Source organism: Flavobacterium phragmitis (assembly GCF_900112575.1).
In the GTDB taxonomy this organism is placed as follows: domain Bacteria; phylum Bacteroidota; class Bacteroidia; order Flavobacteriales; family Flavobacteriaceae; genus Flavobacterium; species Flavobacterium phragmitis.
Window position 1 is genome coordinate 152737 of the sequence record NZ_FOMH01000004.1, and the last position, 230686, is coordinate 383422.

The window sequence follows — 230686 nt, forward strand, 5'->3', positions numbered from 1 at the left end:
TGATTTTCTGTGTCTAAAGCTTCATAAGCCACTTTATCCATACTGGCTTTATAACTTTTTAGACTTTCTGCTAATAATGAAATGTTTAAACTGTTTATTCCAATTAGTTTAGAATCTTTAATGGTTAAGTTAGCTGTTCCGGTTCCTTCTGAAGATTTCATTACCCAATCGTGTACGGTTGAAGTTCCTGCAACTTCAAAAGTGGAGTTTGCATTTACATTATAAGTTCTTTGCGCATTTATTTGTAAAGTAGCTGTGGTGAAGAGTACTGTTAATAGGATTGATTTAATTGTTTTCATCTCGATTATGTTAGGTTAATTTTAATCAGGTGAGTTCGATGAAGTGGTTGTGAACTAACCTTATTTCTTGGGGCAAAATTAGGACTGACATAAAACAAACGAAATGATAAAAATCATGGCAAAAGTTTTATTAAATCTTTATTGTAAAGGATGGATTGTTGAGGTTATATATATAGGTAGGATTTATCAAGAATAATTTCGGTTGTAAATATTTGTCTTTTATTAAGTTGTGTGTTTTTTACGAAAGCTGTAATGATTCGCTTTTTTTGAATGAGATTTTAAGAATGTATTTAAAATACAAAGAAAAATGACAAAAGTGATTAACTTTGCAGCATGCAAATGGAGAAAAAAGACATACGCGCCTTATCAAAAGACCAGCTTCGCGATTTTTTCGTTGAAAATGGAGATAAAGCGTTTCGTGGAAATCAGGTTTATGAATGGTTGTGGAGCAAAGGAGCTCACAGTTTTGAAGATATGACTAATGTAGCTAAGGCTACAAGGTCTATGCTCGAGAATAATTTTGTAATCAATCATATTAAGGTTGATACCATGCAAAAAAGCAGTGACGGAACTGTAAAAAATGCCGTGAGACTTCATGACGGACTTGTTGTGGAATCTGTTCTAATTCCGACAGAAACCAGAACTACGGCTTGTGTATCGAGTCAGGTTGGATGTAGTTTGGATTGTAATTTCTGTGCTACAGCTAGATTAAAAAGAATGCGTAACCTTGAACCAGGCGAAATTTACGATCAAGTTCTGGCTATTGATAAAGAAAGCCGTTTGTATTATAATCATCCGCTTTCGAATATTGTTTTCATGGGAATGGGAGAACCTTTAATGAATTATAATAATGTCATTAAAGCAATTGACATGATTACTTCGGAAGAAGGTTTGGGAATGTCTCCAAAACGTATTATGGTTTCGACTTCCGGAATTCCGAAAATGATCAAAAAAATGGCAGACGATGATGTGAAGTTCAAACTGGCTGTTTCATTACATTCGGCTATAGATGAAACTCGTGCGAGAATTATGCCCTTCAGTAAAAACTTTCCGTTAAAAGATTTAAGAGAAGCTTTAGAATATTGGTACAGAAAAACCAAAAGCAAAATTTCATACGAATATGTAGTTTGGAAAGGAATCAACGACGACAAAGCTTCGGTTGATGCGTTAGTGAAATTCTGTAAATATGTGCCCTGTAAAGTCAATTTAATTGAATACAATCCAATTGATGACGGCGAATTCCAGCAAGCCTCAGAAGAGTCGATTATGGCCTATATAAAAGCCTTGGAAAATATTGGAGTGGTGGTAAAAGTAAGAAGAAGCCGAGGAAAAGACATCGACGCAGCTTGCGGTCAACTGGCCAACAAAGAAGCGTAAAAAAAAATATTCGCCAGAATTATACTCCGCTAGGAGTATCTCATCGGTAGAAAAAATATGTCCGTTCACCATTTTGAAATTGGTTCGCCATTTTTGAAATATCAACAAAAAAAAGCATTAAAAGCAAGGCGTAAGACTCGTTTTTAATGCTTTTTTTGGGCAAAAAGGATTTTATTTTTTCAAATCAATTTCTTCTGTAACCCCGTCTTTGGTTACTGTAGCAAGAGAGTCGCATTCTCCGCTTCCATAATCTATAGTTGCCGAAGCACCATTTTTAGTAATAGAAACAATTCCTTTTACAGCAAAAGATTTTCTGCAAATAGCATTAAACTCTAAAGGAGTTGTAATTTCTGCCGAGTAAGTATCTCCATTTGGGAAAGTTGTTGAACCGCTTCCTGTAACTACAAAAACATTGTCATCCCAATCGTACCAAGTATCATAACCAGAAGTCATTTCTTTAATTAAGGTTCCTTTTCGAGTATAAACGCCGCCATCATCAAACGTAATCGTTAAATCTATCGATGCGGTAGAAACAGGATGAGGGGTAACCAGCAAATTAGTTTCTTTAATAGTTCGAACAATACTTTTACTTCCCTGAAGTTTTTTGCCGTTATGATAAAATCCTTCAAAAGTGTAACTAATAGTTTGAGTCGAAGAACTAAAATCGTTAGAAAAAGAAACAATCATTTTTCCTTTAACTGTGTTTCCGTTATTTAAAGTACAGCCCTCAACACCAAAATCGACAGTTTTTGTCCAAGTATTATTAGTCAAAACGGTTGTTATAGTGGCGCAGCTTGGAAGAAAATTCTTTTTAGGGCCTCCATATTTTGAATTTATATTCAGTTGTGAGGTAAATTGATCTTCGGCAATATTGGTAACATCATCTACAGTGGCATCGATTTTGGAATTGGTGATAATTTCATCGTTGGTAATCGCTGTTCCTGATCCATCATTTGTTTTTTCATCAGAATTACAGCTGATAAAAAAAGACATCGAAATACAAGTGCTAATTAATAAAAATTTTGTTTTCATAAATAATAGTTTTGGGTTCTTCTTTTAATTAATGAATTCAAATCAGTATTAGTTAGAGCTATTTTTGGTGGTTGTTTTTAGATTAAGGCGTAATTTTTTTTAAATCCTAACTTAAAATACACAACGTATTTTTATTTAAAATAGTATATTTGGAGTCTAAATGAATATTACGTCTCAAATAAAGCAGCCTATTTTTAACGAAATGGAACTTTTCGAAAAAAAGTTCCATGAGTCGATGACTTCTAAGGTTGCCTTACTAAACCGAATCACTTATTATATCGTAAACCGCAAGGGAAAACAAATGCGTCCGATGTTTGTTTTTCTTACTGCAAAAATGGTTTCAGGCGGTACTGTAAACGAAAGAACCTATCGTGGAGCTTCGGTTATCGAATTGATTCATACCGCAACTTTAGTACACGATGACGTGGTGGACGACAGTAATCGCCGTCGCGGATTTTTCTCAATCAATGCGCTTTGGAAAAACAAAATCGCTGTTTTGGTTGGAGATTATTTATTGTCGAAAGGTTTATTACTTTCAATTGATAATGGCGATTTCGATTTGTTGAAAATCATTTCGGTTGCCGTCCGTGAAATGAGCGAAGGAGAATTGCTTCAAATCGAAAAAGCAAGAAGACTGGATATTACCGAGGACGTTTACTACGAAATCATCAGAAAAAAAACAGCAACACTTATTGCAGCCTGTTGTGCTCTTGGCGCGAAAGCTGTAATCGAAGACGATGTTCAGGTAGAAAACATGCGAAAGTTTGGTGAATTAATCGGAATGGCATTTCAAATCAAAGACGATTTATTCGATTACAGTGAAGAAGCTATCGGAAAACCAACCGGAATCGATATTAAAGAGCAAAAAATGACTTTGCCTTTAATTCATGTTTTAAATACTTGTACTCCACAAGAAAAAAAGTGGTTGATCAACTCCATCAAAAACCACAACAAAGACAAAAAACGCGTCAAAGAAGTAATTGCCTTTGTAAAAAACAATAATGGTTTGGCTTACGCCGAAAACAAAATGGTCGAATTCCAGCAGGAAGCTCTTTCTCTTCTTCAAAACTTCGAAGATTCTGAGTATAAAGATGCTTTGACTTTAATGGTCAACTACGTTATTGAAAGAAAAAAATAATCTTTTTAATTAAATAATTAGAAAATTTGTCAATTAGATAATTGATTTACTTTGTTGTAAATCAGCTGTTTTTTCATGCATTGGAATTTGGAATTTATTTTTTTTGAATTTTTTTTTAAGCCCATGCAACCATTTCAAATCGACAATCGTCTATGCTAATAGAAGTCTGTTTCTAAAACCAAAAACCAAAAGCTTATTAATGAAAATTATTTCGTTACATCAAGAAGAAACCAAAATCATAAAGTTGGCTGTCGAAAACAATCGTCAGGCACAACAGCAGATTTATGGTAAATATTCTTCAAAAATGTTAAGTGTATGCCGTCAATATATAAAGGACATTCAATTGGCAGAAGATGTAATGATAACGGCTTTCATGAAAGTGTTTACAAATTTGAAAAACTTTGAACACAAAGGAAGTTTTGAAGGCTGGATCCGCCGAATTATGGTTAACGAATGCATTTCGTATTTACGAGTTCAGAAAAAAGTAAAATTTGCCGAAGATGAATTTTTTGTTGAAGAAAGCTTTAATGAAATCGACAGTCAGTTTACAGTAGAACAGATTCAGTATTTAATTGATGCTTTGCCGGACGGCTATAAAATGGTTTTCAATTTATACGCTATTGAAGGTTACAAACACAATGAAATTGCCAAGATGTTAGGCATTAATGAAGGAACATCAAAATCGCAATTATCGCACGCTAGAAAAATGCTGCAAACACAAATTACTATTTTAAAAAAACAAGATAATGGAACCGAATAATTTTGAAAAGGATTTCCGTGAAAAGCTAGACGAACGTAGAATTGAACCAAGTAATAAAGCTTGGGATCGATTGGACGCTATGTTGAGTGTTCAAGAAGAAAAGAAACAGCCGTCAAAGAAAAAATGGCTGTATATCGCGGCAAGTTTCATAGGTTTTTTATTGATTGGAACTTTATTTTTTAATCAAAATAAAAATGCTGTTGAAACGCCAAAAACAGTAATTGTAGAAAAAGAAATCGAAAAAGAATCGGTTAAAGATCCTATTTTAAATACTGAGGATTCGGTAAAAACGGAAGTTGCTGTTTCTGAAAAACCTTCGGAAGTAATTTCAAATAAGGTAGAAAAAACAAGTAATCCAATCTCAAATAAAACCAGTAAAAATGAATCAAATCAAATAGCGGAGTCTTCAATCATCAAAAACAATCAATCAACAATCAATCAAACTGTAGTTCCGGAAAATCCTCAAAAAGAAAATGTTGACCAATTATTACAAAATGCAGAAGAAAAAGTTTTGGCTCAAAGTGGCGTTAAAAAAGCAAAAGTAAAAATCAATGCCAACGATTTGTTGAATCAGGTCGATGAGGAATTGGAGCTTTCATTTAGAGAAAAAGTAATTACGAAAGTAAACAAAAACCTGCAGGAAGTGAAAGTTGCTATATCTAATAGAAATCAGCAAGAGTGAGAATATAGAAAAAAGAATATAGAAAAAAGATTTTTAGATTCCGGAGGAACGAAGCATATTGTAGCGTCGGGTTTTAACCCGATGAAGACGGAATGAAAAATCACCATTTACAATCGATAATTATAAAATCATCAATCACTAATCAATCATTTTAAAAAATCAATCAATCATGAAAAATTTTACCATTTATTTCATTCTTTTCTTTTTCCTTTTGGTAAGTAAAGTAATGGGACAGGAAACCTTTGAATCTGAAACGAAAAGAATCGCTAATAAAATCGAGAAGATTACAAAAGAAGAAAAAGAAGCTTTAAAAGAAGAAGTTGAGGCTGTAAATGTTCAGTTGTCTGAAGGAAAGATTACGCAGGAACAGGCTGAAAAGCGTAAAAAAGAATTGGCAGAAGCAAGAGCGGTAATAATGGAAGAAAAAATTACGCTGGCTCAAAACGAACTAAACGATTTGGTTCAGAAAAAAGTAGATGGAAAAATAAAAGAAGATTCTTCTAAAGTATATATGATTCGCTGGAAATCGTATAAACATGATAAAGATTCGATTCGAGGTGAAAAGAGAACAACTTCTCAGTTTGTTTTCGCAATGGGATTAAATAACACACTTGCTGACGGAAAACTTCAGGATTCCAATTATAGTTTTATTGGTTCACATTTTTACGAATGGGGTTTTACTTATAATTCAAGATTAATGAAAAACGATAATCTGCTTCATGCTAAATATGGTCTTTCATTAATGTATAATAACATCCGTCCAACAAACAATCGTTCATTTGTGGTAGACGGAGACCAAACCAATTTGGTTGAAAATCCAATTCATTTAACGGAATCTCGTTTTAGAAATGTGTATTTGGTTGCTCCAGTGCATTTGGAATTCGATTTTACAAGACCAACAGAAAAAGATGGCGTAAAATATTTTAAAACCCATAAAAGTTTCCGTTTTGGAGTTGGAGGTTATGCGGGGATCAATGTAAAATCGAAACAGATTTTAAAATATGAAGAAGAAGATTTGAAATATAAAACCAGAATAAAAGGCGATTACAATGTAAATAATTTTGTTTACGGTCTGAGTTCGTATATCGGCTACAGAGAATTGAGTTTATATTTTAAATACGATTTAAATCCATTGTTTCAGGATAATTTAATCAAAGAAAATAACATTTCGTTGGGACTTCGATTAGATTTGAACTAAAGAATTGGTCGTTTAGTTAGTGAAAAAAGCATCTTCAAAAGAGATGCTTTTTTGTTTCAAAAAAGCAGCAAAATTCAAGTAGGATTTGTGTAATTTTACAGGCTCTTAATTTTAAAAATATTTTACATTTTGATTTCACAAAAGACTATAGATACTGTTTTTGAAACCGCTCGAGTAGAGGAGGTTATCGGCGATTTTGTGAATTTAAAACGCGCAGGAAGTAATTTCAAAGGACTGAGTCCGTTCTCAGATGAGCGCTCGCCTTCCTTCATGGTGTCACCTGCAAAAGGAATCTGGAAAGATTTTAGTACAGGAAAAGGAGGGAATTCCGTTAAATTCTTAATGGAGCATTCACAATTTACTTATCCGGAAGCCATTCGTTATTTGGCTCGAAAATACAATATTGAAATAGAAGAAACCGAGCAGACAGATGCAGAAAAAGCAATGACGGATGTTCGCGAAAGTATGTATCTGGTTTCTGAATTTGCGGCTAAATATTTTAACGACGTACTTTTAAATAGTGAAGAAGGAAAAGCGATTGGATACTCTTATTTCAAAGAAAGAGGATTTACAAACGAGACCATCAAAAAGTTCAATTTAGGATATTCCCCAGAAACTTGGGACGCTTTGACTAAAGAAGCCCTTGGAAAAGGATATAAATTAGAATTTTTAGAAGGTACAGGTTTAACCATTCCAAGAGAAGACCGTCCGTTTGATCGGTTTAAAGGACGCGTAATGTTCCCAATTCAAAGTATGTCGGGGCGTGTTTTGGGTTTTGGAGGACGTATTTTAACCAATGATAAAAAAGCAGCAAAATATCTGAATTCGCCTGAAAGTGAAATTTACCATAAGAGTAAAGTGCTTTACGGAATTTACCATGCTAAACAATCTATTGCCAAACAAAACAACTGTTATTTAGTTGAAGGTTATACCGATGTAATTCAGTTTAATCAGGCAGGAATTGAAAATGTGGTGGCTTCGTCCGGAACGGCTTTAACGCCGGACCAAATTCGTTTGATCAATCGTCTGACCAGAAATATAACCGTTCTTTTTGATGGAGATGCGGCTGGTTTACGAGCATCTATTCGAGGAATCGATTTGATTTTGGAGGAAGGAATGAATGTAAGAGTCTGCTCTTTTCCTGACGGAGAAGATCCAGATAGTTTTGCTCGCAAAAATTCGCATGAGGCTTTAGTTTCTTATCTAGAAGAAAACAGCAAAGATTTTATACAGTTTAAGGCTTCTATCTTGATGGATGAAGCGAAAAACGATCCCATCAAAAAAGCCGATCTGATTCGTGATATGGTAGCAAGTATTTCAAAAATACCAGACCGTATCCAGCGTGAAGTTTATATTCAGGAATGTGCTCGAATTATGGATATTTCAGAGCAGGTTTTAGTAAGTACATTGGCACAGCTGATTCAAAAAGATCTTGCCGATGCGAACAAAAAGCAAAAGCAGGAACAAAAACCTTTTGAAGTTCATCGAAACCAACCTCCAAATGCAGGCTCATTTTCAGGAGGAGATCCGGAAGATCCAAGAACTGGTCCGCCAGAAGGTTATGATTATCCAGGAGATTCCGGATATTATTCGCAAGAACAAAATCAAAAAGTTGATATTTTATATGGTTTCGAAAGAAAAGTTATTGAAGTTTTGCTTTTGTACGGAAGTGTAGTAGAAGATTTTGAAGATGTTTTCTTGAAAGCAGATGAAGAAGGAAATGTAAAAGAAGTTTCGGAAAAAAGACAATATAAAGTATTCGAAAAAATATATTTAAGTCTTCAGGAAGATGAGATACAGCTGTCGAATGTTTTATTTCAAAATATTTACAATAACCTTATTGATTTTTATAATCAGAATGAGGTCTTTAGTTTAGATAAGTATTTGATGCGTTTGGAGCCTGAATTTGCTCAGGAAGTAACCAATATTTTAATGGAAGACGAAAGGTTGACTATTCATAATTGGGAAGGACAGAATATTTTTCCGAAGCAAAAAAGTGAAACAATCGAGCAGAATGTTTCGGAGACGATATTTGCGTTGCGATGGTATTTGGTGTCTGCAATCATTGCAGAATTAAAGAATTCTCTTTTAACCAATCCGCAAGAAGACAATTCAGAAACTTTGAGCATGGTTATGGATTATTCCAAACTATTGAATAATTTTTCGAAGAAATTAGGTCGTGTAGTAGTACCTTATCACTACCAATAAAAAGAAAAAAAACTCTATCAATCTGAGAACAGAATGATAGAGTTTTTAAGTTTTTCGGCTGTCTAAGAATAGACTTCTACCGATTTAAAATTAAATAATTTCTAAAGTCTTAGCTTTGTTTACTAAGTCAACTAAATTAGTAACATTTAATTTAGTCAATAATCTTAGTTTGTAAGTACTGATCGTTTTTTCGTTCAGATTTAAGATTTTAGAGATTTCATTGTTTTTCTTTCCATCACTTAAGTAACGTAAAACTTCAATCTCACGATTAGAAAGTTTTCTGTACAGACGCTCGCTTTTGCTTTGTTTCGCGATAAGGGCCATGTTTTTGCGTACTGTTTCGTTGATGATGATTTTTCCTTCTTGTACTTTAATAATAGAATGTCCTAGAGTTTCTAGTTTTTCTGTTTTGTGTACATACCCGGAAACTCCTGCTTTAATTGCGTTTGGAGCGTACATTTGCTCAGCAAGATCACTAAAAATAACAATTTTTGTTTTTGGGAAATTTTTCAAAATCGATTTGATTTCGAAGATACTAGAAAGACCTTCTAGTTCTAAATCTAAGATTAGAATGTCGATTTCCTTCGTCTGAAGGATGTCTCTAACCATTGAAAAATTGCCTACGTTGGCAACAATTGAAATTTGATCGTGGTCTTTGAAATAAGACTTAACGCCAAAGTGCGTCACAGGATGATTGTCTGCTAGACATACTTTAATCATAATTTTTACCTTTTTTAGAATTGTTCATGTTTTTGGAACTGTAAAATTAATAAATAAATTCTGTAGTTTATAGCTGACAAATGTTAAAAAAAATTATTTTAACGTTTTTGGTATAATGCAGACCGGAATTGGGTCCATTTTATGCTTGTTATTGGTGTTTAATCGTTTATAAATTTCAAAGACAGATTTTTCTCTCCCTTCGAAGTCAGATGCCGTTTTTCCTGACTCCGCAGACAACATTGCCCATTCTAATTCATCATAACTTGCTCCTAATTGGTCTTCATCGGTACGATTATCTCCAAATAATCCATCTGTAGGTGCTGCTGTTAAAATTGATTGTGGAATTTCTAAAAATTCTCCCAAAGCATACACATCAGATTTCATCAAATCAGCAATCGGACTTAAATCGACACCTCCATCTCCATATTTCGTATAAAATCCTACGCCAAAATCTTCTACTTTGTTTCCAGTTCCGGCAACAAGTAAGCCATGAATTCCAGCTAAGTAATATAAAGAAGTCATTCTTAGGCGTGCTCTTGTATTCGCTAATGCTAAATTCACTTTACCTTCGTCATCTGTTTTTGGAACAGCACTTTTGAATGATTCGAAAACAGCAGTTAAGTCGGTTTGTACTTCAGAAACATTTGGAAAACGTTTTTTTAGTTGTTCAATATGTTCTTTTGCTCTATTTACTTGGCTTTCTGCCTGATGAATTGGCATTTCAACACACAAAACCTTCAGTCCAGTCTGTGCACATAAAGTTGAGGTTACAGCAGAATCTACGCCTCCTGAGATTCCAATTACAAAACCGTTTACTTTCGCATTAGTAGCATAATTTTTTAGCCACTCTACAATATGCGTATTTACTTTTTCTGTCTGAATTGTGCTTTTTTTAGCCATAATAGTTTAAGTTTTAAAGTACAGGGATGTATATTTGCAGAATTATTTTTAAGTCCATAGTCACTTAAAATTCTGGTAACACAAATCTAATTAAAATAAAATGAAATTATATCGCTTTGCAGTGGTTCTATGCCTGTTTTTTTTGTCCTGCAACCAAAAATCTAAGGTTGAAAAAGAAGTGGAAGAAATTCCTGTAGATGTTAAGGTGGAACGTTTTGATAAGGTGTTTTTTGAAACCAAACCTGAAGATCTGGCAAAGATTAAAAAACAATACCCTTTTTTCTTTCCAGCAGGGAATGATGATAATGTTTGGCTGCAAAAAATGCAGGAACCAATTTGGAGAGAAGTATATGATGAGGTGCAGAAAAAGTATAGCAATTTTGAACCTGTAAGAGAAGAATTCAACAATCTTTTTCAGCACGTAAAATATTATTTTCCAAAAACTAAAATTCCAAAAGTGATTACTGTTATTGGAGAAATGGATTATAACGCTAAGGCAATTTATGCAGATAGCCTAGTTATAGTAGCTTTGGAATTGTATTTAGGAAAAGAGCATAAGTTTTATGAGTTTCCAAATTATTTAAAACAGAATTTTGAAGAAAAACAAATTATGCCAGATGTGGTTTCTAGTTTTTCTTACCGAAATATTTCAAATTCAGTAGATAAAAGTTTGGTTTCGCAAATGATTTTCGAAGGGAAACAGCTTTATGCGAAAGATTTGCTTCTTCCAAATTATACGGATGCAGAAAAAATGGGATACACACCAGAACAAATTAAATGGTGTGAAGAAAATGAGGCCTACATGTGGCGTTATTTTGTAGAAAATGAAATGCTTTACAGTGATGATCAGAAATTGACATCAAGATTTATAGCTCCTGCACCTTTTTCTAAATTCTTTTTAGAGATTGATAACGACTCTCCCGGCCGTGTCGGCGCTTGGATTGGATGGCAAATGGTACGTTCTTATATGAAAAACAATAGTGATGTTTCTTTGGCAGAATTATTTAAAATTGAGCCAAAAGAAATCTTCGAAAAATCAAAATATAAACCTAAGAAATAATGGCAAATATAAACTCAGAGATTAAATTCAATATAGAATTAGATGAAAACCGTGTTCCAGAAAAATTAACTTGGAGCGCACAAGATGGCGGTGTACAAGCCGAAGAAGCAAAGGCAATTATGTTGTCAATCTGGGACAGCAAAGCAAAAGAAACCATGCGCATCGATTTATGGACAAAAGATATGCCGGTAGACGAAATGAAGATTTTCTTTCACCAGACTTTAGTGGCAATGTCGGATACTTTTAAACGTGCAACAGATGACGAAAAAATGTCTGACACTATGAAAGATTTCTGCGATTACTTTGCAGAGAAACTGGAGTTAACAAAACAGTAAAAAGTTAAAAAAATAATAAAAATCAATTTCCAAATTCCAGTTGTAAAGCTTGGGATTTGGATTTTTTTATTCTTTTGTTTTGAAGTGAGAAAGTCATAATTTTCAGTTTATTGTCCAGTGTTAATGTTTAAATGCTGTATTTAAACAAATTTGATTTTAAATTTTAGAAAAAATGTTTAATAGGTTATTTTAGTGAAGTAAATTTTATAGTATGTTGTTCCCATTTCTCGTAAGTCTTGTCGGATTGTTTTTTTTATTGGTAAACACTGTTTCTTTTTATAGAACACGAAAAGACAAAGATTCCCATTATTTTATATTAATGGTTTATTTGATTTGTTTGTTCGTAAATGAATTATTCTGCAATATTATTGGGTTTTATGCTCCTGGATCCAATTTTTTCCTTTCACACTATTATTTCATTTTCCAATTTATTCTTTTAAGTTTATTTTTTCGTGGTTTGTTTACAAATGCAATCTTGAAGAAAGCAATACTTTTTTTTCTGGGTTTGGTTTTAGTTTTGTTGGCTGTACAATATTATAGAACGCCCAGTCTTTATTGGGAGTTTAATTTGTTTGAAATTGGCTCAACATCGATATTACTTGTTCTGTATGCAATCATTTATTTGTTTCAGAATTTCAAGAATATAAAATCAAACTATATTTATTTCTCTAACGGATTGATTATATATCTAGTCAGTAGTTCGACTATTTTTTTGAGCGGAAATACAGATGCTGTAATTTTTACCGAGCCATTTCTGCTTGATTTTTGGTTTTTTAATTCATTGTTTTACATCTTGTACCAATTTTTAATATTTAAAGAATGGCAGGCTTTGAAGCATATAAAAATGACCAAATCATAAGATAATAAGTGCTGAAAAAGCAAAATCCAAATTCCTGAAACTTTCTTATAGTTTGGAATTTGGATTTTTTTATTATTGAATATGCTCGAATATTACTTTATAGATCTTTTATTTAAATCTTTAAAAATACGTTTTAAAGCACCTGTCATCAAAGCGTCTGAATTTTTATAAAGGGTTATATTGTCTATAAGTTTATCCGACTTTTGAGTTTCCCACATTGATTTCGTGTTGCCTTTGTTGGTTATGCCTATAACTTTTTGTGAATAGATAATTTGCTGTAAATTCAAATCGTATATTTCCAACGTTACCGAGGCTTCGTTTTTCTCTGAACCATATTCGGTTTGATAAAGTTCGATAGAAGACAATTCGCTTTTATCCTTTTTAGTCGAAATATTGATGAAGAAGTCAAAGCCCGTTCCATCTTTTAGCTCTTTTAATTTTATGCTGTTAGGATTTAAAGGAATTTTTCGAGGGATGAGTAATCCTTTTGCATCATGGATATAAGTTACTCGATCTGATACATTCTTTTTAAAGAATTTCAAGGATTGTTCAGTCAGTTTTTCTTTTGAATTTTTTGGGCAGTCCAATTCGTTTAAAAGCCATTTTCCAGAAGAAAAATCAACTCCAGTTCTTTGTCCTGTTGTAAACATAAATTGCGATGTTTGGCAGGAAGAGAATAGTAACAGAACGGAAATGCAAAGTGTAAAACAAGTTGATTTAAAATTACGCATAGGTTAAGTTTGATTCGGTTCAAATATAACCTAAAAAATATTTTGTTTAAGATTTTTCCCTAAAATAAAAATTCCAATCATTACGATTGGAATTTCTCTATTTGGAATTTAGCCTAAAATTCAGAATTATTTTTAAAAACCTCCTGATTCACTTGGTCGATATAAGATAGAAGCTCCTCTTTTCCGATTGATTCTGTAGAGGATGTTACAAAATATTGTGGCATTTCGGCCCAGTTGTTAGCGTACATTTGCTTTTTGTAAGCTGCAATATGAGAATCAATTTTTCCTTTACTGATTTTATCGGCTTTGGTAAAAATGATGCAAAACGGAATTTCGCTTTCTCCCATATAAGACATAAATTCAATGTCAATATTTTGAGCTTCATGGCGAATGTCAATCAAAACAAAAGCACAAACCAATTGTTCTCGTTGTTCGAAATAATCGGTAATAAACTTTTGAAAAGTTGATTTTGTTTTCTTTGAAACTTTAGCATATCCGTAACCAGGCAAATCGACCAAAAACCAATTATTATTGATTTTAAAGTGATTTATTAATTGTGTTTTTCCTGGTTTCCCAGATGTTTTGGCTAAGTTTTTATTATTGGTAAGCATGTTTATTAAAGACGACTTACCTACGTTTGATCTTCCTATAAAAGCATATTCCGGCAAAAAATCCTTTGGACATTTTGATGCATCAGAATTGCTGACAATAAATTCGGCGGTGTTAATTTTCATGTTTCTTCGTTTTAAAACCTCCTAAAAAGTAAATAGTAATGGCTTATAAATTCTTTTCAGTAAGCCATTTTTCAAGAATTTCATTAAATTCCTGAGGGTGTTCCATCATCGCGGCATGTCCGCATTTATCAATCCAGTATAAAGTAGAATTTGGTAATAATTTATCAAATTCTTCTGCTACATTCGGAGGTGTTACAGAATCGTTTTTGCCCCAAATGATACAAGTTTCAACGTCCATTTTTGGTAGATCCTTAGCCATATTATGGCGAATGGCACTTTTGGCAATCGTTAAAGTTTTAATCAGTTTGATTCGGTCGTTAGCCGTCGCATACACTTCATCAATCAAATCGGGAGTTGCAATTTTTGGGTCATAAAATACAGCTTCAGCTTTTGTTTTGATGTATTCGTAATCGCCTCTTCTTGGATAACTGTCTCCCATTGCGCTTTCGTAAAGTCCAGAGCTTCCGGTTATTACAAGTCCAGCAACTTTTTCAGGGTAAAGCTTTGTGTGGTAAAGTGCGATGTGTCCTCCAAGAGAATTCCCTAAAAGAATTACTTTGTCAAAACCTTTAAAAGTGATAAAGTCTTTTACGTATTTGGCAAAACTTTTTACGTTTGTTTTTAAAATGCTTTGTGTATAGATTGGCAAATCTGGAATAACAACCTTATATCCTTTTGTTGGGAAATATTGTGCCACACCATCAAAGTTACTTAGACCTCCCATTAACCCATGCAGAATAACGATAGGTGTACCTTCTCCAGCTTCAAAATAGCTGTATTTGCCTTCTTTTTTGTAGTGTTTGTCCATCTAATTTAATGCCAATTTCAATTTCGACAAATATAGGGTTAAATAAATAAAAATGAATTTTTGCTGCCGTTTTTTAACTACATAATTTCAGTAGAATTTATAAATAGCTAAAAATCAGTAATTAATATCTTATTTGCAGAATTGTCTAAATGTTAAGAAAACTGCATTATAATCATTTTTTTAAGAAAATTAGCGCATTATATTTTTGAATGAATAATGGATCTGTGAATCTGTTAATTAATAGTTAAGGTATTGATTGATTGTTGATTACCAAAAGTGGTAGTAAAGTGGTTAAACTTATTAACAAAGTGGTATAAAGTGGTAAAATGTGGTAAAATTTTTTATATTTTTGCTGTATAACATGTTATACTAGTTTTTTGAACACAATTGTTGGAACATACGAATGTAAAGTCGATGCTAAAGGAAGGCTAATGATGCCTGCGCCTTTGAAAAAGCAGTTGACAGCTTCACTTCAGGACGGATTTGTCTTGAAGCGTTCTGTGTTTCAGCCGTGTTTAGAGTTGTATCCTATGGTAGAATGGGATGCAATGATGAAAAAAATCAACAAGCTTAATCGCTTTGTAAAAAAGAACAACGATTTCATTAGAAGGTTTACTGCTGGTGTTAAAGTGGTTGAGGTTGATGCATTGGGGAGATTGCTGGTGCCAAAAGATTTGGTAACGTTTGCCAGTATTTCTAAAGATGTGGTTTTTTCATCGGCGGTTAATATAGTAGAGATCTGGGATAAGGATTTATACGAAAAATCAATAAGCGGCGAAGATATGGATTTTGCGGATCTAGCCGAAGAAGTAATGGGAAATATTAATGACGACGAAGATGGAATATCATAATCCGGTTTTGCTTCATCCAACTGTAGATGGTTTAGGTATTAAACCAGATGGTGTGTATGTAGATGTTACGTTTGGAGGCGGTGGTCATTCAAAAGAGATTTTAAGAAGATTAGGGCCAAACGGAAAATTGTTTGCCTTCGATCAAGACGAAGATGCATTAGCAAATGCATTACCAGATGAAAGGTTTACACTGATCAATGAGAATTTTAGGTTCATAAAAAGATTTTTGCGTTTTCACGGAGTAAAGGCAGTAGATGGAATCTTAGCAGATTTAGGAGTCTCATCACATCAGTTTGATGTTCCGGAAAGAGGTTTTTCAACCCGATTTGATGCTGAACTGGATATGCGGATGAGTCAGAAAAATGATTTAAATGCTTACCGAGTGGTGAACGAATATGAAGAACAGGATTTACGTCGTGTTTTTTTTGATTATGGGGAGTTGAAAAACGCACCGGTTTTGGCAAGAACAATTGTTGAAGCAAGAAAAGATTATCCGATCAAAACAACTGAAGAGTTAAAAGACGTTCTGAAAAAGTTTTTGCCGGAGAAAGTTCGAAATAAAGTACTGGCTCAGATTTATCAGGCAATCAGAATTGAGGTAAATCAGGAAATGGATGTTTTAAAAGAATTTATCGAACAGTCGTTAGAGATTTTAAAACCAGGCGGAAGATTCTCGGTAATATCATACCATTCTTTAGAAGATCGATTGGTGAAAAGATTTATAAAAAACGGAATGTTTGAAGGAGAACCAGAAAGAGATTTCTACGGAAATTTTTCAGTTCCATTCAAAACAATCGGAAAACTGATTGTTCCGGATGATGCGGAAATCAAGATGAATAATAGAGCCAGAAGTGCCAAATTAAGAATCGCTGAAAAGATATAATATATATTAAGGTATAAAGAAGAATGAAAAGTGGTGTATTTAGCATATTAAAAGCAAGATTCCTGATTCATGAAGATGCGGTAAAAAACTGGAGATTCATTGTTTTTATAATTCTGCTGGCGATTTTGATGATTGCCAATACACAGCGATACGAGCAGAAGGTTTTTGAAATTGCGAAATTAAACAATGAAGTTAAAGAGCTAAGATCTGAATTTGTGGATCGACGTTCAGAATTGATGAAGTTGAAAATGGAGTCAACCATTTCGGATAAAATGTTAGAAAAACAAATTTTTCCGTCGACAGTTCCTCCAGTGAAAATAGAAGTTAAAAAAGAAGAAGAAAAAAGTTTCTTTAAAAGAATATGGCAGTAGACGATAAACATATATCCTACAGAATTTACCTCGTAGCAGTTTTCATCTTTTTGATGGCAATTGCTATTGTCGTTAAATTGACCAATATTCAATGGGTTCAAGGAGATTATTACAGACAATTGGCAAAACAACGTACCGTTAGAAACTTTGTAATCCCTGCAAACAAAGGAAATATTTATTCTGCCGATGGAAGTTTACTGGCAACTTCAATTCCGAATTACGAGATTCGTTTTGATGCCAAAGCGCCAAAAACAGAAACTTTTGAAAAATATGTAAAACCATTGTCAGATTCATTGGCAACAGTTTTGGATAAACCGAGCAGTTATTTTCAAAAGGAATTAAGAAAAGCACGTGAGAATAAAAATCGTTATTATTTGATTGCCCGCAAATTGAGTTATACTGAATATGTGAAAATTAAAAGTTTTCCATTATTCAATTTAGGAGCTTTTAAGGGTGGAATTATAGTAGAGCAGGAAACCGTTAGAAAACATCCTATAGGTAAAATTGCTGAAAGGACTATTGGTTATGACAAAATTGATCCAGCAACAGGAGTAGAAGTAGGAAAAGGAATTGAATGGGCTTTTAAAAATTATCTGAATGGAAAAGACGGTAAAATTTTAAAGCAAAAAATCGCAAAAGGGCAATGGAAGCCAATTCGTGATGTTAATGAAGTTGATCCAATTGACGGTTACGATGTAATTTCTACGATAGATGTTTTTATTCAGGATATTGCGCATCATGCTTTGCTGAAACAATTAGAAGATTATGAAGCAGATCACGGTTGTGTGGTGGTAATGGAAACACAAACAGGACATGTAAAAGCAATTTCTAATTTAGGAAGAGCAGAAGACGGATCGTATTATGAAACAACAAATTATGCAATTGCGGAATCTCACGAACCGGGATCAACTTTTAAATTAGTTGATTTAATGGCGATTTTGGAAGATAAAGTAGCTGATACAAGTACGGTTTACGATAGTCACAATGGTGTGGTTAAATATTATGGAAGATCAGTTCGTGATTCGCATAATGGAGGTTACGGAAAAGTTTCATTAGCCCGCGGATTCGAACTTTCGTCAAACACTGTAATGGTTCAGGCGGTTTATGATGCATATAAAAGCAATCCATCAAAATTTGTGAATCATATTAATAGTTACGGACTAAATAAGACGCTAGGATTGCATTTTAAAGGAGAAGGAAGGCCGTATATTCCACAGCCTGGAGATAAACATTGGTCGGGAGTTTCACTTCCGTGGATGGCATTTGGATATGGAGTTTCGGTAACGCCAATGCAGACTTTAGCATTTTACAATTCAGTTGCAAATGATGGGGTAATGGTAAAACCGCAATTCGTATCTGAAATAAAAGAATGGAATAAAACCATCAAGAAATTTGATGTAGAAGTTATAAATCCGAGGGTTTGTTCGCCAGAAACATTGAAAAAAGTGAAAGCAGTATTGCTTAATGTGGTTAAAAAAGGAACAGGTTCTAAATTGTATTCGAAAGATTTTTCAATGGCAGGGAAAACGGGAACGGCTCAGATGAATTATGGAGGAAAAGAAGGGAAATCAGCATTGTATTATGCATCTTCTTTCGTAGGATATTTTCCAGCTGATCATCCAAAATATTCTTGTATTGTAGTGGTTCATAAGCCGAATACAGCAAAAAATAATTATTACGGAGCAGATGTTGCAGGGCCGGTTTTTAAAAGAATCGCTCAAAAGATTTTTACAGATGCACCTTCAACAAATAAAATAAAACAGCTGGATTCTAAGATTGCAAAACAAGAAATCAGTTATGATAAGTTTGATAAAGAATCAAACAAAAAATTGAACCAGATTCCAGATTTAAAGGGAATGCCAGGAATGGACGCAGTTGCTTTGATGGAAAATTTAGGTTTAAAAGTAAAAGTAAACGGATTTGGAAAGGTTAAAAAACAATCGATTCAAGCAGGACAAAACATCATTAAAAACACAACTATAGTATTAGAATTATCGTGAAAATACTAAAAGACATATTATATAAGGTAGCTATTGAATCTGTTAAAGGTTCAACGGATATCGCTATTTCTAAAATTGAATTTGATTCTCGTAAAGTAGAAGCAAATGATGTTTTTGTGGCAATCAGAGGTTCGCTTTCTGATGGACATGATTATATTGAAAAAGCGATTCAGCTTGGAGCAAAAGCAATTATTTGTGATACGCTTCCAGAAAATATAGCAAGCGAAGTAACTTATATTCAGGTAAAAGACACCAATACTGCTTTGGCTTTTATGGCTGCTAATTATTTTGAAGATCCTTCTGCAAAACTAAAATTAGTTGGTGTAACGGGTACAAATGGGAAAACGACAATTGCTTCATTATTGTTTCAATTGTTTCAAAAAGCAGGTTTTAAAGTTGGATTGTTATCAACTGTAAAAATTGTAGTAGATAAAACAGAATATCCTGCAACACATACAACGCCAGATTCTTTGACAATTAATCATTATTTAAATGAAATGATTGAAGCTGGAGTGACGCATTGTTTTATGGAAGTAAGTTCGCATGGAATCCATCAAAAACGTACAGAAGCTTTACACTTTGTAGGTGGCATTTTCACGAATCTTTCTCACGATCATTTAGATTATCATCCAACGTTTGCTGAATACAGGGATGTGAAAAAATCATTTTTTGACTCACTTCCAAAATCAGCATTTGTATTGTCGAATATTGATGATAAAAATGGTTCTGTAATGTTGCAGAACACCGTTGCAAAAAAACTGACTTACGCTTTAAAATCCTATGCAGATTACAGAGCACAGATTTTAGAAAGTCAATTGTCTGGATTGTTGTTGAAAATTAACGACAATGAAGTTTGGGTAAAACTAATCGGTACTTTCAACGCGTACAATGTTTTAGCTATTTACGGAACGGCTGTAGAGCTAGGAATTGACAGTCTTGAAGCGTTGCGTTTATTGTCTGATTTAGAAAGTGTTTCGGGACGTTTTCAATATATCGTTTCAGACGGAGGCATTACGGCAGTTGTAGATTATGCACATACGCCAGATGCTTTGGAAAATGTTCTGAAAACTATAAATGATATTCGTACTAAAAACGAACAATTAATTACGGTTGTGGGTTGTGGAGGAAATAGAGACAAAACGAAACGACCAATTATGGCAAAGATTGCTTCGGATTTAAGTGACAAAGCAGTTTTGACATCAGATAATCCGAGAAATGAAGATCCAGAGGTTATTTTGGATGAAATGGAGCAGGGAGTGGAACCTCAGAATTATAAAAAAATGCTTCGAATTACGGATAGAAAACAAGCCATCAAAACTGCTTGCCAATTGGCAGAAGCAAAAGATATTATCCTGATTGCAGGAAAAGGACACGAAACCTATCAGGAAATAAATGGTGTTCGCCATCATTTTGATGATATGGAAACAATTAAAGAAATTTTAGAACAATTAAACAAATAACAATCAATTATTAAGTTCAAATACCACCAAAATGATTGGAATTTGGAATTTCAAAATTGGAATTTAAAAAATAGAAAACTATGCTGTACTATTTATTTGAATATTTTGACAAAACATTGGACGTTCCTGGAACGGGAGTTTTCCAGTACATCACATTTAGATCGGCTTTAGCATTTATGCTTTCATTGCTTTTGTCAACTATTTATGGTAAAAGGGTGATTAACTTTTTACGTCGTCAGCAAGTTGGTGAAACAGTTCGTGAACTTGGTCTTGCAGGTCAGAATGAAAAAGCGGGTACACCAACAATGGGAGGTTTAATTATCATTTTCGCTACATTGATTCCGGTTTTGTTATTTGCAAGATTGCATAACATTTATATCGTATTGCTGATAGTAACTACATTATGGATGGGGACAATTGGTTTTGTGGATGATTATATCAAAATATTCAAAAAAGACAAACAAGGATTAAAAGGGATTTTCAAGGTAATTGGTCAGGTTGGTTTGGGAATTATTGTTGGAACAGTTCTTTATTTTAATCCTGCAGTTACAGTAAGAACAGATACAGGACGTACAGATGTTTTTAGAACAGCAAATACTACAGTTGTGCTTCCTGCTCCAGTTGAAGAAAAATCTACAGCAACTACAATTCCTTTCGTTAAAAACAATGAATTTGATTATGCTGAAGTATTGTCTTTTATGGGGGATGGATACGAAAAATGGGCTTGGTTAATTTTTATTCCTGTAGTAATTTTTATTATCACAGCAGTCTCAAACGGAGCAAATCTAACCGATGGAATTGACGGACTCGCGGCAGGAACCTCCGCAATTTCTGTCCTCGCGCTAGGGATTTTCACGTTCGTTTCAGGAAATATCATTTTTTCGAATTATCTGAATATTATGTATATCCCCAATTCAGGAGAAATGACGGTCTTTATATCGGCCTTTGTGGGTGCATTGATTGGTTTTCTTTGGTACAACTCTTTTCCGGCGTCAGTTTTTATGGGAGATACTGGAAGTTTAACGATTGGTGGGATCATAGCGGTATTGGCAATCGCTGTTCGAAAAGAAATATTGATTGTTTTATTCTGTGGAATTTTCTTAGCAGAGAGTGCTTCAGTCGTAATCCAGGTGTTTTATTTTAAATATACAAAGAAACGCTTTGGAGAAGGAAGAAGAATTTTTCTGATGGCGCCTCTGCATCATCATTACCAAAAGAAAGGATATCACGAAAGTAAAATCGTAACCCGTTTCTGGATTGTTGCTGTCATGTTAGCCATATTGTCAATCATTACTCTAAAATTAAGATAAACTCAATTAAAAATTGAGAATTAAAAATTAAAATGTTATACGTTCTTATAAAATGAAAGAAAATATTATTCAAGACAAATCATTTGATTTTGCAGTTAGAATTGTCAATCTGTATAAATATTTGACAGATGTTAAAAAGGAATTTGTTTTGAGTAAGCAGGTCTTGCGATCAGGAACTTCAATAGGAGCAAACATTGAAGAGTCAATTGGAGGACGATCTGATAAAGAGTTTTTATTTAAGCTTGAAATTTCATATAAAGAAGCTAGAGAAACGATTTATTGGTTAAAGTTGTTAAAAGCAACAGAGTATATTTCTGTAGATGAATTTACCAGCATCTTTAAGGAGGCAGATGAAATTTGCAGAATATTAGCGAAAATAATATTAACCTTAAAAGGAAAATAGGAGTTCGATTATAAGGTCAGCTATGATTTTTAATTTTTAATTCTGAATTTTTAATTATAAAGTATGAGGCTAGTAGTGCTAGGAGGAGGAGAAAGCGGTGTTGGAACCGCAATCCTCGGAAAGAAACAAGGATATGACGTTTTTGTATCCGATTTCGGAAAGATAAAAGAGAGTTATAAAGAAGTTCTTATCATTAATAAAATTGCCTGGGAAGAGGAACAGCATACAGAGGATTTAATTCTAAATGCCGATGTAGTAATGAAAAGCCCGGGAATTCCAGAGAAATCTCCGATAGTAAAAAAACTAATCGCAGCTGGAGTTAAAGTGATTTCGGAAATTGAATTTGCGATTCCTTATACAGAAGCAATGACAATTGGAATTACGGGAAGTAATGGTAAAACAACCACAACCATGCTGACGCATCATTTGCTGAAATATGCAGGATTAAATGTCGGATTGGGAGGAAACATCGGAAAAAGTTTTGCCTGGCAGGTAGCCGAAAACAAATACGATGCCTACGTTCTTGAATTAAGCAGTTTTCAATTAGACGGAATAATAAATTACCGGCCGGATATAGCCATCATAACCAATATCAGTCCGGATCATTTAGATCGATATGAATATAAATATGAAAATTATATCAATTCGAAGTTCCGAATAACGATGAATCAAACCGAAAACGATTATCTCATTTATGATGCAGACGATGAGGCAAGCGTAGAGTGGTTAAAAAATAATGAAACAAAAGCAAAATTAATTCCTTTTTCATTGACCAAATCATTCGATGAAGGGGCTTCTATAAATAACAACAAAATGGAAATAAAGATTAACCAAGAAGAGTTTACAATGGATACAGAACACATTGCGTTAGAAGGAAAACATAATATGAAAAACGCCATGGCAGCAAGCTCTGTAGCAAAATTGATGCAAATTAGAAATGCAACGATTCGTGAAAGTTTATCTAATTTCCAAGGTGTTGAACACCGTTTAGAAAAAGTACTAAAAATTCAGAATGTACAATATATCAACGATTCAAAAGCAACAAATGTAAATGCTACTTTCTTTGCTTTGGATAGTATGAATGTTCCAACAGTTTGGATTGTAGGAGGAGTTGATAAAGGGAATGATTACAACGAATTAATGTCATTGGTTCGTGAAAAAGTAAAAGCAATTATCTGCCTTGGAGTAGACAACCGTAAAATTATTGATGCATTTGGAAATGTAGTGGATATTATGGTTGAAGTAAATAATATGAATGATGCTGTAAAAACAGCTCAAAGATTAACAGAAAAAGGGGATGCCGTTTTATTGTCTCCAGCCTGCGCAAGTTTCGATTTATTTGAAAACTACGAAGACAGAGGAAGGCAGTTTAAGCAAGCGGTGCACAATTTATAGATGATAGTTTAAAGTTTCAGGTTTCACGTTAAGCCGAACCTGAAACTTGAAACAAAAGAAACCTGAAACAAAACGATTATGAAAGAGCTGGTAAACAAACTAAAAGGAGATAGGGTAATATGGTCATTCGTGGCTTTATTGGCTTTGTTTTCGTTTATGCCTGTTTTTAGTGCGAGTAGTAATCTGGCGTATATTGGTCATGGAACAGGGAATACATTGGGTTATTTGGTTAAGCATTTGGCTCACGTTTGTATCGGTTTTTTGATTATTTACTGGGTTCACAAAGTGCCGTATCATTATTTTAGAGCGATTTCTAAAATTGCGCTTCCGGTAGTTTGGCTGTTGTTATTGTACACTTTATTAAAAGGAACTGTAATTGCAGGAGCCAATGCAAGTCGTTGGATTCAGGTACCGTTCATTGGAATTACGTTTCAGACTTCGACTTTAGCGGCAAGCGTTTTATTTATTTATGTAGCTCGTTATTTGTCGAAAACCAAAGAGGAAAACGAACCGTTTCAGACTTCGTTTATTCAGCTTTGGATTCCGGTGTTTATAACATTGGCTTTAATCCTGCCTGCGAACTTTTCAACCACCGCGTTGATTTTTTCGATGGTAATGATGTTAACGTTTATTGGTAAATATCCATTAAAATATATTGCTTTTATTATTGGGGCAGGAATTGCCATGTTGGCGTTTTTCCTTTTGGTGGCAAAAGCATTTCCAGAGTCAAGGTTTTTCAGCAGGGTATCCACTTGGGAAAGTCGTATTATGAATTTTACCACAGATAAACCAGATGAAGATGATTATCAAATTGAAAAAGCAAAAATTGCAATCGCTTCAGGAAAATTAGGAGGATTAGGGCCAGGAAAAAGTGTTCAGAAGAACTTTTTACCACAATCGTCTTCCGATTTTATTTATGCAATTGTAGTCGAAGAATATGGTTTAGTTGGTGGAGTCGCAATATTGGTTTTGTATCTGTTATTGCTATTCCGTTTTGTAGTTGCTTCGCATAAAGCCAATACATTATTTGGAAAATTAGTAGTCGTCGGACTCGGATTTCCAATGATTTTTCAGGCGATGATTAATATGGCAGTTGCAGTTGAGTTATTGCCTGTAACAGGACAAACATTGCCCTTAATAAGTTCTGGAGGTAGTTCGATTTGGATGACTTGTTTCTCTTTAGGAATTATCATCAGCGTGACGAAAAAAGAGGAAGAAATCGCAGAAGAGAAAGAAGAAAAAGCAAAACGTAAAGAAGCTTTACAGCGATTGATAGATAAAGAACTGGCAGAAGAAGATTTGGTTTCTGATGAAATATATGAAGAAGAGCCAGTCTATTCGATAGAAGATAATTCAAGAAATCCGATGAATGCGGTTTTAAACAAATAAAGTTAAAATATAAAAGTTTTTTAAAAAGTTGTAATTTTTAGAAAGATGACAAAGTATAAATTCATACTTAGCGGAGGAGGAACAGGAGGACATATTTATCCTGCGATTGCGATTGCAAATGAATTAAAATTACAATTTCCTGATGCAGAATTCCTTTTTGTAGGTGCCAAAGATAAAATGGAAATGCAAAAAGTGCCTCAGGCTGGTTATGAAATTAAAGGTCTTTGGATTGCTGGTTTACAGCGAAAACTGACTTTGCAAAACTTAATGTTTCCGCTTAAACTAGCAAGCAGTTTATTGGAATCAAAAAGAATAATTAAAAAGTTTAAGCCAAATGTGGTAATTGGAACGGGTGGTTTTGCCAGTGGACCATTATTACAAGCAGCAGGTTCGGCAGGAATTCCGACAGTGGTTCAGGAGCAGAATTCTTTTCCCGGAATAACGAATAAACTGTTGAGTAAAAAAGCCAATGCAATTTGTGTGGCCTATCAGAATTTAGAACGTTTTTTTCCGAAAGAGAAAATTGTTTTAACTGGAAATCCGGTTCGTCAGGATTTAATCGATATTGACAGCAAACGTGATGAAGCTATTGCTTTTTATGGTTTAGATCCAAATAAAAAAACATTATTGGTTCTGGGAGGAAGTTTAGGAGCGAGAAGAATCAATCAGTTAATTGAAAAAGAATTGCAAAATTTTCTTTCGCAGGATGTACAGGTAATCTGGCAATGCGGGAAATTATATTTTGAGGACTATAAAAAATACAATCAGCCAAATGTGAAAGTGGTTGATTTTATTGAAAGAATGGATTTCGTTTACGCGGCATCAGATATCATAATTTCACGTGCAGGAGCTTCTTCGGTATCAGAATTATGTATTGTTGGAAAACCAGTGATTTTTATTCCGTCTCCGAATGTGGCTGAGGATCACCAAACTAAAAATGCGCAGGCAATCGTTGATGCTAAGGGCGCTATTTTGTTGAAAGAATCTGAGTTAGAAAACGAGTTTAGCATTGTTTTTGAAGCGCTGCTGAAAGATTTTGGAAAGCAGAAACAGCTAAGTGATAATATTAAAAAATTGGCGATGCCAAAAGCAACTCAGGCTATTGTTGCAGAGATTGTGAAGTTAATTAAGTAGTAAAATAAAGCCGAAGGCTAAAGCATAGAGAAATGAATTTAAATCAAATACAAAACGTTTATTTTATTGGTATCGGAGGAATCGGAATGAGTGCCTTGGCTCGTTATTTCAAGTTTATTGGAAAACAAGTTTCAGGTTACGATAAAACTCCTTCTATGCTGACGAATGAATTGATTGAAAGCGGTATTGATATTCATTTTGAGGACGATATTAACTTAATTCCAAAAGAGTATTATGTGGAGAATACGTTGGTGATTTATACACCTGCGGTTCCAAAAACACATGCTGAGTGGAATTATTTTATAGAAAGACATTACGAGGTTAAAAAACGTGCAGAAGTTCTGGGAATCATTAGTAGGGATACTTTTTGTTTTGCAGTTGCAGGAACGCATGGAAAAACGACAACATCAAGTATTCTTGGTCATATTTTATTTCAAAGTGGTGCTGATGTAACCGCTTTTATTGGAGGAATTGTAGAAAATTATAATTCGAATTTAATTGGAAGCGGCAAAACGGTAACAGTTGTGGAAGCAGATGAATTTGACAGATCGTTTCTGCACTTGCGTCCAGATATTGCTTGTGTGACTTCTATGGATGCAGATCATTTGGATATTTATGGAACCAGTGAGGCAATCAAGGAATCTTTCAGAGAATTTGCTTCAAAAGTAGAAGATAAAAATAATCTCTTCATAACAAAAGAATTACCGCTTGACGGAGTTCAATGTGCTATAAATGAAGATGCTGTATATAAGGCTTTCAACGTTCGTATTGAAGATGGGGCTTATGTTTTTGATGTGCACACGCCATCGGAAATCATGAAGGATTTACGTTTCGGACTGCCTGGTAAACACAATTTAATGAATGGATTGATGGCTATTGCAATGGCTAAAACTTTCGGCACCCCGACCGATTCTATTGCAAAAGCCATTGCTTCATTCAACGGAATTAGAAGACGTTTTTCATATCAAATAAAGAGTGAAAATTTAGTATATATTGATGATTATGCGCATCATCCAACAGAAATAAATGCTGTTCATCAAGCGGTTAGGGAGCTTTATCCGGGCAAGAAAGTTTTAGCGATTTTCCAGCCGCATTTATTCAGCAGAACAAGAGATTTTGTGGATGGATTTGCAGAAAGCTTATCAAAATTTGATCAAGTGTTTTTGATGGATATTTATCCTGCAAGAGAGCTTCCGATGGAAGGGGTAACTTCTGAGTGGCTTTTGGGTAAAATGACCAATACGAACAAAAAAATTGTTGCAAAAGAAGATTTATTGGGTGAAATCAAAGCCAGTGATGCACCTATTATTGTAACAATTGGAGCTGGTGATCTGGGAGAAATGGTTCCGTCAATTAAAAGGGTTTTAAATGAAAATATTTAATTGGACAAATATTCGATTAGTACTAATTTTCGGACTGGTTTTGTTTCTATATTCCTTCGCACAACATCGAAATGGTGATCGAAAATTGAAAAAATCAATGGTTGTTTTTGTAGGAGAAAATACGCTTTTTGTGAAGCCAGAAACGGTTAATAAATTGTTGATAGAAAATAAAAGAGACGCTTCCAGTATTAGAAAAGATGAAGTAGATTTGAATAAGATAGAGAAAACCCTCGATACACAAGAGATGATTGAGAAGTCAAACGTTTTTGTAAGTATCGATGGAGTTCTAAAAGCAGTAGTAAAACAGAAGACGCCCATAGCAAGAGTTTATGATGGCGACGCTTCTTTTTATATTGATTACGAGGGTAATAAAATGCCTTTGTCTGACAATTTCACTGCGAGAGTTCCTCTTGTTTCAGGGGCAATTAATGAAAAAAATAACGAAGATTTAGCCGCTTTATTCCGCACAATTTACGACGATGCGTTTTTGAAAAAAAACATCATTGCAATCGAGATTATGCCGAATGGAAGCTTAAAAATGTTTAATCGAAACTTCGATTACTTCATCGATTTTGGCAGAACGATGAATGTTGATAAGAAATTTAGAAACTATAAAGCGTTTTTTCAAAAAGCAGTTTTAGATAGTTCGTTATACAAATACAAAAAAATTGACCTTAGGTTTACGGAACAAGTAGTTTGCACTAAATAATAGAAAATGGAAAAAGATAATATTGCAGTAGGTCTAGATATTGGAACAACCAAAATCGTTGCCATGATTGGCAAAAAAAATGAGTATGGTAAGTTGGAGATTTTGGGCATTGGTAAATCCAAAAGTTTGGGTGTTGCCAGAGGAGTAGTAAACAACATTACGCAGACGATTCAGTCTATTCAGCAGGCTATAATCGAAGCGGAAAATAATTCTGGTTACAAAATTAAAGATGTGGTTGTGGGTATTGCCGGACAGCACATCAGAAGTATTCAGCATACGGATTACATCAGCAGAAACAATCCTGAAGAAGTAATTGGCGAAAATGATATTCAGCTTTTAATTGATCAGGTAAATAAACTGGCGATGTTACCGGGAGAAGAAATCATTCACGTTTTACCTCAGGAATTTAAAATCGACGGACAATCTGAAATTAAAGAGCCAATCGGAATGTATGGCGGAAGATTAGAGTCTAGTTTTCACGTTGTAGTGGGGCAGGCTTCCTCAATCAGAAATGTTGGAAGATGTATTCAAAGTTCAGGAATTGAATTGTCTGGATTGACATTAGAGCCATTAGCTTCGGCAGATGCGGTTTTAAGTCAGGAGGAAAAAGAAGCGGGTGTTGCATTAATCGATATTGGTGGTGGAACAACAGATTTAGCTATTTTCAAAGACGGCATCATTCGCCACACAGCTGTAATTCCTTTTGGAGGAAATGTAATTACAGATGATATCAAAGAGGGATGTTCGATTATTGAAAAACAAGCTGAGCTTCTAAAAATAAAGTTCGGATCTGCTTGGCCGGGAGAAAATAAAGACAACGAGATTGTTTCTATTCCAGGGTTGAGAGGAAGAGAACCAAAAGAGATTTCATTAAAAAATCTTTCTAAAATTATCCACGCAAGAGTAGTGGAAATTGTAGAACAGGTTTTTGCAGAAATAAAAGCATACGGTCACGAAGATCCTCGCAAAAAGCTTATTGCCGGAATTGTTTTAACTGGAGGTGGTGCGCAATTAAAGCACATCAAACAATTGGTTGAGTACATTACGGGAATGGATACCAGAATTGGTTATCCTAACGAGCATTTGGCAGGAAACTCGGGAGAAGAAATTTCTAGTCCATTATTTGCAACAGCAGTTGGATTGGTAATGAATAGTATCGAAAATAGTTCTCAAAGTGCTGTTAGAATGGAGTTGGTTAATGAACAGCCAAAAGTTGTTTACAGAAATGCTCCGCCAGTACAGCGATACGAAGTTGAAGAAAACTACGTTGAGAAAGTAGAGACTATCGAAGAAACTAGAGAGGTTGTAAGCCGGAAGGCATCTAAAGATGAATCTACCGAAACCAAAATAAGACGATCATTTTTTGATCGATACGTCGACAAAATCAAAGAATTTTTAGACAACGCAGAATAATTAGAATAAAACAAGAAGAAGGAAATTACTTTCTGGCCCCAAGTCAAGAAGTAAAAAATGTACTTAATAAGAATTTCAAAAAACCAAAAAGATGATGAGCAACTCAGAATTTGGAAGTATTTCATTTGATTTACCAAAAAATCAATCAAATGTAATCAAAGTAATAGGTGTAGGTGGAGGCGGAAGTAACGCAATTAACCACATGTTTAAGCAAGGTATTAAAGGCGTAGATTTTATCGTTTGTAATACCGATTCGCAAGCGCTTCAAAATAGTTCGGTACCAAATAAGATTCAATTAGGACTTAATTTAACTGAAGGATTAGGGGCAGGAGCAAACCCGGACGTTGGACAGCAGTCAGCTATCGAAAGTATTTCTGATATCGAAAAAATGTTGGATAAAAATACTAAGATGGTATTTATCACTGCTGGTATGGGTGGAGGAACAGGAACTGGTGCAGCTCCGGTAATTGCTCAGTTGGCAAAAGAAAGAGAAATATTAACAGTTGGTATCGTGACGATTCCGTTTCAGTTTGAAGGGAAAGTACGTCAGGAGCAGGCGATTATTGGAATTGAGAAATTGCGTAAGCAGGTCGATTCTTTAATTGTAATCAACAATAATAAATTAAGAGAAGTATACGGAAATCTTGGTTTCAAAGCAGGATTCTCTAAAGCGGATGAAGTTTTGGCAACTGCCTCTAGAGGTATTGCTGAAGTAATTACGCACCACTATACTCAAAATATCGATTTACGTGACGCGAAAACTGTTTTGGCTAACAGTGGAACTGCGATCATGGGATCTTCTGTATCAGAAGGTGAAAACAGAGCAAAAGACGCCATCGTTTCTGCTTTAGATTCTCCTTTGTTAAACGATAATAAGATTACAGGTGCCAAAAACGTATTGTTGCTTATCGTTTCTGGAACTAACGAGATTACTCTTGACGAAATCGGAGAAATCAACGATCACATTCAGGCCGAAGCAGGTTACAATGCCAATATCATCATGGGAGTTGGTGAAGACGAATCTCTTGGGGAAGCTATTGCTGTAACTATTATTGCTACAGGTTTTGATGTGGAACAACAAAATGAAATTGTAAATACAGAACCGAAGAAAATCATTCATACGTTGGAAGATGAGCAGAGAAGTGTTCATAATTTAACAAACAGACCGATTTCATCTTTCGACTTAACAGTAGATACACCAACTACAAAAGTAGAAGACAAAGTTGTTTTTGATTTAATAGACGACGATGAAACTTTTACTCCAACTCCTACAAATGCTGTTGCTCCAGCAATTAATCAGGAAGAGTTGGTGGTTATGTCTGAGTTTATTAAAAATCTGGATGTGACTTTCGAAATTGTTTCGCCGATTACGGATATTGATTTTACAATTTCTTCACCAGAGAAACCAGCTGTTCAGCAATTTCAGCAGCAACAGCCAATTCAACAGCAGCAACCGGTACAACAACAGCGAAGAGTATTTGAAAAAGAAGAACAAACTACTTTTTCTTTTGATCTTCCTTTGTTCAAACAAGAACCTGTAAAAAGAGAGCCAGTTGTTGAGGATAACAGAGTTTTGTTTGAATTGACAAATGAAACTCGAGAAATTAAAGTAAACGATCCGGTACAGTTTGTTCCTGTAACAGAAGTTTCAGAAAACGGAATCATTAAATATTCTCTTGAAGAATATATGGAAGTGGAGAATGACTTATTGTCTTCTAAACCAGTAGAAAAAAAGGTTGAAGATACAATTCCAGAAGAATTGAATATCACTTTGAAACCAAGAACTGATTTTGCTAGTCAGCCTGATTTTTCAACAACTTCCGAAGTTTCTCCGTTAGAATTAACAATTGAAGAAACACTTCGTTTAAGAGCTGAAGAAAGAAGAAAGAAACTAAAAGAGTTTAACTATAAATTCCACAACAATGTTTCTAGAATTGACGAGTTGGAAAAAGAACCAGCTTACAAAAGATTAAGAATTGATTTATCGAATTCACAATCAAATAATACTAATTCTAGAATCTCTGTTGGAACAGATAGCAATAATGATTTGCAGTTACGTTCAAACAATTCATTTTTGCACGATAACGTAGATTAATTTTTAGCATCATAATATTAAGATGGCCCGAAAATTGGATTTAATTTTCGGGTTATTTTTTTTATCTTCGCACAGAATTTAAAAATTTGACTTTTAAAATAGTATTTTAAAAACAATATTGTCACCCTGAGCGTAGTCGAAGGGCTTCTCGTTGGAAAGGGCTTCGACTTCGCTCAGCCTGACAAACTTTAATATTAGTTAAAAAAACAAATCAATATATCAATTTATAAGCATTTGGCTTATTCAAATAAAATATAAACATGAGTTTACAAACACAAATCATGGACGAAATCAAAACGGCCATGAAAGCAAAAGATACTGTAGCTTTAGAAGCTTTAAGAGCAGTAAAATCTGAATTGTTATTGGCTTCAACGGCTTCGGGTTCTAAAGAAGAATTATCAGAAGACGAAGAAATTAAATTATTGCAGAGATTGGTTAAAACTCGTAAAGAAAGCGCAAGAATCTTTACAGAGCAAAATCGTCCAGACTTAGCGGAGCCAGAATTGGCGCAAGTTGCGGTAATCGAGAAGTTTTTACCGGCTCAATTAAGCGAAGAAGAAGTAGAAGCTGTAATAGCAAAAATCATTGCTGAAACAGGAGCTTCTGGAATTGCTTCAATGGGTAAAGTAATGGGATTAGCATCTGCTCAATTAGGCGGAACTGCTGAAGGAAAAACCATTTCTACAATTGTGAAAAAATTACTTTCGTAATTTTTAAATTCCAATTTTCTAAATTCCAAATTGGGAAACTCAATATATAAATTTCAAATTCCAAGTTTCGCTTTGGAATTTGGAATTTAGAAAATTGAAATTTAAATATTTTTGACCGCGTAGTTCAACTGGATAGAATATCAGATTTCGGCTCTGAGGGTTGGGGGTTCGAACCCCTCCGCGGTCACTATAAAAAAATGAAAGCCTGCAAAGTGTATATTTTGCAGGCTTTTTTTGGTTCGAATCCCATCAAAGTTGTTTTGTGTTGATGATGTGATTACTATCATTTTTAAATTCGTCCTCAGCTTTTTATTAAATTAAAAATCAGCCAAAAGTCCTATGTAGTTATTAGTAGCTGGCAATTCTAATTATTAATTGGACTATTTCTTAAAGTATAAGTTACCAGATTTTTTATACCCTCATGAGTATTATTATATTTTTTATTCTCCAATTCAAAGTTCATTTTTTTTAATATTGATACAGAATTAATGTTGTCAGAAGAGGGAAAAGCAGTTATTATTTTTGCTTCTAATTTTTCAAACGCATATTCTATTATTTTTTTGATTACTTCCGTCATTGTACCTTTACCTTGAAATTCACTCAACATTTCATATCCTATTTCTACAATTTCATTTTCAAGATCAAAATTCCATAAACAAATTGAACCAATTAGATTGTTATTTCCTTTTTCAGTTATAACCCAATAAATGCATTCATTTCTCGCAATTAAATTTTGCATTTTAATGATATATTCTTCTGCTTTTTTTAAGTTTGATGAATTCTCTCTTCCAACAAAAGCATTTACAATTGCATCAGAATGTAATTTATGAATTAAAACAACATCAGTTTTTTCAATATTTCTTAATATTAATCTTTCGGTAATTAGTTTAGGGAAATCTTTAAAATTCAATTCCATTCTGTACTTTTTTTGATTAATTTTTTATTTGGAATTTTGGCTTTTGCTTACCGCTAACTAATGAATACTACTGCGGGAACTTAAGTCTTTTTTAGTTAAAAAGTCATTACTAATATCTTCAATTGCTTTTAATTCTTCATTTTCGTATGAATAACTATTTCTTACAACCCTCTAAACTAATAATTAATAAAAAACTAATAGAAATCGGTTCATTTTTATTGGATTTTGTACTAAGCTAATATAATTAAAAAATTAAAGCCTAAGAATCTGGATTCTAAGGCTTTTTTTGTAGTTCGAAATTAATCTAAAAAGCGATATATTTGGCTTTATAAGGACTATAAAAATGGGATTAGATTACGATTACAGAATATACATTAAAAAGGAAAACCTTAAGAGAGCTCTAAAAATCATTTACGAACGTTCAGATAAAGAAAGGGTATCATTTGAAATAATTAATGATCAGTTATATAAAGTTAATAAATATGCTGATGGGGAAATATCAAAAACTTTACTTGAAAACTTTGGAATAAATCAAAATGTAGATACATGCATTTTAGTCGAAGAAGATAATGCGATAATTGAGTATTATTTGTATGATTTGACACAAAACTATCAACCAAATTCTCTTGATGAATCTGACTTTATAGATTTTTATAAAAGCGGGGATAATAAATGGTGGATAGGTAATGTTGAAATTTATATTAACGACTATTCTTCAAAAATGGAGAATTGTATAGAACTTCAATTTTGGGCTGTTACCAGCTCTATGAGCCAGCTTTTTGCTAAATCAATATCAGTTGACAAATATTTCAAAGAATTATGTAGCGCTACAGAGGCAGATTATGGATGTATCTATATGGAAAATAGCGGATACAGACTTATATGGGCAAAAGGAAAAGAATATAGTTTGACAGTGCCTATTCTTTGGAATAATTTTGAAGAACATGGTTTTGTAAAAGTAATTAGTGATATTCTAAAAATATAAAATGTTTGGAAAATAGTACAGTCAAAAGTACCATAAAAAAAATCCCGAGAATCTAAATTCTCGGGATTTTATATTTTATCGAATAATCTTCAAATAAGATGTATAAACATTATCACCAAGAGTAGTTCGCATATAATATACGTTTTCATCTTTTTCGGTTAAATCAAACTGAATTAAACCAGCATCGCAATAATAATATAGTAAGTTATCATCAGCAGGGAATTCAATGTTCGAAACTGGCAGTGTTGTCAATTTGGTTTCGAATACGGTCTCTCCATTGAAGTCTAATTGGAAAAGTTTTTTCTTTTTGGTATAGCCCCAGATATTATTCACTTCTTCGGTAATGTATTCGATGTTATCATCTTTAAAATCTACTTTCCATAGTTGTGTTCCTGCTTTTGAATCAATGGCGTAAACCGAACTAACTTGTGAACCCTGCGCGCCAATAAAGATTTTTTTGTCTTTATATAAGATGCGTTCCTTCACATTATTTTGATTTTCATCAAACTTAAACTGCCATAAAATATCGAGTTTTTCAGGACTTAAGGCATAAAGAGTATTCTTTTCACTTGCGATAAATATATTTTCGCCATCCGTTATTGGTTTTCCGGTTATATTTTCTTCAAAAGTTTTTTGACTGAGAACTTTTCCTGTTTTCGCATCGAAACTATAAAGATTGGTGGCACTTGGAAGGAAAATTTTGTTGTTGAAGAAAAGAGGCTGAATGTCGTTTTGTGCTAAATCTAATTTGTAATTCCATGCCAAACTGCCATCTTTTATATCAAGAGCATAAAGGTTACTGCCTTGATTTTGATTTTGAGCTGTTATAAATAATTTCCCATCGTTTATGATTGGTGTTTGATCTTTAAGAACAATCTGATCTGTAATATTACCCAATCTTGATTTCCAGAAAAGATCACCGCTTTGGTTGTCTATGGCAAAAATTTCACCATTAATAAACGGAACATATAGAACTCCATTCAATAGCGTTATTTTATTGGCGCACATTTCGGAAGGAGCATCTGTAGCTTTTACAGTCCAATTAATAGATTCAGATACTAAGTCAAATGAAAAAAGAGAACCATCATAATCATAAATCAGAATTGAGGTATCGTCTAAAGGAATTTTTTTTATCGGACGAATGGCTTTATTGGTAACCATTTCAGCGGGAGATAAACTGGCATTAATGGTATTAGTTTTACCCGTTTTTGGAGTAGCTGGTGCCTGCCCAAACATATTGATAACGGTAAATACAAATAAAAGAGTTATTAGATTTTTTTTCATTTTTAAGATTTGGGGTTGATGTTTTTTATTTTTAGGTAGAGAAAATTACTCTTTCAAAAAAACAAATATTGTAATATTTCTTTATAACTTTTTGATTCTTTAATTATTATATTTTATCAGGTTTATTTCTCAGATCGTTTTTTTCTAAAATCCTTTATTATAACATAAACCGAAAATAGAAAAGTAATAGCATAAACAGCAGCCAATGCAGGTTTTTCAAACTGCATTGTTTGAAAATCAAATTGTTTATACAAAGCTATTCCAACTATGATTGCTACAATTCGTAAAGCAAATATTGGTGCATTATTTTTATTCTCCATTTTTTAAGTTTGATTTATAAAAGAGGTTTATTTAATAGTTTCTTCTGCATTTCCTGTTTTTACTTTGCCAGTTCGTTTGTAAGTGGCAAGAATTACTTCTGTGGTTGTAACAACACTTTCTGTTAAACTAAATGCTGACGGAAGGGCATCATTAGCAAAAAGCTTTTTTCCTTTTCCAAGGATTAATGGATGAATTTTCAATCTGAGTTCATCAACCAAATCATTTTTTAGTAAAAGATGAACAAGTTCACTACTGCCCCACACTTGAATATCTAAACCATCCGAGTTTTTAAGTTTCTTTATGTCTGCCAGATTTTTGATAAAGATAGTGTTTTTCCAATCTGATTTTTTTCTGGTTTTAGAAAGGACATATTTACTGCCATCATTAATTCCGGGCCAGAATTCTTTGTTTTTTGGCCAGTAATTTTCCCAGATTTCAAATGTCTTTCTTCCCAAAAGATAAGCCGAAGGTTGAAGTTCATTTTCTACGGCTTTACGATACACTTCGTCGCCATAAGGAGCTGTCCATCCTCTGTATTTAAAACCGTCTGACTTGTCTTCTTTTGGTCCGCCCGGTGCCTGCATGACGCCGTCTAAAGAAATCATTGACAAAACAATTATTTTTCTCATAATAGTAATGGTTTTGTGTATACAAATTTAGCAAACAAATCTAATTTTTATTAAAAGATTATTGAGGCGATCTATCTTTTTAACTAAAACTGTTCAATATTTTTATATTTTAGCAAAGCAGAGACCACTAAAGGTTTCTGTTTTTTTATGCCATTATATCTATGCTGTTTTTCCTTTTAATTGGTATCTTGTTTCTTTTCATACTTGTATTCAGGATTATTGAACCAATGTATTTAATGCTGTTTAATAAACCATTATATATATTTTGGTATCCCGTTTTGAAGAAATTGAATCCAGAAGATAGGGCACTGCTGAAACGTGAATTTTCTTATTATTCTAATTTGTCAGTTAAAAAGAAAAGTTATTTCGAACACCGTGTAGAAAGTTTTATTGAGTATTATAATTTTGAAGGAAAAGGCATTGAAGTTACTCGGGAAATGAAACTGATTATTGCCGGAACTTATGTTATGCTCACTTTTGGAATGCGAAATTATCTTTTGGAGTTATTCGAAAATATAGTTGTTTATCCCTCAGTATATTATTCTACTATCAATCAGGAATATCATAAAGGAGAATATAATCCGAGGATGAAAACGATTGTTTTTTCGTGGGAAGATTTTTTAAGCGGACATGAAACCAAGGACAATATCAATCTAGGTTTACATGAATTTACGCATGTGCTGCATTTTCATTCCAAAAAAAGTTCTTCTCCCGGAGCCATTATTTTCTATGACGAGTTTATAGAAATTGAAAAATATTTCGATCAAGAAGAATTAACCAATAAACTTAAAGAAAAACAGTATTTCAGGGAGTATGCCTACACTAATAAATTTGAATTTTTGGCAGTAATTCTAGAGCATTTCTTTGAAACCCCGGAAATCTTTAAAATGGAATTTCCGGAGTTGTATAAAAATGTAAAAACAATGATTAATTTTAGAGAAGACCTTTAAAATAAGATATTCATTTTCAAAAGAAATTCCGGAAATCTATTTCGTATGCTGTAAAAAATTATCGATGTAATTTACTACCAGTGGAATATTTTGATGCTGGGGAGCGTGCCCAGTTTGTGGCAATAGAATTAACTGTGATGTTGGAAGCTGTTTGGTCAGCGGATACCAATTTTCTACAGCAAAGCTTGTATCGTGATCTCCGGAAATTATTAATATTGGTGTTTGGGTTGTTTTGAGTTTATCTCTGTAATTCTCTTTATCTTCAGCAGCATTTTCGCCTCCAGCAAAATACAGTTGGAAAACTTCCATAGTCGAAGGGATTTTAGAAACATCGATTCGTTGCGCAATTCGGTCATGAGAAGCTTTTGCTGCTTTTACGCTTTCTTCAGATTCTGGTTCAAAGAAAAGAATCACTTCGTCGTTAAAATCATTTATTGGTTTTAATGCATGATCCAGAAAAGACTGTTCCAGCGGGACTACTCTTGGACCAATTGGACCTGTTCCTAATAAAATAGTATGAGTAACCAGTTCCGGATATTGATGCATTGCAGCCTGCGTAACCAAGCCGCCATAAGACCAGCCCATAAAAATCGCTTTTTTGATTTTAAGATAATCAGCGAGATCTTTTACATCTTTTGCGACTACTTTTACATCAGTCGGAAGTGTTCCTGTTGAATATCCAATTCCTGAATAATCAAAAGTAATCACTTGATGTTTTACCGCAAGGAGATCTAAAAACAGCGGATCCCAAGTATCGAGTGTTCCTCTAAAGCGGTTAATTAATATAATTGGATTTCCTTCGCCAATAGATCGATACGCAATTGTTCGGTCTGAAAAAGTGGCATATTGCGTTTCTGAATTGGTGGCGTTTATTTTTGATGTACTCATTGTTTTAAAATTTTGATTAATAAAAGAATAAGAAACAATTTTAATGCCTTCCGAAAAAAAATAATGGATATCAGGGTTTGACAGAATTTGATGCCCGTTTTTCTAGTTTTATTTCGCTAAAAAAATTGCTTTTCACGAAATACAGCAACTCACAATTCGATTGTATCGCCAATTTTAGGCAGGAAAAGATTCAAATCGGCCTTTTTAAATTCGTCTAAAGCTTTTTGATGATCCATTTTAATGAAACCAAAAGTGTCATAATGAACGCCTAAAATTTTATTAACTTCCACCAGTTTTGAAGCTTCAATGGCTTCTTCAATTCCCATCGTCAAACCATCACCGATTGGGAAAACGGCAAAGTCAAGTTTGGTAAATTTCAGTATAAACTGCATATCAAAAGTCAAAGCAGTGTCGCCACTATAATAGAAATTTCCGTCTGGAGTTGTCAACACAAAACCACAGGCAATACCGCCGTAACTGCCATCCATAAAACTGCTTGGATGCTGGGCAATGACACATTTTACGGTTCCAAAATCAAAACTGAACTTTCCGCCTGGATTTATAGGATGCGCATTTTCGATTCCTTTTTTCAAGAGCCAGTTATAGATTTCGAAGTTTCCAAGGACTTTTGCTCCGGTATTTTTAGCAATTCTTTCCACATCTAAAATATGGTCGTAATGGGCGTGCGAAATAAAAATGTAATCGGCTTTTATTTCATCGACATTAATATCTTTTGCTAATTCGTTTTGTGTGATGAAAGGGTCGAAGAGAAGGTGTTTTCCATTAGCAAAAACAGAAAAACAAGAATGACCGTAATAAGTTATTTTCATAAAAATATATTTTTAAGATTAATAAGTTGTTGATTTTTAATTCAATAAAGATACCAATAAAAAATGCGCAGTAGTTTTACTGCGCATTTCAACTTTAAAATCTTTACAAACAATTATTTTAATTGTTCGTCAATAAGTTCTGCTAAACTAGTGTTCGAATGATCTGAGAACAGAATATCTCCATTTTTCCCAATAAGAACCCGCGTTGGAATTCCTTCTACTTTGTAAGTAGTAGCGACTTCGTTTTTCGAATCAAATACCACATTAAAAGTATATTTCTTTTCGGTAATATAATTGGTTACATTTTTAAAAACCTCGTCTTCTTTTTTGTTTTCGAATGTATTTATAAATAAGAAGGTAACCTCTTTTTCTTTGTATTTCGTAACCAATTCCTGCATTTTAGGGAAAGAAGCTTTACAGGGACCGCACCAAGTTGCCCAAAAGTCCAGAACCACCACTTTTCCTTTGTAATCAGAAAGTTTGACTTCTTTGCCATCCATGTTTTTCAGTACAAAATCGGTAGGGGTTTTACTGCCGAATTGGTCGATGATTTTTTTAGCTTTTTCTTCTTGAGCTAATTTATCGAACTTATCTTTTAACTTTTCAAACTGATCAAGAGGAAGATTTTGTACGATATAAATTTGTTTCAAAGTAGAAATAAATACAGGAGGACAGCTCTTATTAGAGTTAATTTCATTTTCAATATAATTTCTAACTTCTTCTTTGCTTTTAACTTTTTGCATCATCGCCAGATAACGCTCTTTTCCGCCGGTATCTAATCCACCGGCATTTTTTACATTGTTTTGGTATTCAAAAGCTTCATTGAATTTACCTTGTTTGTATAACAGCAGCGCATAAGTATCGGCATACATATTATACAATCCTTGATAATCAGGATAAAAGCCTTTGTTTTTCTTTTCTTCTAGAAGATCTAACGACCTTTTTGAAAGATTTGTAGCAAAGTCAATTTGTTGTACTGGCATTGTGAGATCACCACCAGACAAACCCCAAGCAAAGTTATTGTAGCTGTAGTCAGCATTATAAACGTAAGGTTCTATACTCTTTATCTTTTCCATATTTTTTTCCTCAAGATAGGTATAAAGCAAACTGCTGTAAAATGAAGATAAAGTCTCTTTTGAGCTGTCTTTGTATTTTGTTTTACAGGTATCGATTGATTTTAAGACATACTCTTCTGTTTTGTCCTTATGATTGTAAAAACGTCCAATAAATTTAGTTTTGGCTAGTGAACCAGAAGGATATTTAGCTAAAATCTCTTTTTCTAATTTTTCTTTCTCATCAGACATATTATTTAATTCATATACCTGTGTGGCAAGAACAAGATCGCTCTCAGTATTTTTTTGGAGACATACGTTGGCAAAAGCTACACCAATATCTTTATTTTGTCCTGGAGTGGCCATATTTTTTAGATAGAGATAAGACATATAGGTTTTATCCTTTTTTAAATCAGGATATTTCGCATACAGACTATCATAAGTAGCTATTTTTGACTCAGGTTTTTGATTTTTATTTAATTGAAAACGATAGTTGGCATAATTTTGAGCAATAATTCCGCCTAAAAGAGATTTGCTTAACTCTGTTTCGTTTTGAGTTCTTAGATAAACAATATATCCCTTTTTTTCATTGCTGTCAACGATTTTTTGAGCCTCGGTTATAATGACAAAAATAGTTCGGGCTGAGTCGGCAACTTTTGTAGTAAACTCATATTTTTTTCCCTTTTGAACTAAATTTTTATACTGAATTTCATCACTGAAAGAATCCAGAATTGTTGCTACAGCACCCTTTGGAACAGTTAATTCTTTTGACGGTTCATACACATAAGTATTTTCGGCACCGATTTTAAATTTTGCGTTTTTTAGATAGATTTTTCCGTTTTGAGAAAATAGATTGCTAACAACGGTAAAGAATAACAAAATGTAGATTTTTTTCATCTTTTTGTGGTTTTTTATTTGTCTGTTTCTTAATTGTTTAACGAATTGTGAAATTAAATATTATACCATCAGTTGTTTTTTTATTAAGAAAATATTAGGAAAAAGGCAGTATAGTTTTGCGTCTTTATGTATTTAAAGTATATTTTTACTGTAAAAACAGATTGTTATTTTTTTATTCCAGCTGCAGTTCTGTAGAACTCATAGCCGCTTTCAGAGCGCTTAGGAAGAAATCTTTCACGATATTCATTAGCTCCTAAATCTTCCAAAAGTTCAATATGAAATTGATGTAAATATCCCGGAAGTTCTTCAGGGAAGAAACCGAAAGTCCAATGTTCTTCTATGTTTTCGAGATCTTTCAGTAATTTTTTTCCGCCTAAAAAAGAATCTGGATTTTGAAGAATTTCTTTGTGTACGTAAGTAAAAATAACATGACTGCCACTGGCGAATTTAGAAATAAAAGAAAAGGTGCTTTTTACTGCTTCTTCTGTTAAATAATTGGTTACGCCTTCCCAAATTACCGCTGTAGGTTTTGTAAAGTCGAGATTGTTTTCTAAAGCTAATTGATCCAATCCCTGTTTGTTAAAATCAATTTGAAGAAAAGTTACGTTTTGAGGTATTTTACCAATTCGCTTTTTATAGATTGCTGCTTTAAAATTGGAAGTATTTGGATGGTCAATTTCTATTACAGGGATAGTTTGCAGAAAATCAAGACGTACAGCTCTAGTGTCAAATCCTGCGCCTAAAATTAGTACTTGTTTTACTCCTTTTGAAATGGCATTTTCCAATAAACTATCGATATATTTTGTTCTCGCAATTCCAGAAGATAAAGCACCGGGAATTTTTTTGTTTATTGTATTATTAATATATTTTGCAACAATTGGATAGTGGTACAATCGCGTTGCAAGTCTCAGTTTTGAATCTACAAAATGAATCGCATAAGGATCTGAAAATAAGCTGTCTTTACGCTGTGTTTCCAATGCTCGAAAGAACGCCATATATTGTGCCGTTCTGCTTGTTTTTTCTGCTTTCATCGGAACCTTATTTTTTAGAAAATAAATTCTCTACAACCCAAGCCGGACCAATTAACAGAAATTGGAGATCTTTTAAGAAAGAAGGTTTTTTGCCTTCAATATTATGTCCATAAAATTGCCCAATCCAAGCAATAACAAAAATGCCAATTGAAAATGCCCATAACGGTACAACTTGTCCAATATAATAATTTACAATCAAACAGATTCCAGAGAACAAAGTAATTTTAGCCGCCATTACAACAGATAATCTGATGTAGAAAACCAACACAAAAAGTAAAACAACAAAAGCCCAGTTTTCGATAATGGGTAGATTTAGGTTTAAAGTATTGGCAATAATCCCGTTCGGAATGCTCATTATGAGCCCTACAATAGAAAAGAAAATAGCTGGAACACAAATATAGTGTATGGCTTTATTGGTCGGGTTTTGGTGGCTTACAGCATATTCTGTAAACCATTGGTCTAGAGTTTTCATTTTGGTGGTTTTATAGTTAGTTGCTGTAAATCTAATGAAATTTCTTATACATTAGCAACTAACAGCAAACTAAAACTAGTAACCATAAACTATAAATTTATTTCTGATTATAATCAAAAACGTTGTCCCATAATTCATCGATTGTGATGAGAGCTTCGTTTAACGGAATGACATTCCATTTTCCGTCATTTTCTATTCCTAAACCTATGCTTTTTAGTTTCAATAAAGCATCGTTCACATCAAAATCCAAGTCGGTTTTTAAATGAGAGGCAAACCAAGATTCTATTTGAGTATCCAATTCAGATGCAGTCAAAGGATTTTGGCTTCTGTTTAAAAAGGCGTAAGCTAAAACGGTTTCTTTTAAAGCTTCTTCTTCAGACGAATTTAAAAGGGAATAAAATGCACCGCTGTTATTGCCGACATTTTTAAAATACAAACTATCAGAAAGGGTTTTAGAATATCTGATTTTTTTATTTACAAAATTATTGTACTGACGGAAACAATAAGCCGACAAAATTCCCAGTGCAATTAAACCTTGATTTAACGAGGTTTTACTATTCAATAAATCAATAGTCTCGCCAGTTTGGTAAGCATCGTACATATTGATAAGTGCTGGAATTACCTTGGCACTTAAAAGTGAAATCCCACCAAAAACACCAGGAACCCAAAGTAGCATTTTGTCTTTAAAAGACATTTTAGGAACGGCATTTGGGAATACAGTTTCGAGGTCGTTTTTAGGAACACGCTTAAAAATTTTCAAAGCAATAGAACCTGGGTCAATAGGCATTTTGCCTAATTTAACTTTTTTAGCGGCCAGATAATCGGCATCGCTGTAATTGAGGTAAATTAAAACGCGATCATAATATTCGATTTCGACTTCTTTTTTCCAGAAAAAAAACTTTTTAACCTTTTCTTTTGCTTTATGATGACCGCGGGCATATAATTCGAAATCTTTAAAAGTATTAAAATCAATTGCGAGATTTAGACCAATTAAGTCCGATTCTTCAAAAGCGGCTTTTAAGGTTTCTTCGTCGATGCGGTAATAATTACCTCGTTCTAACACCGTAAGCAACGTCTTTTTGAAAATGCTGAAATCACTTTTGCCAATAAAACCTTCACGTTCTCTTTCGCTTAAATCAGGATCGTAAAGAGCATAATGCTGTTTTAAATTTCGGTTTAGATTAAAAGATTCATAATGATAATAATGCTCAATGATATCGAATAACTTTTTGAAATCATCTGCACTTTTGGGATCCTCTGCTAAAGCAATCTGCTGTTCTAATAAAAACTCTTTGTTAAACGGAATATAATGTTCTCGCATCATGTCGATTCTAGGCTTTAATTTTTTCTGGCGTGGAAGCTGCAAAGATAGAATTTTTAGCTGCAAAGAGCACAGGAAATCTTGACAATGATTGCGTTCCAGCGGTTGAAACCGCTGGCTATATTTTACAATCTTTATCGACATGCATACCTAAATTCTTTGTTTTAGGACGATGAAAGAAGTAGAAAATAAAAAATGAGATTTCCAATCGTTACCAGCGATTTGAAATCCCATTTTGTGTTCCAAAAAAAAGTGACAAAAATTTAAAAAGCTCTCTTGATGAAAACTAAATTTTAAACTAAAAATTATTCATAGCAATATTACCACTATAAATTAGAGTGACTATGCGTATTTATACGGGTTTTTTCTAAGACGCTACCCCGATAGCTATCGGGGCTGAGATGCTAAGTGGCTAAGACTTGTTTTTGGATGGATTAGTTCCTTTCGGAATTTTTTAGTTCGATTACACCTTGAAAATATTTTATCAGTTCTTCTTTGGTTACAGAAAAAGCAGCGTTTTCTTCTTCGGTGCTTAAATACAGGTTTGCAATGCTTTCAGCATCCATGTTTTGCTTGAGGTAAAGTTCTTCTGCATATTGGATAATATGGTCTACAAAACGTTCACGTTGTCTGCCTTTTTCGATGGTTTCTGGGTCGCCATCTTTTATTTTTTCGATTACTGATTCTGGTAAATCTATAGTAAGGTACACGCAGTCTACAGCCACTTTTGAAAGCATTTCTTTTTCAACCTTTCCTGTGGCATTGCAGTAGGCACAGGGGGCAGGAACCCATTTTAATTGTCTCTTTAAACGAACAATATCTTCCCAGTCTACAAACCCTTTTCCAAGACATCTCGGACATTCTATATCTGATCGTTTAAAAAAATTAAAAATGCTCATCGGTTATAAAAAAATCTTAATGGTTCTGAATTATGCTAATTTAGATAATTAAGTAAGAAAAGTTATTCATGTGAATCATTTTTTTTAAAGAAAAGAATTAACAAAGATTATTGATTTGTTTCAGGATGAGATTTCAACATAGATATTATACAATGAAATGGCGGATACTATGAAACAAGACTGTCATTTAATATCTTAAATTTGATAATGGATTCTTCTAAAATTGATTTTTATGGAAAATATACAAACGACTAAAATGCAGGACTTCTTTAGAATTCTTCTTGGGATTTTTATGATCGTGGCCGCTTTTGGTCATTTTACTTTTCAAAGGCAGGATTTTCAGGCGCAGGTACCAAATTGGGTGCCCTTGGATAAAGACTTGGTTGTTATTCTTTCTGGAATTGTAGAAATTGCTTTAGGACTTGGTATGTTATTTCTAACAAAGTTTAAAGTACAGGTGGGAATTGCATTGGCAGTATTTTATGTCTTGGTTTTCCCTGGTAATATTGCACAATATTTAAACGGAACTTCCGCCTTTGGACTTGATACAGACCAAGCTCGTTTGATTCGATTGTTTTTTCAGCCTGTTTTGATTTTTCTGGCGCTCTGGTCTACTGGGGCGATAAGGTATTTTAGGAGGATGAAAACTTAGTTATATTTTCTACTAATTAAAATCTTCTAATTCTATTGCTTCGGGAAAATATTCTTTGAAAGTGTCGGATAAATTTTTCTCTTTAAATTTAATGATGGAATAAGAACTGTCAAATGCAATAATTTCTATTGTTGAATTAGGTATTTGAAAGTTTCCGTTTTTCCATATTAAATCGTTTCCTTCTGCAAAAGGGAGATTGTTTTCATTAATCACTATTTCTTTATTTTTTGGAATACTAGATATTACGCCCCAAATAAATTGTGTTAGAGAATTTAGAATTTCATTAAACTCTTTATTTGACAAAACAAAAAAATCTTCTTCATGATGTATTGGAAGTTCTTTGTCGGATATAAATTCGAAATCACTAATTACCCAATTATAATATTCAGTTTCTGTTTGAATTGGTTTTAATAATTCTTTTAGGTTAGTGTGAAATTCTAATTTTTCCGTTTTTTGAATTATCCAGTTCATTTTATTCAGTTTTCTATTTTATAAAAGTAATTGTTTTAGTAATTAAAAAACAACCCCCAAAAAAGGTCAGGCTTTTCAAAAATTATCTAATTATCCAAATTAACAAATTATCTCATTGACAAACCATCCAACAAAATCTGATATTTCCTTCCTACAGGAACAATATAGCCATTGGCCATTGTAAGGTTTTTAAAAGTAACAGTCGTAATTTTGGTTGTATTGACAATAAACGAACGATGAACCTGAACAAAATGCGAACAGTCAATCTCGGAACTGATGCTGGCGAGCGAACCGTAAATAATAATAGGCGATTTTAGTTTGCCGTGGTAGAGTTTCATGTAGTTGCCCAGACTTTCGATGTATAAAATATCCGAAAGCGGAGTTTCTATTGTTTGTCCGTTGGAGCGGTACGAAAATGTTTTTTCGGTATTATTGTTTTCTTTCTTTAGGGTGTTTCCGGAATGGTACGTTTTGGCTTTTTCGATGGCTTTAGAGAAGTTGTCCAATGAAATAGGTTTCATCAAATAATCAATTGCATCGTTTTGGTAAGCCGAAAGCGCAAAATCAGTATAAGCGGTGGTGACAATTGTAAGCGGACGGTTGGGCTGCAGTTCCATCAACTCTACACCAGAAATTACAGGCATATTAATGTCGAGAAAAATAATATCGTATTGGTTTTCGTTGAGCAGTTTTATGGCTTCCATACCATTAAAAGCGCTTCCAGAATGTTCCAGTTCGTCAAATTTGGAGATATGCGAAATCAAGGCTTTGTGTGCCGGCGATTCGTCATCAATTATAAGACAGCGGTAGGTAAGTGCCATATACTCAATTTTACAACAAACATATTTTTCTCTTTCTGGCAGCTTAAATTGTGTTTTAAGCCGTACACTTCCAAACGTCTTTTAAGATTTTCAATTCCGATTCCGGTGCTCGAAAGACGTGAACCAGAATCGAGATAAGAGTTCTTGATAGTAAAAGTCAAATTTCGGCATTTTACTTTTAAATCCAGATTAATAAAAGGTTCGGCAGTTTCGCCAGAAAATTTCACGGCGTTTTCTACCAAAGGCAGAAAGAACAATGGCGGAATCTCGATTTCTTTATTAACGCCTTCAATATTCTGGTTTACGGTTAATCTTTCGTTTCTAAAGGTGTAATATTCAATATATTTTTTAACGAAATCTATTTCTTCTTCAACCAAAACAAAATCTTTTTTAGACGCTTCAATTTGATAACGCAACATATCCGAAAGATTCAGGATTCGGTCTGGAACTTTATCGGGTTCTGCGAGTGATTCGCCATACAGATTGTTCATCGCGTTCAATAGAAAATGCGGATTTAACTGCTGTTTTAAAAACGATAGTTCCGATTTGTAGTTCATGATATCTTTATCGGCATCCATGATTTTTTTGGTAATCACCACATGAATGAAATAGAAAAACATTCCGTTTATAATCAAGGATAATATTTGAAGTGTTTTAAAATTTCCCAATCCCACAAGTGGAAAAAACCAATTCATAAAGAAGTAAAAACACGTCCAATAAACGGCAAGGAGAAAAAAGAACAGTTTGACTTTTTTTCTAAATAAAACTGGTTTGATAATGCAGATATTGAAAATAGTAATCCAGACAATACAAGGAAAATAACCTACTGCAATTTTGCTTAGAATATAAGACCAGCTGTGACCGTCCAGTTTTATTTCGTCATAAACACAGGCTAAAATAACCAAGTAAACCGATGTGTTTACGAACAAGTTTCTCAGAAAGAAGTTTTGATAAAGTTTAGAAATCGTCATAACGGCAAAAATAATATAATCGTATAGTTTTTAGCTCTTTGTAAAGGATAAATTATACCAACGCCATTCGTATAAATCTTACGCCGTTGGTATAAAAATACTATTATAATAGGAGTGTGTCTTTTACTTTTGAAACTGAATTTCAAATCAATTCCCAAAATAAATTTTATATCTCCCTTTTATGAAATCCAAGATTCTTTCGGTTTTAGTTGTATTTATTTCTATAAAAACCTTGGCGCAGGAAAAAGAGCCTGGTATGAAAACTTTAGGAAAAGCAATAGTCGATAAGTTTCCCACAACCAGAACTTTTGATGTACAGTACGAAAACCTTGGACCATCCAATTACGATTCGGAATTGTTTGGAAATAAATTTGAAAGAGGAAGAGTCGAAAGCCATAACCGATTTAAAGCGGCTTTTAATCTTCCGTTTTATGCCACAAAATCAAAACGGTTTGTTTTGGCGGCTTCTCTTCGTTATAAGTACGAAAGTTATGAGTTTGGTGATATTTATAATTATGGCACCAATCAGACTTATAGGAGAGCAAATCAGGATATTCATTTTTGGGCGGGCGCTTTAACGGCGACGTATATGGGAGCATTGTTTGGAAAAACTGCCATTTACAGCGCCACGGCAACTGTTGACGGCGATGAAGAAAAATTACAGCGTTTAAAAGGATTTGCTTCAGCAGTTTTAGTGCTGAAAAGAACGCCGTCGACAACCATAACGGCAGGGGTTTTGGTGTTGCTGGATCCGTCTTCTATTGTGCCAATGACACCTTTACTGTCTATAAACCATAAGTTTAAAAACTCAAAATGGGATATGGATTTTATCCTGCCACAACGTCTTTTGTTTAGAAGAGAATTGCTGGAAAACGGAAGAATTTCCTTAGGAACAGAATTAAATACTGAAAGTTTTTACTTAAATTTAAATAGCTCAAATTTAAAAGGAGTATACGAACTGAATCAGTTGGAGTTAAAGTCTGGAATTACCTACGAATATAGTTTTACCCCAAAGCTGATTGCTTTTGCCAAAGGCGGCATAAATAATGTGGTAAGCGCCCGAATTACAGAAAAAGGCGAACGAACAAACCGTTATGTTTATGACCAGAAAGAAGATGCGCAAGGGTATGTTAGAGTTGGAATATCGTATAATCTTTTTAATAGAAAATAGAGATGGATAAGTTGGAAGAATTAAAGGAAGCAGTTATGGTTGTGGAGATTTTTAAAACAAATGTTCAAAAAGAATCTGAGAAAGATTATGTCATTGCCGTGATGCAAACTCAGTTTCCTGACTATAAAATTAATTTTGATCTGGAAGACTGCGATAAAATACTAAGGGTTGAAGGAATCGATATTCAATACAACAACATTATGGATTATGTACATTGTCTAGGTTATACCTGCGTAAGACTTGAGTGAGCAATTAAAAATTTGAGAATTAAAAATTACGCTTCGTATTGATACGATGATTCATTGCCATTGATATTGATTTTTGTAATTGAAATTGAATTTTGCCATTGCCATTGAATTTTGCCATTGAAAAAAGGGTAAAAATACGCAGCTGTATCTTACGTTTTCTTTATAATTTTGTACGATAATTTTTGGTTTACTATAAAACTATTCACAGATGTTAAATCTTATTCTTTCGATTTTCATTTTTCTTTTGGAGCAGTTGTTCTAAGAATAAAATAGTATTTATTCATTGTGTTTGTCATGTCGACGAAGGAGACATCTCGGCTAGTAACTCCACAAAGTATGACAGACAATCTTTGTCGATTCCTAAATGCGATTCTTGCTTGTGTTAGGGAGGTTAAAAAAACTGTGTGGACATTCTTTAAATATAAAAAAAGCTGTAAAATTAAGTTTTTACAGCATTTTTTACTTTGTGTCTTATCGTTGTGGGCAACGGATTGCAAATCCGCACGATTGTTGTATTGAATATCTGCGCTATCTGGTTAATGATTATTTTTTTACAGACGACATAAATTTTCTGCCCATTCTCTCAGAGGACTTTTTGAGGGATTCGAGTTCTTGGGTATTTTTTGATGCCATTAAATGGAGTATTTCATTTCGATAGTTTAAATCGTCTAATAAATTTATTAAGGCAAGCTTGTCTTTTTTTGCTGTTATTAAATCATTAGATAATATCTCTTCAATAAATTTTATTGCATGAGAATTGATTTCTTCTTTCTTATGTATAATTTGAGCGCTTTTATAATCAGATTTAATAGTACCCAACATAAAAACCTGTGTCAGGCTCTCAAAAATATCTTTAAAGTCTTTAAAGTGCGATTTCTCGTTGTATTCTTTTACTAAATCCATATTAAATTTCTTCTAGCGTTATTCTAATTGTTTTATCCTTATCATCTTCTTCAAAATTCAGTACTTTAAATTTTGAGCCAGACATAAAAAGAATTTCTTTTTCATTTTGCCCGCTTTCTATACCAAATTTAGCGATTTTTTCTATTTCTTTTCCTTTTTTAGATTTTATTATGAATAGTGGGGTATTACTGAAACTTAAGGCGATTAATCTAGACTTACTACACGATAAAAAACTTTTTTCTACAATAATAGAGTTGTTTACAAATGCATCATAATATCTTTTTAACTCATAATTGCTACAATGTATTGAACGATAACAAAGTAATTTGTAATCTGGAAGTTTGCTAAGACAGTTGTTTAGATGTTTTCCTAGTTCGGGAATTTTTTCACCATCTCTTAGTTTTTCATTTAAAGACTCAAAGCCATCTTCTGAATAATAATAAATAATGGATTTTTCAAATTCGTTCAATTCTTCTATCGTGATATGTTGTTTGGAACTTTTTATTTCTTGCAATTGCTTAATCAAATTATGCTTAACATATTCTTGTAAGTCCTTGTCCATTTTTTTGTAATGATTATTAGAAATCTATTTTTCTTACGCCCCTCCTTTAATCGTAAATATAAAGTTTATAGATATAAAACATTTATTTTTTACGTTAAAAACTAGCTTTTTTATAACAATCAACAGTTTTGCTGGCCAGTTTTGTCCTCCTAAATACGTAAGAAACTTTTCTAGAAAAAAAACATACCTGTAATCTTTGTCATGTCGACGAAAGAGACATCTCCGCAAGTAACTCCATAAAGTACAGTAACCACGCAGCTTTGTCCTCCTGAGGAACGAAGACACGAGCGATAGCGGACTGGCGAAGATCACACAAGAAACTCCACGAAGTATTTCGACCAACAATTTTCCACCCAGTTTTGTCATTCTGAGGAACGAAGACACGAGCGATAGCGAACTGGCGAAGCAATCACACAAGAAACTCTACAAAGTATGGCACACAATCTTTGTCGATTCCCGAGTGTGGTCCTTCGTTTCTCAGGAGGACAATAACTGGGCGGACATTCTTTAAACATAAAAAAAGCTGTAAAAATTTAATTTTATAGCTTTTTTACTTTGTGTCTTATCGTTGCGAGCACGGATTGCAAATCTACTCTATCGGGACTTAGTGGACATTCATTGATTAATTCCTTTAATGTTAATTCTTCAGAAAGAAACTGTTGTTCTGTGAATATTTTTGAGTGAATTGGCACATTTGAAAATGCCATGCTGAATTTCACGTATTTCTTGTCTCCTTTCTTATTAAGTTTCATTCCTTCTCTTAATAATTTTGATCAAATTGTGACCATAGTGGAGTCAAAAGAAATGACATTTTGCTTTTCCTCTAAATATTTAGCTTGAAATTGGGCAAGACAGCTATTAAAAATTGCTTCAAAATGATCAGGATTAATAGCAACAAGTCTATGTCTTATTAAATTATACTTTACTTCCTTGAAGCTATTATTTGCAATGTTTTTGAAAGCTAAAGAATGATAAAATTCCTCCATTATACGAAGGCTGTTTTCTCGAACATTTAGCATTGAAAACAATAATAACTGAAATATTATTTGACGATCAAGCTTCTTGACTTGATACTCAACTTTATATTCCAATGATAATCTCTCTAATTCAGCCTTAGGGATATAGTTTAGAACTTCGGAAACTTTCATTTTTTTTAGCTCAAAAATAACTATTTTTAAGGTTTCGAACACTTATGATTGCAAATCTGCACGATCTAGTTTTTAATATGTTATTGGTGTTGCGAACAGCTGGGTATAAGGACCGTATATACCTACAGTGCCATTTGCGCTGGCTCCAGATGCAATTGCTATGTTTCCTGTTAAATTAGGTAATGTACTATTATAAGTATTTGTAGCAATAAAGCCCCAAACATATATTCTTTGCGGAGAGCTTATACTAATTGGAATTGTTCCGGTTCCATAACAATTAATAAAATCACTGCCTCCAAGATATAGAGGAGGTATAATGATGGATTTTATGTTTGAGGCATATGTTGGAGGTGTATTTGCGGTGCTTGAAGTTGATAAGAAGAATGACATGAAACCTGTATTTTGGTAACCAGGCTTTACGCACGCAGTTCCGTCCGCAACAAAATACATTGTTGAAGAAACATTCCATTGTCCGGCAGGAAGGTCAATATAGCAGCCTGTGTAAAATATAGGTTTTGTAAAAGTTATAGGTGCTGTAGTTTGAGTTGCGGGAATTACACCTAAAATAGTGTACTGGCTTGCAGGTGCTTTCCATGAAGCTACTCCTTCTCCGTCAGAAGTTAAAATTTTGCCAGCTCCTTGTGTGCCGTCTACAAGTTGAATAGCGCCAGCAGTAGTGCCGTTATTAATTTGAATTTTTGCTGCAGCACCGCCAGGTAATGGAGTAGTAGTATTTAAAAGCAATTGTCCCTCTGAGGTAATACGCATTTTTTCGATATTATTAGTTTTAATAGGCAGATCAAAATTGTCATTTGTTCCAATTGATCTTTCGTTGCCGTTTATGTTTCCGTCCAGTTGCCAGTTTATAGATGAGGTACGGATCCATTGGATTCCGTCATTAATATATTCTCCGGGAGTCACGGCAAACGAACCGCTACCAGAGGAAGCGGTATTATATACCTTCATTCCGGCTATATGTGATGTAAGTGGATAAAAATTATTGGTAGCAGATAAAGCTACTTTTGGCAATAATAGCCCTTTTGCACTTGTGCCATCAGTTCTGTTTAAGTCTAAAACGGCATCTTTATTAGGATTGTTGGTTGATATTCCCACTTGCGCGTTAACACTAATCGATAAGCACCAAAACAAAAGTGCCAGCTTGAAATAAGTTTTCATAAAATTCTAAAAATAATTGTTTGTTACTGTAAATTCCTAATTAAAGGAGTTCTAAAAAATATTTGTTTTTGTTTTTGGAGTGAGGACAACACTACAATGTGAAGTTTTGTTTCCCGAAGTGGTATTTGGAAACGAGAGGTAAATATTGGTGAAGAAGTGCTTATAATTTGTACAGCTGGCTTTCGATAACTTTTAAGGCTTCGTTGTTGAGTCTGATGTATTCGTCTTTTATCATAATGCAGATAATGCCGGTACGATCTCCTCTAATAGATTTTCTGATATAGTCCTGAGAATAGCCATATCGTGCTTGTATAATCTTTATGATATCTTGATTATAACTCGGTTTAGATTTTTCATTCTTGTCCATTGTTTTAATTTGTTTGGTCTTTTAGATTAAGAAATCTAATCTTAAAAACGTTTTACTTATATATCCATAATATTTAGTTTTTCTAACGGTTGCTAATTGGTTTTTAGTTAGTGTTTTAAAAGATTAGTTGTTATTGCCTGAAAAGCCTTGTCGATTTCTTTATAATCGCTTTTTATTTTATCTGCTGTAATACTCAAATTATTTCCGCTTAAACATTGCCGTACATAGACAGTAGTCAGCCCGTATTTTTCAACCAAAGCTTTTATTATTCGCTGGTCGTAAGTATACTTCCTGTTTTTTTTCGTTTCTTTGCTCATTTTCACTATTTGTTTCTTATTGCAAAGGCAAATATATAATCTATTTCCTACCTAGCAAAGAAATATTAGAAAATTTTCTACTAATTTATGAAGGCCATACAAAGATTATATGAATATATTAATTATAAAGGGATAAAACCAAAGCCTTTTGAGAATAAAATTGGCCTTTCGAACGGATACTTGGGGAAACAGCTTAAAAGAAATGCCGATTTGGGAGAAAGTATTCTACTTAGGGTGTTAGAAAATTGCCCAGATTTAAATCCGGTTTGGCTATTACTGGGAAATGAATCGATGTTAAAAGATACCAATAGCGGCAATCCTGTTTCTGAAGAACCAAATATTACGCATAATTTTTCGCTAAAAACAGACAAAACAAAATCAAGACAATCAATACCTTTGTTTGATATACAGGAAACAACTTCGGTAGCTGCTTTGTTTCGAAATCAAGAACAAGAGAAGCCTGTAGATTATATGACCATTCCGAATTTACCCAAATGCGATGGCGCCATCAAGGTAAGTGGCGACAGTATGTATCCTTTGATTAAAGCTGGGGATATAATCTTGTATAAAAAAGTTCAAACTAATATTAATACTATTTTTTGGGGAGAAATGTACCTAGTGTCGATTTTAGATGAGGAGGGAAATGAATTCAATATGATTCGATGGATCCAGAAATCAGAAAAAGGAGAGGACTATCTTAAATTGGTAAGCGAAAACGAAAAACACGAACCCAAGGATCTTCCTATTCAATTTATTAACGGATTGGCAATCATTAAAGCTTCTCTCCGTGTTAATTCTATGTCGTAAATAATGTGTCAATAAGATAATTAGATAATGTGCCAATTAGGTAATTAGATAATGTATATGCGCAATCTATAGAATTTTCTAATTAACACATTATCTAATTATCTAATTTCCACATTTTCTAATTGGCAAATTCCCTAAATTTGCGCCCTATGAAAAAAGCATTCCAACTCTTCGATTTCACTCAGGAAGTAAATTATAAAAACGAAATTTTAGCAGGTTTAACCGTGGCGATGACCATGATTCCAGAATCTTTGTCGTTTGCAATTCTGGCTGGATTTCCGCCTTTGGTTGGTTTGTATGCCGCTTTTATTGCTGGATTGGTAACGGCAATTTTTGGAGGAAGACCCGGTATGATTTCGGGCGGAGCAGGAGCAACAGTAATTGTTTTAATCGCTTTGATGAAATCGCATGGAATAGAATATGTTTTTGCGGCCGTCGCACTTGGCGGTGTGGTGCAAATTTGCATTGGACTTTTTAAACTCGGAAAATTTATTCGATTGGTGCCTCAGCCTGTAATGTTTGGTTTTGTAAACGGATTGGCGGTTGTGATTTTTATGTCGCAGTTAGAACAGTTTAAAACGGTAGTAAACGGGCAAGTTTCTTGGCTTCAGGGAACTCCTTTGTATATTATGCTGGGTTTGGTGGCGCTTACCGTTGCCATTGTTTTGATTTTTCCTAAAATTACAAAAGCAGTTCCGGCATCTTTAGTCGCTATTATGGTAGTTTTTGCTTTAGTGATTATTTTTAATATTGAGACCAAAACGGTAGAAGATATTGCATCAGTTCAAGGCGGATTTCCTCCATTTCATATTCCGAATATTCCATTTTCATTTGAAACTTTAAAACTGATTTTTCCGTATTCGGTAATTGTGGCGGCAGTTGGTTTGACCGAAGGTCTCCTCACACTGAATTTAGTGGATGAAATTACCGGAACCCGTGGCAACAGTAATCGTGAATGCATTGCGCAAGGAGGGTCGAATATTTTAAACGGCTTTTTCTACGGAATGGGAGGTTGTCCAATGATTGCACAGACTTTGGTCAATCTTGGTGCTGGATCAAGAGCGAGGCTTTCGGGAATTATCGCAGCTTTGACTATCTTGATTATTATACTTTTTGGTGCTCCGGTTATTGGAAAATTACCAATGGCGGCATTAGTTGGCGTAATGATGATGGTAGCGATTACCACTTTTGAATGGGCGAGTTTTAAGGTCATCAATAAAATGCCGAAACATGATGTTTTCGTTGGAATTTTAGTAGCTCTTATTACGATTGTATTGCATAATCTGGCTTTGGCGGTTTTGATTGGAGTGATTATTTCGGCTTTGGTTTTTGCCTGGGAAAGTGCCAAAAGAATCCGTGCTCGCCATTATATCGATGAAAACGGGGTCAAACATTATGAAATTTATGGGCCGTTGTTTTTTGGATCCACAACTGCCTTTTTAGAAAAATTTGATGTCCAGAATGATCCCAATCATATTATAATTGATTTCAACGAAAGCCGTGTTTCCGACATGTCAGCCATTGAAGCCTTAAACAATATTACCAAAAAATACAATCAGCTTAATAAAACAGTAGAATTACAACACTTAAGCGCCGACTGCCGACAATTATTAAAAAACGCCGATGCGGTTATTAATGTAAATGTTATTGATGATCCAACTTATAAAGTGATGAGTTAGGAATTTTAATTGCTGAAATTCCAAATTCCAAATGCGATGACAAACCCGACAGGTTTTTGAAACCTCTCGGGTTTAGTTCTCTATAATTGATTCAGTTTTGTCAGGTTGAGCAATCCCGAGACTTCTGGACTGTGTTTTGTTGTTTTTGTTTCTCATGCCAGTTTTCTGTAGAGACGCACCGCAGTGCGTCTTATTCGTAACATAACCACAATGTTTGATATTCCAGAATCTAGATTTACTATATAAACCCGACAGGTTTTGAAACCTCTCGGGTTTAGCTCTCTATAATTGATTCAATTTTGTCAGGCTGAGCAATCCCGAGACTTCTGGACTGTGTTTTGTTGTTTTTGTTTCTCATGCCAGTTTTTTGTAGAGACGCACCGCAGTGCGTCTTATTCGTAACATAACCACAATGTTTGATATTCCAGAATCTAGATTTACTATAGTAAACCCGACAGGTTTTTGAAACCTGTCGGGTTTAGTTCTCTATAATTGATTCAGTTTTGTCAGGCTGAGCAATCCCGAGACTTCTGGACTGTGTTTTGTTGTTTTTGTTTCTCATGCCAGTTTTTTGTAGAGACGCACCGCAGTGCGTCTTATTCGTAACATAACCACAATGTTTGATATTCCAGAATCTAGATTTACTATAGTAAACCCGACAGGTTTTTGAAACCTGTCGGGTTTAGCTCTCTATAATTGAATCAGTTTTGTCAGGTTGGGCAATCCTGAGACTTCGGGACAAGCCCGCGTACCAATTGGAGCGCCCTTCGACTCCGCTTAGGGTGACAATCAAGACAACGATTAGAAATATTTAAATTCCTGACAAAAATAATCTGTGGCCAATCGTTGCGCATAAGACGCACTGCGGTGCGTCTCTATAGATATACCTTGTGATTTTGGTGTAATTTTCACATCATAATAAAGAAAGATAATTTGTTTAAATTCGTGAATTGCTTCGCCCGTTCGCTATCGCTCGGGTCGTGGCGAAAAACTAAAGATTGATTTTTGTAACTTTGTAAAATGAAACTAACAGAAACTTTAGAAGATTTTTACACTGTAAAAATAAAAGGGATGCCCGAAAATCTTAAAAAAGAGATCGGACATTTTAATGTTTTTAAGCTGGATGATTATATTGGGAGCACTTGTAATCCTTTGCCTTATACGCGAAAAGACTTTTACAAAATCAGTTTAATCATTGGGAAAAACAAAGTGCATTATGCGGATAAAGTTGTTGCAATCGAAGATCAGGCTTTGTTCTTTGCCAATCCGCAGATTCCTTACAGCTGGGAACATATTGATGAAAACCAGACGGGATTTTTCTGCATTTTTACAGATGCTTTTTTTAGTCAGTTTGGGAATCTAAAAGAATATCCATTATTCCAGCCCGGTGGTAATCCTGTTGTTCCAATATCTTCAGAATTAGCAGAATCTTTAAAAACGGTCTATTTAAAAATGCTGGAAGAAATTAATTCAGATTACGCTTTTAAATATGATGTGCTTCGAAATCTAGTTTTTGAAATAATTCATCTTGCCTTGAAAACGCAGACCGTAACTGCTTCATTATACAGTAAATCGAATGCGACGATTCGGGTTTCTTCTTTGTTTTTAGAATTGTTAGAAAGACAATTTCCAATTGAATCCATTTCACAGCAAATTAATTTCCGTTCGCCTTCAGAATTTGCCAATCAGTTAAATGTACATGTCAATCATTTGAATAAGGCTTTAAAAGAAACAACTGGAAAAACAACTTCACAGATTATTTCAGAAAGAATTGTGCAGGAAGCAATGATTTTGTTGAAACAAACCAATTGGAATATTAATGAAATTGCGTGGTGTTTAGGTTTTGAAGAATTGTCTCATTTCATCAATTTCTTTAAAAAGAATGTTCAGGTTTCTCCTAAAACCTATCGTCTGACAGAAATTGTTTGATTTTTGCAGCTTCTTGTTTGATTGCTTCAATATTGTAGAAGTACTTCGCTACTACCTTTGTCCTGTATTAAAACTTAAAAAATTAAATCATGGACAATAAAAAAGTTTGGTTTATCACAGGTGCTTCAAAAGGACTTGGATTAGAATTGGCTAAAAAACTACTGGCAGAAGGATATAAAGTAGCTGCAACTTCTAGAAATGAAGAAGCTTTGACAAAGGTTTTAGGAAATACTTCGGATAGCTTTCTTCCTTTAGAAATGGATTTGGTAGATGAAAAAAGCGTTAAAAATGCTATCGATAAGACCATCAATCATTTTAAAACAATTGATGTTTTAGTAAATAATGCTGGTTATGGTTTGTTGGGTGCATTAGAAGAACTAACCGATGTGGAATCAAGAAAAAACTACGAAGTAAATGTTTTCGGATTGTTGAATGTAATCAGAAATACAATGCCGATTCTTCGTGCTAATAAAACGGGACATATTTTTAATATTTCTTCTGTTGGAGGTTATTATGGAGAATTTCCGGGTTGGGGAATTTACTGCTCCACAAAATTTGCTGTTGCTGGTTTAACAGAGTCTTTGGCCGCAGAAGTAAAATCGTTTGGAGTTCATGCAACAATCGTTTATCCAGGTTATTTTAGAACTGATTTCTTAAAAGACAGTTCGTTGTTATTGCCTCAAAATCCAATTGCAGATTATAAAGAAGTAAGGCAATCTGAAAGTGCTCATAAAGATGATATCAACGAAAATCAACCGGGAGATCCTGTAAAATTAGCAGAAGCGTTGATTAAAGCAAGCGAAGATCAAAATCCGCCACTCCATTTGTTTTTAGGAGAAGATGCTTATAATATGGCAAACCAAAAAATAGCAAGCGTTCAGGCGGAATTGGAAAAATGGAAAGCAGTTTCTGTTTCAACAGCGCTTTAATTAATAAATTCCAATAGCTGAAATCCAAATTCCAAATGCAATGATAAACCCGACAGGTTTAGAAACCTGTCGGGTTTGGTTCTCTATAATTGATTCGGTTTTGTCAGGCTGAGCGAAGTCGAAGCCCGCGTGCCAATTGGAGCGCCCTTCTCCCGAAGCCTCGGGGTCGCTCAGGGTGACATTCAATCCCTTGGCAAATTTTCTAATTGCCAGATTATCTAATTAACGAAGCATCGATTTTACATCGCTAAACTTTCCGTCAATTTCTCCCATTTGCAAGTCTAAAATATGAGCGATTAAAGGGTAAACAGAAACATTTTGAAAAGTAGGGACAGTTTTATCTACTTTGAAAGCAGGACCTTTGGCGTAAAAAATTGCATGCATGTCTTTTTCATTATTATCATAGCCATGCGTTCCACCTTTTATATGAGTACTTTCTTTGCTTACTAGACTCCATCCTTTGTCAGCTTCGACAACAAAGTCGTGTACTCTAGGATTGGTTCCATAATGCAGTCTTTTTGGGACTTCAGTGGATTTCCAGAACTTAATATGAGGCACTTTTTTTAAAGCATTGGCAATAGAATCTTGAAATCCAGCTTTTGCCTGTAGGCTCATAATCGGATTAACAACATCTTTATAGCCAAGCCATTCGGGTTTTAAATAATCTAAAACGGCTACTTTTTTATCATTACTTATATTGGCCATTCCGTGATCAGAAACAATAATTAAATTGATTTGTTTTCCGATTGGTAATTGATCCAGTCTTCGAGATAATTCTCCCATAATTGAATCCATTTTAGTTACCGCTTTTTTAGTTTCTGGCGAAAGCGGACCAAAATTATGACCAGAATGATCAGGTTCATCAAAATATAGGGTAACCAGATGAGGTCTTTGTTTTTCTGGTAATTCCAACCATTTTAAAACCGTATCGATTCTGGCTCCATATGGAATTTTACCATCATAATTTTTAAAATAACTTGGATTTCTTTTATCAATATCGGATCCTGGCCAAAAGAAGGAAGCTGTTTTTACACCTTGTTGTTCAGCTAAATTCCAAATAGGATTTCCGCCATAAAAGCGAGAATCATTTTTTGCCTTGCTTGATAATGAAAATGCTTGGTCTAAAGAAGCATCATAAAAAACATTATTGATGATTCCATGATGATCTGGATAAAGTCCCGTTACGATTGAATAGTGATTGGGAAATGTTTTGCTCGGATAAGAAGGTTTCATTGATTTGGCATGAACGCCTTCTTTGGAGATTTGTTTTAAGTTCGGAAGATTATACATTTTACCGTAATCCCAGCGAAATCCATCCATAGAAACTAGAACAACATAATTGTCTTTGCTGTTTTGGGCTTGTAAAATAAATGAAATTGCGAAGAAAAATAGAGATAGGAGCGCAGTAAAATATTTTTTCATTTTTTGAATTTGTTATAACTGCAAAGGTAGAGATAACAGATTTTTTAAAGAAAAAGAGAATGTTAAATAAAAAACATAGCCATGACTCGACCGAAGGAAATAGCCACGAATTCACGAATTATTTTTTTCTAATCTTTGTGTAAAAAAGAGTTGTGATAGATTACACAGACTAAAAGGATTCTATTTCATACGGACTATATAAAATTCAAATTAATCTGCTTAAATCACTGAAATCTGCGTAAAAAAAACTTTACAGTGTCTAAGTAAAAAGAATCCTTTTAGTCTGTGTAATCTGTGGCTAAAAAAAAGCGCCAGATAAGAAATCCGACGCTTTTAAGTTTTAAGAAGAGGATGAATTACATCATTCCTGGCATTCCACCTCCCATTGGCATTCCGCCTCCGGCATTTTCTTCTTTAATATCGATTAATGCACATTCTGTAGTAAGGATCATTCCAGAAACAGATGCAGCGTTTTCAAGAGCTACACGAGTTACTTTTTTAGGATCGATAATACCAGCAGAAAGCATGTCTACATATTCGTCAGTTTTTGCGTTGTATCCGAAATCACCTTTTCCTTCAGAAACTTTAGCTACAACAACAGATCCTTCAAGACCAGCGTTTTCAACAATAGTTCTTAATGGAGCTTCAACAGCGCGAGAAACGATTTGGATTCCTGTAGCTTCGTCAGCGTTGTCAGCTTTTAAGTCAGCTAAAGCGATTTTAGCTCTTAATAAAGCAACACCACCACCAGCAACGATTCCTTCTTCTACAGCAGCGCGAGTTGCGTGTAAAGCATCATCCACTCTGTCTTTTTTCTCTTTCATCTCCACTTCAGAAGCTGCACCAACGTAAAGAACCGCAACACCTCCAGCTAATTTAGCCAAACGCTCTTGTAATTTTTCTTTATCATAATCAGATGTAGTAGTTTCCATCTGGCCTTTAATTTGGTTTACTCTGTTTTTGATGATATCAGCTTCGCCAGCACCGCTTACGATAGTTGTATTGTCTTTATCGATAGAAACTCTTTTTGCGTTTCCTAACATTTCGATAGTTGTATTTTCAAGAGTATAACCTCTTTCTTCAGAAATTACAGTTCCACCAGTCAAGATTGCGATATCTTCTAACATTGCTTTTCTTCTGTCTCCGAAACCTGGAGCTTTTACAGCAGCAATTTTAAGAGCACCTCTTAATTTGTTTACTACTAAAGTAGAAAGAGCTTCTCCGTCAACATCTTCAGCAATAATCAACAATGGTTTTCCTGATTGTGCAACTGGCTCTAAAACTGGAAGTAATTCTTTTAAAGAAGAAACTTTTTTGTCGTATAATAAGATGTATGGAGAGTCTAGTTCCACTTCCATTTTCTCTGGATTTGTTACGAAGTAAGGAGAAAGGTATCCTCTGTCAAACTGCATTCCTTCAACAACGTCAACAAAAGTATCAGTTCCTTTAGCTTCTTCAACAGTGATAACACCTTCTTTTCCAACTTTAGCGAAAGCTGTAGCAATTAATTCACCAATAACTTCGTCATTGTTTGCAGAAATAGCCGCAATTTGTTTGATTTTATCTGAATCGCTTCCAACTACTTTAGCTTGTTTTGCTAAATCAGCTACGATCGTTTCAACAGCTTTGTCGATACCACGTTTTAAATCCATTGGATTCGCACCTGCAGCAACGTTTTTAAGACCTTCTTTTACGATAGCCTGAGCTAAAACTGTAGCAGTTGTAGTTCCGTCTCCAGCTAAATCATTGGTTTTAGAAGCCACTTCTTTCACCATTTGCGCACCCATATTTTCTAATGCGTCTTTTAATTCGATTTCTTTTGCAACAGAAACACCATCTTTAGTAACAGTTGGTCCACCAAATGATTTTCCGATAATTACGTTACGACCTTTTGGTCCAAGAGTTACTTTTACAGCGTTTGCTAATGCATCAACACCACGTTTTAAGCCGTCACGTGCTTCAATATCAAATTTTATATCTTTTGCCATTTTAATTTTTTGTTTAAAGTTTGATTTGTTTCAAGTTAAATGAAGTTCTAATTTTTTACTACTCCGTACTTAATACAATATTTTTAGATAATCGCTAAAATATCATCCTCACGCATGATTAGGTAATCAGTGCCTTCTAGTTTTAACTCTGTTCCTGCATATTTACCGTAAAGAACAGTGTCTCCAACTTTTACAGTCATAGTATGATCTTTAGTTCCGTTTCCTACTGCTACAACAGTTCCTTTTTGAGGTTTCTCTTTGGCAGTATCTGGAATAAAAATACCTGAGGCAGTTTTGGTTTCAGCTGCAACAGGCTCAATAAGTACGCGGTCTGAAAGCGGTTTAATGTTTAAAGCCATGATTTTATATTTATTAATAAGTTATACGTTTTTTTCTGTTCTATAAACTTTCAGAAATTGTGCCATGCTGGAAAAACTGACATTTTTTCTTAAAAAAAATGCCAGCTTTGACAGGCTGGCATTAGATTTTTATATTGAGCTAAAATTATTTAGTAGCTGGAGCTGCAGGAGCAGGTGTATTTCCTTGTGCTGGAGCTGCTGGTACATTTGCAGGAGCTTCAGTTTTTTCAATAAGTTTAGAATCTGTATCGCTTAAAGCTCCAGAGAAACTTAAGCTAGAAAGTAAAATTAGCACAATTAAAACAGTAGCTAAAGTCCAAGTACTTTTATCTAAAAAGTCAGTTGTTTTTTGTACTCCACCTAACATCTGCGTTCCGCTGATAGTAGAAGACAATCCGCCTCCTTTAGGATTTTGTACCATGATAACTACGATCAATAGAAAACAAACTATTGTAATTAAAACTAAAAAAATTGAAAATGTGCTCATTACTTAATTATTGTTATTGTTATTTTGTTGTAAAATCTTTATATCCGATATGCGGTCTGCAAAGAAAGTAATTTTTTCTGGATATTTCAAAATTAATATTTCATATGCCTGAATTGCCTTTGTATATTTCTTTTGTTCCAGATAAACTCTAGCCAAAGTCTCGGTCATCAAGTATGAATTATCCTCTGGAGGGCTTTCAATTGGAATAATCGGAGTACTATTTCCAGGTTTAATTGGAGAAATTTTCGGATTATTTTCGATAAATTTATCGATTATGCTAGCCTTTTTTTGTCTTTCTTCTTCTTGTTGCGCTCTTTCTGCAGCTTCTTTTGCCGCTTTTTCTTCGGGAGAAAGGTCATTTGAACGATCAATTGGTTCTGTTCTAGATAATTGAAGCCATTCTTGGAAAGAGTGTTTTTCTCTTAGCGAAAAATCTAAAGGTTTTCCAATTTCCAAATGTTCTGCAGCTGTTTTTGCAGGTTCAGCGGTTTCTTCTTCAATTTCTTCTTCAATTTCTTCTTCAGCCTCTTCAATAATTTCTTCCTGAACTTGTTCTACCGCTTCTTGTTCAATGATTTTCTCTTGAACATCCTCTTTAATTTCGACTTTAGGAATTACTGTCTCTGCTTCTTTAATAGAAGAAAGAATCGATCTTTCAAGTGGATTTAACTTAGGTTCAGGAATTATCATTTCTTCTATAACACCTTCTTCATCGTCTTCTTCAACAGCATTTGAAAAGGGTTGTTCAATAACAGGCTCGATTTTAGGCTCTTCTGTAATTGCTGGTTTGTCAGGAATCACAGTTTCTGCTTCTTTAATTGAGCTTAAAATCGAATTTTCAATACGGTCAAATTTTGGTTCTTCCTCAATTTCTTTTGTTGTTTCTGATACAGAAGGAGTTTCGGAAACTTTTATAGAACTTAAAATAGAATTTTCAATACGGTCAATTTTAGGTTCTTCAGCTTTTGGCTCTTCTGGTTTTTCTGATTCTGTATCTATAAAGGAAGGGATTTCAGTTTCTTCCATAGATTCGATTGTTTCAGAAGTCACAGTTTCTATAGTCTCCGAAATGCTAATCGGATCTATTTTCTTTTCTTCTTCAATTACAGGTTTTTCAAAAGTTACAGTCTGAGCTTCTTTAATAGTCATAAAAATAGATGGGTCTATTTCTGGAAGCGTTTTAGGTTTTTCTTCGATTACCGGTTTCTCAAAAGTAATGGTCTGAGCTTCTTTAATAGCCAGAAAAATAGAAGGGTCTATTTCGGGAATTATCTTCGTTTCTGTAGTAATTACTGGTTCTTCAATTTTTACAGGTTCTTCTGCTTTAATTGGTTCTTCCGTTTTTATAGATTCCTCTATTTTTACAGTTTGCTGTGTAGCTGTTGTTTGAACTTCATTTGCATCTGAAACAGTTTCTTCTTCTGGATTATTTTTTTCGAGCGCTTTTTTAATTTGCTCTGGAGAAATTATTTCGCTGTCGAAAACCGTAATTTCAAGAAGGTCTCTTAATTTTTGTTCGTAAAAATCATTTTGAACAGAGGTAAAGGCTTCAGAAGTAATAAAATCAAATAGAACAGAACGATCTGAAGTATGTGCTGCCGTAACTTTTAAAGCATAATTATACTTAAAACTGTTTTGGTTGTAAAGTCCTTTTAATCTTAGTGCGCGTGCACTTTGAAAATAGGGGAATTCATTCAAAACACTTCCTAATGCATCCGCCTGCTTTTCTGTAATAGCATCTGGTTTGTTCATTAAGTAGGTATAATCGGTAACGTTCATTTTTTTTGTTTAATCGTTTAACTGCTTAGTTCTTTAATTGTTTTTGAAAATCGATTAGGATTAACCGACTCCATAAATTAATATTTTACCATTTAGCCAATGACTCATTAAAGATGTCCTGCGTGATTCTTTCGAAAATTGTTTTAAGAGCATCATTTAATACTGCTCCAGTTGGAAGATCTTGTCCTGGGAAATCATAGTAGAATTCGAAAGGTTTTTCGAAATCATCTGTTTCCTTTTTCTTATTCATGAATCTAACATTAATACGAATTGACAAACGGTTCTGAGCTGCTCCAACATCACCATTTGATCCTACAGCTGTTGCAGTCATTGGAGTGATTCTGTAGTCTACAATTTCTCCTTCGTAAGTTAAATCACCATTGACACTCACTAGGTTTAGGTTGGTCTGATTCATAATCAAATCCTGTAAAGCCAATGTGAATGTTCTGTCTATTCCAGGTTCTACCAAGTCTGCATTGTTTTGGAAAAAGTTAACCTGAAAGGTTTTGGCATCGATTTTTCCAGTTCCTGTAAAGTTATATTTTATAGTACAGCCACTCAGCATGAAAAGGCTTAACAATGCAAAAAGAGAATATATTTTTTTCATAATGTTTATTGGTCAAATTCCAATTTTTGAAATTGCTGCGCCCGTTCGCTATCGCTCGGGTTCAAAATCCAAATTTCGCCAAATATAGTCATTTGGTATTTGGAATTTTAGCATTGAGGTTTATTATAGATCGAATTGTTTGATTTTGCGATATAACGTTCTTTCAGAAATACCTAATTCGTCTGCTGCCGCTTTTCGTTTTCCTTTGTTTTTTTCTAATGATTTTTTGATCATTTCGATTTCTTTTTGTTCCAAACGTAAAACTTCTTCTTCCTCTATAGTTTCGGCAAACAAATAGTTGTCATCTTGTATTTGGTAGCTGTCTTCACGAACGGCTGGTGTTGTCATTACTGCAGTTCTTGGTTCTTCTTCAAAATCAATTTCGCTGTCAGTTTCCTGATTTCCGTATATTTTCTGAATTAAATTCGGATTGATATCCTGTACTTTAGAAGTGCCGTTTTTCATTAATTCTAAAGTCAGCTTCTTCAAATCATTCAAGTCGCTTTTCATATCAAAAAGGACTTTGTACAAGATGTCTCTTTCTGTGCTAAAATCGCTTTCTTTTTTACTGTCGTTAATAACAGAAGGCAGATTGCTTCCTTCGGCTGGCAGGTAAGATTGTAGAGTTGCCAGACTAATATCTCGATTGGTTTCTAAAACAGAAATTTGTTCCGCTACATTTCGAAGCTGACGGATGTTTCCGCTCCATCTGAATTTCTGTAATAATTGTATAGCATCATCGTCCAGACGTAAAGGAGGCATTTTATATTTATGTGCAAAATCGGCTACAAATTTTCTAAATAACAAATGGATGTCATCATTTCGCTCCCTTAAAGGAGGTAAAGTGATTTCGACCGTGCTTAGACGATAGTACAAATCCTCACGGAATTTACCTTTTTCGATAGCATTAAACAGGTTCACGTTTGTTGCCGCAACAATACGAACATTTGTTTTTTGAACTTGTGAAGATCCTACTTTTATAAATTCGCCATTTTCTAGAACACGTAATAATCTCACCTGAGTTGTTAATGGTAATTCACCAACTTCGTCCAAAAAGATAGTACCGCCGTCAGCTACTTCAAAATAACCTTCACGAGTGCTTGTTGCACCTGTAAAAGCACCTTTTTCGTGTCCGAAAAGTTCACTATCAATAGTTCCTTCCGGAATTGCACCGCAGTTTACAGCAATATATTTACCATGCTTTCTGTGCGAAAGCGAATGTATAATTCTTGGAATATTTTCTTTACCAACACCACTTTCCCCAGTTACCATAACCGAAATATCAGTTGGAGCAACCTGAATGGCTTTTTCGATAGCACGATTTAATTTTGGATCATTACCAATAATCTCAAATCGCTGTTTTATTGCTTGAACTGTTTCCATTTATATTTTTTTTCTTTTGCCACGAATTCCACAAATTTCCACAAATTTTTTTCGAAATTGGGCTAATGAATAACTCTTTTATGTTGTAATGACTTTTTACTAAAGTTAACAATAATTCCTAAATCACTATCTGCCAGTTTTAAATAATTGATTGTTTGAGCAGTATATTCATCAATGATGTCTTTTGACGCTTTGATTTCTAAAATAATTTCATCGTAGACAACAAAATCAGCATAGAATTTATGTGCTAGAACAATGTCTTTGTATTGAATATTATATTCCTTTTCACGTTCAAACGGAATGTTGTGCTTTCTAAATTCATATTCGAGGGCATCTTTATAAACAATTTCCAAAAGTCCGCCACCCAATATCCTGTGAACTTCCATGCAAATTCCAACAATTTATAGCACTCTTCTTTTCTGTATAATTCCATATTTGTTTTTTAAAACAAATCTATAGAAATTTTTGAAAGAAAATTCGTGGAAATTTGTGGAATTCGTGGCAAAAAAAATTAATTCATGCTACTAAGTCCTACAGCTTCACCTTTCAAAGTTCCAGAAGTACAGCTTGTGATTTTTACATTTACGAAATCTCCAATTTTGTAATTTTCTTTTGGGAAAACTACTGTAATGCTTTGAGAATTTCTTCCTGAAAATTCGTCTTTAGATTTCTTAGAAACTTTTTCTACTAAAACTTCAACTGTTTTTCCAACAAATTCTTCGCTTCTAAACCAAGCGTGTTTTTGCTGTAAATCGACAATTTCTTGTAATCTTCTGGCTTTGGTCTCTTCCTCAACATCATCTTTCATTTTTCTTCCGGCCAAAGTTCCAGGACGCTCAGAATACGAATACATATAGCCGAAATTATATTTTACATATTCCATTAAACTCAAAGTATCTTGATGGTCTTCTTCAGTTTCAGTTGGGAAACCGGCAATCATATCCTGCGAAATCGAAGCATCGGGAACAATCGCTCTAATCTTATCAATCAAAGCCATATATTCTTCACGAGAGTGCAAACGATTCATTTCTTTTAGAATTCTGTTGCTTCCAGACTGAACAGGCAAGTGAATATGTTTACAGATATTTGGATATTTCGCAATAACATGCAAAATGCTCTCATGCATATCCTGCGGATTTGAAGTAGAAAATCGAATACGCATTTTAGGAAAACCAACAGCAACCATTTCAAGCAATTGATCGAAATCTACTGCAGTTGCTTTTTGCATTTCAGAAGCGTTTACAAAATCTTTTTTCAATCCGCCACCGTACCAAAGATAACTGTCAACGTTTTGTCCTAAAAGAGTTACTTCTTTATAACCATTATTCCACAAATCCTGAATTTCGTTCATAATACTCTGTGGTTCACGGCTACGTTCACGACCGCGTGTAAAAGGGACAACGCAGAAAGTACACATATTATCGCAACCGCGAGTAATCGAAACCAAAGCTGTGATTCCGTTGCTCATTAATCGAACTGGCGAAATATCTCCGTAAGTTTCTTCTTTTGATAAGATTACATTAATGGCGTCGCGTCCTTCTTCAACTTCTGCCAATAAATTTGGAAGATCTTTGTAAGCATCAGGACCAACAACAAGATCAACTATTTTTTCTTCTTCCAAAAACTGACTTTTCAAACGTTCCGCCATACAGCCCAAAACGCCCACTTTCATTTTCGGATTGGTACGTTTTACAGCATTATATTTTTCCAAACGTTTACGAATAGTCTGTTCAGCTTTGTCACGAATAGAACAGGTGTTCACCAAAACCAAATCGGCTTCTTCAAGAACTGAAGTTGTGTTATATCCGCCGTCAGACAAAATGGAAGCTACGACTTCACTGTCCGAAAAATTCATCGCACAGCCGTAACTTTCTATAAAAAGTTTTTTAGTATTCTCAGGTTTATTTTCCAAAACAAGACTTTCGCCTTGTTTGCTTTCTTCAATAATCTTTTCCATTGTAAAAATTCAAAGTGCAAAGATAGGGTAATTGAAACGAATATGACAAGATGTCAGATAAAGAATTAACAATGTTTTGAGAATTATTAATAGAGCATTCATTTGCAGACTTTAGTGAGGAAAAAATATAAAGAGAAATTCATAATTAACAATTCGCAATTTAGAATTATCAGGAGCTATTTCCAGCTTTCCACTCCAAGTCCTCATAAAAAAAGCAAAGTTTCTAATGTTATAAAAAGAGCTTCCGTTGGTCGCTTTTTTAAAACAAGAAACTTTTGCTTTTTTTTACTCCGGGCTTTCCGCTACAATCTGGGCTAGGAAATTCGATTTCATAAGAAAACTTAATTAGAGTAAATTGAATCTAGACTTTAAGAAATGTTTTTTTACAATTTAAAGTTTTAGCTCTGAAATTTAAAATTAAAAGGGATTTCTTGGCTAAAAATCACTAAAAGTTATACCTATATATATTATAGAGATTATTACAGATAAATCTGCAATTTTAAGTTTCATAATATCAAAATACTTCAAAAATGCATTCGTAAGGTTAATATTTAAAAAAAATAAATACTTTTGTTGCAGAAAAATAGAGCAATGGCAAAGAATTTAGTAATAGTGGAGTCACCTGCAAAGGCGAAAACAATCGAGAAATTCCTCGGTAACGATTTTCAGGTGGAGTCAAGTTATGGTCACATAGCCGACTTACCATCGAAGGAAATAGGTGTAGATGTAGAAAATGGTTTTAAACCTAAATATGAAGTTTCCCCAGATAAAAAAGCCCTGGTTACTAAACTGAAAACACTTTCTAAGAATGCCGAAACGGTTTGGTTGGCATCCGATGAGGACCGCGAGGGAGAGGCTATTTCATGGCACTTGGCGGAAGAACTAAAGCTGGATACAAAAAAGACTAAACGTATTGTTTTTCATGAGATTACAAAATCTGCGATTCTTAAAGCAATCGATAATCCAAGAGAAATTGATTATAACTTAGTAAATGCGCAACAGGCACGTCGTGTTCTGGATCGTTTAGTAGGTTACGAATTGTCTCCTGTTTTATGGAGAAAAATCAAAGGGGGACTTTCTGCTGGTCGTGTACAATCTGTTTCTGTACGTTTAATTGTGGAGAGAGAACGCGAAATACAAAGCTTTAATGCAGTTGCAACGTATTCTATTGTTGCGGAATTTGTAAACGAAGCTGGAAAAGCTTTCAAAGCAAAACTGCCAAAAAACTTTAATACTAAAAAAGAAGCCGAAGATTTCTTAAATCAAAATATCGGTTCTAAATATAAGGTAGCCGATTTAGAAACTAAACCTACCAAAAAATCTCCAACAGCACCTTTTACAACTTCGACACTTCAACAGGAAGCTGCGAGAAAATTGTATTTGCCAGTTGGAATCACAATGCAGTTGGCACAGCGTCTTTACGAAGCGGGACTTATTACTTATATGAGAACCGATTCTGTGAATCTTTCTAAAGAAGCAATGGATGCTGCACAGGCAGAAATCATTAAATCTTACGGAAAAGAATTTTCTAAACCGAGAGTTTTTGCTAATAAAAACAAAGGAGCTCAAGAAGCGCACGAAGCAATTCGTCCAACAGATATGTCTCGTCATACAGTAAATATCGATCGTGACCAAGCTCGTTTATACGATTTGATCTGGAAAAGAACTTTAGCTTCACAAATGAGCGATGCACAGTTGGAAAGAACAAACGTAAAAATTGAAGCAGATAATCATGATGAAGTTTTTACAGCTTCTGGAGAAGTATTGCTTTTTGAAGGTTTCTTAAAAGTGTACTTAGAAGGTCATGATGATGATGAGGAAGAGCAAGAAGGAATGCTTCCAGCTTTAAAAGTAAACGAAAAACTGGCTAATAACTATATTACAGCCACAGAACGATATTCAAGACCGCCTGCACGTTACACTGAGGCGTCTTTAGTTAAAAAACTTGAAGAACTTGGAATTGGTCGTCCTTCGACTTATGCGCCAACTATTTCTACAATTATCAATAGAAATTATGTTGAAAAAGGAACACTTGAAGGTGTAGAGCGTAATTACACACAGCTTACTTTGCAAAATAATAAAGTAGGGGAGAAAGTTCTGAAAGAAAATACAGGTTCTGATAAAGGAAAATTGGTTCCAACAGATATCGGAACTATTGTAACTGATTTCTTGGTGAAGAATTTCGGTAACATTTTAGATTACAATTTCACTGCAAAAGTAGAGCAGGATTTTGACGAAATTGCCGAAGGAAATATTGACTGGGCAAAAATGATGCAGGATTTCTATAATCAGTTTCATCCAAATGTAAAAGAAGTTGAGGCAAATGCGGAACGTGAAAGCGGTGAAAGAATCTTAGGAAAAGATGCCGACGGAAGACAGGTTTCGGTTCGTTTAGGAAAATTTGGACCAATGGCTCAAATTGGAGAAGCTGATGATGAAGATAAAAAATTTGCCAGCTTAATGGCAGACCAAAATATAGGAAACATTACCTTGGAAGAAGCTTTAAATTTATTTTTGCTTCCAAAAAGTTTAGGAGAATATAAAGGAGAAGAAGTAGAAGTAAATAACGGTCGTTACGGTCCTTATGTTCGTCACGGAAGTGTTTTTATCTCGTTGCCGAGAGGAGAAGATCCTTTGAATGTTTCTAAAGAAAGAGCTCAGGAATTAATTGACGAAAAAGCACTTGCTGATGCTCCGATTGCTGTTTATAAAGGAGAAGCTGTTCAAAAAGGAGTGGGGCGTTTTGGACCATTCATTAAATGGAACGGACTTTTTGTGAATGTGAGCAAAAAATACAATTTCGACAATTTATCGCAAGCAGATGTTGAAGAACTGATTGAAGATAAACTTCAGAAAAACATCGATAAGGTTATCCATAACTGGGAAGAAGAAGGAATTGTAGTTGAAAAAGCCCGTTGGGGACGTTCTGTGATTCTGAAAGGTAAAGTCAAAATTGAATTGAGTAAAGATGTTGATGCTTCAAAATTAACATTGACAGAAGTTCAAGAAATGATTGCGGCTAAAATCCCAGCAAAAAAAACGCCTGCAAAGAAAACTGCAGCTAAAACAACAACGGCTAAAAAAGCTCCAGCTAAAAAAACAGCTGCTAAAAAGAAATAAGTATAGATGGAATTTGATTTTCTAGAACCAGTTAATGATGCAATTATAAAATTCGTCAGCGCACTGTCTTCACAAGAACTTGGAAGTAAAGTTGTTTTTCATACCCAAGATCAGTTTCCTGATATTGATCAGATTAATATTGCCGTAATTGGTGTTTTAGAAGATCGTACAAATATCAATATGGTTAACGAAGTTAATCTTTCAGCAGTTCGTAAAAAGCTGTATAGTATGTTTCCAGGCAACTGGGATGCTTCAATTGCAGACTTAGGTGATATACTTGCAGGTGATTCTATAGAAGATACCTATTTTGCGGTAAAAAAGGTTGTAGCTTCTTTAATCAAGAAAAAAGTTATTCCTATAGTCCTAGGAGGTTCTCAGGATTTGACCTATGCCTTATATCGTGCTTACGATGATCTGGAGCAGATGGTTAATCTGGTAGCTGTAGATAATAAATTTGATTTTGGAAAAGAAAATGAATCAGTTTCAGCCAATTCTTATTTGACAAAAATCATTATAGATGAGCCTAATAACTTGTTTAATTACTGTAATATTGGGTATCAAACCTATTATAATTCACAGGAAGAAATTGATCTAATCGAAAAATTATTCTTTGATGCTTATCGTTTAGGTGAAATTTCAAATAAAATTACTTTAGCGGAGCCAGTTTTTAGAGATGCAGATTTAGTTAGTTTTGATTTGAATTCTGTAAAATCTTCAGCTTCAGGAAACAATGTGACTTTTGAGCCTAACGGATTCAATGGCAAAGAAATCTGTGCTTTGTCAAGATATGCGGGAATCAGTGATAAAGTTTCGGCATTTGGGGTGTTTAATCATAACAGTACAATGGCTGAAGCGGTAATTATTGCTCAGATTGTCTGGTATTTTATTGAAGGTTATCATTATCGTTCCAAAGAGTATCCTTTTGGAAGCCGTGCTAATTATTTGAAATATATTGTTCCTTTAGAAGAGGAGGAATTGATTTTTTATAAGAGTGATAAAACGGATCGTTGGTGGATTGAAATTCCATTTCAGTCAAACGGTCACAATAAGTTGAAAAGAAATACGTTATTACCCTGTTCTTATGAAGAATATTTGGCTGCTTGCAACCAAGAACTGCCAGAAAGATGGTGGAAAGCACAGCGAAAAAATGCTTTATAAGATTAAAACTTAAGGTAAATCTTAGGTTTTTGAAAACGATAGGAAAAAGTTAAATTTAATTAGTAGGAAAATAATTATATAGCATAAAAATTAACGTTTTACATCGATTTTTTGTCACAGTTTATCGATAAAATATTTTTTTTTTATTTTATTTAACATTATTTTTGAACGGTAAAATAAATTCGCAAGTAGTATTGTTTTTTAGATAAATAATAAATACGTTTACGGACTTTTAATAATGAATAGATAATCCCAAATTTATATGAAGAAGTTTATTGCATTTGCAGCAATGTTAACACTGGTAATCGGCTGTGGTAAGTCAGGTGACAAAGGTGAATTAGTTGGTGTTACAGGAGGGAAATGGCATCCCGAGAAGCCTTATGGAATGACATTAGTTCCGGGTGGATCTTTTATTATGGGTAAATCAGATGCTGATTTAGCTAACGTAGAAGACGCTCCGACTAAAACGGTAACTGTTCGTTCGTTTTACATGGATGAAACTGAAATTACTAACAGTGAGTATCGTCAGTTTGTAGAGTGGGTAAAAGATTCTACAATGAGAGTTCGTTTAGCGATTTTAGCTGATGAAACAGGACAAAAAGCTACTGATGGTAAAGGAAAAAAAGGCGGAAGTATTGCTGACTACGCATTTAATGATTCTGATCCAGAAAAAATGACAGCTTATGATAAGTATATGTACGATAACTACTATAGTGTAGGTACAAAAGACGATCCGTATGCTGGAAGAAAATTAAACAGAAAAGTTAAATTAATTAAAGATACAAAAGCATATCCAGACGAGTATTATACTGAAGTAATGGATTCTATGTATTTGCCAATTGAAGAATCATATAATGGTTTAAGAACAATTGACGTAAATAAATTGAAATTCCGTTATTCTTGGATGGATATTCAAGCTGCTGCAAAAGCTAAAGTTGGAAAAAGAAGTGATTTCGTAAAAACAGAACAGGTAAACGTTTATCCTGATACAGCTGTTTGGATTAAAGATTTCGCTTATTCATACAACGAACCAATGCATAACGATTATTTCTGGCACAAAGCTTATGGGGATTATCCTGTAGTGGGTGTTACTTGGAAACAAGCTAAAGCATTCTGTGCTTGGAGAACTTTATACAAAAATAGTTATATCAAATCTAAGAAAAAAGGTCGTGACTTGGTTAACTCTTTCAGATTGCCAACTGAAGCAGAATGGGAATATGCTGCTAGAGGAGGTCTGGAGTCTGCAACTTACCCTTGGGGAGGTCCTTATACTAAAAGTGACAGAGGTTGTTTCTTAGCAAACTTCAAACCAAGTAGAGGAGATTATGCTGCTGACGAAGCTTTATATACTGTAGAAGCTAAATCATACGAAGTTAACGGTTATGGATTATACAACATGGCAGGTAACGTTTCAGAATGGACTGACTCTGCTTACAATCCAAACGCTTACGAATATGTTTCTACAATGAATCCAAACGTAATTGATGGTAAAAATCAAAGAAAAGTGGTTCGTGGAGGTTCTTGGAAAGACGTTGCTTATTTCCTACAAGTAAGTACTCGTGACCACGAATATGCTGATTCAGCTAGAAGTTATATCGGATTCAGAACTGTACAAGATTACATGGGGACTCAGTCAACTGGTAACGGAAGTAAAAGAAAGTAATTTATAATTTTATCAATATCCAACAAATCTATTTTAAACCTAAAAAAAAAGTATTATGGCATTATTAAGTAAAAAAGCAATGAATTTCGCTTATGGTATGGGAGCGGCAGTGGTAATCGTTGGAGCTTTATTCAAAATTACTCACTTTGAGATTGGACCATTAACAGGAACAGTTATGCTTTCAGTGGGATTGTTGACTGAAGCGTTGATTTTTGCGCTTTCTGCTTTCGAACCTGTTGAAGACGAGTTAGATTGGACTCTTGTTTACCCTGAATTAGCAAATGGACAAGCTAGAAAAAAAGCTGATAAAGTTGAAACTCCAACAGACGCTCAAGGATTACTATCTCAAAAATTAGATACATTATTAAAAGAAGCTAAAATTGACGGTGAATTAATGTCAAGTTTAGGAAATAGCATCAAAAACTTCGAATCTGCTGCTAAAGGAATTGCTCCAACTGTAGATTCAATTGCAGGTCAAAAGAAATATTCTGATGAATTAGCTTTAGCTGCTTCTCAAATGGAATCATTAAATGGTTTATATAAAGTACAGTTAGAAAGCGCTTCTAGAAACGCTGAAGCTAACAAAGAAATCGCTGAAAATGCTTCTAAATTAAAAGAGCAAATGGCTTCTATGACTGCAAACATTGCTTCTTTAAACAGTGTTTACGGTGGTATGCTTTCTGCAATGAGTAACAAAGGATAATTAGTTTTTAACTAATATTAAATTTATTAATAAAAGAACTAATTAGAAAAAATGGCAGGAGGAAAATTAACCCCTAGACAGAAGATGATCAACCTGATGTATCTGGTTTTCATCGCAATGTTGGCAATGAACGTATCAAAAGAAGTTATTTCAGGTTTCGGTTTATTTAACGAGAAATTTGAAGCTTCTAATACAACATCAATCACAAACAACGCCTCTTTATTAACAGCATTAGATCAAAAAGCAGCTGAAGCAAAAGGAGAGTTTGCTATTGCAGCTCAAACTGCTCATAAAGTTGAGGCAATTTCTAAAGATTTTTACGCTTATATAGGTACTTTAAAAACTCAGGCTGTACAAGGCTTTGAAGTTGATAAAGCAACTGGAAAAATGCCTTACGAGTCTATGGACAAAGGTGATAACATCGACGACTGGTTTACAGGAGACGGTTACACTAAAAAAGGTAACGAAATTATTGCTAAAATCGAAAAATACAAAGCTGATATCAAAGCGGCTTTAGGAACAGATAAAAAATATGCAGCAATCATTTCTGAGGTTGAGAAAAAATTTGATCTTTCTGATGTAAAAAACAAAGACGGTATAAAAGAAAAATACTTAGCTTATCATTTTAAAGGCTTCCCTGCAATCGCATCTGCGGCTAAACTTTCAGCTTGGCAGAATGACGTTCAGAAAACAGAAGCTGACGTTTACAACAGTGCTTTAGGAAAAGCTGCAGTTGCGGCTGCTTCTTACAGCAACTACCAAGCAATTGTTGTTTTAGACAAAAATGCTTATTTCCAAGGTGAAAAAGTTACAGGTAAAGTGGTTTTAGGTCGTTATGACGAAAATACTAAACCAGAGAGTGTAACGGGAGCAGTATTAGATGCTGCTACTGGACAAGCAAGAATTAACTTAACTGCTGGAAATGTTGGTGAGCAAAACATTGGAGGTCAATTTAACTTCGTTGAAGATGGTAAAAAGATTAATTTGCCATTTAAAGGTACTTATGTAGTAGTTCCAAGGCCAAACTCTGCTACAATTTCTGCAGATAAAATGAATGTAGTTTATAGAGGTGTTGTTAACCCTATCTCTGTATCTTTTGCTGGTGTTGCGGATAATAAAGTTGTTGCTAGTGCTCCAGGATTGTCTTCTGCAGGAAAACCAGGAAAATATAACATGAGCCCAGGTCAAGGTACTGAAGCTACGATCTCTGTAACTGGTACATTACCAAACGGTGATAAAGTAACAGATAAGAAAACATTCAGAATTAAAGGTATTCCTGGTCCAACAGGAACAATTAGAGGTGAGATGGGAGTTGTTAAAGGTCCTAAATCTAACTTAGAGATTGCTACTATTGGAGCTAAATTACTTGATTTCGATTTTGAAGTTGGTTTGGATGTTGTTGGATTCAATATGAAAATTGCTGGACAGCCTACAGTGGTTGTAACAGGAAACAAAATGAATGCACAATGTAAACAAGTACTTTCAAGAGCAGGTAAAGGAGACCAAGTTACTATTTCTGAAATTAAAACTAAACTGGTTGGTGCTGGTAGTTATTTATTGCCAAGAACTGCTCCGGTAATCTACGAAATACAATAATAAAGTAGTGTAAGCTACGTTCAATATCTTATAATGATATCATGATGAAAGTAAGAAATTTTTTAATAGCTATTGTTTCTATCGCTGGAGGTTTTGCTTCTAATGCGCAATCTAATTTGCTTAACGCAAAAACACCTGATCAGATTGGACTTAAAACTCCTGCTCAACTAATATCTGATAATGATAAGCCTTTGGCTTATGGTTATGTAGATGATAGAGATATCTTGATGGGAAAAACGACATGGGAGATTATTGACTTAAATGAAAAAATCAACTTTCCATTGTATTTTCCGGTAGATACAGCTAATATTGGTTCTAACAGACGTTCTTTATATGACGTTCTTACTAAAGCTATTAAAAGTGGAAAAGTAACTGAAGTTTATACAGATAGTTATTTTAATACTAAAAAATCTATGAAAGACATCGAAGGATCATTATCTCGTATTGATACAACAGATGCTGGTAGAGAGTTGATTAACCAATACCCAGATGATTACAAATCTCGCGTTGTGAAGAAAAAAGTAGTTACAGGTAAAGGAAAAAACAAAAGTGTATCTTATGTTGAAGAAACGGTTGGACCAACAAGAACAGTTCCTGCTGAATATATCTTAAAACAAGACCTTACTGCTGCAGATGTTACTCAGTATAAAATTAAAGGATACTGGTATTTTGACAAACGTCAAAGTGAATTGAAATATCGTTTACTTGGTATTTGTCCAGTAACTCCAGACGTTTATACAATGAATAGTGATGAAAAGGATTACATTGAATTGTTTTGGGTATTCTTCCCAAATGCCAGAGAAGCGCTTCATGAAGCAAAAGCTTTCAACGACAACAATTCAGCTCTTCCAATTTCATTCGATCAGATTTTGAATTCAAGAAGATTTAATGCTGTAATCTATAAAGAAGAAAACCTTTATGGAGATAGAGCAATTAGTGATTACATGAAAGACAACGCTCAAAACCAGTTGTTAGAATCTGAAAGAGTGAAAGAAAAAATTCGCAACTTCGAACAAGATATGTGGAACTACTAAATAGTGCATAATCAAATATTTAAAAAACTCTTACTACCTTTGTAGTAAGAGTTTTTTTTATGTAAATAATTTAAATGTTTCTTTTTTAAAAAAGAGAGTAGATACTATAGAATTTTAAGTTAATTTTTATGTAGGAAAAATAACAATATATTTAATAAAATTTCGTTTAATGTCTAATAATTGTTATGATGCTGAAAATGAGAAATTTTTTAATTGCTGTTGTTGCTGTTCTTGGAACTTTAAATGTTCATGCACAATCGAATTTACTTAATGCCAAAACTGCTGATCAGATTGGAATTAAGACACCCGCACAGATGATATCTGATAATGATAAACCATTGGCTTATGGTTATGTTGATGATCGGGATATTTTGATGGGTAAAATGGTTTGGGAGATTATAGATTTAAACCAAAGAATAAATTTTCCATTGTACTTTCCTGTTGATAGTGTAAATATTGGAAAAGACAGGCGTTCTCTTTACGATGTTTTAACTAAAGGAATTAGAACAGGAAAAATAACTGAAGTATATACTGATAGTTATTTTAATACCAAAAAATCTTTAAAAGATATTGAAGGTTCGCTTTCTCGAGTTGATACAACGGATGCAGGTCGTGAATTAATTAATCAATATCCAGACGACTATAAGACTCGTGTGGTCAAGAAAAAGGTAGTTACGGGTAAAGGAAAAAACAAAAGTGTCTCTTATGTTGAAGAAACGGTCGGGCCAACTAGAACCGTTCCTGCGGAGTATATTTTGAAACAGGATCTTACTGCTGCAGATGTGAGTCAATATAAGATTAAAGGATTTTGGTATTTTGATAAACGCCAAAGCGAATTGAAATATCGTTTACTCGGAATCTGCCCAGTTACTCCAGATGTTTACACCATGAACAGCGATGAAAAAGATTATATCGAGTTGTTCTGGGTTTTCTTTCCCAATGCACGTGATGTGCTCCATGAAGCCAAGGCTTTTAATGAATACAATTCGGCGCTTCCAATCTCTTTTGATCAGATTTTAGATTCAAGAAGGTTTAATGCTATTATTTATAAAGAGGAAAATGTATACGGAGACAGAGAAATCAAAGATTACATTAGAGATAATGCTCAAAGTCAATTGTTGGAATCAGAACGTGTAAAAGAGAAGATCCGAAATTTTGAAGAAGATATGTGGAATTACTAAGTCCTGAATTAAATTATAAGAGAAACTCTTGCTACCTTTGTAGGAAGAGTTTTTTTATTTTATTTTTACTGCAAATGCTTGATTATTTAATCGTCGGATCTGGATTGGCTGGAATTTCTTTCGCCGAGGTTGCTCTCAAAAACAATAAATCTATTTTGGTTATAGATGACAAATCACAAAATTCTTCTAGAATTGCGGGAGGTTTGTATAATCCAGTTATTTTGAAGCGTTTCAGCGAAGTTTGGAATGCCAAAGAGCATTTAGTTCTAATGAATGAATTCTATGAACAAGTTGAAGATAAACTACAGGAAAAATTCAATTATAAAATGCCGATTCTTCGAAAGTTCTTTTCAATTGAAGAACAGAATAATTGGTTTGCAGCTTCAGATAAAATAAATCTGGCTCCTTTTTTATCAACCAAACTAATTACTAAAAAGTATCAAGGTATAGATTCTCCACATAATTATGGAGAAGTACTGCATACTGGTTACGTGAAAACTGGACAGTTGTTAGAAAGTTATAAAACCTATTTAAAAGATAATAATTTGCTTCTCGAAGAATCTTTCCATAGTTCTTTCCTTGAAATTCTTGAATCTGGAATTCAGTATAAAAATATTAAAGCCCGTAATATCATATTTGCGGAAGGTTTTGGGATGCTTAAAAATCCTTATTTTAACTATCTTCCTTTGGATGGTACAAAAGGGGAGTTGTTTTTAATAAAAGCTCCTGATTTAAAATTAGATTTAATTGTGAATACAAGCGTCTTTATTTTGCCGGTAGGCGGTAATTTGTATAAAGTGGGCGCAACTTACAATTGGCATGATAAAACCGATCTTCCAACGGAAGAAGGAAAACAGGAACTTATCGATCGAATTAAAGAAATTATTACCTGCGATTTTGAAATCGTAAAACATTTTGCTGGTGTCAGACCGACAGTTGCAGATAGAAGACCTTTAATAGGAACTCATGAAGCATACAGCGCTATTCATGTCCTTAACGGATTAGGAACACGCGGCGTAATGCTTGGACCTGCATTAGCAAAAATGTTATACGAACATATCGAAAACGGAACACCTATAGACCGCGAAGCCGATATTAAACGATTCCATAAAAGATATTTAAAATCTCTTACTCCCGACCGGCCTTAGCATCATAAGAAACAAACATATTAATGTATAAGTTTCTGGATAGTCGAAGCACAAAAGGGAATAGAACCACTAAAGTCACAATAATGGCGATAAAAGCTTGTTCTATAGAAGCTCCAAAAAAGACAAAAGAGACAATAAAGGCAGCAATTCCAACAGCAACATTCAATCCGTAGCTGACATACATTGCGCCGTAAAAGAACGATGGTTCGATTTGATATTTGAATCCGCAATGGCTGCAGTTTTCATTCATTTTTAGAACTTTACTCAAATGAAGCGGGTTTTTGTCCTCATACATGCTTTCATTTTGGCATTTTGGACAACTTCCTGTTAAAATACTATTTAGTTTCGATCCTTTTTTTAACATTTGCAAAAAATTTAAACAAAGGTACGATTTTTCAACCTTTACTGCTGATAACAATAGTTATAAATTATGCTTAATATACACAATCTTTCCGTTTCTTTTGGAGGAACCTATTTATTTGAAGAAGTAACTTTCCGTTTAGGAGCTGGAGACCGAGTAGGTCTTGTTGGTAAAAACGGAGCAGGTAAATCTACCATGCTAAAAATGTTAGCAGGAGATTTTAAACCAGATTCTGGAGTTATTTCTCAAGAGAAAGATATCAAGATGGGTTTCTTGCGTCAGGATATTGATTTTGAACAAGGAAGAACTGTACTAGAAGAAGCTTATGAAGCTTTTACTGAAATCAAAGTTGTAGAAAAGAAGCTGGAAGAAATCAACCATCAATTGGTTACCAGAACCGATTATGAAAGTGAAGAATATGCAAAAATCATAGAGGATCTTTCCGATTATACGCATCGTTTTGAACTTTTGGGCGGTTATAACTATGTTGGAGATACAGAAAAAATTCTTTTAGGTTTAGGTTTTAAAAGAGAAGTCTTTAATAACCAAACTGAAACTTTTTCTGGTGGATGGAGAATGCGTATCGAATTGGCAAAATTATTACTGCAATCTAATGATGTATTGCTTCTGGATGAGCCAACCAACCACTTGGATATTGAAAGTATTATTTGGTTAGAAAATTTCCTTCGTAATTATCCTGGAGTAGTTGTGATTGTATCGCACGATAAAATGTTTTTGGATAATGTTACCAATAGAACCATCGAAATTTCTTTAGGAAAAGCGTACGACTTTAATAAACCCTATTCTCAGTATTTAGAATTGCGTCATGAAATTCGTGAAAAACAATTGGCGACTCAAAAGAATCAGCAGAAAAAGATTGAAGAAACAGAAAAATTAATCGAGAAATTCCGTGCCAAAGCTTCTAAAGCTTCCATGGCGCAGTCGTTGATTAAAAAACTAGATAAAGTTGAAAGAATCGAAGTTGATGAAGATGACAATTCGGTAATGAATATTTCTTTCCCTGTTTCAAAAGAACCAGGAAAGGTAGTTATTGAAGCTGAAAATGTAACAAAAGCCTACGGCGATAAAACGATTCTGAAAGATATTAGTTTATTGGTGGAGCGAGGCAGTAAAATTGCTTTTGTGGGTCAGAACGGACAAGGGAAATCTACTTTTATCAAAGCTTTGGTAAACGAATTCGAATACCAAGGAAATATCAAATTAGGTCATAATGTACAATTAGGATATTTTGCCCAAAATCAGGCGGAACATTTGGATGGAGAAATTACACTTCTTCAAACAATGGAAGACGCTGCAACCGATACTAATCGTATGAAAGTGCGTGATATGCTGGGAGCCTTTTTATTCCGTGGAGACGATGTGGAGAAAAAAGTAAAAGTACTTTCCGGAGGGGAGCGTAACCGTTTGGCACTTTGTAAATTGTTATTACAGCCAATCAATGTATTGCTGATGGATGAGCCAACGAACCACTTAGATATTAAATCTAAGAATGTTTTAAAAGCTGCTCTTCAAAAGTTTGGCGGAACTTTGTTACTGGTTTCTCACGACAGGGATTTCCTTCAGGGAATGTCGAATATCGTTTATGAATTCAAAGATCAAAAAATCAGAGAATATTTAGGTGATATCAACTTTTTCCTGGAACAGCGTAATATGGAAAATATGCGTGAAGTAGAGAAAAAAGACGTGGTGAAAACTGCGCCAACTGCAAAAGAAAAAGAAGCAAGCAAATTATCATACGAAGATCAGAAGAAAGGAAAAGCGCTTCAAAACCGATTAAGTAAAATCGAAAGCCAGATCCAGCAGTTAGAAAAACAAATTCAGCACGACGATAAAATGCTGGAAACTAATTACGACAAACATATCGAAGATGCCTCTTTTTTTACGGCTTACAATAAAAAGAAACAAGATTTAGAACAATTATTAATCGACTGGGAAGTTGTTTCAGAAGAGATTGATAGTTTTAATGGTTAAGTTTTTTTAAGTTTTCAGTCGCAGTCGCAGTTTTTAGTTATATAATATACGTAAAAACCTTTGTCACAATTTGAATGTTGGCAAAGGTTTTTTAGTTTTTCAGGAGCTGATCCAGCTTTCCGCTTCAAGTCCTCATAAAAAAGCAAAGATTCTAATGTTCTAAAAAGAGCTTCCGTTGGTCGCTTTTTTAGAACAAGAAACTTTTGCTTTTTTTATTCCGGGCTTTCCGCTTCAATCTGGGCTAAAAGAGTTTTAAGTTCTTTTTTAGGGTTTAATTTTTCTTCACAGTATGTCGTCATCAATCCTGACGAAGGAAGAATCTCCGCAAGTAGCTCGACAAAGATTGGTTGCGAGAGGGATGGGAGTAGGCTACCGAAGTAGCACGGACAGCCCGACAGTATTAGGGAAAGTGGGCGAATAAAGACAAAGTAGGATAGCCCACTTTTTCTAATGGTGTCTCGCCCAAATGATTTTTAAAAACTACCTAATAATTCCAATGGATTTTGAGTGTTCTATTGCTTTGCTGCTTTCTTTAAAATAGCAGACGGAAACATTCAGGTTTTCTAAGTTCTTTAGAATCCTTTGGACTTCAGATTTTGGGGATTTGCCTGTTTGCCTGATGTAAACTGCAATTACGGTAACGGGGAATATTTTGCAGATTCGCTCATATAAAATAGGATCGTGCTGTGAATCATCTCCCAGTAAAACATATTTTAAGGTTGGGTAAAACTCGACAACATGTTTGATTTTCTGGAATTTATGATCATGGCTTCCTCTGCCGCTCATAAAAAAATCGGTAATTCCTCTTCTAATGTCTTTCAGGAGAATTACGGCTTTTGGAAGTTTGTGGATTTTGGTAAATTTTGCAATAAAACGGTATAAATTCCACTCACTGCTGGAAATGTAGAAAAAAGCATTTTCTTCTTCGGGTTTGTCTCTTCCTGCTTGACTTAAGGCTTGGTAATGAGCCACAACATCTTTGAAAACTTTACGATCGTTTACATTCTTAAAAAGTAAAATGTAAAGTTTTCGGAAAAAGTTTTTGGTGTGCGAAATCAAAAAAGTATCATCAATATCAGAAATGATTCCGAGTTTTCCTTTGTGCGGACGTATAAAACTGCCTTTGCAGATTGTAGTTTTGTTTTCGTATTTCAGACTTACTTCATATGGCATCCATCCAAAATGGGTTTCTTTTTCCAGCGGAATACAGAAATTGAAATAACCGTCGTCTAAGGTTTTAGTATGAATGATTTCGTTATTATAATGAAGATAAACATCAAAATTTTTGATGGTTTTGATTCGGAATAACTTTAGGATTGAAGTGGCATTTTTTAAGTTTTTCTTTTGAAAATCGTAATTATGCTCTCTTTTTAAAACGTGCCCCATCACAATTAATTCTTGCTCATTTGCATAACCGCGATACAATTGTAAAATTGGTTTCATTAATTACGTATATTTAGGTAACTGTAATTTACTTAATTTAAATTGGTTTTAAAAATAAAATTTTGAAAAAGAATATACTATTTGTCGTAAATCCAATATCGGGAGATTTGGATAAATCTGAATTAATAGAAGCTGTAGAAGAGTTTGCAACGACCAATCATTTTGATTTGGAAGTGTATGAAACAACAGGAAAAAATGACCAAAAAGAAATACAATCTATATATAAAGAATATAATCCTGAACGAATTATTGTAGCCGGCGGAGACGGAACCATTAAAATGGTTGCCGAAGCTGTGGAAGAATATGATGTTATAATCGGGATTTTACCTGCTGGTTCTGCAAACGGACTTTCGGTTGATTTGAATTTGCCTCAGGGAATTGAAGAAAACCTCAAAATAGCATTTTTGAGTCATTATATCGAAATGGATATGATTTGTATCAACGGCAAAAAAAGCATTCATTTAAGCGATCTGGGATTAAATGCTAATCTGGTTAAAAATTACGAGCAAAGTGATGTACGTGGTTTTTGGGGATATGCTTTGCAGGCTTTCACGACTTTAAAAGAATCAGAAGATCCGTTTGTGGCAACTATTTCGGCAAACAACAAAACAGTGGAACATACAGCAAGAATGATTGTCATAGCCAATTCGCAGAAATACGGAACAGGAGTAATCATCAATCCAAACGGAGCGATGAATGACGGAAAGTTTGAATTGGTGATTTTAAAAAGTCTGGATTTATTATTAATCGGAAAAATTATTACGGGCAATATGCCAATTGATTCCGAGGATATCGTCATTATTTCAACAGATAAAGCCGAAATAAAAACCGATTATCCTGTTAACTTTCAAATTGACGGAGAATATTGCGGGGCACAGACTTCTTTGGAAATTCATATTCTGCATAAACAGATGAAAATTGCGGTGCCTTAAAATTTCTGTAATAAATATTCATTTTCATTTTTGTTTGTTGAAATTGTCATCGTCATTGTCATTGAAATTGCCATAGTCATTGAAATTGAAAAATCTTATTTAAACGGATTTCGTTCCTGCCATTCTGTTTTTGGTTCCAGATAATTAAAAAACCTCGAAATGTTATGGTTGATTAAAGCATTGCTATGCGTAATTAAGCCATACATTTTGACAGGTTTTGCGCCGACAGAACTTTTTATTTCGAGTGCGGTTCTGGCAAATACAATTTCTTTAAATCCTTTTTTAATAGAATAAGCAATCATGTCGTAGAGCATGTTTAAATACAGCATTTTCTCGCGTTGAATACTTTCGTCGTAACCCAGAAAATAAGTATCCATGGTATCGCCGTTTTTGATGAGTGTATTGAATCCAATAAGTTTTTCATTTATGAAATAACCATACAATAAAAACTTATCTCCCATGATTTCTTTGAAGAAACTAAAATGATTTCGTGCCAAGAAAAAGGTGTTAAACGGAGCATTTTTAGCGACATGAAAGTACAAATCGTAAATAACATCTTCATATTGTCTAATGTCGGTTAATGACATTTGCTGTTTGATGATTCCTTCAGATTTCTTTCGCGCTCTTTTATATTGATCTCTGTATTTTTTTGACAAAGCTTCGATATAATCCTGTTCACTTTTCCAATTTTCCTTTATTTCAAAAACCATATTAGGCTGAGTCGAAAACGTATAATTGTTTTTAAACTCGGCTTGCAGTGGTTTTATTTCTTCAGCAGTAAAATCTTTTACGCTTGTAATGTGGACTTTTTTTCCGCTTTCTTTTAAATCTTTTTTAAGCTGGTTTATGGCTTTGTGAAGCGTTTTAATCCCTTTTGATTCTTTAATTTTTTTATCAAATACAAAAGCATTTTGTCCAGTCAGCATATTGTTACCGACGAATAAAACGTGTGAAGCAAAGTTTTTAAGTGCAAAATTTCTAACCGAAGTTTTGAGGCATTTGTCTCGCTCTCCGAATGATTCCAGTTTTTCGGCAAATAGAAATTGCGTTAAAACGATGCCGACAAGTTTTTCATCTTCAAAAAGACCGATAAAATGACAAGTCATGTTTACTGGAGAAGAATTTTCCAGAACTTCCAGATATTCGCGAGTTAAAAAGATATTGTCAACAGCCAGCGAATTCCATTCTAATGGTAATAATGAAGCGCTTTTGTAAATCTGGAAAGAATAAGTTGTATTCAAGAGTGTGAACTAATTTCGTCAAAATTAGATAATATTTGGAATAACTGAATTTCTTTAAGTTATTATTAAGAAAAACCCATTTGAGTTTTGGTCTCAAACGGGTTTTTGATATTCTGTCTTAATTATGCAAAACCGCAGACAATACCACCCATCAAAGTCAGCGTAATTAACCAGTATCCGGTATGGATAAAAATATATTTCCAAGATTTTCTTTCAAATAAACCATTAATTCCAATTAACGGAAATGCGAAAAATAAACCAGACATAAATCCGTGTAATGCTCCATGTTTAAAAGTTCTGTAAGCCATTCCGTAATCAGCCATAAAAGCAGCGAAAGAAGGTTTAGCACTGTCTATCAACGGCGGGCCTCCAACCATTCCGATTGCTCCAGACTGATGAATTGTAAGCGACATTAAAGTCATGGTAATCATTAACGAAAAAATGTACGTTAGTCCGAAAATTTTAAGCATATTTCCTTTTCGAAGTTCTTCTTGTGTGAGGTTGTTTTCTTTCATCCAGATGGTTCCGAACACTTTTGGGCTGTACCAGATAAAACCGACAACGAGTGTGACAATTGCAGAGATAAGCAATGCGACGAAGTTAATTTTCATAATATGAGGTTTTTAGAATTAGTTAGTCAAATGTAGTCAAAAAACAAATACTCATTTTAGATTTTTGTAAAGTGCTATAAATCTTGTTAATAATAATTTTATTAACAGTTTGTCGATATTATGCGAATATTATCTATGAAATATATAAATTCGTAAAATAAATTAAGAGCTAAAATCTTGCAATACTAAACAAGAATGAAAAAGCTCTTTTTCTAACCAAAAACCAAAAAATAAATTACAATGTTTACGAAAAATTAATCGTGCTTATGAATGAATTTTACACTCGTTAAAAAAGTTGATTAAATATATTTAGTTAATTGCTGAAACCGTAACTCGTTACGGTTTTTTGTTTTTTAAGCACAAGAGGTTCTTTGAAAAAATAACATTTAATTTAGAAAGGAATTTTTTATGTTTGTCTAAAATTTTATAACTTTAATACAAGTACCCAAAGAAGCAAGGTTTGTATTAACCACGCTATTACTAATTTTAATAAACAGAAATTATGACACTGCAATATCAAGGTGAGCAATACGGAAAAAAGACCACTTTTACCATTAGAATTATTGGAAATAACTTATCAAAAAGTAGTTCAAATTACCAAATCGATCTTTTGGTAGGCGACAAAAAACTTCCGACTTTTACAAGCGAGATTCACCAGAGTCTTTCAAATTGTTTAAAAGAAATCTATTTGTTCAGAAAACATAACGGAATCCAATTTGACGAGTCAACAGAGAAGATTGTTTCGCTTTTTGTTCCTTATGATAAAGTGTTGTACAACTACAATAAATATGCTTTGTTTAGAGCATAAATTTTTCTCAAAATAAGAAGAAAAAAGACCATTTGGAAAGATGGTCTTTTTTTATGGGCTTATTGAAAATAAAAAAGCTCCAGATTTCTCTGAAGCTTTTGTTTTGTTAAGTAGTCCGTGGGGGAATCGAACCCCCCTTACCAGGATGAAAACCTGGCGTCCTAACCGATAGACGAACGGACCTGCTTTGCTATTGCGGGTGCAAAATTAGAACTAATTTTGAATTATACAATAGGCTTTTGAAAAAAACTTTCTTTTGCTATTTCTAAAATATCTTTTTTAAAGCTGTCAATTTACAAATGAAAATAGTTAGATAAAATGTATTTATTTGATTTGTAATTGCTTCTTCAATGTTTATGTAGTGAGAACGAGAATTTTTATTGAGATTAAATTTTTTTCTGAAATTTTAAATTTTAAAGAATATTATTGCTTTTGAAAGAATATTCTTTTGCTTTTGTTTTTTGAAAATTCCAGTACAAATCTTAGTAAGTGATTTTATTGGTAATTTTTCAAATCTTTGATGAAAAATGAAGTAGAAATGGCAGAATCAAAAATCTAATACTGTAAAAAAAGCCTGCAGAATGTTGAATGTTTCTGCAGGCTTTGATGTTATTTTATTTGACTGAATGATTAAAAAATGACCTTTTTCGTTATGGTTTTTCCATTTTCTAATATTGTTTTAACGAGTAGTATTTGAGCTTCAGCTTGAATGTTGTTGATCTCTAAGTTGGATGCATCTATTTTTTGACTGCTGTGAAGTAGTTTTCCAGTGATGTCAAAAACAGAAACCTCTTTTAAGAGGGCATCACGAGAGTTTATGGTGATGATGTTGTTTCTTGAAACCACGGTTAATTCTTGGGTTATAGTGCCAGGTTCATCCAGTCCTAAATTCTTGTTTTCTTGATATCGTATTTCAAAACGATTATCGAATCTTCCTTTCTGTGTAGAAAAGGTGTAGCCGCCGTTTCTTAGATTATGGATTGTGCCCGTCTCCTTATCTAATATGTAGATATTCATATTGGTTAAATCTCCATCAGCACGATCAATCGATATTTTAAGATTTCCTGTAATTGATGATCTGTATCCAAGCGTAATTATGTCTGTTTGCTGCAATGGCAGAGCACGTCCCTGAATGACTAATTTTTTGTTTTCGTTAATGCTGTAAAAATCTGCGGGTAAATAAGCGTCCATAGATAACGAGTCAAAATTAACATCCCAGCCATTGGTAGCTCCCGTTATATAACCAATTAAAAGCTGTTTGAAAATACCGTCTTCATTGGTTAAATTAAGCCACACGCGATGTCTCTCTATTTGAGCTTTATTGCTTGAACTGGGAAAGTATAAGGTTTTTAAATTCTTGAAGGAACGCTCCGAAGGGACAGCTGCATATTGAGCGGTCATAGGATATAATAAAAGGAAAAGCTGTAATGCAAAAAAAGGCGCATAGGATGAGTAAAGTTTTTTCATAATCTGATAATGTAAAAAAATAATAAAAAGGCTTTTTCGATACCCACTTTCAGTAAATTCTATATTATCCTCCACAGAAAAAACACAAACAGAATCGATGGTTGGTCGATACTGAAACTTAAAAAAAATTAAATTGAAGCGTAGTTTTTTCTCTATATGGATAATTTTTAAAATTTATTCTGATTCGCTAATAAAAAAAAGATGTACTGTAAAAAACAAAGTTGAGTCTAGTTTTTGTGTATTACATCGGTTTTTTTAGTCGTTTATCGATTGTATATTACATAAAGATCCGAATTTGTTCACAAATCAAAAAATGCAAAAAAAGCTTTTATTACCTTAAAAATGCTATTTTGGAATATAATGTCTTGATGGTTATGTTTAATTCCTACAAGTTCTATTTTATACCCATGTTTTGCAGTTATGTTATAAAGAAACAGTTGAAGTTGTCTTTGATTTTGGACAGTTTCGTGATTTTTACGTTTTTTCTTTTTTCAAAAATCAACTTGAAATTGGAAAATGAGGTTTGTTTTCAAGTAAGGAAATTTATGAGGTGAAAGTTTTTAAATTATTTGTTTAAAAGCGTCTGTGTCTTGTGTTGAGGATTTGTATTGGTGGCTTAACAGTAAGATACAAAAAAATAAAGCTTTACGGAATCACGTAAAGAACTTAAATAGGGTTAAATTATATTCGCGCATAATTATTTATTTTATAAAGATGCTTATGCGGAAACTCTACTTACTGCTCCTTTTTTAGTGCCCTATTTCAATTATTCCCAAGATATTCTCTGGGAGAAATCCTATGGTGGAACACATGCCGATTACCTTTTTGATGCACAGCCGACGGCAGATTACGGATTTATACTGGCAGGAAGTTCTCTTTCTGACAAGACAGGAAATAAAGACCAGGAAAATCACGGCGATTTGGATTTCTGGATCTGGAAAATGAAAGAAAACGGAGATCTGGACTGGCAGAAAAGCTTCGGCGGCTCCGGTTTTGATCTTCTTCACAGCATTAAGAATACCAGGGACGGCGGATTTCTCCTTGCAGGAACTTCAAGTTCTGCAAAAAGTTTTCAGAAAAAAGAAAACTGCAAAGGACTCTCGGATTTCTGGATTATAAAACTTGATGCTGCAGGCGGAGAGCAGTGGCAGAGAACCATTGGCGGCAGCGGACAGGAAGAACTGCTCTGCGCATTCCAGACCAAAGACGGCGGTTATATTTTAGGAGGTTCTTCAAGCTCCAGCCCCCAGTCTGTAACCAGTTCCAAATTTGACGAAAAATCTTTTGTTTCGGATCCTTATGCTAAATCTGAAAAAAGCAGGGGAAATATGGATTACTGGATTATCAAGTTAAATCAGCAGGGAGTTATTGAATGGCAGAAAACTTATGGCGGTAAATATTCTGATTTACTGCGAAGCATGGAGCAGACTGCCGATAACGGCTACATATTGGCAGGTTATTCCAATTCTCCGGTATCCGGCGATAAAACAGAAGCAAATAAGGGAGTAGGTGATTACTGGATTGTGAAGATAAATGATACTGGACAAATTCAGTGGCAGAAAACATACGGTGGTGACGGCGATGACCAGCCTTATGTGATCCACCAGACTAAAGAGGGCGGTTATATTGTGGGAGGAAACTCAAACAGTTCGAATACATTAACTTCTCAGGGAGGCATTGTGGGGAATGGAACAGATTACTGGGTTTTAAGACTGGATGAAGAAGGCGGTGTAATCTGGAGCAAAACATTCGATTACGGAAAAGTTGATATCCTCACTTCGTTGGTTGAAAACAATGACCAGACTTATTTAATCGGTGGTCATGCACGAAATTCAGGACCTAAATCGGGCGGAGGCCTGGCTTCAAAAGCGGCCGGTGCGCTGGTAAAAGAAAAAGATGGAATTAATGATTATATCGCTTTAAAAATCAATGATCAGGGAGAGGAAGTCTGGAGTAAAACAGTTGGAAGCGGAGGCGAGGATATTCTGCGGAAGCTGGTTGAAACCAGAGACGGAGGTTATCTGATGGCCGGAACTTCCAACGGATCTTCGAAAGATAAAAATTCCAGTATCGGGGCTAATGATTTCTGGGTGGTAAAACTGAAAGATAAAGCCAAAGTCGAAAAAGTAAAAGCTAGTATTGAAGCTATTCCAAATCCTGTTTCAACTTATACTAATGTTATTATCGGCTACGATTTTAATAAAGGAACTGCTTCTGTTATAGATATCTTAGGAAGAACACTCCAAAGGTTCGATATTTCCAGTAGGACTGTGCCTGTTGATATGACTTATTATCCCGAAGGCGTCTACATCATAAAGATTCAGACTGATGTAAAAACGGAATCTGTGAAAGTTATTAAAATGATTAAATAAAAAAAGAATGATTAAAACTTTCTTAACTCTTACCAAAAGCATAATGCATCATAAAATAAAGATAAAAATAAGCCTGATATTCTTACTGCTCACAACTGTAATATATTCTCAGGAAGATACAAAACCCCAGCTGCCCAATATAAATCCGCCTTCGCCCGAATCCTTTATGTTTGCCCAATACGGTAAAAACGGCATAAACGAATATTCAGGAAAACTAAGTGCCTCAATTCCTTTATATGAATATACGGCAGGAATGTTAAAAATGCCAATTACTTTGAATTATTCTGGTGCAGGTGTTAAGGTAGAAGATATTTCAACCTGGGCAGGAATGAACTGGAACCTAAGTGTGGGAGGTGTAATTACCAGAGAAATTAGAGATGGTCTCGATGAAGTAAATTACAATAGAAATTTCATAGATGAAAACAACCTGAAAAATAATGCAAATGATTTATGTCAGCCTAATTCTCAGTTTTATTGGAGTATGGCCAGAAATGACGCTGCTTACAATACTGAGGTTGATATTTTCAATTTCAATTTTATGGGATATTCAGGAAGTTTTTATTTAGATGTAAATTTTAATCCTGTATATATTGAAAATGAAAACGAGTTGAAAATAGAAATTACAGGAGGAAACAGTGCAGCAAATCTCGTTAATAACAAAGCATTTACCATAACGACACCCGACGGGATTAAATATTATTTTGGAGGAAATGAAACCGAATCGACGATGGTGGTTTCAGGTGCTCATTCCATAAATTCAGATGGTGTTACTTCATTTTTTCTGTATAAGGTTGTTCATCCCGTAAATGGAACAATTATTTTGGAGTATGACAACATGGTTCCAAAAGCACAGCATTTAAGCAAAAGCTATGACATGAATACCCATTATTATTCAAATAATTTTGGTACAACGCTGCTTTATGTGACTCCTTTTGTAGAAAGAAAATTTACCACTAAAATATTAAGTCCCAAAAGACTGAAAAAAATCAAAAGTTTGGATAACGACTTTGAAGTTTCGTTTGTCAGGACAGATTACAATAACTATAATTTTACCAGTGTTTTAAATTCTATTATTGTAACAAGGACAAATTTCCCTAACAGGTTAGTAAAAAAAATCAATTTTAAACATGAAGCTAAAACGGCTCCAGACAAAGAAACTGATTTTTTGAAAGCGTCTCGTTTTTTCTTGATGGAATTGGAAATAAACAAAGAACTTGATCCTGTTGGAGACAAATATGAAAAATATGTTTTTGAATATGATGATCCGTTTGGTCTGCCGGACAGAATGTCCAATGCGCGAGATGCTGTGGGATATTTTAACGGAAAAAATTTAAATACATCATTGATCCCTTTACCAAGCTCTCTTTATACTTTTAACCAGCCAGAAAATTTTGCCGATCTGACACCTTCTTTTGGTCATGCAAAAAAAGGGAGTCTGACAAAAATCATCTATCCTACGAAGGGGTATTCCAAGTTTGAGTATGAGCCAATACAAGCCAGAAAGGAAAGTGATATTACGTATGGGCTTCAGATTAGCAGTTACATTCAAAATATTTTCGAATATCCTTATGAAATGACGCTTCCCGGATATAATAATTTATCTGAAGGATATATCGATTTTCCAACGATAACGACAAATCAGACTATTCAGTTTAAATTAAATCTTAAAGTTTCTGAGCATTCCAACACTTCTACGATGGCAGGCAAAGGGGTAGAGTTCATTGTTACAGATGTCACTACTGGGCAGGTTACAAATTTTACAAAAGTTTATCCTTTAATTGGATATCCTGATTTTTATGAATACACATTTGCAGTAGGACATAATTACACTTTTAAATTACGATTCAAGGACAACTATACAACCCCTAGCGATTATCAGGCAATACAATGTACAGTTGACTTTACTGTTGCTGGAAATAACACATTAGTAGAAGGGGCAGGTGTAAGGCTTAAAAGAGACATAAATTATAATGAATCAGGAGCTCAGACTGACTCTAAAAGATATTATTATGGAACTATTAATGGAGGATATAATGATGTTTCAACATTTCCTGATTTTGAATATTATCCAAGCGTTTCATTGGTAAAAGGAGGTGCAGAACCGGTAGGAAATGGTGGAACATCATTTACGGTATCCGCGTCATTTTCATCTGAAATTGCGACCAGAACGGGGAAACGAAAAGAGAGCCCTGAAAAATTTCCGGTTGTTTCCATCAGCTATGGCGGAGATAATTTTGAGAATGGAGGAATAGAAAAAACTTTTTTAAATGTTGAAGATGGATTTTCGTTTACTAAAAAAATAATAAATATAAATGATGGGTGCTTTAGAGCTTTAGGAGGAATTTACTGTGGAGCTCCACCAGAGTCTGGAATTCCCCAAAGTGCAAACATAATTAGAAAAAATTTTAAAACTAATGAGAAAACCAATCATTTGGTTTTTAATGGGAAGTTGGTCAGCGAAAGGACTTATGTAAATAAAAATAGTTCCTTGTTTAAAATCAAAGAACAGATTACAAATTACAATTTAAATGAAAAATTAGATAAGAAGGTTACAAATTTTGTTGGCCGGGTTATGGTTGATGACATGGCAGAAAGAAATTCGTGTAGTCCAGATATGACACCGCCTTTTTATAGTTCATTGGCTGCCTGTTATTTTGGATATTATTATACGAATGTTTATAATTTTAACTTAAAAAACATTACTACAGTAGACTATATTGATCCTGTACCACTAAGCAGTTATGTAAAAGTATATGACAACTATTCGTCTCTTTTGATATCACCGGACTTATTATCAGAAGGTTTGTCAGAAGAAACCAGAGTAGATCAATCGGCTGTAGAGTCATCATTTAAAAAAATAATTACGACACAGGACTATGAATACAATACGCTCCGCGGTCTGCCAAATAAAGTGACGGCTTCTACGAGTGAAGGTACAAACAAGATTATTCGTAATTTATATGCAAATCAATACAGCAGTTTAACTGGATTAACCAATTCTCAATCTGCAGCCTATCAGAAAATGATATCGCAGAATATTATTGCCTCGCCGATTCAGGTAAAGCAGTATGAGGGAAGCGCGGGGTTATTGTCAACACAATTGACAACTTTTCAGGATACGAACGGGCATGTTGTTCAGGAGTTGATAAAAACTGCTAAAGGTGATCAGGTTTTAGAAGACCGTATTGTTTTTGAGGAGTATGATGCCAAGGGAAAACCAACTTTGGTTTCCTACAAGGACGGTTCAAAAATTAAATATTTATACAATGCCAATAATCAGGTGATTGCTAAATTTGAAAACTTTACTGGCTCACTGGATCCTAATACAACAGCGATAACTTCGGATCCCTGTACATTTATAAATTCTTATACGGAATCTTTGGTTACTGTTTATAATTATGATCCGTTTACCAATATGCTGGTTAAAATAACCAGTCCTAACTGCCGTAATTCCTATTATGAGTATGATGCTTTCAACAGATTAAAGTTTATCAAAGACCATGATCTGAATGTTGTAAAGTCGTTTTGTTATAATTACAAAGGACAGGTTATAGACTGCTCGAATCAAAGTTCAACAACAGCAAAATTAACTTACAGCAATACGTTAAAAAGCGGTTCATTTACAAGAAACAACTGTGGAGCTGGAGGAACATCTACAGCAGTAATTTATACAGTAGAAGCGGGTAAATATATTTCGTATGATTCACAGGCCGAAGCAGACAATATGGCTCAGGCAGATGTGAATGCGAATGGACAGGCATATGCTAATGAAAGTAATATTGCAGAATGTATTTACGGCAACACTGCAAAGAGTGTATCATTCACGCGAAATAACTGTGCAGCAGGAGGAACGCCAGAAACAATAGTATATACCGTTCCAGCCGGTACATACACTTCTACAGAATCCCAGGTTGTTGCAGATGCACTGGCAGATCAGGACATAAATGTAAACGGCCAGAATTATGTTAATTCTAATGCAAAATGTACATTTTCAAGCGCTTCAAGAAGCGGCTTGTTTACAAGAAATAATTGTGAGGCAGGCGGAACAGGCGGTGAAAAAACTTATACAGTTCCTGCCGGACAGTATACTTCTACAGAATCTCAGGCGGCTGCAGATGCATTGGCAGATCAGGATGTAAACAACAATGGTCAGGCTTATGCTAATGCCAATGGTTCTTGTACTTTTTACAGTAAGGCCCAAAGTGGTTGGTTTACTAAAAACAACTGCTCATCTGGAGGATATGGGTCAAATGTATATTATACTCAAAATGCATCAATAGTGAGTTCGCAGATTTCTCAGGCGGATGCTGATGCTTTAGGATATTCAAAATTCATTTCAGACGGTCAGGCATACGTCAATGCGAATGGATACTGTACGTATTACAGCAGCGCACAAAGTGCTTCATTTACCAAAAACGACTGTTCCGCTGGAGGGATAGGTTCGTCTGTTTTATACAGCCAGGGATATGGAGCGGTGGCTTCAAATATTTCCCAGGCTGATGCAGATGCTCAGGGCTTTTCAAAATTCAATTCAGACGGCCAGGCTTATGCTAATGCAAATGGATACTGTACCTATTATAGCAGTGCAAGAAATGCTTCGTTTACAAAAAATAATTGTGCTGCCGGAGGAACAGGTTCTTCAGTTTCATACAGTCAGGCATATGGAGTTGTAACCTCTACTATTTCTCAGGCTGATGCTGAAACGTTAGGACTGAATAAATTTAATGCTGATGGACAAACTTATGCCAATACAAATGGATATTGTACGTATTACAGCGTTGCGCAAAGTGGTTCATTTGTTAAGAATAACTGTCCGCCAGGCGGTAGCGGATCAAGCGTTTCATACAGTCAGAATACGGGTGTTTCAGTTTCAAATATTTCACAGTCAGATGCTGATGCATTAGGTATTGCAAAATTTAATTCTGACGGTCAAGCATATGCCAATGCAAATGGCTCCTGTACTTTTTACAGCGCGGCACAAAGCGGATGGTTTACTAAAAACAACTGTTCAGCAGGAGGAAGCGGTTCAAGTCTCTATTATACTCAAAATGCGGGCATAGTAAGTTCTCAAGTTTCTCAGGCTGATGCAGATGCTCTAGGATACTCAAAATTTATTTCAGATGGACAGGCTTACACCAATGCCAATGGATATTGTACGTATTACAGCAGTGCTCGGAATGCTTCGTTTACCAAAAATAATTGTGCAGCTGGAGGAACAGGTTCTGCTGTTTCATACAGTCAGGCATATGGAGCTGTAACCTCTACTATTTCTCAGGCTGATGCTGAAACCTTAGGACTTAATAAATTTAATGCTGATGGACAGGCTTATGCTAATGCCAATGGATATTGTACGTATTACAGTGCGGCACAAAGCGGTTCATTTGTTAAAAATAACTGCCCGCCAGGCGGCAGTGGGTCAAGTGTTTCATACAGTCAGAATGCTGGTGTGTCGGTTTCAAATATTTCGCAGTCAGATGCTGATGCATTAGGTATTGCAAAATTTAATTCAGATGGGCAGGCTTATGCCAATGCAAACGGTGCCTGTACTTTTTACAGTGCAACCCAAAGCGGTTCATTCGTTAAGAATAATTGTACCTACGGAGGAACTGGTAAAAGTCTTGTTTATACACAGAATGCAGGAACAGTAACCTCTCAGGTTTCTCAGGCAGATGCAGATGCGCAAGGGCTTTCGAAGTTCAATATAGATGGTCAGGCTTATGTTAATGCCAACGGATACTGTACTTATGAGAGTAATATACAAAGTGCTTCGTTTACCAAAAATGACTGTCCGCCTGGAGGATCAGGTTCTGTAACTTCATACACAAAAAATGAAGGCGCTTATATATCTACTGTTTCCCAGTCTGATGCAGATGCGATAGCACTTGCAAATCTTAATATAGACGGTCAGGTATATGCTAATGCAAATGGATATTGTACTTTCAGCAGTGCGGCTATAAGCGGAACATTTACTAAAAATAACTGCGGACCTGGAGGGGTTGGTTATACCTTGGTTTTTGTGTTGCCGGCGGGAGCTGTAACTTCTACACAGTCACAGGCTCATGCAGATTCTCTTGCTTTGACTAAGTTTAATACGGATGGTCAGGCCTATGTAAATGAAAACTCAATCTGTACATACAGCAGTGTGGCTATGAGCGGTAATTTTACCAAGAACAACTGTGGCAGCGGTTTTACAGGATCTGTTGTTAATTACAGCCAGCCAGCAGGTGCTTCGATTTCATACAACTCTCAGGCCGAGGCAGATAATCTTGGGATGGCAAAATTGAATGCAGATGGACAGGCTTATGCTAATGCAAACGGTACTTGTCAGGGAGTAACATTTGACTATACTTATGGAGTAACTTCTCCAGAAGACGTATCGGTTACCGTTACCAGTTCTTCACCAAATCACAATGGCGCCACCTTCAACTTAAGGATTCGTTATTATAATTTCTCTTTCGTGCTTAAAACATTGGACAGAACAATAGTATTGCCGGCAGGCCAGACATCTCTAACTGCTGGCTACAGAACTGTCAGTATGGAAGAGCTTTTAGATGTGCAGCTGTTAAGCTTGATTAAAAATTAATTACTGTCATCTGATTTTAAAATATTAAGTATTTCTATGAAAAAATATATATACATATCACTCTTGATTCTGCTGAAAACGGTGACAGCAGAGTCTCAGGTTTTCAGTGATGACAATTTCATTTATACACTGGCTCCTAAAAAAGCGGTTCAGTCAGCGGATTTGAATTCATTGACAAAAGACGAGAAGAGCCAGACGGTTCAATATGTTGACGGACTCGGCCGTCCTGTGCAGACTATTGCAATGGGACAGGGCGGTAATGGCGAAGATATGGTTACGCCCGTGGTTTATGATGCTTTTGGAAGACAGGTTAAGGAATATCTGCCTTATCCTGTTTCAAACGGAAGTAATGATTATCCGAGAATTGACGGCAGTACTGCTGTCAGTGCATCAGGCACATTTTACAACGGTTTTTATAATAACGGCTCGAATTCTTTTTCAGAAAAAAAGCTGGAAAATTCGCCTTTAAACAGGTTGCTGAAACAGGCGGCTCCCGGAACCTCATGGGAAATGGGCGGCGGGCATGAAATAAAAATGGAATACCTGACCAATACTGAAAATGACGAGGTAAGGCTTTTCAAGGGCACAGCATCATGGAGTGACGATTACCAGCTGTACGGGGTCTCATTTTCAGATGCGGGGCATTATGCAGAAAACCAGCTGTATAAAACGGTTACGTATGATGAAAATACGACGGCAAGCCTGGCAGAAGGCTCTGGGTCGACAGTTGAATTTAAAAACAAAGAAGGACAGGTTGTATTAAAGAGAACCTACGATAACGGAGACAAACATGATACCTATTATGTGTATGATGATTACGGCAATCTTGCTTATGTGATTCCGCCCAAGGCAGATGGAACAATCGATATGGATGTTTTAAACGGTTTATGCTACCAGTACAAATACGACGGCAGAAATCGTCTTGCAGAGAAAAAACTTCCTGGGAAACAGTGGGAGTTTATTGTGTATGATAAACTGGACAGGCCTGTTGCAACAGGTCCTGCTGTATCGCCTTTTAAGGGAGAGAGTACAATAGGATGGATTATTACTAAATATGATGCTCTTGGAAGATCAATTTATACAGGATGGAAAAACCAGACCTGTAACTCGGCAGTGCGGACTTCACTACAGAATGACCAGAACAATGCTTCTGTTTTGTTTGAAACCAAACAGTCATCAGGCACCATTGACGGAATCGAAGCGTATTACAGTAATCTTACAGCCCCGACTGAATTTAAACTGCTGACGGTTAATTATTACGATAATTACGCGTTTCCAAATGCACAGACAATTCTTTCTTCTGTTGAAAATCAGACGGTTCTTCAGAATGTAAAAGGCATGGCAACGGGAAGCTGGACAAGAGCTTTGAGCACGGCATCCTCCACAGCCGGAGAAACCAGCACCATATTTTATGACGATAAGGCAAGACCGATAAAAAACTATCTGCTCAATTATCTTGGAGGTTATACTTCTAGCGAAAGCAGGCTTGACTTTACCGGCAAAACGCTTTACACCATTACCAAACACAAACGCACATCGGGCATCGCGGAAACAACGGTAAGGGAGGAATTCACCTATTCGGCACAGGATCGTCTGCTGACGCATACGCACCAGATAAACGGTGGCGCTATGGAACTGCTTGCTGAAAACAAATACGATGCTTTAGGACAGTTGGAAAGCAAGAAAGTTGGCAGTAATGCCCAGAAAGTAGATTATAAATACAATATCAGGGGCTGGCTTAAAGAAATCAACAACGTAGACGATTTAGAACAGGATACAGATCCGGTAGATTTATTTGCTTTTAAGATTAATTACGATACTGCAGAAACCCAGATATCAGATGTAAAAGAGCTTTACAATGGAAATATTGCTGAAACTTTCTGGAAAACGGCTTCCGATTTAAACGAAAGAGCTTACGGTTATAAATATGATAAACTCAACAGACTAAAGAATGCAGTTTACGAAAAAAACGGCATCACCACCAGTGCCTACGATGAAAACCTGACCTACGACAAAAACGGAAACATCAAAACACTGAGCCGTAAAGGAGATTATGATCCCCAGGTTGGAACTATTGATATTGATGACCTGGAATATACCTATCCGGCCAATTCCAACCAGCTTGCCAAAGTGGAAGATAACTCGAATAACGTAAGCGGATTTAATGATGCCAACAAAACAGGCGATGATTACAGTTATGATGATAACGGAAACCTGACTGCCGACAAAAATAAAAACATCACAGAAATCACTTATAATCACTTGAACCTTCCAAAGAAAATAACATTTGGAAGCGCCGGCAGTATTGAGTACATTTACACTGCGGCGGGACAGAAGATTGAGAAAATTGTAACGGAAGGAACTATAACCACAGTAACCAACTATTTAGGAGGTTATCAGTATAAGGACAACGTTTTGGAGTTTTTCCCGACAGCTGAAGGTTATGTGAAAAACGAGAACAATGCTCTTTCGTATGTGTATCAGTACAAAGATCATTTGGGAAATGTCCGTTTAAGCTACGCCCGAAATGCGCAGAATGTTCTTGAGATTATTGAAGAGAATAATTATTATCCTTTTGGATTGAAACATAAGGGGTATAATGATTATTCACCGACAGCGAATAAGTATAAGTACAATGGAAAGGAGCTTCAAGACGAGCTGGGGCTTGGGATGTATGACTATGGATGGAGAAATTATGATCCTGCAATTGGTAGATGGATACAGTCAGATCCGTTACTAAATGATCTAAAATTTGCCCATAATTATGATGATGTTGACGCCGATGATGATGATGAAGTTTACATGTCCATTATTAATAATGCTGAAGTAGGGGGAGGAATTTATAATACTGATAATTTAAATCCTTATGGATATGGTTATAATAATCCTGTAAGTTTTGATGATCCGGATGGAAGATGTCCAACTTGTATAGTCGGTGCAATTGTAGGTGCCGCAGTTGATTATGGAACTCAAGTAGCGGCAAATTATCTTGATCCAAGTATCAAGAATAAATGGACAGATAATATTTCATTATCTTCAATCGCTTTGTCAGCGGCTGAAGGGGCATTAACACAAGGAGGGAGTGCTTTAAGGAAAGGTGTTATAAAAGGGGGGGTAATGGTAGCAAAAAATCTTGTTGAAGTTAATTCTACTACAGGGGCTTCTATCGAATTAAATCCAGGAAAAGTGATTAAAAATACACTTATAGATGCGGCAGCTGGTGCAGCTGCTAAGAAAGTAGGGAATATAGTCAAAACCGCCAAATTGGATAAAATAGCATCGAAAGTAACTGTGAATAGTACCAATAAAGCGTCAGCTTTAGTACAGAAAGTTACAGGGTTAAGCTCAAGAACTGCAAGGGAAGTTGCTAAAAAAACCGATCTTAAAGGTATCTCTAAACAATTAGCAAACGGTGTAAAAAATATTACAAACAAAAGCGTTGAAAATACGACAAATGGGTTTACAAAAAATACTGTTGATGCAATTAAAAAAAATACAAACTAATGAATAAGAAAAAAACACTTTTATTGTTGATTTTTTTAGTACTAATTTTTTTAAATAAGAATGTACTAATTTATAGACCATTATTAAACTTTGTTACTACTAAAACAATAACAGGAAAAATTATTGATAAGAAGAATTTTTTAAGAAGAGGTTATTTAACAAATGCATCTAATTTTTATTATGAATTTAATATTAATGGTAAGGAATATAGTAACCCTAGCTATGATAATAATTATAAGATTGGTGATTTTGTCCTAATTGAGTATAGTGAGTCATTTCCATTTATGAATAGAATAAAGGAAGTTGAATAGTGGACGTGCTAACGAAAATTGTAGACAAAGTTAAGGGTGCATTTTTGCACCCTTAATCATTTATTATATCCCTTTATAAAGTTTCTTCTTCTTTTTCCGTTTAAATTCTTTCGGAACATATTCATTTACTTTTTCCCCACGAAGGAGTATATCGGCTAGATTTTCTTTGACATACTCTCTTGATTCAAGATCTTGCAAGTTTTCTGAATTTGTTGAAATTGAGTTTTGATACTTTTTTTCAAGTGCAAGAATGTTCATTGCACAGCTTTCCTGAATTCCTTTTGCGCTGAATTCTTTTCCAAGACTGCTTCCATTGACAACTGACTGTGTTTTAAAGTCTATAAAAGTAATTCCATAAAGTTTTCCCTCACTGCTTTTTCTTAAAATAGTATGAATGGCTTCATCTTTGAGCCTTTCGGATAATCTCTCGATAGAAGTAATTCTTTCATCAAAAAAAGCCTGTCTCAAAGCATTTTTAATGTGGCTTTTGCCGTATTGTTTCTTTGTTTCGTTTACCCTGAATTTTTCCCCTGCTGGCGCGAGCGTCTCGCTCGTGAACACAAAGAGAATCAAAAACAAAAAAGCCATTCCGAACGGAGTGGCTTTAATTTTTATAATATTTTCTGATTATTAATTTAAGATATTTCTTATATTTATTTAAAAAAAATCAGTGAGTAGAAAATACAAGTTTGGAGAAAAATCTGGAGCCTATTTTATAAGTTTTGCAACAGTTTACTGGATAGATGTTTTACAAGAGAAGAATATTTTGGAACTATTACAGAATCATTAGATTACTGCAGAAAAAACAAAGGAATGGAGATTTACGGTTATTGTATTATGCCAAGCCATATTCATTTAATATTTAGATCTGAAGATGGAGATCCATCAGGTCTAATAAGAGACTTTAAAGGTTTTACATCAAGAAAGATGATTAAATCTATTGAATAAAATCCACAAGAAAGCAGAAAAGAATGGATGCTTTGGCTGTTTAAAAAGGCTGGAAAGAAAAACAGCAATGTCAAATTCAGACAATTTTGGCAGCAAAATAATAAGCCTGTCGAAATTTGGTCACTAAAAGTTTTTGAACAAAAGTTAAACTATATTCATAATAATCCTATCGAAACTGGTTTTGTAAATAATCCTGTAGACTGGAAATACAGTTCAGCGAGAAATTACGCCGATAATGATCACACTATTTTAGAAATGGATTTGAATTAATTTTTTTTGTGTTCACGTGCGAGACGCTCGCGCTAGCGGGGGCAAAGTCAGTCCCAAAAGCTTTCGGGATTGCGCAACGTTGCGAATAAGACTTTGCGGAGACACGGGGTTTTTCTTGAATTTTTCAGAATAAAGACAACAAAATTCATTAATACAAATTGTTATAAACAAAAAAAGCTCCAGATTTCTCTGAAGCTTTCCTTAGTAGCGGGAACAGGACTCGAACCTGTGACCTTCGGGTTATGAGCCCGACGAGCTGCCTACTGCTCTATCCCGCGATGTTTCGGGTGCAAAGATACACACTAAATACGGTTATGCAAACAATTTTAGTACTTTATTTTTTATATTTTTTGAGAGTACCGTTTTTCCTAGATTTTAAAATCCAGCAATTCTTGGTAAACATTCTCCTTTAAGCCTAGTAATAAGCCGAATGCAGGTTCTGTTTTGATGCCTTTCTCTTTGAGTTTGATAATTTCCAGTCGGAAGTTTTTATCTTTAGAACGTAGGATTTTATCTTCAATAATCATGTGTCTATAACCGTTTTGAAGTTCAGTTGGCGTGTTTTGTCCGAAGATTTCTATTTCAAAAACGTCAATAAAGAAGTTTGCAACAACCGATTCCTGATTATCAATTACAAGTTCTCTGATTCCGAAATGAGTTTCTTTCTCAAAATGCTGTTTAACTCTTTCAATAAAATCAAGTTTGTTTTCCCAATGACAAACAATATCCAGATCACTGTTTCTGATGTCAATGTTTATTGGAATAGTGCCGACTAAAATCGGATCAAAATCAACCAATTTTTCTAAAACTTTGTGTTTCGTTAAAACTTCAAAAGCCAATTGTTGTTTTTGATTTCCTGTTTTTAGGTACTCTATATTCTTGAAATCAGTCATTTTTTAATCCTTATATTTTTTTTCTTTGGCAATTTCCTGCTCTAATCTTTTGTTGATGTTGACTTTGGCATTTGCAAAAACAAAAATAGTCGTTCCGTATTCTCTTGCATATTTATTGGTAATCTGACCGCCTATAAAAGCCTTCTCAAAAAACGGACTCGTTGTTTTAAATTCATCACTGTTCTCTTCAAATTCTTTAACACGAATTAAGTTTTTGTAATAGAGATTCAAATCAAACCAATTCACGTAATCGGCATTGAAAGAAACGGCTTTAATTCCTTTTTTGGTATAATAATTTATTGCTCCCGCCTGACCGTAATTGTCGCAAAGCACTAAAGTATTTTCTGTCTTCGGAAACAAAGCATAAATAGAATCGGTTTTGCGGGCAAGTTCTTTCCAGCCCAGCATATCGGCAAAATCTTGAGATAAGTCGTGTTCTTTTCCATCTTCCCAACGGTGTGTTTCTAATTTTTCGGCAACCAATTGTTCCGGACTTCTATTTGGAAAAGCCATGAAATACATCGGAATAAAAAACAATAACGGAAGCGCAATAAATACAGGTTTTAAAAAGCGTTTCCATCCGTTTTGTAAAATGTCTGAAAGAAATACTGACCCAAATGCAATGTATATTGGATACAAACCAATAGCATAATATGATTTTGCTTTGAAGTACAAAAAGATAAGTAAAGTGAAAATGATTGAGCTGAAAAATAGCCTGTATTTCTCAAATGGTTTGTAAAATAACAACGCATACAAAGAAGCCAGAATAACAAAAAAACTTCCAATAAAAAATAGAACCTGTTCTTTTAAAAATCCTGCTCGTTCTACATTTACTAACTGCGTTTCTGCCAATTCTTTCATATGGTGCACAATTGGAAAGTGATTTCGATATTGCCATAAAAGATTGGGAAGTATAAAAAGAAATCCCATAATCAATGCAAAATAAAGTTCTTTTTTAACTAATATTTTTCTCTGATTCGAAAGTATAATAGCAGGAATTAAGCCTAGTAGTAAAAACAGGATATTGTATTTATTAAGAAAGCCAAATGCAAAAACAAAAGCGCCTAAATAAAGCCAGTTGTTTTTTTCTGAAGTGATGTATTGAATCAGGATATAATAGAATAAAGTCCAGCATAAAACATCAAGTGAGTTTGGCTGATACAACATATTGAGACGCAACAAAGAAGAAAAAACAATGCCCAATGCGCCAAGAATCAGAGCATAAAGATTTCCTTTTAAAAGCTCGATAGTTTTCCAGACAACCAAAAGCGTCAAAGCACCAAAAAGGGCAGGGAAGAATTTAATCCAAAAAACCGAATTACCCAACAATAAAATGAGACACGAAAACCAGGAAGTTACTGGCGGAACCGATAAATAGCCCCAAGCCAAATGATTTGCCTGATCCAAATGCAGGTATTCGTCACGCTGTAAATCATATTCGGGACTAATTAAGACATATTGTAAAACAAATTTTAGAAGTATAAACCCAATTAAAATCAGTGTTTTTTTATTCATGAAGTTTTTGGTTTTAAGTGTAAGTGGTTTGGTTTTAGTTAAAAGGTATCACGAATATAAAATTTATTTTGATTGAAAGGCTGAATCTGAGTTTGTTATTTGAAAACCGGCAGAATTTCTTCAAGAAATTATTCGGCATTTAGGCTATGTGCATTTATGCAAGTGAAACGCCATTTAACGTAAAGTAAATTCTATATTTCTATGTGTTTAAATATAAAACAAAAAAGCTCCAGATTGCTCTGAAGCTTTTGTTGAATTTTATTCCTCTGTTGCCGTTTCAAATTCCATGTGGTCGACAATCTCAACCTCCGGCTTGTCTGGTTTTGAAGCTTTCAGGGCATTAAATCTTTCCAGCATTTCAGTTTCGCCTTCTTCTCCGCTAAAATAAGGGAAAACATCCATAATTGGTGTTTCTGAAATAGATGGAATAGAATATTCACCCATCGTACTTTTCATTATGTGAAGTGTGTTATCATAAGCTTCGCGAACATCGTTTGCCTGAACAAGCATATACATACTCGTTTTTCTTTCCTTGCCACTTTCTTCATCATAAGCAATTAATGTAATTTTAGACTTGAACCATCTGTCAGCATTTTCAAAAGGATGAATTTCGGCATAATTGGCTACTTTAATGGCTGTGATTTTAAATTCTTCACTAGTATAAGCGGCCATTTCTTCGGTCATTCTTTTTTCTGCTTCTGTATAAGACAAAGCATCGACCAAATAAGGTTCGGTTAAAACTTTTTGTCCTCCGGTTTCATCTGTTTTTCTATATTTTACTTTGCATTCGTACCAAATTGCGCTCATTTTCTTCTAAATTTTAAGGATGCCAAAGATAAATCATACTGCAAAATAAATAGGTAAATCTCGAAATAGATATTCACAATTTATGCTCATTTTTGGTAACGTTTTGAAATTCTGAAAGTTATGTTTTTTGCGCCAAAAAAGCTTTGTAATCTTTATCATTCTTTTGAAATTTTCAGAAAAGATAAAAATAAATTATGATGTAATTATTTGTAAGTCAGTATTTTAATTGTTGTTTTTTTAAAATGATAAAAAAAAACAATTTAGCTCAAAACCAAATGGTCAATTTGAACGTAAGTGTGGGAGATAGTGGTCGGGAATGAGGTAAATTCGAATGATAATTAGTTTTTGGAACATACTGAATCTTACCGCATTTCTGGCTACTATTTTTTTATGAATTTTAAGAATACTACATGACAGGAAAATTAAACGTTCAAAGATTAAAAGAGACTTTAGATTACTTGCAAAGCAAACAGCGTGAGTTGGAAAGACAAGGTGAAAATGATACGAGAAGTATCGAGTCTATGATTAAATATCTCAAAAAAGATATGCTGGATCAATACAATTTGGAAGATCATCATTTATCTATCAAAAGGGAAATCAAAGACACCGAAACTTTTATTCAAAATGTCAAAAGTATTATTGACGTCAACTCTTAAACTTTATTCTATCGAAAGAAAACTACTTTTATTCCAGTTTATATTTTTCGTTTTTACAATCCAAAATTAGTTTGTGATTGAGGAAAAGTTTATTGCCAATCATTCCCTGCATTCCGGAACGTTTCATTAGAAATTTCTGAAGATTTGAAGTGCCTTCAATATAAGTGACTTCAGAAAGATTTAAGGCCAAATTCCCAAACTGTATTTTCTTTTTCGCAGAAGCGGAATAAACATCTAGTGTATTGCCCCAAGAATTTCCTTTCTCGGTTTTTATCAGACTATTTTTGATTTTATATTTTTCCCAGATTTCCTTTTGTGTAATCAATTCATAACCGCTTGTTCCTGTATCATACAATAGTTTTAAATCTTCATTCTCAATTTTTGAAGGAATCAATATTTTGCGTTTTTTGAATTCAAAAGCGGTAAAATCTTTTTCCTTTATTTGCTCAAGAAAAGAACATTTATTGTTTTTAAAATCTAAAACCGTGATTCGTTTTTCCAGTAAATCGGTTCCAATTGTTCCAATGATATTTTCCGCATCTGGATTGTCAAAATTGATTACACTTCCATAATTTAAAAGCTGAAAAAGAGCCGAATTAATCTTCATATTTCCAATCGTAAAACCTGTCGAAATCTGTTTTTTTACAGAGTCAGTTTTTATTCTATTCGGAAATTTTTTGGAGATTGATTCTAATGATTTTTTATAAAAAACAGTAATGGGCGAACCGGAATCAAACTGCATATAAAAGGTTTTATCAATTCCGTCAATTTGTACCGGAATCAGTAAAGCTTCATGCTGATTTTCATTACTTGAAATCCATTTTATCGGAATGTTTTCTGCAATTCCTGAAACGTTCAGATAATTCTCTGTTGGTGTGAATTTCTTTTGGAAATAAAAATATCCTCCCAATAAGGATAAAACGATAATCGTTAAAATAATAAGGGTAATTTTCTTCAATAATTTCATAACTGATTTTTTTTTGCAACATTCGGATTTAGCTTCCGATTTTCGCGCAAAATCAATACGACATTTTTACGTCAGTTTTATGACTTTGGTTATAAGAAGTTGTGTTTTAGTTTGATAGCTAATGTTTGATTTTGATTCAAACTAATGCCATTCAGAACAACAATTACCAATTTCAAGCCCATAATTGTACTTAACGGAATAAGAAAAAGAGGGAATTTTATCAAAAAAGCGTTTTGAATAAACGGACTTAAGATTAATAAAAAGGAAAGGATGAGACTTAGAAAAATTTGAATGGTAATAATCTGTTTCCCCAGTTCACGGTTTTTATGATCTTTGGTTTTATAAGTTAAAATTAAAGGAAAAATGATACTTCCAAACGGAATAATAAGCCCTGTTAAAGCCGAAAGATTGATGATTTTGGCTCTTTCAACTTCGCTTTTTTCATTTTTATTTTTGATGAGGTTTTCTGGTTCTGTTTCCAGAGACTGAGCAAGAGTTTTGAGTGTAAATCCTTTTAGAATACTTCCGGCTTCGATTCTCTGAATTGTTCTTAACGAAAGTCCCGATTTTTCGGCCAGTTCATTTTGAGTCATATTTTGGGTTTCTCTCAAAATTTTTACGTTGTTCTTCATTTGTTAGGATTGGCAGTTTGATGACGAAAATATAAAAAAGTTTTTTAAGGTTGCGTTTTAAATTATTTCACGCAGATTCTTCAGATTTAGGCAGATTTAATTATAATAATTAGTTGGGAGTAATTATTTTTAAACACATAGAAAGATAGTTATGGAATAGCTGAAAGGCATTTCATTTGCATCAATACATATAGCAAACTATGTGTTAGAAACTAGTTTCTTTTTGTCTCCTTTTTAGAGTAACGGATAACTATGTTTCTATGTGTTTAATTTTTTTCTATTAATTAGATGGGTTTATGATAATCTGCTTTTATCTGCTAAAATCTTTTTAAATCTGCGTGAAACTCTTTTAAATATTTTTCAGGCAATATTTAGCAGAATACAATCTTTATAAATAGCATCTTAAAAGTTAAAGTTTAATAAAAATTAAGCCTTTTTCTTTAACAAAATGATTAACTTGTTATAGAATAATGATTCACCTATATTAAATATTCTAAAAAATACCACTATGCGCGTATCAGTAGTTCGAAAAAACATAAAATTCACACCAGATTCCAGAAGAGTTGTCGCCCGATATTTTATGAATGGGCACGAAAGAACCCAGCAAATGGTACTTCGGATCATGATGCTCGACGAAAAACAAGTATCACAGACTTTAGAACAAACACTTCGTGAGTTCGCTAGACGTCATCGAAATATTTCTGCCGTTTTCTTTAAACATTGCGAAAGAATAAGACCTATAATAGAGGAAATGAAAATTGATTATGAAGGCATGTCTCTTGATCGTAAAATGCTAATTGGTTCTTATTGCACCATGGAATATGCCATCGAATCGGCGGCGATTTTTAATCCTTCGATTGTAGAAGATTTTGATCAGACTGGATTGGAAGCTGGCGAAAAACGTGTCGTAATTTCGTTCAGAGCTACGGGCGAAGGACATATTTCGTCAATTGTTTTTAGAAGAGGAATTCTCGATAGAAACAATGATCTGCATATCATGAAAATCGGAAATCATATTGATAAGGCCGAAATCGAACATAAGACCTTATTTAATAAAGAACGATTTTTAACGAAATTGGCAGAAATGCATACTACAGATAAGTATATTGAACAAATTATGCATGATCTTCCAGTGGAATTTGAGTTTGCAGTATTAAAAAATCTGCTTACTGAAGCGCTGAGCGATCCAGCTATCAGAGAGGAAAGAAAAACAGCTTTACAGGAAATATTATGGCTGGCCAATTCATTTTACGATTTACAATTCAAACACGATTCGGATATTACAGAGCGTGTTATTTTTCCAATTTCAGATTCTGAAAGCCGTGGAATAGAAGACGCGCGTTTTGTTCGTTTTGTAGATGATGACGATTCTGTTCGTATCATGGCAACTTATACGGCTTATAACGGACATACAATTTTACCGAAATTAATTTCTACCGAAGATTTTTATAGTTTTAGAGTAATGCCCCTTCATGGAGAAGGAGCGCAGAACAAAAATCTGGCTTTGTTTCCAAGAAAGATTAAAGGGAAATATGCCATGTTGGCCCGAATAGATGGTGTAAACAATTACATTATGTATTCTGACAGAGCAACACAATGGAATACACCGGTTTTGTTGCAAGAGCCTCGTTTTACGTGGGAATTAACGCAAATCGGGAATTGCGGATCACCGCTTTGGACAGAAGAAGGTTGGTTGGTAATTACGCATGGAGTAGGAACAATGCGACGTTATTGCATTGGTGCCTCTTTATTTGATTTGGAAGATCCGTCCAAAGAAATAGGAAGACTTACAGAACCTTTACTGGCTCCATTGGAAGATGAACGTGAAGGTTATGTGCCCAACGTAGTGTATTCCTGCGGCGCGATAATTCACAATAATAGTTTGATTTTGCCTTATGCCGTTTCGGATTATTGTTCAACTTACGGAGTTGTTGATTTGGCTGAATTGCTGGATGCGCTTCGAAAAAGTAAATAAACAAGCTTTTAGGAATAAAAAAACATTTTAAACACATAGAAACATAGATTAGGATTGTGTCGAAAAAGAGATTGGAAGAAACTAGTTTCCACATATAGCTAAACTATGTGTATCTAAATTAGTGAAATGCCTTTTTTTAATTTTCAATCCCGATAGCTATCGGGAATTTTTCTAGGTGTTTAAAATAAATATGACTATCCACTAAGAATTCACTAAAGCATATTGTGACGCGGATAAAACGGATTTACTTCGTAAAGACGCGGATTAAAACAGATTTACTATTTATTTGTATTAGATAGATGAAAAAAATCCGTTTTAATCCGCGTCTTCGCGTTAGCGAATCGGTATCATCCGCGTCTGATTATATAGATTTTTATGAAGATCAATAAATAATCATTTTCTGCTTTTTAAATCAGGAATCTTTTCGGTCAGATTCTTCCAATATCTTTTAGGCATGTGTTGAATGTGTAGCTTCGTGTTTTTACGAGATTCTATATTGACACTTTTGAAATAATTACGCCATAAACGCTGAAAGAATTCTTCGTTTTCATCGCATATTTCAGCCAGGAATTTAGAGGAAGAAGAGTTGGCATCGAACTGTATTTCGACTGTTGATACATTTTCGAGATCATAGTAAATGCCGTATTTTCGTTTGGCGTCATAAATCAGCCAGCGCTGGTCGGCGTAGCGATTTTTAAAATGATTTTCTATCAGAGGCAATACATTGCAATCTGGTTCTACAATGGCATAATACAAGTTGTCTTTTGTCAGTTTGAAACGGACAAAAGCTTTCATTCTGTGACTTTCTTTACCTGTTAAATGCGTTGCTTTTTGCACATTTAAAACAGTAGTATTGCTGAAATCCTGTTCGATATTAATTGGACTTGCCAACACATATTGTACATATCGAAACAGGGTTTCTTCAATCTGATTCATTTCAGATAAAAAAGCATAATACAAATTTGAAAATCCGCTGTTGGAAAGGTGTTTTTGAAGACCATTCAAAACACGATCGGCTTTTGAATGATCCGTATTTACAAAATGTTTATTGGAAAAAAGCAAGGCACTTGAAGTTTCGTCTTTCGCGAAAGCAACATCTTTGAATTTGTATTCATAGATTTCAAAAACAGCTGTAAGCCATCCTTCATAACTTCCGTCGTAAATTATCTGTGTCATTTTGATTAAAATAAAGCCAGCTGATTGGAAAAATTATTTTGGTATTTGCTCTTTTGAAAATTCAGAATATGCTCTTTTATTTGGGCAGAAGTAAGGTCTTTTTGAAGCTGAAAAGGAGAAGCAAAAGCTAGAAAATATTTGGAACGACTGTATGCAATTCCTAACTTTTGTAAATCGGTAGCCTGTAATTTTTTAAACTTTCTGGCCGCAACAATTTTTTTAGCGCTCAAAACTCCGATTCCCGGAATACGCAGAATCAGTTCTAGATCGGCAGTATTAATATCAACAGGAAACTGATTTAGATTTCGTAATGCCCATCCTAATTTTGGGTCGATATCCAAATCCAGATTAGGCTGGTCAAAACCAACAATTTCGTTGACGTTAAATCCGTAAAAACGCATTAACCAATCGGCCTGATACAAACGATTTTCCCGAATCATGGGAACCGGAGTTCCAATTGCAGGCAATCTGTCGTCATAACTTATGGGAACATAACCAGAATAATAAACCCGTTTCATCTGCATAGTGTCGTAGAAATAATTGGCCATTCCCAGAATTTCAAGATCATTTTCCTGCGTGGCGCCAATCACCATTTGTGTGCTTTGTCCGGCAGGAGCAAATAGCGGTGCTTTGTAGTTGGATTTCTTTTCTTCTTTATAACCGACAATTTCATTTTTAAGATATTCCATTGGTTGAATCACATCTTTGTGATTTTTGTCTGGCGCAAGTAGTTTTAGGCTTTTTTCTGTGGGCATTTCTACATTTACGCTCAAACGATCGGCATATAATCCGGCTTCTTTTAAAAGTTCTTCACTCGCACCTGGAATGGCTTTTAAATGAATATAGCCATTGAAGTTTTCTTCCAGTCGTAGTTTTTTTACAATTCGAACCAGACGCTCCATAGTGAAATCGGCATTGTCAAAAATACCCGAACTCAAAAACAATCCTTCGATATAATTTCTTCGGTAAAAACCTATGGTAAGATCTACGACTTCCTGAACCGTAAAAGCGGCACGTTTGATGTCGTTGCTTTTTCGGCTCACACAATACGCACAGTCAAAAATACAGTGATTGGTCAGTAAAATTTTTAGGAGCGAAACACATCGTCCGTCTTCTGTGTAAGCGTGACAAATTCCGTTTCCAGTGTCGCCCAAACCTTTGTCTTTGTTCTTTCGGGTGCTTTGACTGGAAGAACAGGAAACATCATATTTGGCCGCATCCGCCAAGATTGCCAATTTCTCCATTACCCTTTCGTGTACCATTTTGCTCTTAATTTTTTGTTTTGGAAATGAAAATTCATTCCCTCAAAACTACTCAATTGATCAAAAAATGACTGGAAAACAGCTGTTCCAAATTGTACCAAATTTGAATCAGTCCCAAATTAGAGTTTTAAAACTTTAACTTTTCCAGATTCAAAAACAGGTATAAATACGTGTTTTCAGGTTTTGCAAACTTTTTATATTGCGCCTCAGTAAGAAAAAAAATCGGTTATCCCCCTTAACAATTGATTTTTATCTGTAAAAAGACTTACTAGTATTAGCGAATATTTATAAACCGAATAGCTAAAACGATGAAATTTGTAAAAGGACAAGATGTCTCCTACACAGCATTGAGTGGGAGGTCTTATGAGGCAAAAGTGATAGAAAGAAAAATGGATTTCAAAAAAGGGCTGATAATAAAATCTACTTCCAAACCAATAGATTTTCATTATCTGATTGAAATTCAAAAAAATGGCACAACAGAAAATATTCTGTGTGCCGAGAATCATCTACAATTATTAGAAAAGAACAAACGACGGGTAAAGAAAGCTGCTTAAAAGTGCTGTCGTTTGCATCAACACAAATTAAACCAATTAACACGAATTCAGATTAGTGAAATTAGTGTTGAAATCAATCTGCTTTTTTTTTGCACAATGCAACTTAAAAATGTGAATTTATAAAGGCTTTGGGAGGTTATGTAACGGGCGGAATCTTTGATCATGTTTTGAAAGTAGTGGTAAAAGATCCTGAAACATTTAATGATTTTATTCGAAAATTATCTAATATTCCGAATATTAGTAAAGTGCAGAGTTCTTTTGTGATGAGTTATATTAAGCAGTCTACTAAATTGCATTTTTAGGAGAAGTAAATTTAGAATTTAAATAGTTCAGTAAAATCTATCTGTAATGCGTTACATACTTTTTCTAAAGTTGAAAGCGTTGCATTGACATTTCCTTTTTCCAATCGAGACATATTACTTTTTTCAAAGTTACATTTTGATGCTAAATCTTGCTGAGAAAGATTTTTCTGAATTCTAATTTCCTGAATTCGTTTTCCGACTTTTTGTTGTATGGTATTGTTCAAAATAAATTATCTTTTATGATAATTCAAATTTTGTTATATATTTGCCTTACTTGGTTATCATTTATGATAACTGTAAAAAATAATCTTATGGAAATGAATGAAGTGAAAAAGCTAGACGAGATAAAAAAGCTGTCCGGATTATATTTAAATACACTAAAACCAAAAGATGGAAAGTCTCCTAGTGCAGAAATCAAGATGTTGAATTATTCAGAGCTTGGCAGTGTTATTACCAACATGCTAAGGCTTTGTATTTTGGCACTCGAACAAGATTACGGTAAAAACAAAATGATTGATGTTGGATTAATTTTGGAACAAGCGTTACATCTATTTCCAACAGATGAAATGGAGTTGCTGGATTTGGTTCAGGAAATGTTGGTTCAAGGAGCATAAAAAAGAGGTCGTCTCGAAGGAATAGCTTTTTTGACAAGGAAAAATATTAATAAAAAATATTTCATCAGGAAAAGCTCCAGCGGAGCTAAATATTTATAGAAATTTAATTACGTTAATGTAAAAGAGCTCCAGCGGAGCGAAACATATGGGTATTGTAAAAAAGATGTCGCTCCGCTGGAGCTTTATTATCGACAATAATACTATTTCTATAAATATTTCGCTTTTCCAAAGCGTTTTTTTTTGTCTAATACTTTTCAGAAAATCTCTTGCCTTGTAGAATAGTTTGAATTGTTTTTAAAGCTGTTTCATTACTAAGAAGTGTTTTTACTTTTTCAAAGTATTTTCGCCAATATTATAAACTAATCAAAACTATCTATTTTGTTGTTTTTAGTGTTAATTAGGAAAAATAAACTTTTTTTAATGCTTGTTTTTCGAATCTTGATGTTTTGAATATTAGATTATGTATTTAATAAAAAAAGCTCCAGATTTCTCTGAAGCTTTGATGATTTGTAAAAGCAATACTTTTTAGAAATTAGTATTAATTTTTTTAGAACGTTCTGCAATATAAGAGATCAGCCAAGTTACCTGTCCTTCTTTCACGAAATAGACTTTCTTGGTCGCTAAATTTGGAATACTTTCCAGACAAGCAATTAAAATGTTGTTTGCCGAAATAAGATATTTTTGATCGTACGTGTTTAAAACTCTCGCGACTTCCTTATTCGTTTTTGCAAGGTTGGTAAACTTACCGAAGTTATTTTTTAAGATTGCATCGTAATCTACAGCATCTTGTAATGTCAAAGGAATGTAATGGTCTTTAACATTTTCATCATAATAAAGAGTAGAAAAAGCCCAAACTGCTCCGCCAGATAAATACAATTTATCTTTTTTCATTAAAAGCGGATTTGCTGCAAATAACTCTTGTGTTTTCTTGCGTAAGATGGTGTTATAGTCAAACGATTTTTCCTGATAAGCAGACATATCATTTGCTTGGCTTTTGTTTACTACTGTTTTTTCTACAGCATCGGTAAGCGTCATCGTTCCAAAACTAAGTTCTAAAGGAATAAACTCTAATTTATTATCTTTAAGTTCGTCAATATAACCGCCTTTAGTAGTTTGAGCACCAATATCCAAAAGGAATGCATTAGCATAATCAACAGGAGGAATTGCGCCTTTGACCAATGTTTTTGCTTCTTCGTTAACATCAAGAATTTCAAGTTCTTTGTTGGTAAGAGTAGCGATTTTATTTTTTAAAACATCAACATTAGTGGCAGAAGCAAAAACTGGAGCGGCAACGATAAAGATGTTTTCATCCAGCATTTTGTAATCGGTTCTGATTTTTTTCAACTGATCGACCACTGTAATACTTGTTTTACTGATGTCTTCTGGAGTAAGTTGTCCGTTAGCACCAATGTGATCTGCAAAAGGGATTCTTTCGGTCCAGAAAGAAAGGATTTTGTAATCGGCTTTTTTTATGTTACTTACATCAATAACAGAAACTTTGATGGCTCTTCTTCCGATTTCAATTCCAGCGTAAATACTTTTTTGAGCAAATGAATTAAGAGTGAAAAATAAATTGAAGAGAATAAAAAATAGAACTTGGGGTTTGTTTTTTTTAATCATTGTGTTGAATTAGTAATTGTAATATAATTTGTTTTTAAAAAATTGTAAAGTCTTTCTGTGGTATTTATGTGAAAGTCATAATTTTGTATTGAAAATATTAGGTTTCATTACAGGATTGCAAATTTATAAAAAACATTTACTAATGAAAAGCCAGTTAGTAAGAAAACAATGTTAAGTTTTGCAATTATAGAAAGGCATTTAACAAAGCATAAATTCAAAGTGCTTTATGATCTTTAATTTAGATTTTATTTCTATGCAGTTTTTAATTTTTTCAATTAGAAATACCTAAAACAACATGAAAAAACTGAAATATAATATAATATCCCAAAAATTTATTGCAGCAGATAAAGACATTCCTTTTATTAGAACCAATAGTAAAAGTAGCAAAGAATATAACGTCTTTATTGAAGTGTTTGATACAGATTATATAAAGTCATTTTTTAAAACATTTGATGTATCTAATCTATATGCAATCCTAATTTTGGATTTAGAACATATTTTTACTGATGCTAATTTGAGTTTTGTTTCAAAATTCAAGATTTATGATAAGAATATTGCGATTGTAAAAGTAGAGTCTGATTTTTTTGCAACCCTAAACTATAATAATAGAAATGAATTGGAGAAGCCATTTTTCTTTCGGTCAAATAATCTAGAAGAATTGAATTTGGACAAGACTTTAAGTAAATCGTTGTATCAAAGAGAAATTATTTTAGGAAATTTCAAGAAACAGGTTTTGACAATTGATGCTTTGAAATTAGTAGCCAATAAACAAATCGATACCGTTGTAGAATTCTATATTAATAGAACCGAAGCTTTCTTAGAAGATATTTTAAAATTGAAACCAAATGTTTTGGATGTAAATGAAGATTATATTTCTAAAATTGAAATCAGTTTAAGATAAAAAAAGCTCCAGGTTTCCCTGAAGCTGATTTTATGGTGAAACTTAAAAGTGATAAAAGTTTTCTATTTCTCTACTCTTTTGAAATCCAAATCCTGAAAATCGAAACTAAAATCCATGTTTGGAGAAATACCTTTCATTTTAATAGATTGTGCTTTACCTGTTTCGTCCAGTGAAAATAGAACAAGAGCATCACAATTCATGGCTTGATATCCCCATTTTACTGCAAATGTATTGGCATTATAAAAAGCCATTGGTCCATTTAGTTTTGGAGAACGAAGACATTTGATCCACAATTGTTTGTCTTTTAAAAACACTTCTGCTTTTCCAAACCAAGGGTCTTCATAAATGCCAATATAATCTTCAGTTTTTATTTTAGTATTTTTTGCAGAAGCGACTTTTTTCCAGACATTTTTGGTTACATCGTCGCTTTCCGTTTTATCTTCATCCAACCATTGGGCTACTTTATCTGTCCAGCCAAAATCATCCATACCCAAATAACTGTCCTCGATAGTATTGGATACTGCTGTAAAAAGACCGCCACCACCATTTTCAGTATTCGTTAGAATAACAATTCCTAAGTTTAAATCAGGAAATAGCGTTACTTTCGATAACATTCCTGGTAGACCGCCTGTATGTTCTACCTTAAGATTTCCTTTTGCATCCGATAAAAACCATCCTAAACCATAACCATTAAAATGAGAATTGTATCTCGGATCAGCATCTACCGGCATAATAGTATGCAGACGCCACATTTCTTCGTGATTTTTTAAAGAGAACAAAGACGATTTTTGATCTTCGTCATATTTGCCTTTATTTAATCGAACAATCATCCATTTTGCCATGTCGGCAACGTTGGAGTAAATACCTCCTGCAGCACTTGCTATTCCAATATCATAAGCTTCGATTGTTTTGATGGTTCCAGATACCGAAGAATGCGGAACGGCAAGATTTGTTTTGTTTTTCAGCAGACTTCCAACAAAGGTATGATTCATTTGCAAAGGAGTTATAATTCTTTGTTGTACAAATTGCTCATAAGGCATTCCGCTGACTTTTGCGATTATTTCCCCAGCAATTATGTAAAGTAGATTATCATAGTCAAATTTTGTTCTAAAGGCAGAAACAGGCTTGAAATGCTGAAAACTTTTTGTCACATCTTGTATTGTAAAATTAGATCCGTCGGGAAAAAACATCAAATCGCCAACACCTAATCCAAGTCCGCTGCGATGTGTTACTAAATCCTGAATGTTAAAATTCTCTGTAACATAATCGTTATACATTTTAAATTCAGGCAGATAATTTTTAACCTTATCGGTCCATTTCAATTTACCTTCGTCTTCTAAAATCGATAAAGCAGCTGTTGTAAAAGCTTTACTATTGGATGCAATTTGAAAATTGGTGTATTCGTCTACTGCTTTTTTGGTTTCGATAGAATTAACTCCGTAACCTTTAGAGTGAATTATTTTTCCGTCTTTAACCACCGCAATTGATGCTCCGGCGACTTTAAATCTTTGCAGCGTATTTAGCATTAAAGAATCAATTTTTGCAGTTGATAATTGAGCAAATGATGCCGAAGAGGCTAAACAAATAAAAAGTAATAAAGCGAAACGAATTCTCATTTTTTTCATATTAATTTCATTTTTGGACTTATCTAAAAACAATTCAAAAGGGTATCAATGTTTTTAAATTATAAGCTGATAGGGTATTTAGTGATGACGAATATAAGAAATATCTTTAATCGAAATATTGATTCAAGCAATTACAAGTAAGTAAAAGCATAAGGAATGTGTATTTCTCTAAAGTTTTTACTTAGTATTGGTAACATCCAAATATTTGACCAGTTTGTAGAAGATTACGATTTCATTTTTTGCATAATTTCAAAAAGCTTTTGATAAAATAACCAGAATCTAAATCTGAAAGAATAATATTTCATTATTTTCGTTTAAAAATCAATCATCAATCAATCATCAATCAAATCAATCAAAATGAAAAAACAAATTTTTCTTTATTTTACAGCTTTACTTTTTACAAGTACCATCTCAGGACAAGAGATAAAAGATTTCTTTTCGACCCTTGTTAAAAATAATCTTTTTAACGGCAGTGTTTTAATTTCTAAATCGGGAGAAACTGTTTTTTCTGATTTTTATGGATATGCTAATATCGAGAAGAAAGAAAAAATCAATGAAAAGTCTCAATTTACAATTGCATCAGTATCAAAAACGTTTACAGCGACAGCAATACTGCAGCTTAAACAAAAAGGAAAACTGAATATTGATGATCTTGTCCAAAAATATCTTCAGGATTTTCCTTATCCCAATGTTAGTATTAGACATCTGCTGAGCCATACTTCTGGAGTAAGTCACTACTATCGTCTGTTTGATAATGCAATAAAAGAAAATCCAGAGAAAACTTTTTCTAATGAAGATATTATACCCGCGTTAATTGAAAATAAAGTACCGCTTTCATTTGCTCCGGGAGACAAATGGGAATATAATAATGTTAATTACTGCCTTGCAGCTTTGATAGTAGAAAAAATAACAGGAATTAGTTTTAGAGATTATTTGAAAAAAAATATTTTCGTTCCTGCTAAAATGAAAGATTCATTTCTTCCTAAGGATAGAAGGCTTAAAGGACCAAATCAGGTAGAATTGTATGCTTATCCAAACTTTTATTCAACCCATCTAGTCAATGTTCAAACCTTAAAAGAAACTTTTTTAATAGATGAGAAAAGCAATTTTAATGGGCCTGGAGGCATTGTAAGTACAGCTCTAGATTTACAGAAGTATCAAAAAGCATTATTTAGTTATCAGCTTTTAGGCAAGAAAGAATTAGAAGAAGCGCTGACACCGGCAAAACTTAATGATGGAAAAATGGCTTCTTTTCGAATGGATGAAAAAGAGATTGTCTATGGTTTAGGCTGGGCAATGTACACTAATGATGCTAATGAAAAAATAGTTTTTCACGATGGTCTCAATACTGGGCTTACATCAATTTTGATGCATAATATTACTAGAAACAACACTGTTATTTTGCTGTCCAATACAGCAAGTCCAGTCTTTGTTACAGCCAATGAAGTTTTGAAATTAATTGATCATAAGCCTTATAAAATGCCTTTGCAAAATCTTTCTAGAATCTATGGCAGTCTGCTTGAAAGCGGGGATAAAGAAAAGGCAAATCAGTTAATTGAAGGATATTTAAAAAAGCCAGACACGTACGAAGCATCAGAAAGAGATTTTAATAGATTGGGATATCAATTTCTTAGACTTCAAAAAACAGACAATTCTTTACTGACATTTGCTTCGGCAACATTACTTTTTCCGAACAGTTCAAATATATATGATAGCTATGGAGAGGCATTGCTCCAAAGCGGTAAAAAAGAGGACGCGATTAAAATGTACCAAAAATCGGTTGAATTAAATCCAGATAATGAAAATGGTAAAAAAGTATTGAAAGAATTGCTGTAATTACCAGATGTAAAAGTTTTAATCAAGGTTTAGAAAACAAAAAAAGCTTCAGATTTCTCTGAAGCTTTTTTGTTAGTAGCGGGAACAGGACTCGAACCTGTGACCTTCGGGTTATGAGCCCGACGAGCTGCCTACTGCTCTATCCCGCGATGTTTCGGGTGCAAAGATACGCCGATTTTTTAGAAATGCAACGAAAACTTTAAAAAATGTTTTATTTCCTGTATTGACTTGATATGATTACCTTTGCAGACTAAAATATTATGCAAATGTCACATAAAGCAGGTTTTGTAAACATTATCGGAAATCCAAATGTTGGAAAATCAACATTGATGAATGCTTTCGTTGGAGAGCGATTGTCAATTATTACATCAAAAGCACAAACTACTCGTCATAGAATTCTTGGAATCGTAAACGGAGAAGACTTTCAGTTGGTATTGTCTGATACTCCTGGAATCATCAAACCAGCCTACGAAATGCAGGAATCGATGATGAACTTTGTAAAATCGGCTTTTGAAGATGCTGATATTTTAATCTACATGGTCGAAATAGGCGAGCAGGATCTTAAAGATGAAGATTTCTTTAAGAAAATCATTCATGCTAAAATCCCTGTTTTATTACTTTTAAATAAAATCGATAATTCGAACCAGGAACAGTTAGAGCAACAAGTTACTTTTTGGAAAGAAAAAGTGCCGAATGCAGAAATTTTCCCAATCTCAGCTTTACAGAACTTTAATGTTCCAGAAGTTTTTGGAAGAATTATCGAATTATTGCCAGAATCTCCGGCTTATTATCCAAAAGACCAATTAACAGACAAACCAGAGCGTTTCTTTGTTAACGAGACAATTCGTGAGAAAATCTTATTGAATTATAGTAAAGAGATTCCGTATGCGGTGGAAATCGTAACAGAAGAATTTCATGAAACCGACAATATTATCAGAATCCGTTCGGTAATTATGGTGGAGCGCGACACTCAAAAAGGAATCATTATCGGGCATAAAGGTGCGGCTTTGAAAAAAGTAGGGACCGATGCTCGTGCTGATTTAGAGAAATTCTTCGGAAAACAAATTCACATTGAGCTTTACGTAAAAGTGAACAAAAACTGGAGAAGTAATGCGAATATGCTGAAAAGATTCGGATATAATCAGTAAAAAGAATTTTCAGTCGCAGTTTACGGTCTCAGTCTTAAAACTGTAACTAAATTGTAAACTAGAATATATCAATAAATAGTTGCTAAAAAAGTAGTACGTCTTTGGTTTAGGGCCACGTTTTTACCAGTTTTTTTAACTGAATTCTTAAAACTGTGACTGCAAACTAAAAAAGACTACCTTTGCAAAAAATTTAAATAAAGCATTTTGGATTACAAGTGATTAGGTTTTTAGGAAGCTAAGAATCTGAAATCTAAAGTCTAAAATCTAAAATTCAAAAAAATGAGTAATAACATTGTTGCGATAGTAGGAAGACCTAATGTGGGGAAATCAACCCTTTTCAATAGGCTGATACAAAGAAGAGAAGCTATTGTAGATTCAGTATCTGGGGTTACCCGTGATAGAAACTATGGTAAAAGCGAGTGGAACGGAAAAGAGTTTTCTGTCATTGATACAGGTGGATACGTTCGAGGGTCTGATGACGTTTTTGAAGGTGAAATTCGTAAACAGGTAGAACTTGCTATCGACGAAGCCGATGTTATTATTTTTGTGGTTGATGTTGAAGAAGGAATTACGCCAATGGATGAAACTGTTGCGAAATTACTTCGTAAAGTAACAAAACCAGTTTTATTGGCCGTAAATAAGGTAGATAATGCCATGCGTGAAAAAGATGCAGTGGAGTTTTACAACCTTGGTTTAGGCGATTATTACACTTTTGCAAGTATTTCTGGAAGCGGAACAGGGGATTTATTAGATGCTTTAATTGAAGCTTTCCCAGAAAAACCGGAAGTTGAGGTTAAAGAAGATTTGCCTCGTTTTGCTGTTGTAGGACGTCCAAATGCAGGGAAATCTAGTTTTATCAATGCTTTGATTGGTAAAGACCGTTATATTGTAACCGACATTGCAGGTACAACTCGTGATGCTATTGATACTAAATTTGACCGTTTTGGTTTCGAATTCAACTTGGTTGATACCGCTGGTATTCGTCGTAAAGCAAAAGTAAAAGAAGATTTAGAGTTTTATTCTGTAATGCGTTCTGTACGTGCTATCGAACATGCAGATATCTGTATTTTGGTAATCGACGCGACTCGAGGATTTGAAGGTCAAGATCAAAGTATTTTCTGGCTAGCAGAGAAAAACCGTAAAGGTGTTGTAATCTTAGTAAACAAATGGGATTTAGTAGAAAAAGACACTATGTCAACTCGTGATTACGAAGAGAAAATCAAAAAAGAGTTAATGCCTTTTACAGACGTGCCAATTTTATTTGTTTCGGCTTTAACGAAACAACGTTTATTGAAAGCACTTGAAGCTACAGTTCAGGTTTTTGAAAATAGAAAACAAAGAATTTCTACTTCAAAATTCAACGAATATATGTTGAAGGTAATTGAGGCTTATCCGCCGCCAGCAACAAAAGGAAAATATGTAAAAATTAAATATTGCATGCAATTGCCAACACCGACACCGCAATTTGTGTTTTTTGCTAATTTACCGCAATATGTAAAAGAACCTTATAAACGATATCTGGAAAATAAAATTAGAGAGAAATGGGATTTTGCAGGAGTTCCAATCGATATTTATATTAGAGAAAAATAAAAAAAATGAGTCCCCGAATAGGGGACTTTTTCATGTTTGGTGACTACATAATTACAGGATTAATTTTTTATTGGCATTATATTTGAATAAATGTGAAAAACACAATTAAACCTTTTGCATTTTTTTAAGTCTTACTGTCCAAAACTAACCTAATTTATGACCAAAATTTATTCATTTCTATTGTTTTTAGCTTTTGTGTATTCGGCAAATGCCCAAAATAATATCGTTATTAAAGGAACAGTGGTTGATATCAATACACAGCTTCCACTTGAACTTGCTACCGTTTATTTTACCACCGTAAAAGATTCTACTATGATTGAATATGCTACGACGGATAAAAACGGAAATTTTATTATCAATACTAAAAAGTTTGACAAACCAGTTTTCTTAAAAGTAAATTACACAGGATACCAAGCTTATTTTGAAGAACAAAAAGGACTTACAGAAAGTAAAGACTTTGGAAAATTGTATATGATTGAAAATGCTAATGTTTTAAACGAGGTAATCGTGAAATCTGAAGCACCGCCAATTACCATTAAAAAAGATACCTTAGAATTTAATGCCCCTTCGTACAAAGTTCGCCCAGATGCGAATGTTGAAACTTTATTGAAACAATTACCTGGATTTGATGTTGATAATTCCGGAAAAATTACGGTGAATGGGCGAGAAGTCAATCAGGTCTTAGTTAACGGAAAAGCATTTTTTGATAAAGATGGTGCTATAGCCATTAAAAATCTTCCTGCAGATATCATTAAAAAAGTTCAGGTTTCTGACTTTAAAACAAAGAAAGAGGAATTGGCTAAACAAGAATCGACTTCAGATTATTCGAGCATTAATATCACTATTGACGAAAAGAAAAATAAAGGATATTTCGGAAAAGTTCTCGGTGGATATGGCTCGGATGAGCATTATGAAAGCAGTTTGATGATGAACTTTTTCAAAAACAAACAAAAAATCAGTGTTTTGGCATCTTCTAATAATATCAATTCGACCGGCTTTTCTATGGATGAGGTTTTTGATAATATGGGAGGCGGAAGAAATGCAAAAGGAGGCCAAGGTGCTAGCAGTGGCGGAAGAGGAATCACACAATCGACTTTGGCTGGTATAAATTATTCTGATGATTGGACGAAAGATTTGGAGTTTACGAGCAGTTACAATTTTACGAATGCGGTAACTAAAAATGATAGTAAATCGAATCAGGTTAGTTTTTTGCCGACAGGAAATATTATAACAGAGGCTGATTCTAAAACCAAAAATGAAAATACGGGGAATAATGCCAATTTTCAACTGGAATACAAAATCAATCCGACAATGCGTCTTGTTGTGGCTCCAAATTTAAATCAGTCCAATTCTACTAATAGTAATTCTTCTTTTACTTCTTCAGTAGATGAAAATGGTGAAGCATTAAACGAAAGTACATCAACTTCTCATACAGAAGGTTCTAATACGAATTTTGCGAACAGCATTAATTTCAATAAAGTATTTGAAAAGAAGTCGCGAAATCTTAGTATTGTTTTTAATAACAATAATTCTAAAAATAACTCGAACGGAATTAATATTTCTGAAACTATTTTCCATCAGGATGGAAAACCGAATGATGAGAGAAATCAGAATGCAAAAAATACTTCTAAAAGTGATACGTATGCGATTGATTTAGAATATACAGAACCAATTACAGATTCGGTTCGAGTGCGTTTTGGAACCGATTTTAACTGGCAAAATTCTATAAATGACCAAAAAACATTCAATTTTGATGAAGATACTGACCAATATTCAGATTTGAATTTATCATTGACAAATTATACAAGTTCAAAACAGAATTCGATTTCTCCAAAAGTTGGGATTACTTTACAGAAAAGTAAATTTACGCTGAATTTAAATTCAAGAACTTCAATTGTAGAGTTTGATAATCATTCTTTTTATTTGAATCAAGCAACCGATTTGAATAAAAGATATATGCTTCCTTATGGAAATGCGCAGCTTCGATACAAATTTAATCGTTCCAAAAACCTGACTTTTAAATATGATTATTCAAATGCGCTTCCGTCAGCAACTCAGTTAATGCCTGTAGCGAATTTAAATAATCCATTAAATAGTGTAATCGGTAATCCAGATTTAAATCCGATTGAAAAAAACAGTGCAGGAATCGACTTTAAAAACTTTGATTTTAGAACGCGTTCGGGATATAGTGTTTACATTAGGGGAGATTATTATAACAATGATGTAGTTTCGACTTCAATTTATGATGATAGCGGAAAAAGAAATACGACTTATGTAAATATTTCAGGAACTTATTCAACATCTATTGGTGGAAACTGGAATCAACAGATTAAAAAAGATGCGCATACTTTGCGTTACGGTTTGCGTTTGAGCGGAAATTATAATTTTGATAAAGGATTCACAAATGCCGAGTTATATAGTGCCAAATCTCTTGTAGTAACACCAAGTGTTTATGCTTCTTACGATTATGGAGAAGTGCTTTCGATTGCGCCATCATACAGTTTGTCGTATAATGAAACACGTTATGAAAACTATTCAAGAGATGCAACTTCAAATGTAATTCACAGAATAAATCTACAAACCACTTCATATTGGCCGGCGAATTTAATTTTTGGAAATGATTTTGGGTACACTTACAATTCAAACATCTCAGACGATTTTAAGAAAGATTTCTTTCTTTGGAATACTAGTTTGTCTTATGGTTTCTTAGATAAAAAATTATATGCAAAAGTAAAAGTGTATGATGTTTTAAATCAGAACCAAAGCGCAACCAGAACTATCTCTGCAACTTCGATTCGGGATGAACAAAATACAGTTTTAAAACGCTATGTAATGTTTTCTCTAGCCTATAAAATTGGAAACTTCGCTGAAAGTAAAAAAGGAGGAAAGGGAAGACAGAGAGGAGAATTCTAGTTTTAGGTTCAAAGCGACAAAGTCACAGAGTTACAGAGTTACAGAGTTACAAAGTCACAAAGTCACAAAGTTACAGAGTTACAGAGTTACAAAGAATAAAAAACGGCAAATCATAAAATGATTTGCCGTTTTTTTATAGTAAAATCTAAAATCTACGATTAATTCTATGATAAACAGTGAAGCGAATAATATCACGGTCGTAAAAATCGACACCACTTGCACGTCTTTGAAAATTCTTTAGATATCCTAATTCCAAACCTAGATTAGGAGTGAAGTGATAACGCAAAGCAACATAAAATCTGTTTTGATCAAAAGTATTTCTTTTGTTGTCTTTGCCGTAATTGAATAAAATTTCATCAGAAATAGTTCCTTTTAAGCTGCTTTGGTCTTTTTCCCAAAGTGTAAAAGTAGATTGCAGACGATATCTAAATCGGTATGCAAAGGAGAATTCGTTCAAAAGACCATTTTTATCTGTTTTTTGAATAAAACGCTCTTCCAGTTGAAAACGATTATGAAAGGTAATTTTAGCAATATCATTAATTAGAGTCAAATCCTGCTGCGATCTATATTCGGGAACAGAATAATCCGGATCTACATTTGGGTTTTGTGTATTGACATTAAAATAAGCAAGTCCAGCACCAAAATCCATTAATTTGTTTGCTCTATAACGAGCTTGAGACCGAATGACAAAAAGATTTTCGTGAATCGGATTGACAAAACTTCGATTGTCAAATTCAGAATGAATAGCCCATTTTTCACTTAAAGGAAAGATGTTATAATACCGAATCCAAGTCAGTGTCTGTTGATCGGTCTTTTTTATATTTTGCGCCAATAAAACGGGACCAAAAATTAATATAAGTATTAATTTGAAAATCTTCATTCAATCAATAAAATTCAGGCTGCGAATATATACAAACAGGAGTATATGATTTGAAATTTGATTTGTTTTTTATTCTGCTTTTTGTTTGATTTTGTGATTGTTTTGGATAACAAAAAAAGTTTTGGCTAAATAGAAGATATGTCTTTTGAGTCTAATGCGATTAAAAGTTCTTTATCTAAGTTCAGGAATAATTCAAGCTGAGGTATTATTTCCATTTCTAAAAAACGAACTTCAGGATTATTTTGATTTTCATTTCTGATGTTATTGGTCAAGTAGTATCGTTTGATAGAAGAACCTGTTTTGGAAGTTAGAATATAGCAGTAAGTATGTGCCCCTGATTTTGTTGTAATGTTTAAAATAGTATTTAACGCTGCGATTTCTTTTTTTCCAAACGGTGTGATTTTATAGAATTTGTTATCAATTTTGTCAAAAAGAAATGTTGTCCTATGCTTGATTTTTAATCTGTAGATGCAATTTAATAAAAAAATTATGCTTACTAAGATTGCAATCATAATTCCATTTTTAGAATCGTAAGCATAAAAATAGATAAGCCCCAAAGTCAAAAAGCAAATTACTAGAAAAGAGTTTAATGGAAGGTTCAATTTTACATACCAATAAGGATCATAAGAAATATGATTTGCTGACGCTGTAAAATTGTAGTAATGTGGCATAGAAATATAAATTGATTTTCACTTTTAAGACTTTATATGTTAGATAGAAAGAAGATTATCAAAGTCTTAATAGTAAATATCATTTCTTTAAATAAAACAAAATGCCACTGTAAGGTTTTAAAATAACAATTTAAGTTTTTTGTATAAAAAAAGATGAGATATGTTTTTAAGCATATCCCATCTTTACTAACCAATTCACTTGTTACTATAGCGAATATTTCAAAGTAATTCCATAGGTTCTTTGATCACCTAAAACTCCAGCATATTGTCCTGCATTTCCACCTGCTGGCAATAACTGCTCATAGTAATCTTTATTTAAAAGGTTACGTCCCCAGAAGTGAACAGATAAACCTTGTGAAGCACGGAAACCTAAACGAGCATTGAAAATAGCATAACCTTGTACCACCAAATATTTAGAAGCAGAAGGGCTTGATGAAAACTCAGAACGAGCATAAGAATCAACAGCTAAGAAAATTTTTCCTGCATTTCCGAAGAATCTCGCACGATCAGAAAGTTCTCCTCCTAATGAACCTGCCCATCTTGAAGCTCCTGGAAGAGCTGTTCCAGAGACATCTTTGAAAGATACTGGCGCTCCAGTTTCTTCTAATGGAAGCGGTGCATTTGTGAATTTTACATATTTACCATCTGTATAGGTTACAGCTCCATTAACAGTTAAATGCTCACTGAATACAAAACTTGCATCTACTTCTACACCTTGTACACGCACTTTATCTGCATTAGCAAGATAACCACGGTTTACACCCAATTCAGCTGCTTGAACATTAGTTTGAAAATCTCTAATATCTGTTTGAAATAATGCTAAATTAAAAATCGAATTTTTGAAAGGAGAAGTTTTTACTCCAACCTCATAATGATACACTTTTTCAGGTTTGATAACAGCAAGTTCCAATAACGGCTGACCTGCAGAGTTTGTAGGAAGCCCCGCAACGTTTACACCAACTGGTTTGTAGCTTTTTGCAAAAGTTCCATAAGCATTGATTTTATCCGAAGCTTTAAAAGTAACTGTGATGTTTCCAGAAAAGTCTGTGTTATCAATTGCCGAATCAAATGCCTGATCAGAATATACTTGTTTTTTCAAAGCCAATAATGCTGGATCTGTTGTTTGTAAACCTCCGTATGTTGTACGAGCATAATGAGCATCTTTTTTATCAAAATTATAGCGTAAACCTGGCAAAACATGCAGACGATCTGTAATAGCCCAGTCAATCTGACCAAATACCGCGGCACTTGAAGCTCTAATGTTAGCATCAGTTTTAATTCCGTATCCTTCAAAAAGACCTGGGGTTTTCCATAATGCACTCGTTGAACTTTGTGCAAATCTCCATTGTGCATTTCCAGATTCTTCGGTTCCATCAGTTTGCGATGTCTGATCGATAAAGAATACTCCGGCAACACCGCTTATTTTTGAAGTAATTTGCCCAGCGTAACGAACCTCTTGTGTAATTTGTGTTTGTCTTGTTGGATTCTGAGATTTAGCTAATACTTGCAATCCTGTAAAATCCCTGTCATTGGATGGATCCCAGTTCCAGAAACGCCATGCAGTTGTAGAAGTTAGTGTTCCGCCTCCAATTTTGGTATCCACATTTAAAGAGAAACCTCCCATATCTTGATTTGATCTCCATGGAGTATCATGGTCAATTTTACGATCAAAAGCATTTAAGCTTGGAAGCTGATAATTTAAATCGGCAATAATGGCATTAAACTGTCTGTAAGCCGCTCTTTGTGTCGGTGCAACACCTGCAATTACTTGAGCATATCCATCGGGACGCTGTGTTGTGATATCAGCAGCAAAAATAACATTTGTATTTACAGTTGGAGTCCAAAGTAATTGTCCTCTAATTCCTTGATTGCTTAAAGTATTTGTAGGTCTTCCTGTTGCAACGTTATCTACTAAACCGTCGCGAGAGGTGCCAGAAAAAGATATTCTACCAGCTACTTTACTTCCTAAAGCTCCAGTAACAGATGCTTTAGCCTGCAGGAAAGAGTAATTTCCGTAGCTAAGTTCAAAATCAGCACCGGAAGTAAAACTTGGTTTACGAGTTGTAATATTAAATGCTCCAGAGGTTGTGTTTTTTCCAAACAAAGAACCTTGCGGACCACGTAAAACCTCAATCTGTTCAACGTCAATAAAGTCTAAAGTAGTGGCAGCCGGACGTGCAAAATAAACACCATCGACATAGAATCCAACTCCAGGATCAATACCGTCGTTGGTTAATCCGAAAGGAGAACCCAAACTTCTAATGTTGATTCCAGTATTTCTTGGGTTTGAAGAATAAAGCTGAACTGAAGGAACTAATTCTTTAATACGATTTACATTAAATGCTCCGGTTTGTTCTGCCTGTTTTCCTGTGATTACAGAAATCGCAATCGGCACATCTTGAACTTTTTCGATTCTTCTTCTGGAAGAAACGACAACTTCGACAAGTTCGTTTTCTTCTTTAAGTGCAACCTGGATTGGATTTACAGGAATTGCAGTCAATTCGATTTCTGTTGTTTTGTATCCAACATATTGAATTAAAAGAGTCAATGGAAGTCTTCCTTCCGAATCGATGATGAATTTACCGCTGTTGTCTGTGATAGCGCTATGAGTAGTTCCTTTAATTACCACGTTTACGGCTTCTAAAGGAATGTTTTCACTTGTTGTAACTACACCTTCAATGTTTTGTGCAAACGAGATAGAGAAGGTTAAAAAAGATAATATTGTAAAGATATTTTTTATAGATGCTTTCATTTTTATATTAAGTATATATGATTAGTAGAGTTTAAAAATAAATTTTTTTAACAGCACATACACATCATACATGAATTGCCAGAAGCAGTTCTGAAAAGCTTAGTTTTATTTTGCAAAAGTTTTGTTACACCCGAGGGATTAAAATGTACTTTCATGAGATAGAATTTATTATTGGTTTGTTAATTATTTTTTGCAAATATATATAATTAATTCTATCGATTTACTAGGGATTAAAAAATATTTTTTTATTTCTTTACTAATGAAGCGATTGTGATACCTTCCATAGCCTTCAAAGTTTTGTCTCTAATTAGCATTAAACCGTGACGCAGACTGCATTCAGACTCGGTTTTACAATCAGAACAAGGCTCATAAAAATTTAAAGAAGCACATGGCAAAAGAGCAATTGCACCGTCAAATAATCGGTGAATTTCTGCCAAAGTGATGTCATTTTTGGATTTAATTAGATAGTATCCGCCAAATTTTCCCTGCTTACTGCTTACAAAACGCCCACGTTTTAGATCCAATAAAATCTGTTCTAAAAACTTTTTAGGAATATTGGCTCCATCAGCAATTTCCACTGTTCTGGAAATGTGATTTTCGTCTTGTTCTGCTAAATAAAGTAAGGCTTTAAGGGCGTATTTTGCTTTATGTGATAACATCTATTAATAAATTGTAAAATGTAAATGTATGATTTTTTAATATTGAAACCTAAACTCGAAGTCTGAAACAAAGAAAATTAGAAACATACTAAATTACCAACTTCCGCTAGAACCTCCTCCAGAGAATCCGCCTCCGCCAAAACCACCGCCGAAGCCTCCGCCTCCGCCAAAACCACCTCCGGATGATCCACCACCGAAACCGCCAAATCCACCTCCGCCACTTCTTCCAAGATTACTTAGAATAATGACATCGAGAAGACTAGGACCACCACCTCCATTGTTACCAGAATTTCCACCACCACCTCTTTTATTTCGAGATAATAAAATCAAAACAATAACTACAATAACAATAAAAGGTAAAATTGGGAAATCTTGTCCTTTGGATTTTTTACGTTCTCCTTTGTATTTTCCTGTAAAAACGTCAAAAAGTGCATCGGCTCCTTTGTCAAGTCCGCGATAATAACTTCCCGCTTTAAATTCTGGAACTATAATATTACGAATTATGGTTCCACCAATACCAGCAGTCAATCTATCTTCTAAACCATATCCAGGATTAATAGCAATTTTTCTTTCATTTTTAGCTAATAAAATAATAACACCATTGTCTTCGTTCTTTTGGCCAAATCCCCAAGTTTGAGCCCATTTTGTAGCCAGTTGGCTTACATCTTCACCTTTTAAGCTTTCGATAGTAATAACTACAATTTGAGTAGAAGTAGAATCAGAATAACGAACTAGCTTTTCTTCTAATTGCGTTTTTTCAGAAGCACTTAAAACATTAGCGTAGTCGTAAACAGAAGTTTGGAAATCAGGTTTTTTCGGGATATCAAATTGTGCAAAAATTGTATTGCAGATAAAAAACGCGACAAACAAAGAGGTTAACTGAAAAATTCTATTGGAATTTGAGATTTTATTTTGAGAATTTTTCATCATTTATCCTTTTGAAATTTCGTTTGATAACTCGTTGATATCATCTTCCTGAGAAGGGAAATATTTTTTTAATTGTTCTCCGGCATTTAAGATACCGTCAACAATGCCTTGTTTAAAGTTTCCAGCTTTAAAATGATTCATCATAATATCTTTGGTACAGTCCCAAAAATCATCAGATACTAAATCATTTATTCCTTTATCGCCACAAATTACAAAGTTTTTATCTTCCACAGCAAAATAAAGCAGTACACCATTTTGCAATTTAGTTTCATCCATTCGTAATTCATGAAAAACTTCTAAAGCTCTATCATAATGAGCTTTAGAAGTTGTTTTTTCTATATGCACTCTAATTTCGCCAGAAGTATTATTTTCAGCCATACGAATAGCTTCAACAATTTCGTGCTCTTCTTCTTTGGTTAAAAAATCTTCTACTTTTGACATGGAAATGATTTTAGAGTTAAGATTGTAGATTTTAGAATTTTACTTCAACTGGTTTATCTGCACCTGTAGAAGCTTCGAAATATGGTTTTTCTTTATATTCGCTTAAGAACCAGTTGTTAGGAATCTTTAAAACATAACCGTTGTACGTTTGTACCGATTCGTTGAAACGAGTTCTAGCCGTTAAAATCTGATTTTCAGTACTCGCTAATTCGTCCTGTAATTTCAAGAAGTTTTCATTAGCTTTTAAAGTTGGATATTGTTCAACAGAAACCAATAATCTTGATAAAGAAGAGCTTACACCGCTTTGAGCCTGATTAAATGCTGCCAATTGCTCAGGAGTTACATTGCTTGGATCAATTGTTACAGAAGTAGCTTTTGCACGTGCTTCGATTACAGCTGTTAAAGTACCTTTTTCAAAGTCAGCAGCACCTTTTACCGTGTTTACTAAGTTCCCAATAAGGTCATTACGTCTTTGGTAAGCCGTTTGAACATTTCCCCATTCTTTGTTTACCGCCTGACTGTGTTGTAAAGCAGTATTTTTAATACCAATCGACCAAAATGCGATAATAGCAATAAGTGCTATAATAATTCCTACAGGGATTAACCACTTTTTCATATTTGTTTTGATTTAAGTTTATTTCAATTTTTAATTACAATTCGTTTTTGATGTCGTTTAATTGTGTTTTTATGGACTCTAATTTACGTATTATTTCGAATTTATCTAACGTTTTCTTTTGTCCTTCTTTTAAGTGTATTTTGGCTCCTTCCAGCGTAAAACCTCTCTCTTTTACAAGATGATAAATCAATTGCAGGTTGGTAATATCTTCGGGTGTGAACATTCTGTTTCCCTTTGCATTTTTTTTGGGTTTTAGAATATCAAATTCACTGTCCCAAAATCGTATCAAAGAAGCATTGACATTAAAAGCTTTGGCCACTTCGCCAATACTGTAATATCTTTTGTCTTTAGAAAGTTCAATATGCATGATTCGTTTTTTACTATTTTACTTCAAAAATACTATTTTTTCGGAATATTAATCTAATGATTGGTTTTCTTGATTTGCCATTTGAGAAATTGCCACATATTCTACAGCCGAAATATTTCCGTAGTAGAAATTAAGCGGGTTTACGACTTTACCATCTTTATGCACTTCATAGTGACAATGTGGCCCCTCGGATCTTCCGGTGCTTCCAACATATCCAATTACATCGCCACGTTTGACTTTTTGTCCAGGTCTGCAGTTGTATTTGCTTAAATGCGCATACAGGCTTTCATATCCAAAACCATGCCTGATCACAATGTGGTTTCCATAGCCGGATGCTGTATTATCTGCTCTTGCTACGACACCGTCTCCAGTAGCATAAATTGGCGCGCCTGTATTGGCTGTAAAATCCATTCCGTTGTGCATTTTTCGCACTTTCGTGAAAGGATCAATTCTGTAGCCAAATCCGGAAGCCACTCTTTTTAAGTTTTCATTCTGAACAGGTTGAATGGCAGGAATCGCTAATAATAAACTTTCTTTCGCTCCAGCTAATTTCAATATTTCATCTAATGATTTTGATTGAATGGCTAATTCTTTTGAAAGTTTATCCACCCTTTTTGTGGTATTTAAAACCAACTGAGAATTATTATAACCTTCTAAAATCTTGTATCTTTCTGGATTTCTAAATCCAGCTTTTCTAATTGAATCAGGAATTTCGGCTTTATTAAAATAGATTCTATAAATATTATTGTCTCGTTCTTCTAATGCGTCTGCCACTTCGTCAATTTCATCCAGTTTTTTATTCAAAATGGCATATTGCAGTTTTAAATTTTCAATCTCACGAGCTTGTAAACGATCTTTTGGAGTTTCAAAATATGGAGTGTTAATTAATAGTACAAAAACTAAAAAACCAAATAAAGCTGAAGCCAGCAAAAACAATAAGGCATAACCAATTTTTATTCTTTTTCTGGTTTTTATTTTCGTATAAGCCAGATTTTCTGAGTCGTAATAATATTTTACTTTCGCCATATTTTAAAATACGCTATTTTTGCTCCCTGTAAAATAAGTTAGTCGAACGAAACGATAAAATGTTTCAGTACATCTACACTTTTTTTGCAAGAATTAATGATTAGATATTGGGGCTATTTTATCATTAGATAATGCGCAAAATAGGCAATTTATTGTTTATAATATAAGTTTTTTGATTTCATTATAAAAAACTTAACGCATCATCAAATGAATAAATTATCTAATGGTCTAATTATCAAAATGGCACATTAAACAGACACATTTTTCTAATTTAAATATGAAATCACAAGACGTACGTAAACAATTTTTAGATTTTTTTGAGAGTAAAGGGCATACTATTGTTCCTTCAGCTCCTATTGTACTTAAAGACGACCCAACCTTAATGTTCAACAACTCGGGAATGGCCCAGTTTAAAGAATTTTTCTTAGGAAACGGAACTCCAAAAAGTCCAAGAATAGCCGATACGCAAAAATGTCTTCGTGTTTCAGGAAAACATAATGACCTTGAAGAGGTTGGTATTGATACCTACCACCACACTATGTTTGAAATGTTAGGAAACTGGTCTTTTGGAGATTATTTCAAAAAAGAAGCAATCAACTGGGCTTGGGAATTATTGACAGAAGTGTATAAAATCCCTAAAGAGAATCTTTATGTTTCTGTTTTTGAAGGAAGTAAAGAGGATAATGTTCCGTTTGACCAGGAAGCTTGGGATATCTGGAAGACATTAATTGATGAAGACCGAATTATTCTTGGAAATAAAAAAGATAATTTCTGGGAAATGGGAGATCAGGGACCATGCGGCCCTTGTTCTGAAATTCACGTTGATTTACGTTCTGCAGAAGAAAAAGCTTTAAAACCAGGCAAAGAAGAAGTAAATAATGATCATCCTCAAGTAGTTGAAATCTGGAATAACGTATTTATGGAATTTAACCGTAAAGCGGATGGTTCATTAGAAAAACTTCCAGCACAGCACGTTGATACCGGAATGGGATTTGAGCGTTTATGCATGGCTTTACAAGGAAAAACATCAAACTATGATACTGATGTTTTCATGCCTTTAATTAGAGAAATCGAAACCATTACCGGAGCAAAATATACCACTAATGATGTAACAGGCATTAGTGAAGAACAAAATAAAATGAATATCGCTATTCGTGTAGTGGCAGATCACGTTCGTGCGGTAGCTTTTGCTATTGCTGACGGTCAGTTGCCTTCTAACACGGGTGCAGGATATGTGATTCGTAGAATTCTACGTCGTGCAATTCGTTACGGATTTACTTTCTTAGGAACAAAAGAGCCGTTTATTTTTAAATTGGTTGAAACACTAAGCGAGCAGATGGGAGATTCTTTCCCAGAAATCAGAACGCAGAAAGCACTTTGTTCGAATGTAATTCGTGAAGAAGAAAATTCATTCCTTAAAACATTAGATCAGGGATTGATTCTTTTGGATGCTGTAATTTTAAATAACAACGGTGATACTGTTGATGGTAAAAAAGCATTTGAATTGTATGATACTTACGGATTTCCAATTGATTTAACCGCTTTGATTCTTTCTGAAAGGGGATTGAAATTGGACGAAGAAGGATTCCAAGAGCAATTACAATTGCAAAAAGAAAGATCTCGAGCAGCGTCTAAAGTAACGGCTGGAGACTGGAATGTACTTGTAGAAGATGACGTTCAGGAATTTATTGGATATGACAGATTATCGCATCAGGTAAAAATCACGAAATACCGTAGAGTTGAAAGTGCAAAAGACGGTGAGATTTTCCAATTGGTTTTCAATGCAACTCCATTTTACGGAGAAAGCGGAGGACAAACAGGAGACAAAGGATATTTAGAAGCTCAAAACGGTGATATCGTTTATATTATCGATACGAAAAAAGAAAATAACCAAACAATACATTTAGCAAAATCGTTGCCTGAAAACCTTACAGGGACTTTTAATGCGGTTGTTGATGCTAATCAGAGAGCTAAAACTTCGTCAAATCACTCGGCTACGCATTTATTACACCAAGGTTTGCGTAAGATTTTAGGAACCCATATTGAGCAAAAGGGGTCGATGGTAAGAAATGCATCTTTACGTTTCGACTTTTCTCATTTCTCTAAAGTAACTGATGAAGAATTGGTAGAAGTAGAAAATTTCGTAAATGCAAGGATTCGTGAGAGTCTGCCATTAATTGAAAAAAGAGGAATTCCAAAAGAGCAGGCTTTGGAAGAAGGAGCAATCGCTTTATTTGGTGAGAAATATGGTGATTTAGTTCGTATGATTAAATTCGGTGATTCTGTCGAATTATGCGGAGGAACACACGTTGCGAATACATCAGATATCTGGCATTTTAAAATCATTTCAGAAGGAGCTGTTGCAGCTGGAATCAGAAGAATTGAAGCCATTACAAGTGAAGCTGCAAAAGAATATTTTGAGTCTCAGGCTGTTTCTTTAAATGAAATTAAGGAAGCTCTTAAAAATGCTCAGGATCCGGTAAAATCAATCTTAGCATTGCAAGATGAAAATGCTCAGTTGAAAAAACAATTAGAAGCTTTATTAAAAGATAAGGCTAAAAATATGAAAGCGGATTTGGCTAAAGAATTACAAGAAATCAACGGCGTTCAATTCTTAGCAAAACAAGTAGATTTAAACCCAGAAGGAGCAAAAGATTTGGCTTACGAATTGGGCGGTTCTTATAACAACTTATTCGTAGTTTTCGCGACAGCTCATGAAGGAAAACCAATGTTGACTTGTTATATTTCTAAAGAAATTGTAGCAGCGAAAAACCTAAACGCAGGACAAGTGGTTCGCGAATTAGGGAAATATATCCAAGGTGGTGGAGGAGGACAGCCTTTCTTCGCAACTGCTGGAGGTAAAAATGTTGATGGAATTGGAGAGGCGCTTGCTAAAGCGGTTGATTTTGTGAAGTAATTAAAGATGCTAAGGTTCTAAGTTACTAAGGGACTAAGTTTTTATAATTCAATTCAAACCCGACAGGTTTTTAAAACCTGTCGGGTTTTTGTATTAATATGATTTGCTTGTAAATGTCTTAAAGTGTTGTTTTTGTGTCTTTTACGAGCTTTTTGTTAAGGCAGAAATCTATCATTTTGCAGTCTAATTTAAAAATTATATTATGAAAAGAAATTTATTTTATTTTTTAGGACTGACTTTAACAATGGTGCTAAATTCTTGTTCAAGTGATGATGCCAAGCAAGAACAACAAAACGTAATTCTACCTAAAACAATTTCTTACCAAGATTTAAGTGATTCAGAAGAAAATTATACTTCTACAATTTCGTATAATGGAGACAAGATTGTAAACAGTACTTCGACAGATGGGACTAAAACGGTTTTTACTTATACAGGTAACGTAATAACCAAAACGGAAGACTTTGAAAATGGTGAGTTGACAGACAAGATTCTTTACACTTATGAAAGTGGAAAATTAAAAGAAAAACTTAATTGTGAAATGATCAGTAAAGATTTTCCAAATGGCAAATACATTACAAAATATGTATATGTACATGATGGTACTAATGTGATTAATTATAAAACTTATAATATTGATCCAACAACCCAAGTAGAAACAGAAAATATTGTTGGGGCTCTTACTTTTCAAGGCCTAAATCTTATTCAAGATATCGAATATACTAATATCTCGAAAGTTTCAAAATCAAGAGACTACAAATATGATGAAAAAAATAATTCTCATTCAAAAGTTTTAGGTTTTGATTTACTGCTGGACCCAAAATATTCACGCAACAATATTTTAGAGTATTCTTATAGCACAAATGGGGCAGTAAATTATATAGTAACATACAGCTATATTTATAATGATAATGGATTTCCTGTTACTCAAAATTATTTAGGAACAGATGGAATTGTAAAAAGGATAGAGACAATCAAATATTAGAAAAGGTTCTTAAGTTTAACAAAAGTCTATCCTAAATTTACATTTTTTTTCGAAAGGTAAATCCGGCAGGTTTTTAAAAACCTGTCGGGTTTTGTATTTGTGGTGATTTCTCATTTTATGTCATTTCGACTGAAAGGAGAAATCACACTCGGAAATCCGCAAAGTAAGTTGCCAATCTGTGTTGATAAACTAGTGCGATTTCTCCTTTCAGTCGAAATGACAGATATTACGTTTGCTGATGATTAAACTTGAAAAACTTAGCATCTTTAAAAAAACTATTTTCTCTCACCAATTTGCTGGCGCCACATAGCATAATAAAGTCCTTTCTCCACAATTAAATCTTCGTGTTTACCTTGTTCGATGATTTTACCTTGTTCTAGAACAAAAATTCTATCCGCATGCATTACAGTTGATAAACGGTGAGCAATTAAAACTGTGATTCTGTTTTTGTCTGAGATATTTCTAATAGTATCATTAATTTCTTCTTCGGTAATAGAATCCAATGCAGAAGTAGCTTCGTCAAAAATCAATAAATTCGGATTTCTAAGAATGGCTCTGGCGATAGACAAGCGCTGTTTTTCTCCGCCCGAAACTTTGATTCCGCCTTCACCGATTGTTGTGTTTAAACCATCTTCGGCACGTCTAAGTAGTTTTTCACAGCTGGCACGTTTTAGCGCATCGTACAAATCTTCATCACTTGCATTTGGTTTAACAAATAATAAATTTTCACGGATTGTTCCTGAGAATAGTTGTGCATCCTGAGTTACGAAACCTAATTGTTTTCTTAAGTCTAATAAATCGATATCAGTAGAATCAATATCATTGTATCGAATTTCTCCTTCGGCAGGAGTGTATAGTCCAACTAATAATTTTACCAAAGTGGTTTTGCCAGAACCAGATGGCCCAACAAATGCGACGGTTTGTCCCTGTTTGATTTCGAAATTAATGTTTTCGACTGCTTTAAACTTAGCAGTTCTATGCTGGAAACTCACATTGGAAAAAAGTAATTTCTGAATAGCTCCAACGTGTTTTGGAGTTTTTGGACGAAACTCTTTCGGAGCATTTAATAAATGTTTGAAATTCTCCATAGAAACTTTCGTTTCATTCAAAGCAATAATGAAGTTTCCTAACTCCTGTAAAGGCCCAAAAATAAAGAAAGTAAAAAATACCATTGTCAATAAATCTCCAACGATAATTTTTCCGCCAAACAAGAAATAATATAAAGCAAAAACAACACAGGTTCTTAAAAAGTGAACGGTTGTTCCCTGAATAAAACTTAAGCTTCTAATGAAACGGATTTTCTCTAATTCTAATTGAAGAATTTTAAAGGTATTCAGATTTAAACGTTTCTCTTCTTGATATGTTAAACCAAGACTTTTTACCAATTCGATATTTCGCAGACTCTCAGTTGTAGAACCTGCCAAAGCATTAGTCTGATTCACAATTTTTCGAGAAACGATTTTAATCTTCTTACCTAAATACAAACTTACCAAAGCAATAATTGGAGCCGTAATTAAAAAGATAATCGAAATTCTGAAATCGATTCGGGCAACATAAACGATTACGAAGATGAAACCGATGATAGTCTGAAAAATTAAAGAAATAGAAAGTGTAATCAGTTTTTCAGAATCTATCCTAACTTTAGTCAGTTTGCTTAAGGTTTCACCGCTTCGTTGGTCTTCAAATTCGGCATAAGGAAGATCCAGAGATTTTTTGATTCCGTCAGTATACATTTGCGCGCCCGTTCTCTGAATAACAACATTGGTAAAGTAATCCTGAAAATTTTTGGTTATTCTGGAAATCATCGCAGCACCAAGCGAAAGACCAAGCCAGAAAGCCAATGATTTTATAAAACCAATTTCGTTGCCTTTATATTTTGCGATTCCGACACCGCAGTCCTGCATTAATTTTCCTGTAATTACAGAGTCTGATAAACTGAAACAAATGTTGATAGTAGCCATTATCAAAGCAAAAAATAGAAGCATTTTATGTTTGACGATGTAAGTATATAATAATTTCATAAGTGATTTAAAAAAATGGAAGATGCAAAAGTAAGGAATTGTTTTAGTTTGTGAAGTTGATTTCTGTTATTAAAAATGTAAATTTTTTATAGATTAATTTAGTATTTTTTTTCTGATTTATTTTTTATTTAAATTTTTTGTAAATAATTATGGGATTATGTTGTTGGAAACTAATTTGTTAAGAAATATTTGGATAGAGAATACTTTTGGATGTGGAATCACGTAAGGTTTTGATTTTGGGTTGTACTAGGTTTGCCACGAATAACAAAAACAAATTTAACCAAATCAAAAATGAAAAAAATTTTATGCCTTTTTGGAGCACTGACTCTATTGTTATCATCTTGTTCAAGTGATGATTCTTCTTCAGATTCTTCAGATCTTGTATTACTTAAAAAAACAGTTATTACAAATTCTGATGGCGAAAAACTGACCATTAATTACAAATATGATGGTAATAAAATAGTAAGTGCCATTGATGATTCAGGAGATACAAATCTATATTACACTTATACAGGAGATTTAATTACTAAAATAGAGTTTAAATACCCTGATGGAACTATCGATCAGATCAATACCTTTTCTTATAATGCAGAAGGTAAATTAACCACTTTTGTAAGAGTAGAACCAAATATGGATTGGGGATATAAAGAAGTTTACACCTACAATGCCGATGGTACCATTTCAGTTAAGTCATATAGAGGAGATAGTAAAACTCAAACTAGTGGTGGTGAAACATCAACTATTAAATTTGTAAATGGTGAAGTTAGTGAAATTTTAGCCATTACGGCTAATCAGCCAGATCACAAATACACATACGACAATAAAAACAATCCTACGAAAAATATATTAGGAATGGATAAAATTGCATTTGTTGATGGAGAAGGAAATGGAGTGAAATTTAACATTTTAACAGATACAGCAGATGGTGATTTATGGACAAACAGTACTTTTACGTACAATGATCAAGGATACCCAACAAAAGAAGTTGATAAAGGATCTGATAGTTTGGGAACTCTTGAGTATTTCTATTAATAATATATCTAAAAATTATATAAGCCAGAAGCGTTTGTTTCTGGCTTTTTTATGTCTGGGGTTTACCATTTTTAGAAGACCATTTTACAGTCCCATTATAAATTAACTGTAAATCGCCATCATTTTGTAAATATAATGTTGCTCCAGGATATTGCGCTGTATCAGACATCCAGGTTATTTGTTCGGGAGCAGTAAAACCTGAAGCATGTCCTTTAATAATCAGATTTCCGTCAGATTGCAAGTAACACGAAGGCTGATTACTGTACCTTGAATTTCCTTCCTGCCATATAATAGTATTATTGACAGTATTTTTTATTGATAACAGTCCAGAATCAAACTGCAGTACAAACTGTCCGTTTGGAGATTTGATAGCTTGTGTCCAAGGAATAAAATCAATTCTTTCTCCAGATTCTATTATTGATCTAATAGGAAAAGGATACCATTTGTTTATCGAAGTAATATCGATGATTGATAAATCACTCATTTCATTTACAGCAATTCCGTTTGTGGTAAGAGAAGCTGGTACATAATAATGCATGATCGAAAGAGGATCGTACTCACTGTAATTGGTTGTCTCAGGGCTTTTTATAACAAACTGATCCACTTGGTCTTTAGACCAGCCGTTTAAATCACTGTAGTATTTGTATACTTTAGGTAAATCCCAGCTGATTGTTGCAACAGGACTAGAATTTTCATGAATGAGGCCTAATGCATGTCCAAATTCATGTAAAATGGTTCTTCGTATTGAGGCTTCATTACTCGATGTTAGAGGACCCAATCGCATCGATTGTTCTTCTGTATTGCCGTAAGCAGATTTCATTCCTAAAACCGACCATGCTCCATAACTTCCCACATTAAAACCAATTCGAATATCTGCATATTCTTTTGGGGTGACATATTCAAATTTTAGATTAGCATATTTTGTCCACTCGTTGGCAATTCTTTTTACTTTTTCTTGAGCAATGGCATCGCCATCCAAAAATTTAATCTTAATTGTCTGACCAATCTGCCATCTTGGCCAGGTTATAATCGCAGCATCTGGTTTTATGGTTGGATAAGATTTTGAATCGATAAAATTAAAACTGCAGCATCCTGTCTCATCATTTGAAGCACGATTTTCTTCATTGTTACACGAAAAAAAAAGTAAAAAAGCAGGGAGTATTAGAAATGTGATAATTCTTTGCATGTTTATCTTATTGAAGAAAGGGCAAAATTAAAAGAAGATAAAATACATTTTAAAGAAGATTCTTAATTGTGTCTTATAATGATATAATTATGTCTTTTTGCGGAAAGTATGTCTTGCCAGAAAAGTTTCTTTTTGCATGTTATTTAAACTAAAAATGAAAAAGTATTTATCATATTGCTGGGCAATTCTTTTGTTTGTTTTGTTTTCCTGCTCTAATGAAGATTTTGGAGAAAACCAAAATATAATTTTGCCTAAAGTTTTAAAAACAATATATCCTGATAATCCATCAGATAATTTTGAGACCAATATTGTTTACAATGAAAATAAGATTGTAAAAGTCAGTAATAAATTCGAAAGGATTGGTTACTCATATCGCGATAATCTTATTTCTAGTGAAGTGAAATATAATATTCAAAATGGGGAAGAAGTAAAATACTCTGAGACATTTTATGAATATGAAAAGGGAAGCTTAAAAACAGTTTCTAAAATATTGAATGGAAAACAAATGAAATACGTTTATAGTAAAAATGACAATGGTTCTGTTACTATGGAAACGTATATTTTTGACACTCAAACAAAGATAGAGTCAAAAAATCCGGGATTAGTTGTTTTAACAATGGAGAATGGAAATTTAATAAATCTGGTTTCGAATTGGGGATATGATAATGTTATAACCTGTTCACGTTTTCAGTATGATAAATATAATAATGCGTTCAAAAATGTGTTAGGATTTAATCTGCTTTTAGGTCAGGAAATTTTTGGTTCTGAAACCAATATTTCTTCTTTTAATAATTTAACAAGATACTCTTATTCTCCAATTGTTTCTGGAAGTATTGTATTCGAACCGTATGCCTGTACAATGGTTTATGAGTACAATAAAAAAAGTTATCCAATCAAGAAAACAACTTATGATTATGCAGGCAGAATTATCAGTATTACGGAGTATGGATACTGAATTTCTAGTATTGTTATTTGAAATTTATTTTTATAATTGCCACAAAAAGTTTTTTTAGTACTAAAATAAGGTAAGATTTTATTGCTTTTTTTATTTGGTTTGATTTTCTTTGAAAGAACAAATTTAACCTACTAAAAAAATGAAAAAACTATTAATCCTTTTTACGGCATTATCTTTTATTGCAATTTCCTGCTCCAGCGAAGATGGTTCCTCTTCAGGAGATACTTCTGTTTTACCTCAAACCATTTCCTTCATTTATCCTGGTGCTTATTTAGGAAGAAATGGAACAAGTACGTTAAGTTTCAATGGAAATAAAATTGTAAGCACTATCAATGAATATTCGAAAACAGTATTTACCTATACTGGTGATGTTATAACGAAGCAAGAAGTTTTTGATGTGGATGAACAAGGAAAAGAAACCAAAACTGATGAAGTAGTTTATACATACGAAAACGGAAAACTAAAAACCAGAATTTTTAAAGAAAATATTACGGATCAATATCCTGATGGATATTATATTGAAAAAGTAGTTTATAATCATATTTCAAATGAATCCATTTCTTTTATCAATTACAATGTTGATAGAGATACAAAAGCTGAAATTAAAAGCAGTGAAGGAAGCCTGACGTATAAAAATGGAAATCTGATCAAAGAACAAAGAACCAGTAATTCTGTAACAATAACGAGAGAATATGAGTACGATACAAAAAATAACCCTCTGAAAAATGTTGCAGGCTTCAAACTGCTGTTAAATGAAATCAGTGAAGTTGGTCAAAACAATGTTGTCAAAACAACAGCCAAATCATCAGAGCACTCAAATACAGCTGTTTATTTAACAACTTATGATTATAATGACAAAGATTACCCGACAAAACATACTTCTTATGATAGTTGGGGTGTTTCAATCGAATATGAAATGTATTTTACTTATTAGTTTAAGAATTTATAAAAACCAAATACTTTCGGTATTTGGTTTTTTTATTGCTGATAATTGGCGAAATTCGTGTTCAAATAAAATCTCATGCAATTCAGAACTCCAATCCCAATTTCAAAAAGTAATTCGCCAATCGATTATCATTCGAAAATACTTTCTATTGGTTCTTGTTTTGCAGAAAATATGGCAGAGAAATTCGATTATTTTAAATTCCAAAACGAAACCAATCCGTTTGGAATTATCTTTAATTCCGTTTCGATAGCCAAATTGTTTGAAAGAGTTTGTAAAGAGCAAGAATTTGAAGAAAAAGACGTTTTCTTTCACAACGAACGCTGGCATTCTTTTGAAGTTCATTCTGATTTAAGTAATGCAGACCGACAGGAATTGTTGGAAACATTGAACAAAGCTATTTCAGAAACAAACAAACAACTAAAAGAAGCGACACATCTCATTATCACTTTTGGAACTTCCTGGATTTATAGAATTCTAGAAAAGGATGAAGTAGTGGCTAATTGTCATAAAGTACCGCAAAAACAATTTTCAAAAGAATTGTTATCGGTAGAAATAATTCAGAAAAGCATCCAAAACACAATGGATTTAGTTCAGGCTTTAAATCCAAATATCAATTTCATTTTTACTATTTCTCCTGTCAGACATATCAAAGACGGCTTTGTAGAAAATCAGTTAAGTAAATCACATTTATTTTCAGCTCTGCATTCGGTTCTCAAAACTGACCACTCCAAACTGACCACTGAATACTTCCCCTCATACGAAATCATGATGGATGAGCTTCGCGATTATCGTTTTTATAATGAAGATATGTTACACCCAAATCAAATCGCGATTGATTATATCTGGAAGCTTTTCAGCGAAAATTATATTTCAGAAAGCAGTATTTCGATAATGCAGGAAGTCGATGAAATTCAGAAAAGCCTTCGTCACAGAAGTTTCAATCCCGAATCAGAACAACACCAAAAATTCTTAGCAAAACTTCAGCAGAAAATAAATCAGATGGGAGAAAAAATACCGCATATTAAATTTTAATCGCAGTGACTGGTTAAAACCAACAGTTTAGAAATTAGCTGACTTTTTTTGCCACAGATTAGAAAGATTTCAAGGATTTTTTTTAAATAATCCAGCTTTATTTTTAATCTGTGTTAATTCGTGTAATCTGTGGCAAAAATTAACTCAAAACTTCTCGTCATAGCGCCTTCGTGGCAAAAACAACAATAAAATTCTAGAATAATTCCTGATAATTATGTAAATTGTTAAGGTTTAAATTTTACATTTTTGTAAAATGTGTAACCCTGCTTTTTTCAGAAGCAATTTTAATCGAACCGATTTTATTGACGTATGAATAAGAAACCCGCTTATTTTATAAAAAAAATACTTCGTATCCTGATGTGGTGCGTGGTTTCTGTAGTTGCCCTTTTATTACTTGTTATAATTTTAATCCAGGTTCCTTCGGTTCAGAATTTCGTTAAAAATAAAGCGGTTTCGTATCTTCAGGATAAGATAAAAACCAAAGTTTCTTTGGATTATATTTCGATAAAATTCCCGAAAGATGTAGTTCTGGAAGGTTTCTATTTCGAAGGTCAAAAGAAAGATACTTTGTTGGCAGGTAAACGATTAGAGGTTGATGTTGATCTTTTTAAACTCATTAGTAGTGAACTTGAAATCAATTCGGTTTCACTTGAAAATGTAAAAGCCAATATTTCCAGAAATAAAGACGGTGTTTTCAATTTCGATTACATCATAAAAGCATTTGAATCCAAAGAACCAAAAGTAGAAGATCCGAACGCGAAACCTTTTAAGATTTCGGTTGTCAAAGTAAACCTCGATCAGGTTAAATTCAATTTTAAAGACGATTTTGCTAAAAATGACATTCGTGTAAATCTGACGCATTTCGATACTAAATTCAAGAAATTCGATTTGGATCAAATGGATTTTAATATTCCAACGATTAATCTAAACGGATTAAAAGTAGTTTTAGATCAGGATGTGGTCGAGAAACTTGCCGAGGTTTCAGTAAAAACGGTTGATACGATTTCGAAACGTCCCGATTTTAAATTGGCCTTAGATAAAATAGCTTTATCTAAAATCGATATTTTATACGACAATAAAGATTCAAAACTAAATTCAGGCATTAGCTTGGGAAATTTAAATTTAATAGTAAATGAGATTGATCTTAATAAACAGTTTTTGGATTTTAATACTTTTGAAGTTAAAAATCTTAAAGGAAATTTACGTCTTGGTGCAAAAGATAAGCAGATTCAGACCCCAGACCTGGATACAACAGCCATAAAACAAGCAGGCTGGAAAGTAAAATTAAAAGAAACCAATCTGGAAAATATTGCTTTCAGGTTTGATGATGAGCAATCGAAACCTAAAACAAAAGGAATTGATTATGCACATCTCGATTTGAGGAAGTTCAATTTTCAGGCAGAGCAATTATATTACGGAAATGATACAATTTCAGGAAATATAAAAACACTTACCGTTAACGAAAAAAGCGGTCTGCAAATTCAATCTTTAAAAACGGATTTCTTTTACGGACCTAAAAATGCCTCTTTAGAAAATCTGTATTTAAAAACACCTCAAACGCTTGTTCAGGATAAAATAAAAGCCGAATACAAATCGCTTGATGCACTACAGAAAGATTTAGGAAATCTCGCGATTGATGCCAATTTGAAAGAATCGAAAATTGGTTTTAAAGATATTTTATTGTTTGTGCCTACGCTTCAAAATACGAATCCGTTTAAGAGCAATCCAAATGCAATTTTGTATGTGGACAGCCGTGTAAGTGGAAAAGTAAAAGATCTGAATATTTCCAAATTCGAAATGAGCGGTATCGGAACGACAAAAGTTTCCCTTTCGGGGAAAATTGCCGGGTTGCCAGATGCCGAAAAAGCCTATTACGATTTGAATATTAAAAAAATGTCGAGCACCGCAAAAGACATTAATATGTTCGTGCCGGCAGGAACAATTCCGAAGAATATTCAGCTTCCATCGCAGTTGAGTTTACAAGGGAAATTTAAAGGTTCTGTTCAGAATTTTAAAACGAATCTGGCCTTAAACAGCAGTTTCGGAAATGCAAAAGTTGACGCTTTATTTGATCAGCGTATTAAAAAAAGAGAAAAATACGATGCCACAGTTTCCCTAAATGAGTTTGATTTAGGAAGATTGATAAAAAATGATTCGATTGGAAAAATTACGCTTAACGCGAAAGTAAAAGGAAACGGTCTAGATCCAAAAACGGCAAATGCTGTCATTGACGGAATTGTTCAGAAAGCCGTTTTCAACAGATATACCTATAAAGATTTAACGCTGAAAGGAAACATCGAAAACGGATCTTTTGCAGTAAAATCAGGAATGGAAGATCCAAATCTGAATTTCAATTTAACGGCTTCTGGTGATACAAAAGACAAATATCCATCCGTAAAACTGAAATTAAATCTTGATATAGCCGATTTAGAAAAACTGAATCTTCACGCTGGCCCAATGAAACTTCGCGGAAATGTAGATGCCGATATTGCCAACAGTAATCCCGATTTCCTGAACGGAAAAGTATTCTTGTCCAACATTCAGATTTTACAGGATAAAGAACCAATTGTTTTAGATTCTATCCGTGTTTTTGCGTTTGCAGATAAAGACAGTAATTCGATTAAAATTTCGTCCCAGTTTCTAAAAGCAGAAGTAACAGGAAAATACAAATTGACAACTCTGGCCAATTCGGTTCAGAAATCATTGTCTAAATATATTAATCTTCAAAATCCTAAAGTCAACGCCGAATCAGATGAACAAAGATTGGCCTTTACTTTGAAAGTGGACAATGATCCAGTTCTTCTAAAATTATTGCCAAAACTAACCGCTTTAGAGCCTTTTACAATAAACGGGAACTACAATAACCAGGCAGATTCATTAGAAGTAAAAGGAACAATTCCGCGTATTGTTTATGGCGGAAACACTATTTCTGACGGAAAAATAAATATCGAAACCAAAGAAAATGCTTTAGAATATTTGGTTTCTGTAGCCTCTGTTGAAAGCGGTTCGCTTAAAATTCCTTTTACGAGTTTATCAGGAAAAGTAGAAAACAATGAGCTGACTTATGCTTTGGAAGTAAAAGATGCAAAAGAAAAACAGCAGTATTTCATTGCTGGAAACTTGAATCATGAAGACTCCAAAAACATCTTTAAAATCGATGCAGACAGTTTTATTTTAAATTACGATAAATGGACAGTTGATCCGGAAAACGCAATCGAATTTGGAGATAACCGACTTTATATCAATAAATTTTTTCTGAGCAATTCCGGAAACGAATTAAAAATCCAATCGCAGGGAACTCAAAATAATGCACCACTTCAGGTTGATTTTGTGAATTTCAAAATCGAAACCATTATGAACATGGTCAAAAAAGACGAACTGTTAATGCAGGGATTAATTAACGGAAATGCTTTGGTCGAAAATGTTATGACCAAACCCACTTTTACATCCGATTTAAAAATAGACGATTTTACTTTTAAAGAAGAAAAAGTCGGCGATTTAGAAATAAAAGTAGACAATAAAACCGAAGATACACTTGCCGCAAATGTAGTTTTAAGCGATGAAGGAAATGATGTTAAACTGACGGGAGAATATAAAATCGAAGAAGGAACTTTTGATTTGAATATGGCTATTAATAAGCTGTACATCAAAAGCATTCAAGGATTCAGTATGGGCAATATTACCGAAGGAAAAGGTTTTCTGTCAGGAAATTTTAAAGTGACGGGAAATACTTCTGCACCAAAAGTGAATGGAGAATTGAATTTTAATGATGCCGGTTTCAGAGTGACACAGCTGAATTCCTATTTTAAAACCGAGCAAGAAAAAATCACTTTCAATGAGGGAGTAATTTCTTTTGATAAGTTTTCTCTTTTAGACGAAAATGACAATGAATTGTTTGTCAACGGAACCGTTCAATCAGCTGATTTTACGAAGTACAATTTTAACCTTGTGGTTGAAGCGAATGATTTTAGAGCGATTCATTCTAAAGCCACCGATAATGATTTGTTTTACGGGGATTTATTTTTGGATACTAAATTGAATATCAAAGGAAGTTTAGAAAGTCCGGTTGTGGACGGAACACTCAAAATAAACAAAGAAACTAAGTTTACGGTGGTTATGCCTCAGTCAGATCCGTCAATTGCAGATCGTGAAGGAATTGTAGAGTTTGTTGATGAAGATAATATGTATCTGAAACAAACAGTTGAAATGCAGACTAAATTGGATCAGTCGGAATTGAAAGGAATGAACGTGAATGTTGCCATTACGATTGATAAAGAAGCCGAATTGACTTTGCTGATTGATAAATCAAACGGTGATTATTTGAACTTAAAAGGAGAAGCAGAATTAGTCGGTGGAATTGATCAGTCCGGAAAAACAACATTGACTGGAAAATATGAATTTTCGGATGGTGCTTATCAAATGAATTTTAACGGAATCAAAAGAAAATTCGATATTCAGGAAGGAAGTTATATTACCTGGAATGGCGAGCCAACGATGGCGAACATAAATATTACAGCTATTTATAAAGTAGATGCAGCTCCTATTGATTTACTTGGAAATCAATTAGCAGGAATGGAACAGTCTATTCAGAATACTTATAAACAAAAACTTCCGTTTCAGACTTTATTGAAAATGAATGGAGAATTGATGAAGCCTGAAATCTCCTTTGGAATTGTATTACCGGAAGGGAATTATAATGTTTCAACAGATGTAGTTACGACAACACAAGCTAAATTAAAACAACTGGAACAAGATCCAGCCGAATTGAACAAACAGGTTTTTGCGCTTTTATTACTAAACCGTTTTGTGGGCGAAAATCCGTTTGCGAGTCAAAGTGGAGGAATTAGTGCCGAAACGATGGCAAGACAAAGTGTGAGTAAAATACTTTCGCAGCAATTGAATAATCTGGCAGGAGAATTAATTACAGGATTTGAAGTCAATTTTGATTTAGAATCCTCTGAAGATTATACTTCTGGAACTATGCAGAATAGGACAGATTTGAATGTTGAGGTTTCTAAAAAACTGCTGGATGACCGATTGAAAGTAACTGTTGGAAGTAGTTTTGGCGTAGAAGGTGCAGAGCGTGCCAACGAAGAAAGTACCAATATTGCCGGTGATGTAGCTTTAGACTATCAATTGACAAAAGATGGTAGATATATTGTTCGTGCCTACAGAAAAAATCAATATCAGGTTGCAGTAGAAGGACAGGTGGTAGAAACAGGTGTCGCTTTTATTATTACAATGAGTTACAATAAATTCAGAGAACTTTTCCATCGAACTGAAAAAGAAAAAGAATTGATAAGAGAAGAAAAGCTTCGAAAAGAAAAAGAAAAGCAGAAAAAAAAGGAAGATAAAGAGAAGGAGCAATTGCAGGAAAATCAAATTGAAGGAAATGAACAAAAAACGTAATCATATAAAAAATCATTTTGCAAAGTATTTTGTGCTGTTATCCCTGTTTTTTGTTTTTGGATGCAGTAATACAAAATATCTTCCAGAAGGCGATTTACTGTACACGGGCGGTTCGGTAAAAGTGAAAGATTCTATTATGAAAAAGAAAGATAGAAAAGCACTGGAAACGGAACTGGAAGATTTGATTCGCCCGAAACCCAATAAAACATTTTTAGGATTACGTCCAAAGTTATGGTTTTATAATATTGCCGGCGAACCTAAAAAACAAAAAGGTTTTAGATATTGGCTTCGCACTAAAGTGGGAGAAGAACCAGTGCTTTTTAGTAAAGTCGATTTAGATTATAATGCTTCAGTTCTGCGAAATTTTACCGAAAACCGAGGTTATTTTAAAACTCGTGTAAGTGCCGATTCTACGGTAAGCAATAAAAGAGTGACAGCCGAATATACCGTTGTTCCCAAAAAACAATACATTATTAAAAGTGTCACTTTTCCGGATGATTCTTTAAAAATGTCCAAAATAATCGCCAGATCAAGCCGACGCAGTTTGTTGAAAGTTGGAAAACCATATGATTTGGATGTTATAAAAGCAGAAAGAGAACGTATCGATGCCAGATTGAAAGAAAAAGGGTATTACTATTTCAGTCCCGATTATCTTTTGGCGAAAGTAGACAGCAGTAAAGGCGATCATGAAGTGAAAATAAGATTGGTTATTAAAGATGAAACTCCTGCAAAAGCCTTAAGAGCTTATACCATAAATAACATTTTTGTGTATCCGAATTATTCTTTGGCGAATGATAGCATGGTTTACAGAAAAAAGAATATAACACAGTATAAAGACTTTACGATTATTGATACGGCAGAAACTTTTAAACCAAGAGTTTATGATAGAACAATTTATTTCAAAAAAGGGGATTTATACAACCGAACTGATCATAATTTGACTTTGAATCGTTTCGTGAATTTGGGTACTTTCAGCTTTGTTAAAAACGAATTTAAGCCTTCAGACAGTATTGATAATGCTTTAGATTCCTATTATTATCTAACGCTTTTGCCTAAGAAGTTTATTCGTGTTGAGGTTTTGGGTAAAACCAATTCAGCAAGTTATACAGGTACGGAATTAAATTTAAATTGGAATAATAGAAATTTCCTTCGCGGAGCAGAATTGTTTACAGCTTCGATTTTTGGAGGTGCCGACTTTCAATTGGGCGGTGTGAATAAAGGAAAGAATATTTATAAACTAGGAGGAGAAGTTAGTTTGACTTGGCCAAGATTTATTACGCCTTTCAATATCGAAGGAAATAGCGAATATGTGCCCAGAACCAAAGCAACGATTCGTTACGAATATCAAAAACGAACGCAGTTGTATGCGCTGAATTCATTTAATACTTCTTTTGGTTATTTATGGAAAGAAAATATTCGAAAAGAGCATCAGTTGAATGTAATAGATGTGACGTATGTAAGCCCGAATCATGTTACAGCCGAATATTTAGAAGATATTCAACAAGATGAAGCGCTAAGAAGAGTAATCGAAAAGCAGTTAATTTTTGGGCCAACTTACAATTATACCTACACCAATACCATGCAGAAACGCCGAAAAAATACTATCTATTTTAACGGTGAATTGGATTTGGCAGGAAATATTACCGGTCTAGTAACTGGTGCTGATTATCCGGATAAGGTTAAAACAATATTTGATGTTCCGTTTAGCCAATATGTAAAAATTAAAACCGATTTCAGACATTATTTAAAACTAGGAAAAGAAAGTGAACTCGCCAGCCGATTAATAGTTGGAGCAGGATTTGCCTACGGAAATTCGAATGTAATGCCAACGTCAAAACAATTTGTAGTGGGTGGAACGAATAGTATTCGAGCATTCAGGGCAAGAACTTTGGGACCAGGAAGTTATGTGATTCCAGAAACGACAACCAACATTAACTATACACCAGATCAATCAGCCGATTTGAAATTGGAATTTAATACCGAATATAGAGCAAAACTTTTTAGCATTGTAAGAGGAGCAGTATTTTTAGATGCCGGTAATATCTGGCTTTTACATGCTGATCCCAATAAACCTGGAGCCGAAATATCAAAAGATTTTATGAAAGAAATTGCTGTTGGTGCAGGAGCCGGTTTACGTTTCGATTTATCATTCTTAATTTTAAGAACAGATTTAGCCATTCCACTAAGAAATCCAGCACTTCCTGACGGACAAAGATGGGTTATTGACGACATAAATTTTGGAAGCAGTTCCTGGAGAAAAGACAATTTGATTCTGAATATCGCTATTGGATATCCGTTTTAGATTTTCTGCCACAAATTTCACAAATTAGCACAAATTTCTTTTTTATGTTTTTTAAAATCACAAATTAAAAATTCGAAAAAATCAAAATTTAAACGCTCCAAAAATTAGTGTAATTCGTGAATTCGTGGCGAAAAAAACTAAAAAAAGAAGTAAATTGGTCTAAAATATTTTAGAGGAATGCAAAACTTAATCAAAAGAATTATTGGTGTTAGTGTGATCGTTTTAGTCATTGTACTGGCTTTTAAATACTGCCAGTTCAAAAAAGAAGATGATTCGGATATTCAATATAATACCAATTTAATTCAACAGCAGATTCTTAATGTTGGAAAACTGGTTGTAACCGAAGGTCATTTCTCTGAAGTCATCACCTATAAAAATCAGCAGAAATATTTCTTAGACATGATTTCTTTTGAGAAAAAAGCATTGGTTGTAGTCAATGCCAATGTAACGGTTGCTTACGATCTGCATCAAATGAAATATGATGTTGATGAGAAAAATAAAACCATCACGATTCTAAACATCCCAAAAGAAGAAATTACGATTAATCCAGATATTCAGTTTTATGATGTGGAACAAAGCAAACTGAATCCGTTTACAGGAGACGATTACAATAAAATCAACAAATCGGTAAAGGCGAACTTAGCCAAGAAAATCGAAAAATCAACCCTAAAAACAAATGCTCAAAACAGACTAATCAGTGAATTGTCTAAGATTTTGATTATGACCAATTCGATGGGCTGGAAATTGCAGTATAACGGAAAAACAATTGATTCTGAAACTGAGTTAAGTCAGGATTTGAAGCTTTGAGGTTTGCCACAATCCCGATAGCTATCGGGACTAAGGCACAAAGCTTTTTTACCACAGATTAAAAGGATTATGAGGATTTAATCTGAATGTTTTTTCAAATAAAGATTTTCTCGCAATCTTGTCATTTCGACTGAAAGGAGAAATCACACTCGTATATCTACAAAGATTGGTGTTTTCTTTGCGGAGTTTCTAGTGTGATTTGCTTCGCCAGTTCGCTATCGCTCGGGTCTCCTTTCAGTCGAAATGACATAAAATGAGGAAAATCTTTGCGCCTTAGTGCCTTAGTGGCAAATTAGGCAAAGAACTATCAAAAATCAAATCCAGTCCACCAGAAATTAGATGTGCAATTTCAGGACGTTTGACTTTCAATTGATCTAAATGAACCAACACTTCCTGTAAAAGCTGTTTTTCGTCAGAATCTTTCAAAAGTTCTGCAATTTCAACAGACAATAACCAATCGTTTGAATGATTATTTTTAAGTTTTTCAAAAACAACTTTCAATTCTGTTTTAGAAGATTTATTGGTTCTGATTTCGCGAACAGTTGCATATAAATGCTCTAATTCATCACGCTCATCAGTATGTTTTGCTTTGATGGTTTTGGTTGATGGAACAATATTAATTAAATCAAAACTATTTACATCGGCTGGACCAGAGAAAGCAGAAATGACTTTTTTACCAATTGCCATATCATAATTGCCCCAATCAGGTTGGAATAAAATCGTATCGCCATGAGTAACCGTGCAATTTTTGAAACTAATTAAAATAATTTCTCCGTGAAGATTTCTAGAACCCGTAATAATTTCACCTTCTACAATAATATTGCCTTCAAATTCTAGTGTAATCTTTTCGCCTTCTACAATGCTGTAAGCCTGCAGATCCTTCGGACTCATATCTTCAATAGCCAGATTAAAACCCTTCAATTTCCCAATCGGACTTCCAAATCCGTGTGGATGTGTTAGAGTTCCATGACCAACTAATTCTTTTTCGCGGTAAGCCAACGCCGTTTTTCCAGTAGTTTGTATATAAACCGGTTTTCCTTCTTCTTCAATAACATTAGTAAAAACTCCTGAAATTTGTAAACCAGTACTCAATTCAATTGTTCCCAAAGCACTCGATTGAATTAGTTTTTTAATTCCGGAAAGACCTCCAGTACGTAAAGCCATTTTGTTGGCAAACTCTTCCAAAATCAAACTTAAATGAGAAAAAGTCGGTGTTACATACAATTGAGGTTGTAATTGCGTAATATCAAAATTCTGATTGGCTGCCGAAATATCATAAGGGATTTTCTTCACATTATTGGTCATACAGTGTGCACTTTCGCCAATTGAAGAAAGCAATCCAGCGCCATATATTTTTGGGTTTTCGACTGTTCCTATCAAGCCGTATTCAACCGTCCACCAATGTAAGTTTCTAATTTGTGCCATTTCAGACAATTCGCCCATATCATTTTGTAGATCGGCAACTGCTTTTTCAGCTTCGTCGATTTTTTCCTGTGGCGTATCTTCGGCTTCTTTTAAGATTGAAAGCAGACGAATCGCTTCGTACATTTGATAATCTTTATGAGAAGAAATTGCTTTACAGCCAATTTCTCCAAAACGTCTTAGATATTCAGCATATTCAGGATTGGCAATAATAGGAGCGTGGCCGGCACCTTCATGAATGATGTCCGGAGCAGGAGTATATTCAATATGTTCCAATTGTCGAATATCTGAAGCAATAACCAGAACATTATAAGCCTGAAATTCCATAAAAGCATTTGGCGGAATAAATCCATCAACAGCAACCGCAGCCCAGCCAATTTTACTTAGAATTCGGTTCATGCCGTACATACTTGGAATAGAATCAATTTCGATTCCCGTTTTTCGTAAACCTTGCAAATAAGAATGATGCGCTACTTTTGAAAGATAATCTACATTTTTACGCATCACATATCGCCAAACCGCCTGATTGATAGGAGTGTAATCACTATAATCTTGAGGTTTGATAAATTGCTGTAAATGTTTAGGCAATCTTTCTAATAACGGATTGGTTTCAATATTTGGATTCATTTCGAAAACGTTGTAGATTAGAATGTAAAATTACGAATTTGGACCACTAATTTTTACATTTTATCACAATATTTTTATTCGAAATTAACTTTTATTGCGTTTTTGTAGGTTTTTAAAGAAAGAGAAATTTTGTGGATTTAGCAGTCATTATTTTCGAAACTCACTCTTTCCAGTGTTTGTTCATAGTTTTCAATCTCTTTTTTAGTCATTGAAACTTCTTTTAAATCGATTTTTAACTGCTTTTTAGTATCGGGACTAATCCATAAACCAGAGAAAGTATTTCCAGTTTTCTTTAAAATTAAAACACCGCTGAAACCATGTTCAACCATAATAAATTCATTTTCAGCTTTTCTATTCTGTGTAATATCCAGATGAAGCCATTTGTTTGATTTATAACGGTATATTGCGACATAACTTAAATCAGCTGTACATTGGTTTTCTGATGCTTTAATATAAAAAGTAACGGGAGTTTTTCCATCAACCGTTCCTTTATATAAATTGGAAAATGGCGCTTGTGATTGTGCCGCTAATTGATTTATAAATGCAAAACAGATAATAACGAATAAGATTGCTTTTTTCATAACTAAAAATAGAGATTGGGGGTTAATTCATTTAGCCAAATATAAAGTTCTACTTGTTATTTGAAAGAAATTTTCTAAGATTTTTTCATGGCATTTCTCATTTCATTTTCAGCGTTTCTAAAATACTCAATTTTATGGCTGAACATAAAAGCCATATTTGTTGCTCTCATTTTGGCTTCTTCTGTAATTGGCCCTGCAAATTGCGAATCTATTGTCGTATTAAAAATAGCGATCCAACGGTCAAAATGAGTTTTGTCAACAGGTAATTGTTTATGTGGCGGAAAAGGTGTTCCAGAATAGGCACGAACATCAAAAAGAATAGTCTGCCAGAAATTATACATTTTTTGCAAATGCGGTTCCCAGCGATCTTGTAGCTTATCGTTAAAAATAGGACCAATCAAATCGTCTTTTCTAACATTAGCATAAAAGCTGTTTACCATTTGCTGAATGTCTTCTATAGTAGAAATATCTTTTAAATCTGCCATTTTATTTATTCTAGAGTTAAGTTGCAAAAATACGCCATAAGTTCTTTTTTATTTACTGACAATTATCATTTTGAAAATGATTATCCAATCAATTGCGTAAATAAATCCTGATTATCATTTAGATACTGAAATTCAAATCCGTTTTGTGTCATTTTAAGTTTAATTGGCATGATGTCTTTTTTGTTTTTCAATTCCAAACCAACGACTACAGAACCTTTTTCACGGCTGTTTTTCTTGGCAAATTGAAAATAAGTAATGTCATCATCGGGACCTAGAATATTATTTACGAATTCTTTTAAAGCTCCTGGGCGTTGTGGGAACTGAATCATAAAATAATGCATCAAACCTTCGTACAATAAAGAACGTTCTTTTATTTCGGCCGTTCTTTCGATGTCATTATTGCTTCCGCTGACAATGCAGACTACATTTTTACCTTTAATTTTATCCTTATAAAAATCCAAAGCTGCAATGGTTAAAGCTCCTGCAGGTTCTACAACCATTGCTTCTTCATTGTATAATCTTAAAATGGTTGTGCAGACTTTTCCTTCTGGAACCAGAATAATATCTTCCAAGTTATAACGGCAGATTTCAAAAGTCTTATCGCCAACTTGTTTTACAGCCGCACCGTCTACAAATTTGTCGATTGTTTTTAATGGCGTGTTTTTGTTTTCTTCAATTGAAGTTTTCATCGAAGGAGCTCCTTTTGGTTCAACACCTATGATTTTAGTGTTTGGACTTAAATGCCTGAAAACTTCAGACAATCCAGAAGCAAGTCCGCCACCACCAATTGGAACAAAAACATAATCGATTGGTTCTTTGCAGTTTTCTAGAATTTCCAATCCAACCGTTCCTTGTCCGGCAATTACTTTTTCATCATCAAACGGATGAATAAAAGTTTTATGATTTTTGATGGCATCTGCGGTTGCAGAAGCATAAGCATCATCAAAAGTATCTCCTGTTAAAACAATTTCAACAAACTTTTTTCCAAACAATTGTACTTGTTTTACTTTTTGTTTTGGAGTGGTTTTCGGCATGTATATTTTACCGTTTATTTTAAGAAGATTACAAGAATAGGCAACTCCTTGCGCATGATTACCTGCACTGGCACAGACAATTCCGTTTGCTTTTTCTTTTTCGTTTAACGAAGAAATCTTGTTGTAAGCTCCTCTAATTTTGTACGACCGCACAATTTGTAAATCTTCTCTTTTTAATAAAATAGTCGATTTGAATTCGTCCGAAAGATTCAAATTTTGGGTTAAAGGAGTAGCAGCAACTACATTTTCAAGCTGCTTTTTGGCATTAAGTACTTCATTAAATAAACTCATAGTATTTTTGTTTTTGCCACGAATTACACAAATTGACACTAATTTTAATTATTTAGAAAAAAAATAATTCGCGGAAATTTGTGTAATTCGTGGCGACTCTTAAAATTGTTTTTAAAATAAAAAACCTCCCGATGTGGGAGGTTTTTATAAATTATATTTTACAAACTTATATAACACCTCGCCATTACTGCTGAATTGCAATAATGCTAATAATAGCGATAATAATGTTGTTAAAGTTTTTCATTTTTTTTTAGCTGATTGAGTAGCAAAAGTATTAATTTTTTTTGGAAAGTTTACAGCTATTTAAATTTTTATAAAAAGCTGCAAACTGAAATTGTGACTGAAAACTATTTTTTAACTGGCGGATATTGAGCCAAAATTTTGCCTACAAATTCAGCAATTCTTTCATCTTTTTTATCGATGTTTCTTGTCAAAGTACCAACTCCTTCACCTTGCCAGATCATTTCTTTCTTTTTAGCATCAATTAAATCAATGTATAAAGTTCCTTCAGTAGAAGTAGAAACTGTGGTTTGATTACCACCGTACATCATCCATGGATTCCAACCCCAGCCCCAGCCGTAACCCCAGCCAGCACTAAATTGGTTTACATCAACTTGTTCTCTTGATTTTGTAAAGATGTTTACCAACAAATCAGGATTGTCGCTTTTAGTAAAACCTTTAGCCTGCATTTGATCATCAATAGCGCGAAGAATTCTTCTTTTATCTAAATCTGATATCTCGACCTTGTCAATTCCGGGCTTAAAGTAAGCGTATGTTTTATAAGGCGCAAAATCGACAGTTTTGTCATAATCAGAATAAACAGTCACAGTGCTGCATGAAGTAAGTATTAATAGCAGCAAAATCGGAATTAACTTAAGTGTTTTCATATTTTTAGAAATTAAATGTTCTTGTTTTAAAGTTTGTCAGGCTGAGCGAAGTCGAAGCCCTTTTGTTGTTGTAAACCTTCGACTCCGCTCAGGATGACATTACGTTATTTTAAAGTAAATTTTCATCAACTATATTAGGTAAAGTTACTTTTAATAAAGGTTCGACTTCCATTGCTCTTTTTATGGCAAAAACAGCGCCTTCATTTCGAGCCCAGCTTCGTCTTGAAATTCCGTTGTTAACATCCCAGAAAAGCATTGATGCTAAACGTTTTGAAGCCTCAGTAGAACCATCAAGAACCATACCAAATCCGCCGTTTATAACCTCACCCCAGCCAACGCCGCCACCGTTATGGATTGATACCCAGGTTGCTCCTCTAAAACTGTCTCCAATCACGTTATGAATCGCCATATCGGCTGTAAAACGAGATCCGTCATAGATATTTGAAGTTTCTCTGTAAGGCGAGTCGGTTCCAGAAACATCATGATGATCGCGTCCTAAAACCACTGCGCCAATTTCTCCTTTTGCAATGGCTTGATTGAAAGCTTCTGCAATTTTAATTCTTCCTTCAGCATCGGCATAAAGAATTCGAGCTTGTGAACCTACAACCAGTTTATTTTCCTGTGCGCCCTTGATCCATTTGATGTTATCCTGCATTTGCTGCTGAATTTCATTTGGAGCAGTTTCTGCCATTTTTTCTAAAACTTCGCAGGCAATGGCATCTGTTTTTAATAAATCTTCCGGTTTTCCAGAAGTACAAACCCAGCGGAAAGGCCCAAATCCGTAGTCAAAACACATAGGTCCCATAATATCTTGAACGTAGCTTGGATATTTGAAATCGATATTATTTTCTGCCATTACATCGGCTCCGGCACGTGAAGCTTCTAATAAAAAGGCATTTCCATAATCAAAAAAGTAAGTTCCTTTTGCGGTATGTTTGTTAATGGCAACTGCGTGACGACGTAACGTTTCCTGAACTTTTTCTTTGAATAAATCTGGATTTTCGGCCATCATTTTATTGGCATCTTCAAACGAGATTCCAACCGGATAATAACCTCCAGCCCACGGATTATGGAGTGAAGTCTGATCTGAACCTAAATCAATTTTAATGTTTTCTTTGTCAAAACGTTCCCAAACATCCACAACGTTTCCTAAATAAGCAATCGAAACCGTTTCTTTATTGGCTTTTGCCAAAGTTACTCTGGCGACTAGTTCATCTGTAGAAGTTACGACTTCGTTAATCCATCCCTGATCGTGACGAATTTTAGTGATTTTCGGATTTACTTCGGCGCAGACCGTAATACAACCTGCAATATTTCCAGCTTTTGGCTGAGCGCCTGACATTCCGCCGAGACCAGAAGTAACAAACAAACTTCCTTCAGGATTTTGCTTGATTTTTCTAAAACCGTTTAAAACCGTGATCGTAGTTCCGTGTACAATTCCCTGCGGGCCAATATACATATAACTTCCCGCTGTCATTTGTCCGTATTGTGAAACTCCAAGTGCGTTCATTTTTTCCCAATCATCCGGTTTTGAATAATTCGGGATTACCATTCCGTTTGTTACCACGACTCTTGGTGCTTCTTTATGGGAAGGAAATAATCCCATTGGATGACCTGAATACATCGTTAATGTCTGCTCATCTGTCATTTCAGACAAATATTGCATTGTCAATAAATATTGTGCCCAGTTTTGAAAAACAGCACCATTTCCACCATAGGTAATCAATTCATGTGGATGTTGTGCCACAGCATAATCCAGATTATTCTGAATCATGTGCATAATCGCTTTTGCCTGCAATGATTTTCCTGGATATTCGTCAATCGGGCGAGCATACATTTTATAATCCGGACGAAGACGATACATGTAAATACGTCCGTATTTCTCTAATTCTTCTGAAAACTCAGGAATTAATTCAGCGTGATGTTTTGGTTCAAAATAACGTAGGGCATTTTTTAGCGCCAGCTTTTTCTCTTCTGCCGAAAGAATCTCTTTTCGTTTCGGAGCATGGTTAATCGCTGGATCGTATTCCTTTTTTGGTGGTAATATATTTGGTATTCCTTGTTGTATTTGTTCTTTGAAAGTCATTTTTTTAGAGATGCTAAGGTGCTGAGGATCTAAGATGCTAAGATATTGTGCTTAGATTAACAGCAGATTAATTTTTTGTTTTTTTGATTATGTAGTCCTAACTGAGCTTAAATGCCACGATTGGGAATTTATTCAAATTATCTAATTCTCAAATTGTCACATTTTCTCATTGAAAAAAACTAAGGATAACGGATATCCGACCTGTGATACGATTTAAAAATCGTTATCTTAAACTTTCTTGAACGAATATCCATCTTTAATTTTTAGATTTTTGATTTCAGATTGGAATTTGGAATTTTAAAATTGGAATTTAAAAATACACTTCCTCATTAACACAATACGGCATTTTTTTATTCTCAAAAACAGCAATTATGTTTTGCGCTGCGCAAACCGCCATTCCGTTTCTCGCTTCATAAGTTGCTGAGCCAATGTGTGGTAAAATACAGCAATTTGGCAGAGACAATAACGGATTATCAGACTTCATCGGTTCAGGATTTGTAACGTCAAGTCCGGCTCCCCAGATTATATTATTTGTTAAAGCTTCAAATAAGTGATTTTCATTATGAAATTTTCCTCTTGCAGTGTTGATGAAAATCGAATTCGATTTCATTTTAGCAAAAGTATTTTTATTGAAGAGTTCGTTGTTTTCTGCTGTGTAATTAGCATGAATACTTAAAACATCACTTTCAGCAAGTAAGGTTTCAAAATCTACGAATTTAGCATCCAATTCTTTTTCGGCATCTTCTTTACGGGAGCGATTGTGGTAAATAATGTTCATTCCAAAAGCAGCTTTGCATTTTTGAGCCATTTCGAAACCAATTCGTCCCAAACCAAATATCCCTAAAGTTTTACCATACAATTCCTGTCCTAAATTAGCTAACGGATTAAAACTTCCCCAATCGTCATTTAAAATTCTTTTATGATTGAAAAATGATTTTCTGGCAACACTCTGCATCAATAAAAAAGCAACATCAGAAGTAGCTCTGCTTAAAACGTCAGGTGTATTTCCAACCGGGATTTTTCTGCTGTTTGCTGACGGAATATTGACAGAATCAAATCCTACAGAAAATAAAGCGATACCTTTTAAATTAGGACATTGCTGAAAAAAATCTTCATCTAAATTATTGGTTCCAACATTCAAAAGAGCATCATTTTCCTGACAGATTTTGATGAACTCTTCTCTGGATAATACATTCTCCGTTGGATTTATAGTTGGATTAATGCCTTTTTCTTGGAGCAGTTTAATGCCCGCTTCCGGTATATTTTTATTGATAAAAACGTTCATGTATATTGATGTAATTTTATGAAGGTTTGTTTATTCTTCCTGTTTTTTTATCAAATCCGTACGGACAATGACGACAGCCACTTTTACAGCAGTAACCGCGTTTTAAATGATGTTTTTCAGTAAAACATTTATAACCTTCGGGCGTATAGTAAAAATCTTCTCCTTCGATTAATTTATTTTCATTACTTTGCTCTTTCATAAATCTGCTTCGCGTTCTTTTTCGAATAATTAAAATCAAAAATAAAAATATTTGATTGTGATTTTATCGAAATCGAACAATTCTATAGCTACAAATTTATAAATTTTACAGCCAATGTTTCTGATTGTTGCCAAATATTTAATTCCGAAAGGATATCGTGGAATGGCTGTATTTCCGTTTGTAATTGTAAAATATGATTTTGATAAGACGAATGAAGTTTTCGTTAATCATGAAAAAATTCATTTAAGACAGCAATTAGAACTTTTAGTAATTCCGTTTTACATATGGTACTTTTTAGAATATTTAATTCGTTTAATTCAATATAAAAAAGGCGTTTTGGCGTATCGAAATATTAGTTTTGAAAGAGAAGCTTACGCTAAAGAAAGAGACTTAAATTATCTGAAAAACCGATCATTTTTTCAGTTTTTACATTACATCAAATCAAAATGAATCCAGTTTTCAATCAATCTATAAATATTCAATTTCCAAATGATATTTCTTTGACTATAAAGCGTGAAGATTTGATTCATCCTTTTGTTTCAGGAAATAAATTCAGAAAATTAAAATACAATTTATTTCAGGCGAAAGCCGAAAACAAAGACATCTTACTGACTTTTGGCGGTGCTTTTTCCAATCATATTGCTGCAGTAGCTTATGCTGGAAAAGAGCAGGGATTTCAAACAATTGGAATCATTCGCGGAGACGAACTTTTGCATAAAATTGAAGAAAACCCAACTTTGAAATTTGCGCAGGAAAACGGAATGCAGTTTGAATTTGTTTCGAGAGAAGAGTATCGATTAAAAAGCGAAGAATCTTTTATTGAAAAGCTGAAAGACAAGTTTGGCGATTTTTATTTGGTGCCTGAAGGCGGTACAAACGAACTCGCAGTAAAAGGTTGTGAAGAGATTTTAAAGGAAGAAGATTCGGTTTTTAATTACGTTTGCTGTGCGGTTGGAACTGGCGGTACGATTTCGGGATTAATCAATTGTGCATTGCCAAATCAGAAGATTTTGGGCTTTCCGGCGTTAAAAGGTGACTTTTTAAACGATGAAATTCGTATTTTTGCAAAAAAAGATAACTGGAATTTAATTTCTGACTATCATTTTGGAGGTTATGGCAAGATAAATTTAGAATTAATTGAATTTATTAATGCTTTTTTTGAAAAAACAAAAGTGCCCTTAGATCCAATTTATACAGGAAAGATGGTTTTTGGCGTTATAGATTTAATCGGCAAAAATTATTTTCCTGCGCATTCAAAAATTTTACTCATTCATACTGGTGGATTACAGGGAATTGAAGGAATGAATATAAAGTTGAAGCAGAAGAAATTACCAATACTCAAAACCAATGATTAAAAAAATTGTATTACTTCTCGTAATATTAGCTTTAGCAAGTTGCTCTTCTAGTAAGCCTGCCATTGCAACGACTAAAAAAGCGGCTGTACACCAAACAAGAACAGCAGCGGCTAAAAAACCTGTTTATGCTAAACCAACAGCTAAATATCCTTCTACCAATAATACAACAGAGGTTATTCAATCTACTTCAAAAACTGTTGTAACAAGCGATTTGATTAATAATTATGTTTTGCAGTACAAAGATATTGCGGTTGGAAACATGAAAGCGTATGGAATTCCTGCCAGCATTATTTTAGCGCAGGGAATTTTGGAATCAGGTGCGGGAAGAGGAGACTTAGCGGTCGAAGCCAATAATCACTTTGGAATTAAATGTCATAAAGACTGGCTGGGCGAAAGTGTTCGTCACGATGATGATGCGGCTCAGGAATGTTTTAGAAAATATAATCAGGTTTCAGAATCGTATAGAGATCATGCTTTGTTTTTGGTAGGTAAAAAGAGATATGAGTCTTTGTTTACTTATGAAAAAGACGATTACAAAGCTTGGGCAAAAGGACTTAGAGCCTGTGGTTATGCAACAGATCCAAATTATCCGGATAAATTAATTAGTTATATAGAGCGATACAATCTGCATCAGTACGATTGTCAGGTTACAGGGAAAACATATGTTGCAATTAATAAAACGGCTCCAACAAGAAGCTCAACTTCAGTGGCCTATTCTGATCCAAAGATAAATATGAACACAAACGATCCAAATTTGTATGAAGTTCAGAAAGGGGATACGTTATATTCGATTTCAAAGAAGTTCAATTTGTTAGTCGATGATTTGAAGAAAAAGAACAATCTGACTGACAATGCAATTTCAATCGGACAGAGACTTAGGGTTAAGTAGTCAGTGTTCAGTTTTTAGTGTTCAGTCTCAGTTTTCAAACAATCTAAAATCTAATATCAGAAATCTAATATTATAATGTTATATAAAAGAAGTAGTCAGCTTTTTGCTGCAGCAGAAAAAGTAATTCCAGGAGGAGTAAATTCACCAGTAAGAGCGTTTAAAGCCGTTGGCGGAACTCCAATTTTTGTAAAAAGTGCTAAAGGCGCTTATTTATATGATGAAGATGGAAACAAATTAATAGATTACATCAACTCTTGGGGACCAATGGTTTTAGGTCATGCGTATCAGCCGGTTGTTGATGCCGTAATCGAAAAAGCAAAACTGGGAACTTCATTTGGAATGCCAACAGAATTGGAAACAGAAATTGCTGCCTTAGCCGTTTCTATGGTTCCGAATATCGATAAAATACGTTTTGTAAATTCAGGTACAGAAGCGTGTATGAGCGCCATTCGTTTGGCAAGAGGATTTACAAAAAGAGATAAAATCATCAAATTTGCAGGTTGCTACCACGGACATTCTGATTCATTTTTGATTCAGGCAGGAAGCGGGGCTGTAACTTTTGGCTCACCAAACAGCCCAGGAGTTACGCAGGGAACAGCAAAAGATACTTTATTGGCGAAATACAATGATCTAGAAAATGTAAAGACATTAGTTGAAGCGAATAAAGGAGAAATCGCAGCTATTATTATCGAAGCAGTTGCTGGAAATATGGGATGTATTCCACCTGCAAAAGGTTTCTTAGAAGGTTTAAGAAAATTGTGTACAGCAAACGGAATCTTATTGATTTTTGATGAGGTAATGACAGGTTTCCGTTTAGCACGCGGTGGAGTTCAGGAATTGTACGGAATTGATGCTGATATTGTAACCTTCGGTAAAGTTATCGGTGGCGGACTTCCGGTTGGAGCTTTTGCTGCTCGTGAGGAAATCATGAATCATTTAGCGCCTCTTGGACCAGTTTATCAGGCAGGAACATTATCTGGAAATCCGTTGGCAATGGCGGCAGGATTGGCAATGTTGAAAGCTTTAGATAATGACAGAGCAATTTTTACTCGTTTAGAAGAAAAAACAGCTTATTTAGAAGCAGGAATTGACAGAGTTTTAAAAGCGAACAATGTGGTGTTTACCATCAATAGAGTTGGTTCTATGATTTCAGTTCACTTTGATGCAGATCCGGTTACAGATTTTCAAACTGCTGCAAAAGGGGATAACGAAACCTTCAAAAAATTCTTCCACGGATTATTGCAGGAAGGTGTTTACATCGCACCATCGGCTTATGAAACTTGGTTTATTACAGACGCTTTGACTTATGAAGATTTAGATTTTACCATTAATGCAATTGATAAAGTTTCTAAAACATTCTAAGATCAACCAAAAATAAATTACAAAAGGCTCGCTTTTTACTAAAAGTTGAGCCTTTTTTTATGTCTAATTTTTTTAGTTAATAAAAAGTTAATACAAATGACATCTGTTGTATGATTGTAAGTAAAATTTATTTTTGTTTGTCAAATAACTAACTAAACCAACGTTAAATGAAGAAATTTTTCATTTTATCTACGATAGCTGTTTTTACGCTATGTCCTTCAAAACAATTTGCTCAAAGCAAAAAGAAAAAAGATCAAAAAGAAGTTCCTGTAGCGTCTCCAGAAAAGAAACCGGAATCTTCGATTAAAGATTATAATAAAGTAATTACAAAAGATGCAATTTCGGACGAAGGACTTTTTACAGTTCATAAAGTTGATAAAAAATACTATTTCGAAATTCCGAATAAGTATTTAAACAAAGACATGCTTTTAGTAAGCCGACTGGCAAAATTGCCTTCTAATTTAGGCGGAGGATATGTAAATGCCGGTTCAGAAACCAATGAACAGTTAATTGTCTGGCAGCGTTTTCAGGACAAGATTTTAATCAAATCAAAATCATACAATTCGGTTGCGAATGATACTTTACCAATTAGCATTTCAGTAAAAGCCAATAATTATGAGCCAACTTTATATGCTTTCGATATTGTTGCTTTTAGTAAAGATTCGGCAAATACCGTTATTGATGTCACTAAATTTTACAGTACAGATGTAAAGGCAATCAGCGGTATTTCTGCAGAAATGCGTGAAACTTACAAAGTAAGAGGTTTGGATGATTCTAGAACTTTTATTACTGCAATGAAAAGCTTTCCAATGAATATCGAAGTAATTCAGGATATGACTTATAATGCTTCAAAACCTTCAATGCTGGAAGAATCAGAATCAATCAGTATTCAAATGAATCAATCTATGATTTTATTGCCAGAGGTTCCAATGAAACCTAGATTGGCAGATCCAAGAGTAGGATGGTTTACAGTGAGTCAATATGATTACGGGAGCAATGAATTAAAATCAGATTTAAAAACCTACATAACACGTTGGAGATTAGAACCCAAAGATCCGGAAGCTTATAACAGAGGAGAATTGGTAGAACCCATAAAACCAATTGTATATTATCTGGATCCAGCTACGCCAGAAAAATTGAGGAAATACATTAAACAAGGAATTGAAGAATGGCAGAAACCTTTTGAAACGGCTGGATTTAAAAACGCAATCATTGCAAAAGATGCACCAACTAAAGAAGAAGATCCAGATTTCAGCCCAGAAGATATCCGTTATTCTGTGATTCGTTATGTAGCAAGTACAACCCGAAATGCAGTTGGCCCAAGTGTTATTGATCCAAGAACGGGAGAAATTATAGAAAGCGACGTGATTTGGTATCACAATCATTTACGTTCTTATCGAAATAGATATTTATTAGAAACCGGAGCAGCAAATCCTTCAGCGAGAACTTTGCAGACCAGCGATGAAGAAATGGGCGAAATGATGCGAATGGTTATTGCTCACGAAGTAGGGCATGCTTTAGGATTTCCGCATAATATGGGAGCGAGCTGTGCTTATGATGTTGAAAGTTATAGAAATGGAGATTTTACACAGCAAAATGGAATTTCAGCAAGTATAATGGATTATGCTCGTTTCAACTATATTGCACAGCCGGGAGATAAAAACGTTCGTTTTATTCGTAAAATGGGAACTTATGACCATTATGCCTTAAATTGGGGATACAGAGTTATTCCAACTGCAAAATCTCCTGAAGCAGAAATTCCAACTTTAGATAAGTGGATTTTGGAAAAGGCAGGAAACCCTATTTATAAATTCGGGAAACAAAGCAGTGCTTTTGATCCAACTTCGCAGACAGAAGACATTGGAAACAATTCCATGAAAGCAAGTTCATATGGACTTAAAAATCTGGAATATGTTGCTAGTCATCTTAGCGAATGGACAAGTACTGCAACGAACAATTATCAAGATTTAGATGAATTATATAAAGAATTACTGGATTGCTGGAGCCGTTATGTTGGTCATGTGGTAACTAATGTGGGCGGAATTTATGAAAACACCAAAAAACCAAATCAGGCAGGAAGTGTATATGAAGTAGTTCCAAAAGCAAAACAAATCGAGGCAATGAACTGGCTTCAGAAAAATGCTTTTGAATCGCCAACATGGATTGTTAATGTAAAAACTTTACAAAACACTGAATTTGCAGGATACACTGAGAAATTTAGAAACCTTCAAGTGCGACAACTGAATAATTTAATGACTTTAGGAAGAATTGGAAGATTAATGGATAACGAAATTTTAAGCGGAGATAATTACAAAGCTTTAGATTTCTTCAAAGATCTTCGCAAAGGAATTTGGAAAGAATCTGCAGTTGCAGGAAATGTAACGGTTTATCGAAGAAATTTACAGCGTGCTTACATTGACAGAATGGGCTATTTGATGACAGAAGAAATTAAACCAAATGACAAATCATTTGTTTACTACAACACCGGACAATCTGACTTAAGAGCTTTGGTTCGCGGCGAATTAACAACATTAAGAAAATTGCTTGTTACAGCAAAAGCAATGGGGATTAATACGGAAACAAAATACCATTATGAAGATTGTATCAAAAGAATAGATTTGATATTGAACCCTATAAAGTAAGAAAAACAAAAGGGGCTGTCTCACTTTTGAGACAGCCCCTTTTGTTATAAATCAAATTAGATTTTATCTTCTCTGCGTTCTTTCATTTTATCCTTCATTTTGTCTTTTCTTTCTTCCTGCAGAGATTTCCATTTGGTGTATTGATCTGCTTTTAAGATTGATTTCATTTTGGCATCATTTGCGGCGACTTCATCTTCCATTTGTTTTTTGAAAGCAGCTTTTTCTGCAGCAGTTGGTTTGGTATTACTATCTTTTTTCTCTTTTCTCGCTTCTCTAAATTTTTCGGCTTTAGCACTTCTGTCTGCTAAAAGTTGTTTTACTTGTGCCTGTTGACTAGCATCTAAATTTAATTCGGAAGTTAATTTTTGAAGCTGTTTCTCATTTCGTTCTTCAGGAGTCATTCTTTCTCTTCCTTCGCGTGATGGTTTTTGGTCCATGTCTTGTGCAAAACTTGCTATTCCAACAAATAACATAGCTGCGATAAATAGTTTTTTCATTTTCAAGTTTTTTTAATTGTTTATACCAATTAGACTTTTTGAAATTCTTTAGGTTTAATCTGGTTATCAGATTTATAGTTTATTTAACAAAACTTGCAGAAACAGTATTAGATGCTTAATTCTTACAGAATTTAATTTTTATTGCTTATTTTTAATGAATTAACCAAGAATAAACCAATAACAAGAATATGGATCTGAATACCACATCAAACAAAAATAAAATTGCTTTTTTCTCAACACAGCCTTACGATAAAGCATTCTTTAATCAATACAATGCAGATTTTGGTTTTCAATTGGATTTTTTCGAAACGCAATTAAATTCACAAACTGTTGCTTTGATTGAGGAATGTGAAATTGTCTGCGTATTTGTAAATGACATAGTAAATGAAACAGTCATTAAGCAATTAGCAGAAAAGAACGTAAAAATCATTGCCTTGCGTTGTGCCGGATTTAATAATGTTGATCTAGAAGTCGCAAAAAAGCATAATATAAAAGTCTGTCGTGTTCCAGCTTATTCTCCACAGGCAGTTGCAGAACATGCTATTGCTATGATTTTGACATTAAACAGAAAAACACACAAAGCCTACAATAGAGTTCGTGAACAGAATTTTTCTTTAAACGGATTGTTAGGTTTTGATTTATTTGGGAAAACAATTGGAATTATTGGAACAGGAAATATTGGAAAAGCTTTCGCTAAAATTGCTTTAGGATTTGGCTGTAAAGTTTTTGCTTATGATATTGTAGAAAATGAAGAAATGATAAAAGACGGTGTTTCTTTTGTTGGTTTAGAAGAGATTTTCAAGTCAAGTGATATTATTTCGCTCCATTGTCCACTCAATGATCAGACAAAACATGTCATTAATAAAACCTCTATTTCTTTTATGAAAGACAGCGTAATGATCATCAATACAAGCCGTGGCGGATTAATTGAAACTTCATCAGTCATTGAAGGTTTGAAAGAAGGAAAAATTGGTTATCTGGGAATAGATGTTTACGAACAAGAAGAGAAACTTTTCTTTAGAGATTTATCGGCAGATATTATTCAGGACGATGCAATTCAGCGTTTGATGAGTTTTCCAAATGTTTTGGTAACCGCGCATCAAGCATTTTTTACCAATGAGGCTTTGACGCAGATTGCTTTGGTGACTTTTAATAATATAAAGTCATTGTTGGAAAAAAATGATATTGAAAATAAAGCAGCGTTGTTGGTCTAAATCGAATTAGATTGGTAAACCTAACAGGTTTTTAAATCCTGTCGGGTTTAGCTTGTAGAATATTTTTCGTAATTTAATTACTTGTAAAGAAAGATCTAGATTTAAAATATCAAATTATGAAAAATAAAATTCTAATTCTAGTCGGAATCGTGGCATTTTATTCCTGTCAAAATAAAGACAATTCAAAAAATATTGTAAAAACGGTTGTTCAAGATACATTGTCTAAAACACTCGGAGGAACGGCAAATTTGAGTGAAGCTACTCCAAGAGAAGACAAGGCAATAGAATTAATACGCAAGCAATTGTTGGTTTTAATAAAGAATGATATTCCTGCATTGACAAAAGAGGATCGATATTTTTATTATGATGCTTTTGACTTAAATAATGATAAGAAAAATGAATATTTTATTGGCTTCTCAAATTCTTATTTCTGCGGAAGCGGAGGCTGTTCAGGTTATATTTTAAATAATGATGGAAGTGTAATAAATCGTTTCACCGTAACTGATTTTCCAATTTATGTTACAACCTCATCGACAGAAAAATTTTATGACCTTATGTTTGAAAGCGGAGGAAAATTTCATCTTCTAAAAATGAAAAACGGAAAATATCCTTCCAATCCATCTGTTCAAGAAATCATAAGTGATATTCCAAAAGAGAGTACAAAAGTTTTGGATATTCAAGGAGAGAAATTGGAGAAGTATTCGTTTTAAAATTAAAAAATAAACCCGACAGTTTTTAAAACCTGTCGGGTTTGAAATATTATAAAATCCAACTTGGAATTTGGAATTTCAATTTTGGAAATTAACCAACTAGTTCAACAAACTTAAACTCACCATCCACAACAACTTTAGTTAGACCGTGTTTAGATAAGTTTTTCATAGAAGCATCCCATTTTTTACCGCTTAAATTAGCAGAAACTTTAAGCTGAGATAAATCCATTTTATTTTCGTTTCCTTTCAATAAAGTAATGATTACTTTTTCTTCTTCTGTCAATTCGATCTGAGCTTGTTTTTTCTCAGGACGCATTTGAGGGAATAATAGAACTTCTTGAATCGAAGCATTGTTTGTTAAATACATAATCAAACGATCCATTCCAATTCCCATTCCAGAAGTAGGAGGCATACCATACTCAAGAGCTCTTAAGAAATCTTCATCGATAATTCCGTTTGCTTCATCATCACCTTTTTCAGAAAGACGCATTTGATCTTCAAAACGCTCTCTTTGGTCAATTGGGTCATTTAATTCAGAATATGCATTGGCGATTTCTTTACCACAAACCATTAATTCAAAACGTTCCGTCAAATCTGGATTATTACGGTGCTCTTTACAAAGCGGAGACATTTCTTTAGGATAATCAGTAATAAAAGTTGGCTGAATATAATTTCCTTCACATTTTGCACCGAAAATCTCATCAATCAATTTTCCTTTACCCATTGTTTCGTCAACCTCGATTCCCATTCCACGTGCTGCTTCAAACAATTCTTGTTCTGTTTTTCCAGAAATATCAAAACCAGTAAAATGTTTGATAGAATCTGTCATGGTAACGCGTGCATAAGGTGCTTTAAAGTTGATTTTATGCTCACCAAAAGTTACTTCGCTTGTGCCATTTACAGCAATTGCACAATGCTCCAATAAACCTTCGGCAAAATCCATCATCCAGTTGTAGTCTTTGTAGGCTACATATATTTCCATTGCAGTAAATTCAGGATTATGCGTTCTGTCCATTCCTTCATTACGGAAGTTTCTAGAGAACTCATAAACACCTTCAAATCCACCAACAATTAATCTTTTTAAGTATAACTCATTTGCAATACGCATATAAAGCGGAATGTCAAGCGAGTTATGGTGCGTAATAAATGGTCTTGCCGAAGCACCACCAGGAATGGATTGTAAAACCGGAGTGTCTACTTCAAGATAACCTGCATTGTTAAAATACTCTCTCATTGCAGTGAACAATTTAGTTCTCTTTAAGAAAGTTTCTTTAACCTGCGGATTTACCGTTAAATCTACATAACGCATTCTGTAACGCAATTCGGCGTCATTAAAAGCATCGTGTACATTTCCGTCTTCATCAACTTTTGGTAACGGAAGCGGACGTAATGTTTTACTCAAGAAAGTAAAACCATTAACACGAATACATTTTGCACCAACCTGAGTTGTAAACAATTCACCTTCAATACCAATAAAGTCACCTAAATCAGTTAGTTTTTTGAACACTTGGTTGTATAAGGTTTTATCGTCACCTTCGCACAAAACATCACGATTCACGTACAATTGAATACGTCCTTCGCTGTCTTGTAATTCAGCAAAACAAGCTTTACCTTGATCACGAACACTCATCAAACGTCCCGCAACAATAACCTTCTTACCTTCCTCAAAAGTTTCCTTTATCTGCTTCGAAGTATGATTTACAGGAAAAAGATTAGCTGGATAAGGATTGATTCCCAGATTGCGTAAATTTTGAAGTTTTTCTCTTCTGATGATTTCTTGTTCTGATAATGCCATTTTGTGCTATTTTTTTAAGTGTGCAAAGATAAAGAAAAGAATGCAGATTTTAGAATGCAGATTTTAGATTTTTTGAAGCAGCAATTTGTTGGGTTTCAATCCCCTTTAGTCCCGCTATCCGTTGCAATCTTTTATGCCGAACACCGGCATAAAAGGATTTCCACTTCTATCGGGGCTGGATAAGAAACTTTTGTTTTTAAAAGAATCCTTTATTGTAAGAAAAATATATAAAAAACGGACTATCTTAGCATCTTTTAAGATAAAAACCATTTATGAAAAAAATGAAATATTTATTAATTGTATTACTTCTAATTTTAGCATCAAGCTGTCAAATAACCGAAACCATTACAATCAATTCTGATGGGAGTGGCGATATAGAAATTGTACAGCAGAGAGAAGAAAATAGTTATATGCAATTGGCAGGCGAAGAATATTCGAAAGAAAATGTGTTTCAGGATACTACTTATGTTTTCAAAGAATACATTGAAAAGTACAGGGAGAATTTTATAAAATACCTTCCAGAAGAACAAAAGTTGTTTCAAAAATATGCTGATGTAAAAGTGCATGTCAAACGAAGTTCTTACGAAAAAGAATTTCGAAACATTTTTTCACTTCACTTTAATAAAGTTTCAGAAATCCCAGATTTATTTAAAACAGAAGATTATGCTTCAGACATTCAGCATAATTATGCCCTGACGGCAGAAAATCATTATTTCAGAATAGAATATGATTTTGACGGGACAATTTTTAAACGTTCAGTTTCAATTATAAATAAAGACGAATTAGAAAAAGCAAAAGAGCAGTCTGAAAATTTTGAAAAAAAATACGGTTCTTCAAAGCTGGTGCAATCATATTTATTAAAATATCATTTCCCAAAAAAGATAAAATCAATTTCCAATTCAAAAGCTATAATCAATTCAGATGAAAAATCGTTAACATTAGAATTTAAATTGTCAGATTGTTTACGCAATCCGGAAATGACAAATCTCAAAGTAGTTTTGGAATAATAAAAAAAAAGCTTAAAGCTTATAATATCAGTGACTTAGAATCTTAGAGGCTCAGAATCCCAGAACCTAAAAAACTTCGTATCTTTGATGAAAAATTGTACCCTTATGAAATTATACCAATTACTAAGCTTTTCTTTTTTAATAGCAACATTAACGAGTTGTACTTTCACTGAAAATATTACGATTAATGAAAACGGAACAGGAAAATTCTCTGTAGATATGGACGGTTCTGCTTTAATGGAAATGGCGGGCGACCAAATAGGAAGCCAAATGGGAGCCGATGCTAAAAAAGACATAGATTCGACATTTACTTTCAAACAACTATTTGAAGAGAAAAAAGACAGTATTGCAAAATTGTCTCCAGAAGCTCAAAAAGACTTGAAAAAATTAGAGAATTTTGTGGTGAGTACTAAAATGAGTTCAGAGAAAAAGCAGTTTTTAATGAACTTTGCAACAGATTTTAAAAACGTAAACGAATTGCAAGATATTTTACAAACCATAAGTGCACTTCAAAAATTGGAAGGCAGTGCCAATGCTAGTCCGCTTGGAAGTGGTTTTGGAAACAATAATAGTAAACTAAGTTATACTTACGACGGAAAGAAATTTACAAGGAAAGCGGTAATAGATAAGCAGAAACTGGCTGAGATTAAAAAAGATTCTACAGCAGATATGAGCAAAATGATGTTTGCTTCATCGAATTACATTGTAAAATATAATTTTCCAAAAAAGATTAAGAAAGTCTCTAATCCAAATGCATTGTTTAGCGACGACCGAAAATCAATTACAATTCAATACTCTTTTACGGATTATATGGAGAATCCAGACAAACTCAACTTTGATGTTGAGTTTGAAAAATAATTAAAATGAACAAAAAAATCCAACTTCAGGATCTGGGTAATAAAGACTATAAATCGACCTGGGAATATCAGGAAGAGCTTTTCAAAGACATAGTCGATTTAAAAATCAAAAACAGAAGGGAAGAACTTGATCTGCCGACTCCAAATTATTTATTATTTGTAGAGCATCCGCATGTTTATACCTTGGGTAAAAGCGGCGATTTTGAGAATTTATTGTTAAACGAAAAACAGCTCGAAGCCAAAGGAGCGACTTTCTATAAAATTAACCGCGGTGGCGACATAACGTATCACGGACCTGGACAAATTGTAGGTTATCCTATTCTTGATTTGGAAAACTTCTTTACTGATATTCATAAATACTTACGTCTGCTAGAGGAATCTATGATTCTTACTTTGGCAGAATACGGTTTAGAGTCGGGTAGAAGTGAAGGCGAAACAGGAGTTTGGTTAGGTGTAGGAACTCCGTTTGCACGTAAAATATGTGCTATGGGCGTTCGTGCTTCACGTTGGGTAACCATGCACGGATTTGCTTTAAACGTAAATGTCGATTTGGGATATTTTGATAATATTATTCCATGCGGTATTCGAGGAAAAGGTGTGACCTCCTTGAACGTCGAACTTGGAGTAGAAAAGGTAGATGAAGATGAAGTAAAAGCTAAAATCATCAAACATTTTACAGCATTATTTGAAGCTGAATTTGTTTAAAAAATTGATTTAAATCGTTTTATCTCTCCAGAAAAGGAATTGATTGAGGGATATTTTAATGCTGAAGAATAACTAAAAAAAGCCATTTTGTTTGTAAGTCTTATTACAACGAAATGGCTTTTGTTGTAGAAAAAAATCTTAATTATTTTATTTTGATATTATGTTTCATTCGTATTCGGTTGAATGAACTATTTGTACGAAAAGTGTACTGAGTATTAATATTTTTACTTTTATTGATAATGAGATTGCTGATTTATGTTAGCTTTTTTGTACTATTTAATTTAGATAAATATAATATAAAGTAGGAAAAATATTTAAATTTAACATTTTTAAATTGTTTTCGTAAGAAAATAATTTCATTTTTGACAATTATTAACCAAAATAAACAAAAATGAAATTACAGTTTAAATGTCTCTTAACATTCTTTCTGATGTTAACGATACAATTTTCTTTCTCACAGGAAAGAGTTATTTCTGGAACGATATCCGATGAAACCGGATTTCCGCTTCCAGGTGTTAGTGTTCTCGTTAAGGGAACAAAAAAAGGTGCCCAGACCGATATAGATGGAAAATATTCTATTAAAGCATCGGCAACTGAGATTCTTATTTTTAGTTATGTAGGAATGAAAACCCAGGAAATCAAAGCGGCATCTACAGTAATAAATGCAAAGATGTCTGGTATTTCTAATGAACTTGACGGAGTTGTGGTGACCGCATTAGGAATTAAAAGAGAGAAAAAATCACTGGGATATGCCTCACAGGAAATAAAAGGAGCCGATTTAAATTCGGGAGTTGCCAGCGGGAATTTCTTAAATGAAATTTCAGGAAAAGCTGCCGGTGTTTATATAAGAAAGAATACCAATTTTGGAGGGTCAACAAATGTGGTGTCAAGGGGAGTTAAAAACCTAACAGGAGATAATCAAATGCTGATTGTTATAGACGGAATGCCTATTAACAACAGTAATATCAATTCAAACTCGGCAAAACAAACAGAAGGAGTTAGAAATACTTATGATTATGGTAATGCGGGAATGGATATTAATCCGGATGATATAGAATCTCTGAACATTCTTAAAGGTGCTGCTGCTGCTGCTTTGTATGGCTGGCAGGCTGGTAATGGAGTTATTATGATTACCACAAAAAAAGGAAAAGCTAAAAAAGGAATGGGTATAACCGTTTCAAGCGAGGTTACTATCGGTACCATTGACAAAACTACATTTCCAACATATCAGAATAAATATGGTCAGGGTTATGGACCGACTTACGATGACAAAGGAAATGCCAAAGGAATACCAGTAGGACCAACGGGAGCTTTTTTTGTAATTGATAAAAATGGAAATCAGGTTGCAACTACTTTTGATGATGCCTCATACGGTGTAGCTTTTGATCCTAATTTGATGGTATATCAATGGAACTCTTTTACACCTTATTCTTCAAATTATGGTAAAAAAACACCTTGGGTTGCTGCACAAAATGGTCCAATTACTTTTTTTCAGACCGCTCAAATTTTTAATAATTCAGTTTCTTTTGAAGATGGGAATGAAAAGACAAACGTTGTCATCAATTATAATAATTACAAAGAAAATGGAATACTACTCAATAGTGAATTAAAGAAAAACAATTTAAGCTTGAAATTAAGCCATAAGTTTACAGATAAATTATCGGCCAATGTTTTTGCTAATTATATGGCACAGACTACAGTTGGAAGAAATTCTACCGGATACAGCGGAGACAACGTAGTGAGTAGTTTTAGACAGTGGTGGCCAGTAAATGTTGATATAAAAGAACTAAAAAGTGTTTTTGAGAATTCAGGAGGACAAAACATTGCATGGAATATGGAAGACCCGGCTAACGGGAAAACAAATGTAAAGTCTCAAAATAATCCATATTTTACTAGATATAAAAATTTTCAATCTGATGAAAGAAATCGCTTCATAGGCTATGTACAACTAGATTATAAGTTAACAGACTGGCTTTTTGCTTCTGGAAAAGCAAGTACAGACACTTATGCTGAATTGCGTGAAGAAAGAAGAGCTGATGGCGCAAGCAGTGCAGTGTTTGGTGTCAGCAGAGCATCAGTTCCATCGGGATATCAAAAATACAACGGAATGTTTTCTGAACAGAATTATCAATTTACGCTAAATCTTAATAAAAAACTCAATGATAGTTTTTCTTTAACTGGATTAATTGGTTTTAATGCTTTGAGAACAAGACGAACTTCAACTTTAGCCTCGACAGAGGGAGGGTTAATTATACCAGGAGTTTATGCATTGTCAAATTCTAAAACCGCAGCTCCATTTCCTGTAGAAAAAGAAGATAACTCTGGAGTAAATAGTGCTTATTTGTCAGCTTCTTTGGGGTATAAGGATTTCTTATTTTTAGAGGGCACAGTACGTAATGATGCCTTTTCTACATTGCCAAAAGGTAATAATGCAGTAAATACTTTCTCGACATCTGCAAGTTATGTATTCACACAACATGTTAAAAAAGATTGGTTTTCGTTTGGAAAACTTCGTGTAAGTTATGCTGAGAATCCACAAGGAAATATTGATTTGTATGCATTGCAGGACACTTTTGACAAGTTTGACAATTTTGGTTCAAATCCGCTTTACTCTAAACCAAGTACCGCGGCAAATCCAAATTTACGTCCAGTAAAAACTGTTTCTAATGAAGTTGGTTTAGAGCTTCAGTTTTTTAACAGAAGATTTGGACTCGAAACCAGTATTTATAAAAGTTTAAGCTCAGATCAAATATTTCCTGTAGACTATTCTCCGGCTACAGGGTATTCTTCCCGATATATTAATGCAGGTTCGGTAGAAAATAAAGGAATAGAAGTACAGCTTAATTTAAATCCTTTAAAAAGGAAAGATTTTCAGTGGGATGTTTTTGTAAACTGGTCTAAAAATAAAAATACTGTTGTGGAATTAACAGATGGCATTGAAACACTGACTTTAGGATCTTTTCAGGGAGGTGTTAGCATTGTGGCTAAAAAAGGAAGTCCTTATGGCGATATCATTGGAGCTGATTACACCTACACAAAAGATGGACAAAAAATAACCAAAAATGGTACGTATGTATTAACATCTACTACTACCAATGTAATTGGAAATGTTACACCAGACTGGATAGGTTGAATTCGAAATAAATTTAGTTACAAACAGTTTTCGTTTGGATTCCTTATCGATATGCAAAAAGGAGGAGATATTTTTTCTTTAGATCAATATTATGGTCAAAATTCAGGTCTTTATGAATCAACTGCTGGTTATAATGAACTTGGAAATCCTGTACGTAATACATTGGCCAACGGTGGCGGTGTAATATTGCCTGGAGTAAATGCCGATGGAACACCAAATACGACCAGAACTCCATCACCAGAAGTAGCAGGTGGAATTTACGGATATACCAAAAACCCACAAAAAGCTTTTATTTATGATGCAGGTTATATCAAATTAAGAGAAGCTAGTATTACTTATAATTTTCCATCAGAAATGGTATCCAGAATGAGACTAACAGGGCTTAAATTATCGTTGGTAGGGTCTAATTTGTGGATCATTCATAAAAATCTTCCAGGTGCAGACCCGGAGAGCGGACTTAGTTCTGGGAATCTATCATCAGGATACTCAAGCGGTTCATTGCCTACAACAAGAAATATTGGCTGTAACCTAACTTTAAAATTTTAAACCATGAAAAAAATAATTATATCATTATCTTTTATCAGTATCCTCTTTTCATGCAGTAGTGATCTTACGGATGAAAATGTGGATCCTAAAAAGCCAGCAATTACTAGATCAGAATATTTGTTTTCCAATGCTCAGAAGAAAATTGTAGATCAAATGGTGAGTACCAGTGTCAATTATAATGTTTTTAGATTGTTTGCTCAGCAATGGGCTGAAACAACTTATCCGAGCGAAAGCCAATATGATATTAAAAGTCGCAAAATTCCTGATAATCATTTTGTAGTTTTCTACAGGGATGTACTGGCAGATTTAAAAGAGGCTAAAGGGATGATTACATCACAAACAGCAATCACAGATTCTGAAATTGCGGTTAAAGAAAATAAACTAGCACTTATCGATGTAATGGAGGTGTATTCTTATAGCATATTAGTTGATACTTTTGGAAATATTCCTTACTCACAGGCAGGAGATATTGTAAAGTATCCACTACCTTCTTATGATGATGCTAAGACCATTTATAAAGATCTGATAGAACGTTTAGTAAAAGATGAGATAATATTTAAGAAAAATGCCTCAAGCCCTAATTTTGGAAATGCAGATATCATCTATTTCGGAAATGCGGCAAGTAACCTAAAATGGGCAAAATTTGTTAATTCATTAGTTATTAGGCTGGCAGTAAATATTTCAGATGTTGAGCCTGCATATGCAGCAACACAGATTCAGAAAGCATTAGCAAATGGACCGCTTGCGAGTAATGCTGATAATACAAAGTTGGTTTACCTGACAACTACAGGTAATCAGAATCCTTTGTATACAGATTTGGTAGCAAGTAAAAGAACAGATTTTGTTCCGGCAGAACCTTTTGTAGCAGCAATGGATGCTATTGTTCCAGGAGGCGATCCCCGAATGGTAAAATATTTTGTTAATGACACACCTGTTCCTACCCTTCCCCCAGGAAGAACTTTTGTAGGAGGAACTTATGGTGAAGCTAATATTTATGCATCATCTTCGCATATAACAAAAACATTTAATAGTGAAACTTATCCAGGTACATTGTTTGATTATGCAGAATTACAGTTCTTATTGGCAGAAGCGAGTGAAAAAAACTTAATTCCAGGAGGATCTGCTCAGGCAAAAAAATATTATGATGCTGGAATTACAGCTTCAATGCTGGACTGGGGATTAACGCAGGCAGATGCAACGGCCTATCTTGCAAAACCTAAAGTAGATTATTTAAATGTGCAGAGTGGTGCAAACTGGAAGGAAAAAATTGGAAATCAGGCTTGGTTTGCACTTTATAACAGAGGCTTTGAAGCCTGGACATCTTACAGAAGATTAGATTTTCCAGTTTTAAAAGCACCAAAATCTGCTATTGAAAAGAATATTTTAACAGTTCCTGTTCGCTATACATATTCAGGAAAAGAACAATTGGTAAACGAAACTAATTACAGGAAAGCCGCCAACGATATTGGTGGTGATAAACTGGACACGAAATTATTTTGGGATAAATATTAAAGCCTAAAAAAAGCGAAAGGCTGTCAAATTTTGTTGACAGCCTTTTGTTATTAAAACAAATCAAGCTCTAGTTGATCAGGCAGGAGCCTAAAACTCATTCGATGGTATTTTGTTGTGCCATATTTTTTAATGGCTTCGCGATGTTCAGTAGTCGGATAACCTTTATTCTTTTTCCAATTATACATTGGGAATTCTTCATGAATTTGATCCATGTATTCGTCGCGATACGTTTTAGCTAAAACCGAAGCTGCTGCAATACTTAGAAATTTTGCATCACCTTTTATAATACTTTGATTGGGAATCGATTTTAATAATGCAATTTCATCATCAGAAAATTGTCTGCCAAAAGTATTTTTAAGTCCCAACTTGGCATTTATAGATCGGTTTCCATCTACAATAATGTACTCAGGAACGTGTTTCAGTTTTAATATACATTCCTGCATGCCTTTCATTGAAGCATTTAGAATATTTATTTCGTCAATTTCTTCCGGAAATAAATGAGTTACTGCAAAACAAAGCGCTTCCTTTTCTATAATTGGTTTTAAAAGCGCTCTTGTCTTTTCAGACAACTGCTTACTGTCGTTTAAAATGCTATTCTCAAAATCTTCGGGCAGAATTATAGCCGCTGCGGTTACGGGTCCTGCGAGACATCCTCGTCCAGCTTCATCTGTTCCTGTTTCTAGAACAAATCCTGAAAAATTTTTTGAGAGCATTTTTTTAATTTTTAAATAACAAATTAGATAAAATTTTCAGCAAAAATATTCGTTTTGACACTGTCTGCCAAGGCAATTATATAAAATGAAGTGTTTTTTTCTTTATTTGTTTTTATAATTTACCTTTGCTTAGCAAATTTTGTCAAAATAAATTTATATAAAGCCATCAAATGAGAATATTCATTTTTCTATATCTATTAGTTGTACCAACTTTATTGTTTTCTCAAGTAAAACCAGCTCCTAAGAATAATTTAGATATGAATACGGAATATTCTAGTATTACAGATACCGTAAAAAAGAAGAAAGCTAAGATTGCAACTATAGACCAATATAAAATAATTACATTGGAACACGATACAATTTACGCCGATACCTCGCTGACTATTAAAAGTGCTTACAGACAAAATCATCTTAGAAAAGACCTTTTTGGTTATCAGGAGTTTTCAAATATCGGACAGCCTTTAAATACCTTGCAATACAGTTTAACGAGTTTTTCTCCATATCCAGAAATTGGTTTTAACGGAAAACACTTTAATTATATACAAGCAGATCAAATTAAATATTATTCTGCAGCGACACCTTTTACAGAATTGTTTTTTAATACAACAATTAATAAAGGTCAAAATGTAGATTCTTTTATCACATTGAACGTTTCTAAAAACCTGAATTTTTCAATTGCCTATAGAGGTTTAAGGTCGGAAGGAGATTATATTAATCAATTGGTGAGTGCTGGAAATTTTAGATTTACAACTAGTTATGCCACTACAAGTAGACGTTATGCCATAAACGCTCATTATACTTTTCAAGATATAATGAATGAGGAAAACGGAGGAATTACGAATGATAATAACTTTGAAAGCGATAATAAAGATTACAAAAACAGACAAAGACTGCAAGTCTATTTAACTGATGCAGAATCGATGTTAAAAGGAAGAAGAATCTTTTTTGATCATGCTTTTAGAGTAAATCCAACTGAGGGGAATAATAATCTATATGTCACTCATCAGCTTAATTATGAAAATAAAACTTACGAGTATAAACAGCCAACGGTAATTTCTACCGTTACTGATGATAATAATGTTACGACTAGAGTGCAGCGTTTTGGTGATTCGTACTCGTCCAGCAATATAAACGATCAAACAAAGTATGAAAGACTTTATAATAAAGCGGGACTTGCTTATGAAAATTCGCTTCTTGGAAAGTTTAACTTTTTTATAGATGATTACAGATCAAACTATGAATATGAACGAGTTATTGTTCGTGATGATAATACTGCTGTACCAGGGAATTTGTTTGTACAGATTAATAACGTAGGAGGACAGTATGAATACCAAAAAAACAAGTGGAATGGGAGATTTTTATATTCTAGATCAATTACAAACCAATCGCTTTCAGATTTAGATGCAAAGTTGCGATATGATTTAAATGATAAAATTAAATTTGATTTTAGATATCGTAATATCAATAAACTACCGAATAATAATTATAACCTGTATCAAAGTAGTTGGGTGGCATACAATTGGTCGAATAATTTTAAAAATGAAAAAATCAATTCTCTTAGTGCAGAGATTCAGACTCCCTGGTTAACAGGACAAGTTCAGTACACAGTTCTTAAAGATCATTTATATTTTGCGGATGCTGCTACAGATATGCAAAAAGCATCAAATATTCAAATTGTAAATCCATTTCAATATGCAAACACAATTAATTATTTGGAAATAAAAGCAAGCCGTGAATTTAAGTTTGGTCCATTTGCATTAGACAATACACTTTTATATCAAAAAGTAGATCAGTCTGACTTAATCTTAAATGTTCCTGATTTTGTGACTAGAAATACGTTTTACTATTCTGGCTACTTTTTCAAGAAAGCATTGTACATGCAGACAGGACTTGTCTTTAATTATCTGACAAAGTATTATGGAGATGATTATAATCCCGTTATCGCAGAATTTTTTGTACAGCAGAATAAAAAGATCGGCGGTTTTGCAACATTTGATTTCTTCATCAATGCCAGAATTCGTCAGACCAGATTTTATTTAAAAGCAGAACATTTCAACGCTGCTTTTACACAAAGTAATTATTATGCAACGCCTAATAATCCTTATCGTGATTTTGTATTGCGTTTTGGTTTAGTTTGGAATTTCTTCCAATAAAAAAAAGACTTACTTTATTTTAAACCACATATTAAACTTAAATAAAAATGGACTTTTCAAATAATATTTTAGAAACAATTGGTAACACACCATTGGTAAAACTCAACAAAATTGTTGCTGAAATTGATGCGTTAGTATTGGCAAAAGTCGAAACTTTTAATCCAGGTAATTCTGTAAAAGACAGAATGGCCGTGAAAATGATTGAAGACGCAGAGGCTGATGGAAGATTAAAACCGGGAGGAACTATTATCGAAGGAACTTCAGGAAATACAGGAATGGGATTGGCTCTCGTAGCTATTGTAAAAGGATATAAATTAATCTGTGTTATCTCAGATAAACAGTCAAAAGAAAAAATGGATATTCTTCGTGCTGTTGGTGCAAAAGTTGTTGTATGTCCTACAGATGTTGAGCCAACAGATCCTCGTTCTTATTATTCAGTTTCTAAGCGTTTAGCAGAAGAAACTCCAAATTCTTGGTATGTAAATCAATATGATAATATGTCAAATTCATTGGCACATTACGAACAAACTGGGCCAGAAATCTGGAAACAGACTGATGGTAAAATTACGCATTTTGTTGTTGGTGTTGGAACAGGCGGGACTATTTCCGGCGTTGGAAAATATTTAAAAGAGAAAAACCCGAACATTAAAATCTGGGGAATTGATACTTATGGTTCTGTTTTTAAAAAATACCATGAAACAGGAATTTTTGATGAAAACGAAATCTACTCCTATATAACAGAAGGAATAGGTGAAGATATTTTGCCTAAAAATGTTGACTTCTCTTTAATTGACGGATTTACCAAAGTAACAGATAAAGATGCGGCTGTTTACACCAGAAAAATTGCGCTTGAAGAAGCTATTTTTGTTGGAAATTCGGCTGGCGCTTGTATAAAAGGTTTATTGCAGCTAAAAGAGCATTTTAAGCCCGATGATGTTGTGGTAGTATTATTTCATGATTCTGGAAGCCGTTATGTAGGTAAAATGTTCAACGATGATTGGATGCGTGAGCGTGGATTCTTGGAAGAAAATGTGACCAAAGCAGAAGACGTTATTAAAGATCATATCGATAAAGAATTAATTGTGGTTCGTACAGAAGAATTGGTTTCGCATGCAATTGAACGCATGCGCAAATATAAAATTTCGCAGATTCCTGTTGTGGATATTAACGGTTTTGTAGGTTCTGTAGACGAAACAGACTTATTTAGAAGTTATGTTGCAGATAAGAATGTTGCCGAGAAACCAATCAAAGAGGTAATGGGCAAACCTTTTCCAATTGTAAAATTAGGAACTCCAATCGAAGAAGTATCAAAACTTTTTACAAAAGAAAATGATGCAGTTTTGGTTGATTTAGGAAACGGACATCATCATATTATTACAAAATACGATATTATTGGCTCGATAAAATAAGCCTTTACAAATATATTTATCCATAAATCTTGTTACTTTAGTGATTAGATTTATGGATTTTTCTTTTAAAAATATAGAATGAATTTTACTGCTATAGATTTTGAAACGGCTACAGGATATCATCCTTGCTCAGTCGGAATTGTTACAGTTCAAAACGGAATAATTGTTGACGAATTTGTAACTTTAATAAAACCACCAAATAACGAATATAACCCGTTTACGACTCGTGTTCATGGAATTTATCCAAAGGATACTGTCAATTCTAAATCTTTTTTTCAGGTTTATCCTGAAATTGAAAAGCGACTAAAAAATCGAGTTGTGGTGGCACATAATGAAAGCTTTGACCGCAATGTTTTAATGAAGTCTATGTTGCTTCATGGCTTAAATTATGAAGATCTCAATATTGCTTCAAAATGGGAATGCACTGTGAAAATCTATAAAGCAAAAGGAATAAAGCCAACAAAATTGAGTGATTGCTGTCGTGAAATGAAAATTCAGCTTAATCACCATGAAGCTTTATCAGATGCGAGAGCTTGTGCAAAGTTGTATCTACTTCGTTAAATAAATTTATTTTGTAAGAATAATTTTAAAATTTTATTATTTTTAGCTTTTGTAAAACAGTATAAAATCTAAAAATGAAAGAAGACTTTCTTCATTATCTCTGGAAATTCAAGAAGTTTGATACTCTGAATTTGAAAAGTGCACAAGGCGAATTAATTACTATTTTAAAATCGGGTGATTATTTAGAGCTTTCGGGGCCTGATTTTTTTAATGCGCAGATAGAAATTGGAAATCAAAAATGGGCAGGCAATGTCGAAATTCATTTAAAATCGTCCGATTGGTATCTTCATAATCACGAAAAAGATCCGGCTTATCAAAATGTGATCCTTCATGTAGTTTGGGAGAATGATACGGCTATTTTTAGAGAAGATAATACGGAAATTCCCGTTTTGGTTCTCAAAGACTTTGTTGATAAAGAAATACTGGCTAATTATAAAGCATTGGTTTCTCCTAAAACATGGATTTCATGCGAAAAACAAATTAAAGGTATTGACAGTTTTGTTTTTAAAAGCTGGCAGGAAAGATTGTTTTTTGAACGTTTGGAACGCAAAGCAAAATTTATTTACGAATTATTAGAAGAAACAAATCAAGACTGGGAAGCGGTTTTGTTTTGTCTTTTGGCAAAGAATTTTGGTTTAAATACAAATGGAGTTTCTTTTCTTCAAATTGCCAAATCAATTCCGTTTTCAATCATAAGAAAAGAAAGTTTCGAAAACGAAAATCTGGAAGCGTTATTCTTTGGAACTGCTGGTTTGCTTATTGGAGAAAAAGAAGATGTCTATTTTAAAGATTTAAAATTCAGATATTTTTATTTATTGAATAAGTACCAATTGGAAAGAACATTTGTTGAACCTGTGCAATTTTTTAAACTTCGCCCTGATAATTTTCCAACTATAAGACTTTCACAATTGGCAGGTCTTTATCATAAATATCAAAATTTGTTTTCTAAGATAAATGATTTAAAGTCTCTTGCGAGCGTTTATAATCTTTTTAATGTTTCGGCAAGTAGTTATTGGCAGAACCATTATCAGTTTGATAAAGAAAGTCCAAGGAAATCAAAACCATTATCGAAGGCGTTTTTAGATTTGATTGTGATCAATACGATTATTCCAATTCAGTTTGCTTATTCGGCTGTATTAGGCGAACCAATTGTTGAAGATTTAATTGATTTCATGAATGAGGTTGCATCAGAGAAAAATGCCGTAATAGATAAGTTTGTTTCGTTTGGAATAAAGCCGAAAAATGCATTTGAAAGTCAAACTTTATTAGAACTCAAAAATGAATATTGTAATCATAAAGCCTGTTTAAAATGTTCGATAGGAGTGGAACTTCTAAAAAACAATTAGATAATTTTGTATTTTTGCAATTCACGTCAACGAAGAAATCTAAAATCTTAAGTCAAAAATCTAATATCATAATATGTCGGCTATTTTAAAATTAAAATTCTTTTTTGAAAAATATGGTTTTCATGTTTCTTCTAGATTGGCAGATAAACTAGGAATGCGTGTAACAAGTGTCAGATTGTTTTTTATCTACATTTCTTTTGTTACGGCAGGTTTAGGATTTGGAGTTTATCTGACGTTGGCATTTTGGATTAGGCTAAAAGATTTAATCCGTTCCAAAAGAACTTCTGTATTTGATTTATAAATAGAAAGCTCCAAATGTTAATTTGGAGCTTTCTTTTTATATTGAAAGGGTGTAATATTTCTATTCTTCGAATCCTTTAGCGTCATTAAGCTTAGATCTTTGTTTACTGTATCCAAAATAAACAAGAATACCAATTAAAAGCCATCCAAGTGATAACAATTGAGCATCTAAACTTAAATTGATAATCAGATAAGTATTAATTGCAATTCCTAAAACAGCAATAATTGGCAAAGCTGGAACTTTAAAAGTTCTGTTTAAACCTGGTTGCTTTACTCTTAAAATCCAAACCGCAATACAAACCATTGTAAAGGCAAATAAAGTACCAAAACTTGTCATATCTGCTAATTTATTGATAGGGGTAAAAGCTGCAACTGTTGCAATAATTGCACCCAAAATCATTAAGTTGGTTTTTGGAGTTCCAGAAATAGGGTTCACTTTAGAGAAGACAGAAGGAATTAAACCATCTTTAGACATACCTAAGAAAATTCTAGATTGTCCCATAATCATTACCATTAATACAGAAACTAATCCAATAGTAGCTGCAACAGTAATAATAAATCCAGCCCATGGTTGTCCGGCGATATCAAATGCATAAGCTACAGGTGCTTTGATCGCTTCAGGATATTTCCCTAGCGGATTAAAATCTTGGTAATTCATCATTCCAGTTAATACAAGAGAAACAAGAATATATAAAGTAGTACAAACTAATAAAGAAGCAATAATAGCAAAAGGAACATCTTTTTTAGGATTAATAGCTTCTCCGGCTTGTGTAGAAACAGCATCAAAACCAACGTAAGCGAAGAAAATCGCAGCTGCTCCAGAAACAATTCCCCCAATTCCATATGCATTGTGAGTTGTTTCTTTTTCAATAATTTGAGTTGCTTCAGGAATAAAAGGACTCCAGTTTGCTGTATTAATAAAGAAAAGTCCAGCAATAATTACGAAGATAACCGCAGAAACTTTAAGAATCACAATAGCATTATTAGCTTTTGCAGCGCTTTTTGTTCCTTTAATAAGTAATGATATAACCAAAATAACGATTAAGAAAGCTGGAAGATTCATAGAAAAACCTTCTCCAGTGTAGCTTGCAGGATCCGTGGTTAGCCATTCAGGGAGTTTAATATGAAATAGTTTGAGTAATTTATTAAAATATCCGGACCAGGAAACCGCTACGGTCATCGAGCCCATTGCATATTCGAGAATAAGTCCCCAGCCAATTATCCAGGCAAAAATTTCTCCGATAGTACCATAAGCATAAGCGTAAGCAGATCCTTCAACTGGTAAAATGGAAGCAAATTCAGAATAGCAAAGAGCCGCAAAAACACAAGCAATACCTGCGATAATAAACGAAATTGCTAATGCTGGACCTGCATGATAATAAGCCCCAGTACCTGTAAGTACAAAAATTCCTCCACCGATAATGGCACCAACACCAATGGCGGTAAGACTCCATTTTCCAAGGACTCTCTTTAAATCACTTTTTTTCATATCGGCCTCAAAGGCTGATATTGGTTTAACTCTCCAAATTGACATACTATATTATTGGTTTATTTGTTATTAAGTGCCAAATGTATTGTTTTTTGTAAAAAATAAAAACAATTATCATGTTTTAAGTTATAAAATATTCATTTTTTTTACAGGACTCTCAAGAATAATTCTTTAAGTATTGATATTCATTAAATTAATTGATGTTTTGCGAAATATTTAATAATTTTTTAAAAACTACTTTTCCTGTTAATTTTATTGATACTTTTGAAGGTTTTTTCTTATTTTATGATTTGAAAATAAATTGAAAAGCTTTTTTGTTATGAATTTTAGTTATTTTAAAAGGTATCTGCATTTTACAAAGTACCAGAGAACGGGCATTTTTATGTTATTCTTAATTATAATAATGTTACAGTCAATTTATCTGTTTGCTGATTTTTCTACTACTAAAATAAAAAGTTCTGATACGGAAAAATGGCTGGCTCTTCAATCAGAAATTGATAATGAAAAAAGCTCGAAAGGAAATAATAAACCTTCTGTTTATCTGTTCAATCCAAATTTTATTTCAGATTATAAAGGGTATAAACTCGGAATGTCGGTTGAAGAAATTGATCGGTTACAGGCATTTCGTAAAGAAAATAAATACGTAAACTCAGCTGAGGAATTTCAAAAGGTTACTGGAATTTCAGATTCGTTGCTCAATAAAATTTCTCCCTTATTTAAATTTCCAGATTGGACACAGCATAAATCTGATTTTAAATCAGAGAAAATGGAATACAGCAAGAATAGTTATCCTAAAAAAGTAAAGTTTGATGTATTGGATATAAATCAAGCAACCCAGGAAGATTTAATGAAAATATATGGAATAGGAGAAGGGCTCTCAGTGCGAATCTTAAAACAAAAAGAAATTATGGGATGTTTTGTTTCAATGGACCAAATGGAAGATGTGTGGGGACTTTCGCCCGAAGTTATAAATGAATTAAAGACTCATTTTAAAGTGATAATCCCGTCAACATTAAAAAAAATAAATGTAAATGACGCTTCGTTAAAAGAATTATCACAGTTTCCATACTTCAAATATGCACTGGCAAAACAGATTGTAACGTATAGGAGTATGAACGGAAATTTTAATAATATTGAGGATTTAGCAAAAATTAAAGATTTTCCTGTTGAAAAAGCAAAAATAATTAGCCTATATTTGGAGTACTAAAAAGAAAGCAACTAATGAATTTTGAATATAACGAAACACAGTTAATGATTGCACAGTCTATAAAAGACTTTGCAGAAAAAAATATAAGACCTTATATAATGGAGTGGGATGAATCGCAGATTTTTCCAATTCCGTTATTTAAGAAATTGGGAGAAATGGGATTTATGGGGGTTTTAGTTCCTGAAGAATATGGAGGTTCTGGTTTAGGTTATCATGAATATGTTACTATAATTGAAGAAATTTCAAAAGTAGACCCATCAATAGGATTGTCAGTTGCAGCACATAATTCGTTATGTACAAATCATATTTTGACTTTTGGAAACGAAGAACAAAAGAAAAAATGGCTTCCTAAATTAGCAACAGCAGAGCATATTGGGGCTTGGGGTTTGACAGAACATAATACAGGCTCCGATGCTGGAGGAATGAATACGACGGCTGTAAGAGATGGTGATCATTGGGTGGTAAATGGAGCTAAAAACTTCATAACTCATGCAATCTCTGGAGATATAGCGGTTGTTGTGGTGCGTACAGGGGAAAAAGGAGATTCTAAAGGAATGACGGCTTTTGTTTTTGAAAAAGGGATGAAAGGTTTTTCGTCAGGAAAGAAAGAAAATAAGCTGGGAATGAGAGCCAGTGAAACTGCAGAGTTGGTTTTCGATAACTGCCGAGTTCCAGATGAAAACAGATTAGGAGAAGTTGGACAGGGATTTGTTCAGGCAATGAAAATTCTAGACGGAGGAAGGATTTCTATTGGAGCGTTATCGTTGGGTATTGCAAAAGGTGCTTACGAAGCAGCGTTAAAGTATTCAAAGGAAAGACATCAGTTCGGACAGCCGATCAGTAATTTTCAAGGGATATCCTTTAAATTGGCAGATATGGCAACGGAAATAGAGGCCTCAGAATTACTGCTTCACAAAGCGGCCTACTTGAAACAAAAACATAAAGAGGTAACTACAGCAGGAGCAATGGCGAAAATGTATGCTTCTGAAGCCTGCGTAAAAATTGCCAATGATGCCGTTCAAATTCATGGTGGCTATGGATATACTAAAGATTTTCCAGTCGAAAAATTCTACAGAGATTCTAAATTGTGTACAATAGGAGAAGGAACAACCGAAATTCAAAAAGTAGTCATTTCTAGAAATTTATTGAAAGAATAAAAATGTAGTCCATTCTCTTTTTTCTATATCCTAATTCTCTAAAGAAAAATAATTTAAATTTTATAGCTTATAATTAATAATTAATTTTTACATTTGCAGCCTTAACGAGAGGAGGTGTCTATATTATGTTAATTATACCAATTAAAGACGGAGAAAATATCGATAGAGCATTAAAGCGCTATAAAAGAAAATTTGATAAAACAGGAACTGTTCGTCAACTAAGAGCACGTACTGCTTTTATTAAGCCTTCTGTTATCAAAAGAGCTCAAATTCAAAAAGCTGCTTACATTCAAGGTTTGAAAGATAGCTTAGAAAGTTAATATTTAGCTTTTCAAAAAATAATTACCGTTAGTGGTCAAAATGTTTTAATTTTGATTCTAACGGTTTTTTTGTGCTTAATACTGAGATTTTTGACTTTTATGAAAACAAATAAAGAAGCTTTTGAGGATTATCTTTTGCTGGAGAAAAAATATTCTGTGCATACTGTGCAGGCTTATTTGAATGATGTTGTGTCTTTTGAATCTTTTGTTAGTGAAAGTTTTGAGCAGGAAAATATTGATATAGTTAGTTACAGTCAGGTTAGGAGCTGGATTGTTTTTTTGGTTGATCAGGGGATTTCGAATGTGTCGATAAATAGAAAGATGGCTTCTTTGAAGGCTTTTTATAAGTTTTTGTTGAAATCCAGACAAATTGAGATTAATCCAATGTTGAAACATAAGGCTTTAAAAGTTCCGAAAGTGGTTCAGGTTCCTTTTTCTGAAAAAGAATTAAAGGATCTGTTGAGTGAAATAGATCTTCCAGTTGGTTTTGAGGAAGTGAGGGATAAGCTTATTGTGGAGATGTTTTATGTGACAGGAATGCGTCGTGCGGAACTGATTCATTTGATGATTAAAAATGTGGATCTTTCTGCTGGTGTTATAAAAGTGTTGGGAAAGAGAAATAAAGAGCGAATTATTCCTGTTCTGCCAGTAATACTCAATCAAATTAGGGTTTATATAAAGGAAAGGGATGGTTTGGATAATGTGGTGGATTTTGATTATTTTTTTATTTCCAAAAAAGGATTAAAATTGAGTGAATCTTTTGTTTATCGTTTAATAAATTCATACTTTAGTAGGGTCTCGGAAAAGGTGAAAAAAAGTCCGCATGTGCTTCGTCATACTTTTGCAACTCACTTATTAAATAACGGGGCAGATTTGAATTCAGTTAAAGAGTTGTTAGGGCATTCTAGTTTGGCGTCTACACAGGTTTATACTCATAATAGTTTGGCGGAGCTTAAAAAAGTGTATAAAGGGGCGCATCCAAGAGGGGAATGATAACTCTAAAATGTTAAATCCTAAAATTTGTATTATGAAGGTAGATGTTCATGCAGTTAACTTTACTGTTGACAGAAAATTGGTCGATTTTATTCAGGAAAGAATGGGTAAGTTGGAAAAATACTACGACCGAGTGGTTTCGTCAGATGTTTTTTTGAAAGTTGAAAGAACGAGTGATAAAGAGAATAAGGTTGTGGAGATAAAGATTAATGTTCCCGGTGATGATTTTTTGGTAAAAAAACAGTGCAAAACATTTGAAGAGGCGGTTGAGCTTTCAGCAGAATCGTTAGAACGTTTACTTGTGAAAAGGAAGGAAAAAATAAGAGCACATATTTAATTTAAATTTTTTTTGAAAAATGTTTTGATTAAAAGATAAAATAGCTACATTTGCAGTCCGTTAGAAATAGCGGACTTTTTTAATGCATTCGCCGATGTAGCTCAGCTGGCTAGAGCAGCTGATTTGTAATCAGCAGGTCGTGGGTTCGAGTCCCTCTATCGGCTCGGAAAATTTCAAATGCGATTTGAAATTTGGTTCTTTAAAATAATGGAATTTTAAAATTAGGGGAGATACTCAAGCGGCCAACGAGGGCAGACTGTAAATCTGCTGTGAAAACTTCGCAGGTTCGAATCCTGCTCTCCCCACAAAAAAAAAGAGGTTAAGGTTTTGGGTTTTAGATTTTTAAAAATCTAAAATCTAAATTCAGAAATCTAAAATCAGAACTCTCTGCCGGTGTAGCTCAGGGGTAGAGTGCTTCCTTGGTAAGGAAGAGGTCTCGGGTTCAAATCCCGACATTGGCTCAAGTAAGTAGGAAATTGAAAATTAATATATAACTAAGATTAAAAATTAAGTAAAATGGCAAAGGAGAATTTTAATCGTTCCAAACCGCACTTAAACATAGGTACAATTGGACACGTAGATCACGGAAAAACTACATTAACTGCTGCAATCACTAAAGTATTGTCAGATGCTGGTTACTGTCAAGCAAAATCGTTTGATCAAATCGATAACGCTCCAGAGGAGAAAGAAAGAGGTATTACTATCAATACATCTCACGTAGAGTACGAAACGGCTAACCGTCACTACGCTCACGTTGACTGTCCAGGTCACGCGGATTACGTAAAGAACATGGTTACTGGAGCTGCTCAAATGGACGGAGCTATCTTAGTAGTTGCTGCTACAGATGGTCCAATGCCACAAACTCGTGAGCACATCCTTTTAGGACGTCAGGTTGGTATTCCAAGAATCGTTGTTTTCATGAACAAAGTGGATATGGTTGATGATGCTGAGTTGTTAGAGCTTGTTGAAATGGAAATTAGAGATTTATTATCTTTCTACGAATATGATGGAGATAATGGTCCTGTAGTTCAAGGTTCTGCTTTAGGAGGATTAAATAATGATCCAAACTGGGTACCTAAAATTATCGAATTAATGGAAGCTGTTGACAACTGGATCGAAGAGCCAGTACGTGACGTTGCTAAACCATTCTTGATGCCAGTTGAGGACGTATTTACAATTACAGGTCGTGGAACTGTTGCTACAGGTCGTATCGAAACTGGAGTTGCTAACACTGGAGATCCTGTTGAAATCATTGGTATGGGAGCTGAAAAATTAACTTCTACTATTACAGGAGTTGAGATGTTCCGTAAAATCCTTGATAGAGGTGAAGCTGGAGATAACGTAGGTTTATTGTTAAGAGGTATTGATAAATCAGACATCAAAAGAGGTATGGTTATCATTAAGCCAGGTTCAGTAAAACCACACTCTAAATTCAAAGCTGAGGTTTATATCTTGAAAAAAGAAGAAGGTGGACGTCACACTCCATTCCACAATAACTACCGTCCACAGTTCTACGTACGTACAACTGACGTAACAGGAGTTATTTCTTTACCAGCAGGTGTAGAGATGGTAATGCCAGGTGATAACTTAACTATTGAGGTTGCTTTATTAAGCCCAATCGCTATGAACGTAGGTTTACGTTTCGCTATCCGTGAAGGTGGTAGAACAGTTGGTGCTGGTCAGGTTACTGAAATCGTAGAGTAATTCTATTAAAATAAATAAGAAGCCAGTGATTATTTTTTAATCACTGGCTTTAATTACGGGCGTAGTTCAAGGGTAGAATAGCGGTCTCCAAAACCGTTGATGGGGGTTCGAATCCCTCCGCCCGTGCAATAAAAAATATATCAAATGACAAAAGTTACTAATTATTTATCAGAGGCTTTCGAAGAGTTAAAGTCAAATGTTACTTGGCCAGCTTGGGCTGAAGTACAAAAATTGACAATTGTTGTGGCTGTATTTTCGATTTTATTCGCTTTGGCAACTTGGGGAGTAGACGAATTTTTTGCAAAAGCTTTGGCTGGATTTTTTAACTGGTTAAAAGGATAATTTTTTTGTGATGGCAGATAATAATGTGAAAAAATGGTACGTAGTTAGAGCGGTTAGTGGTCAAGAAAATAAAGTGAAAGCTTATATCGAGACTGAGATTGCGAGATTAGGTATGGAGGATTATGTTTCTCAGGTTTTAGTTCCTACTGAAAAAGTAGTTACTGTAAAAGATGGGAAAAAATCATCTAAGGATAAAGTGTATTTTCCTGGATATGTTATGATCGAAGCTAACTTAGTTGGTGAGATTCCTCATATTATTAAGTCAATTACTAGTGTTATTGGATTTTTAGGAGAAACTAAGGGCGGAGAACCTGTTCCTTTGAGACTTTCTGAAGTAAACCGTATGTTAGGAAAAGTGGATGAATTGGCTGTTAATACAGACACTCGTTCTATTCCATTTAGTGTTGGTGAAACGGTTAAGGTTATTGATGGACCTTTCAACGGATTTAATGGATCTGTTGAAAAAATCAATGAAGAGAAGCGTAAGCTTGAAGTAATGGTTAAGATTTTCGGAAGAAAAACTCCATTAGAATTAAGTTTTATGCAAGTAGAAAAAGTATAATTTTTTGTTACACTATAATAAACCATTGTAATCGCTTCCATTGATTACAGTGTTAAATTTTTTAAAAATGGCTAAAGAAATTAGTAAGGTAGTTAAACTACAAGTTAAGGGAGGTGCTGCGAACCCGTCGCCACCGGTTGGACCTGCTTTAGGAGCTGCTGGGGTTAACATCATGGAGTTTTGTAAGCAATTTAATGCTAGAACTCAAGATAAACCTGGCAAAATTTGTCCAGTGCAAATCACTGTGTACAAAGACAAATCATTTGATTTTGTTGTTAAGACTCCTCCAGCAGCAGTTCAGTTAATGGAAGCTGCGAAGCTAAAATCTGGTTCTGGTGAGCCTAATCGTAAAAAAGTAGCTAGCGTTACTTGGGAACAAATTAGAACTATTGCTGAAGACAAAATGCCAGACTTAAACGCTTTCACAATTGAGAAAGCTATGAGTATGGTTGCTGGAACAGCTAGATCTATGGGTATAACTGTATCAGGAGATGCTCCTTTTTAATTAAGAAAAAGAAATGGCAAAATTAACAAAAAAGCAAAAAGAGGCTGCTTCAAAAATTGAAAAGAACAAATTATACTCTTTAAAAGATGCTGCTGCATTAATTAAAGTTGTTGCTTCTGCAAAATTTGATGAGTCTGTTGATATCGCAGTTCGTTTGGGTGTTGATCCAAGAAAAGCGAATCAAATGGTTAGAGGTGTAGTTACTTTACCTCACGGAACAGGAAAAGACGTTAAAGTATTAGCATTGGTTACTCCAGATAAAGAAGCTGAAGCAAGAGAAGCTGGAGCAGATCACGTTGGTCTTGACGATTACTTACAAAAAATTAAAGACGGTTGGACAGATGTTGATGTGATCATTACTATGCCTGCTGTTATGGGTAAATTAGGTCCATTAGGTCGTATTTTAGGACCTAGAGGTTTAATGCCAAACCCTAAGACAGGTACAGTTACTATGGATGTTGCTAAAGCTGTTCAAGAAGTTAAAGCTGGTAAAATTGACTTTAAGGTTGATAAAACTGGTATCGTACACGCAGGAATCGGTAAAGTTTCTTTTGGAGCTGAGCAGATTGTTGACAACGCACACGAAATTATTCAAACATTAATAAAACTTAAACCAACTGCTGCTAAAGGTACATACATTAAAGGTATCCACCTTACAAGCACAATGAGTCCTGCTATTGCATTAGACCCAAAAGCAGTATAATTGGTAGTTAAAAATTTTTAGTATGACTAGAGAAGAAAAATCAATCGCGATTGAAAATTTAACTGCGCAGTTAGCTGGTACAAATATCATTTACATTTCTGATATTTCTGGTTTAAACGCAGAGACAACTTCAAACTTACGTAGAGCTTGTTTCAAAGCAGGTATCAAATTAGAAGTTGTAAAGAACACTTTGCTTGCAAAAGCAATGGAAGCTTCTGATAATGATTATGGTGATTTACCTACAGTTTTATCAGGTAACAGTGCTATCTTCATTTCTGATGTTGCTAACGCACCTGGAAAAATTATCAAAGATTTCCGTAAGAAATCTGATAAACCAGTTTTAAAAGGAGCTTACATCAATTCTGAAGTATATATTGGGGATAACCAATTAGATGCATTGGCTACAATTAAATCTAAAGAAGAGCTTATCGGAGAAATCATTGGATTGTTACAATCTCCAGCTCAAAGAATTATTTCTGCTTTACAAAACAAATTCGCAGGAAGCGAAGAAGAAGGAGCAGAGTAATTATCAACGTAGGAAAGAATACTTTCTTACTGCTTAATTAGCGCACAATAAATAAATTATATTTTTTACAAATCATTTTAAACGATAGAAAAAATGGCAGATTTGAAACAATTCGCAGAACAATTAGTTAACTTAACAGTTAAAGAAGTTAACGAATTAGCAACAATATTAAAAGACGAGTATGGTATCGAGCCTGCTGCTGCAGCTGTAGTAGTTGCTGCTGGTGGTGGAGACGGTGCTGCTGAAGAAGCACAAACTGAATTTACAGTTGTATTGAAAGATGCAGGAGCTTCTAAATTAGCTGTTGTAAAATTAGTTAAAGAATTAACTGGTTTAGGTCTTAAAGAAGCTAAAGACGTAGTTGACGGTGCACCAAGCAACGTTAAAGAAGGTGTTTCTAAAGAAGAGGCTGAAGGTCTTAAAAAATCTTTAGAAGAGGCTGGAGCTACTGTTGAGCTTAAATAATTAAACTCAGTTTAAGAACTAGGTTTAGGTCTTGAGTTAACACTCAAAGGCCTAAACCATTTTTCGTATAATAAAATATTTAAATTTTATTATCCCATAGTTTAAAATACGAAAAAGTTTTTGATCAATACGAAGAAAGAAAATCAAACCTATTTTACTTGTTTTATTTTTAAAGATGTATTGATTATAATTAAGAAAGTATAGATTAAACAGTGTGTATTTACACAAAAATAAATTACTTTTTTTTAATCAAAATTTTGTCCATTGATGATAACAAATCAGACTGAAAGATTGAATTTTGCCTCTACAAAAAATATCCCTGACTATCCGGATTTCTTAGATGTTCAGGTTAAATCTTTTAAAGATTTCTTTCAATTAGAAACGAAATCTGACGAAAGAGGCAACGAAGGGTTATACAATACCTTCATGGAAAACTTCCCAATTACAGATACAAGAAACAACTTTGTATTGGAATTCCTAGATTATTTTGTTGATCCGCCACGTTATACAATTCAAGAATGTATAGAGAGAGGTCTTACTTATAGTGTGCCTTTAAAAGCTAGGTTAAAACTATACTGTACAGATCCAGAACACGAAGATTTTGAAACTATTGTACAAGATGTTTATCTTGGAACAATTCCTTACATGACTCCTAGTGGTACTTTTGTTATTAATGGTGCCGAGCGTGTTGTAGTATCTCAATTACACCGTTCTCCAGGGGTTTTCTTTGGACAGTCATTCCACGCAAATGGAACTAAACTTTATTCTGCCAGAGTAATTCCTTTTAAAGGTTCTTGGATAGAATTCTCTACTGATATTAACAGCGTAATGTACGCGTATATCGATAGAAAGAAAAAATTACCTGTAACGACTTTATTCCGTGCTATCGGTTTCGAAAGAGATAAGGATATCCTTGAAATTTTCGACTTAGCTGAAGAAATTAAAGTTTCTAAAACTGGTATTAAGAAATATATTGGAAGAAGACTTGCTGCGCGTGTTTTGAACACTTGGCACGAGGATTTCGTAGATGAAGATACTGGAGAGGTAGTTTCTATCGAGCGTAACGAAATCATCCTTGATCGTGATACAATTATCGACAAAGATAATGTTGAAGAGATCATCGATTCTAACGTAAAATCTATTTTGTTACACAAAGAGGATAATAACCAAGCAGATTATGCTATTATCCACAACACGTTACAAAAAGACCCTACAAACTCTGAAAAAGAAGCTGTAGAGCACATTTACCGTCAGTTGCGTAATGCTGAACCGCCTGATGAGGAAACTGCTCGTGGTATTATAGATAAATTGTTCTTCTCTGATCAACGTTATAACTTAGGTGAAGTTGGTCGTTACAGAATGAACAAGAAATTAGATTTAGATATCCCTATGGATAAGCAAGTGCTTACTAAAGAGGATATCATTACAATCGTTAAATATTTGATCGAGTTGATCAACTCTAAAGCTGAGATTGATGATATCGATCACTTATCAAACCGTCGTGTTAGAACAGTTGGAGAACAATTGTCTCAACAATTCGGTGTTGGTTTAGCTCGTATGGCTAGAACTATTCGTGAGAGAATGAACGTTAGAGATAACGAGGTGTTTACACCAATTGATTTGATTAATGCTAAAACATTATCATCAGTTATCAACTCTTTCTTTGGTACTAACCAGTTATCTCAATTTATGGATCAAACGAATCCATTAGCTGAGATTACACACAAAAGAAGACTTTCTGCACTTGGACCAGGTGGACTTTCGAGAGAGAGAGCTGGTTTCGAGGTTCGTGACGTTCACTATACTCACTATGGTCGTTTATGTCCGATTGAAACTCCTGAGGGACCAAACATTGGTTTGATTTCATCTCTGGGTGTTTATGCAAAAGTAAACGGAATGGGATTCATTGAAACTCCATACCGTAAAGTAACAGATGGTGTAGTTGATTTAGAAAGTGCACCAATCTATTTAAGTGCTGAAGAAGAAGAAGGTAAAATGATTGCTCAGGCAAACATTGATATGGATGCTTCAGGTAAAATTACAGCTAGTAACGTTATTGCTCGTGAAGAGGGTGACTTTCCGGTTGTTGAACCAAGTTCAGTACATTATACAGACGTTGCTCCTAACCAGATCGCTTCGATTTCTGCATCTTTGATTCCTTTCTTGGAGCATGATGATGCGAACCGTGCGTTGATGGGATCAAACATGATGCGTCAGGCAGTTCCGTTGATCCGTCCTGAAGCGCCGATTGTTGGTACAGGTTTAGAGCGTCAGGTAGCTTCTGATTCAAGAGTATTGATCAATGCTGAAGGGCATGGTACTGTTGAATACGTAGATGCTAATATCATTACTATTAAATACGATCGTACAGAAGACGAGAGAATGGTTAGTTTTGATGCTGATGAGAAAACGTACAACTTAATTAAATTTAGAAAAACCAATCAAGGTACAAGTATCAACTTGAAACCTATCGTAAGAAGAGGTGACAGAGTTGTTCCTGGACAAGTATTGTCTGAAGGATATGCTACTCAAAATGGAGAATTAGCTTTAGGTAGAAACTTAAAAGTTGCGTTCATGCCATGGAAAGGGTACAATTTCGAGGATGCGATTGTAATTTCTGAAAAAGTAGTTCGTGATGATATTTTTACATCTATCCACGTTGATGATTATTCATTAGAGGTTAGAGATACTAAATTAGGAAACGAAGAGTTAACAAACGATATTCCTAACGTTTCTGAAGAAGCTACTAAAGATTTAGATGAAAACGGTATGATTAGAATTGGAGCAGAGGTTAAACCTGGCGACATTTTGATCGGAAAAATTACGCCAAAAGGAGAATCAGATCCAACTCCAGAGGAGAAATTGCTTCGTGCAATCTTCGGAGATAAAGCTGGTGACGTAAAAGATGCTTCATTAAAAGCTTCTCCATCTTTACATGGTGTAGTTCTTGACAAAAAATTATTTGCAAGAGCCGTAAAAGATAAACGTAAACGTACTCAGGATAAAGATGCTTTAGGCGCTTTAGAAATGGAGTTCGAAACTAAATTTGTTGAATTAAAAGACAGATTGGTTGAGAAATTATTCTTGATCGTTAACGGAAAAACATCTCAAGGTGTAATGAACGATTTGGGTGAAGAAGTTTTACCAAAAGGTAAAAAATATACTCAAAAAATGCTTTACGCAGTAGAAGATTTTGCTCACTTAAGCAAAGGTCAGTGGGTTGCTGATGATGCTACAAATAAAATGGTTAATGATTTGATTCATAACTATAAAATTAAGCTGAACGACTTACAAGGAGCTTTAAGAAGAGAGAAATTTACTATTACAGTTGGAGATGAATTACCATCTGGAATCTTGAAATTGGCTAAAATCTATATCGCTAAAAAACGTAAGTTAAAAGTGGGTGATAAAATGGCGGGTCGTCACGGTAACAAAGGTATTGTTGCTAGAATCGTTCGCCACGAAGATATGCCTTTCTTAGAAGATGGAACACCAGTAGATATCGTATTGAATCCACTTGGGGTACCTTCACGTATGAACATTGGTCAGATTTATGAGACTGTATTAGGATGGGCTGGTATGAACTTGGGTAGAAAATTTGCTACTCCAATCTTCGACGGAGCTTCTCTTGATGAGATCAACGCCTTGACTGATGAAGCTGGAGTACCACGTTTCGGACATACTTACCTATATGATGGTGGTACTGGAGAGCGTTTTGCACAAAAAGCAACTGTGGGTGTAATTTACATGCTTAAATTAGGACACATGGTTGACGATAAGATGCACGCACGTTCTATTGGACCATACTCATTGATTACGCAACAGCCACTTGGAGGTAAAGCTCAATTTGGAGGTCAGCGTTTCGGAGAGATGGAGGTTTGGGCACTTGAGGCTTATGGAGCTTCTAGTACTCTACGTGAGATCCTAACTGTTAAGTCTGATGACGTTATTGGTAGAGCTAAAACTTACGAGGCTATCGTTAAGGGTGAAACTATGCCAGAACCAGGTTTACCAGAATCATTCAATGTATTAATGCACGAATTGAAAGGTCTAGGATTAGATCTTCGTTTGGAAGAATAAATAAAAGTTTTCAGTCGCAGTTTCAGTATTCAGTTAACGCTGAAAACTGAGACTGCTGACTATTACTAAATATTAAAGTTTTTAAGATTTATACCCGTAACCCGTTCCGATTTTTTATAATAATGCAGGGCATTTTATAACTAGCACCTCAAATAAGAGTTTGAGGTTTAGAGAAGTAAACCGAGGTAAGCGCGATGATTTAACTCTTTTGAAAGCAATTTTTGAAAGATGGAGATTATGAAAATCTAAAATCAATTTTTAACAGCAGTAAATCAATAGTAAAAACTATGATGAATAATAGAAACAATAAAGATAAGAATCCAGTAAAAAGATTTAACAAAATCTCTATTGGATTGGCTTCACCAGAATCTATCTTGAAAGAATCAAGAGGAGAGGTTTTAAAGCCAGAAACAATCAACTATAGAACGCACAAACCAGAGCGTGACGGACTTTTCTGCGAAAGAATCTTCGGACCAGTAAAAGATTTTGAATGTGCTTGTGGTAAGTATAAAAGAATTCGTTACAAAGGTATCATATGTGACCGTTGTGGTGTTGAAGTTACTGAGAAAAAAGTACGTCGTGATAGAGTAGGACACATCAACCTTGTTGTGCCAATTGCTCATATCTGGTACTTCCGTTCTCTTCCAAACAAAATTGGTTATATCCTTGGTCTTCCATCTAAGAAATTAGATATGATCATTTACTACGAAAGATACGTAGTAATTCAGCCAGGTATCGCTAAGAATGCAGATGGAGAATCATTACAAAGATTAGATTTCTTAACTGAAGAAGAATACTTAAACATTTTAGATACTCTTCCTCAAGAAAACCAATATTTAGATGATTTAGATCCTAATAAATTTGTTGCCAAAATGGGAGCAGAGTGTATTATGGATTTATTAGCTCGTATTGACCTAGATGCTTTATCTTATGAATTAAGACACAGCGCTAACAATGAGACTTCTAAACAAAGAAAAACTGAGGCTTTAAAAAGATTACAAGTTGTTGAATCTTTCCGTGAGTCTAACGAAAACCGCGAAAATCGTCCAGAATGGATGATTATGAAAGTGGTTCCAGTTATTCCGCCAGAATTACGCCCGCTTGTGCCACTTGATGGAGGTCGTTTTGCAACTTCAGATTTGAACGATTTATATCGTCGTGTAATCATCCGTAATAACCGTTTGAAAAGATTAATGGAGATTAAAGCTCCAGAAGTTATCTTAAGAAACGAGAAACGTATGTTACAAGAATCTGTAGATTCATTATTCGATAACACACGTAAAGCTTCTGCTGTTAAAACAGAATCAAACAGACCATTAAAATCATTATCTGACTCATTAAAAGGTAAGCAAGGACGTTTCCGTCAAAACTTACTTGGTAAACGTGTGGATTATTCTGCTCGTTCGGTAATCGTCGTTGGTCCAGAGTTGAAATTATATGAGTGCGGATTGCCAAAAGATATGGCTTCTGAATTATACAAACCTTTCGTTATCCGTAAATTGATCGAAAGAGGTATTGTAAAAACAGTAAAATCTGCTAAGAAAATCATTGACAAAAAAGAGCCAGTAGTTTGGGATATCCTTGAAAATGTAATTAAAGGACACCCAGTATTACTTAACCGTGCTCCTACTTTGCACAGACTTGGTATTCAGGCATTCCAACCAAAATTAATTGAAGGAAAAGCAATCCAGTTACACCCATTAGTATGTACGGCTTTCAACGCCGATTTCGATGGTGACCAGATGGCGGTTCACTTACCATTAGGGCCAGAGGCTATTTTGGAGGCACAATTATTAATGTTGGCTTCTCACAATATCTTGAACCCTGCAAATGGTGCTCCAATTACTGTACCTTCTCAGGACATGGTCTTGGGTCTATACTATATGACCAAAGAGCGTATTTCTACAGAAGATCACAAAATTATCGGTCAGGATTTAACTTTTTATTCTGCTGAAGAAGTAAATATTGCATTAAACGAAGGAAGATTAGAATTGAATGCTCGTGTGAAAATTAGAGCAAAAGATTTTAATGATAACGGAGAATTAGTGTACAAAATCATCCAGACAACTGCGGGACGTGTATTATTTAACGAAGTAGTACCTGAAGCGGCTGGATATATCAACGACGTATTGACTAAGAAAAACCTTAGAGATATTATCGGACACATTTTAAGTGTGACTGATGTACCTACAACGGCAGCTTTCTTGGATAATATGAAAGATATGGGTTATAAATTTGCATTTAGAGGAGGTTTATCATTCTCTTTAGGTGATATTAGAATTCCAGAACAAAAAACAAAGTTAATTGCAGATGCTAGAGAGCAAGTTGAAGGTATCTCAACTAACTATAACATGGGTCTTATCACAAATAACGAGCGTTACAACCAAGTTATTGACGTATGGACTTCAGCAAATGCGCAGTTAACAGAATTAGCAATGAAAAATATTAGAGAAGACCAGCAAGGTTTCAACTCTGTATATATGATGCTTGACTCTGGGGCGAGGGGTTCTAAGGAGCAGATTCGTCAGTTAACTGGTATGCGTGGTTTGATGGCTAAGCCTAAAAAATCTACTGCTGGTGGTGGTGAGATTATTGAAAACCCGATTCTTTCTAACTTTAAGGAAGGTCTTTCGATCCTTGAGTACTTCATTTCTACTCACGGTGCTCGTAAAGGTCTTGCGGATACGGCTCTTAAAACGGCCGATGCTGGTTACTTAACAAGAAGGCTTCATGACGTTTCTCAAGATGTTATTGTTAACATCGAGGATTGTGGAACTTTAAGAGGTGTTGAAGTTGCAGCATTGAAGAAAAATGAGGAAATCGTTGAATCTTTAGGAGAGAGAATTCTAGGACGTGTTGCATTACAAGACGTTATTAATCCTCTTACTAATGAAGTAATGGTTAAATCTGGAGAACAAATTACAGAATCAATTATGAGAACTATCGAAGCTTCTCCAATTGAGAAAGTAGAAGTTAGATCTCCATTAACTTGTGAAGCTTTAAAAGGAATTTGTGCGAAATGTTACGGTAGAAACTTAGCTACTGGTAAGATGACACAAAGAGGTGAAGCTGTCGGAGTTATTGCAGCTCAGTCTATTGGAGAGCCAGGTACACAGTTGACACTTCGTACGTTCCACGTTGGAGGGGTTGCTGGAGGTATCTCTGAAGAGTCTAGTATTGTTACAAGATTCGCAGGTAGACTTGAAATTGAAGATTTAAAAACAGTTAAAGGAGAAGATAGTGAAGGTAACGAAGTTGATATCGTTGTATCACGTTCAACTGAGTTGAAATTAGTTGACGAGAAAACTGGAATTGTTTTAAATACACATAACATTCCTTACGGTTCTAGTATCTTCGTTGGAGATGGAGAAACTGTTGCTAAAGGAACTGTAATCTGTAAATGGGATCCATATAACGGTGTAATTGTTTCTGAATTTACTGGTAAGATTGCTTACGAAGATTTAGAGCAAGGACAATCGTTCATGGTTGAGATCGATGAGCAGACTGGTTTCCAAGAAAAAGTAATTTCTGAGGCTAGAAACAAAAAATTAATCCCAACTTTATTAGTTTATGGTAAAGAAGGTGAATTGATTCGTTCATACAACTTGCCAGTAGGTGCACACTTAATGGTTGAGAATGGTGAGAAAATTAAAGCAGGTAAAGTATTAGTGAAAATCCCACGTCGTTCTTCTAAAGCAGGCGATATCACGGGAGGTTTACCAAGAATTACTGAGCTTCTTGAGGCTCGTAACCCTTCAAACCCAGCAGTTGTATCTGAAATTGATGGTGTTGTATCTTTCGGAAAAATTAAGAGAGGTAACCGTGAGATCGTTATCGAGTCTAAATTTGGTGAGGTTAAAAAGTATTTAGTTAAACTTTCAAGCCAAATCTTAGTACAAGAGAATGACTTCGTAAGAGCGGGAGTTCCATTGTCTGACGGTGCAATTACACCAGACGATATCTTAAGAATTCAAGGGCCAGCTGCTGTTCAACAGTATTTGGTTAATGAAATTCAAGAGGTTTACCGTCTACAAGGGGTAAAAATCAATGACAAACACTTTGAGGTTGTAATTCGTCAAATGATGCGTAAAGTTAAAGTTGAAGATCCAGGAGATACTCTATTCTTAGAAGATCAATTGATCCATACTAAAGACTTTATCCTTCAAAATGATAAATTATACGGAATGAAAGTGGTTGAAGATGCTGGAGATTCTTCTGTATTGAAACCAGGTCAGATTATTACGCCTCGTGAATTACGTGATGAAAATTCATTATTGAAACGTACAGATAAAAATCTTGTTGTAGCAAGAGATGTAATTACTGCAACTGCAACGCCAGTTTTACAAGGTATTACAAGAGCTTCGTTACAAACTAAATCATTCATTTCTGCGGCTTCATTCCAGGAGACAACGAAAGTACTTAACGAAGCTGCAGTAGCTGGTAAAGTAGATGATTTAGAAGGATTAAAAGAAAATGTAATTGTTGGACACAGAATTCCTGCGGGAACTGGTATGAGAGAATACGATAACACTATTGTAGGATCTAAAGACGATTACAACGAAATGATGGCTAATAAAGAAGAGTACATTTATTAATTAGGAAACTATGAGTAATCCGAAACAACAACAAGAGCAAATTAATATCGAGTTAGACGAAACTATTGCAGAAGGAATTTATTCTAATCTAGCAATTATTAATCACTCATCATCAGAGTTTGTTTTAGATTTTGTGAGTATTATGCCAGGGATTCCTAAAGCCAAGGTAAAGTCAAGAATTGTCTTGACACCACAACATGCTAAAAGATTATTGAGAGCAATAGGGGAAAATATCCATAGATTTGAAGCCGCTCATGGCGAAATCAAAGAAACGGAACAAGCACCAATTCCGCTTAATTTTGGTCCTGCGGGACAAGCATAAATTTTAAAGCCCCATTTTTTGAATGGGGCTTTTTTTTGCTACAATGATTTATAATAATGCATTTTATCCGATTTAATTTACTTTAATCGACAAAATTTCTTCTGATTCTTATGTTGAATTATTTTAGTAGTTCCTATGAAAGATTAATTTTTGAAATATAATGACTTAGTAAGGTTAGATTTAATTCAAATTAAAGGAAAGCGCTAATTTAAATATTAGCGCTTTTTTTATATCTAAGAATGAGATTGTTACAAGGATTGTGGAAAAAGTTTCTTGGTTGCCCAACCTTTTTATAAAAAAGATACTCTATATAAGTAAGAAAGAATCTTGAAAGTTTTTAACTTATAAATAAAGTAGTGTATGAAAAAGAAATTCACCTTAGAAATAGCAGATCCTTGTTCTGAAAATTTTGATAAAATGATTCCAAATTCGCAGGGGTCATTTTGCAGTTCGTGTATGAAGAATGTAATTGATTTAAGTAAAAAAACGAATGCTGAAGTAGCCAAATTTATTGCAGAAAATAAGGATAAAAGCATATGCGCTCGATTAAAAACGACTCAATTGAAAGAAGAATTTGTGTACAATGAAACATCAAAAATCAATACTTTAAAATATGCGGCTGTTGCTGCATCTGTTTTGTTGGCATCAAACCTTTCAGCACAAGAAAAAGAAGCTGTTAAAACAGAAATAAACTGCCCAAAACCGAATCCTTACAAAGTAGGTAAAATAGCTTATAATCAAACTCGAAATCAAGAAATTTCATTAATCATTAAAGGGAAACTGTTAGAAGCAAAAACAAATAAATCTTTTGATAAAGAAGTATACTCTAATTTAATGATTACTTTTAATAACTCGCAAAATCCTGTGAAAGTAAATCCTAAAACAGGTGAATTTTCAATAGAAACCAAAGTTTTAAAGGATAGTAAAACGATAATGGTTACAATTACAGCCAATGATTATTATCTTTCAAAAGAAATAGCCTTTGATATAAAGTCGGCTAAAAATAATGTTTTGATAAAAAACATAATTATTGATGCAGAAGAGTTTAACAGAATTTATATCGCGGGAGGATTAGGAATTAATTATACGCGATAATAATAAAATTTGCATTGTGGGGAATATAAATGAAAAAGGCTGTCATAATAAAATTGACAGCCTTTATATATTATTTTCTTCCAAAAGAATTAATCAAATTCCGATGTAAAGTATAATTTCACAGTTGGATATTTACTTTGTGTCATTTGAATAGTAAAATCAGAATCAGCTAAGAATACTAGTTGCCCGTATTTATCATGAGCTAAGAATTTTTGTTTGATACGTTTAAATTCTTTGAATTCCTCATTTTTAGCATCATCAGGTTTTACCCAGCAAGCTTTATGAACAGGGAAGTTTTCGTAAGTACATTTTGCTCCGTATTCATGCTCCAAACGATATTGAATAACCTCGTATTGAAGAGCACCAACCGTTCCGATAACTTTACGATTATTCATTTCTAAAGTAAACAACTGAGCAACTCCCTCATCCATTAACTGATCAACACCTTTTTCCAATTGCTTAGCTTTCATTGGATCAGCATTGTTAATATATCTAAAGTGCTCTGGAGAGAAACTTGGGATACCTTTAAAGCTCATGATTTCGCCTTCAGTTAATGTATCTCCAATTTTAAAGTTTCCAGTATCGTGTAGACCAACAATATCTCCTGGATACGAAATGTCAACAATCTCTTTTTTCTCTGCGAAGAATGCATTCGGACTAGAGAATTTTAAATTTTTCTTTTGGCGAACGTGATAATAAGGTTTGTTTCTTTCAAAAGTTCCCGAAACAATTTTGATAAATGCTAAACGGTCGCGGTGTTTTGGATCCATGTTTGCATGGATTTTGAAAACAAATCCAGACATTTTTTCTTCTGTAGGCTCAACTGTACGAGTTTCAGAATCTTTTGCTCTTGGAGACGGAGCGATTGTTATAAAACAATCTAATAATTCGCGAACTCCAAAGTTGTTTAAAGCTGAACCAAAAAACACAGGCTGAATTTTTCCATCCAAATAATCCTGACGTTCAAATTTTGGATAAACTTCATCAATCAATTCTAATTCTTCACGAAGTTTGTTAGCCGCTTTTTCTCCCACAATTTTATCTAGTTCAGGATTATTCTGTACGTCAGAAAAAGCAATTGTTTCTTCAATGTTTTTACGGCTGTCTCCACTAAAAAGGTTGATGTTCTCTTCCCAAAGATTATAAATTCCCTGAAAATCATAACCCATTCCGATTGGGAAACTTAACGGCGTAACTTTTAAACCTAATTTTTGTTCAACTTCATCCATTAGATCAAAAGCATCTTTACCTTCACGATCTAATTTGTTGATGAAAACAATCATTGGAATGTTACGCATTCTACAAACTGCAACTAATTTTTCTGTTTGTTCCTCAACCCCTTTTGCAACGTCAATTACAACGATTACGCTATCAACAGCGGTCAAAGTTCTAAAAGTATCTTCAGCAAAATCCTTGTGTCCAGGAGTATCAAGGATATTGATTTTTTTGTCTTTATAATTAAAAGCAAGTACAGAAGTCGAAACCGAGATACCTCTTTGGCGTTCGATTTCCATGAAGTCACTCGTTGCTCCTTTTTTGATTTTGTTGTTTTTTACAGCTCCCGCTTCCTGAATAGCACCTCCAAACAGCAGTAATTTTTCAGTTAAAGTTGTTTTACCGGCATCGGGGTGCGAGATAATTCCAAATGTTCTTCTGCGTTGTATTTCTTTTAAAAAGCTCATATTTCGTATAAATAGGTTGCAAAAGTACTATTAAATACGACTTTATAAAAATATTCACTTCTTAAATTTGGGAAGTCTTTCTTGTTCGAAGTTTTTTAGAAAAAAAATAAGGCTGTTTTGCAACAGCCTTAAATAGTCATTTTTGAAATTACTGATTAATTGACCAAATGGAATATCCCTTTGGAGGACATTGTATTTTTACCCATTTATCGGATTGCGTAGTTGGATACCAAGAAGAATTTCCTGTAAAATCTTTTATTTGCGTACTGGCCCAATTGGTCTGAATCCATCTTTCCTGCCAAACATCTGAATTATTGATATAGACAACCAAACCAGGATTCCCATTATAACCATTTCTTCTTGCAACATATTCGTCATTGTCAGAATATAAAATAGAAGTCGTTCCTGTTGCTTTATTGTTATGAATCCAGATTAGGTTATTTAGTTTGTTTTTGTCCAGCCATTCTTCATAATCTCTGTAGAAAATTGTTGGATAACCTTCGTGGGTTAATATATAGGAGTAAGCTAATAATTTGTTCCAGATTTCATCGGTATCATGGTTGGTTACAAAAGTTACGGCTCTGTAAGGATTTCGTTTCCACATCATATCGTCATTTAATAATGCTAGATTATTTCCGTCAAAAGCGTCATTCATTTTGTAGTAGCATGCAAAGTCAAATACAGAACTGTTTGCGTTATTGGCCCACCATTCCAATGTGTTTACGTTAGAATCCCAATATTCACCAACTGAAAAACCTCCAACATTAGTATTCCAAGCGTTGACAACCCAAGGACCGAAACCTTTAACGTAGTCGAATCTCCAGCCATCAAATTTCATAGTGTTTTTATAATACTTTCCAACTCCGTCAGCACGTAGCCATAGCCAGTTCTGAACATTTGGCGCAGCATGGCATAAATCAGGAAATCCTCCAAAAGATCCTTCATCATTATTTCCGTAACTGTTTTTATAAAAATCATTATAGTTACGAGGAAATTTACCCGAAGCAACTCCTGTAAAATTAGTCCAGGTATTTGTGCCTGTAAACGGATTTGCTTCAGATTGTCCCCCACTGTTGTGATTGATTACAATATCTGCATAAACTTTAATGTTTTCATTATGGGCAGCTGTAATTAAACTGACCAACTCAGCTTTAGAACCAAAGCGAGTTTCAGTACTTCCATTTTGATTGTAATCTCCAAAATCAAAGTAATCTGTCGGGTCGTATCCCATAGAAAAAGCTCCGTTCTGTGCCTTTGAAGCAGGCGGAAGCCAGATAGAACCAATTCCAGCATTGCCCCACGCGGTTACTTTGCTACTTATGGTGTTCCACCAATTCCCTCCGGCAGGAACATCCCAATAAAAAGCCTGCATCATGACACCGCCTCCGGGATTATCAACATATTTTCCAGTCGGAGAAGAATTTGAAGTTCCTGTGCTAAAAGGTTTTCCATCGTGATGCGTAACATCAATCACTTTAAAATTTTGACTTTCCGCTTTTGCGTCAGATTCATTGATTTCATTTTGTGAACATGAAAACAATAATCCAGAGATAATAGTAACCATGCACAGTTTTACAATAGGTTTTTTCATAATAGATTGTGGTTTAGTTAAATAGTTTTTTTTGTAATTACTGAACTCTTTCGCGTTAAAAACAGATGTATTTTCATTTTTAAGCTTTTAAAATTGATAATTACGCATCTAAAGTATGTTTTTTTTGATATCATTTCAATTTGTAAGAAAATAGTTTATTACGAAAACGTTGTAGTGTTGAGAAGTTTTTTTATATCGCTTATAATTAGTGTTTTATTCAAGGAAGAAAATCCATGATGAAAAAGTTTCAGTCGATTTCCAATGATCATTAATCAAACAAGATCTCAGTATCCCATAATTTTTTGTTAATAGTATATCAGATAGTTGTATTATGTAATTGAATTGTTATTTTTGTTCGTTATAAGTTAGAAAAGAACTATACTTTAATTATTTATGTTTGAAGAATTATTTTAAAACATAACTAATACAGATTATATAAAAACAGGCTTACATTCAAATAAAATTTAAAATAATGTTATTAAAAAAGTTCCAGTTAAAAACAATTGATTACAAGTTTGCACTAGCAATTTGTTTTTTTCTTTTTTGTGCTCCAATTATCACTGCACAAGAAGTAATTCCTGATGTTGTTGCTCAAAAACCGGCTGAAACACCTACTGGTGGAAAATTAAAAGTAGACGGAATTATCGCAACAGTAGGAGACTATATTGTTTTGGATTCTGATATTGACAAAGGATTTTTAGAAATTACAGCGCAAGGTGGATCTATAAAAGACATTACAAGATGCCAAATGCTTGGAAAATTGCTGGAAGACAAATTATATGCTCACCAAGCAATTCAGGATAGTATTATTGTTAGTGATGCCGAGATTAGAGGTATGATGGAAGAGCGTTTAAATTATATGACGCAGCAAGTAGGAGGAGATATCAATAAAGTTGTTGAGTACTATAAAAAAAGTTCTGTAGAGGAATTTAAAACTTATTTTGCAGACATCTTAAAAGAGCAGAAACTTGCTCAGGAAATGAGAGATAAAATCATTAAAGATGTAGAAATTACGCCTGAAGAAGTTCGTAATTTCTTTAAAAAAATACCAAAAGATGAATTGCCAACTTTTGGAGCTGAAATGGAAGTAGCTCAAATTGTTGTGGAACCAAAGGTTTCTAAAGAAGATAAGCAAAAAGTTATTGATAGATTAAAGTCTATAAAACAAGATGTACTGGACGGTTCTAGTTTTGCTACAAAAGCAGTTTTATATTCTCAAGACCCGGGGTCTTCTCCTAATGGAGGATATTATAAAATGACAAGAAAAACTCCTTTCGTAAAAGAATTTAAGGATGTTGCATTCAGTTTACAGGCAGGCGAAATTTCAGAGCCGTTTGAAACAACTTTTGGATATCATATTATTATGGTAGAAAAAATTAAAGGACAAGAGGTTGAATTACGTCATATCTTGATTTCTCCAACTGTTTCTGATGCCGCTTTAAAAGAAGCAAAAGAGAGAATTATCAATATTAGAAATAAAATTGTAGGTAACGAGATTTCATTTGCAGATGCAGCTAGAACAGAATCTGATGAAAAAGAGACAAGAGCAAATGGAGGAACTTTGGTAAATCCTACAACTCAGGATACACGTTTTGAATTGACAAAAATGGATCCAACTTTATACAGTCAGGTTTCTAATTTAAAAGGAAATGAGGTTTCTCAGCCACTTTTAAATACTGATGATAAAGGAAAGAAAACATATAAACTGATTACAGTTACAAACCGTATAGAAGATCATACTGCAGATTATGCTAAAGATTATACTAAAATCAAAGAATTAGCATTAAAAGAAAAGCAGATTAATGCTATTGCAAAATGGTTTGATAATAAGATTAAAGACACTTACATTAAAATTATTGGCGAGTACAAAGAATGTGAATTCGCAAACAACTGGTTGAAAAAATAATTTTTATTAAATAAATAAAAAGAGTTAGTTTTATGAATTCATAGAATTAACTCTTTTTAATTTTAAATACACTCATAAATGTCTGACGTAACAGCAATTCACAATTTAGTTCAAAAAAGAAACGAATTAAAAAAAGAGATAGCGAAAATAATAGTAGGGCAGGACGCCGTTGTAGATCAAATTTTACTTTGCATATTTTCTGGAGGACACGCACTTTTAATTGGTGTTCCAGGTCTGGCAAAAACCTTAATGATTAATACATTATCTCAAGCTTTAGGTTTAGATTTTAAAAGAATTCAGTTTACGCCAGATTTAATGCCTTCTGATATTTTAGGAAGTGAAATTTTGGATGAGAATAGAAATTTCAAATTTATAAAAGGTCCTATTTTTTCTAATATCATTTTAGCGGATGAGATCAACAGAACCCCCCCTAAAACTCAGGCTGCTTTGCTTGAAGCTATGCAGGAAAGATCAGTAACAATTGCTGGACAACACCATAAATTAGATTTGCCTTATTTTGTTTTGGCTACGCAAAACCCAATTGAGCAGGAAGGGACATACCCGTTACCTGAGGCGCAGTTAGATCGTTTTATGTTTGCCATAAAATTAGAATATCCAACTTTTGAAGAAGAAGTTCAAGTCGTTAAAAGAACGACTTCTGACGTAAAAACTGAGATTACTCCATTGTTTACAGCACAGGAAATTATCGATTTTCAACATTTAATCCGTAGAATTCCTGTAGCAGATAATGTTATCAAATATGCGGTAACTTTAGTAAGTAAAACACGTCCAGATAATGCTCTGACAAACGATTTTGTGAAAAATTATCTAGATTGGGGAGCAGGTCCTAGAGCTTCGCAAAACTTAATTTTAGCTGCAAAAGCACACGCCGCTTTTAATGGTAAATTTTCACCAGATATTGAAGATGTTCAGGCTGTAGCAACGGGAATTTTACGTCATAGAATTATTAAAAATTACAAAGCAGATGCAGAAGGAATAACCGAAGAAGTTATTATCAAGAAGCTGATGTAAGGTATAGCTAAAGCCTGATTTTTTAATCAGGCTTTTTTTTCTCTAATACTCGTTTCATTTATTAAACGCACTGTTTTGTTGTTAAAAAGCTTTAATAGCAAAACTTTGGTGAGTGACGTATATTTTTTATTATCATATTCGTACCACCAATAAGAGAAATACATAATGTTGTCCTTTTCCATTTTGGTGAGCCATATTCTTTCATTGTTTCTGCTGATTTCCTTAGATTCTATAATTTTATATCCATTTCCTGTCCAGCATATTAAAGGTTTGTGAATAGGAGTTTTTATGTAGATTAAAGTTTCGGGAGTTGCAATTTTAAAAACTTCGTTGGTTACCCAAACACCATTTTTGATATTGTAAACGGGATTTAGATTTTCTAGCAGAGAATAATTTTGTTCTTTTTTAATTTCGAAACTGGTGGTAAATAAAATTCCAGTGGCAAATAATATAGGTATGAATTTTGGTTGAATCTTGTCGCTTTTTATTTCATCTTTTTTGGGAATAAAAAATCGGATAAGGAATAAAATGGGAGCAATTTGATAAAAGACAAAACACACAATTCCGATGGTATGGTGCAGGATATTTTCTTCGGTACAATTGAATAAAACCAAAGTGATAATCCTGAAATAATTAGAAATAATGTTCAGAATAACTAAAACACTGCAAAAAACTAATATTTGCAGTATGCTAAAATATTTTTGTTGTTTTCGCTCTTCTAAAGTCAGTAAAAAGGCTCCCGAAAGCAATCCCGTTTTAAACATCGACAAACCCATGCAAGCGGTATCAATAGAAACTTTTGCATGGTTAATATAAAAATTAACTCCCTCGATTTTTGTTATCGGAAGAAAGTTTTTCAATGTATGATAGACGCCATAACAAAGTGTTTGTTTTATTTCGACAGTGAGATAATTAAATAATTGGTCAAAAATCGAAGAAAACAAAAAGAGACAGATAAAAGCAATAAAAGAAAATCTTCTGGTAAAACTGTAATAAATAAAACATATCAGTAATAGTAAAGCATAAAAATGTAGTGACTTTGTATGCAGTCTATAGCTGATAAATTCCAATAGAAAAATCATTCCAAGAAGTGGATAACTCAATTTTAGAGTAGTTTTTCTTCCTGCATAAAGAAATAGCAGAATGGAAAAAATGATTCCAAAGAAATTATTGTCTAGTCCGGCTAATACAATAGTGTAGTTTATAACTAACAGAATTATAATAGCCAGAATAGCAATTGATTTTTGATAAGATTGCAACAATAAAATCATTATGCTTTTTGAGTTTTGTTTTTACGATAATAAACAAAAAGTGTAGTTAAACCAATAATAATAAGTACCCATTCATGTGGTTCTGGAACAGCCCCGTCATTTTTAATAGAAGCATTTCCTAAAGTGTCGACATTTTTTTCAATTCCGTTCTTTTTATAATCTTCATCAGTTTCCAAGACGATTAACGATGAAATTGGAGTTACAATGTTGGCATCTTTTGCCAGAGTAACGTATTTATTTGAAGCCAAAGTATCGTTCTGAATTTTCACTTGTTCTTCCAAAACTTTTCCAAAAGCATACATTCTGTAAATATGATTTGGTCCATTATCTTTAAAACTGCTGTCTCTAGCGGTTTCTTGAATTGAAATGCCGGCAGGTTCAATATTTACTGAAGTTTCTTTTGTTTTGTAAACTGCAAACTGATGCTGTTTAATCATCTTTAAACTATTTTGAAGTGTAGACTGATAATAATCAACGTATTTTTGCTCTTTGACAGTCTGCCAAAACGGATTAATTTCTGGAGAAAAATTAATAACTTTTAAATTCTGTTGCTGGGTTGCTGTTCTTATTTTATTTAAGTATTCGGATCCATCAAGTTCTTCAAAGTTGGCAGAAAATGTACCTGATTTTGTAATGATTAAACTGTTCTTTGTAATCTTATAAAGTGGCAATAGTGAGTAATGCAAATTATTAAATTCAGCTTGAATGGTCTTGAAATTATCTCGATTTATTGCTGTTTTTTCTTTGTCTTTGTACACGTAAATTGAACTTCCATCCAAATTGACAAAAGATTCTATTTCGGTTAAAGTCCAATTGCTGTTTAGATCTAAAATAATTTCTGATGGAGAAAATGGAACAGCAATTTTTTGAATTTCTTCTATTTTATATGTTTTATCTTTCCATGTAAAAGAGCTAGTTTGGAATGTTTTGCTTAAAGGCATACTAGCTTCCCAATCATCCAATCCTTTTGATGTATTAACATAGAAATTATTTTTCAGTTCAAAATTTTTACTAGTTCTGACTTTTGAATTATCTGTAATCTGAATTCGAGAAAGAGTAGAAGCGTTTGAGACGTTTGGCCCTTTTATGGAGATGCTTTTATATTTCATCTCTGTTTGACCTGCTTGTAAAGGCGTAGTAAACCCGCATTTAAAAGTTCTTGGTTTTTCATAGCTTACAGGAAAAACACGAACTACAACTTTGTTGCCTTCTTTCCATTGCATCAAAGATGGGTCACGACTTTCTACGCCAACAATTTGTTTGTAGGCTGCTTGAGCTTTTTCTTTTGTGGTCAAAACTCCTTTTCTTTCAATGCCATTTACCCACAAAGAAAGCGAAGTAGCCACGGAGCCTTCAGGAAGCTGAAAAGAATAAATAGCTTCCTTGTCTTGCCAGGATTCTTTTTTGCAGGCAATATGCATAGTAATTTCTGTGTAAGCCAATCTTGAAGCAGGATAAATTTTTATGTCTTCCTTGATTTCTTTGGTAAACAAATCTTCACCACTCCATAATTGTTCTTCTGTTTCTAGCCTTTTATCGAAATTTGATTTCAGGATATTAATGCGGTCATCTGTGCTCAAATCAAGATCATTGCAAAAAGAATAAGCAATTGTGATAAACGGATTGTGAATTTTTCTTTCGTTATATTGCCTGCCTCCAAATGAGTCAAAACCTCTAAGGCTAAAGAAATCCTTCTGACTTTTATAAACAAGATCCTTTTTAAGTAAGATTTCATTAAAGAAGTTAGGTTCTAAATGTTGTGAAATCCTAATGTAATCAGGTAAGTCTTCATTATAATCAAATGATTTTGAAATTTGATTCTGACTGATTTTTTTGCTTTCACTATTCAATCGGAATGTAAAAGCAAACAAGGCAATTAGTATGCTTAAAATACCAGTAGAAAATGAGATGAAGTATTGACTATCTTCATGAAATAATTTTACAAGTTTTATAAAATGAATCAGTGAAATTAAGGCAGGAACCAAACCATAAAAACCTAATCCCAAAAGTAAAATTGTAACTACTGAAATTATAGAAATAGGAAGCAAGTATAGTGTGTAATATAATATTATAGTATAAGATAATCCATTTATAAAAAAAAGGATTAACGTGGTATTGCTCCTGTTTTGTGTATTATAGATGAAAAAATTTGAAAAGCAAAAAAGTAAAGTAACAAGATAAACCCAGACAGGCAGATTTTCAAAAATTGGAATAAAAATGTTTAAAGAAAAACATCCAATAAGCCAGTTTAAAAACAGAAAAGGAATTAGATGAACATATCGTTCTCTTTTTCTCAAAATCATAAAGGAAGCTGTTACCCCGTATATAAATTCAAAAATCAAATTTATTTGACAAAGGGGCTCTGCACTACGCGAACCCGAAGTTGCAACGGTTAAAATTATGCTAAGTAAAAGCAGGCAAAAGAATGTTATGAATAAGCTAAGCGTTACTCCTTCTTTTTGAGTAAATTCCCTAAATTTTTCAAATTTGTATTTCATAGTGTTATGTTTTTAAAAGAACTTTGAATCGCAAAGTTATAAGAAAAATTGAATTGCAAATATTTTTGAAAGATTTTTTTTAATGAAAGATTTCTGTAAAAAAGAAAGCTAAAAAGTGAGAAAGCAGTCGGCTAAAATCGCAACTATAACGTTATAATTTATTATTTAGAAACGTTCTTTATGAAAATAGAAGTAAAATCTCACTTACTTCGTAACATTAAATTTCGACTTTGTTAAAGAAAAGATTTTAAAATATGAAAAAACCATTTTTTTAATATAAAATTAATTTTTTGTCAATAACAAGCATCGAAAATCGTTTTTTAACAATAATAATTTTTGAAAAGGCTACTTCTATTATATTTTTTTTAATTCTCAGCTTTAATCTTTAAATTTGCGTACAAAAAAAAATACTTCTACTTAATTATGAATACTTACAAAGATTACATTCAAGAAATTGAAGAAAGAAAAGCCTTAGGTCTTCATCCGAAGCCAATTGATGGAGCAGAATTAGTAAGCGAAATCATTTCACAAATCAAAGATTTAGATAACGAATACAGAGAAGATTCTCTTAAGTTTTTTATTTACAATACATTGCCAGGTACTACTAGTGCGGCTGGTGAAAAAGCAAAATTTTTAAAAGAGATTATTCTTGGGCAATCTGTGGTAAAAGAAATTACTCCAGCTTTTGCTTTCGAATTATTATCACATATGAAAGGTGGACCTTCAATCGAAGTTTTACTGGATTTAGCTTTAGGTAATGATGTGGCTATTGCAAAAGAAGCGGCAAAAGTACTTAAAACGCAAGTTTTCCTTTACGAAGCAGATACAGATCGTTTAGTAGAAGCATTCAAAAATAACAATGAGATTGCTAAAGAAATCCTTGAGAGTTATGCTCAAGCTGAGTTTTTTACAAAATTACCAGAAGTAGCTGACGAAATTAAAGTAGTTACTTTTATCGCTGGTGAAGGAGATATTTCAACAGATTTACTTTCTCCAGGAAATCAAGCACATTCTCGTTCAGATCGTGAACTTCACGGGCAGTGTATGATTACACCTCAAGCACAGCAGGAAATTAGAGCGTTACAAGCACAACATCCTGATAAAAGCGTAATGTTAATCGCTGAAAAAGGAACTATGGGAGTTGGTTCTTCTAGAATGTCAGGTGTAAATAATGTGGCACTTTGGACAGGAAAACAAGCAAGTCCTTATATTCCATTCGTAAATATTGCTCCAATTGTTGGAGGAACAAACGGAATCTCTCCAATTTTCTTGACTACTGTTGACGTAACAGGAGGTATTGGATTAGATCTTAAAAACTGGGTTAAAAAAGTGGATGCTAATGGTAATGTTGTTCGTAACGAAAACGACGAGCCAATTTTAGAGCAGGCTTATTCTGTAGCTACAGGAACAGTTTTAACAATAAACATTAAAGAGAAAAAATTATATAACGGCGATCAAGAATTAATTGATATTTCTAAGGCATTTACACCTCAGAAAATGGAATTTATTAAAGCTGGAGGATCATACGCTATTGTATTTGGTAAAAAATTGCAAACATTAGCAGCAAAAGTTTTAGGTGTTGAGGCTCCGTTAGTTTATGCTCCATCAAAAGAGGTTTCTCATGAAGGACAAGGACTTACTGCAGTTGAAAAAATCTTCAACAAAAATGCTGTTGGAATCGCTCCAGGCAAAGTATTGCACGCTGGTTCTGACGTTCGTGTTGAAGTAAACATTGTAGGTTCTCAAGATACTACAGGTCTTATGACTGCTCAGGAATTAGAGTCTATGGCGGCAACAGTAATTTCACCAATTGTTGATGGTGCTTACCAATCTGGTTGTCACACTGCTTCTGTTTGGGATAAAAAAGCGCAGGCTAACATTCCTAAATTGATGAAATTTATGAACGATTTCGGTTTAATCACGGCTCGTGACCCGAAAGGTATTTATCATTCAATGACAGACGTAATTCACAAAGTACTTAACGATATTACGATTGATGAGTGGGCTATCATTATTGGTGGTGACTCTCACACCAGAATGTCAAAAGGAGTTGCTTTTGGTGCTGACTCAGGAACTGTGGCTCTTGCATTAGCAACTGGAGAGGCTTCTATGCCAATTCCAGAATCTGTAAAAGTAACTTTCAAAGGAGAAATGAAAGGATACATGGACTTCCGTGATGTGGTTCATGCTACTCAAGCACAAATGCTTCACCAATTTGGAGGAGAAAACGTATTCCAAGGAAGAATCATTGAGGTTCACATTGGAACACTTACTGCTGACCAAGCATTTACATTTACCGACTGGACTGCAGAGATGAAAGCTAAAGCGTCTATCTGTATTTCTGAAGATGATACTTTAATCGAATCATTGGAAATTGCAAAAGGCAGAATCCAAATCATGATTGATAAAGGAATGGATAACGACAAACACGTTCTTCAAGGATTGATCAACAAAGCAGACAAGAGAATTGCTGAAATTAAATCGGCTGAAAAACCAGCCTTAACTCCGGATGCAAATGCTAAATATTATGCTGAAGTTGTAGTTGATTTAGATCAAATCGCTGAGCCAATGATTGCCGATCCAGATGTAAACAACGCTGATGTTTCTAAACGATATACTCACGATACAATTAGACCTTTGTCTTTCTACGGAGGAGATAAAAAAGTAGATCTTGGATTTATTGGTTCTTGTATGGTACACAAAGGAGATATGAAAATCCTTGCTCAAATGTTGAAAAATGTTGAAGCACAAACAGGTAAAGTAGAGTTTAAAGCGCCACTTGTAGTTGCACCTCCAACATATAACATTGTAGATGAGCTTAAAGCTGAAGGTGACTGGGAAGTTTTACAAAGATATTCTGGTTTCGAATTTAATGATGATGCTCCAAAAGGTGCGGCACGTACTGAATACGAAAACATGTTGTATTTAGAGCGTCCAGGATGTAACCTTTGTATGGGTAACCAAGAAAAAGCAGCAAAAGGAGATACGGTAATGGCAACTTCAACTCGTCTTTTCCAAGGAAGGGTTGTGGAGGATAAAGAAGGAAAAAAAGGAGAGTCTCTTCTTTCTTCTACTCCAGTTGTGGTATTGTCTACAATTTTAGGAAGAACTCCTACTATTGAAGAGTATACTGCTGCGGTTGATGGTATTAACTTAACAAAGTTTGCACCTTCAAACAAATCGTTAGTAATGTAATCTTCGATTATTAATATATCAAAAGCCCGAGCGATAAACTCGGGCTTTTTCTTTTATACCTCCTCTATTTTTTGTAACTTAGAAAGTTCAAAAAAAACAGAAAATAAACAAATTACAATACTTATGGCTTTTGATATCGAAATGATTAAAAAAGTGTATGAGAACATGCCTTCACGTGTTGATAAAGCACGTGAGCTTGTTGGACGTCCACTTACTTTGACTGAGAAAATTTTATACAATCACCTTTGGGACGGAACGCCATCTCAGGTTTTTAAGAGAGGAGTTGATTACGTTGATTTTGCACCAGACCGTGTTGCTTGTCAAGATGCAACAGCGCAGATGGCATTATTGCAATTTATGCACGCAGGAAAATCTAAAGTAGCAGTCCCAACTACTGTGCATTGTGATCACTTAATTCAAGCAAAAATAGACGCTGCAACCGATTTGGCAAGAGCAAAAACGCAGAGTAATGAGGTTTTTGATTTCTTGTCGTCGGTTTCGAACAAATATGGAATTGGTTTCTGGAAACCGGGAGCAGGAATTATCCATCAGGTTGTACTTGAAAATTATGCTTTCCCAGGCGGAATGATGATTGGTACCGATTCACATACTGTAAACGCAGGAGGTTTGGGAATGGTAGCAATTGGAGTTGGTGGCGCCGATGCTGTAGATGTAATGTCAGGAATGGCGTGGGAGCTTAAATTTCCTAAACTTATTGGAGTTAAACTAACGGGTAAATTATCAGGCTGGACGGCTCCTAAAGATGTTATTTTGAAAGTGGCTGGTATTTTGACTGTAAAAGGAGGAACTGGAGCAATCGTAGAATATTTTGGCGAAGGAGCAACAGCAATGTCTTGTACAGGAAAAGGAACAATTTGTAATATGGGGGCCGAAATTGGAGCTACAACTTCAACTTTTGGATACGATGCTTCAATGGGACGTTATTTACGTTCTACAAATCGTGCAGACGTTGCAGATGCTGCTGATAAAATTGCTCCATATTTAACTGGAGATCCAGAAGTTTATGCAAATCCAGAGCAGTATTTTGATCAGGTTATTGAAATTGACTTATCTGAATTAGAACCTCATTTAAATGGGCCGTTTACGCCAGATTTAGCAACTCCGATTTCTAAAATGAAAGACGAAGCAATTAAAAATAATTGGCCATTACAAATTCAAGTTGGTTTAATTGGTTCTTGTACGAACTCTTCATATGAAGATATTTCTCGTGCAGCTTCTCTAGCAAGACAAGTTGCGGCTAAAAATTTAAAAACAAAAGCAGAGTTCACTATTACACCAGGTTCTGAAGTAGTTCGTTCGACTATTGAAAGAGACGGATTTATTGATACGTTCCATAAAATAGGAGCAACCGTTTTTGCTAATGCCTGTGGACCATGTATTGGTATGTGGGATAGAGAAGGGGCGGAAAAAGAGGAGAGAAACACCATTGTTCACTCTTTCAATCGTAATTTCTCAAAACGTGCAGATGGTAATCCAAATACATTAGCATTTGTTGGTTCTCCAGAATTGGTAACGGCAATGGCAATTGCAGGTGATTTAGGTTTTAATCCATTAACAGATAAATTAATCAATGAAGATGGGGAAGAAGTAATGTTGGACGCTCCAACGGGAGACGAACTTCCTGCAAAAGGTTTCTATGCTGAAGATCCAGGATTCCAAGCTCCAGCTGAAGATGGTTCTGGAGTTCAAGTAGTGGTAAATCCAACATCTGAGCGTCTACAATTATTAGCGCCGTTTGATGCTTGGGATGGTAAAAATATTACTGGCGCAAAATTATTGATCAAAGCATTCGGAAAATGTACAACAGATCATATTTCTATGGCTGGACCTTGGTTGCGTTTCCGTGGTCACTTGGATAATATTTCAAACAATATGCTGATTGGAGCAGTGAATGCATATAACCAAAAAACAAATTCCGTTAAAAATCAATTAACAGGGCAATATGATGCTGTTCCTGCTGTGGCTCGTGCTTATAAAGCAGCAGGAGTGCCTTCTATTGTTGTGGGAGACCATAACTATGGTGAAGGTTCTTCTCGTGAACATGCGGCTATGGAGCCTCGTTTCTTAGGTGTAAAAGCCGTTTTGGTAAAATCATTTGCTCGTATTCACGAAACTAATCTTAAAAAACAAGGTCTTTTAGGATTGACTTTTGCAAACGAAGCAGATTATGATAAAATTGAGGAAGACGATACAATCAATTTCTTAGATTTAACCGAATTTGCTCCAGGAAAACCATTAACATTAGAGTTTGTCCATGCAAATGGCACAAAAGACATTATCTTGGCAAACCATACTTACAATGCTGGGCAGATTGGTTGGTTTGTAGCTGGGTCTGCATTAAATTTAATTGCGGCTGGAAAAGCTTAATTTACATAATTTAATGATACTAAAAACGCTCTGTAGAAACAGGGCGTTTTTTATTTTAGATCAATTTTGAGGGAAATTTACCTCTAATTATAAAGTTTTGAAATTCAGTCAAGAAGCTTTTTTGGATATTAACTAAGCTTTAAATTTGAGCTTTTGACAAAAATTAGTTGTTAAAAATCGAGGTTTTTTTACTTTAAAAAGTTAAATTCGCCATGCACGTAATAAAAATGATTTTTTTGAGTTTAAAAATTAATGTTTTTTAGCTCTTGAAATAGTAATAAAAATGTAATTCAAGAAATATGGTTTATAGGATAATAATAGTACTGTTTTTTTTTAGTTTTGGAGCCTTCGCACAGGAAAACTTTGTAAAGCACAAGATTTCAAAAGGAGAAAACCTTTCTGTTATTGCTAAAAAATACGGAGTAAAAGTAAAAGAGATTACTGATGCCAACCCAAATGCTCCTAAAATCTTAAAACTAAATTCGACAATCTTAATTCCGAATAAAAATAAAAGCACTTCAAAAACAAAGTCTAAAACTACTGAACTTGCTTTAAATAATACTTCTTCTAATAATAATAGTTCTTCTGGAACACATGAAGTGGCCGCTAAAGAAACACTTTGGGGAATTTCAAAAAAATACAATGTTTCTGTTGATGATTTAAAGAAAGCGAATCCGCTTTTGGAAACAGAAGGGTTGAAAATAGGACAGCAGATTGCCATTCCTTCCAATGCGATTGCTTCGGTTGATGAAAAACAAAATCAGAATGTTCCAGAAATTGTTTCAGCAGATGTGGAGTTGTTTAGAGAGGTTAGGGCGAAAGAAACAAAGTATGGTATTTCGAAAGAATACGGAATTACGGTTGCAGAATTAGAGCGTCAGAATCCTTCCATTAAAGGAAAAGTGCCGGTTGGATATCTTCTAAAAATTCGTGTTCCAAAAGAAAAAGCCGACGCCATTCAAGCGGCTCAAGCAGGGCAGACAATTAATGAAACGGTTGTTTCTTCTTCAACTCAAATGGCAGAAACAACACCAGAAATAAAAAGAGATTCAACTTATGTAAAAGTACCAACAGGATCTCACTCAGAATTGATAGATCAGCTTATAGCAAGTGCAACTGAAAACATTGGAACACGTTACCGTTCCGGTGGAACCACAAAAGCAGGTTTTGATTGTTCAGGATTGATGTTTTGCACTTTCGGAATCTTTGATATTAAATTGCCAAGAAGTTCAATAGAACAATCTCGAATTGGAACAAAAGTAGCTTCAGATGAAGCCCAAAAAGGAGATTTGATTTTCTTTAAAACCAACGGAAGACGCCATATAAACCATGTCGGTATGGTCGTTGAAAATATAGATGGCGAGATTAAATTTGTACATTCGTCTACACATGGAGGAGTAATGATCTCTTCTACAAAAGAACCGTACTACACTAGATCATTTTCTCAGGTAAATCGCGTTTTGGAATAAGATTTTTAAACAAAAGTTTTTTGCAATAATTCCAGTCTGAAAGGTTTATTCCAAAAATCAGAAACATATTTGTTTTCTCTTACTTTCTTAATTTCATCACTGTCTAAAGTGGAAGAAAGTACAAAAATTTCAATTCTATCTTTTACATTCTCCGGAAGTTTGTCAAATTCATCTAAAAACTCAAAACCATTCATAATAGGCATTTGAATGTCTAAAAAAATAATCAGTGAATGATGATCGGGATTCCCTGTAAGCCAGTCTATGCCTTCTTTTCCATTATTGGCAATGTACAGAGGATTAATGTCTAATCCTTTTTTAAGTAATTTTTTAGTGACAAACTGATCGATTAAGTTGTCTTCTATGATGATAAATTGAGATCTAAACGGCATGAGAGTTAGGTATAGTTACAATAAATTTGCTTCCAACATTGCTTTCTGAAAAAACAAAAATGTCTCCTTTGATGTTTTCAACGGCTTCTTTTACAATATACAAGCCTAATCCAGAGCCTTTGTTTTTGTTAGTTCCAAAATACATGTCAAAAATATTTTCTTTGTGTTCGTCATGAATTCCAATTCCATTGTCGGCGATTTCAATTTTATTTAAACCTTCACTGAAATAAGTTTTAATGGTAATAAACATTTCCTGTTTACTACAGTCGGCATATTTTATAGCATTTGAAATCAGGTTATTGATAATGATTTTCAAGCGGAGTCCGTCGCTCTCAATTTGATCTACTTCAAGTTCCTGAGTGAATTTTATTTTGCTTGCATTTTCAATATGCATCATTTGTAAGATAGCTTCGTTGAACAACTCTTTTAAGCTGACTGGTTCCATGATTATTTCTTTTCTTTTATTCTTAGAATAATCGATGATATCGCTTATAAATTGATCTTGACGCGCCAGACTTTGATGCATCATCTGAAGATAATTTCGAACCTGATTCACATCGTCTTCTAATGCTGTAATTTCAATCAAGCCTTTTAAAGAAGTGATTGGAGATCTTAAATCGTGCGATGCACTGTAAACAAAACGATCTAGTTCTTTGTTTACAATTATTAAGTTTTCGTTTTTAGCTTCTGTTTCTTTTTTAGAAACAAGAAGTCTTTTAACCATAATAGAATAATACAAACATACGCTGCAGATTATGACCAAAATGAAGAAGATATTGGTAAAGATTAATAAGTCTTTAATTTTGCGGGTTCCTTCTCCTAATGTATTCGAGAAATTTCGTTCATTAACAGTCAGACGATCGCTAATTACGCTAATTTCTTTCATGAATTTTTTTTGATCCGTGCCAGTTAGAATTTCGCGTTTTATTTTGGCGTCAATTTGCTGGCCAATCACAAAAAGTTCAAAAATCAATTTGTCGCCTTTTCCCCATTCGTCAATGGCTTTAGATAAAAAAGAAACATTTTTAAAGTTGTCAAAAAGCCAGATTACATCATTCAGGTCATCTTCATGATTTCGTCCAATTAAAAAACCATTTCTTGCCACTTGATTATCTCCTGCTTTGAGAAGTGTAATACGTGCAATTCCATCTCCCTGCGGCACTTTTATTTCCTCAAGGAACGATTTCCACTGATTTGGATTTTGAGTATACAAATAACTGATAAGATGTCTTGAGGCATCTTTTTGTGCCTTGGAATAGTGAGATTCTCCATTGACATAAGCTCTATTGGCAGATAAAATTTTAATGGTAAAAAAATTGGTGCAGATGAGTAGCGCGCAGGAAATAAAAACGATTAGAATAAGAATGAAAACATTCGGAAAACGAAAGTTTTTTAAAGCTTGTAACTTAGACATAATCTTATAATTAGTAGGTTAATAATAAAGTGTCTTTTCGTGTTTTGTATAATTTGAAAACAGTCTTATTTGGGAAAGACCGTTTGGAATTAAAATTAAACACTTGTTAAAATTATCGGCGCTTAAAAAATAGATTTGGAATGATTCTCTCAAATATAGTGAAATTTATCTTATAAGTTTTACAAAAAAATGAGTTCAAATTAAAAATTTTTCAAGCTGACTCTTTTTTGTTTAAGATGTTGTTTGGTAGTTATTTATGTCGTTTATATCTTTTGTATGAGTAAAATTAGATTTTAACTTCCTCAATTTAAAAGTGAAAAAGAGATAAAGGATGAAAAAAAAGAAGTTGAGGTTTTATGTTTCTCAATCAGCAGATTAAAATTTACCATAAATGATTAGCCTTCTGAAGGCATAAATGGCAGGAACATTTGGAAAATAAGTATTTATCCTTTTTTTAAATTCAGTAGTTAATTCTTCAAATTCTTTTTCTTTTAGACGCTCTTGATAAACGGTTAAAGCGGAGCCGGAAATAAAATCGAAAAAGTCATTTTGAGCGGTAGAAATAATAGGATATACTTTTTCGTATATAACTAAATCTTCTCCGCCGTTTTCAAAAAGGATTTTAGCATATTCGTCTAAAGTCAGAACTGGTGAAGGCCTTGTCCAATTATTTAAATAAGAAGCGAAAGGTTCTTCCTGTACCAAGTTTAAAAGTATTTTATTGAGAATATTTTCATTCTGCTGAGGCATTTGAACTGCCAGTTGTCCACCTGGATTTAGACGGGAAATAATTTTTGGAAAAAGTTCATAATGATTATCTATCCACTGTAATGCTGCGTTTGAAAAAATAACATCCCATTTGACAGTATCGTTTAGTTGATTTAAAATTGGTTTTTCTTCAAACTGAAGATTTGTTTGAATAGGAGCTTTGGTCAGCATTTCAGCTGAGTTATCGATGCCAAGAACTGTCGGATTAGTTAATTTTTCGGATAGTTTTTGGGTTAATTCACCAGTTCCACAGCCTAAGTCAATCACTTTTAGGTTGGGTTTGTCCATAATATGACCAGCCAGATCTTCAAAAGGTTTCGAACGTTCTTGTTTAAATTCGTTGTATTTTTTTGGATCCCAAGTCATAATTGTTGTTTTTATTTAAAAGTAGCAAAAAACTTTAAAGTTTAAAAGTTAATGAAGTGGCTTATTTCTTTTGATATATAAGTTTCAGTAATAATTTGATTTTAATCAAGTTCATGCCAAAAATGACCGCATCCATTTTTACACTCGGTATTTCTTCTTTCTGTATCAGTAATTTTAAAAATCCAAAGCAGTGAAATTATTGTTTTTCTATTTTCATTTTCTGGAAGAGAAGCTAATTTGTTAAAAGCAATTTTTGTTGAAAAATGCTTAAGAATCACAATGGGAGTATAAGTTGGTTTTAATGGAATTGTATTTAATGCCATTTGATATACTTCCGAATTGTAATCGCTTTTGTTTGGAATGGAATTGAAAATATAAAAATGAAGTGTTCTGAAAAGTTGTTCGAAAGAATAATTATTATCCAATAACAGCTGAACTCCAAAATCGAAATCAATTTTGTCTTGTGCAATTTTATTGATTAGTTCTTCTTGTTGATTTAATGTCATAAAATACTTTTTAAGATAATATAAGAATTAATTATTCTAAAGTTATAAAATTGACAAAACTTCTTTATATTAAATGAGCATAAAGTAATTTAGGTTTGAGATTGTTTATTGAATTCTAGAAATGTAAAAAAAACTGTAGTTTATATAACTTACAGTTTTTTAATTATAGAAAAATAGATTTAGTTTATTTTCTAAATTATAATTGAACGTTTTCCATGTGTTTTATCATTAATTGAGGTTTCCCATGAAACTCCCGATGCTGGTACAGCTCTTTCTCTGCCCCATATTCTAATCGCTTCTATTTTTTCAGGTGCTGTTTTACTAAGAGGTACAATATTTCTGAAACATTTTTCAAAAAGAGTATCATTTACAATATCATCCCCATGAATTACTGCTTGAATAGCAACATCCCTTACAGCTCCTTCTATATCTGAGCCTGCAAAACCATCTGAAATCTCAACGAGTTGATTTAATTTGCTGTCGGAAGGTTGATTTAACAAGTTTCTTTTTATGTAAAGATTTATAATATCTTTTCTTTCAGCTTCTCCAGGAAGATCAACAAAGAATAATTCATCAAATCTGCCTCTTCGTAAAAGTTCAGGAGGTAGCTTACTAACGTCATTTGCTGTAGAGACAACAAAAACTTTTGCCATGCTTTCTTGTAACCAAAATAAAAATTGTCCCACCATCCTTGTTGATGTTCCTCCGTCATTAGCGCCTGTTGCGCCCGATAACCCATTTTCAATTTCATCAATCCACAATACACATGGAGCAGCATTGTCTGCTGATGCCAAAGCTTCTTTTAATCTGTTTTCTGATTGTCCTAGATATTGCCCTTGTATGGTCGCTAAATCAAGACGATATAAAGGTAAATTCCAATTCGCAGCTATAAATTTTGCAGACAAAGATTTTCCGCAACCGGGAACTCCAACTAATAGTACACCTCTTGGCGGTCTCATTTTTCTAATTTTCAAATCTGCAGTCAAGAGTTGTTTCTGATTGTCAAGCCAATGTTGCAAACCAGATAAACCTGCAACCGAAAGGGTAGAAGAATCTAATTTTACTTTTTCTAATCCTGAAATATCACTAAATAGTTTATCTTTTGCATTGCTTAATTCTTTAATGTCCTCTTTGGTTAAAGATCCTTTAGCCATTTGTGTTGCTAATACATTTTCTGCTTCGATTTTTGTCATATTTGCTAAAATACTAGCCGCCATTTTAAAATCGGTATCTTCCCACTCTAATGGAATTGATCCTTTATAAGGGATAACGCACTCTTTGACAACTTCGAGCATTTCATCCTCGTTAGGTGCATCTAATGTAATTGTCATTCCTAAACGTTGTAGCTGAGGCCAGATAGTTTTCGTTGTAATTAAACAGATACTTCCTCCTCTTTCAATAGCTTGAATTACACAATCATATAAATGTCTTGAAATTAAATTATCATCTTCAATATCACTCACTTCGGTAAAAACAAAAGTCAGATTTTGCCTCTGTGATATATTTTGGACAGCATAATCTAGACCGCCAGCAACAGAACGATCATCATTGACACATTTTTTTGATTTTAGATCAATTGTTCCATGAGATAAATTATGAAAATAAATAGGGATATTGATTTCTTCTGCCAATTCTTGTATAACTTCTAAGACTCTTACTCGTTCTATACTTCTAATTGATATAAAAGGTATTCTAGCCCTGAACATTCGAAGAAGAGATGTCTTAAATTCTGATTTATTTGCCATTTTAAAATATTATTTTTCTTCCAGTAGGAGTTGTTGTATTATTGGTACTTGATTGTTTCTCTGAGTTTATCTCATTTTCATTAGATTTTACATTAAGCTGAAAAGAATTTAATAAAATCAATATTTTTTCATTTCTTGCTGTGTTTT

190 protein-coding genes, 8 tRNA genes and 1 pseudogene (2 of these 199 running past the window's edge) are annotated in these 230686 nt (G+C 34.0%); 111 read left to right on the forward strand and 88 right to left on the reverse strand.

The window, feature by feature from the left end; genetic code table 11:
- Positions 1-299, reverse strand: the 5' portion of a protein-coding gene (locus tag BM289_RS08815) for a YceI family protein (protein ID WP_091492537.1). 262 nt of this gene lie to the left of the window's left edge; only the first 299 of its 561 coding nucleotides appear in the window; it begins with the start codon at positions 297-299; its stop codon lies off the left edge, out of view.
- A gap of 333 nt (positions 300-632) precedes the next feature.
- Here BM289_RS08815 and rlmN point away from each other — a divergent pair, with 333 nt between their 5' ends.
- The gene (rlmN, locus tag BM289_RS08820; RefSeq protein ID WP_091492539.1) at positions 633-1676 is read left to right on the forward strand and encodes a dual-specificity RNA methyltransferase RlmN; all 1044 of its coding nucleotides are present in this window, start codon (positions 633-635) and stop codon (positions 1674-1676) included.
- A gap of 171 nt (positions 1677-1847) precedes the next feature.
- On the opposite strand, the gene BM289_RS08825 is transcribed toward rlmN, so the two are convergent.
- Complete coding sequence (locus tag BM289_RS08825; protein WP_091492540.1) at positions 1848-2708, reverse strand: hypothetical protein; 861 nt, start codon at positions 2706-2708, stop codon at positions 1848-1850.
- A gap of 160 nt (positions 2709-2868) precedes the next feature.
- On the opposite strand from BM289_RS08825, the gene BM289_RS08830 reads away from it, so the two are divergent.
- From BM289_RS08830 to dnaG, 5 genes are all read left to right on the forward strand, one after another.
- A complete protein-coding gene (locus tag BM289_RS08830; protein ID WP_091492542.1) occupies positions 2869-3846 on the forward strand; it encodes a polyprenyl synthetase family protein in 978 nt (325 codons plus the stop codon).
- Positions 3847-4045: 199 nt separating this feature from the next.
- Positions 4046-4606 (forward strand): RNA polymerase sigma factor, encoded by a 561-nt coding sequence (locus tag BM289_RS08835; RefSeq protein WP_091492544.1) that lies wholly within the window; start codon positions 4046-4048, stop codon positions 4604-4606.
- Positions 4593-5288, forward strand: coding sequence for a hypothetical protein (locus BM289_RS08840; RefSeq protein WP_091492545.1), 696 nt, complete (start codon positions 4593-4595; stop codon positions 5286-5288). Before BM289_RS08835 ends, BM289_RS08840 begins: the two co-directional genes overlap by 14 nt.
- 169 nt (positions 5289-5457) lie before the next feature.
- Positions 5458-6486, forward strand: coding sequence for a hypothetical protein (locus BM289_RS08845; protein WP_091492547.1), 1029 nt, complete (start codon positions 5458-5460; stop codon positions 6484-6486).
- Positions 6487-6615: 129 nt separating this feature from the next.
- Positions 6616-8694 (forward strand): DNA primase, encoded by a 2079-nt coding sequence (gene dnaG, locus BM289_RS08850; RefSeq protein ID WP_091492549.1) that lies wholly within the window; start codon positions 6616-6618, stop codon positions 8692-8694.
- A 90-nt stretch (positions 8695-8784) separates the two neighbouring features.
- Here dnaG and BM289_RS08855 read toward each other — a convergent pair whose 3' ends face one another.
- Together BM289_RS08855 and nadE are read right to left on the reverse strand one after the other, a co-directional pair.
- A complete protein-coding gene (locus BM289_RS08855) occupies positions 8785-9414 on the reverse strand; it encodes a response regulator transcription factor (protein WP_091492550.1) in 630 nt (209 codons plus the stop codon).
- Positions 9415-9507: 93 nt separating this feature from the next.
- Entirely contained in the window at positions 9508-10314 is an 807-nt protein-coding gene (gene nadE, locus BM289_RS08860) for an NAD(+) synthase (protein ID WP_091492552.1), read from the reverse strand.
- Positions 10315-10414: 100 nt separating this feature from the next.
- Here nadE and gldB point away from each other — a divergent pair, with 100 nt between their 5' ends.
- Together gldB and gldC are read left to right on the forward strand one after the other, a co-directional pair.
- Complete coding sequence (gene gldB / locus BM289_RS08865) at positions 10415-11374, forward strand: gliding motility lipoprotein GldB (RefSeq protein ID WP_091492553.1); 960 nt, start codon at positions 10415-10417, stop codon at positions 11372-11374.
- Entirely contained in the window at positions 11374-11709 is a 336-nt protein-coding gene (gene gldC, locus BM289_RS08870; protein ID WP_167365406.1) for a gliding motility protein GldC, read from the forward strand. Before gldB ends, gldC begins: the two co-directional genes overlap by 1 nt.
- Positions 11710-12660: 951 nt before the next feature.
- Here the strand turns inward: gldC and BM289_RS08880 are convergent.
- The 3 genes from BM289_RS08880 to BM289_RS08890 form a co-directional block, all read right to left on the reverse strand.
- Positions 12661-13218 (reverse strand): hypothetical protein, encoded by a 558-nt coding sequence (locus tag BM289_RS08880; RefSeq protein ID WP_091492556.1) that lies wholly within the window; start codon positions 13216-13218, stop codon positions 12661-12663.
- 194 nt (positions 13219-13412) lie between these two features.
- Positions 13413-14033 carry a ribosome biogenesis GTP-binding protein YihA/YsxC gene (gene yihA / locus BM289_RS08885; RefSeq protein ID WP_091492558.1) on the reverse strand — a complete coding sequence of 207 codons (621 nt, stop codon included), beginning with the start codon at positions 14031-14033 and terminating at the stop codon, positions 13413-13415.
- 43 nt (positions 14034-14076) lie between these two features.
- Positions 14077-14841 (reverse strand): alpha/beta fold hydrolase, encoded by a 765-nt coding sequence (locus tag BM289_RS08890; RefSeq protein ID WP_091492559.1) that lies wholly within the window; start codon positions 14839-14841, stop codon positions 14077-14079.
- Between the two features lie 377 nt (positions 14842-15218).
- Between BM289_RS08890 and BM289_RS08895 the strand changes: the two genes are divergently transcribed.
- The 16 genes from BM289_RS08895 (at position 15219) to BM289_RS08970 (ending at position 32533) form a co-directional block, all read left to right on the forward strand.
- The gene (locus tag BM289_RS08895) at positions 15219-15692 is read left to right on the forward strand and encodes a division/cell wall cluster transcriptional repressor MraZ (RefSeq protein WP_035691746.1); all 474 of its coding nucleotides are present in this window, start codon (positions 15219-15221) and stop codon (positions 15690-15692) included.
- Complete coding sequence (rsmH, locus tag BM289_RS08900) at positions 15667-16575, forward strand: 16S rRNA (cytosine(1402)-N(4))-methyltransferase RsmH (protein WP_208610243.1); 909 nt, start codon at positions 15667-15669, stop codon at positions 16573-16575. The genes BM289_RS08895 and rsmH overlap by 26 nt, the downstream gene beginning before the upstream one ends.
- Positions 16576-16598: 23 nt before the next feature.
- Positions 16599-16946, forward strand: a complete 348-nt coding sequence (locus BM289_RS08905; protein ID WP_008467159.1) for an FtsL-like putative cell division protein — start codon at positions 16599-16601, stop codon at positions 16944-16946.
- Complete coding sequence (locus BM289_RS08910) at positions 16937-18946, forward strand: penicillin-binding protein (RefSeq protein WP_091492560.1); 2010 nt, start codon at positions 16937-16939, stop codon at positions 18944-18946. Before BM289_RS08905 ends, BM289_RS08910 begins: the two co-directional genes overlap by 10 nt.
- Complete coding sequence (locus BM289_RS08915; RefSeq protein WP_091492561.1) at positions 18943-20406, forward strand: UDP-N-acetylmuramoyl-L-alanyl-D-glutamate--2,6-diaminopimelate ligase; 1464 nt, start codon at positions 18943-18945, stop codon at positions 20404-20406. The genes BM289_RS08910 and BM289_RS08915 overlap by 4 nt, the downstream gene beginning before the upstream one ends.
- A gap of 80 nt (positions 20407-20486) precedes the next feature.
- A complete protein-coding gene (gene mraY / locus BM289_RS08920) occupies positions 20487-21716 on the forward strand; it encodes a phospho-N-acetylmuramoyl-pentapeptide-transferase (RefSeq protein WP_091492563.1) in 1230 nt (409 codons plus the stop codon).
- Between the two features lie 52 nt (positions 21717-21768).
- Positions 21769-22119, forward strand: a complete 351-nt coding sequence (locus tag BM289_RS08925) for a four helix bundle protein (RefSeq protein WP_091492564.1) — start codon at positions 21769-21771, stop codon at positions 22117-22119.
- A 63-nt stretch (positions 22120-22182) separates the two neighbouring features.
- Entirely contained in the window at positions 22183-23514 is a 1332-nt protein-coding gene (gene murD, locus BM289_RS08930) for a UDP-N-acetylmuramoyl-L-alanine--D-glutamate ligase (RefSeq protein WP_091492566.1), read from the forward strand.
- A gap of 78 nt (positions 23515-23592) precedes the next feature.
- The gene (locus BM289_RS08935) at positions 23593-24903 is read left to right on the forward strand and encodes an FtsW/RodA/SpoVE family cell cycle protein (RefSeq protein ID WP_091492567.1); all 1311 of its coding nucleotides are present in this window, start codon (positions 23593-23595) and stop codon (positions 24901-24903) included.
- Between the two features lie 45 nt (positions 24904-24948).
- On the forward strand, positions 24949-26037 hold the full coding sequence (murG, locus tag BM289_RS08940; protein ID WP_091492569.1) for an undecaprenyldiphospho-muramoylpentapeptide beta-N-acetylglucosaminyltransferase: 1089 nt from the start codon (positions 24949-24951) through the stop codon (positions 26035-26037).
- 32 nt (positions 26038-26069) lie between these two features.
- The gene (murC, locus tag BM289_RS08945; protein ID WP_091492570.1) at positions 26070-27419 is read left to right on the forward strand and encodes a UDP-N-acetylmuramate--L-alanine ligase; all 1350 of its coding nucleotides are present in this window, start codon (positions 26070-26072) and stop codon (positions 27417-27419) included.
- Positions 27406-28128 (forward strand): cell division protein FtsQ/DivIB, encoded by a 723-nt coding sequence (locus BM289_RS08950; protein ID WP_091492572.1) that lies wholly within the window; start codon positions 27406-27408, stop codon positions 28126-28128. Before murC ends, BM289_RS08950 begins: the two co-directional genes overlap by 14 nt.
- Before the next feature lie 6 nt (positions 28129-28134).
- Entirely contained in the window at positions 28135-29541 is a 1407-nt protein-coding gene (gene ftsA, locus BM289_RS08955; RefSeq protein ID WP_091492573.1) for a cell division protein FtsA, read from the forward strand.
- A gap of 91 nt (positions 29542-29632) precedes the next feature.
- Positions 29633-31636 (forward strand): cell division protein FtsZ, encoded by a 2004-nt coding sequence (ftsZ, locus tag BM289_RS08960; protein WP_091492575.1) that lies wholly within the window; start codon positions 29633-29635, stop codon positions 31634-31636.
- A gap of 260 nt (positions 31637-31896) precedes the next feature.
- Positions 31897-32346, forward strand: a complete 450-nt coding sequence (locus BM289_RS08965; protein WP_091492577.1) for a GatB/YqeY domain-containing protein — start codon at positions 31897-31899, stop codon at positions 32344-32346.
- A gap of 113 nt (positions 32347-32459) precedes the next feature.
- A tRNA-Arg gene (locus BM289_RS08970) sits at positions 32460-32533 on the forward strand.
- A gap of 177 nt (positions 32534-32710) precedes the next feature.
- Here BM289_RS08970 and BM289_RS08975 read toward each other — a convergent pair.
- Positions 32711-33262, reverse strand: a complete 552-nt coding sequence (locus tag BM289_RS08975) for a GNAT family N-acetyltransferase (protein WP_091492578.1) — start codon at positions 33260-33262, stop codon at positions 32711-32713.
- Between the two features lie 343 nt (positions 33263-33605).
- Here BM289_RS08975 and BM289_RS08980 point away from each other — a divergent pair, with 343 nt between their 5' ends.
- Complete coding sequence (locus BM289_RS08980) at positions 33606-34247, forward strand: hypothetical protein (RefSeq protein ID WP_091492580.1); 642 nt, start codon at positions 33606-33608, stop codon at positions 34245-34247.
- Positions 34248-34322: 75 nt separating this feature from the next.
- On the opposite strand, the gene BM289_RS08985 is transcribed toward BM289_RS08980, so the two are convergent.
- The 3 genes from BM289_RS08985 to BM289_RS08995 all read right to left on the reverse strand — a co-directional run bounded on the left by BM289_RS08985 (position 34323) and on the right by BM289_RS08995 (position 36481).
- On the reverse strand, positions 34323-35531 hold the full coding sequence (locus tag BM289_RS08985) for an outer membrane protein assembly factor BamB family protein (RefSeq protein ID WP_091492581.1): 1209 nt from the start codon (positions 35529-35531) through the stop codon (positions 34323-34325).
- A 122-nt stretch (positions 35532-35653) separates the two neighbouring features.
- Positions 35654-35851: a hypothetical protein gene (locus BM289_RS08990; protein ID WP_091492583.1), complete on the reverse strand. Its 198-nt coding sequence runs from the start codon at positions 35849-35851 to the stop codon at positions 35654-35656.
- 27 nt (positions 35852-35878) lie between these two features.
- Positions 35879-36481 (reverse strand): dihydrofolate reductase family protein, encoded by a 603-nt coding sequence (locus BM289_RS08995; protein WP_091492584.1) that lies wholly within the window; start codon positions 36479-36481, stop codon positions 35879-35881.
- Between the two features lie 236 nt (positions 36482-36717).
- Between BM289_RS08995 and BM289_RS09000 the strand changes: the two genes are divergently transcribed.
- Positions 36718-37431 carry a zinc-dependent peptidase gene (locus BM289_RS09000; protein ID WP_167365407.1) on the forward strand — a complete coding sequence of 238 codons (714 nt, stop codon included), beginning with the start codon at positions 36718-36720 and terminating at the stop codon, positions 37429-37431.
- Positions 37432-37467: 36 nt separating this feature from the next.
- On the opposite strand, the gene BM289_RS09005 is transcribed toward BM289_RS09000, so the two are convergent.
- From BM289_RS09005 to BM289_RS09035, 7 genes are all read right to left on the reverse strand, one after another.
- Complete coding sequence (locus BM289_RS09005; RefSeq protein ID WP_091492587.1) at positions 37468-38319, reverse strand: alpha/beta fold hydrolase; 852 nt, start codon at positions 38317-38319, stop codon at positions 37468-37470.
- A 149-nt stretch (positions 38320-38468) separates the two neighbouring features.
- Positions 38469-39149, reverse strand: coding sequence for a metal-dependent hydrolase (locus BM289_RS09010; protein WP_091492589.1), 681 nt, complete (start codon positions 39147-39149; stop codon positions 38469-38471).
- A gap of 113 nt (positions 39150-39262) precedes the next feature.
- Positions 39263-41098: a TlpA family protein disulfide reductase gene (locus tag BM289_RS09015; protein ID WP_091492590.1), complete on the reverse strand. Its 1836-nt coding sequence runs from the start codon at positions 41096-41098 to the stop codon at positions 39263-39265.
- Positions 41099-41262: 164 nt separating this feature from the next.
- A complete protein-coding gene (locus tag BM289_RS09020) occupies positions 41263-42129 on the reverse strand; it encodes a class I SAM-dependent methyltransferase (RefSeq protein ID WP_091492592.1) in 867 nt (288 codons plus the stop codon).
- Positions 42130-42136: 7 nt separating this feature from the next.
- The gene (locus tag BM289_RS09025) at positions 42137-42601 is read right to left on the reverse strand and encodes an Mpo1 family 2-hydroxy fatty acid dioxygenase (protein WP_091492594.1); all 465 of its coding nucleotides are present in this window, start codon (positions 42599-42601) and stop codon (positions 42137-42139) included.
- A 97-nt stretch (positions 42602-42698) separates the two neighbouring features.
- Positions 42699-43967: a TMEM143 family protein gene (locus tag BM289_RS09030; RefSeq protein WP_244165348.1), complete on the reverse strand. Its 1269-nt coding sequence runs from the start codon at positions 43965-43967 to the stop codon at positions 42699-42701.
- 389 nt (positions 43968-44356) lie between these two features.
- Positions 44357-44821 carry a hypothetical protein gene (locus BM289_RS09035; protein ID WP_091492596.1) on the reverse strand — a complete coding sequence of 155 codons (465 nt, stop codon included), beginning with the start codon at positions 44819-44821 and terminating at the stop codon, positions 44357-44359.
- Positions 44822-45053: 232 nt separating this feature from the next.
- On the opposite strand from BM289_RS09035, the gene BM289_RS09040 reads away from it, so the two are divergent.
- Positions 45054-45473 carry a DoxX family protein gene (locus BM289_RS09040; protein ID WP_091492597.1) on the forward strand — a complete coding sequence of 140 codons (420 nt, stop codon included), beginning with the start codon at positions 45054-45056 and terminating at the stop codon, positions 45471-45473.
- Positions 45474-45485: 12 nt separating this feature from the next.
- On the opposite strand, the gene BM289_RS09045 is transcribed toward BM289_RS09040, so the two are convergent.
- The 3 genes from BM289_RS09045 to BM289_RS09055 form a co-directional block, all read right to left on the reverse strand.
- A complete protein-coding gene (locus BM289_RS09045) occupies positions 45486-45944 on the reverse strand; it encodes a hypothetical protein (protein ID WP_091492599.1) in 459 nt (152 codons plus the stop codon).
- Between the two features lie 107 nt (positions 45945-46051).
- Positions 46052-46765: a LytR/AlgR family response regulator transcription factor gene (locus BM289_RS09050; RefSeq protein ID WP_091492601.1), complete on the reverse strand. Its 714-nt coding sequence runs from the start codon at positions 46763-46765 to the stop codon at positions 46052-46054.
- Positions 46738-47736: a sensor histidine kinase gene (locus BM289_RS09055; RefSeq protein ID WP_091492603.1), complete on the reverse strand. Its 999-nt coding sequence runs from the start codon at positions 47734-47736 to the stop codon at positions 46738-46740. The genes BM289_RS09050 and BM289_RS09055 overlap by 28 nt, the downstream gene beginning before the upstream one ends.
- 181 nt (positions 47737-47917) lie before the next feature.
- Here BM289_RS09055 and BM289_RS09060 point away from each other — a divergent pair, with 181 nt between their 5' ends.
- Positions 47918-48907 (forward strand): DUF6268 family outer membrane beta-barrel protein, encoded by a 990-nt coding sequence (locus BM289_RS09060; protein ID WP_091492605.1) that lies wholly within the window; start codon positions 47918-47920, stop codon positions 48905-48907.
- A gap of 2 nt (positions 48908-48909) precedes the next feature.
- Complete coding sequence (locus tag BM289_RS09065; protein WP_244165349.1) at positions 48910-49155, forward strand: hypothetical protein; 246 nt, start codon at positions 48910-48912, stop codon at positions 49153-49155.
- Between the two features lie 543 nt (positions 49156-49698).
- Here BM289_RS09065 and BM289_RS09070 read toward each other — a convergent pair.
- The 6 genes from BM289_RS09070 to BM289_RS09105 form a co-directional block, all read right to left on the reverse strand.
- Positions 49699-50058 carry a hypothetical protein gene (locus tag BM289_RS09070; protein ID WP_091492607.1) on the reverse strand — a complete coding sequence of 120 codons (360 nt, stop codon included), beginning with the start codon at positions 50056-50058 and terminating at the stop codon, positions 49699-49701.
- Between the two features lies 1 nt (position 50059).
- Positions 50060-50620, reverse strand: a complete 561-nt coding sequence (locus BM289_RS09075) for an ADP-ribosyltransferase (RefSeq protein WP_091492609.1) — start codon at positions 50618-50620, stop codon at positions 50060-50062.
- Positions 50621-51393: 773 nt separating this feature from the next.
- On the reverse strand, positions 51394-51768 hold the full coding sequence (locus tag BM289_RS09090) for a DUF4372 domain-containing protein (protein WP_143102058.1): 375 nt from the start codon (positions 51766-51768) through the stop codon (positions 51394-51396).
- Positions 51769-51840: 72 nt separating this feature from the next.
- On the reverse strand, positions 51841-52944 hold the full coding sequence (locus BM289_RS09095) for a hypothetical protein (RefSeq protein ID WP_091492616.1): 1104 nt from the start codon (positions 52942-52944) through the stop codon (positions 51841-51843).
- Between the two features lie 160 nt (positions 52945-53104).
- Positions 53105-53311 carry a hypothetical protein gene (locus BM289_RS09100; protein ID WP_091492618.1) on the reverse strand — a complete coding sequence of 69 codons (207 nt, stop codon included), beginning with the start codon at positions 53309-53311 and terminating at the stop codon, positions 53105-53107.
- 107 nt (positions 53312-53418) lie between these two features.
- Positions 53419-53628 (reverse strand): hypothetical protein, encoded by a 210-nt coding sequence (locus BM289_RS09105; RefSeq protein ID WP_091492619.1) that lies wholly within the window; start codon positions 53626-53628, stop codon positions 53419-53421.
- An 87-nt stretch (positions 53629-53715) separates the two neighbouring features.
- On the opposite strand from BM289_RS09105, the gene BM289_RS09110 reads away from it, so the two are divergent.
- The 4 genes from BM289_RS09110 (at position 53716) to BM289_RS09125 (ending at position 58972) form a co-directional block, all read left to right on the forward strand.
- Positions 53716-54435: a S24 family peptidase gene (locus BM289_RS09110; protein WP_091492621.1), complete on the forward strand. Its 720-nt coding sequence runs from the start codon at positions 53716-53718 to the stop codon at positions 54433-54435.
- Positions 54436-54584: 149 nt separating this feature from the next.
- Positions 54585-56114, forward strand: a complete 1530-nt coding sequence (locus BM289_RS09115) for a SulP family inorganic anion transporter (protein ID WP_091492623.1) — start codon at positions 54585-54587, stop codon at positions 56112-56114.
- 1020 nt (positions 56115-57134) lie between these two features.
- Positions 57135-58043: a helix-turn-helix domain-containing protein gene (locus BM289_RS09120; RefSeq protein ID WP_091492625.1), complete on the forward strand. Its 909-nt coding sequence runs from the start codon at positions 57135-57137 to the stop codon at positions 58041-58043.
- Positions 58044-58132: 89 nt separating this feature from the next.
- Positions 58133-58972: an oxidoreductase gene (locus tag BM289_RS09125; protein WP_091492626.1), complete on the forward strand. Its 840-nt coding sequence runs from the start codon at positions 58133-58135 to the stop codon at positions 58970-58972.
- Between the two features lie 222 nt (positions 58973-59194).
- Here BM289_RS09125 and BM289_RS09135 read toward each other — a convergent pair whose 3' ends face one another.
- The 9 genes from BM289_RS09135 to miaB all read right to left on the reverse strand — a co-directional run bounded on the left by BM289_RS09135 (position 59195) and on the right by miaB (position 68954).
- Positions 59195-60394 (reverse strand): alkaline phosphatase family protein, encoded by a 1200-nt coding sequence (locus tag BM289_RS09135; RefSeq protein ID WP_091492629.1) that lies wholly within the window; start codon positions 60392-60394, stop codon positions 59195-59197.
- 356 nt (positions 60395-60750) lie between these two features.
- Positions 60751-62382 carry a chaperonin GroEL gene (gene groL / locus BM289_RS09140; RefSeq protein WP_091492631.1) on the reverse strand — a complete coding sequence of 544 codons (1632 nt, stop codon included), beginning with the start codon at positions 62380-62382 and terminating at the stop codon, positions 60751-60753.
- An 83-nt stretch (positions 62383-62465) separates the two neighbouring features.
- Positions 62466-62741 carry a co-chaperone GroES gene (locus BM289_RS09145; RefSeq protein ID WP_008467105.1) on the reverse strand — a complete coding sequence of 92 codons (276 nt, stop codon included), beginning with the start codon at positions 62739-62741 and terminating at the stop codon, positions 62466-62468.
- Positions 62742-62886: 145 nt separating this feature from the next.
- Entirely contained in the window at positions 62887-63228 is a 342-nt protein-coding gene (secG, locus tag BM289_RS09150; protein WP_091492632.1) for a preprotein translocase subunit SecG, read from the reverse strand.
- A gap of 3 nt (positions 63229-63231) precedes the next feature.
- Complete coding sequence (locus tag BM289_RS09155; protein WP_091492634.1) at positions 63232-65007, reverse strand: tetratricopeptide repeat protein; 1776 nt, start codon at positions 65005-65007, stop codon at positions 63232-63234.
- Between the two features lie 85 nt (positions 65008-65092).
- Positions 65093-65614, reverse strand: coding sequence for an LptE family protein (locus BM289_RS09160; RefSeq protein ID WP_091492636.1), 522 nt, complete (start codon positions 65612-65614; stop codon positions 65093-65095).
- Positions 65615-65737: 123 nt separating this feature from the next.
- Positions 65738-66997 carry a sigma-54 interaction domain-containing protein gene (locus tag BM289_RS09165; protein ID WP_091492637.1) on the reverse strand — a complete coding sequence of 420 codons (1260 nt, stop codon included), beginning with the start codon at positions 66995-66997 and terminating at the stop codon, positions 65738-65740.
- A gap of 62 nt (positions 66998-67059) precedes the next feature.
- Positions 67060-67383, reverse strand: a complete 324-nt coding sequence (locus BM289_RS09170; RefSeq protein WP_143102059.1) for a GxxExxY protein — start codon at positions 67381-67383, stop codon at positions 67060-67062.
- Between the two features lie 125 nt (positions 67384-67508).
- Complete coding sequence (gene miaB, locus BM289_RS09175) at positions 67509-68954, reverse strand: tRNA (N6-isopentenyl adenosine(37)-C2)-methylthiotransferase MiaB (protein WP_091492639.1); 1446 nt, start codon at positions 68952-68954, stop codon at positions 67509-67511.
- Between the two features lie 591 nt (positions 68955-69545).
- Here miaB and topA point away from each other — a divergent pair.
- The 8 genes from topA (at position 69546) to BM289_RS09215 (ending at position 80557) form a co-directional block, all read left to right on the forward strand.
- Positions 69546-72074: a type I DNA topoisomerase gene (gene topA, locus BM289_RS09180; protein WP_091492641.1), complete on the forward strand. Its 2529-nt coding sequence runs from the start codon at positions 69546-69548 to the stop codon at positions 72072-72074.
- Positions 72075-72080: 6 nt separating this feature from the next.
- On the forward strand, positions 72081-73232 hold the full coding sequence (locus tag BM289_RS09185) for a formimidoylglutamase (protein ID WP_091492642.1): 1152 nt from the start codon (positions 72081-72083) through the stop codon (positions 73230-73232).
- Positions 73233-73494: 262 nt separating this feature from the next.
- Complete coding sequence (porK, locus tag BM289_RS09190) at positions 73495-74895, forward strand: T9SS ring complex lipoprotein PorK/GldK (protein ID WP_091492644.1); 1401 nt, start codon at positions 73495-73497, stop codon at positions 74893-74895.
- A gap of 55 nt (positions 74896-74950) precedes the next feature.
- The gene (gene porL / locus BM289_RS09195) at positions 74951-75598 is read left to right on the forward strand and encodes a type IX secretion system motor protein PorL/GldL (RefSeq protein ID WP_091492645.1); all 648 of its coding nucleotides are present in this window, start codon (positions 74951-74953) and stop codon (positions 75596-75598) included.
- 51 nt (positions 75599-75649) lie between these two features.
- Positions 75650-77194, forward strand: coding sequence for a type IX secretion system motor protein PorM/GldM (gene porM, locus BM289_RS09200; protein WP_091492647.1), 1545 nt, complete (start codon positions 75650-75652; stop codon positions 77192-77194).
- Between the two features lie 44 nt (positions 77195-77238).
- Positions 77239-78228, forward strand: coding sequence for a type IX secretion system ring subunit PorN/GldN (porN, locus tag BM289_RS09205; RefSeq protein WP_091492648.1), 990 nt, complete (start codon positions 77239-77241; stop codon positions 78226-78228).
- A 191-nt stretch (positions 78229-78419) separates the two neighbouring features.
- The gene (gene porN, locus BM289_RS09210; protein ID WP_091492865.1) at positions 78420-79409 is read left to right on the forward strand and encodes a type IX secretion system ring subunit PorN/GldN; all 990 of its coding nucleotides are present in this window, start codon (positions 78420-78422) and stop codon (positions 79407-79409) included.
- Between the two features lie 74 nt (positions 79410-79483).
- Positions 79484-80557: an NAD(P)/FAD-dependent oxidoreductase gene (locus BM289_RS09215; protein WP_091492650.1), complete on the forward strand. Its 1074-nt coding sequence runs from the start codon at positions 79484-79486 to the stop codon at positions 80555-80557.
- On the opposite strand, the gene BM289_RS09220 is transcribed toward BM289_RS09215, so the two are convergent.
- Positions 80538-80921 (reverse strand): DUF983 domain-containing protein, encoded by a 384-nt coding sequence (locus BM289_RS09220; protein ID WP_091492651.1) that lies wholly within the window; start codon positions 80919-80921, stop codon positions 80538-80540. The two genes, BM289_RS09215 and BM289_RS09220, sit on opposite strands and share 20 nt — an antisense overlap.
- Positions 80922-80987: 66 nt before the next feature.
- On the opposite strand from BM289_RS09220, the gene BM289_RS09225 reads away from it, so the two are divergent.
- Positions 80988-82910, forward strand: coding sequence for an ABC-F family ATP-binding cassette domain-containing protein (locus BM289_RS09225; RefSeq protein WP_091492653.1), 1923 nt, complete (start codon positions 80988-80990; stop codon positions 82908-82910).
- A gap of 480 nt (positions 82911-83390) precedes the next feature.
- Here BM289_RS09225 and BM289_RS09230 read toward each other — a convergent pair whose 3' ends face one another.
- A complete protein-coding gene (locus tag BM289_RS09230; protein WP_091492654.1) occupies positions 83391-84353 on the reverse strand; it encodes an App1 family protein in 963 nt (320 codons plus the stop codon).
- Positions 84354-84415: 62 nt separating this feature from the next.
- Between BM289_RS09230 and BM289_RS09235 the strand changes: the two genes are divergently transcribed.
- A complete protein-coding gene (locus BM289_RS09235) occupies positions 84416-85285 on the forward strand; it encodes a diacylglycerol/lipid kinase family protein (RefSeq protein WP_091492656.1) in 870 nt (289 codons plus the stop codon).
- Between the two features lie 95 nt (positions 85286-85380).
- Here BM289_RS09235 and BM289_RS09240 read toward each other — a convergent pair whose 3' ends face one another.
- Both BM289_RS09240 and BM289_RS09245 read right to left on the reverse strand, forming a co-directional pair.
- Complete coding sequence (locus tag BM289_RS09240) at positions 85381-86526, reverse strand: peptidogalycan biosysnthesis protein (RefSeq protein WP_091492657.1); 1146 nt, start codon at positions 86524-86526, stop codon at positions 85381-85383.
- Between the two features lie 122 nt (positions 86527-86648).
- On the reverse strand, positions 86649-87137 hold the full coding sequence (locus tag BM289_RS09245; protein WP_091492659.1) for a DUF1761 domain-containing protein: 489 nt from the start codon (positions 87135-87137) through the stop codon (positions 86649-86651).
- Between the two features lie 502 nt (positions 87138-87639).
- On the opposite strand from BM289_RS09245, the gene BM289_RS09250 reads away from it, so the two are divergent.
- Positions 87640-87945: a hypothetical protein gene (locus tag BM289_RS09250; protein ID WP_091492660.1), complete on the forward strand. Its 306-nt coding sequence runs from the start codon at positions 87640-87642 to the stop codon at positions 87943-87945.
- 111 nt (positions 87946-88056) lie between these two features.
- On the opposite strand, the gene BM289_RS09255 is transcribed toward BM289_RS09250, so the two are convergent.
- Together BM289_RS09255 and BM289_RS09260 are read right to left on the reverse strand one after the other, a co-directional pair.
- Positions 88057-88128 (reverse strand) — tRNA-Glu (locus BM289_RS09255).
- Between the two features lie 447 nt (positions 88129-88575).
- Positions 88576-89412 carry a T9SS sorting signal type C domain-containing protein gene (locus BM289_RS09260; RefSeq protein ID WP_091492662.1) on the reverse strand — a complete coding sequence of 279 codons (837 nt, stop codon included), beginning with the start codon at positions 89410-89412 and terminating at the stop codon, positions 88576-88578.
- Between the two features lie 752 nt (positions 89413-90164).
- Here BM289_RS09260 and BM289_RS09265 point away from each other — a divergent pair.
- Genes BM289_RS09265 through BM289_RS09280 form a run of 4 tightly spaced genes read left to right on the forward strand, consistent with a single transcriptional unit; the run spans position 90165 to position 102182 of the window.
- The gene (locus tag BM289_RS09265) at positions 90165-91784 is read left to right on the forward strand and encodes a T9SS type A sorting domain-containing protein (protein WP_091492663.1); all 1620 of its coding nucleotides are present in this window, start codon (positions 90165-90167) and stop codon (positions 91782-91784) included.
- Between the two features lie 7 nt (positions 91785-91791).
- Complete coding sequence (locus BM289_RS09270; protein ID WP_143102060.1) at positions 91792-98367, forward strand: DUF5977 domain-containing protein; 6576 nt, start codon at positions 91792-91794, stop codon at positions 98365-98367.
- A gap of 36 nt (positions 98368-98403) precedes the next feature.
- Entirely contained in the window at positions 98404-101871 is a 3468-nt protein-coding gene (locus tag BM289_RS09275; protein ID WP_091492667.1) for a DUF6443 domain-containing protein, read from the forward strand.
- Positions 101871-102182 carry a hypothetical protein gene (locus tag BM289_RS09280; RefSeq protein ID WP_091492668.1) on the forward strand — a complete coding sequence of 104 codons (312 nt, stop codon included), beginning with the start codon at positions 101871-101873 and terminating at the stop codon, positions 102180-102182. The genes BM289_RS09275 and BM289_RS09280 overlap by 1 nt, the downstream gene beginning before the upstream one ends.
- A 63-nt stretch (positions 102183-102245) precedes the next feature.
- On the opposite strand, the gene BM289_RS09285 is transcribed toward BM289_RS09280, so the two are convergent.
- The gene (locus tag BM289_RS09285; RefSeq protein ID WP_208610244.1) at positions 102246-102770 is read right to left on the reverse strand and encodes a hypothetical protein; all 525 of its coding nucleotides are present in this window, start codon (positions 102768-102770) and stop codon (positions 102246-102248) included.
- 82 nt (positions 102771-102852) lie between these two features.
- Here BM289_RS09285 and BM289_RS25570 point away from each other — a divergent pair.
- Positions 102853-103400: pseudogene (locus tag BM289_RS25570) on the forward strand (REP-associated tyrosine transposase).
- A gap of 205 nt (positions 103401-103605) precedes the next feature.
- On the opposite strand, the gene BM289_RS09300 reads toward BM289_RS25570, so the two are convergent.
- The 4 genes from BM289_RS09300 to BM289_RS09315 form a co-directional block, all read right to left on the reverse strand.
- Positions 103606-103678 (reverse strand) — tRNA-Met (locus BM289_RS09300).
- Between the two features lie 90 nt (positions 103679-103768).
- The gene (locus BM289_RS09305; RefSeq protein ID WP_091492672.1) at positions 103769-104293 is read right to left on the reverse strand and encodes a DUF4269 domain-containing protein; all 525 of its coding nucleotides are present in this window, start codon (positions 104291-104293) and stop codon (positions 103769-103771) included.
- A 3-nt stretch (positions 104294-104296) separates the two neighbouring features.
- Positions 104297-105808: a glycosyltransferase family 39 protein gene (locus BM289_RS09310; RefSeq protein ID WP_091492673.1), complete on the reverse strand. Its 1512-nt coding sequence runs from the start codon at positions 105806-105808 to the stop codon at positions 104297-104299.
- A 258-nt stretch (positions 105809-106066) separates the two neighbouring features.
- Complete coding sequence (locus BM289_RS09315; protein WP_091492674.1) at positions 106067-106615, reverse strand: DUF4494 domain-containing protein; 549 nt, start codon at positions 106613-106615, stop codon at positions 106067-106069.
- A gap of 410 nt (positions 106616-107025) precedes the next feature.
- Here BM289_RS09315 and BM289_RS09320 point away from each other — a divergent pair, with 410 nt between their 5' ends.
- Positions 107026-107271, forward strand: coding sequence for a hypothetical protein (locus BM289_RS09320; RefSeq protein WP_091492676.1), 246 nt, complete (start codon positions 107026-107028; stop codon positions 107269-107271).
- Between the two features lie 28 nt (positions 107272-107299).
- Here BM289_RS09320 and BM289_RS09325 read toward each other — a convergent pair whose 3' ends face one another.
- Both BM289_RS09325 and BM289_RS09330 read right to left on the reverse strand, forming a co-directional pair.
- Positions 107300-108238, reverse strand: coding sequence for a hypothetical protein (locus BM289_RS09325; RefSeq protein WP_091492677.1), 939 nt, complete (start codon positions 108236-108238; stop codon positions 107300-107302).
- Between the two features lie 89 nt (positions 108239-108327).
- A complete protein-coding gene (locus BM289_RS09330) occupies positions 108328-108870 on the reverse strand; it encodes a helix-turn-helix domain-containing protein (protein ID WP_091492679.1) in 543 nt (180 codons plus the stop codon).
- 508 nt (positions 108871-109378) lie between these two features.
- On the opposite strand from BM289_RS09330, the gene BM289_RS09335 reads away from it, so the two are divergent.
- Positions 109379-110845: a glycoside hydrolase family 130 protein gene (locus BM289_RS09335; protein WP_091492680.1), complete on the forward strand. Its 1467-nt coding sequence runs from the start codon at positions 109379-109381 to the stop codon at positions 110843-110845.
- Positions 110846-111238: 393 nt separating this feature from the next.
- On the opposite strand, the gene BM289_RS09340 is transcribed toward BM289_RS09335, so the two are convergent.
- Positions 111239-112021 carry a TIGR03915 family putative DNA repair protein gene (locus tag BM289_RS09340; protein ID WP_091492682.1) on the reverse strand — a complete coding sequence of 261 codons (783 nt, stop codon included), beginning with the start codon at positions 112019-112021 and terminating at the stop codon, positions 111239-111241.
- Positions 112022-112026: 5 nt separating this feature from the next.
- Positions 112027-113283: a putative DNA modification/repair radical SAM protein gene (locus tag BM289_RS09345; protein ID WP_091492684.1), complete on the reverse strand. Its 1257-nt coding sequence runs from the start codon at positions 113281-113283 to the stop codon at positions 112027-112029.
- A 308-nt stretch (positions 113284-113591) separates the two neighbouring features.
- Here BM289_RS09345 and BM289_RS09350 point away from each other — a divergent pair, with 308 nt between their 5' ends.
- Together BM289_RS09350 and BM289_RS09355 are read left to right on the forward strand one after the other, a co-directional pair.
- Positions 113592-113837, forward strand: a complete 246-nt coding sequence (locus BM289_RS09350; protein WP_091492686.1) for a hypothetical protein — start codon at positions 113592-113594, stop codon at positions 113835-113837.
- A 128-nt stretch (positions 113838-113965) separates the two neighbouring features.
- Complete coding sequence (locus BM289_RS09355; RefSeq protein WP_167365408.1) at positions 113966-114139, forward strand: Lrp/AsnC ligand binding domain-containing protein; 174 nt, start codon at positions 113966-113968, stop codon at positions 114137-114139.
- Between the two features lie 11 nt (positions 114140-114150).
- On the opposite strand, the gene BM289_RS09360 is transcribed toward BM289_RS09355, so the two are convergent.
- Positions 114151-114363, reverse strand: a complete 213-nt coding sequence (locus BM289_RS09360; RefSeq protein ID WP_091492688.1) for a helix-turn-helix domain-containing protein — start codon at positions 114361-114363, stop codon at positions 114151-114153.
- An 87-nt stretch (positions 114364-114450) separates the two neighbouring features.
- Here BM289_RS09360 and BM289_RS09365 point away from each other — a divergent pair, with 87 nt between their 5' ends.
- The gene (locus tag BM289_RS09365) at positions 114451-114753 is read left to right on the forward strand and encodes a hypothetical protein (RefSeq protein ID WP_091492867.1); all 303 of its coding nucleotides are present in this window, start codon (positions 114451-114453) and stop codon (positions 114751-114753) included.
- Positions 114754-115278: 525 nt separating this feature from the next.
- Here BM289_RS09365 and BM289_RS09370 read toward each other — a convergent pair.
- On the reverse strand, positions 115279-116373 hold the full coding sequence (locus BM289_RS09370; protein WP_091492690.1) for a Ppx/GppA phosphatase family protein: 1095 nt from the start codon (positions 116371-116373) through the stop codon (positions 115279-115281).
- 295 nt (positions 116374-116668) lie between these two features.
- Between BM289_RS09370 and BM289_RS09375 the strand changes: the two genes are divergently transcribed.
- Positions 116669-117274, forward strand: coding sequence for a hypothetical protein (locus tag BM289_RS09375; protein ID WP_091492691.1), 606 nt, complete (start codon positions 116669-116671; stop codon positions 117272-117274).
- Positions 117275-117336: 62 nt separating this feature from the next.
- On the opposite strand, the gene BM289_RS09380 is transcribed toward BM289_RS09375, so the two are convergent.
- Entirely contained in the window at positions 117337-118899 is a 1563-nt protein-coding gene (locus tag BM289_RS09380) for a serine hydrolase (protein ID WP_167365409.1), read from the reverse strand.
- A gap of 357 nt (positions 118900-119256) precedes the next feature.
- Between BM289_RS09380 and BM289_RS09385 the strand changes: the two genes are divergently transcribed.
- Complete coding sequence (locus BM289_RS09385) at positions 119257-120735, forward strand: serine hydrolase domain-containing protein (protein WP_091492693.1); 1479 nt, start codon at positions 119257-119259, stop codon at positions 120733-120735.
- Positions 120736-120811: 76 nt separating this feature from the next.
- On the opposite strand, the gene BM289_RS09390 is transcribed toward BM289_RS09385, so the two are convergent.
- Positions 120812-120884: transfer RNA gene (locus BM289_RS09390), tRNA-Met, on the reverse strand.
- Positions 120885-121001: 117 nt separating this feature from the next.
- Here BM289_RS09390 and era point away from each other — a divergent pair.
- From era to BM289_RS09405, 3 genes are all read left to right on the forward strand, one after another.
- A complete protein-coding gene (gene era / locus BM289_RS09395; protein ID WP_091492870.1) occupies positions 121002-121883 on the forward strand; it encodes a GTPase Era in 882 nt (293 codons plus the stop codon).
- Positions 121884-122162: 279 nt separating this feature from the next.
- Positions 122163-123473: a ribosome biogenesis GTPase Der gene (der, locus tag BM289_RS09400; protein WP_091492694.1), complete on the forward strand. Its 1311-nt coding sequence runs from the start codon at positions 122163-122165 to the stop codon at positions 123471-123473.
- Positions 123474-123629: 156 nt separating this feature from the next.
- On the forward strand, positions 123630-126386 hold the full coding sequence (locus BM289_RS09405) for an outer membrane beta-barrel protein (protein WP_091492696.1): 2757 nt from the start codon (positions 123630-123632) through the stop codon (positions 126384-126386).
- A 145-nt stretch (positions 126387-126531) separates the two neighbouring features.
- Here the strand turns inward: BM289_RS09405 and BM289_RS09410 are convergent, their stop codons facing one another.
- From BM289_RS09410 to BM289_RS09450, 9 genes are all read right to left on the reverse strand, one after another.
- Positions 126532-127266, reverse strand: coding sequence for a DUF2490 domain-containing protein (locus BM289_RS09410; RefSeq protein ID WP_091492697.1), 735 nt, complete (start codon positions 127264-127266; stop codon positions 126532-126534).
- Between the two features lie 125 nt (positions 127267-127391).
- Entirely contained in the window at positions 127392-127937 is a 546-nt protein-coding gene (locus tag BM289_RS09415; protein ID WP_091492699.1) for a hypothetical protein, read from the reverse strand.
- 205 nt (positions 127938-128142) lie between these two features.
- Positions 128143-130689: a TonB-dependent receptor gene (locus BM289_RS09420; RefSeq protein ID WP_091492700.1), complete on the reverse strand. Its 2547-nt coding sequence runs from the start codon at positions 130687-130689 to the stop codon at positions 128143-128145.
- Positions 130690-130934: 245 nt separating this feature from the next.
- Positions 130935-131348 (reverse strand): RrF2 family transcriptional regulator, encoded by a 414-nt coding sequence (locus BM289_RS09425; RefSeq protein WP_012023964.1) that lies wholly within the window; start codon positions 131346-131348, stop codon positions 130935-130937.
- A gap of 93 nt (positions 131349-131441) precedes the next feature.
- Positions 131442-132275: a TPM domain-containing protein gene (locus BM289_RS09430; RefSeq protein WP_091492871.1), complete on the reverse strand. Its 834-nt coding sequence runs from the start codon at positions 132273-132275 to the stop codon at positions 131442-131444.
- 3 nt (positions 132276-132278) lie between these two features.
- On the reverse strand, positions 132279-132716 hold the full coding sequence (locus tag BM289_RS09435; protein ID WP_091492702.1) for a TPM domain-containing protein: 438 nt from the start codon (positions 132714-132716) through the stop codon (positions 132279-132281).
- Positions 132717-132747: 31 nt separating this feature from the next.
- Complete coding sequence (locus BM289_RS09440; RefSeq protein ID WP_091492703.1) at positions 132748-133332, reverse strand: LemA family protein; 585 nt, start codon at positions 133330-133332, stop codon at positions 132748-132750.
- A 34-nt stretch (positions 133333-133366) separates the two neighbouring features.
- Positions 133367-133699: a MerR family transcriptional regulator gene (locus BM289_RS09445; protein ID WP_091492704.1), complete on the reverse strand. Its 333-nt coding sequence runs from the start codon at positions 133697-133699 to the stop codon at positions 133367-133369.
- A 48-nt stretch (positions 133700-133747) separates the two neighbouring features.
- Positions 133748-134725 (reverse strand): M23 family metallopeptidase, encoded by a 978-nt coding sequence (locus tag BM289_RS09450; protein ID WP_091492706.1) that lies wholly within the window; start codon positions 134723-134725, stop codon positions 133748-133750.
- Between the two features lie 277 nt (positions 134726-135002).
- Between BM289_RS09450 and alaS the strand changes: the two genes are divergently transcribed.
- Both alaS and BM289_RS09460 read left to right on the forward strand, forming a co-directional pair.
- Positions 135003-137642: an alanine--tRNA ligase gene (alaS, locus tag BM289_RS09455; protein WP_091492707.1), complete on the forward strand. Its 2640-nt coding sequence runs from the start codon at positions 135003-135005 to the stop codon at positions 137640-137642.
- Between the two features lie 202 nt (positions 137643-137844).
- Positions 137845-138624 carry a hypothetical protein gene (locus BM289_RS09460; RefSeq protein WP_091492709.1) on the forward strand — a complete coding sequence of 260 codons (780 nt, stop codon included), beginning with the start codon at positions 137845-137847 and terminating at the stop codon, positions 138622-138624.
- 275 nt (positions 138625-138899) lie between these two features.
- On the opposite strand, the gene BM289_RS09465 is transcribed toward BM289_RS09460, so the two are convergent.
- Positions 138900-140645: an ABC transporter ATP-binding protein gene (locus BM289_RS09465; protein ID WP_091492710.1), complete on the reverse strand. Its 1746-nt coding sequence runs from the start codon at positions 140643-140645 to the stop codon at positions 138900-138902.
- 291 nt (positions 140646-140936) lie between these two features.
- Between BM289_RS09465 and BM289_RS09470 the strand changes: the two genes are divergently transcribed.
- Positions 140937-141677, forward strand: coding sequence for a hypothetical protein (locus BM289_RS09470; RefSeq protein WP_091492712.1), 741 nt, complete (start codon positions 140937-140939; stop codon positions 141675-141677).
- A 49-nt stretch (positions 141678-141726) separates the two neighbouring features.
- On the opposite strand, the gene BM289_RS09475 is transcribed toward BM289_RS09470, so the two are convergent.
- Positions 141727-142863, reverse strand: a complete 1137-nt coding sequence (locus tag BM289_RS09475) for a matrixin family metalloprotease (protein WP_091492714.1) — start codon at positions 142861-142863, stop codon at positions 141727-141729.
- Between the two features lie 154 nt (positions 142864-143017).
- On the opposite strand from BM289_RS09475, the gene BM289_RS09480 reads away from it, so the two are divergent.
- The 6 genes from BM289_RS09480 to BM289_RS09505 all read left to right on the forward strand — a co-directional run bounded on the left by BM289_RS09480 (position 143018) and on the right by BM289_RS09505 (position 154314).
- Positions 143018-143818, forward strand: coding sequence for a hypothetical protein (locus BM289_RS09480; RefSeq protein ID WP_091492715.1), 801 nt, complete (start codon positions 143018-143020; stop codon positions 143816-143818).
- A gap of 139 nt (positions 143819-143957) precedes the next feature.
- The gene (locus tag BM289_RS09485; protein WP_091492717.1) at positions 143958-144752 is read left to right on the forward strand and encodes a hypothetical protein; all 795 of its coding nucleotides are present in this window, start codon (positions 143958-143960) and stop codon (positions 144750-144752) included.
- A gap of 87 nt (positions 144753-144839) precedes the next feature.
- Positions 144840-145796, forward strand: coding sequence for a GSCFA domain-containing protein (locus BM289_RS09490; protein ID WP_091492718.1), 957 nt, complete (start codon positions 144840-144842; stop codon positions 145794-145796).
- A gap of 309 nt (positions 145797-146105) precedes the next feature.
- A complete protein-coding gene (locus BM289_RS09495; RefSeq protein ID WP_091492720.1) occupies positions 146106-151205 on the forward strand; it encodes a translocation/assembly module TamB domain-containing protein in 5100 nt (1699 codons plus the stop codon).
- Positions 151189-153507, forward strand: coding sequence for a translocation and assembly module lipoprotein TamL (tamL, locus tag BM289_RS09500; protein WP_091492722.1), 2319 nt, complete (start codon positions 151189-151191; stop codon positions 153505-153507). Before BM289_RS09495 ends, tamL begins: the two co-directional genes overlap by 17 nt.
- Before the next feature lie 177 nt (positions 153508-153684).
- Complete coding sequence (locus tag BM289_RS09505) at positions 153685-154314, forward strand: DUF4230 domain-containing protein (protein WP_091492723.1); 630 nt, start codon at positions 153685-153687, stop codon at positions 154312-154314.
- A 273-nt stretch (positions 154315-154587) separates the two neighbouring features.
- Here BM289_RS09505 and BM289_RS09510 read toward each other — a convergent pair whose 3' ends face one another.
- The 8 genes from BM289_RS09510 to BM289_RS09545 all read right to left on the reverse strand — a co-directional run bounded on the left by BM289_RS09510 (position 154588) and on the right by BM289_RS09545 (position 163211).
- Positions 154588-156363 carry an aromatic amino acid hydroxylase gene (locus BM289_RS09510; RefSeq protein ID WP_091492725.1) on the reverse strand — a complete coding sequence of 592 codons (1776 nt, stop codon included), beginning with the start codon at positions 156361-156363 and terminating at the stop codon, positions 154588-154590.
- A gap of 137 nt (positions 156364-156500) precedes the next feature.
- Positions 156501-156944: a hypothetical protein gene (locus BM289_RS09515; protein ID WP_091492726.1), complete on the reverse strand. Its 444-nt coding sequence runs from the start codon at positions 156942-156944 to the stop codon at positions 156501-156503.
- Between the two features lie 74 nt (positions 156945-157018).
- Positions 157019-157429 (reverse strand): group III truncated hemoglobin, encoded by a 411-nt coding sequence (locus tag BM289_RS09520; protein ID WP_091492728.1) that lies wholly within the window; start codon positions 157427-157429, stop codon positions 157019-157021.
- 80 nt (positions 157430-157509) lie between these two features.
- Positions 157510-158754 carry a threonine ammonia-lyase IlvA gene (gene ilvA / locus BM289_RS09525; protein ID WP_091492729.1) on the reverse strand — a complete coding sequence of 415 codons (1245 nt, stop codon included), beginning with the start codon at positions 158752-158754 and terminating at the stop codon, positions 157510-157512.
- Positions 158755-159101: 347 nt separating this feature from the next.
- Positions 159102-159641, reverse strand: a complete 540-nt coding sequence (locus BM289_RS09530; RefSeq protein WP_091492730.1) for a DUF4136 domain-containing protein — start codon at positions 159639-159641, stop codon at positions 159102-159104.
- 109 nt (positions 159642-159750) lie between these two features.
- On the reverse strand, positions 159751-161727 hold the full coding sequence (locus BM289_RS09535) for a urocanate hydratase (protein WP_091492732.1): 1977 nt from the start codon (positions 161725-161727) through the stop codon (positions 159751-159753).
- A 310-nt stretch (positions 161728-162037) separates the two neighbouring features.
- Positions 162038-163012: a 2-hydroxyacid dehydrogenase gene (locus BM289_RS09540; protein ID WP_091492733.1), complete on the reverse strand. Its 975-nt coding sequence runs from the start codon at positions 163010-163012 to the stop codon at positions 162038-162040.
- Positions 163013-163028: 16 nt separating this feature from the next.
- Positions 163029-163211, reverse strand: a complete 183-nt coding sequence (locus BM289_RS09545) for a C1orf53 family protein (protein WP_082472378.1) — start codon at positions 163209-163211, stop codon at positions 163029-163031.
- A 114-nt stretch (positions 163212-163325) separates the two neighbouring features.
- Here BM289_RS09545 and BM289_RS09550 point away from each other — a divergent pair, with 114 nt between their 5' ends.
- The 5 genes from BM289_RS09550 (at position 163326) to BM289_RS09570 (ending at position 169459) form a co-directional block, all read left to right on the forward strand.
- Entirely contained in the window at positions 163326-163661 is a 336-nt protein-coding gene (locus tag BM289_RS09550) for a hypothetical protein (protein WP_091492735.1), read from the forward strand.
- Entirely contained in the window at positions 163658-164566 is a 909-nt protein-coding gene (locus tag BM289_RS09555; protein ID WP_091492736.1) for a 1-aminocyclopropane-1-carboxylate deaminase/D-cysteine desulfhydrase, read from the forward strand. The genes BM289_RS09550 and BM289_RS09555 overlap by 4 nt, the downstream gene beginning before the upstream one ends.
- Positions 164559-165455 (forward strand): glucosaminidase domain-containing protein, encoded by an 897-nt coding sequence (locus BM289_RS09560; RefSeq protein ID WP_091492738.1) that lies wholly within the window; start codon positions 164559-164561, stop codon positions 165453-165455. The genes BM289_RS09555 and BM289_RS09560 overlap by 8 nt, the downstream gene beginning before the upstream one ends.
- 75 nt (positions 165456-165530) lie before the next feature.
- On the forward strand, positions 165531-166817 hold the full coding sequence (gene hemL / locus BM289_RS09565; protein WP_091492740.1) for a glutamate-1-semialdehyde 2,1-aminomutase: 1287 nt from the start codon (positions 165531-165533) through the stop codon (positions 166815-166817).
- Positions 166818-166984: 167 nt separating this feature from the next.
- The gene (locus BM289_RS09570; protein WP_091492741.1) at positions 166985-169459 is read left to right on the forward strand and encodes a zinc-dependent metalloprotease; all 2475 of its coding nucleotides are present in this window, start codon (positions 166985-166987) and stop codon (positions 169457-169459) included.
- Between the two features lie 56 nt (positions 169460-169515).
- On the opposite strand, the gene BM289_RS09575 is transcribed toward BM289_RS09570, so the two are convergent.
- Positions 169516-169956, reverse strand: a complete 441-nt coding sequence (locus tag BM289_RS09575; RefSeq protein WP_091492743.1) for a hypothetical protein — start codon at positions 169954-169956, stop codon at positions 169516-169518.
- A 188-nt stretch (positions 169957-170144) separates the two neighbouring features.
- Between BM289_RS09575 and BM289_RS09580 the strand changes: the two genes are divergently transcribed.
- Together BM289_RS09580 and BM289_RS09585 are read left to right on the forward strand one after the other, a co-directional pair.
- The gene (locus tag BM289_RS09580) at positions 170145-171170 is read left to right on the forward strand and encodes a 2-hydroxyacid dehydrogenase (RefSeq protein ID WP_091492744.1); all 1026 of its coding nucleotides are present in this window, start codon (positions 170145-170147) and stop codon (positions 171168-171170) included.
- 116 nt (positions 171171-171286) lie between these two features.
- Positions 171287-171880: a hypothetical protein gene (locus BM289_RS09585; protein ID WP_091492746.1), complete on the forward strand. Its 594-nt coding sequence runs from the start codon at positions 171287-171289 to the stop codon at positions 171878-171880.
- A 91-nt stretch (positions 171881-171971) separates the two neighbouring features.
- Here the strand turns inward: BM289_RS09585 and lysS are convergent, their stop codons facing one another.
- Positions 171972-173675, reverse strand: coding sequence for a lysine--tRNA ligase (gene lysS / locus BM289_RS09590; protein ID WP_091492747.1), 1704 nt, complete (start codon positions 173673-173675; stop codon positions 171972-171974).
- 281 nt (positions 173676-173956) lie between these two features.
- Here lysS and BM289_RS09595 point away from each other — a divergent pair, with 281 nt between their 5' ends.
- The 6 genes from BM289_RS09595 to BM289_RS09615 all read left to right on the forward strand — a co-directional run bounded on the left by BM289_RS09595 (position 173957) and on the right by BM289_RS09615 (position 181435).
- Positions 173957-174682 carry a hypothetical protein gene (locus BM289_RS09595; RefSeq protein WP_091492872.1) on the forward strand — a complete coding sequence of 242 codons (726 nt, stop codon included), beginning with the start codon at positions 173957-173959 and terminating at the stop codon, positions 174680-174682.
- 105 nt (positions 174683-174787) lie between these two features.
- Positions 174788-175540, forward strand: coding sequence for a hypothetical protein (locus tag BM289_RS09600; RefSeq protein ID WP_091492748.1), 753 nt, complete (start codon positions 174788-174790; stop codon positions 175538-175540).
- 5 nt (positions 175541-175545) lie between these two features.
- Positions 175546-176244: a lipoyl(octanoyl) transferase LipB gene (gene lipB, locus BM289_RS09605; protein ID WP_091492750.1), complete on the forward strand. Its 699-nt coding sequence runs from the start codon at positions 175546-175548 to the stop codon at positions 176242-176244.
- Between the two features lie 430 nt (positions 176245-176674).
- The gene (locus BM289_RS09610; protein WP_244165350.1) at positions 176675-179377 is read left to right on the forward strand and encodes a SusC/RagA family TonB-linked outer membrane protein; all 2703 of its coding nucleotides are present in this window, start codon (positions 176675-176677) and stop codon (positions 179375-179377) included.
- Between the two features lie 51 nt (positions 179378-179428).
- A complete protein-coding gene (locus tag BM289_RS25645; protein ID WP_244165351.1) occupies positions 179429-179923 on the forward strand; it encodes a hypothetical protein in 495 nt (164 codons plus the stop codon).
- A 3-nt stretch (positions 179924-179926) separates the two neighbouring features.
- Complete coding sequence (locus BM289_RS09615) at positions 179927-181435, forward strand: SusD/RagB family nutrient-binding outer membrane lipoprotein (RefSeq protein WP_091492751.1); 1509 nt, start codon at positions 179927-179929, stop codon at positions 181433-181435.
- Positions 181436-181485: 50 nt separating this feature from the next.
- Here the strand turns inward: BM289_RS09615 and BM289_RS09620 are convergent, their stop codons facing one another.
- The gene (locus tag BM289_RS09620) at positions 181486-182148 is read right to left on the reverse strand and encodes a ribonuclease HII (protein WP_091492753.1); all 663 of its coding nucleotides are present in this window, start codon (positions 182146-182148) and stop codon (positions 181486-181488) included.
- A 170-nt stretch (positions 182149-182318) separates the two neighbouring features.
- Here BM289_RS09620 and BM289_RS09625 point away from each other — a divergent pair, with 170 nt between their 5' ends.
- The 5 genes from BM289_RS09625 to BM289_RS09645 all read left to right on the forward strand — a co-directional run bounded on the left by BM289_RS09625 (position 182319) and on the right by BM289_RS09645 (position 187918).
- On the forward strand, positions 182319-184301 hold the full coding sequence (locus BM289_RS09625; RefSeq protein ID WP_091492754.1) for a putative porin: 1983 nt from the start codon (positions 182319-182321) through the stop codon (positions 184299-184301).
- A gap of 47 nt (positions 184302-184348) precedes the next feature.
- Positions 184349-185710: a pyridoxal-phosphate dependent enzyme gene (locus tag BM289_RS09630; RefSeq protein WP_091492756.1), complete on the forward strand. Its 1362-nt coding sequence runs from the start codon at positions 184349-184351 to the stop codon at positions 185708-185710.
- A 78-nt stretch (positions 185711-185788) separates the two neighbouring features.
- Positions 185789-186271 carry a 3'-5' exonuclease gene (locus BM289_RS09635; protein ID WP_091492758.1) on the forward strand — a complete coding sequence of 161 codons (483 nt, stop codon included), beginning with the start codon at positions 185789-185791 and terminating at the stop codon, positions 186269-186271.
- A gap of 74 nt (positions 186272-186345) precedes the next feature.
- On the forward strand, positions 186346-187617 hold the full coding sequence (locus BM289_RS09640) for a DUF2851 family protein (RefSeq protein ID WP_091492759.1): 1272 nt from the start codon (positions 186346-186348) through the stop codon (positions 187615-187617).
- 73 nt (positions 187618-187690) lie between these two features.
- Complete coding sequence (locus tag BM289_RS09645; protein ID WP_008466940.1) at positions 187691-187918, forward strand: PspC family transcriptional regulator; 228 nt, start codon at positions 187691-187693, stop codon at positions 187916-187918.
- A gap of 60 nt (positions 187919-187978) precedes the next feature.
- On the opposite strand, the gene BM289_RS09650 is transcribed toward BM289_RS09645, so the two are convergent.
- Entirely contained in the window at positions 187979-189451 is a 1473-nt protein-coding gene (locus BM289_RS09650) for an APC family permease (protein WP_091492761.1), read from the reverse strand.
- A gap of 358 nt (positions 189452-189809) precedes the next feature.
- Here BM289_RS09650 and BM289_RS09655 point away from each other — a divergent pair, with 358 nt between their 5' ends.
- The 20 genes from BM289_RS09655 to BM289_RS09750 all read left to right on the forward strand — a co-directional run bounded on the left by BM289_RS09655 (position 189810) and on the right by BM289_RS09750 (position 208319).
- Entirely contained in the window at positions 189810-190613 is an 804-nt protein-coding gene (locus BM289_RS09655) for a ComEA family DNA-binding protein (RefSeq protein ID WP_244165352.1), read from the forward strand.
- A gap of 14 nt (positions 190614-190627) precedes the next feature.
- Positions 190628-191770 (forward strand): acyl-CoA dehydrogenase family protein, encoded by a 1143-nt coding sequence (locus BM289_RS09660; RefSeq protein ID WP_091492762.1) that lies wholly within the window; start codon positions 190628-190630, stop codon positions 191768-191770.
- 125 nt (positions 191771-191895) lie between these two features.
- Positions 191896-192090: a 30S ribosomal protein S21 gene (gene rpsU / locus BM289_RS09665; RefSeq protein ID WP_026730435.1), complete on the forward strand. Its 195-nt coding sequence runs from the start codon at positions 191896-191898 to the stop codon at positions 192088-192090.
- A 99-nt stretch (positions 192091-192189) separates the two neighbouring features.
- A complete protein-coding gene (locus BM289_RS09670; RefSeq protein WP_091492764.1) occupies positions 192190-193083 on the forward strand; it encodes a tyrosine-type recombinase/integrase in 894 nt (297 codons plus the stop codon).
- A gap of 34 nt (positions 193084-193117) precedes the next feature.
- Positions 193118-193420: a ribosome hibernation-promoting factor, HPF/YfiA family gene (gene hpf / locus BM289_RS09675; protein WP_008466930.1), complete on the forward strand. Its 303-nt coding sequence runs from the start codon at positions 193118-193120 to the stop codon at positions 193418-193420.
- A gap of 90 nt (positions 193421-193510) precedes the next feature.
- Positions 193511-193584 (forward strand) — tRNA-Thr (locus tag BM289_RS09680).
- Between the two features lie 60 nt (positions 193585-193644).
- Positions 193645-193725, forward strand: a tRNA-Tyr gene (locus BM289_RS09685).
- An 84-nt stretch (positions 193726-193809) separates the two neighbouring features.
- Positions 193810-193881, forward strand: a tRNA-Thr gene (locus BM289_RS09690).
- Between the two features lie 55 nt (positions 193882-193936).
- Positions 193937-195124, forward strand: coding sequence for an elongation factor Tu (tuf, locus tag BM289_RS09695; RefSeq protein WP_091492765.1), 1188 nt, complete (start codon positions 193937-193939; stop codon positions 195122-195124).
- A gap of 55 nt (positions 195125-195179) precedes the next feature.
- Positions 195180-195250, forward strand: a tRNA-Trp gene (locus BM289_RS09700).
- Positions 195251-195268: 18 nt separating this feature from the next.
- A complete protein-coding gene (secE, locus tag BM289_RS09705; protein WP_008466927.1) occupies positions 195269-195466 on the forward strand; it encodes a preprotein translocase subunit SecE in 198 nt (65 codons plus the stop codon).
- A 10-nt stretch (positions 195467-195476) separates the two neighbouring features.
- The gene (gene nusG, locus BM289_RS09710) at positions 195477-196028 is read left to right on the forward strand and encodes a transcription termination/antitermination protein NusG (RefSeq protein ID WP_008466925.1); all 552 of its coding nucleotides are present in this window, start codon (positions 195477-195479) and stop codon (positions 196026-196028) included.
- A gap of 67 nt (positions 196029-196095) precedes the next feature.
- Positions 196096-196533 (forward strand): 50S ribosomal protein L11, encoded by a 438-nt coding sequence (gene rplK / locus BM289_RS09715; protein ID WP_008466923.1) that lies wholly within the window; start codon positions 196096-196098, stop codon positions 196531-196533.
- 13 nt (positions 196534-196546) lie between these two features.
- Positions 196547-197236, forward strand: a complete 690-nt coding sequence (gene rplA / locus BM289_RS09720; RefSeq protein WP_025572415.1) for a 50S ribosomal protein L1 — start codon at positions 196547-196549, stop codon at positions 197234-197236.
- 22 nt (positions 197237-197258) lie between these two features.
- Entirely contained in the window at positions 197259-197762 is a 504-nt protein-coding gene (gene rplJ / locus BM289_RS09725) for a 50S ribosomal protein L10 (RefSeq protein WP_091492767.1), read from the forward strand.
- Positions 197763-197855: 93 nt separating this feature from the next.
- The gene (rplL, locus tag BM289_RS09730; RefSeq protein ID WP_008466917.1) at positions 197856-198227 is read left to right on the forward strand and encodes a 50S ribosomal protein L7/L12; all 372 of its coding nucleotides are present in this window, start codon (positions 197856-197858) and stop codon (positions 198225-198227) included.
- Between the two features lie 267 nt (positions 198228-198494).
- Complete coding sequence (gene rpoB / locus BM289_RS09735; RefSeq protein WP_091492769.1) at positions 198495-202307, forward strand: DNA-directed RNA polymerase subunit beta; 3813 nt, start codon at positions 198495-198497, stop codon at positions 202305-202307.
- Between the two features lie 287 nt (positions 202308-202594).
- A complete protein-coding gene (gene rpoC, locus BM289_RS09740) occupies positions 202595-206902 on the forward strand; it encodes a DNA-directed RNA polymerase subunit beta' (RefSeq protein WP_091492875.1) in 4308 nt (1435 codons plus the stop codon).
- A 10-nt stretch (positions 206903-206912) separates the two neighbouring features.
- Entirely contained in the window at positions 206913-207224 is a 312-nt protein-coding gene (locus BM289_RS09745; RefSeq protein ID WP_012024017.1) for a DUF3467 domain-containing protein, read from the forward strand.
- 360 nt (positions 207225-207584) lie between these two features.
- Complete coding sequence (locus tag BM289_RS09750) at positions 207585-208319, forward strand: hypothetical protein (RefSeq protein ID WP_091492770.1); 735 nt, start codon at positions 207585-207587, stop codon at positions 208317-208319.
- A gap of 89 nt (positions 208320-208408) precedes the next feature.
- Here BM289_RS09750 and BM289_RS09755 read toward each other — a convergent pair whose 3' ends face one another.
- Together BM289_RS09755 and BM289_RS09760 are read right to left on the reverse strand one after the other, a co-directional pair.
- The gene (locus BM289_RS09755; protein WP_091492772.1) at positions 208409-210001 is read right to left on the reverse strand and encodes a peptide chain release factor 3; all 1593 of its coding nucleotides are present in this window, start codon (positions 209999-210001) and stop codon (positions 208409-208411) included.
- 148 nt (positions 210002-210149) lie between these two features.
- On the reverse strand, positions 210150-211592 hold the full coding sequence (locus tag BM289_RS09760) for an alpha-amylase (RefSeq protein WP_091492773.1): 1443 nt from the start codon (positions 211590-211592) through the stop codon (positions 210150-210152).
- A 472-nt stretch (positions 211593-212064) separates the two neighbouring features.
- Between BM289_RS09760 and BM289_RS09765 the strand changes: the two genes are divergently transcribed.
- Together BM289_RS09765 and BM289_RS09770 are read left to right on the forward strand one after the other, a co-directional pair.
- Positions 212065-213498 (forward strand): peptidylprolyl isomerase, encoded by a 1434-nt coding sequence (locus tag BM289_RS09765; RefSeq protein WP_091492775.1) that lies wholly within the window; start codon positions 212065-212067, stop codon positions 213496-213498.
- Positions 213499-213576: 78 nt separating this feature from the next.
- Entirely contained in the window at positions 213577-214530 is a 954-nt protein-coding gene (locus BM289_RS09770; RefSeq protein ID WP_091492777.1) for an AAA family ATPase, read from the forward strand.
- Between the two features lie 26 nt (positions 214531-214556).
- On the opposite strand, the gene xrtN is transcribed toward BM289_RS09770, so the two are convergent.
- Both xrtN and BM289_RS09780 read right to left on the reverse strand, forming a co-directional pair.
- Entirely contained in the window at positions 214557-215801 is a 1245-nt protein-coding gene (gene xrtN / locus BM289_RS09775; protein ID WP_091492779.1) for an exosortase N, read from the reverse strand.
- A complete protein-coding gene (locus tag BM289_RS09780; protein ID WP_091492781.1) occupies positions 215801-218299 on the reverse strand; it encodes an XrtN system VIT domain-containing protein in 2499 nt (832 codons plus the stop codon). Before BM289_RS09780 ends, xrtN begins: the two co-directional genes overlap by 1 nt.
- A 423-nt stretch (positions 218300-218722) precedes the next feature.
- Here BM289_RS09780 and BM289_RS09785 point away from each other — a divergent pair, with 423 nt between their 5' ends.
- From BM289_RS09785 to BM289_RS09795, 3 genes are all read left to right on the forward strand, one after another.
- Positions 218723-221494, forward strand: coding sequence for a bifunctional aconitate hydratase 2/2-methylisocitrate dehydratase (locus tag BM289_RS09785; RefSeq protein WP_091492782.1), 2772 nt, complete (start codon positions 218723-218725; stop codon positions 221492-221494).
- 123 nt (positions 221495-221617) lie between these two features.
- Positions 221618-223882, forward strand: a complete 2265-nt coding sequence (locus BM289_RS09790) for an aconitate hydratase (protein ID WP_091492784.1) — start codon at positions 221618-221620, stop codon at positions 223880-223882.
- Positions 223883-224181: 299 nt separating this feature from the next.
- Positions 224182-225351 (forward strand): NlpC/P60 family protein, encoded by a 1170-nt coding sequence (locus tag BM289_RS09795; protein ID WP_091492785.1) that lies wholly within the window; start codon positions 224182-224184, stop codon positions 225349-225351.
- Between the two features lie 5 nt (positions 225352-225356).
- On the opposite strand, the gene BM289_RS09800 is transcribed toward BM289_RS09795, so the two are convergent.
- The 6 genes from BM289_RS09800 to BM289_RS09825 all read right to left on the reverse strand — a co-directional run.
- A complete protein-coding gene (locus BM289_RS09800; protein ID WP_091492786.1) occupies positions 225357-225740 on the reverse strand; it encodes a response regulator in 384 nt (127 codons plus the stop codon).
- Positions 225730-227154, reverse strand: coding sequence for a sensor histidine kinase (locus tag BM289_RS09805; protein WP_091492788.1), 1425 nt, complete (start codon positions 227152-227154; stop codon positions 225730-225732). Before BM289_RS09805 ends, BM289_RS09800 begins: the two co-directional genes overlap by 11 nt.
- Positions 227155-227529: 375 nt before the next feature.
- Positions 227530-228288: a methyltransferase domain-containing protein gene (locus BM289_RS09810; protein ID WP_091492789.1), complete on the reverse strand. Its 759-nt coding sequence runs from the start codon at positions 228286-228288 to the stop codon at positions 227530-227532.
- A 101-nt stretch (positions 228289-228389) separates the two neighbouring features.
- Positions 228390-228794: a DUF5958 family protein gene (locus BM289_RS09815; protein ID WP_091492791.1), complete on the reverse strand. Its 405-nt coding sequence runs from the start codon at positions 228792-228794 to the stop codon at positions 228390-228392.
- 191 nt (positions 228795-228985) lie between these two features.
- Positions 228986-230539: an ATP-binding protein gene (locus tag BM289_RS09820; RefSeq protein ID WP_091492793.1), complete on the reverse strand. Its 1554-nt coding sequence runs from the start codon at positions 230537-230539 to the stop codon at positions 228986-228988.
- 1 nt (position 230540) lies between these two features.
- Positions 230541-230686, reverse strand: the 3' portion of a protein-coding gene (locus BM289_RS09825) for a hypothetical protein (RefSeq protein ID WP_091492795.1). 388 nt of this gene lie beyond the right edge of the window; only the last 146 of its 534 coding nucleotides appear in the window; its start codon lies beyond the right edge, outside the window; it ends in the stop codon at positions 230541-230543.

Excerpts from the sequence above, each read along its gene's own strand:
- BM289_RS09125 (WP_091492626.1), top strand. The coding sequence starts at position 58,133 with ATGGACAATAAAAAAGTTTGGTTTATCACAGGTGCTTCAAAAGGACTT.
- BM289_RS09165 (WP_091492637.1), bottom strand. The coding sequence starts at position 66,997 with ATGGAAACAGTTCAAGCAATAAAACAGCGATTTGAGATTATTGGTAAT.
- nusG (WP_008466925.1), top strand. The coding sequence starts at position 195,477 with ATGGCAGATAATAATGTGAAAAAATGGTACGTAGTTAGAGCGGTTAGT.
- BM289_RS09580 (WP_091492744.1), top strand. The coding sequence starts at position 170,145 with ATGGATCTGAATACCACATCAAACAAAAATAAAATTGCTTTTTTCTCA.
- BM289_RS09420 (WP_091492700.1), bottom strand. The coding sequence starts at position 130,689 with ATGAAAGCATCTATAAAAAATATCTTTACAATATTATCTTTTTTAACC.
- rsmH (WP_208610243.1), top strand. The coding sequence starts at position 15,667 with ATGACGACGAAGATGGAATATCATAATCCGGTTTTGCTTCATCCAACT.
- BM289_RS09445 (WP_091492704.1), bottom strand. The coding sequence starts at position 133,699 with ATGCATATTGAACTTTCTAAAGACAAAAGATATTACAGTATTGGCGAA.
- BM289_RS09220 (WP_091492651.1), bottom strand. The coding sequence starts at position 80,921 with ATGTTAAAAAAAGGATCGAAACTAAATAGTATTTTAACAGGAAGTTGT.
- BM289_RS09350 (WP_091492686.1), top strand. The coding sequence starts at position 113,592 with ATGAAATTTGTAAAAGGACAAGATGTCTCCTACACAGCATTGAGTGGG.
- porN (WP_091492648.1), top strand. The coding sequence starts at position 77,239 with ATGAAAGTAAGAAATTTTTTAATAGCTATTGTTTCTATCGCTGGAGGT.
- BM289_RS09440 (WP_091492703.1), bottom strand. The coding sequence starts at position 133,332 with ATGAAAAAGTGGTTAATCCCTGTAGGAATTATTATAGCACTTATTGCT.
- BM289_RS08845 (WP_091492547.1), top strand. The coding sequence starts at position 5,458 with ATGAAAAATTTTACCATTTATTTCATTCTTTTCTTTTTCCTTTTGGTA.
- BM289_RS09090 (WP_143102058.1), bottom strand. The coding sequence starts at position 51,768 with ATGAAAGTTTCCGAAGTTCTAAACTATATCCCTAAGGCTGAATTAGAG.
- BM289_RS09795 (WP_091492785.1), top strand. The coding sequence starts at position 224,182 with ATGGTTTATAGGATAATAATAGTACTGTTTTTTTTTAGTTTTGGAGCC.
- BM289_RS09785 (WP_091492782.1), top strand. The coding sequence starts at position 218,723 with ATGAATACTTACAAAGATTACATTCAAGAAATTGAAGAAAGAAAAGCC.
- BM289_RS09810 (WP_091492789.1), bottom strand. The coding sequence starts at position 228,288 with ATGACTTGGGATCCAAAAAAATACAACGAATTTAAACAAGAACGTTCG.
- lysS (WP_091492747.1), bottom strand. The coding sequence starts at position 173,675 with ATGGCATTATCAGAACAAGAAATCATCAGAAGAGAAAAACTTCAAAAT.
- BM289_RS09095 (WP_091492616.1), bottom strand. The coding sequence starts at position 52,944 with ATGAAAACTTATTTCAAGCTGGCACTTTTGTTTTGGTGCTTATCGATT.
- BM289_RS09000 (WP_167365407.1), top strand. The coding sequence starts at position 36,718 with ATGCTGTTTAATAAACCATTATATATATTTTGGTATCCCGTTTTGAAG.
- BM289_RS08975 (WP_091492578.1), bottom strand. The coding sequence starts at position 33,262 with ATGGAATTGAATTTTAAAGATTTCCCTAAACTAATTACCGAAAGATTA.
- BM289_RS09555 (WP_091492736.1), top strand. The coding sequence starts at position 163,658 with ATGAATCCAGTTTTCAATCAATCTATAAATATTCAATTTCCAAATGAT.
- BM289_RS09430 (WP_091492871.1), bottom strand. The coding sequence starts at position 132,275 with ATGAAAAATTCTCAAAATAAAATCTCAAATTCCAATAGAATTTTTCAG.
- BM289_RS09630 (WP_091492756.1), top strand. The coding sequence starts at position 184,349 with ATGGACTTTTCAAATAATATTTTAGAAACAATTGGTAACACACCATTG.
- BM289_RS09745 (WP_012024017.1), top strand. The coding sequence starts at position 206,913 with ATGAGTAATCCGAAACAACAACAAGAGCAAATTAATATCGAGTTAGAC.
- BM289_RS09370 (WP_091492690.1), bottom strand. The coding sequence starts at position 116,373 with ATGATTAAAAAAAACAAACCCCAAGTTCTATTTTTTATTCTCTTCAAT.
- porK (WP_091492644.1), top strand. The coding sequence starts at position 73,495 with ATGAAGAAGTTTATTGCATTTGCAGCAATGTTAACACTGGTAATCGGC.
- BM289_RS09160 (WP_091492636.1), bottom strand. The coding sequence starts at position 65,614 with ATGAAAAAAATATATTCTCTTTTTGCATTGTTAAGCCTTTTCATGCTG.
- BM289_RS09485 (WP_091492717.1), top strand. The coding sequence starts at position 143,958 with ATGAAAAAACTATTAATCCTTTTTACGGCATTATCTTTTATTGCAATT.
- BM289_RS08880 (WP_091492556.1), bottom strand. The coding sequence starts at position 13,218 with ATGTTTACAACAGGACAAAGAACTGGAGTTGATTTTTCTTCTGGAAAA.
- ilvA (WP_091492729.1), bottom strand. The coding sequence starts at position 158,754 with ATGAGTTTATTTAATGAAGTACTTAATGCCAAAAAGCAGCTTGAAAAT.
- BM289_RS08830 (WP_091492542.1), top strand. The coding sequence starts at position 2,869 with ATGAATATTACGTCTCAAATAAAGCAGCCTATTTTTAACGAAATGGAA.
- alaS (WP_091492707.1), top strand. The coding sequence starts at position 135,003 with ATGAAATCACAAGACGTACGTAAACAATTTTTAGATTTTTTTGAGAGT.
- BM289_RS09470 (WP_091492712.1), top strand. The coding sequence starts at position 140,937 with ATGAAAAAAATTTTATGCCTTTTTGGAGCACTGACTCTATTGTTATCA.
- BM289_RS09815 (WP_091492791.1), bottom strand. The coding sequence starts at position 228,794 with ATGACATTAAATCAACAAGAAGAACTAATCAATAAAATTGCACAAGAC.
- BM289_RS08965 (WP_091492577.1), top strand. The coding sequence starts at position 31,897 with ATGAGTTTACAAACACAAATCATGGACGAAATCAAAACGGCCATGAAA.
- BM289_RS09770 (WP_091492777.1), top strand. The coding sequence starts at position 213,577 with ATGTCTGACGTAACAGCAATTCACAATTTAGTTCAAAAAAGAAACGAA.
- BM289_RS09610 (WP_244165350.1), top strand. The coding sequence starts at position 176,675 with ATGTTAACGATACAATTTTCTTTCTCACAGGAAAGAGTTATTTCTGGA.
- BM289_RS09155 (WP_091492634.1), bottom strand. The coding sequence starts at position 65,007 with ATGAACGTTACCGATTATACCTACTTAATGAACAAACCAGATGCTATT.
- ftsZ (WP_091492575.1), top strand. The coding sequence starts at position 29,633 with ATGATGAGCAACTCAGAATTTGGAAGTATTTCATTTGATTTACCAAAA.
- BM289_RS09145 (WP_008467105.1), bottom strand. The coding sequence starts at position 62,741 with ATGGCTTTAAACATTAAACCGCTTTCAGACCGCGTACTTATTGAGCCT.
- rplJ (WP_091492767.1), top strand. The coding sequence starts at position 197,259 with ATGACTAGAGAAGAAAAATCAATCGCGATTGAAAATTTAACTGCGCAG.
- BM289_RS09660 (WP_091492762.1), top strand. The coding sequence starts at position 190,628 with ATGAATTTTGAATATAACGAAACACAGTTAATGATTGCACAGTCTATA.
- BM289_RS09495 (WP_091492720.1), top strand. The coding sequence starts at position 146,106 with ATGAATAAGAAACCCGCTTATTTTATAAAAAAAATACTTCGTATCCTG.
- groL (WP_091492631.1), bottom strand. The coding sequence starts at position 62,382 with ATGGCAAAAGATATAAAATTTGATATTGAAGCACGTGACGGCTTAAAA.
- murG (WP_091492569.1), top strand. The coding sequence starts at position 24,949 with ATGACAAAGTATAAATTCATACTTAGCGGAGGAGGAACAGGAGGACAT.
- BM289_RS09270 (WP_143102060.1), top strand. The coding sequence starts at position 91,792 with ATGATTAAAACTTTCTTAACTCTTACCAAAAGCATAATGCATCATAAA.
- BM289_RS08840 (WP_091492545.1), top strand. The coding sequence starts at position 4,593 with ATGGAACCGAATAATTTTGAAAAGGATTTCCGTGAAAAGCTAGACGAA.
- BM289_RS09530 (WP_091492730.1), bottom strand. The coding sequence starts at position 159,641 with ATGAAAACACTTAAGTTAATTCCGATTTTGCTGCTATTAATACTTACT.
- BM289_RS09040 (WP_091492597.1), top strand. The coding sequence starts at position 45,054 with ATGGAAAATATACAAACGACTAAAATGCAGGACTTCTTTAGAATTCTT.
- BM289_RS09320 (WP_091492676.1), top strand. The coding sequence starts at position 107,026 with ATGACAGGAAAATTAAACGTTCAAAGATTAAAAGAGACTTTAGATTAC.
- BM289_RS09615 (WP_091492751.1), top strand. The coding sequence starts at position 179,927 with ATGAAAAAAATAATTATATCATTATCTTTTATCAGTATCCTCTTTTCA.
- BM289_RS09450 (WP_091492706.1), bottom strand. The coding sequence starts at position 134,725 with ATGGCGAAAGTAAAATATTATTACGACTCAGAAAATCTGGCTTATACG.
- BM289_RS09055 (WP_091492603.1), bottom strand. The coding sequence starts at position 47,736 with ATGACGATTTCTAAACTTTATCAAAACTTCTTTCTGAGAAACTTGTTC.
- BM289_RS09280 (WP_091492668.1), top strand. The coding sequence starts at position 101,871 with ATGAATAAGAAAAAAACACTTTTATTGTTGATTTTTTTAGTACTAATT.
- rplA (WP_025572415.1), top strand. The coding sequence starts at position 196,547 with ATGGCAAAATTAACAAAAAAGCAAAAAGAGGCTGCTTCAAAAATTGAA.
- BM289_RS09330 (WP_091492679.1), bottom strand. The coding sequence starts at position 108,870 with ATGAAGAACAACGTAAAAATTTTGAGAGAAACCCAAAATATGACTCAA.
- BM289_RS09305 (WP_091492672.1), bottom strand. The coding sequence starts at position 104,293 with ATGACTGATTTCAAGAATATAGAGTACCTAAAAACAGGAAATCAAAAA.
- BM289_RS09600 (WP_091492748.1), top strand. The coding sequence starts at position 174,788 with ATGAAATTATACCAATTACTAAGCTTTTCTTTTTTAATAGCAACATTA.
- BM289_RS08910 (WP_091492560.1), top strand. The coding sequence starts at position 16,937 with ATGGCAGTAGACGATAAACATATATCCTACAGAATTTACCTCGTAGCA.
- BM289_RS09075 (WP_091492609.1), bottom strand. The coding sequence starts at position 50,620 with ATGGACAAGGACTTACAAGAATATGTTAAGCATAATTTGATTAAGCAA.
- BM289_RS08990 (WP_091492583.1), bottom strand. The coding sequence starts at position 35,851 with ATGGAGAATAAAAATAATGCACCAATATTTGCTTTACGAATTGTAGCA.
- BM289_RS25645 (WP_244165351.1), top strand. The coding sequence starts at position 179,429 with ATGCAAAAAGGAGGAGATATTTTTTCTTTAGATCAATATTATGGTCAA.
- hemL (WP_091492740.1), top strand. The coding sequence starts at position 165,531 with ATGTTATATAAAAGAAGTAGTCAGCTTTTTGCTGCAGCAGAAAAAGTA.
- BM289_RS09310 (WP_091492673.1), bottom strand. The coding sequence starts at position 105,808 with ATGAATAAAAAAACACTGATTTTAATTGGGTTTATACTTCTAAAATTT.
- BM289_RS09805 (WP_091492788.1), bottom strand. The coding sequence starts at position 227,154 with ATGTCTAAGTTACAAGCTTTAAAAAACTTTCGTTTTCCGAATGTTTTC.
- der (WP_091492694.1), top strand. The coding sequence starts at position 122,163 with ATGAGTAATAACATTGTTGCGATAGTAGGAAGACCTAATGTGGGGAAA.
- BM289_RS09640 (WP_091492759.1), top strand. The coding sequence starts at position 186,346 with ATGAAAGAAGACTTTCTTCATTATCTCTGGAAATTCAAGAAGTTTGAT.
- BM289_RS09465 (WP_091492710.1), bottom strand. The coding sequence starts at position 140,645 with ATGAAATTATTATATACTTACATCGTCAAACATAAAATGCTTCTATTT.
- BM289_RS09545 (WP_082472378.1), bottom strand. The coding sequence starts at position 163,211 with ATGAAAGAGCAAAGTAATGAAAATAAATTAATCGAAGGAGAAGATTTT.
- BM289_RS09460 (WP_091492709.1), top strand. The coding sequence starts at position 137,845 with ATGAAAAGAAATTTATTTTATTTTTTAGGACTGACTTTAACAATGGTG.
- BM289_RS09010 (WP_091492589.1), bottom strand. The coding sequence starts at position 39,149 with ATGAAAATAACTTATTACGGTCATTCTTGTTTTTCTGTTTTTGCTAAT.
- BM289_RS09275 (WP_091492667.1), top strand. The coding sequence starts at position 98,404 with ATGAAAAAATATATATACATATCACTCTTGATTCTGCTGAAAACGGTG.
- BM289_RS09135 (WP_091492629.1), bottom strand. The coding sequence starts at position 60,394 with ATGAAAAAATATTTTACTGCGCTCCTATCTCTATTTTTCTTCGCAATT.
- porL (WP_091492645.1), top strand. The coding sequence starts at position 74,951 with ATGGCATTATTAAGTAAAAAAGCAATGAATTTCGCTTATGGTATGGGA.
- BM289_RS08995 (WP_091492584.1), bottom strand. The coding sequence starts at position 36,481 with ATGAGAAAAATAATTGTTTTGTCAATGATTTCTTTAGACGGCGTCATG.
- BM289_RS09645 (WP_008466940.1), top strand. The coding sequence starts at position 187,691 with ATGTCGGCTATTTTAAAATTAAAATTCTTTTTTGAAAAATATGGTTTT.
- BM289_RS09245 (WP_091492659.1), bottom strand. The coding sequence starts at position 87,137 with ATGAAAATTAACTTCGTCGCATTGCTTATCTCTGCAATTGTCACACTC.
- BM289_RS09550 (WP_091492735.1), top strand. The coding sequence starts at position 163,326 with ATGTTTCTGATTGTTGCCAAATATTTAATTCCGAAAGGATATCGTGGA.
- BM289_RS09760 (WP_091492773.1), bottom strand. The coding sequence starts at position 211,592 with ATGAAAAAACCTATTGTAAAACTGTGCATGGTTACTATTATCTCTGGA.
- BM289_RS09035 (WP_091492596.1), bottom strand. The coding sequence starts at position 44,821 with ATGAGCATTTTTAATTTTTTTAAACGATCAGATATAGAATGTCCGAGA.
- nadE (WP_091492552.1), bottom strand. The coding sequence starts at position 10,314 with ATGGCTAAAAAAAGCACAATTCAGACAGAAAAAGTAAATACGCATATT.
- BM289_RS09520 (WP_091492728.1), bottom strand. The coding sequence starts at position 157,429 with ATGGCAGATTTAAAAGATATTTCTACTATAGAAGACATTCAGCAAATG.
- BM289_RS09650 (WP_091492761.1), bottom strand. The coding sequence starts at position 189,451 with ATGTCAATTTGGAGAGTTAAACCAATATCAGCCTTTGAGGCCGATATG.
- BM289_RS09110 (WP_091492621.1), top strand. The coding sequence starts at position 53,716 with ATGAAGGCCATACAAAGATTATATGAATATATTAATTATAAAGGGATA.
- BM289_RS08890 (WP_091492559.1), bottom strand. The coding sequence starts at position 14,841 with ATGGACAAACACTACAAAAAAGAAGGCAAATACAGCTATTTTGAAGCT.
- BM289_RS08855 (WP_091492550.1), bottom strand. The coding sequence starts at position 9,414 with ATGATTAAAGTATGTCTAGCAGACAATCATCCTGTGACGCACTTTGGC.
- BM289_RS09170 (WP_143102059.1), bottom strand. The coding sequence starts at position 67,383 with ATGGAAGTTCACAGGATATTGGGTGGCGGACTTTTGGAAATTGTTTAT.
- BM289_RS09060 (WP_091492605.1), top strand. The coding sequence starts at position 47,918 with ATGAAATCCAAGATTCTTTCGGTTTTAGTTGTATTTATTTCTATAAAA.
- BM289_RS09655 (WP_244165352.1), top strand. The coding sequence starts at position 189,810 with ATGTTACAGTCAATTTATCTGTTTGCTGATTTTTCTACTACTAAAATA.
- tamL (WP_091492722.1), top strand. The coding sequence starts at position 151,189 with ATGAACAAAAAACGTAATCATATAAAAAATCATTTTGCAAAGTATTTT.
- BM289_RS09065 (WP_244165349.1), top strand. The coding sequence starts at position 48,910 with ATGGATAAGTTGGAAGAATTAAAGGAAGCAGTTATGGTTGTGGAGATT.
- BM289_RS09325 (WP_091492677.1), bottom strand. The coding sequence starts at position 108,238 with ATGAAATTATTGAAGAAAATTACCCTTATTATTTTAACGATTATCGTT.
- BM289_RS09625 (WP_091492754.1), top strand. The coding sequence starts at position 182,319 with ATGAGAATATTCATTTTTCTATATCTATTAGTTGTACCAACTTTATTG.
- BM289_RS08950 (WP_091492572.1), top strand. The coding sequence starts at position 27,406 with ATGAAAATATTTAATTGGACAAATATTCGATTAGTACTAATTTTCGGA.
- rpsU (WP_026730435.1), top strand. The coding sequence starts at position 191,896 with ATGTTAATTATACCAATTAAAGACGGAGAAAATATCGATAGAGCATTA.
- rlmN (WP_091492539.1), top strand. The coding sequence starts at position 633 with ATGCAAATGGAGAAAAAAGACATACGCGCCTTATCAAAAGACCAGCTT.
- BM289_RS09670 (WP_091492764.1), top strand. The coding sequence starts at position 192,190 with ATGAAAACAAATAAAGAAGCTTTTGAGGATTATCTTTTGCTGGAGAAA.
- gldC (WP_167365406.1), top strand. The coding sequence starts at position 11,374 with ATGGCAAATATAAACTCAGAGATTAAATTCAATATAGAATTAGATGAA.
- BM289_RS08825 (WP_091492540.1), bottom strand. The coding sequence starts at position 2,708 with ATGAAAACAAAATTTTTATTAATTAGCACTTGTATTTCGATGTCTTTT.
- BM289_RS08985 (WP_091492581.1), bottom strand. The coding sequence starts at position 35,531 with ATGAAAAAAAATCTAATAACTCTTTTATTTGTATTTACCGTTATCAAT.
- ftsA (WP_091492573.1), top strand. The coding sequence starts at position 28,135 with ATGGAAAAAGATAATATTGCAGTAGGTCTAGATATTGGAACAACCAAA.
- BM289_RS09425 (WP_012023964.1), bottom strand. The coding sequence starts at position 131,348 with ATGTTATCACATAAAGCAAAATACGCCCTTAAAGCCTTACTTTATTTA.
- BM289_RS09050 (WP_091492601.1), bottom strand. The coding sequence starts at position 46,765 with ATGGCACTTACCTACCGCTGTCTTATAATTGATGACGAATCGCCGGCA.
- gldB (WP_091492553.1), top strand. The coding sequence starts at position 10,415 with ATGAAATTATATCGCTTTGCAGTGGTTCTATGCCTGTTTTTTTTGTCC.
- BM289_RS09215 (WP_091492650.1), top strand. The coding sequence starts at position 79,484 with ATGCTTGATTATTTAATCGTCGGATCTGGATTGGCTGGAATTTCTTTC.
- BM289_RS08935 (WP_091492567.1), top strand. The coding sequence starts at position 23,593 with ATGAAAGAGCTGGTAAACAAACTAAAAGGAGATAGGGTAATATGGTCA.
- BM289_RS09750 (WP_091492770.1), top strand. The coding sequence starts at position 207,585 with ATGAAAAAGAAATTCACCTTAGAAATAGCAGATCCTTGTTCTGAAAAT.
- rplK (WP_008466923.1), top strand. The coding sequence starts at position 196,096 with ATGGCTAAAGAAATTAGTAAGGTAGTTAAACTACAAGTTAAGGGAGGT.
- BM289_RS09260 (WP_091492662.1), bottom strand. The coding sequence starts at position 89,412 with ATGAAAAAACTTTACTCATCCTATGCGCCTTTTTTTGCATTACAGCTT.
- BM289_RS09405 (WP_091492696.1), top strand. The coding sequence starts at position 123,630 with ATGACCAAAATTTATTCATTTCTATTGTTTTTAGCTTTTGTGTATTCG.
- miaB (WP_091492639.1), bottom strand. The coding sequence starts at position 68,954 with ATGGAAAAGATTATTGAAGAAAGCAAACAAGGCGAAAGTCTTGTTTTG.
- tuf (WP_091492765.1), top strand. The coding sequence starts at position 193,937 with ATGGCAAAGGAGAATTTTAATCGTTCCAAACCGCACTTAAACATAGGT.
- BM289_RS09800 (WP_091492786.1), bottom strand. The coding sequence starts at position 225,740 with ATGCCGTTTAGATCTCAATTTATCATCATAGAAGACAACTTAATCGAT.
- BM289_RS09435 (WP_091492702.1), bottom strand. The coding sequence starts at position 132,716 with ATGTCAAAAGTAGAAGATTTTTTAACCAAAGAAGAAGAGCACGAAATT.
- topA (WP_091492641.1), top strand. The coding sequence starts at position 69,546 with ATGGCAAAGAATTTAGTAATAGTGGAGTCACCTGCAAAGGCGAAAACA.
- BM289_RS09820 (WP_091492793.1), bottom strand. The coding sequence starts at position 230,539 with ATGGCAAATAAATCAGAATTTAAGACATCTCTTCTTCGAATGTTCAGG.
- BM289_RS09015 (WP_091492590.1), bottom strand. The coding sequence starts at position 41,098 with ATGAAAAAAATCTACATTTTGTTATTCTTTACCGTTGTTAGCAATCTA.
- BM289_RS09620 (WP_091492753.1), bottom strand. The coding sequence starts at position 182,148 with ATGCTCTCAAAAAATTTTTCAGGATTTGTTCTAGAAACAGGAACAGAT.
- BM289_RS08980 (WP_091492580.1), top strand. The coding sequence starts at position 33,606 with ATGGGATTAGATTACGATTACAGAATATACATTAAAAAGGAAAACCTT.
- porM (WP_091492647.1), top strand. The coding sequence starts at position 75,650 with ATGGCAGGAGGAAAATTAACCCCTAGACAGAAGATGATCAACCTGATG.
- BM289_RS09755 (WP_091492772.1), bottom strand. The coding sequence starts at position 210,001 with ATGAGCTTTTTAAAAGAAATACAACGCAGAAGAACATTTGGAATTATC.
- mraY (WP_091492563.1), top strand. The coding sequence starts at position 20,487 with ATGCTGTACTATTTATTTGAATATTTTGACAAAACATTGGACGTTCCT.
- BM289_RS09515 (WP_091492726.1), bottom strand. The coding sequence starts at position 156,944 with ATGAAAAAAGCAATCTTATTCGTTATTATCTGTTTTGCATTTATAAAT.
- lipB (WP_091492750.1), top strand. The coding sequence starts at position 175,546 with ATGAACAAAAAAATCCAACTTCAGGATCTGGGTAATAAAGACTATAAA.
- BM289_RS09510 (WP_091492725.1), bottom strand. The coding sequence starts at position 156,363 with ATGAATCCAAATATTGAAACCAATCCGTTATTAGAAAGATTGCCTAAA.
- BM289_RS09480 (WP_091492715.1), top strand. The coding sequence starts at position 143,018 with ATGAAAAAGTATTTATCATATTGCTGGGCAATTCTTTTGTTTGTTTTG.
- BM289_RS09185 (WP_091492642.1), top strand. The coding sequence starts at position 72,081 with ATGGAATTTGATTTTCTAGAACCAGTTAATGATGCAATTATAAAATTC.
- BM289_RS09020 (WP_091492592.1), bottom strand. The coding sequence starts at position 42,129 with ATGAAAGCAGAAAAAACAAGCAGAACGGCACAATATATGGCGTTCTTT.
- BM289_RS09490 (WP_091492718.1), top strand. The coding sequence starts at position 144,840 with ATGCAATTCAGAACTCCAATCCCAATTTCAAAAAGTAATTCGCCAATC.
- BM289_RS09780 (WP_091492781.1), bottom strand. The coding sequence starts at position 218,299 with ATGAAATACAAATTTGAAAAATTTAGGGAATTTACTCAAAAAGAAGGA.
- BM289_RS09340 (WP_091492682.1), bottom strand. The coding sequence starts at position 112,021 with ATGACACAGATAATTTACGACGGAAGTTATGAAGGATGGCTTACAGCT.
- BM289_RS09005 (WP_091492587.1), bottom strand. The coding sequence starts at position 38,319 with ATGAGTACATCAAAAATAAACGCCACCAATTCAGAAACGCAATATGCC.
- BM289_RS09765 (WP_091492775.1), top strand. The coding sequence starts at position 212,065 with ATGTTATTAAAAAAGTTCCAGTTAAAAACAATTGATTACAAGTTTGCA.
- BM289_RS09250 (WP_091492660.1), top strand. The coding sequence starts at position 87,640 with ATGACACTGCAATATCAAGGTGAGCAATACGGAAAAAAGACCACTTTT.
- BM289_RS09635 (WP_091492758.1), top strand. The coding sequence starts at position 185,789 with ATGAATTTTACTGCTATAGATTTTGAAACGGCTACAGGATATCATCCT.
- BM289_RS09365 (WP_091492867.1), top strand. The coding sequence starts at position 114,451 with ATGGAAATGAATGAAGTGAAAAAGCTAGACGAGATAAAAAAGCTGTCC.
- secG (WP_091492632.1), bottom strand. The coding sequence starts at position 63,228 with ATGAGCACATTTTCAATTTTTTTAGTTTTAATTACAATAGTTTGTTTT.
- BM289_RS09230 (WP_091492654.1), bottom strand. The coding sequence starts at position 84,353 with ATGAAACCAATTTTACAATTGTATCGCGGTTATGCAAATGAGCAAGAA.
- BM289_RS09385 (WP_091492693.1), top strand. The coding sequence starts at position 119,257 with ATGAAAAAACAAATTTTTCTTTATTTTACAGCTTTACTTTTTACAAGT.
- BM289_RS09070 (WP_091492607.1), bottom strand. The coding sequence starts at position 50,058 with ATGGATTTAGTAAAAGAATACAACGAGAAATCGCACTTTAAAGACTTT.
- BM289_RS09335 (WP_091492680.1), top strand. The coding sequence starts at position 109,379 with ATGCGCGTATCAGTAGTTCGAAAAAACATAAAATTCACACCAGATTCC.
- BM289_RS09410 (WP_091492697.1), bottom strand. The coding sequence starts at position 127,266 with ATGAAGATTTTCAAATTAATACTTATATTAATTTTTGGTCCCGTTTTA.
- BM289_RS09475 (WP_091492714.1), bottom strand. The coding sequence starts at position 142,863 with ATGCAAAGAATTATCACATTTCTAATACTCCCTGCTTTTTTACTTTTT.
- BM289_RS08905 (WP_008467159.1), top strand. The coding sequence starts at position 16,599 with ATGAAAAGTGGTGTATTTAGCATATTAAAAGCAAGATTCCTGATTCAT.
- BM289_RS09025 (WP_091492594.1), bottom strand. The coding sequence starts at position 42,601 with ATGAAAACTCTAGACCAATGGTTTACAGAATATGCTGTAAGCCACCAA.
- BM289_RS09540 (WP_091492733.1), bottom strand. The coding sequence starts at position 163,012 with ATGAACGTTTTTATCAATAAAAATATACCGGAAGCGGGCATTAAACTG.
- BM289_RS09380 (WP_167365409.1), bottom strand. The coding sequence starts at position 118,899 with ATGAAAAAAATGAGAATTCGTTTCGCTTTATTACTTTTTATTTGTTTA.
- xrtN (WP_091492779.1), bottom strand. The coding sequence starts at position 215,801 with ATGATTTTATTGTTGCAATCTTATCAAAAATCAATTGCTATTCTGGCT.
- BM289_RS09505 (WP_091492723.1), top strand. The coding sequence starts at position 153,685 with ATGCAAAACTTAATCAAAAGAATTATTGGTGTTAGTGTGATCGTTTTA.
- BM289_RS09415 (WP_091492699.1), bottom strand. The coding sequence starts at position 127,937 with ATGCCACATTACTACAATTTTACAGCGTCAGCAAATCATATTTCTTAT.
- BM289_RS09315 (WP_091492674.1), bottom strand. The coding sequence starts at position 106,615 with ATGAGCGCAATTTGGTACGAATGCAAAGTAAAATATAGAAAAACAGAT.
- BM289_RS09375 (WP_091492691.1), top strand. The coding sequence starts at position 116,669 with ATGAAAAAACTGAAATATAATATAATATCCCAAAAATTTATTGCAGCA.
- rplL (WP_008466917.1), top strand. The coding sequence starts at position 197,856 with ATGGCAGATTTGAAACAATTCGCAGAACAATTAGTTAACTTAACAGTT.
- BM289_RS09345 (WP_091492684.1), bottom strand. The coding sequence starts at position 113,283 with ATGGTACACGAAAGGGTAATGGAGAAATTGGCAATCTTGGCGGATGCG.
- murD (WP_091492566.1), top strand. The coding sequence starts at position 22,183 with ATGAGGCTAGTAGTGCTAGGAGGAGGAGAAAGCGGTGTTGGAACCGCA.
- BM289_RS09535 (WP_091492732.1), bottom strand. The coding sequence starts at position 161,727 with ATGACTTTCAAAGAACAAATACAACAAGGAATACCAAATATATTACCA.
- BM289_RS09570 (WP_091492741.1), top strand. The coding sequence starts at position 166,985 with ATGAAGAAATTTTTCATTTTATCTACGATAGCTGTTTTTACGCTATGT.
- BM289_RS09790 (WP_091492784.1), top strand. The coding sequence starts at position 221,618 with ATGGCTTTTGATATCGAAATGATTAAAAAAGTGTATGAGAACATGCCT.
- BM289_RS09105 (WP_091492619.1), bottom strand. The coding sequence starts at position 53,628 with ATGAGCAAAGAAACGAAAAAAAACAGGAAGTATACTTACGACCAGCGA.
- BM289_RS08835 (WP_091492544.1), top strand. The coding sequence starts at position 4,046 with ATGAAAATTATTTCGTTACATCAAGAAGAAACCAAAATCATAAAGTTG.
- BM289_RS09120 (WP_091492625.1), top strand. The coding sequence starts at position 57,135 with ATGAAACTAACAGAAACTTTAGAAGATTTTTACACTGTAAAAATAAAA.
- BM289_RS09575 (WP_091492743.1), bottom strand. The coding sequence starts at position 169,956 with ATGAAAAAACTATTTATCGCAGCTATGTTATTTGTTGGAATAGCAAGT.
- murC (WP_091492570.1), top strand. The coding sequence starts at position 26,070 with ATGAATTTAAATCAAATACAAAACGTTTATTTTATTGGTATCGGAGGA.
- era (WP_091492870.1), top strand. The coding sequence starts at position 121,002 with ATGTCACATAAAGCAGGTTTTGTAAACATTATCGGAAATCCAAATGTT.
- BM289_RS09045 (WP_091492599.1), bottom strand. The coding sequence starts at position 45,944 with ATGAACTGGATAATTCAAAAAACGGAAAAATTAGAATTTCACACTAAC.
- BM289_RS09595 (WP_091492872.1), top strand. The coding sequence starts at position 173,957 with ATGAAATATTTATTAATTGTATTACTTCTAATTTTAGCATCAAGCTGT.
- hpf (WP_008466930.1), top strand. The coding sequence starts at position 193,118 with ATGAAGGTAGATGTTCATGCAGTTAACTTTACTGTTGACAGAAAATTG.
- BM289_RS09115 (WP_091492623.1), top strand. The coding sequence starts at position 54,585 with ATGAAAAAAGCATTCCAACTCTTCGATTTCACTCAGGAAGTAAATTAT.
- BM289_RS08925 (WP_091492564.1), top strand. The coding sequence starts at position 21,769 with ATGAAAGAAAATATTATTCAAGACAAATCATTTGATTTTGCAGTTAGA.
- secE (WP_008466927.1), top strand. The coding sequence starts at position 195,269 with ATGACAAAAGTTACTAATTATTTATCAGAGGCTTTCGAAGAGTTAAAG.
- BM289_RS09285 (WP_208610244.1), bottom strand. The coding sequence starts at position 102,770 with ATGGCTTTTTTGTTTTTGATTCTCTTTGTGTTCACGAGCGAGACGCTC.
- yihA (WP_091492558.1), bottom strand. The coding sequence starts at position 14,033 with ATGAAAATTAACACCGCCGAATTTATTGTCAGCAATTCTGATGCATCA.
- BM289_RS09225 (WP_091492653.1), top strand. The coding sequence starts at position 80,988 with ATGCTTAATATACACAATCTTTCCGTTTCTTTTGGAGGAACCTATTTA.
- rpoC (WP_091492875.1), top strand. The coding sequence starts at position 202,595 with ATGATGAATAATAGAAACAATAAAGATAAGAATCCAGTAAAAAGATTT.
- BM289_RS09560 (WP_091492738.1), top strand. The coding sequence starts at position 164,559 with ATGATTAAAAAAATTGTATTACTTCTCGTAATATTAGCTTTAGCAAGT.
- BM289_RS09585 (WP_091492746.1), top strand. The coding sequence starts at position 171,287 with ATGAAAAATAAAATTCTAATTCTAGTCGGAATCGTGGCATTTTATTCC.
- BM289_RS09100 (WP_091492618.1), bottom strand. The coding sequence starts at position 53,311 with ATGGACAAGAATGAAAAATCTAAACCGAGTTATAATCAAGATATCATA.
- rpoB (WP_091492769.1), top strand. The coding sequence starts at position 198,495 with ATGATAACAAATCAGACTGAAAGATTGAATTTTGCCTCTACAAAAAAT.